At 62.9% G+C, this 226766-nt stretch carries 213 protein-coding genes, 4 tRNA genes and 4 pseudogenes (1 of these 221 only partly in view); 110 read left to right on the top strand and 111 right to left on the bottom strand.

Annotated elements, in window-relative coordinates; translation table 11 throughout:
* Window positions 1-862: Na+/H+ antiporter NhaC family protein (locus tag C480_RS15670; protein ID WP_006666597.1), on the top strand; the 862-nt coding region annotated here is incomplete at its 5' end.
* A gap of 17 nt (window positions 863-879) precedes the next feature.
* Here the strand turns inward: C480_RS15670 and C480_RS15665 are convergent.
* From C480_RS15665 to C480_RS15650, 3 genes are all read right to left on the bottom strand, one after another.
* The gene (locus tag C480_RS15665) at window positions 880-1986 is read right to left on the bottom strand and encodes an AI-2E family transporter (RefSeq protein ID WP_006666596.1); all 1107 of its coding nucleotides are present in this window, start codon (window positions 1984-1986) and stop codon (window positions 880-882) included.
* Window positions 1987-2073: 87 nt separating this feature from the next.
* Window positions 2074-2538 (bottom strand): DUF302 domain-containing protein, encoded by a 465-nt coding sequence (locus C480_RS15660; protein ID WP_049903798.1) that lies wholly within the window; start codon window positions 2536-2538, stop codon window positions 2074-2076.
* Window positions 2539-3230: 692 nt separating this feature from the next.
* Complete coding sequence (locus C480_RS15650; RefSeq protein WP_006108889.1) at window positions 3231-3425, bottom strand: cold-shock protein; 195 nt, start codon at window positions 3423-3425, stop codon at window positions 3231-3233.
* Between the two features lie 572 nt (window positions 3426-3997).
* Here C480_RS15650 and C480_RS15645 point away from each other — a divergent pair.
* The 5 genes and pseudogenes from C480_RS15645 (at window position 3998) to C480_RS15625 (ending at window position 10466) form a co-directional block, all read left to right on the top strand.
* The gene (locus C480_RS15645; RefSeq protein ID WP_006666593.1) at window positions 3998-6319 is read left to right on the top strand and encodes an amino acid permease; all 2322 of its coding nucleotides are present in this window, start codon (window positions 3998-4000) and stop codon (window positions 6317-6319) included.
* A gap of 273 nt (window positions 6320-6592) precedes the next feature.
* Window positions 6593-7474 (top strand): annotated as a pseudogene (locus C480_RS15640) (universal stress protein); the annotation flags it as partial.
* Between the two features lie 77 nt (window positions 7475-7551).
* A complete protein-coding gene (locus C480_RS15635; RefSeq protein ID WP_006666591.1) occupies window positions 7552-8493 on the top strand; it encodes an NOP5/NOP56 family protein in 942 nt (313 codons plus the stop codon).
* Entirely contained in the window at window positions 8486-9133 is a 648-nt protein-coding gene (locus C480_RS15630) for a fibrillarin-like rRNA/tRNA 2'-O-methyltransferase (protein WP_049903765.1), read from the top strand. The genes C480_RS15635 and C480_RS15630 overlap by 8 nt, the downstream gene beginning before the upstream one ends.
* A 94-nt stretch (window positions 9134-9227) precedes the next feature.
* Complete coding sequence (locus C480_RS15625; RefSeq protein ID WP_006666589.1) at window positions 9228-10466, top strand: beta-alanine-activating enzyme beta-propeller domain-containing protein; 1239 nt, start codon at window positions 9228-9230, stop codon at window positions 10464-10466.
* A gap of 32 nt (window positions 10467-10498) precedes the next feature.
* On the opposite strand, the gene C480_RS15620 is transcribed toward C480_RS15625, so the two are convergent.
* Together C480_RS15620 and trkA are read right to left on the bottom strand one after the other, a co-directional pair.
* Window positions 10499-12019 carry a TrkH family potassium uptake protein gene (locus C480_RS15620; RefSeq protein WP_006666588.1) on the bottom strand — a complete coding sequence of 507 codons (1521 nt, stop codon included), beginning with the start codon at window positions 12017-12019 and terminating at the stop codon, window positions 10499-10501.
* Complete coding sequence (gene trkA / locus C480_RS15615) at window positions 12019-13353, bottom strand: Trk system potassium transporter TrkA (RefSeq protein ID WP_006666587.1); 1335 nt, start codon at window positions 13351-13353, stop codon at window positions 12019-12021. Before trkA ends, C480_RS15620 begins: the two co-directional genes overlap by 1 nt.
* Window positions 13354-13788: 435 nt before the next feature.
* Between trkA and C480_RS15610 the strand changes: the two genes are divergently transcribed.
* The 6 genes from C480_RS15610 (at window position 13789) to C480_RS15585 (ending at window position 20199) form a co-directional block, all read left to right on the top strand.
* Entirely contained in the window at window positions 13789-14460 is a 672-nt protein-coding gene (locus C480_RS15610; RefSeq protein WP_006666586.1) for a potassium channel family protein, read from the top strand.
* Between the two features lie 2 nt (window positions 14461-14462).
* Window positions 14463-16004, top strand: coding sequence for a TrkH family potassium uptake protein (locus C480_RS15605; protein WP_006666585.1), 1542 nt, complete (start codon window positions 14463-14465; stop codon window positions 16002-16004).
* Window positions 16005-16139: 135 nt separating this feature from the next.
* Window positions 16140-16934 (top strand): Lrp/AsnC family transcriptional regulator, encoded by a 795-nt coding sequence (locus C480_RS15600; protein ID WP_006666584.1) that lies wholly within the window; start codon window positions 16140-16142, stop codon window positions 16932-16934.
* A gap of 1 nt (window position 16935) precedes the next feature.
* Window positions 16936-17211, top strand: coding sequence for an FmdB family zinc ribbon protein (locus C480_RS15595; protein WP_006666583.1), 276 nt, complete (start codon window positions 16936-16938; stop codon window positions 17209-17211).
* 152 nt (window positions 17212-17363) lie between these two features.
* Window positions 17364-18983: a fatty acid--CoA ligase gene (locus C480_RS15590; protein ID WP_049903762.1), complete on the top strand. Its 1620-nt coding sequence runs from the start codon at window positions 17364-17366 to the stop codon at window positions 18981-18983.
* Window positions 18984-19116: 133 nt separating this feature from the next.
* A complete protein-coding gene (locus C480_RS15585) occupies window positions 19117-20199 on the top strand; it encodes a glutamate--cysteine ligase (protein WP_006666581.1) in 1083 nt (360 codons plus the stop codon).
* Window positions 20200-20522: 323 nt separating this feature from the next.
* On the opposite strand, the gene C480_RS15580 is transcribed toward C480_RS15585, so the two are convergent.
* Both C480_RS15580 and gfcR read right to left on the bottom strand, forming a co-directional pair.
* Window positions 20523-20804: a hypothetical protein gene (locus C480_RS15580; RefSeq protein WP_006666580.1), complete on the bottom strand. Its 282-nt coding sequence runs from the start codon at window positions 20802-20804 to the stop codon at window positions 20523-20525.
* Between the two features lie 567 nt (window positions 20805-21371).
* On the bottom strand, window positions 21372-22046 hold the full coding sequence (gfcR, locus tag C480_RS15575) for a transcriptional regulator GfcR (RefSeq protein ID WP_006666579.1): 675 nt from the start codon (window positions 22044-22046) through the stop codon (window positions 21372-21374).
* A 166-nt stretch (window positions 22047-22212) separates the two neighbouring features.
* On the opposite strand from gfcR, the gene C480_RS15570 reads away from it, so the two are divergent.
* The 3 genes from C480_RS15570 to C480_RS15560 all read left to right on the top strand — a co-directional run bounded on the left by C480_RS15570 (window position 22213) and on the right by C480_RS15560 (window position 25172).
* On the top strand, window positions 22213-23496 hold the full coding sequence (locus C480_RS15570) for an HAD family hydrolase (RefSeq protein ID WP_006666578.1): 1284 nt from the start codon (window positions 22213-22215) through the stop codon (window positions 23494-23496).
* A 336-nt stretch (window positions 23497-23832) separates the two neighbouring features.
* Entirely contained in the window at window positions 23833-24573 is a 741-nt protein-coding gene (locus C480_RS15565) for a helix-turn-helix domain-containing protein (protein WP_006666577.1), read from the top strand.
* Between the two features lie 50 nt (window positions 24574-24623).
* Window positions 24624-25172, top strand: coding sequence for an HAD family hydrolase (locus C480_RS15560; RefSeq protein ID WP_006666576.1), 549 nt, complete (start codon window positions 24624-24626; stop codon window positions 25170-25172).
* A 54-nt stretch (window positions 25173-25226) separates the two neighbouring features.
* Here the strand turns inward: C480_RS15560 and C480_RS15555 are convergent, their stop codons facing one another.
* Entirely contained in the window at window positions 25227-25460 is a 234-nt protein-coding gene (locus tag C480_RS15555; RefSeq protein WP_006666575.1) for a DUF5822 domain-containing protein, read from the bottom strand.
* A gap of 119 nt (window positions 25461-25579) precedes the next feature.
* Between C480_RS15555 and panB the strand changes: the two genes are divergently transcribed.
* Entirely contained in the window at window positions 25580-26392 is an 813-nt protein-coding gene (panB, locus tag C480_RS15550; protein ID WP_006666574.1) for a 3-methyl-2-oxobutanoate hydroxymethyltransferase, read from the top strand.
* A gap of 182 nt (window positions 26393-26574) precedes the next feature.
* Here panB and C480_RS15545 read toward each other — a convergent pair whose 3' ends face one another.
* On the bottom strand, window positions 26575-27357 hold the full coding sequence (locus C480_RS15545; RefSeq protein WP_006666573.1) for an alpha/beta fold hydrolase: 783 nt from the start codon (window positions 27355-27357) through the stop codon (window positions 26575-26577).
* A 66-nt stretch (window positions 27358-27423) separates the two neighbouring features.
* Window positions 27424-27894 carry an NYN domain-containing protein gene (locus tag C480_RS15540; RefSeq protein ID WP_006666572.1) on the bottom strand — a complete coding sequence of 157 codons (471 nt, stop codon included), beginning with the start codon at window positions 27892-27894 and terminating at the stop codon, window positions 27424-27426.
* A 276-nt stretch (window positions 27895-28170) separates the two neighbouring features.
* Between C480_RS15540 and C480_RS15535 the strand changes: the two genes are divergently transcribed.
* The 3 genes from C480_RS15535 (at window position 28171) to gcvH (ending at window position 31630) form a co-directional block, all read left to right on the top strand.
* On the top strand, window positions 28171-29763 hold the full coding sequence (locus tag C480_RS15535; RefSeq protein ID WP_049903760.1) for a S8 family peptidase: 1593 nt from the start codon (window positions 28171-28173) through the stop codon (window positions 29761-29763).
* A gap of 213 nt (window positions 29764-29976) precedes the next feature.
* Entirely contained in the window at window positions 29977-31074 is a 1098-nt protein-coding gene (gene gcvT / locus C480_RS15530) for a glycine cleavage system aminomethyltransferase GcvT (protein ID WP_006666570.1), read from the top strand.
* 154 nt (window positions 31075-31228) lie between these two features.
* Window positions 31229-31630 (top strand): glycine cleavage system protein GcvH, encoded by a 402-nt coding sequence (gene gcvH, locus C480_RS15525; protein ID WP_006666569.1) that lies wholly within the window; start codon window positions 31229-31231, stop codon window positions 31628-31630.
* A gap of 35 nt (window positions 31631-31665) precedes the next feature.
* On the opposite strand, the gene C480_RS15520 is transcribed toward gcvH, so the two are convergent.
* The 3 genes from C480_RS15520 to C480_RS15510 form a co-directional block, all read right to left on the bottom strand.
* Complete coding sequence (locus C480_RS15520; RefSeq protein ID WP_006666568.1) at window positions 31666-32043, bottom strand: hypothetical protein; 378 nt, start codon at window positions 32041-32043, stop codon at window positions 31666-31668.
* Complete coding sequence (locus C480_RS15515) at window positions 32021-32731, bottom strand: helix-turn-helix domain-containing protein (RefSeq protein ID WP_006666567.1); 711 nt, start codon at window positions 32729-32731, stop codon at window positions 32021-32023. The genes C480_RS15520 and C480_RS15515 overlap by 23 nt, the downstream gene beginning before the upstream one ends.
* 237 nt (window positions 32732-32968) lie before the next feature.
* Complete coding sequence (locus C480_RS15510; RefSeq protein ID WP_006666566.1) at window positions 32969-33169, bottom strand: DUF7835 family putative zinc beta-ribbon protein; 201 nt, start codon at window positions 33167-33169, stop codon at window positions 32969-32971.
* Between the two features lie 239 nt (window positions 33170-33408).
* Between C480_RS15510 and C480_RS15505 the strand changes: the two genes are divergently transcribed.
* Together C480_RS15505 and C480_RS15500 are read left to right on the top strand one after the other, a co-directional pair.
* Window positions 33409-33759, top strand: a complete 351-nt coding sequence (locus C480_RS15505) for an ArsR/SmtB family transcription factor (RefSeq protein ID WP_006108860.1) — start codon at window positions 33409-33411, stop codon at window positions 33757-33759.
* A 223-nt stretch (window positions 33760-33982) separates the two neighbouring features.
* On the top strand, window positions 33983-34261 hold the full coding sequence (locus tag C480_RS15500) for a DUF7521 family protein (protein WP_006666565.1): 279 nt from the start codon (window positions 33983-33985) through the stop codon (window positions 34259-34261).
* Window positions 34262-34284: 23 nt separating this feature from the next.
* Here the strand turns inward: C480_RS15500 and C480_RS15495 are convergent, their stop codons facing one another.
* A complete protein-coding gene (locus C480_RS15495) occupies window positions 34285-35034 on the bottom strand; it encodes a competence/damage-inducible protein A (protein ID WP_006666564.1) in 750 nt (249 codons plus the stop codon).
* 59 nt (window positions 35035-35093) lie between these two features.
* Window positions 35094-36209 carry a hypothetical protein gene (locus C480_RS15490; RefSeq protein WP_006666563.1) on the bottom strand — a complete coding sequence of 372 codons (1116 nt, stop codon included), beginning with the start codon at window positions 36207-36209 and terminating at the stop codon, window positions 35094-35096.
* A gap of 337 nt (window positions 36210-36546) precedes the next feature.
* On the opposite strand from C480_RS15490, the gene C480_RS15485 reads away from it, so the two are divergent.
* From C480_RS15485 to C480_RS15475, 3 genes are read left to right on the top strand one after another with little or no spacing between them, the layout of a single operon-like run.
* The gene (locus tag C480_RS15485; RefSeq protein WP_006666562.1) at window positions 36547-36777 is read left to right on the top strand and encodes an AbrB/MazE/SpoVT family DNA-binding domain-containing protein; all 231 of its coding nucleotides are present in this window, start codon (window positions 36547-36549) and stop codon (window positions 36775-36777) included.
* Window positions 36778-37152: a PIN domain-containing protein gene (locus C480_RS15480; protein WP_006666561.1), complete on the top strand. Its 375-nt coding sequence runs from the start codon at window positions 36778-36780 to the stop codon at window positions 37150-37152.
* Window positions 37153-37194: 42 nt separating this feature from the next.
* Window positions 37195-38733 carry a replication factor C large subunit gene (locus C480_RS15475; RefSeq protein ID WP_006666560.1) on the top strand — a complete coding sequence of 513 codons (1539 nt, stop codon included), beginning with the start codon at window positions 37195-37197 and terminating at the stop codon, window positions 38731-38733.
* 167 nt (window positions 38734-38900) lie between these two features.
* On the opposite strand, the gene C480_RS15470 is transcribed toward C480_RS15475, so the two are convergent.
* Window positions 38901-40112, bottom strand: a complete 1212-nt coding sequence (locus C480_RS15470) for an aminotransferase class I/II-fold pyridoxal phosphate-dependent enzyme (RefSeq protein WP_006666559.1) — start codon at window positions 40110-40112, stop codon at window positions 38901-38903.
* 102 nt (window positions 40113-40214) lie between these two features.
* The gene (gene rbcL / locus C480_RS15465) at window positions 40215-41471 is read right to left on the bottom strand and encodes a type III ribulose-bisphosphate carboxylase (RefSeq protein WP_006666558.1); all 1257 of its coding nucleotides are present in this window, start codon (window positions 41469-41471) and stop codon (window positions 40215-40217) included.
* Between the two features lie 271 nt (window positions 41472-41742).
* Between rbcL and C480_RS15460 the strand changes: the two genes are divergently transcribed.
* A complete protein-coding gene (locus tag C480_RS15460; protein WP_006666557.1) occupies window positions 41743-42591 on the top strand; it encodes a hypothetical protein in 849 nt (282 codons plus the stop codon).
* Window positions 42592-42861: 270 nt separating this feature from the next.
* Here the strand turns inward: C480_RS15460 and C480_RS23885 are convergent, their stop codons facing one another.
* Window positions 42862-43014: a hypothetical protein gene (locus C480_RS23885; protein ID WP_006666556.1), complete on the bottom strand. Its 153-nt coding sequence runs from the start codon at window positions 43012-43014 to the stop codon at window positions 42862-42864.
* Window positions 43015-43157: 143 nt separating this feature from the next.
* Here C480_RS23885 and C480_RS15455 point away from each other — a divergent pair, with 143 nt between their 5' ends.
* Complete coding sequence (locus C480_RS15455; RefSeq protein ID WP_006666555.1) at window positions 43158-43436, top strand: hypothetical protein; 279 nt, start codon at window positions 43158-43160, stop codon at window positions 43434-43436.
* 106 nt (window positions 43437-43542) lie between these two features.
* Here C480_RS15455 and sucD read toward each other — a convergent pair whose 3' ends face one another.
* Both sucD and sucC read right to left on the bottom strand, forming a co-directional pair.
* Window positions 43543-44415, bottom strand: a complete 873-nt coding sequence (gene sucD, locus C480_RS15450; RefSeq protein WP_006108849.1) for a succinate--CoA ligase subunit alpha — start codon at window positions 44413-44415, stop codon at window positions 43543-43545.
* A complete protein-coding gene (gene sucC / locus C480_RS15445; protein ID WP_006666554.1) occupies window positions 44412-45566 on the bottom strand; it encodes an ADP-forming succinate--CoA ligase subunit beta in 1155 nt (384 codons plus the stop codon). The genes sucD and sucC overlap by 4 nt, the downstream gene beginning before the upstream one ends.
* Before the next feature lie 300 nt (window positions 45567-45866).
* Between sucC and C480_RS15440 the strand changes: the two genes are divergently transcribed.
* Window positions 45867-46739: a UbiA family prenyltransferase gene (locus C480_RS15440; protein WP_006666553.1), complete on the top strand. Its 873-nt coding sequence runs from the start codon at window positions 45867-45869 to the stop codon at window positions 46737-46739.
* Between the two features lie 23 nt (window positions 46740-46762).
* On the opposite strand, the gene C480_RS15435 is transcribed toward C480_RS15440, so the two are convergent.
* A complete protein-coding gene (locus tag C480_RS15435; RefSeq protein WP_006108846.1) occupies window positions 46763-46990 on the bottom strand; it encodes a DUF5795 family protein in 228 nt (75 codons plus the stop codon).
* A gap of 138 nt (window positions 46991-47128) precedes the next feature.
* Between C480_RS15435 and C480_RS15430 the strand changes: the two genes are divergently transcribed.
* Both C480_RS15430 and C480_RS15425 read left to right on the top strand, forming a co-directional pair.
* Window positions 47129-47365, top strand: coding sequence for a hypothetical protein (locus C480_RS15430; RefSeq protein WP_006666552.1), 237 nt, complete (start codon window positions 47129-47131; stop codon window positions 47363-47365).
* 389 nt (window positions 47366-47754) lie between these two features.
* Complete coding sequence (locus C480_RS15425; protein ID WP_241433837.1) at window positions 47755-50142, top strand: PQQ-dependent sugar dehydrogenase; 2388 nt, start codon at window positions 47755-47757, stop codon at window positions 50140-50142.
* Between the two features lie 614 nt (window positions 50143-50756).
* On the opposite strand, the gene C480_RS15415 is transcribed toward C480_RS15425, so the two are convergent.
* The 5 genes from C480_RS15415 to C480_RS15395 form a co-directional block, all read right to left on the bottom strand.
* On the bottom strand, window positions 50757-52757 hold the full coding sequence (locus C480_RS15415) for an outer membrane protein assembly factor BamB family protein (protein ID WP_006666549.1): 2001 nt from the start codon (window positions 52755-52757) through the stop codon (window positions 50757-50759).
* A 6-nt stretch (window positions 52758-52763) separates the two neighbouring features.
* On the bottom strand, window positions 52764-53702 hold the full coding sequence (locus C480_RS15410; RefSeq protein ID WP_006666548.1) for a hypothetical protein: 939 nt from the start codon (window positions 53700-53702) through the stop codon (window positions 52764-52766).
* A gap of 457 nt (window positions 53703-54159) precedes the next feature.
* Window positions 54160-54234 (bottom strand) — tRNA-Glu (locus tag C480_RS15405).
* A gap of 212 nt (window positions 54235-54446) precedes the next feature.
* Entirely contained in the window at window positions 54447-55856 is a 1410-nt protein-coding gene (locus C480_RS15400) for an alkaline phosphatase family protein (RefSeq protein WP_006666547.1), read from the bottom strand.
* Window positions 55853-57238 carry an inositol-3-phosphate synthase gene (locus C480_RS15395; RefSeq protein WP_006666546.1) on the bottom strand — a complete coding sequence of 462 codons (1386 nt, stop codon included), beginning with the start codon at window positions 57236-57238 and terminating at the stop codon, window positions 55853-55855. Before C480_RS15395 ends, C480_RS15400 begins: the two co-directional genes overlap by 4 nt.
* 157 nt (window positions 57239-57395) lie before the next feature.
* Between C480_RS15395 and C480_RS15390 the strand changes: the two genes are divergently transcribed.
* The 4 genes from C480_RS15390 to C480_RS15375 all read left to right on the top strand — a co-directional run bounded on the left by C480_RS15390 (window position 57396) and on the right by C480_RS15375 (window position 60953).
* Window positions 57396-58196 carry a TatD family hydrolase gene (locus C480_RS15390; RefSeq protein WP_049903757.1) on the top strand — a complete coding sequence of 267 codons (801 nt, stop codon included), beginning with the start codon at window positions 57396-57398 and terminating at the stop codon, window positions 58194-58196.
* A 3-nt stretch (window positions 58197-58199) separates the two neighbouring features.
* Entirely contained in the window at window positions 58200-59030 is an 831-nt protein-coding gene (locus C480_RS15385) for a sugar phosphate isomerase/epimerase family protein (protein WP_006666544.1), read from the top strand.
* Between the two features lies 1 nt (window position 59031).
* Window positions 59032-59997 (top strand): UbiA family prenyltransferase, encoded by a 966-nt coding sequence (locus tag C480_RS15380; RefSeq protein WP_006666543.1) that lies wholly within the window; start codon window positions 59032-59034, stop codon window positions 59995-59997.
* Between the two features lie 107 nt (window positions 59998-60104).
* Window positions 60105-60953: a sugar phosphate isomerase/epimerase family protein gene (locus C480_RS15375; protein ID WP_006666542.1), complete on the top strand. Its 849-nt coding sequence runs from the start codon at window positions 60105-60107 to the stop codon at window positions 60951-60953.
* Window positions 60954-61171: 218 nt separating this feature from the next.
* Here C480_RS15375 and C480_RS15370 read toward each other — a convergent pair whose 3' ends face one another.
* A complete protein-coding gene (locus C480_RS15370; protein ID WP_006666541.1) occupies window positions 61172-61813 on the bottom strand; it encodes a helix-turn-helix domain-containing protein in 642 nt (213 codons plus the stop codon).
* A gap of 197 nt (window positions 61814-62010) precedes the next feature.
* On the opposite strand from C480_RS15370, the gene C480_RS15365 reads away from it, so the two are divergent.
* Together C480_RS15365 and C480_RS15355 are read left to right on the top strand one after the other, a co-directional pair.
* A complete protein-coding gene (locus tag C480_RS15365; protein WP_006666540.1) occupies window positions 62011-62730 on the top strand; it encodes a class I SAM-dependent methyltransferase in 720 nt (239 codons plus the stop codon).
* A 441-nt stretch (window positions 62731-63171) separates the two neighbouring features.
* Window positions 63172-63909 carry a fumarylacetoacetate hydrolase family protein gene (locus C480_RS15355; protein WP_006666538.1) on the top strand — a complete coding sequence of 246 codons (738 nt, stop codon included), beginning with the start codon at window positions 63172-63174 and terminating at the stop codon, window positions 63907-63909.
* Window positions 63910-63924: 15 nt separating this feature from the next.
* Here the strand turns inward: C480_RS15355 and C480_RS15350 are convergent, their stop codons facing one another.
* Window positions 63925-64212: a DUF357 domain-containing protein gene (locus C480_RS15350; RefSeq protein WP_006666537.1), complete on the bottom strand. Its 288-nt coding sequence runs from the start codon at window positions 64210-64212 to the stop codon at window positions 63925-63927.
* A gap of 228 nt (window positions 64213-64440) precedes the next feature.
* On the opposite strand from C480_RS15350, the gene C480_RS15345 reads away from it, so the two are divergent.
* The gene (locus C480_RS15345) at window positions 64441-65754 is read left to right on the top strand and encodes a TIGR00341 family protein (RefSeq protein ID WP_006666536.1); all 1314 of its coding nucleotides are present in this window, start codon (window positions 64441-64443) and stop codon (window positions 65752-65754) included.
* Window positions 65755-65886: 132 nt separating this feature from the next.
* Window positions 65887-67206, top strand: coding sequence for an FAD-dependent oxidoreductase (locus C480_RS15340; RefSeq protein WP_006666535.1), 1320 nt, complete (start codon window positions 65887-65889; stop codon window positions 67204-67206).
* Window positions 67207-67256: 50 nt separating this feature from the next.
* Here the strand turns inward: C480_RS15340 and C480_RS15335 are convergent.
* Window positions 67257-68949, bottom strand: a pseudogene (locus C480_RS15335) (HTTM domain-containing protein).
* A gap of 240 nt (window positions 68950-69189) precedes the next feature.
* Here C480_RS15335 and C480_RS15330 point away from each other — a divergent pair.
* The 3 genes from C480_RS15330 to C480_RS15320 all read left to right on the top strand — a co-directional run bounded on the left by C480_RS15330 (window position 69190) and on the right by C480_RS15320 (window position 74214).
* The gene (locus C480_RS15330; RefSeq protein WP_006666534.1) at window positions 69190-69618 is read left to right on the top strand and encodes a thiol-disulfide oxidoreductase DCC family protein; all 429 of its coding nucleotides are present in this window, start codon (window positions 69190-69192) and stop codon (window positions 69616-69618) included.
* A 357-nt stretch (window positions 69619-69975) separates the two neighbouring features.
* Window positions 69976-71589 carry a COG1361 S-layer family protein gene (locus C480_RS15325; RefSeq protein WP_006666533.1) on the top strand — a complete coding sequence of 538 codons (1614 nt, stop codon included), beginning with the start codon at window positions 69976-69978 and terminating at the stop codon, window positions 71587-71589.
* A gap of 36 nt (window positions 71590-71625) precedes the next feature.
* A complete protein-coding gene (locus tag C480_RS15320; protein WP_006666532.1) occupies window positions 71626-74214 on the top strand; it encodes an efflux RND transporter permease subunit in 2589 nt (862 codons plus the stop codon).
* 146 nt (window positions 74215-74360) lie between these two features.
* Here C480_RS15320 and C480_RS15315 read toward each other — a convergent pair whose 3' ends face one another.
* The 7 genes from C480_RS15315 to C480_RS15285 all read right to left on the bottom strand — a co-directional run bounded on the left by C480_RS15315 (window position 74361) and on the right by C480_RS15285 (window position 82372).
* Window positions 74361-74885: a metal-dependent hydrolase gene (locus tag C480_RS15315; protein WP_006666531.1), complete on the bottom strand. Its 525-nt coding sequence runs from the start codon at window positions 74883-74885 to the stop codon at window positions 74361-74363.
* Window positions 74869-75483: a hypothetical protein gene (locus C480_RS15310; RefSeq protein ID WP_006666530.1), complete on the bottom strand. Its 615-nt coding sequence runs from the start codon at window positions 75481-75483 to the stop codon at window positions 74869-74871. The genes C480_RS15315 and C480_RS15310 overlap by 17 nt, the downstream gene beginning before the upstream one ends.
* Before the next feature lie 92 nt (window positions 75484-75575).
* On the bottom strand, window positions 75576-77306 hold the full coding sequence (locus C480_RS15305; protein WP_241433836.1) for a sugar transferase: 1731 nt from the start codon (window positions 77304-77306) through the stop codon (window positions 75576-75578).
* 158 nt (window positions 77307-77464) lie between these two features.
* Window positions 77465-78256 carry a VOC family protein gene (locus C480_RS15300; RefSeq protein WP_006666528.1) on the bottom strand — a complete coding sequence of 264 codons (792 nt, stop codon included), beginning with the start codon at window positions 78254-78256 and terminating at the stop codon, window positions 77465-77467.
* Window positions 78257-78304: 48 nt separating this feature from the next.
* Entirely contained in the window at window positions 78305-80041 is a 1737-nt protein-coding gene (locus C480_RS15295; protein WP_006666527.1) for a Na+/H+ antiporter NhaC family protein, read from the bottom strand.
* Window positions 80042-80135: 94 nt separating this feature from the next.
* A complete protein-coding gene (locus C480_RS15290; RefSeq protein WP_006666526.1) occupies window positions 80136-81161 on the bottom strand; it encodes a hypothetical protein in 1026 nt (341 codons plus the stop codon).
* A gap of 98 nt (window positions 81162-81259) precedes the next feature.
* Window positions 81260-82372 carry an OBG GTPase family GTP-binding protein gene (locus tag C480_RS15285; RefSeq protein ID WP_006666525.1) on the bottom strand — a complete coding sequence of 371 codons (1113 nt, stop codon included), beginning with the start codon at window positions 82370-82372 and terminating at the stop codon, window positions 81260-81262.
* A gap of 209 nt (window positions 82373-82581) precedes the next feature.
* Between C480_RS15285 and C480_RS15280 the strand changes: the two genes are divergently transcribed.
* Window positions 82582-82785 carry a VNG_1110C family protein gene (locus C480_RS15280; RefSeq protein WP_006666524.1) on the top strand — a complete coding sequence of 68 codons (204 nt, stop codon included), beginning with the start codon at window positions 82582-82584 and terminating at the stop codon, window positions 82783-82785.
* Window positions 82786-82820: 35 nt separating this feature from the next.
* Here the strand turns inward: C480_RS15280 and C480_RS15275 are convergent, their stop codons facing one another.
* Entirely contained in the window at window positions 82821-84209 is a 1389-nt protein-coding gene (locus C480_RS15275) for a tRNA(Ile)(2)-agmatinylcytidine synthase (RefSeq protein ID WP_006666523.1), read from the bottom strand.
* A gap of 236 nt (window positions 84210-84445) precedes the next feature.
* Between C480_RS15275 and C480_RS15270 the strand changes: the two genes are divergently transcribed.
* Window positions 84446-85411, top strand: a complete 966-nt coding sequence (locus tag C480_RS15270) for a transcriptional regulator (protein WP_006666522.1) — start codon at window positions 84446-84448, stop codon at window positions 85409-85411.
* A gap of 137 nt (window positions 85412-85548) precedes the next feature.
* Here C480_RS15270 and C480_RS15265 read toward each other — a convergent pair whose 3' ends face one another.
* Complete coding sequence (locus C480_RS15265; RefSeq protein ID WP_006666521.1) at window positions 85549-85794, bottom strand: glutaredoxin family protein; 246 nt, start codon at window positions 85792-85794, stop codon at window positions 85549-85551.
* 222 nt (window positions 85795-86016) lie between these two features.
* The gene (locus C480_RS15260; protein ID WP_006666520.1) at window positions 86017-87462 is read right to left on the bottom strand and encodes an NCS2 family permease; all 1446 of its coding nucleotides are present in this window, start codon (window positions 87460-87462) and stop codon (window positions 86017-86019) included.
* 183 nt (window positions 87463-87645) lie between these two features.
* Between C480_RS15260 and C480_RS15255 the strand changes: the two genes are divergently transcribed.
* Window positions 87646-88296 carry a potassium channel family protein gene (locus tag C480_RS15255; protein ID WP_006666519.1) on the top strand — a complete coding sequence of 217 codons (651 nt, stop codon included), beginning with the start codon at window positions 87646-87648 and terminating at the stop codon, window positions 88294-88296.
* 3 nt (window positions 88297-88299) lie between these two features.
* Here C480_RS15255 and C480_RS15250 read toward each other — a convergent pair whose 3' ends face one another.
* The 3 genes from C480_RS15250 to C480_RS15240 all read right to left on the bottom strand — a co-directional run bounded on the left by C480_RS15250 (window position 88300) and on the right by C480_RS15240 (window position 91427).
* Window positions 88300-89433 (bottom strand): DNA methyltransferase, encoded by a 1134-nt coding sequence (locus C480_RS15250; RefSeq protein ID WP_006666518.1) that lies wholly within the window; start codon window positions 89431-89433, stop codon window positions 88300-88302.
* Between the two features lie 150 nt (window positions 89434-89583).
* Window positions 89584-89859 (bottom strand): DUF7513 family protein, encoded by a 276-nt coding sequence (locus tag C480_RS15245; protein ID WP_006666517.1) that lies wholly within the window; start codon window positions 89857-89859, stop codon window positions 89584-89586.
* Window positions 89856-91427, bottom strand: a complete 1572-nt coding sequence (locus tag C480_RS15240) for a Na+/H+ antiporter NhaC family protein (RefSeq protein WP_006666516.1) — start codon at window positions 91425-91427, stop codon at window positions 89856-89858. Before C480_RS15240 ends, C480_RS15245 begins: the two co-directional genes overlap by 4 nt.
* A 144-nt stretch (window positions 91428-91571) precedes the next feature.
* Between C480_RS15240 and C480_RS15235 the strand changes: the two genes are divergently transcribed.
* Window positions 91572-92675 carry a calcium/sodium antiporter gene (locus C480_RS15235; RefSeq protein WP_006666515.1) on the top strand — a complete coding sequence of 368 codons (1104 nt, stop codon included), beginning with the start codon at window positions 91572-91574 and terminating at the stop codon, window positions 92673-92675.
* A gap of 56 nt (window positions 92676-92731) precedes the next feature.
* On the top strand, window positions 92732-93736 hold the full coding sequence (locus tag C480_RS15230) for a glutathione S-transferase family protein (protein WP_006666514.1): 1005 nt from the start codon (window positions 92732-92734) through the stop codon (window positions 93734-93736).
* Window positions 93737-93822: 86 nt separating this feature from the next.
* Here the strand turns inward: C480_RS15230 and C480_RS15225 are convergent, their stop codons facing one another.
* The 3 genes from C480_RS15225 to C480_RS15215 form a co-directional block, all read right to left on the bottom strand.
* Entirely contained in the window at window positions 93823-94032 is a 210-nt protein-coding gene (locus C480_RS15225) for a DUF7535 family protein (RefSeq protein ID WP_006666513.1), read from the bottom strand.
* A gap of 98 nt (window positions 94033-94130) precedes the next feature.
* On the bottom strand, window positions 94131-94556 hold the full coding sequence (locus C480_RS15220) for a hypothetical protein (RefSeq protein ID WP_006666512.1): 426 nt from the start codon (window positions 94554-94556) through the stop codon (window positions 94131-94133).
* A 78-nt stretch (window positions 94557-94634) separates the two neighbouring features.
* Window positions 94635-95405: an NAD-dependent epimerase/dehydratase family protein gene (locus tag C480_RS15215; protein ID WP_006666511.1), complete on the bottom strand. Its 771-nt coding sequence runs from the start codon at window positions 95403-95405 to the stop codon at window positions 94635-94637.
* A gap of 395 nt (window positions 95406-95800) precedes the next feature.
* Here C480_RS15215 and C480_RS15210 point away from each other — a divergent pair, with 395 nt between their 5' ends.
* The 4 genes from C480_RS15210 (at window position 95801) to C480_RS15205 (ending at window position 97533) form a co-directional block, all read left to right on the top strand.
* Complete coding sequence (locus C480_RS15210; RefSeq protein ID WP_049903790.1) at window positions 95801-96286, top strand: SRPBCC domain-containing protein; 486 nt, start codon at window positions 95801-95803, stop codon at window positions 96284-96286.
* Between the two features lie 184 nt (window positions 96287-96470).
* A complete protein-coding gene (locus C480_RS24925) occupies window positions 96471-96602 on the top strand; it encodes a DUF7577 domain-containing protein (protein ID WP_444993533.1) in 132 nt (43 codons plus the stop codon).
* Between the two features lie 117 nt (window positions 96603-96719).
* Window positions 96720-96866 (top strand): hypothetical protein, encoded by a 147-nt coding sequence (locus C480_RS23525; RefSeq protein WP_161607013.1) that lies wholly within the window; start codon window positions 96720-96722, stop codon window positions 96864-96866.
* Window positions 96856-97533 carry a DUF6735 family protein gene (locus C480_RS15205; RefSeq protein ID WP_006666509.1) on the top strand — a complete coding sequence of 226 codons (678 nt, stop codon included), beginning with the start codon at window positions 96856-96858 and terminating at the stop codon, window positions 97531-97533. The genes C480_RS23525 and C480_RS15205 overlap by 11 nt, the downstream gene beginning before the upstream one ends.
* A gap of 50 nt (window positions 97534-97583) precedes the next feature.
* On the opposite strand, the gene C480_RS15200 is transcribed toward C480_RS15205, so the two are convergent.
* Window positions 97584-99404 (bottom strand): MutS-related protein, encoded by a 1821-nt coding sequence (locus C480_RS15200; RefSeq protein ID WP_006666508.1) that lies wholly within the window; start codon window positions 99402-99404, stop codon window positions 97584-97586.
* A gap of 207 nt (window positions 99405-99611) precedes the next feature.
* On the opposite strand from C480_RS15200, the gene purF reads away from it, so the two are divergent.
* The gene (gene purF, locus C480_RS15195; protein WP_006666507.1) at window positions 99612-101084 is read left to right on the top strand and encodes an amidophosphoribosyltransferase; all 1473 of its coding nucleotides are present in this window, start codon (window positions 99612-99614) and stop codon (window positions 101082-101084) included.
* 151 nt (window positions 101085-101235) lie between these two features.
* Window positions 101236-101379, top strand: coding sequence for a hypothetical protein (locus C480_RS23880; RefSeq protein WP_006666506.1), 144 nt, complete (start codon window positions 101236-101238; stop codon window positions 101377-101379).
* 29 nt (window positions 101380-101408) lie between these two features.
* Here the strand turns inward: C480_RS23880 and C480_RS15190 are convergent, their stop codons facing one another.
* Both C480_RS15190 and C480_RS15185 read right to left on the bottom strand, forming a co-directional pair.
* Window positions 101409-101978 carry a DUF420 domain-containing protein gene (locus C480_RS15190; protein WP_006666505.1) on the bottom strand — a complete coding sequence of 190 codons (570 nt, stop codon included), beginning with the start codon at window positions 101976-101978 and terminating at the stop codon, window positions 101409-101411.
* 273 nt (window positions 101979-102251) lie between these two features.
* Window positions 102252-102336: transfer RNA gene (locus C480_RS15185), tRNA-Leu, on the bottom strand.
* 143 nt (window positions 102337-102479) lie between these two features.
* Between C480_RS15185 and C480_RS15180 the strand changes: the two genes are divergently transcribed.
* From C480_RS15180 to C480_RS15165, 4 genes are all read left to right on the top strand, one after another.
* Window positions 102480-103007 carry a helix-turn-helix domain-containing protein gene (locus C480_RS15180; protein ID WP_006666504.1) on the top strand — a complete coding sequence of 176 codons (528 nt, stop codon included), beginning with the start codon at window positions 102480-102482 and terminating at the stop codon, window positions 103005-103007.
* Between the two features lie 100 nt (window positions 103008-103107).
* Window positions 103108-104397 (top strand): alanyl-tRNA editing protein, encoded by a 1290-nt coding sequence (locus C480_RS15175; protein WP_006666503.1) that lies wholly within the window; start codon window positions 103108-103110, stop codon window positions 104395-104397.
* A gap of 195 nt (window positions 104398-104592) precedes the next feature.
* Window positions 104593-105084, top strand: a complete 492-nt coding sequence (locus tag C480_RS15170) for a redoxin domain-containing protein (protein WP_006666502.1) — start codon at window positions 104593-104595, stop codon at window positions 105082-105084.
* A 358-nt stretch (window positions 105085-105442) separates the two neighbouring features.
* Complete coding sequence (locus C480_RS15165; protein WP_006666501.1) at window positions 105443-106888, top strand: GntP family permease; 1446 nt, start codon at window positions 105443-105445, stop codon at window positions 106886-106888.
* Window positions 106889-107134: 246 nt separating this feature from the next.
* Here C480_RS15165 and C480_RS15160 read toward each other — a convergent pair whose 3' ends face one another.
* The 3 genes from C480_RS15160 to C480_RS15150 are packed head-to-tail and all read right to left on the bottom strand — an operon-like array spanning window position 107135 to window position 110365.
* Window positions 107135-108115: a sugar ABC transporter permease gene (locus C480_RS15160; protein ID WP_006666500.1), complete on the bottom strand. Its 981-nt coding sequence runs from the start codon at window positions 108113-108115 to the stop codon at window positions 107135-107137.
* Window positions 108112-109146 (bottom strand): carbohydrate ABC transporter permease, encoded by a 1035-nt coding sequence (locus C480_RS15155; protein WP_006666499.1) that lies wholly within the window; start codon window positions 109144-109146, stop codon window positions 108112-108114. Before C480_RS15155 ends, C480_RS15160 begins: the two co-directional genes overlap by 4 nt.
* Before the next feature lie 22 nt (window positions 109147-109168).
* Window positions 109169-110365 (bottom strand): extracellular solute-binding protein, encoded by a 1197-nt coding sequence (locus C480_RS15150; RefSeq protein ID WP_006666498.1) that lies wholly within the window; start codon window positions 110363-110365, stop codon window positions 109169-109171.
* A 247-nt stretch (window positions 110366-110612) separates the two neighbouring features.
* Here C480_RS15150 and C480_RS15145 point away from each other — a divergent pair, with 247 nt between their 5' ends.
* Window positions 110613-111776: an ABC transporter ATP-binding protein gene (locus C480_RS15145; RefSeq protein WP_006666497.1), complete on the top strand. Its 1164-nt coding sequence runs from the start codon at window positions 110613-110615 to the stop codon at window positions 111774-111776.
* A gap of 96 nt (window positions 111777-111872) precedes the next feature.
* Here the strand turns inward: C480_RS15145 and C480_RS15140 are convergent, their stop codons facing one another.
* Window positions 111873-114023: a hypothetical protein gene (locus tag C480_RS15140; RefSeq protein ID WP_006666496.1), complete on the bottom strand. Its 2151-nt coding sequence runs from the start codon at window positions 114021-114023 to the stop codon at window positions 111873-111875.
* 157 nt (window positions 114024-114180) lie between these two features.
* On the opposite strand from C480_RS15140, the gene C480_RS15135 reads away from it, so the two are divergent.
* The gene (locus C480_RS15135) at window positions 114181-115257 is read left to right on the top strand and encodes a TrmB family transcriptional regulator (protein WP_006666495.1); all 1077 of its coding nucleotides are present in this window, start codon (window positions 114181-114183) and stop codon (window positions 115255-115257) included.
* Window positions 115258-115315: 58 nt separating this feature from the next.
* On the opposite strand, the gene C480_RS15130 is transcribed toward C480_RS15135, so the two are convergent.
* Both C480_RS15130 and C480_RS23090 read right to left on the bottom strand, forming a co-directional pair.
* Window positions 115316-116605, bottom strand: coding sequence for an RNA-guided endonuclease InsQ/TnpB family protein (locus C480_RS15130; protein WP_006666494.1), 1290 nt, complete (start codon window positions 116603-116605; stop codon window positions 115316-115318).
* Window positions 116606-116608: 3 nt separating this feature from the next.
* Window positions 116609-116758 (bottom strand): DUF2080 family transposase-associated protein, encoded by a 150-nt coding sequence (locus tag C480_RS23090; RefSeq protein ID WP_006666493.1) that lies wholly within the window; start codon window positions 116756-116758, stop codon window positions 116609-116611.
* 374 nt (window positions 116759-117132) lie between these two features.
* Between C480_RS23090 and C480_RS15125 the strand changes: the two genes are divergently transcribed.
* The 5 genes from C480_RS15125 to C480_RS15105 all read left to right on the top strand — a co-directional run bounded on the left by C480_RS15125 (window position 117133) and on the right by C480_RS15105 (window position 123033).
* Complete coding sequence (locus C480_RS15125) at window positions 117133-117786, top strand: bifunctional 4-hydroxy-2-oxoglutarate aldolase/2-dehydro-3-deoxy-phosphogluconate aldolase (protein ID WP_006666492.1); 654 nt, start codon at window positions 117133-117135, stop codon at window positions 117784-117786.
* A gap of 504 nt (window positions 117787-118290) precedes the next feature.
* The gene (locus C480_RS15120) at window positions 118291-119370 is read left to right on the top strand and encodes a glucose 1-dehydrogenase (protein WP_006666491.1); all 1080 of its coding nucleotides are present in this window, start codon (window positions 118291-118293) and stop codon (window positions 119368-119370) included.
* A 64-nt stretch (window positions 119371-119434) separates the two neighbouring features.
* Window positions 119435-120673 carry a mandelate racemase/muconate lactonizing enzyme family protein gene (locus tag C480_RS15115; RefSeq protein ID WP_006666490.1) on the top strand — a complete coding sequence of 413 codons (1239 nt, stop codon included), beginning with the start codon at window positions 119435-119437 and terminating at the stop codon, window positions 120671-120673.
* A 161-nt stretch (window positions 120674-120834) separates the two neighbouring features.
* Window positions 120835-121992 (top strand): S1C family serine protease, encoded by a 1158-nt coding sequence (locus C480_RS15110; protein ID WP_006666489.1) that lies wholly within the window; start codon window positions 120835-120837, stop codon window positions 121990-121992.
* 78 nt (window positions 121993-122070) lie between these two features.
* On the top strand, window positions 122071-123033 hold the full coding sequence (locus tag C480_RS15105) for a TIGR03557 family F420-dependent LLM class oxidoreductase (protein WP_006666488.1): 963 nt from the start codon (window positions 122071-122073) through the stop codon (window positions 123031-123033).
* A 10-nt stretch (window positions 123034-123043) separates the two neighbouring features.
* Here the strand turns inward: C480_RS15105 and C480_RS15100 are convergent, their stop codons facing one another.
* Window positions 123044-123358: a hypothetical protein gene (locus C480_RS15100; RefSeq protein ID WP_006666487.1), complete on the bottom strand. Its 315-nt coding sequence runs from the start codon at window positions 123356-123358 to the stop codon at window positions 123044-123046.
* A 40-nt stretch (window positions 123359-123398) separates the two neighbouring features.
* Between C480_RS15100 and C480_RS15095 the strand changes: the two genes are divergently transcribed.
* Together C480_RS15095 and C480_RS15090 are read left to right on the top strand one after the other, a co-directional pair.
* Window positions 123399-123575 carry a protein translocase SEC61 complex subunit gamma gene (locus C480_RS15095; RefSeq protein ID WP_006108780.1) on the top strand — a complete coding sequence of 59 codons (177 nt, stop codon included), beginning with the start codon at window positions 123399-123401 and terminating at the stop codon, window positions 123573-123575.
* A complete protein-coding gene (locus tag C480_RS15090; RefSeq protein WP_006666486.1) occupies window positions 123575-124012 on the top strand; it encodes a transcription elongation factor Spt5 in 438 nt (145 codons plus the stop codon). The genes C480_RS15095 and C480_RS15090 overlap by 1 nt, the downstream gene beginning before the upstream one ends.
* A 93-nt stretch (window positions 124013-124105) precedes the next feature.
* Here C480_RS15090 and C480_RS15085 read toward each other — a convergent pair whose 3' ends face one another.
* On the bottom strand, window positions 124106-124393 hold the full coding sequence (locus C480_RS15085) for a DUF7565 family protein (protein ID WP_006666485.1): 288 nt from the start codon (window positions 124391-124393) through the stop codon (window positions 124106-124108).
* Window positions 124394-124658: 265 nt separating this feature from the next.
* On the opposite strand from C480_RS15085, the gene C480_RS15080 reads away from it, so the two are divergent.
* On the top strand, window positions 124659-125432 hold the full coding sequence (locus C480_RS15080) for a PHP-associated domain-containing protein (protein WP_006666484.1): 774 nt from the start codon (window positions 124659-124661) through the stop codon (window positions 125430-125432).
* A 96-nt stretch (window positions 125433-125528) separates the two neighbouring features.
* On the opposite strand, the gene C480_RS15075 is transcribed toward C480_RS15080, so the two are convergent.
* From C480_RS15075 to C480_RS15065, 3 genes are read right to left on the bottom strand one after another with little or no spacing between them, the layout of a single operon-like run.
* A complete protein-coding gene (locus tag C480_RS15075) occupies window positions 125529-126035 on the bottom strand; it encodes a Mut7-C RNAse domain-containing protein (RefSeq protein ID WP_006666483.1) in 507 nt (168 codons plus the stop codon).
* Window positions 126036-126061: 26 nt separating this feature from the next.
* The gene (gene polX / locus C480_RS15070) at window positions 126062-127843 is read right to left on the bottom strand and encodes a DNA polymerase/3'-5' exonuclease PolX (protein ID WP_006666482.1); all 1782 of its coding nucleotides are present in this window, start codon (window positions 127841-127843) and stop codon (window positions 126062-126064) included.
* A gap of 5 nt (window positions 127844-127848) precedes the next feature.
* A complete protein-coding gene (locus tag C480_RS15065; protein ID WP_006666481.1) occupies window positions 127849-128289 on the bottom strand; it encodes a DUF5788 family protein in 441 nt (146 codons plus the stop codon).
* A gap of 127 nt (window positions 128290-128416) precedes the next feature.
* Here C480_RS15065 and C480_RS15060 point away from each other — a divergent pair, with 127 nt between their 5' ends.
* From C480_RS15060 to C480_RS15040, 5 genes are all read left to right on the top strand, one after another.
* Window positions 128417-129370, top strand: a complete 954-nt coding sequence (locus tag C480_RS15060; protein WP_083873389.1) for a rhomboid family intramembrane serine protease — start codon at window positions 128417-128419, stop codon at window positions 129368-129370.
* 122 nt (window positions 129371-129492) lie between these two features.
* Window positions 129493-130296: an endonuclease V gene (locus C480_RS15055; protein WP_006666479.1), complete on the top strand. Its 804-nt coding sequence runs from the start codon at window positions 129493-129495 to the stop codon at window positions 130294-130296.
* A gap of 123 nt (window positions 130297-130419) precedes the next feature.
* The gene (locus tag C480_RS15050) at window positions 130420-131790 is read left to right on the top strand and encodes an MATE family efflux transporter (RefSeq protein WP_006666478.1); all 1371 of its coding nucleotides are present in this window, start codon (window positions 130420-130422) and stop codon (window positions 131788-131790) included.
* A 117-nt stretch (window positions 131791-131907) separates the two neighbouring features.
* Window positions 131908-132927: an SDR family oxidoreductase gene (locus C480_RS15045; protein WP_006666477.1), complete on the top strand. Its 1020-nt coding sequence runs from the start codon at window positions 131908-131910 to the stop codon at window positions 132925-132927.
* Between the two features lie 64 nt (window positions 132928-132991).
* The gene (locus C480_RS15040; RefSeq protein WP_006666476.1) at window positions 132992-133594 is read left to right on the top strand and encodes a hypothetical protein; all 603 of its coding nucleotides are present in this window, start codon (window positions 132992-132994) and stop codon (window positions 133592-133594) included.
* 22 nt (window positions 133595-133616) lie between these two features.
* On the opposite strand, the gene C480_RS15035 is transcribed toward C480_RS15040, so the two are convergent.
* Together C480_RS15035 and C480_RS22285 are read right to left on the bottom strand one after the other, a co-directional pair.
* Window positions 133617-133844: a MarR family transcriptional regulator gene (locus C480_RS15035; RefSeq protein WP_006666475.1), complete on the bottom strand. Its 228-nt coding sequence runs from the start codon at window positions 133842-133844 to the stop codon at window positions 133617-133619.
* Between the two features lie 222 nt (window positions 133845-134066).
* A pseudogene (locus tag C480_RS22285) lies at window positions 134067-134270 on the bottom strand (SLC13 family permease); the annotation flags it as partial.
* Between the two features lie 401 nt (window positions 134271-134671).
* Here C480_RS22285 and C480_RS15030 point away from each other — a divergent pair.
* Window positions 134672-135076, top strand: a complete 405-nt coding sequence (locus C480_RS15030) for a hypothetical protein (RefSeq protein WP_006666473.1) — start codon at window positions 134672-134674, stop codon at window positions 135074-135076.
* A 242-nt stretch (window positions 135077-135318) separates the two neighbouring features.
* Here the strand turns inward: C480_RS15030 and C480_RS15025 are convergent, their stop codons facing one another.
* The 4 genes from C480_RS15025 to C480_RS15010 all read right to left on the bottom strand — a co-directional run bounded on the left by C480_RS15025 (window position 135319) and on the right by C480_RS15010 (window position 138769).
* Complete coding sequence (locus C480_RS15025; protein WP_006666472.1) at window positions 135319-136584, bottom strand: ArsA family ATPase; 1266 nt, start codon at window positions 136582-136584, stop codon at window positions 135319-135321.
* Between the two features lie 92 nt (window positions 136585-136676).
* A complete protein-coding gene (locus C480_RS15020) occupies window positions 136677-137120 on the bottom strand; it encodes a universal stress protein (RefSeq protein WP_006666471.1) in 444 nt (147 codons plus the stop codon).
* Window positions 137117-137509: a DUF2267 domain-containing protein gene (locus C480_RS15015; protein ID WP_006666470.1), complete on the bottom strand. Its 393-nt coding sequence runs from the start codon at window positions 137507-137509 to the stop codon at window positions 137117-137119. Before C480_RS15015 ends, C480_RS15020 begins: the two co-directional genes overlap by 4 nt.
* Before the next feature lie 159 nt (window positions 137510-137668).
* Window positions 137669-138769, bottom strand: coding sequence for a pyridoxal phosphate-dependent aminotransferase (locus C480_RS15010; RefSeq protein ID WP_006666469.1), 1101 nt, complete (start codon window positions 138767-138769; stop codon window positions 137669-137671).
* Window positions 138770-138984: 215 nt separating this feature from the next.
* Here C480_RS15010 and C480_RS15005 point away from each other — a divergent pair, with 215 nt between their 5' ends.
* Together C480_RS15005 and C480_RS15000 are read left to right on the top strand one after the other, a co-directional pair.
* Window positions 138985-139602 carry a CinA family protein gene (locus C480_RS15005; RefSeq protein WP_006666468.1) on the top strand — a complete coding sequence of 206 codons (618 nt, stop codon included), beginning with the start codon at window positions 138985-138987 and terminating at the stop codon, window positions 139600-139602.
* A gap of 48 nt (window positions 139603-139650) precedes the next feature.
* Window positions 139651-140136 (top strand): metal-dependent hydrolase, encoded by a 486-nt coding sequence (locus C480_RS15000; protein WP_006666467.1) that lies wholly within the window; start codon window positions 139651-139653, stop codon window positions 140134-140136.
* Window positions 140137-140154: 18 nt separating this feature from the next.
* Here C480_RS15000 and C480_RS14995 read toward each other — a convergent pair whose 3' ends face one another.
* Window positions 140155-141162: a DUF7139 domain-containing protein gene (locus C480_RS14995; protein ID WP_006666466.1), complete on the bottom strand. Its 1008-nt coding sequence runs from the start codon at window positions 141160-141162 to the stop codon at window positions 140155-140157.
* A 104-nt stretch (window positions 141163-141266) separates the two neighbouring features.
* The gene (locus tag C480_RS14990; RefSeq protein ID WP_006666465.1) at window positions 141267-142970 is read right to left on the bottom strand and encodes a thiamine pyrophosphate-binding protein; all 1704 of its coding nucleotides are present in this window, start codon (window positions 142968-142970) and stop codon (window positions 141267-141269) included.
* A 157-nt stretch (window positions 142971-143127) separates the two neighbouring features.
* Between C480_RS14990 and C480_RS14985 the strand changes: the two genes are divergently transcribed.
* The gene (locus C480_RS14985; RefSeq protein ID WP_006666464.1) at window positions 143128-143415 is read left to right on the top strand and encodes a DUF5789 family protein; all 288 of its coding nucleotides are present in this window, start codon (window positions 143128-143130) and stop codon (window positions 143413-143415) included.
* A gap of 9 nt (window positions 143416-143424) precedes the next feature.
* Entirely contained in the window at window positions 143425-144132 is a 708-nt protein-coding gene (locus tag C480_RS14980; protein ID WP_006666463.1) for a CPBP family glutamic-type intramembrane protease, read from the top strand.
* 84 nt (window positions 144133-144216) lie between these two features.
* On the opposite strand, the gene C480_RS14975 is transcribed toward C480_RS14980, so the two are convergent.
* From C480_RS14975 to C480_RS14955, 5 genes are all read right to left on the bottom strand, one after another.
* Entirely contained in the window at window positions 144217-145344 is a 1128-nt protein-coding gene (locus C480_RS14975) for a DUF63 family protein (RefSeq protein ID WP_006666462.1), read from the bottom strand.
* A gap of 84 nt (window positions 145345-145428) precedes the next feature.
* Window positions 145429-146292: an inositol monophosphatase family protein gene (locus tag C480_RS14970; protein ID WP_006666461.1), complete on the bottom strand. Its 864-nt coding sequence runs from the start codon at window positions 146290-146292 to the stop codon at window positions 145429-145431.
* A 177-nt stretch (window positions 146293-146469) separates the two neighbouring features.
* Complete coding sequence (gene map, locus C480_RS14965) at window positions 146470-147366, bottom strand: type II methionyl aminopeptidase (protein ID WP_006666460.1); 897 nt, start codon at window positions 147364-147366, stop codon at window positions 146470-146472.
* A gap of 190 nt (window positions 147367-147556) precedes the next feature.
* A tRNA-Leu gene (locus C480_RS14960) sits at window positions 147557-147639 on the bottom strand.
* Window positions 147640-147851: 212 nt separating this feature from the next.
* Window positions 147852-148247: a CopG family ribbon-helix-helix protein gene (locus C480_RS14955; RefSeq protein ID WP_006666459.1), complete on the bottom strand. Its 396-nt coding sequence runs from the start codon at window positions 148245-148247 to the stop codon at window positions 147852-147854.
* A gap of 103 nt (window positions 148248-148350) precedes the next feature.
* Here C480_RS14955 and C480_RS14950 point away from each other — a divergent pair, with 103 nt between their 5' ends.
* Together C480_RS14950 and C480_RS14945 are read left to right on the top strand one after the other, a co-directional pair.
* Window positions 148351-149184 carry a hypothetical protein gene (locus C480_RS14950; RefSeq protein ID WP_006666458.1) on the top strand — a complete coding sequence of 278 codons (834 nt, stop codon included), beginning with the start codon at window positions 148351-148353 and terminating at the stop codon, window positions 149182-149184.
* Window positions 149185-149430: 246 nt separating this feature from the next.
* On the top strand, window positions 149431-149754 hold the full coding sequence (locus tag C480_RS14945; protein ID WP_006666457.1) for a hypothetical protein: 324 nt from the start codon (window positions 149431-149433) through the stop codon (window positions 149752-149754).
* Window positions 149755-149762: 8 nt separating this feature from the next.
* On the opposite strand, the gene C480_RS23875 is transcribed toward C480_RS14945, so the two are convergent.
* Complete coding sequence (locus C480_RS23875; protein WP_162832071.1) at window positions 149763-149918, bottom strand: hypothetical protein; 156 nt, start codon at window positions 149916-149918, stop codon at window positions 149763-149765.
* 123 nt (window positions 149919-150041) lie between these two features.
* Here C480_RS23875 and C480_RS14940 point away from each other — a divergent pair, with 123 nt between their 5' ends.
* The 5 genes from C480_RS14940 to C480_RS14920 all read left to right on the top strand — a co-directional run bounded on the left by C480_RS14940 (window position 150042) and on the right by C480_RS14920 (window position 153449).
* Entirely contained in the window at window positions 150042-150533 is a 492-nt protein-coding gene (locus C480_RS14940; RefSeq protein ID WP_006666456.1) for a DUF309 domain-containing protein, read from the top strand.
* A gap of 60 nt (window positions 150534-150593) precedes the next feature.
* The gene (locus C480_RS14935) at window positions 150594-151391 is read left to right on the top strand and encodes a M14 family metallopeptidase (RefSeq protein WP_006666455.1); all 798 of its coding nucleotides are present in this window, start codon (window positions 150594-150596) and stop codon (window positions 151389-151391) included.
* Between the two features lie 348 nt (window positions 151392-151739).
* Entirely contained in the window at window positions 151740-152171 is a 432-nt protein-coding gene (locus C480_RS14930; protein ID WP_049903786.1) for a CBS domain-containing protein, read from the top strand.
* Window positions 152172-152374: 203 nt separating this feature from the next.
* Complete coding sequence (locus tag C480_RS14925; protein WP_006666453.1) at window positions 152375-152719, top strand: glutaredoxin family protein; 345 nt, start codon at window positions 152375-152377, stop codon at window positions 152717-152719.
* A 148-nt stretch (window positions 152720-152867) separates the two neighbouring features.
* Complete coding sequence (locus C480_RS14920) at window positions 152868-153449, top strand: DUF7110 family protein (RefSeq protein ID WP_006824416.1); 582 nt, start codon at window positions 152868-152870, stop codon at window positions 153447-153449.
* 292 nt (window positions 153450-153741) lie between these two features.
* On the opposite strand, the gene C480_RS14915 is transcribed toward C480_RS14920, so the two are convergent.
* A complete protein-coding gene (locus tag C480_RS14915) occupies window positions 153742-154188 on the bottom strand; it encodes a hypothetical protein (RefSeq protein ID WP_006666451.1) in 447 nt (148 codons plus the stop codon).
* A gap of 726 nt (window positions 154189-154914) precedes the next feature.
* Here C480_RS14915 and wecB point away from each other — a divergent pair.
* From wecB to C480_RS14900, 3 genes are all read left to right on the top strand, one after another.
* Window positions 154915-156024, top strand: coding sequence for a non-hydrolyzing UDP-N-acetylglucosamine 2-epimerase (gene wecB, locus C480_RS14910; RefSeq protein ID WP_006666450.1), 1110 nt, complete (start codon window positions 154915-154917; stop codon window positions 156022-156024).
* Between the two features lie 122 nt (window positions 156025-156146).
* Window positions 156147-157118: a phosphoadenosine phosphosulfate reductase family protein gene (locus C480_RS14905; protein ID WP_006666449.1), complete on the top strand. Its 972-nt coding sequence runs from the start codon at window positions 156147-156149 to the stop codon at window positions 157116-157118.
* Window positions 157119-157283: 165 nt separating this feature from the next.
* Complete coding sequence (locus tag C480_RS14900) at window positions 157284-158483, top strand: AGE family epimerase/isomerase (protein WP_006666448.1); 1200 nt, start codon at window positions 157284-157286, stop codon at window positions 158481-158483.
* A 26-nt stretch (window positions 158484-158509) separates the two neighbouring features.
* Here the strand turns inward: C480_RS14900 and C480_RS14895 are convergent, their stop codons facing one another.
* The 5 genes from C480_RS14895 to C480_RS14875 all read right to left on the bottom strand — a co-directional run bounded on the left by C480_RS14895 (window position 158510) and on the right by C480_RS14875 (window position 162852).
* Window positions 158510-158704, bottom strand: a complete 195-nt coding sequence (locus tag C480_RS14895) for a DUF7333 family protein (protein ID WP_006666447.1) — start codon at window positions 158702-158704, stop codon at window positions 158510-158512.
* Between the two features lie 96 nt (window positions 158705-158800).
* Window positions 158801-159550 (bottom strand): hypothetical protein, encoded by a 750-nt coding sequence (locus C480_RS14890; protein WP_006666446.1) that lies wholly within the window; start codon window positions 159548-159550, stop codon window positions 158801-158803.
* A gap of 119 nt (window positions 159551-159669) precedes the next feature.
* On the bottom strand, window positions 159670-160512 hold the full coding sequence (locus C480_RS14885) for an aldo/keto reductase (protein WP_006666445.1): 843 nt from the start codon (window positions 160510-160512) through the stop codon (window positions 159670-159672).
* 104 nt (window positions 160513-160616) lie between these two features.
* Complete coding sequence (locus C480_RS14880; RefSeq protein WP_006666444.1) at window positions 160617-161993, bottom strand: geranylgeranyl reductase family protein; 1377 nt, start codon at window positions 161991-161993, stop codon at window positions 160617-160619.
* A 112-nt stretch (window positions 161994-162105) separates the two neighbouring features.
* Complete coding sequence (locus C480_RS14875) at window positions 162106-162852, bottom strand: proteasome assembly chaperone family protein (RefSeq protein ID WP_006666443.1); 747 nt, start codon at window positions 162850-162852, stop codon at window positions 162106-162108.
* Window positions 162853-162963: 111 nt separating this feature from the next.
* On the opposite strand from C480_RS14875, the gene C480_RS14870 reads away from it, so the two are divergent.
* Both C480_RS14870 and C480_RS14865 read left to right on the top strand, forming a co-directional pair.
* The gene (locus C480_RS14870) at window positions 162964-163872 is read left to right on the top strand and encodes an RsmB/NOP family class I SAM-dependent RNA methyltransferase (protein ID WP_006666442.1); all 909 of its coding nucleotides are present in this window, start codon (window positions 162964-162966) and stop codon (window positions 163870-163872) included.
* On the top strand, window positions 163872-164423 hold the full coding sequence (locus C480_RS14865; RefSeq protein ID WP_006666441.1) for a DUF7122 family protein: 552 nt from the start codon (window positions 163872-163874) through the stop codon (window positions 164421-164423). The genes C480_RS14870 and C480_RS14865 overlap by 1 nt, the downstream gene beginning before the upstream one ends.
* A gap of 84 nt (window positions 164424-164507) precedes the next feature.
* On the opposite strand, the gene C480_RS14860 is transcribed toward C480_RS14865, so the two are convergent.
* Both C480_RS14860 and C480_RS14855 read right to left on the bottom strand, forming a co-directional pair.
* On the bottom strand, window positions 164508-165218 hold the full coding sequence (locus C480_RS14860) for a hypothetical protein (RefSeq protein ID WP_006666440.1): 711 nt from the start codon (window positions 165216-165218) through the stop codon (window positions 164508-164510).
* Between the two features lie 170 nt (window positions 165219-165388).
* Complete coding sequence (locus C480_RS14855; protein WP_006666439.1) at window positions 165389-166969, bottom strand: DUF790 family protein; 1581 nt, start codon at window positions 166967-166969, stop codon at window positions 165389-165391.
* 102 nt (window positions 166970-167071) lie between these two features.
* Here C480_RS14855 and C480_RS14850 point away from each other — a divergent pair, with 102 nt between their 5' ends.
* A complete protein-coding gene (locus tag C480_RS14850) occupies window positions 167072-167959 on the top strand; it encodes a mechanosensitive ion channel family protein (protein ID WP_006666438.1) in 888 nt (295 codons plus the stop codon).
* Window positions 167960-168605: 646 nt separating this feature from the next.
* Here C480_RS14850 and C480_RS14840 read toward each other — a convergent pair.
* Window positions 168606-170264 (bottom strand): DEAD/DEAH box helicase family protein, encoded by a 1659-nt coding sequence (locus C480_RS14840; protein ID WP_049903747.1) that lies wholly within the window; start codon window positions 170262-170264, stop codon window positions 168606-168608.
* Between the two features lie 107 nt (window positions 170265-170371).
* On the opposite strand from C480_RS14840, the gene C480_RS14835 reads away from it, so the two are divergent.
* The 4 genes from C480_RS14835 to C480_RS14820 all read left to right on the top strand — a co-directional run bounded on the left by C480_RS14835 (window position 170372) and on the right by C480_RS14820 (window position 175564).
* A complete protein-coding gene (locus tag C480_RS14835) occupies window positions 170372-170854 on the top strand; it encodes an SRPBCC family protein (protein ID WP_006666435.1) in 483 nt (160 codons plus the stop codon).
* Between the two features lie 208 nt (window positions 170855-171062).
* A complete protein-coding gene (grpE, locus tag C480_RS14830) occupies window positions 171063-172319 on the top strand; it encodes a nucleotide exchange factor GrpE (protein WP_006666434.1) in 1257 nt (418 codons plus the stop codon).
* Between the two features lie 172 nt (window positions 172320-172491).
* The gene (locus C480_RS14825; RefSeq protein WP_049903745.1) at window positions 172492-173670 is read left to right on the top strand and encodes an SPFH domain-containing protein; all 1179 of its coding nucleotides are present in this window, start codon (window positions 172492-172494) and stop codon (window positions 173668-173670) included.
* 49 nt (window positions 173671-173719) lie between these two features.
* Window positions 173720-175564 carry a YcaO-like family protein gene (locus tag C480_RS14820; RefSeq protein ID WP_006666432.1) on the top strand — a complete coding sequence of 615 codons (1845 nt, stop codon included), beginning with the start codon at window positions 173720-173722 and terminating at the stop codon, window positions 175562-175564.
* 9 nt (window positions 175565-175573) lie between these two features.
* Here C480_RS14820 and C480_RS14815 read toward each other — a convergent pair whose 3' ends face one another.
* Window positions 175574-176062, bottom strand: coding sequence for a fibrinogen-binding protein (locus tag C480_RS14815; RefSeq protein ID WP_241433835.1), 489 nt, complete (start codon window positions 176060-176062; stop codon window positions 175574-175576).
* Window positions 176063-176179: 117 nt separating this feature from the next.
* On the opposite strand from C480_RS14815, the gene C480_RS14810 reads away from it, so the two are divergent.
* Window positions 176180-176665 (top strand): cupin domain-containing protein, encoded by a 486-nt coding sequence (locus tag C480_RS14810; RefSeq protein WP_006666430.1) that lies wholly within the window; start codon window positions 176180-176182, stop codon window positions 176663-176665.
* A 3-nt stretch (window positions 176666-176668) separates the two neighbouring features.
* Here the strand turns inward: C480_RS14810 and guaB are convergent, their stop codons facing one another.
* Entirely contained in the window at window positions 176669-178171 is a 1503-nt protein-coding gene (guaB, locus tag C480_RS14805; protein WP_006666429.1) for an IMP dehydrogenase, read from the bottom strand.
* A gap of 475 nt (window positions 178172-178646) precedes the next feature.
* Between guaB and C480_RS14800 the strand changes: the two genes are divergently transcribed.
* Window positions 178647-179735, top strand: coding sequence for a DUF5794 domain-containing protein (locus C480_RS14800; RefSeq protein ID WP_162832070.1), 1089 nt, complete (start codon window positions 178647-178649; stop codon window positions 179733-179735).
* Window positions 179736-179781: 46 nt separating this feature from the next.
* Window positions 179782-179956, top strand: a tRNA-Trp gene (locus C480_RS23085).
* A 192-nt stretch (window positions 179957-180148) separates the two neighbouring features.
* On the opposite strand, the gene C480_RS23080 is transcribed toward C480_RS23085, so the two are convergent.
* Window positions 180149-180763, bottom strand: a complete 615-nt coding sequence (locus tag C480_RS23080; protein ID WP_006666427.1) for a hypothetical protein — start codon at window positions 180761-180763, stop codon at window positions 180149-180151.
* A complete protein-coding gene (locus tag C480_RS14790; protein ID WP_152424063.1) occupies window positions 180763-181608 on the bottom strand; it encodes a hypothetical protein in 846 nt (281 codons plus the stop codon). Before C480_RS14790 ends, C480_RS23080 begins: the two co-directional genes overlap by 1 nt.
* 339 nt (window positions 181609-181947) lie before the next feature.
* On the opposite strand from C480_RS14790, the gene C480_RS22280 reads away from it, so the two are divergent.
* Window positions 181948-182975 (top strand): IS630 family transposase gene (locus C480_RS22280; RefSeq protein ID WP_394296353.1). Its coding sequence is split into 2 segments (ribosomal slippage): window positions 181948-182457 and window positions 182460-182975, totalling 1026 coding nucleotides; the frame shifts between segments, so codons are not numbered across the junction.
* 70 nt (window positions 182976-183045) lie between these two features.
* On the opposite strand, the gene C480_RS14775 is transcribed toward C480_RS22280, so the two are convergent.
* A complete protein-coding gene (locus tag C480_RS14775; protein ID WP_006666423.1) occupies window positions 183046-184128 on the bottom strand; it encodes a tyrosine-type recombinase/integrase in 1083 nt (360 codons plus the stop codon).
* Between the two features lie 842 nt (window positions 184129-184970).
* Between C480_RS14775 and C480_RS24920 the strand changes: the two genes are divergently transcribed.
* Complete coding sequence (locus C480_RS24920) at window positions 184971-185153, top strand: hypothetical protein (RefSeq protein ID WP_152424062.1); 183 nt, start codon at window positions 184971-184973, stop codon at window positions 185151-185153.
* A gap of 773 nt (window positions 185154-185926) precedes the next feature.
* Here C480_RS24920 and C480_RS14770 read toward each other — a convergent pair.
* On the bottom strand, window positions 185927-186346 hold the full coding sequence (locus C480_RS14770) for a VOC family protein (RefSeq protein ID WP_006666421.1): 420 nt from the start codon (window positions 186344-186346) through the stop codon (window positions 185927-185929).
* Window positions 186347-187339: 993 nt separating this feature from the next.
* Here C480_RS14770 and C480_RS14765 point away from each other — a divergent pair.
* The gene (locus C480_RS14765) at window positions 187340-189625 is read left to right on the top strand and encodes a catalase (protein WP_006666420.1); all 2286 of its coding nucleotides are present in this window, start codon (window positions 187340-187342) and stop codon (window positions 189623-189625) included.
* A 430-nt stretch (window positions 189626-190055) separates the two neighbouring features.
* Here the strand turns inward: C480_RS14765 and C480_RS14760 are convergent, their stop codons facing one another.
* Both C480_RS14760 and C480_RS14755 read right to left on the bottom strand, forming a co-directional pair.
* Entirely contained in the window at window positions 190056-190550 is a 495-nt protein-coding gene (locus C480_RS14760; RefSeq protein WP_006666419.1) for a hypothetical protein, read from the bottom strand.
* A gap of 177 nt (window positions 190551-190727) precedes the next feature.
* A complete protein-coding gene (locus tag C480_RS14755; RefSeq protein WP_006666418.1) occupies window positions 190728-191138 on the bottom strand; it encodes a DUF2267 domain-containing protein in 411 nt (136 codons plus the stop codon).
* Window positions 191139-191341: 203 nt separating this feature from the next.
* Between C480_RS14755 and C480_RS14750 the strand changes: the two genes are divergently transcribed.
* Window positions 191342-192523, top strand: coding sequence for a redox-regulated ATPase YchF (locus C480_RS14750; RefSeq protein WP_006666417.1), 1182 nt, complete (start codon window positions 191342-191344; stop codon window positions 192521-192523).
* A gap of 19 nt (window positions 192524-192542) precedes the next feature.
* On the opposite strand, the gene C480_RS14745 is transcribed toward C480_RS14750, so the two are convergent.
* Window positions 192543-193403 (bottom strand): UbiA family prenyltransferase, encoded by an 861-nt coding sequence (locus C480_RS14745; RefSeq protein WP_006666416.1) that lies wholly within the window; start codon window positions 193401-193403, stop codon window positions 192543-192545.
* Window positions 193404-193565: 162 nt separating this feature from the next.
* On the opposite strand from C480_RS14745, the gene C480_RS14740 reads away from it, so the two are divergent.
* Window positions 193566-195263: a thiamine pyrophosphate-binding protein gene (locus C480_RS14740; protein ID WP_006666415.1), complete on the top strand. Its 1698-nt coding sequence runs from the start codon at window positions 193566-193568 to the stop codon at window positions 195261-195263.
* Between the two features lie 123 nt (window positions 195264-195386).
* On the opposite strand, the gene C480_RS23520 is transcribed toward C480_RS14740, so the two are convergent.
* Window positions 195387-195542, bottom strand: coding sequence for a hypothetical protein (locus tag C480_RS23520; protein WP_161607012.1), 156 nt, complete (start codon window positions 195540-195542; stop codon window positions 195387-195389).
* Window positions 195543-195729: 187 nt separating this feature from the next.
* Window positions 195730-197145, bottom strand: a complete 1416-nt coding sequence (locus tag C480_RS14735) for a glycoside hydrolase family 32 protein (RefSeq protein ID WP_152424060.1) — start codon at window positions 197143-197145, stop codon at window positions 195730-195732.
* A 555-nt stretch (window positions 197146-197700) separates the two neighbouring features.
* On the opposite strand from C480_RS14735, the gene C480_RS14730 reads away from it, so the two are divergent.
* The 3 genes and pseudogenes from C480_RS14730 (at window position 197701) to C480_RS14720 (ending at window position 200915) form a co-directional block, all read left to right on the top strand.
* On the top strand, window positions 197701-198828 hold the full coding sequence (locus C480_RS14730) for an ABC transporter substrate-binding protein (RefSeq protein WP_394296352.1): 1128 nt from the start codon (window positions 197701-197703) through the stop codon (window positions 198826-198828).
* A gap of 117 nt (window positions 198829-198945) precedes the next feature.
* Window positions 198946-199920, top strand: a complete 975-nt coding sequence (locus C480_RS14725) for a DUF7551 domain-containing protein (protein ID WP_006666412.1) — start codon at window positions 198946-198948, stop codon at window positions 199918-199920.
* 228 nt (window positions 199921-200148) lie between these two features.
* Window positions 200149-200915, top strand: a pseudogene (locus tag C480_RS14720) (SDR family NAD(P)-dependent oxidoreductase).
* An 85-nt stretch (window positions 200916-201000) separates the two neighbouring features.
* On the opposite strand, the gene C480_RS14715 reads toward C480_RS14720, so the two are convergent.
* Both C480_RS14715 and C480_RS14710 read right to left on the bottom strand, forming a co-directional pair.
* Window positions 201001-201921, bottom strand: coding sequence for a hypothetical protein (locus C480_RS14715; protein WP_241433834.1), 921 nt, complete (start codon window positions 201919-201921; stop codon window positions 201001-201003).
* 329 nt (window positions 201922-202250) lie between these two features.
* Window positions 202251-203651, bottom strand: a complete 1401-nt coding sequence (locus C480_RS14710) for an FAD-binding oxidoreductase (protein ID WP_006666409.1) — start codon at window positions 203649-203651, stop codon at window positions 202251-202253.
* A gap of 235 nt (window positions 203652-203886) precedes the next feature.
* Here C480_RS14710 and C480_RS14705 point away from each other — a divergent pair, with 235 nt between their 5' ends.
* Window positions 203887-204894 (top strand): TIGR04024 family LLM class F420-dependent oxidoreductase, encoded by a 1008-nt coding sequence (locus tag C480_RS14705; protein WP_006666408.1) that lies wholly within the window; start codon window positions 203887-203889, stop codon window positions 204892-204894.
* 27 nt (window positions 204895-204921) lie between these two features.
* On the opposite strand, the gene C480_RS14700 is transcribed toward C480_RS14705, so the two are convergent.
* Window positions 204922-206043: a pyridoxal phosphate-dependent aminotransferase gene (locus tag C480_RS14700; RefSeq protein ID WP_006666407.1), complete on the bottom strand. Its 1122-nt coding sequence runs from the start codon at window positions 206041-206043 to the stop codon at window positions 204922-204924.
* A 193-nt stretch (window positions 206044-206236) separates the two neighbouring features.
* Here C480_RS14700 and C480_RS14695 point away from each other — a divergent pair, with 193 nt between their 5' ends.
* Window positions 206237-206947, top strand: coding sequence for a DUF6517 family protein (locus C480_RS14695; protein ID WP_006666406.1), 711 nt, complete (start codon window positions 206237-206239; stop codon window positions 206945-206947).
* Between the two features lie 21 nt (window positions 206948-206968).
* Here the strand turns inward: C480_RS14695 and C480_RS14690 are convergent, their stop codons facing one another.
* The 3 genes from C480_RS14690 to C480_RS14680 form a co-directional block, all read right to left on the bottom strand.
* A complete protein-coding gene (locus tag C480_RS14690) occupies window positions 206969-207478 on the bottom strand; it encodes a GNAT family N-acetyltransferase (RefSeq protein WP_006666405.1) in 510 nt (169 codons plus the stop codon).
* Window positions 207479-207641: 163 nt separating this feature from the next.
* Entirely contained in the window at window positions 207642-208514 is an 873-nt protein-coding gene (locus C480_RS14685; protein WP_006108696.1) for a 2-oxoacid:ferredoxin oxidoreductase subunit beta, read from the bottom strand.
* A complete protein-coding gene (locus tag C480_RS14680) occupies window positions 208511-210265 on the bottom strand; it encodes a 2-oxoacid:acceptor oxidoreductase subunit alpha (protein ID WP_006666404.1) in 1755 nt (584 codons plus the stop codon). The genes C480_RS14685 and C480_RS14680 overlap by 4 nt, the downstream gene beginning before the upstream one ends.
* 153 nt (window positions 210266-210418) lie before the next feature.
* On the opposite strand from C480_RS14680, the gene C480_RS14675 reads away from it, so the two are divergent.
* Window positions 210419-211072, top strand: a complete 654-nt coding sequence (locus C480_RS14675) for an FAD-dependent oxidoreductase (protein WP_006666403.1) — start codon at window positions 210419-210421, stop codon at window positions 211070-211072.
* 28 nt (window positions 211073-211100) lie between these two features.
* On the opposite strand, the gene C480_RS14670 is transcribed toward C480_RS14675, so the two are convergent.
* Both C480_RS14670 and C480_RS14665 read right to left on the bottom strand, forming a co-directional pair.
* Window positions 211101-211409 carry a zinc ribbon domain-containing protein gene (locus tag C480_RS14670; protein WP_049903784.1) on the bottom strand — a complete coding sequence of 103 codons (309 nt, stop codon included), beginning with the start codon at window positions 211407-211409 and terminating at the stop codon, window positions 211101-211103.
* Between the two features lie 163 nt (window positions 211410-211572).
* On the bottom strand, window positions 211573-213405 hold the full coding sequence (locus C480_RS14665) for a PGF-CTERM sorting domain-containing protein (protein WP_006666401.1): 1833 nt from the start codon (window positions 213403-213405) through the stop codon (window positions 211573-211575).
* A 482-nt stretch (window positions 213406-213887) separates the two neighbouring features.
* Here C480_RS14665 and C480_RS14660 point away from each other — a divergent pair, with 482 nt between their 5' ends.
* Window positions 213888-214082, top strand: coding sequence for a cold-shock protein (locus tag C480_RS14660; protein ID WP_006108691.1), 195 nt, complete (start codon window positions 213888-213890; stop codon window positions 214080-214082).
* Between the two features lie 87 nt (window positions 214083-214169).
* Here the strand turns inward: C480_RS14660 and mce are convergent, their stop codons facing one another.
* The 4 genes from mce to C480_RS14640 form a co-directional block, all read right to left on the bottom strand.
* Window positions 214170-214553 carry a methylmalonyl-CoA epimerase gene (gene mce / locus C480_RS14655; RefSeq protein WP_006666400.1) on the bottom strand — a complete coding sequence of 128 codons (384 nt, stop codon included), beginning with the start codon at window positions 214551-214553 and terminating at the stop codon, window positions 214170-214172.
* A 320-nt stretch (window positions 214554-214873) separates the two neighbouring features.
* Window positions 214874-217483: a PQQ-dependent sugar dehydrogenase gene (locus tag C480_RS14650; protein ID WP_006666399.1), complete on the bottom strand. Its 2610-nt coding sequence runs from the start codon at window positions 217481-217483 to the stop codon at window positions 214874-214876.
* A gap of 170 nt (window positions 217484-217653) precedes the next feature.
* Window positions 217654-219336 carry an acyl-CoA mutase large subunit family protein gene (locus C480_RS14645; protein WP_006666398.1) on the bottom strand — a complete coding sequence of 561 codons (1683 nt, stop codon included), beginning with the start codon at window positions 219334-219336 and terminating at the stop codon, window positions 217654-217656.
* Between the two features lie 165 nt (window positions 219337-219501).
* Window positions 219502-219783 carry a hypothetical protein gene (locus tag C480_RS14640; RefSeq protein ID WP_006666397.1) on the bottom strand — a complete coding sequence of 94 codons (282 nt, stop codon included), beginning with the start codon at window positions 219781-219783 and terminating at the stop codon, window positions 219502-219504.
* Between the two features lie 216 nt (window positions 219784-219999).
* Between C480_RS14640 and C480_RS14635 the strand changes: the two genes are divergently transcribed.
* Entirely contained in the window at window positions 220000-220224 is a 225-nt protein-coding gene (locus C480_RS14635) for a hypothetical protein (protein WP_006666396.1), read from the top strand.
* Here C480_RS14635 and C480_RS14630 read toward each other — a convergent pair whose 3' ends face one another.
* Both C480_RS14630 and C480_RS14625 read right to left on the bottom strand, forming a co-directional pair.
* Entirely contained in the window at window positions 220225-220872 is a 648-nt protein-coding gene (locus C480_RS14630; RefSeq protein WP_006666395.1) for a GNAT family N-acetyltransferase, read from the bottom strand. It abuts the gene before it with no gap.
* 179 nt (window positions 220873-221051) lie between these two features.
* The gene (locus tag C480_RS14625) at window positions 221052-221990 is read right to left on the bottom strand and encodes a hypothetical protein (RefSeq protein WP_006666394.1); all 939 of its coding nucleotides are present in this window, start codon (window positions 221988-221990) and stop codon (window positions 221052-221054) included.
* Window positions 221991-222307: 317 nt separating this feature from the next.
* Here C480_RS14625 and C480_RS23065 point away from each other — a divergent pair, with 317 nt between their 5' ends.
* Together C480_RS23065 and C480_RS14620 are read left to right on the top strand one after the other, a co-directional pair.
* Window positions 222308-222652: a hypothetical protein gene (locus C480_RS23065; RefSeq protein WP_152424059.1), complete on the top strand. Its 345-nt coding sequence runs from the start codon at window positions 222308-222310 to the stop codon at window positions 222650-222652.
* A gap of 169 nt (window positions 222653-222821) precedes the next feature.
* A complete protein-coding gene (locus C480_RS14620; RefSeq protein ID WP_006666393.1) occupies window positions 222822-224498 on the top strand; it encodes an aldehyde ferredoxin oxidoreductase C-terminal domain-containing protein in 1677 nt (558 codons plus the stop codon).
* Window positions 224499-224534: 36 nt separating this feature from the next.
* Here C480_RS14620 and C480_RS14615 read toward each other — a convergent pair whose 3' ends face one another.
* From C480_RS14615 to C480_RS14600, 4 genes are all read right to left on the bottom strand, one after another.
* Window positions 224535-224927 carry a MoaD/ThiS family protein gene (locus C480_RS14615; protein ID WP_006666392.1) on the bottom strand — a complete coding sequence of 131 codons (393 nt, stop codon included), beginning with the start codon at window positions 224925-224927 and terminating at the stop codon, window positions 224535-224537.
* Entirely contained in the window at window positions 224903-225412 is a 510-nt protein-coding gene (locus tag C480_RS14610; protein ID WP_006666391.1) for a YciE/YciF ferroxidase family protein, read from the bottom strand. The genes C480_RS14615 and C480_RS14610 overlap by 25 nt, the downstream gene beginning before the upstream one ends.
* Before the next feature lie 75 nt (window positions 225413-225487).
* Window positions 225488-226057 carry an NAD(P)/FAD-dependent oxidoreductase gene (locus C480_RS14605; RefSeq protein ID WP_006666390.1) on the bottom strand — a complete coding sequence of 190 codons (570 nt, stop codon included), beginning with the start codon at window positions 226055-226057 and terminating at the stop codon, window positions 225488-225490.
* Window positions 226058-226132: 75 nt separating this feature from the next.
* Window positions 226133-226766 carry the 3' portion of a hypothetical protein gene (locus tag C480_RS14600; RefSeq protein WP_006666389.1) on the bottom strand. 131 nt of this gene lie beyond the right edge of the window, so only the last 634 of its 765 coding nucleotides appear in the window; its start codon lies off the right edge, out of view; it ends in the stop codon at window positions 226133-226135.

Raw genomic sequence — 226766 nt, 5'->3', positions numbered from 1 at the left:
GAACACGCCGCTTTACGACCACATCTACCGCATGCGAACTGGAACCGCGATCGCGTTCGGCATCACGGTCGCGCTTTTTGCACTCCTCGGGCTCCAGACGAGCGGCTCCGTTCCCGGCGGCCAGATCGCCGAGATCCAGTCCGCGGTCGCGAGTTCGTATTCCCTCTCGCTGCTCGCGTTCCTTCCGCTCGTGCTCACCTTCGGCCTCGCGCTGCGGGGCTATCCCGCACTCCCGACGCTCGTCGTCGGCGCGATCGCCGGCGCGCTGACGTCGGTCGTCGTCCAGGGTCACGACTTCGTCGCCGCCTGGGAGGTTTTCATCGGCGGTACCGAACCCGCCACGGGCTCTGAACTCGTCAACGAACTCCTCAACGTCGGCGGGCTCACGGGTTCGGCCTGGACGATCACCGTCGTCGTCGCCGCGCTCTCGCTCGGCGGCCTGCTCGAGCGGACCGGCGTGCTCGCCGTACTCGCCCACCACCTCTCGAAGGGCGTCGGCAGCTCCCGCGGTCTCATCGCCGGCACCGGACTGTCCGCCATCGCGATCAACGTTCTCACCGCCCAGCAATACATGAGCATCGTCCTGCCGGGAATGACGCTGCGGAATCTCTACGACGAGTTCTCCTTGGATAGCGACGAACTCTCGCGCGCCGTCGAGGCCGCCGGGACGCCGACCGGCGCACTCATCCCGTGGCACGCCGGCGGGGTCTACATGGCTTCCGTGACCGGCGTCGGGACGCTCGAGTACGCGCCGTTCTACCTGTTCGGACTGCTCTCGCCGGTCGTGCTCTTCCTGATGACGCTGACGGGCGTCGGCGTTCCGTCGACGACCCGATTCGACCAACCCCAACACGCGGACTGAGACGCGACGCTCGTCGGCTACTGTTCTGCCGGCGGCGTCGCCGCCGACTCCGGATTCGAAACGGGTTCCGTCGCCTGCCCGGCCGACTCGGATCGTGTCCGCCGCTGCGGTTTCAGCGATGTCTTGTTGAAGACGTTCAGTCCCGCTTTAAACACCGCCAACAGCACGGGGCCGAGGAACAGACCCATAATGCCGAGCAGGTAAATTCCGCCGATAACGCCGACGATGACGACCGCCGGATGCAATCCGGAGCCCTTGTCGACGGCGTAGGCTCGCAGGTAGTTATCGACCAGCGACAGGACCGTGAGCCCGTACAGGAGCATCGCAACGGCGCGGGCCGTTCCGCTCGTCAACAGCAGGTAGCCGACTGCGGGTGCCCAGACGAGCCAGACTCCGACCGCGGGCAGAAAGGAGAGAATAACCATGATGACGGTCCAGAACGCGACGTTCGGAACGCCGAGGAGGTAGAAGCCGAGTCCGCCGAGCAGCCCCTCGACGACCGCAACGAGGACGTGACTCTCGATGACCGCCCACGTGACCACGTAAATCTCGTCGAACAGTTCGTCCCGAACGCGATCCTCGAGCGGCACGACCTCGCGGAGCCAGTCGACGAGTTCGTCGCCGTCGGCGAGCAGGTAGTACAGCAGGAAGACGAACACGAGCAGGCCGACGCCCATCTCGATACCCCGGTTTATCAGGCCCGGCAGTTCTGAGAGGGCGATCTCGACGGCATCGGAGAGCGAGGCTTCGAGTTCGTCGAGGGCGGCGGTTTCGAGCGACTGCACGCGCTCGGTGTCGAGACCGAACTCGTCGGTTGCGACGGTTCGGAGCCGGTCGAGCGTGGTGGCGACATCCAGGTCGGTCGCAAACGAGACGACGGTGTTGAGGACGGCCAGTGAGACGATCAGGAGGGGAACGATGGCCCCGACGATAGCGAGTGCCGTGAGGACGAGGGCGGCGATGCGAGCGCCGACGTAGGGTTCGAGCCGTTCGAACGCGGGGTAGAGGATGAACGCGAGGAGCGCGGCACCCATCACGTACTGAAGAAGCGGTGCGACCATCAGGGCGGCGATTGCGGCGAGGACGAGGAGGAGGAGGGCGAAGGAGGTCGTTCGAACGTCCATACGCCTACGTGAACTGTTTGACACGTAAGTGTTGACATTCGGTACTGTCTTGAACTCGTGATTGACGGGAAAAGAGCGCTGGCCCAGCTATTCCGACACGGCGGCGTCTGCAGACCTGAGTTCGTCGAACAGTTCGGCGGTGAGGTCGCCGGTCTCGTCGACGATCTCCGCCCACGCGTCGTTGTCGGGTGCCATGCCGAGCAGCCGCGCGATTTTCATAATCGAGATGTGATAGACTCGCTGCCGGCCCGGTTCCTCCTCCCAGACGATCACGTTACAGGGGAACAGCCCGCCGATTTTCATCGTCTCGTCGAGTGCCCGATCCGCGATCTCGGGGTTGCAGGCACCGAGCACGTAGTACGGGTCGCGGTCGGCGTCGACCTTCTCGTTCAACAGCTCCGAGGGAGAGAACTCGGCTGGAATGCCGAAGCCGGTGTCCAGACAGACCTCGCGGACGTATTCGATCGCTTCCTCGTGGTCCATCTCGAGGACCGCCTGTTTCTCGCCAAACGCTTCCGGGTCAATCGTCGCGGGGTCGATCGGGAGACTCATAGTAACCAGTTTCTCATCCCGGGTCTTAATCGATGGGCATTCAGTGCTGTCGTCGAGAGCGAACTCGAACTGGACCACAGTACGACAGCTCCCTATCACCGTGTTACCAGTCGTTGGTAGCACGATTTTTATTCAGAACACGATTGAAACTGAATTAGGTGGGTAACTACGTGTGCGAGTAGCCCATGCCACCATACTGAGTGCGAACTACTGTGAGTCCACAGATCGTTCGAGAGTTTTGAGACCAAGATAGACGACTGCTCCTACGAAAAGACCCTCTATAGCTGCGTTCGCCACAGTAGATTCGATGAAAGTTAGCTGTAGTAATTGAGTGACTGCCGTACCAAGAACCGCAAAAATGCCGGCGGCGAACGCAAATTTGAACCTAACCATATCGTAGTTAGAAAATATACACCAATGGCTGTTTTGGTGGTAGATAGTCCTCATTATATTTCCACCACTTGTCTCTCCCGTGCTGATACGTTCCCTGTACGTAACGCGAGTTCACGCGACCATTTGAATAACGAACTCGTGCGACTATCTATCGTTACTCGCTCGGCCGTCTGTGCCGTCGGCTACGCGAATAGTGATCATACGGTGGCTATCGCGCCGCTTGTCACGTGTACTGACTCGGTCTGCGAGAAAAACGAAGTCACACAGTCTCGTCTGCTGACGATCCGGTGAACTCGTCGTTATTCGCGAACGACGTTCGTTGCGCGAGGGCCTTTGGGGGCCTGTTCAATGTCGAATTCGATCTCGGTCCCTTCCGTCAGATCCTCGCCGCCAACGTCTTCCATGTGGAAGAACACGTCGTCGTCAGCATCTTCCGTCTCGATGAAACCGTAGCCGCCTGTGTCGTTGAAGAAATCAACCGTTCCGTTTGCCATTGCGACTATACAAAATCCGGGTACACGGTTAAGTCTTCTGAAGCCCTCCTCAAAATATTCGATTAGGTACTCAAACGTACTATTTTCGATATCTATTGTGGGTGTTTGACCACACCACGTCTTCTTCGGCGGATCGCCGCCGTTCCATCACAATCACGGGCAACTTCTGTGGTATCCCCGTTTCTCGGGGTTTCCGAGGGACAGTGCTCGTATTTACCGCCATCGTCCACCGACTCGTGTGCGTTCGTTCGGGCGTCCGTCGATTGTTGTCCCGGATCAGTGATCCTCGACGAGTCACTACCCGTCGGTATTACTTCTCGAAATTCTCGCCCGGCAAACGAACCAGTTAAGAGGAAAGTCCCACTTCGGTCACGTATGTTTGAATCGTCGCGAAACGTCTCCGACCAGATGCAGCTTTCCCCGCTCCACCGCGTCCGCAGAGCGTCGGGGTACAGCATCGACGAAGGATAGCGAATGAGCCACCACGCCACACCGTTCACAGCAATACCAATGACTCACTCACTTTCGATTCTCGATTCCTACGGACGGCGACAGCGAGGGCGATCACACCGATGAGCGCCGCCGACGAAGAACTCGCCAAGGACCTCGGCCCGCTCGCCGCGCTCACCATCGGCGTCGGGACGATGATCGGTGCCGGCATCTTCGTTCTTCCCGGGACTGCCGTCGCTCAACTCGGCCCGCTCGCCGCGCTCGCGTTCGTTATCGGCGGCGTCGTTGCGATGTTGACCGCCCTCTCCGCTTCCGAACTGGGGACCGCGATGCCGGTCTCGGGCGGCGCGTACTACTACATCAACGAGGGACTCGGCCCGCTGTTCGGCTCGATCGCCGGCTGGGGGAACTGGATGGGACTCGCGTTCGCCTCGGCGTTCTACATGTACGGCTTCGGCGAGTATATCAACCAGTTCGTCTCGATCTCGGGGCTGACGATCGGCCTGGTCGCCCTCGAACCGGCGCAGATAATCGGACTGATCGGCGCAGCGTTTTTCATCTTCGTCAATTACGTCGGCGCGAAGGAGACCGGGCTCTTGCAGAATGTCATCGTCGTCGTACTGATGGGGATTCTGGCCGTCTTTACGTTGTTCGGGTTGCTCAACGCCGAACTCGAAACGCTCCGGCCGGTCGACCCGTTCGGCTGGTCGCAGCTGTTCCCGGTGACGGGGCTCATCTTCGTCTCCTACCTCGGCTTCGTCCAGATCACCTCCGTCGGGGAGGAGATCAAGAACCCCGGGAAAAACCTTCCGCGGGCGGTCATCGGCAGCGTTCTTATCGTCACGGTGTCCTACGCCGTTATTTTGCTGGCGATGCTGGCGGCCGTCGAGACCGACGTGGTCGCAAACAACGAAACGGCGGTCGTCGAGGTCGCGGAGCTCCTGATTGGCCCGCTCGGCGGCTACGCGCTGCTGTTTGGCGGGCTACTCGCGACCGCGTCGTCGGCCAACGCATCGATTCTCGCCTCGTCGCGGATCAACTTCGCCATGGGTCGTGACAAACTCGTGTCGCCGAAGCTCAACGAGATCCACCCGCGCTTTGCAACGCCGTACCGTGCAATCGCGATTACGGGTGCGCTCATTCTGGTGTTTCTCACCTTTGGCGGCCTCGAAGCGCTGTCCACCGCGGGGAGCGTGCTCCATCTCATCGTGTACGGACTCCTGAACCTCGCGCTGATCGTGTTCCGGGAGGCCGAGCCGTCGGGATACGATCCCAGCTTTCGCGTCCCGCTGTACCCGATTACGCCGATTCTAGGGGCTATCTTCTCGTTCGCGCTCATCGCGTTCATTGACCCGAGGATCATCATCCTGTCGATGGTATTCGTCATCCTCGGTGCGATCTGGTACCTGATATACGCCCGATCGAAGATCGAAACAGGCGGCGTCCTCGGGCAGTACATCCTCGACCGCTCGGAGGAGTTCCCCGACGCGGCCGTCTCGGCGACGGCCTCGGTCCAGCCGACCGGAAACGATTACCGGGTGATGGTACCCCTGGCGAATCCCTCGACCCAGAAGCACCTCATCACGCTCGGGTCGGCGATCGCCGACCAGCACGACGGCACCGTCGTCGCCGTCAATATTGAGACGGTCCCCGACCAGACCTCGCTCGCGGCTGCACGCGATCAGAACGAACGGGAGCTGGCTGCTGATCTGCTCGAGCGGGCGCGGACCGATGCCGAAACCTACGGCGTCGACGTGGAAACGCACGCCGTGCTCTCACACCGCGGCTTCGAGGAGATGTTCGACGCGGCGACGCGGTACGACGCCGACGTGTGCGTCATCGGCTGGGGGCCGGAAGCGACCGGTTCCGACGCCCGAATCGAAACGGCGATCGACGAGTTCACCCAGTCGTTGCCGTGCGATTTCCTGGTGCTTCGGGATCGCGGGTTCGATCCGGATCGGATTCTGCTGCCGACCGCCGGCGGGCCGGACTCCGATCTCGCGGCGGCGGTCGCCCAAACGTTGCGGGCGCAGTACGACAGCGAGTTGACGCTGCTGCACGTCGCCGAGGACCGCCAGCAGGGAGAGGCGTTCCTGCGGTCGTGGGCGGCCGAGCACGATCTCGAAGACGCGACGCGGCAGGTGGAGACCGGCGACGTACAGACTCGAATCGACGAGGCGGCTACCGACGCGACGCTGTTGATCATCGGGGCGACAGAGAAGGGTGTGCTCTCGCGGCTCGTTCGGGGCTCGCTCGTGCTCGATGTGCTCGAAGATGTCGAGTGTTCGGTGCTGCTCGCGGAGAAAAAACACACGCGGAGCATTCGCGATCGGCTGCTCGGAACGTCGAGCAACGGCGAGACGGGCGCTGCCGACACGGGCGTCACGCCGGAGCCGTCGACGCCAGCGGACGAGTCAGAGCACACCGAGTCACAGTATCTCTGATATTACGACGCGAGCGTTCGTTGGACCGTTCGTCTCTTTGCACACCGGCTGTTTGATCATATCTTCTGGTTGATTAATCATCGTCGCACACGATGGTCTTGACAACAGTATTCTCTAAGGGCCACCAGCCCGTAGTTCAGGCGACAGACGAGACCGTCTGCGTTGACGCGTTCGGAACTCCACATGGTAGCTACGAAACGAGGCGACGGGATTGTGACCATCACTCCTCTCCTGCGACCTGAGCAGTTGCTGTATGCACTGATAGCAGTAACTACTGCCGTGAAACCTAGCGAAAACGGCGAGTTCACCGTCGTCGTACCGGTCTCAAATCCGAGAACGGAGTCGGCGCTGCTCTCCCTTGCGAGCGCGCTCGCGAAGGCGAACGACGGGACCGTCACGGTGGTGCACATCGTCGAGGTTCCCGACCAGACGCCGCTCGAAGCGGGAGCGGAGCACGTACAACGAATCGACGCGGAATCGCAGACGCTGCTGGCGACCGTCCGCGAGCGGACGGAGACCTTCGACGTGCCGGTCGAGGTCAAGACGGTGGTGTCCCACCGCTCGTTCGAGGAGATATTCAACGTCGCCAGGCGCGAGCGCGCCGATACCGTCGTCATGGGGTGGGGCTCGGATCGGCCCTGGGAGGCGGGTCGAGCGGAGCGCCCGATCGACGAACTCACGCACGATCTGCCGTGTGACTTTCTCGTCCTCGACGACGGCGAGTTCGATCCGGATCGGGTTCTGGTACCGACCGGCGGCGGGCCGAATTCGGATCTGAGCGCCGAGGTGGCCCGAGACCTGCGCGAGCAGGTCGGAGCCTCCATTACACTGTTGCACGTCGTCGACGACGACTCGAGCAGGGCCGACGGCGAGGCGTTTCTCGCCGAGTGGGCGAGCGACCACGACCTTGCGGACGCCTCGATCCGCGTCGATACGTCCGGAAACGTCGACTCCGCGATCGCGACGGCCGCCCGCGAGCACTCCCTGACGATCATCGGTGCGACCGAGCGCGGCCTCCTCTCCCGACTGCTTCGCGGCTCGCTCGCCTACGATATCGCCGCCGAACTCGACCAGTCGGTCCTGCTGGCCGAGCGGCCGACATCGCGGTCGCTTCGGGATCGACTGTTCGGGCGACGGCGCGGGCGTGACGAGTAACCAGACGCGGGCCGGGATCGTCGGCCGCGCTCACCGTTCGGGAACGCATATACGAGCCCGGTCACTACGATAGCAGTATGACCGACAGCGCCGCCCGGACCGCGGGCTGGTTCGCGGATATCGACCCCGACGAGTTCGATGGGCTCGACGATCGCGACGCCGGCGACGCCCGCGATGCTCGAGACGGGTCCACCGTAGTCACCGCGATTCGCGAGGGACAGACCGAAACACCGCAGGACTGGCCCGCCCTGGCCGTCGACGACGAGTTCGCCGACGACGAGGCGGCCTACTACGACCGACTCCACGACGCGACGATGGCCGCCACCCGAGCCGCCGTCACCGAACGCGAGGCGGCGGACGACCGCCAGCTCGTCCACGCCGTCCGCGCCATGGACGACTGCGAGCGAACCGCGAACGAACTCGCCGAGCGCCTCGCCGAGTGGGCCGGCACCGTCGACCCCGACGCCGGCACCGGCGTTTCGTTCGCCCGCGAACTCGCGCGCGGCGACCACGAACTCGAATCCGAATCGGAGCCGATCACGTCGCTGGCCGAACGCGTCGTCGATCTCGCGGACGAGGCCGCCGAGCTCCGAGAGTTCGTCGAGCGCCAGACGCCGACCATCGCGCCGAATCTGGCCGCGCTGGCCGGGCCGGTGCTCGCCGCGCGGCTGATCTCGCTGGCCGGCGGCCTCGAAGACGTGGCGAAGAAACCGAGCGGGACGATCCAGGTGCTCGGCGCGGAAGACGCGCTGTTCGCCCATCTTCGGGGTCACGCGCCCTCCCCCAAGCACGGGCTGATCTACGTCCACGACGCGGTTCGGGGCACGCACCCGGACGAACGGGGCTCGGCGGCGCGCGCCGTCGCGGGCAAACTCTCGATCGCCGCGCGCGTCGATCACTACTCCGGCGAACGCAAACCCGAACTCGAAGCTGAACTCGCCGAGCGGATCGAGACGATTCAGGCGCGGACGGCCGAAGACGACGACCGCGGTGACAGCGGAGGCGAAACGGATGAGTGACGGCCTCCCCGCCGGCGTCGAACGCCACACGTTCGACGGCACGGATCGACTCGCCACCCGCGGCGACCCCGTCTACGGCGAACCCACCGACGGCGACTGGCGCGCCTGGAACCCCACCCGTTCGAAACTCGGTGCCATGCTCGAACTCGAGATGGACATCGGGCTCGAGGGCGGCGACGAGGAGACCGTCCTCTATCTCGGCGCGGCCAGCGGAACGACGGTGAGCCACGTCGCCGACTTCGCCGGCCCCACTTACGCCGTCGAGTTCGCCGCGCGCCCCGCGCGGGACCTCCTCGAGACGGCCGCCTCGCGTCCCCGACTGTTCCCCTTGCTCGCGGACGCCCGCAAGCCGGCGACCTACGCCCACGTCGTCGAATCGAACGTCGACGCCATCGTCCAGGACGTTGCGACGCGCGGCCAGGCCCGCGTGGCGCTCGAGAACCGCCGGTTCCTCGCCGACGATGGCCGACTGCTGCTCGCCGTCAAGGCCCGTAGCGAGGACGTGACGCGCGACCCCGAAGACGTGTTTGCAGACGTGCGCGCTGAACTCGAGGCGGAGTACGAGATACTGGAGACGCGCCGGCTCGAGCAGTACCACGCGGACCACCTCGGCGTTGTGGCCCGACCGCAGTCCCGGTAGGGCGGCAAGCCCGATGGGCGTCAGCCGGAAGCGTTCGACGATCCTGTTACAGAAAGACCATATATCGGGATAGCGGACGGTCACACAGAAACGAATGAACGGACAGTGCGATCGGCGAACGTTTGTGACGAGTGCAGCGACCGGCTGTCTGCTCGGCCTGGCGGGGTGTCTGTCCGGATCGAGCGAGAAGGTAAGCGTCGACGACGCGACGCCGGACGTACCGTCGCCCGATCCGGACGCGAGCGTCGCGTGGGAGACGTTCCAGTACGACGCCGCGAACACGGGCGTTGCGCCGGGTGCAGGTCCGGCCCCCGGATCGTCCGGCGAGATCGTCTCTCGGTGGGAGTTCGAAACCGGCGGTGGCGTCTACAGCAGCCCGGCAGTCGTCGACGGCGTGGTCTACGTCGGGAGCGACGACGGCTCGCTCTACGCGATTTCGGCGTCGTCGGGAACCGAGCGCTGGTCGTTCGAGACGGACGATTCGGTAACGAGCAGTCCGGCAGTTGTTGACGGAACGGTCTATGTCGGGAGCGGCGACGGGAGCGTCTACGCGATTCCGGCCGACGCCAATTCGACTCCCGACGCGGAGTGGCGCGTCGAAACCGAGGGGGCGGTCGCCGGGAGCCCGACGGTCGCCGACGGGGTGGTCTACGTCGGCAGTAGCGACAACCACCTGTACGCGATCTCGGCGGCCGACGGTGAGGTACTGTGGCGGTTCGAAACCGATGAGACGATATTGCGAGCGCCTGCGGTCGCCGACGGGACCGTCTACGTCGGCAGTAACGACGGCTCGCTCTATGCGATCGATACCGACTCGGAAACCGAGCGCTGGCAGTTGGAGACGGACGACCGAATCCAGAGTCGACCAACAGTCGCCAATGGGGCAGTCTACGTCGGGAGTAACGACAACACGATCTACGCTGCCGAAGCCGACTCCGGCGAGGTTCGCTGGACGTTCCAAATCGAGGGTTCGGTAACGGCGAGCCCTGCTGTCACCGACCACGCGGTCTACGTCGGCGGATTCGATAATCGAGTTCATGCGCTCTCGCCTGCGGCCGAGTCCGAGTCGGAGGGTGACCAGCCAGCCGATCCAGCGAGCTATTTCTGGACCCACCGCGGCTTGAACGCCGTTCGAAGTAGTCCGGTCGTCGTCGGAGACGCGCTCTATGTCGGTAACGAGGACGGCACCGTCACGTCGCTCTCGGCCGAGACGGGCGAGGAGAACTGGCAGTTCGCCACGGGCGGGTGGGTTGCCGGGAGCCCGGCAGTCGTCGACGGCGTCGTCTACGTCGGAAGCGGCGATGGATCGGTGTATGCACTCGAGGAAGCCTGATCCCGGCGATTAAAACGTACTGCTGTACGTGCTTACGACCGCCAGTACGCCTGCGTCAAGAGTACGAGTACCGGGAATATCTCGAGTCGGCCGAGCCACATGTACAGTACCATCAGGAGTTTCGAACTCCAGGGGAAGCTCGCATAGTTTTCCATCGGTCCGACGGCACCGAAGCCAGGGCCGATGTTGCCGAGGGTCGCGATCGATGCGCTGACAAGGTCGATCGTCCCGATGTTGTATCCGATCCGGGCGGTATCGACGGCGAGCAGCAGAATACCGACGAAAAAGAGCACGAAGTACAGGAGCGTAAACGCGTGAATTCCCCGGATCGCATCCTCGTCGAGGACCGAGCCGTTCATGCGAACGGGACGGACTGCCTCCGGGTGAATCGACGTGAACACCTCTCGTCGAAGCGATTTGAGGATGACCAGCCAGCGGAGCATCTTGATCCCGCCGCCGGTCGAACCCGTACTCCCGCCGAGAAACATGACGAACAGCAAGAGCGCCTGTGCCGGACCCGCCCAGTTGTTGAAATCGGTACTCGCGTACCCGGTCGAGTTCATCATGGAGACGATCTGGAACGCGGCGTGGCGGAACGCGGATTCGATCGAGTCGGAGAACCCGGCACCCGTCGTCTCGAAGAAGAGGATGCCCGTCCCGATGAGTGTAAACAGCGTGGCCGCGCCGAGGTAGAATCTGAACTCGGTGTCACGGACCAACGCCCATCGGTCGCCCGAGATCATGTGCCACCAGAGGACGAAGTTGATGCCGGCGATGAACATGAACGGGACGAAGAGCCACTGAACGACGGGAGAGAAGGCTGCGATACTCGCTCCTTCCGGGGAGAAGCCGCCGGTTGGAAGCGCCGTCAGCCCGTGTGCGATGGCGTTGTACAGGGTCATTTCCGTCGCGTATCCCGTGATCTGCAGACAGTACAACAGCACGATAAAGAGGACGGTAAACCCGAGATACGCGAACCAGAGGACGCGGGCCGTCTCCGCGATGTGTGGCGTGAGTTTCGAAATTCCGGGGCCGGGCGTCTCGGCTTCCATTAACTGCGCCCCACCGACGGCAAGTTGGGACAGGATCGCGACGGCGAGGACGATGATTCCCATGCCGCCGAGCCACTGGGTCAGCTGTCGCCACATCATGATGGCGTGGGAGTGTTCCTCGACGGAGATCGTCTCCATCACGGTCGCGCCGGTCGTCGTGAACCCGCTCATGCTCTCGAAGATCGCATTGATCGGCTGTGCGATGCTGCCGGTTCCTGCCAGGATGTACGGCAGGGCTCCGAAGAGCGTCGCAAACAGCCAGGTGAACGCGACGACGAAGAACGCTTCCCGCGCGCCCGGTTTTGGATTCGGATCGAGTTCTCGAAGGACGAGTCCGAACGCGGCGGTGACAACCATCGAGACGACGAATTCCAAGAGGTCCTCCCCACCGTACCAGAGTGAGACGAGAATGGGGAGGACGAATGCGATCGAGAGTAATGCGAGGAGCGTCCCCACTAACGCCAATCCGGCCCGCCAATCGACGTAGAGCCGCCGCCCCATCAAATCACCCGTGAGACCGTATCGAGGACGGCCGCATCCACGAAGACGACGACGTGGTCGCCGGGTTGGATAACCGTCGTGCCGCGAGGCGTGATGAGTTCCCCGCTGCGCGAAATTGCGCCGATCACGACGCCGTCCGGGAGTTCGGCCGTCGCATCGGCGATCTGTCGTCCCGTGAGAACGCTGTCCTCACTGACCTCGATCTCGATAACCTCCGCCCGGTCGCGTTCGACCATGGCGATTTTCTCCGTCTTGTCGGTTCGGGTGAAGCGAACGATCTCCTCCGCGGTCACCTCGCGCGGATTCACGGCCACGTCGATACCGACCGTCTCGAAGAGTTCGGCGTACTCGTGGTTCTCGATGACGGCGACCGTTCGGTCGACGCCGAGACGGCGGGCCAGCAGGGAGACGAGCAGGTTCTTCTCGTCGCCGTCGAGGGCCGCGACGACGATGTCCGCCTCGTCGACGTGTTCGCGCGAGAGGAACTCGGCGTCGGTCGCGTCGTTTTCCATCACCATCGTGTTCGGCAGTTTCTCGGCGCACTCGCGGGCGCGGTCGTGCTCCTGCTCGATCAGGCGCGGGTGGAAGCCGTGCTCTTCGAACTCGCGGGCGGTCTGAAAGCCGATTTCGCTGCCGCCGACGATAACGACCTCGTCGGTGCTGTTGTCGTGCGTACAGACGATATCGTCGGCGAACCCGGTGACCGAATCGGGACTGCCGATGACGACGACGCGATCGCCGGCCCGAATATCGGTTTCGCCCGTCGCGACGATCATCTCGTCGTCACGGAAGATCGCGGCGAACGTCAGCGAATCGTACTGGTCCGCCTCGCTGACCGTCGAGTTCGCGACCGGGCTGTTCGGCCCGATTCCGAACTCGACCATACGAACGAGCCCGCCAGCGAACATCTTCACGTCCTGTGCGGCCGGAAGCCCAGAAATGCGAAAGATCGTCTGTGCAGTAAGCAAGTCCATACAGACCATGAAATCGACGCCGAACGCTTCCTGGGACCCGGTCCAGGTTTCGAGGAGCGTTCGCCGTCGCACGCGGGCGATCGTAAACGTTTCACCGGCCGCCTTCGCGGCCCCGCAGATGACGACGTTCGATTCGTCGTTGTCCGTACAGGCGATGACCAGTCCCGCCTGTTCGATACCGGCCTCCTGCAAGGTCCCGATTTCGGTGCCGTCTCCCTGAATCGCCAGTACGTCGAGCGAGTACGTGAGTTCCTCGACGGTGTCCCCGTCTCGGTCGACGACGACGACCTCGTGTGTCTGCTCTAGATTCGCAGCGATCGAGCGACCGACCCTGCCAGCGCCGACGACGATTACGCGCATTCGTCGCTCACCTCATCCATGAACGCACCGTCGTTCGCCGATACTAGTGTATGTATCGATCACCGCTCGTACCAATCGAATGCGAATGCTGAGTTGATTATATAAAACCACTTCTGGAATCGAAAGTGGATAGAACTATATTCGGCTATCAGAAATACTGTCATCGACGCACAAATGCAGTTTCCATCGAAAATCGAGCGCTATCGCTGCGCTATCCCCCGCTTTGCGCTCTGGCTCTCCCTCGACTGCCCTGTGTCGGCCGGACCGTCCCGACATCCAACCGATTATACTTCACGCTACACTACGCATCCACACGCGTTCACGACACTCTTGCACTACCATAACCACCCTCCCCACTGTCACTGACCATGGATCACGGACCACTGGCCACTGACTACTGACTACTGAGCACCCATCACCCATCCACCATCAACCATGTATATCGTCATCGTCGGCGCAGGCAATATCGGATCGAACCTGATCGACCTCGCAATTGCGGACGGCAACGATGTCGTCGTCATCGAGGAGGACGACGAACAGGCAAACGCCGTTGCGTCCGAGTACGACTGTCTCGTCCTCAACGCCGATGCGACCTCCCACAGCACCCTGGAGGACGCAAGCATCGACCGTGCGGACGCCGTCATCACCACCACGAACATCGACGCCGTCAACATCATGGTCATGTTGCTCGCACAGGAACACGACGTTCCGAACCTCGTCAGCGTCGTCCACGACCCCGAAAACCTCCCCGTCTTCGAAAAGATCGGCGTCACCCTCATCGAAAATCCACAGCGGCTGATCGCCGACTACCTCTATCACTCGATTCGCTACCCGAAGGTCAGCGACTTCATCGAGCTCGAAGACGACACTGAACTCGTGGAGTTGACCGTCACCGAAGACGCGCCGATGAGCGGCGAACCGCTCAAAACGGCCACGAGTTCGGGCGTGCTTCCCGAGGGGTGTCTCGTCGTCGCGCTCAAACGAGGCGAGGAGATACGCGCGCCGAAAGGGGAGACGATCATCCGTCCGGGTGACCAGGTTACGGTGTTTACGGACGATGTCGCACTGGCTGATGCAGTTGCAGCGTTTACGGGCGATCACCCATAGTAATGCAGTACGAGACAGTCGGGCGGGACGTGGGCCGAATCGTGCAGGTCGTCTCGCTGATGGCGTTTCTCTCCATTCCGGTCGCACTCATCAATGGCGAGTTCTACGCGGTGCCGGCGTTCGCGGTTTCGGGGGCCGTGATGCTGGCGATCGGGGTGGCGCTCGCCCGCACGTTCATCGATGCGCCCGATCCGGGCAAACGCCACGGGATGCTCATCGCGGCGACGGCCTGGGGAGTCATCGGCGTGCTCGGCGCACTTCCGTTCTTGCTGATCGCGTGGACGATCACCCTCGATCCGTTTCCGGCCTGGCTGAACACGCCGGGGATTACCGAGACGACCGCCGCCTTTCGACTGCCGCTCAACGGTATCTTCGAGAGTATGAGCGGCTTTACCGGCACCGGGTTGACGATGGCCGCGGACGAGGAGGTCCTTCCGCGGTCGCTGCACTGGTGGCGGTCGTTTATCGAGTGGGTCGGCGGCGTCGGCGTCATCGTGCTCACGGTGGCTATCCTCGCACGGCCCGGAAGCGGTTCGTTGACGCTCTACGAGAGCGAGGCCCGGTCGCGGAAGATCCATCCCAGCATCGTTTCGACGGTCCGTGAAATCTGGAAACTCTACCTCGGATTTACGCTCGCCGGAATCGCACTGTTCGTCGTCGTCGGCATGCCGACGTGGGACGCAATCAACCACGCGATGACGGCTATCGCAACCGGCGGCTTCTCGGTCCGCGCCGAGTCGATCGGCTATTACGGAAAACCGCTTATCGAGTACGCCGTCATCCCGGTTATGGTCGCCGGTAGCATCGCGTTCCCGATCCACTACCTCATCCTCAAAGGCGAGATTCGAAACATCTACGCGGATCTCCAGACGAGATGGGTGCTCGGCTGGTTCGCCCTCGGTGGAGTCGCATTAACTGCCGTGTTGCTGCTCAACCAGCAGTACGAGGGGATCGAAGCGACGTTTCGGACCGCGCTGTTCCAATTCGTTTCTGCGACCTCGAACGCCGGGTTCGGAACGACGACGATCGGGAACGGAACCGAAAAGATCTGGACGACCGGCGCGACGTTACTCGTCTGTCTCGGCATGCTAACCGGTCCAGCGGCCGGTTCGACTGGCGGTGGTCTCAAACTGATCCGCGTCGCCACGCTGATCAAGGGAACGCTGTGGCAAATCCAGAGCGTGTTCGTCCCCGCGAGTGCGGTTCGACAGCTCGAACTCGGCGATCGAACGCTCGACGAAGAGCAGATCCACCGCGAGTTCACGGAGGCCGCGATCGTCCTCATCCTCTGGCTTGCAGTTCTCGCGCTCGGGATCGCCGTTTTCCTGTGGGCGCTCGCTCCGGACTATCCGCTCGAATACATCATTTTCGAGGTGATGAGCGCACAGAGCACTGTCGGACTCGATGCGGGTATTACCGGACCGGAAATGCCGACCGTCCCGAAGACGATGCTGATCCTCAATATGTGGGTTGGTCGTCTGGAAATCATCCCCGTTGCTGTGTTGCTAAGTGCCGTCCTCCGTAATGGGACCCACTCGGCGTAGCCGAACGCCGGCTCGCCGTTTCACTTTCGTGTGACACCGACTATCCGTGCTGTTTTCGCATCGAAAATATAGCCCCCGTCGCGTATTGGATAGACGTACCGTAGTTATATATTCTCTCGTCTCACAGAAATATACATGGGACACGGGACCGACGGTAGTTACCGACTCGATGAAATCGATCGTCGAATTATCTATTCGTTGATGACCGATGCTCGGAACACGTCGGCCCCCGCGATCGCCGAGGATGTCAGCGTCTCCGGGGCGACGATCCGAAACCGAATCTCCCAACTCGAAGACCACGACATCATCGATGGCTACCACGCAACCGTCGACTTCGAACACGCCGATGGGTCGCTGATGAATCTCTTTCTCTGTCACGCCCCGTTCGGCGATGTCGAGGGGCTCGCCCGTCGAATCGGCACGATTCCTGGCGTCATCAACGTCCGCGAACTCATGGGCGGCCGGCTGAATCTCCACGTCCTCGCCGTCGGCACGAATACGAGCGACCTGCGTCAGATCGGTCATGAACTCGCGACCTTAGACGTCGAAATCGAAGACGAGTTCCTCATGCAGAACGAACACGACTTCCCCTACGGCCCGTACGGTCCGGCGGACGATCACCGCCGCGAACCGCTGGCGGATTCCATTAGTCTGACCGGCGGTGCCGAAGTGGTCGAGGTAACCGTCCACGAGGAGGCTCCGATTGCCGGGCGCACGCTCGAGACGGCAGCGGACGACGGCATCCTCGAAGAACAGACGCTCGTCATCGCGATCGAACGCGACGACACGGTTATTACGCCACACGGCGATACCGAAATTAGACCCCACGATGTCGTGACGGTGTTCTCACCGAACGGCACCGACGAACCCGCACTAACGGGCTTTCGCGGGCCGGACGGGACCACACAGACGGCGACACGACTCACCTAAGATGCCACTCCACAAACTCCTCCCGGAGTTCCTCCAGCGGGAGGACGAGACGGCGAACGAGCCGGACGGGCCGGTCCTTCACGAGTGTCGACACTGCGGCTCGAAGTTCGATGACGCCCCGACGACGTGTCCGGTCTGTGGGGCGAGCGAGATTGCAACCTACGAGTTCAGTAGCGAGCCGACGGAAAGCGAGCCTCCTGACGGCTCTTCGAGCGGTCACGAAACCGATGCTGCGCCGGATGAGACGGATACTGACGGAAATTCTGGGCCCGACTAACAGTATACGAGGGCCGTGGAGAACGCTTCCAGTAGCTGCAGCCAATCGATCCGCTGTAAGTGAGACCGTGCGAAGCGACCGGAGCACGAAGCGATAGCACAATCGTAGACACCCGAACAGCTATCCGAGCCGCCGTCGAACTACCGTGCCATATGTCACATTATACCACGGTGGGGGAAACGCTCGAACAGACCGTCGCGCGGTATCCGGACCGCGAGGCCATCGTCTACCCGCGCAAGGGCCACCGCTTTACGTACGCGGAGTTCGACGAGCGCGTCAATCGACTGGCGAACGCGTTCGCCGACCTCGGAATCGAACGCGGGGATCGAGTCGCGACGGTGTTGCACAACGGCTCCGAGTTCGTCCTCACCGTCTACGCCTGTGCGAAACTCGGGGCCGTCATCACGCCGCTGAACTTTCGGCTGGCCGCCGGCGACATCGAGTTCATCGTCTCCGATGCCGCGGCCGAACTCGTCGTCTTCGAGGCCGCGACGCGGGAGGCCGTCACGGCCGCGAAACCTGAACTCGAGTCGGTCGAGGAGTACGTGTATATCGATGAGGAGGGACCGTCGTACGCCCGCGAGTTCGACGCGTTGCTTGCGTCCGGGGCCGCCGAGCGGCCGTCGATCGACGTCTCCGAGGACGATACCTACGCGTTCATCTACACGTCGGGGACGACGGGCCGGCCGAAGGGAGTGGTCCACGAGCATCGGGACATGGTGGATCACAATCTGTTGTGCATCGCCGAGATGAACGTCACGCGGGACGACGTCGGACTGTCGGTCATGCCGCTGTATCACTGTGCGGAGTTACACTGCAGTCTGTTCCCGCGCGTTCAACGCGGCGCGACGACGGTTATTCTCCACGAGTTCGATCCGGCGGTCGCGTTGGACGCGATCGAGGAGTACGACGTGTCGTTCCTGTTCGCCGCGCCGACGGCCTGGAACGGGCTGTCGTTGGCGGCCGCAGAGCGCGATGTCGACGTCTCCTCGCTACGACTCGGCCTGTACGGCGCTGCGCCGATGCCCGAGCAGGTGCTGGAAAACTGCCGTGAACACCTCTGTGAGGACTACATCCAGGCGTACGGCATGACCGAGATCGGTCCCGCGGGCGTCTTTCAGCGGCCGGAAGATCAACTCTCGAAGCAAGGGTGTGCGGGCCTGCCGGCACTCAATCACGAACTCCGGATCGTCGACCCCGACGCGGACCCGGATCGGGAAGTCGAACGGGGCGAAATCGGCGAGATCCTCATCGCAGGTCCGTGTACGATGCGCGAGTACTGGAACCGACCGGACGCGACCGCACGGTCGCTGCGCGAGGCCGACGGGACGACCTGGTACTACACCGGCGACCTCGGCTACCGCGACGCGGACGGCTACCTCTACGTGGTCGATCGGAAGGACGATATGATCGTCTCCGGCGGCGAGAACATCTATCCGGCCGAGGTCGAGGACGTGCTGTTCTCTCACGACGGCGTCGAAGCGGCCGCCGTCGTCGGTGAACCCGACGAAGAGTGGGGCGAGCGCGTCGTCGCCTACGTCGTCGGAGACGGCGTCACCGCGGATGACTTGGACGCGTTCGCCCTCGAGAGCGACCAGTTGGCCGACTTCAAGCGTCCGCGAGAGTACACTTTCGTCGAGGAGCTTCCCACGAACCCGAGCGGAAAGGTCCAGAAATTCAAACTTCGCGAGTCCGACGACGCGGCGCGCGACGACGCCGAGACGGAGGAGGCCTCCGGAGCCGATTCGGACACGGACCCCGCGGAGTCCTGAGGCCCACTAGCTGCTGCAACCACGACCGTATTCTGTATCCAAAATACTCATTCAAAAATGAGGATAACCCGTGTTGATACGTCTGCGACCAACTCCAAACCGTATTTACTGCCGCGGCTAAAAGGACTCCACGATGGAACGCGGGTCGCCGGATTCGTTTACGCGTATGGGCACACTGGGGATCGAAGAGGAGTGTTTCGTCGTCGACGAGCGCGGTCGGCCCACGAGCGGCACCGACGAACTCGTCTACGAACACGACCCCCCCGAAATCCTCGCCGATCGACTCGACCACGAACTGTTCAAGTTCGTCATCGAAACCCAGACGCCGCTCATCGAGGACCCCGCAAACGCGCGGGCGGCGCTACTCGAAATCCGCCGCGCGCTCGTCGACCACGCCGAACGCCACGGCTTTCGGATCGCCGCCGCCGGCTTGCACCCGCTCGCGAAGTGGCGCGAACTCGAGCACGCGGAGAAACCCCGCTACCGAGCCCAGCTCGATCGCATCCAGTACCCACAGCACCGCAATACGACCGCCGGCGTTCACGTCCACGTCGGCGTCGACGACGCCGATAAGGCCGTCTGGATCGCCAACGAGCTGCGGTGGTACGTCCCGATCATGCTCGCGCTCTCGGCGAACTCGCCGTACTGGGACGGCTTCGACACCGGCCTCCAGTCCGCCCGCGCGAAACTCTTCGAAGGACTCCCCAACACCGGCATGCCGACCTACTTCGAGGACTTCGACGCCTTCGACCGCTTCGAACGCCGCATGCTCGCGACCGACTCGATCAACGACCGCGGCGAACTCTGGTACGACGTCCGCCCGCACACGGAACACGGCACCGTCGAACTCCGAACACCCGACGGCCAGGCCGATCCGGATATCGTGATGGCGTTCGTCGAGTACGCCCACGCCCTCGTCGAGGCGCTGGCCGAGGAGTACGAGGACGGCACCCCCAACTCCCGCCACCGCCGCGAACTCTTAGACGAAAACAAGTGGCGCGCCCTGCGCTACGGACACGAGGCATCGTTCATCGATCGCGAACTCGACGGCACCGTCTCCCTCGGCGAAGTAGTCGACCGCGAGTGCGACCGACTCGGCATCGACGGCATCAAACGAGTCTACGAGCGCGAAAGCGGCGCGAGCAAACAGCGGCGACTCCTCGAAAACGCGGGCCCGGACGCGCTCTGTGACAGTCTGCTACTTGAACTCGAGTGACGGACCGCTTCTCTCTCTCCGGTATCGCGGCGGAACCGCCCCATCTCGCGGCTTCGATCACCACCGGGTGTAGAGACGGTTTTCGAACGGTATCAGCCGCGGATGCGTTTTCACAGGGAGTGTACGCCTCCCAAGACGGTAGCTATGCCGCAGTTTGAAACGACGTGACAAGCAAACGTCGTCTCTGGCCGGCCGGGGAGGCGAGACGGTTTCGCTTCCGAAGGCAGTCTCCGCCAGCTATCGTAGCAACTGAAACGATACACACACTGATCGTACAGCCATCGTGCGATCAGGTGTGCACTGGCTTTCAGTGGCTACTATAGTTACATATCCTCGTCGCTCGTCTCGTTGTCCATGCCGTTCTCCTCGCTGGTATCGTTCTCACCGTCCATTCCGTCCGTTTCGTTTCCGTTCTCCGCGCCGTCCGTTTCATTCCCCATCCCGTTCTCTTCGCCGTTCGTCTCGTCGCCCGTCCCGGTTTCGTCACCGGCCCCATCGTCGGTCGTCTCATTATCCTCCCCGCTATCGCCACAGCCTGCGAGTGCGGCCGCACATACGGTACCACTGACTGCGATCAACCGTCGCCGCGTGAATCGATCGGTCATTATCGTACCCTCGCTCCATACCCGGACGTCGTTCCCCAAGAGAATGTGCCACCTATCCGGTTCGCGGAGAGTGACAAACGCCATTTGCGTTCTCTGAACTTCTATCCGGAATAAATACATGATAACACGGCACTTGAACTCGTTCCGCTGAAGGTATGCATACTCTCGAAATCGTACACGGACGCCGAGTTCACATCTCTCAGACGCCAGTTACGTACGTGGTAGCCGTCCGCTGTCTCTGGACTACCCAGGCGGCGTTTTGTGAGACTACTTGGATTCGCTATCGACTCGGACTCCGACACCGGCAACGAGCACGAGCGAGGGTTCCGCGGTACCGGAACCGCTCTCAGCAATGACGCTCGCGCGGCCGGCCGCGATCGACGTTCGGTCCGAAACACCGGCGCGGTTGGCCGACGGCTGCGAACACGATCGAGATGTCCACTAGCGTTCCGCCCGTTCTCACTCGATGACAGTCCGTTCGTACGGGCTGCCGTCAGTCAGTTTCGGCGCGCTCGCGACCCGTCCTGTGTCCTGCGAGTGCGCGGAAAATCGGTACCGCAGACCGTCTCAATCGTCCTTCCCGACGCTAATGACCTGCACGAGCGAGTAGACCGGGACGCCGTCGATTTCCTCGAGCCCCTGTTTGTCGGCGAGGACGACGCAGGCAAGCGGTTCACCGCCTTCAGCACGGATCGCCTCGATCGTCTCTCGCATCGTCGTCCCGCTAGTTATGGTGTCGTCGACGATGTAACACTCGCGGTCACGGATACCGGCGAAGTTTCGGGAGAAGGTCCCGCCGAGGTCCTCGATGTCGCCTTCCTCCCACTGGTGTTTTGCCGGCGTGTAGGTGCCGAGATCGGTCTCGAGTTCACGTGCGACGAGCGTTGCGATGGGGCCGCCGGCCTTTTCGATCCCGATGGTGAGGTCGACGTCCTCGCCGTGTTTGGCCAACAGATCGGCCATCGCGGCGGCGACGTGGCTCATGCGCTTGCTGTCGCGGCCGATAGCGGCCCAGTCGACGTGGATGTCCTGTGGACGGCTCCCGTTTTCCGTCGTCGCGTCCGCTCCCGTCGGTGCCGACTGTGCTGGCCGCCCTTCGGACTGGGTCGTCGCGTCGCTTCGCTCGACGAGCCAACTCGCCGTCTCCCGGGAGACGTTCAGTTCGTCCGCGATTTCGCCCTTCGAGAGGCCGCGGGCTGCGAGTTCAGCCGCGCTCTCGATGAGATCGTCGACGTTCTTCATATGCCGTTCCTTCGGACGCGGTTTTTATAGTCGTATCGTCCGATGAGAAATGAGCCGCGACATGACGTGTAGTTGACTTTCCGATGGCGGCTGCCCGAGTCGATCACCGTCAAGTACTGCCACAGGACGGAAAACGATTATCTCCCTGCCACTGGCTCTACGTACCATGGAGCGATACGACCTCGTCTATCGGCTCTACGACGAGTACGAGACGGAGACGCTGCGAGAGTACCAGGAGTTCGTCGATGTCTTTCCCGCGGTCGACTCGCGAGTCGCACTCGAGCACTGGCAAGATGCAAGCGATGAACTCGAGGCCCGAAAGGACGAGATTCGCGGCGACTTCGCGGCCGGCGGAACGTTTGCGGAAATCGTCGCGCGGGCGACCCGCGAGCAGGCCTTTACCGCGCTCGATCTCGAAGCCAAGTACGGCCGCGACGTAAACGTCCTCGTGCTGGACGTCGACGAAACGCTGCGGTCGGCGGGCGGGACGGATAACGAAATCCCCCGCGAAACGCTTCACGTGCTGACCGAGTTCCACGAGGCCGGCGTTCCCATCGTCATCTGCACGGGCCAGACCTTAGAGAACGTCAAGGGATTTGCCATCCAGGGGCTCGGCAGCGAAATCGTTCACTCCGGAAATCTCTCGATCGTCTACGAGGCGGGAACGGGTGTCTTCACCCCAGGCCACGGCGCGGAGACGAAGCAACTGCTCTACGAGGATCTGGACGCCGAGATCAGGGACGTGTTCGACGACGTGCGCTCGCGCGTGCTCCCCGAGGCATCCGAAGACCTCCGGCGGGGCTGTCACTTGCAGGGCAACGAGTTCAACGTCACGATGAAGCCGAACTACGAAACCGGGTCGTCGAACGCCCGCGAGATCATCGACGAGGCGCTGGTCTATCTGCTCGACCTGCTTTCGGACGCAGTTGCCGCGATTTTCGCGTCGACGGACGCTGACGGTGACGGTGACGGCGACCACGAACTCGACGAACAACCGGTTACGGACTGGACGCGCACCTTTTACGCCGCTCAGGACCCCGAGATCAGGGCCGTCCTCGAGAGCGAGGGCGGCTATCCTGACCTGGAGGCCGCCGCCGTCCCGGACGAACTCGAACGGATACTCGAGCGGATCGACGTGGCCTATTACGAGGCCGATGCGGCCGAAATCGGGAGCCTCGAACTGAACAAGGTCGTCGGCGTCGAACGCGCGCTCGACGTGCTCGACGTCACGGACCCGTTCGCGCTCGTGATGGGCGACTCGAAGAGCGACCTGCGGGTCATGCGGTGGGCCGCCGAGAACGGAACCGGTATCGCGGCCGCGCCGGAACACGCCTCCCGCGATACCATCGAGCACGTCCTCGAGACGGACGAACTCGTTTTCGATCGCGGTCGAAGCGTCGATATCCTGCGAACGGTGTACGCCCTCAACCGGTTTGCGAGACTGGGATAACGCACTCGCCGCGGCACGGCGCTGTCGCCGTATTCGATCCCCTATTTAAACCGCTGGAACACAAAGGCCGGGCCATCAACCGACAAGACGACATGTTTTCGTACTAGCGCGATCCGGCCAGAGCGATCACGAGCGAGCGTGTCGGGCCACTCACAGGCGCGTTGAGCGGTCGCCACGTATCGCACCTGCTGCCGCGATCGGAGGTCCTGAGATGTTTCCCCTCAAACTCAACGTCTCCGACGACCGCGGTGTCGTTCGCCAACCGACCCGTCGGACTGTGGAGAGTACCACGCTTTCCGGCGGCAGACCGGACGCTTCGGTCGGGGTGAGATTCCGATGACGACCATTGCCGTCATCTCCCTGCCGGTCGACGAGTTCGCGCTTGGCGAGACGGTCGACCAGTTATCGACCGTTTCCGTTCGCGTCGAGAGCGTCATCGCCGAGGGACCCGCTCGAACGGTTCCGTTCGTCTGGTTCTCGGGCGTCGATAGGGACGAACTCGAGGCGGCGCTCGATGCGGATCCGACGATCGCAGCGTACTCACACCTGCTCACGAGTTCGGCCGACGATGCGGGGGCGGACGCGACGAGCGAGGTGAGCGAAACAGCCGACGCGAACGCGGAACCGACCGACTGGTTCTACCAACTTCGGTACGGCGAGGGAGTGCGGTCCGTCTGCAGTTCCATCTACGAGGGCGACGGGGCCGTCCTCGACGCCCAGATAACCGATAATCGGTGGACGTTGCGGCTCCTCTTTCCCGAGCGCGAGGATCTCTCGGACGCGGTCGCCGCGATCGAATCGCAGGACGAGTCCGTCCACGTCGACGTAAAGCGACTGGTCGAGGCCGGCGACGACGAAATCGAGACCACGGCCGCGCTGACCGATCCCCAACGGGAAGCCATCGCCGAAGCCTACCAACAGGGCTACTACGACGTTCCCCGCGAAATCTCGCTCGAAGAACTCGCGTGTGAACTCGACATCTCGCATCAGGCGCTCTCGGAACGGCTCCGGCGGGCGAACCGCGTTCTTGCTGGCGAACAACTCGACGATCCGACGGGCGAGGTCGCAATGGAGTAACGAGGTCGCGGAGCACACAGTATATTCGTCGGCGGCTTCTACTGTGGCACGTGATCGCTCTGAACGGGTACGATGCGATCGTCTACGACCTCGACGGGACGCTCGTCGATCTCGACGTCGACTGGGACGCCGTCGCGTCCGACGTTCGTGCAGTGTACGACGACGCGGCCACCGAGCCGCCCGGGGACGATCTCTGGGCGATGCTCGAGGGCGCAGCCGAGGCGGGCCTCCTCGAAGTGGTCGAGGAGACGATCGCCAGCCACGAACGAACGGGCGCACGGACCGCACCGCGACTCCCGTTCGCGGCCGATCTCGAAGCCCGATCCGTCCCGATCGGCGTCTGCTCGCTCAACTGCGAGGCCGCCTGCCGGCACGCACTCGAGAACCACGGCCTCACGCCGGCGGTCGATGTCGTCGTCGGTCGCGATACGGTCGCCACCCAGAAACCCGATCCGGAACCGCTGCTCGCCGCCGTCGGTGAACTCGGTGTCGAGCCCGAGCAGGCGGTCTTCGTCGGCGACTCCGAGCGGGACGAGCGGACGGCACGGCGAGCCGGCGTCGACTTTCAGTACGTCGGTGATGGCCCGTCGGGCGTCTAAGTCTACGACCCACTTCGAGTTCACCGAGCGGCTGAATCCAGCGTTCCGGGGCCGTCAGCGCTGCGCTCGCTTTGCGTAGACGAAGACGCCCACCGCGACGAACAGCCAGATGACTGCGCCGACGCGGATCGCGAACTCGGCCCGCGAGCCCCACGTCGGCAGCTCGGCAGTCGTCGAGAGGAGCGCAACGAGCGGCGAACCGGCGATGATCGTGACGACGAAGGTGACCTGCATCACCCACCCGTAGTCGACGCCCTCGGGCGTGGTCGTTTCGACGGGTTCTGGCACGGTTCAGACTCCCGACCCAGTCCTCTTAAGCGTCGCGGGTCACCCGCTCGCCTCGCCGGCGCTCGCGCCGGTGAAGAGAAGAACGGTGCTGTTTACTACTCGAGCGCCAACACGTGACTATGCCCACAGTCAGGGACCTGACCGCGATGGCGGGTGAGAATCCGATCACGATGCTGACGGCCTACGACGCGCCGACGGCCGAACTCGTCGACGAGGCCGGCGTCGACGTTATTCTCGTCGGTGACAGCGTCGGCAACACCTCGCTCGGTCACGAGTCGACGCTGCCGGTAACCGTCGACGACATTGCACGCCACGTGGGAGCGGTCTCGCGCGCTACCGACGACGCCCTGGTCGTCGCCGACATGCCCTTCCTCTCCTTCGGCGTCGACGACGCCGAGAGCATCGAGAACGCCGGCCGCATGCTCAAAGAGGAAAACGCCGAGGCGGTCAAACTCGAGTGCGGGCCCCACACGGTCGACCTCACGGAGAGGATGGTCCAACTCGGCATTCCGGTGATGGCCCACCTCGGCCTGACGCCCCAGCACGTCAACCGCTACGGCGGCTATCCCCGACAGGGGACCGACCGGGAAGCCGCTGATCGCATCTTCGAGCTCGCCCGGGAACACGAAGCCGCCGGCGCGTTCTCGCTCGTCCTCGAACACATCCCGTCGAACCTGGCGGCCGAGATCACGGCTGAACTCGATATTCCGACGATCGGAATCGGTGCCGGGCCGGCGTGTGACGGTCAGGTGCTCGTCGTCGACGACGCGGTCGGGCTCAGCGAGTGGTCACCGTCGTTCGCCGAGCAGTTTGGCTCCGTACGTGAGGAGATGGAATCCGCGATCGACGACTACGTCTCCGCGGTCGAGTCCGGCGCGTTTCCCGCCGATGAACACAGCCACGAGGCCGAGGACCTCGACGAACTGTACTGATCTGCTTTTCTGCGTTCCGGTCTGTCCGCCGTTCAGCCAGCAACTCGCAGGACTGCAACTCGACTGTTATCTATAGTAACAACTGAAACGGTTTACACACTGATCGTACAGCTGTCGCACGATCAGGTGTGCACTGACTTTCAGTGGCTACTATAGCACACCCGCCATCCCGAAACTCGTCGTCACTCCCCAATCGACTCGACAAAGCCGCTCACAGCGTCGTTGAACGCCGCCGGTCGCTCGAGCATCGACAGGTGCGCCGCGTCGTCAATCTTGACCGCTCGAGCATCGGTGATTCCGTCGGCGAGGAACTCGTGATACCGCGGCGGCGTCAGCATATCGGCCTCGCCGTAGACGACGAGCGTCGGCACGTCGATCTCACCGAGTTCAGCGCGAACGTCGAACGCGTGGCAGGTCTCGAAATCCCGGCGAGTAACCGTCTGTCCGCACGCGCGCATCTGTGCTTTCGAGTGTTCGACGAGTTCAGGATCGGCATCGTGGAAGAGCCGATCGGGACCGTGGAGGAACTCGATCGCCCGCTCGAAGTCGCTCGCGAGCCACTCGCGCAGGTCGTCGAGGACGCCGAGGCGGGCACCCGTCCCGGTCAACACGACGGCTGCCGGGCTGAACTCGTCGGCGCGTTCGAGCAGCACGTGCAAGACGAGCGCCCCGCCGAGCGAGTTCCCGACCAGAACCTGACTGTCGGTTTCCGTTGCGACGGCGATAACGTCGTCGGCGTAGGCCGAAAGTGCCGTATATCCCCCGCTCGCGTCGACGTCGTCCGAGTCGCCGTGGCCGCTCAGATCGAGCGTGACGACCGGTGTTCGATCCGCGAGGCGGTGCTGGGACTTCCAGACGTCTTTCGTGCCGCCGCTGCCGTGGACGTAACAGACCGTTGGTCCGTCACCACCTCGATCGGTGCACTCGTAGGCCGTCTGCCGGCCGTGGTGAGATACCTGCTGCATAGGTGATGAACGACCGGGGAGCGTATAAAGACTCCATCAGCCGATGGGACGGTGAGGGCCTGTACTTCAGGTCCCGAGCGTCACCGCCTCGTCCGCCGCGTTTTGAAGCGCATCGGAGCGGCCGTGCGATCCCGGCGCGATTGCGATCGTTTCGATACCTCGCGTTCCGGCGTGTTCGAGAGCGGGCTTGAAGTCCGTATCTCGCGAGGCGATCGCGAGGCGGTCGATCGTCCCGTCACAGGACAGTGCGGTCGCATCGACGGCGAGTTTCACGTCGACATCGCCGCTCGTCACGACGACTTCGAAGCCGCGCGCCTCGGCCGCCTGAATGAGGCCGGGGGTCGCGTGTTCGTCCAGATAGAGCCTGATAACGCCGACGCGGCCGAGTTCACTCGCGGCCGAACGGAGATCGTCGAGATCGACATCGAACTCGTCGCGGAAGACGTTCGGTCCATCGACGAGCAGCCCGACGGCTAGTTCCCGCTGTTGCTCGGGGGTAGAATCGGGGGCGAGACGGGCGCGAACGCGATCGAACATACCGAGCGGTAGCCACGGGCCCGGGATAGGTGTAGCGAAACGAGTCGTGATAGCTCAGTATGGCGGTCGAGTTGGCGCTCCAAGCGATCTTTTGAAGCGGAAACTGTAGTGCTGTTTATCGACAAACCGATGAGCTATTCGAAAAGACAATTGTCATTGGTTATTGATTAATGATATTTGTCGATAGGAGAGCTCTACATCCGCATAGGTACAGTAATAAATTCTAACCTGTTTCATAACACTTTAATAGAATATCAGTATTTCTCATGTCGTATCATGTCTCGTGATACCAAGAGGAATATCGGACGGCGATCGGTATTGAAAGCAACCAGCGCACTGGGGGCATTCCTGGGACTTGGTGGAGTTACCAGCGCAACACCTGGACGGAGTCCGGGTCCGAAAAAGGACGAGATTGTCGTCGGGGTATCGGACTCCGTCTCGGCCAGTAAGGCGACGATCGACTCGAAACTGCCGAGTAAGGCGACGATCGTTCACACGAACGAGACGCTCGGATACGTCGCCGTCGAGTTCCCGAGCAGGGCCTCGACGCAGGCACGGGAGAATTTCAAGCGAAACGTCCTCGAAGCGGACGACGTCGAATACGCGGAGGACAACGCGACCTACGAGGCCATCGCAACGCCGAACGATCCGCAGTACGGCCAGCAGTACGCTCCACAGCAAGTCAACTGTGAGACCGCCTGGGACGTCACCTACGGCGATCCCGGCGTGACGATCTCGGTCGTCGACCAGGGGATCCAGTATGATCACGAGGATCTCGAAGGGAACATGGATGGGAGCGTCTCGAACTACGGCGACGACTTCGTCGACAACGACGGCGATCCGTACCCGGCCAGTGCCAGCGAAAACCACGGCACTCACGTCGGTGGAATCGCCGCCGGCGGAACGGACAACGGAACCGGTCACGCCGGAATCAGCAACTGTTCGCTCCTGTCGGCTCGCGCACTCGGCGATGGTGGTGGCGGGTCGCTTACGGACATTGCCGACGCAATCCAGTGGTCCGCCGACCAGGGTGCCGACGTGATCAACATGTCCCTTGGTGGCGGCGGCTTCAGCCAGACGCTCTCGAACGCCTGCGAGTACGCCAACAACCAGGGCTCGCTGCTGGTCGCTGCCGCCGGTAACGACTACGGCAGCAGCGTCTCCTATCCCGCGGCCTACGACACGGTCATGGCCGTCTCCTCGCTCGACGAGGGCGAAACGCTCTCGGCGTTCTCGAACGTCGGGCCGGAGATCGAACTCGCCGCACCCGGCGGGAACGTCCTCTCCTCGATTCCGTGGGACGACTACGACACCTTCTCCGGCACGTCGATGGCGTCACCAGTCGTCGCCGGCGTTGCCGGGCTCACGCTCTCCGCTCACCCGGATCTCTCGAACGCGGAACTGCGCAGTCACCTGCAAAACACCGCCGTCGATGTCGGTCTCTCCTCGGAGGAACAGGGTCACGGTCGTGTCGACGCCGGACAGGCCGTTACGACCGATCCCGGCGACGGTGACGGTGGCGGCGATCCAGGCGATGGGACTTGCGGTGACGAGACGAATACCGAAACCGCAGAGGGCAACCTTAGCAGTAGTAACTCGAGCGACTCCTACTCCTACACGCTCGAGACGGCGAATCCGTGCAGCGCCACCGTCTCGCTGAGCGGCCCGTCGAGTGCCGACTTCGACCTCTACCTGACTCTCGACGGTCGCACGCCAACCACATCGGACTACGACCGCCGCTCGTACAACTGGGGCTCGGACGAGGAGATCACGGTCGACCTCTCCGGTAGCGAGGAACTCGGCATCCTCGTTAACCAGTACAGCGGCAGCGGCTCCTACACGCTGTCCATCGAAGAACTCGGCAAGTAACCCGTCACCCGAGTTCACAATTCACCCACCTGACAGCAGTGCGCTGGTCCGGGTTCGGTGCCACGTCACATCCGGCAGTCGTCTCACCACAGCGCACTCGGTGCAGCCAGCACCGCCAGCACTCATCTGGCAGTTTCTTTTATCGGCCATCGTCCGCTGATGGACTATCGAAATCACAAAAGACCTTACTACCCCGGGCGTGTCCACCCGAGTATGCCGCTTCAGACGCCGCCATTGCGTGGAATTCACGACGAACGGGGGGCCAAGTTTACGGAGTTTGGCGGCTGGGACATGCCGGTCGAGTTCGACTCGATCCAGGCCGAACACGAGGCCGTCCGAGACGCTGTCGGCATCTTCGACGTCTCCCACATGGGTCAGATTCACGTCACCGGGCCGGACGCGACGACGCTGATGCAGCGGCTCACCTCGAACGACGTGACCCGTCTCGACGTCGGTGACTCCCAATACGCCGTCCTCACCGACGAGGAAGGTATCATCATCGACGACACGGTGATCTACCGGCTGCCGGACGAGGACGACGACCCGACCTACCTCTTCGTCCCGAACGCCGGGACCGACGAGGAAACCCACGAACGGTGGATCGACTACCGCAACGAGTTCGACCTCGAGGCGACCGTCGACAACCGCACCGACGAGTACGCCATGTTCGCCATTCAGGGACCGGACGCAGCCGAACTCGTCGCAGCCGTCGCCGACGAGTCCGTCACCGATCTGAACCGGTTCCAGGCGATGACGGCGACGATCGACGGCATCGAGTGCTGGACCGCTCGAACCGGCTACACCGGCGAGGACGGGTTCGAACTGATCGCCCCGTGGGAAGACGCCGAACGGATCTGGTCGCAGTTCGAGTGCCAGCCCTGCGGTCTCGGCGCACGAGATACCCTCCGCATCGAGGCCGGACTCCTGCTCGCGGGCCAGGACTTTGACCACGAGTCGAACCCTCGAACCCCCTACGAGGCCGGCATCGGCTTTACCGTCGCGCTCGACACCGAATTCGTCGGCCGCGACGCGCTCGACCGGGCGCGCGAAGACGGAGCCGAGGAAGAACTCGTCGGCTTCCAGCTGATCGACCGCGGGGTTCCGCGCCACGGCTACGACATCACGAACACCGACGACCGCGTCATCGGGACCGTCACGAGCGGCACCATGAGTCCGACCGTCGACCAACCTATCGGACTCGGCTACGTCCCGAGCGAGTACGCAGAACCCGGTACGACCCTTCAGGTAGTCGTCCGTGGCCGATCGAAAAAAGCGCGCGTCGAACCGACGCCGTTTATCGATACGGTATAAGTACGGCTGTGTGTATACGGATACGTAGCGGCACAGACTCGTACTCGTCGTCTCCCGGCATCGTCCGAGGACCGTCCAGAGACGGACGGAGACACGACCAGCGACACGAAGCGCACAGACACACGACGACAGACGCAGATTCCAAGACACACCAATGAGCTTCGACATCCCCGACGATCGACGATATCAGGACTCCCACGAATGGGCACTCGAAACAGAAACCGAAACCAACGCAGACGGTCGAATCCGGATCGGCATCAGCGACTTCGCACAGGACGAACTCGGCGACGTCGTCTTCGTCGAACTCCCCGACGAGGGCGAGACCATCCAACAAGATACCGAGTTCGGCGTCATCGAATCCATCAAAGCCGTCTCCGATCTCTACGCGCCGGTCAGCGGCGAAGTCGTCGCCGTCAACGACGACCTGTTCGACGCTCCCGAACTCGTCAACGACGACCCGTTCGGCGACGGCTGGATGCTCGAAGTCGACGCCGCCGACGCCGACGAACTCGACGCGTTGCTCTCGGCCGACGAGTACGAAGAGCAGATAGCCTGATCGCGGACCGCTCCGCAGCGACAGCGCGCAGTACCTTAGTCTCGTTCGGCGTTTGCGTTCGTTTCCCCACCGTCCTCGGTAGCTGCCGGCTTTTCCGCCCTCGTTCCAGTTTCAGTCCCATTCTCGGTCTCAGTCTCGGTTCCAGGTCCCGTCCTCGTCCCCGTCCCCGTCTCCGCCGTAGAGACCGGATCGTCGCTCCCGCTCGCGACCGGGACGGCCCGCGACCAATTGACCGCGAGCAACACGACACCGACGATACCGACCGCTCCGGCCGCCCAGAGGACCCAGAGAATCGGCTCGTCGATGATAAAGACAGCTGCCAGCGTCACGAGGTAGCCGGCCGTCAGCGCGAGCGTCAGTCGTTCCGTCCACCCCATCCGCTCGACCCGCTCACTCGAGACTCGCGAGTTCATCGAGCAACTCCTCGAGCGGCGTCGATGTCACGGCGAGCGAGTAGCCGTCGATCCGGGCCAGATCGGCCGCGTGCGGCCAGAGATCCGCTTCGTCGAGGCCGTGCAGGATCACCGCGTTCGGCGTCGGATTGAGGACGCGAAGCGCGACCGCGGTAGCCTCGCCGCGGGTCACGCTCGTAAACACGAGCACGCGGTTCGTGCTCTGTCCGTACAGCCGGAAGAACTCCTCGCTCGAGAGGCGGGTGATCGCCTCGATGCTATCGATGACGGTGTGGCCGTTGATTCGGTCCGTGTGTCCGTCGACGACTTCCGTCGCGCCGACGTTGTCGTACACCTCCGAGAGACGAACTGAACTCGGGTACTCGCGCAGATCGAGGACGACATCGCTGTCGAATCCGGCCGAGAGAACGCGTCCGTACTGGCGAATCCGGTTACCGCCGCGGCGTTCGTCGATTGCGAGCAGCCCGTCGACGAGCCGACCGACGACGCCGATCCCGGGGCTCTCCCGCCGGCCGCTCTCGTAGTCGGAGATGACCGACGAAGAGACGTCGAGTTCGGCGGCGAGGTCCGTCTGGGAGGTGTCGAAGTCGGTGCGCCACTTGCGAAGCGTCGCACCGGGGTCGTCACTCAGGGTGATTTCGCCGGCAATCTTCTCTGCGAGTTCACGTTTCGGCCCGCGTCCGCCCATAGTCATCTCATGGGTCGGACGGTTGACTCAAGTAGCTACCGGACCGATCACGGCAGGGTAATCAGCTCGAAAAGTAAATGTACGGCGTTCAGCCTGCAGAATTCGATGCGGCCGCTCCCAGTCCGTTCATACTGCCGGACAAAACTATTCACACGTCGATCGCACTCGAACGGTCGTCGCCACGAGCGACGATCCGTGAGACGCGATCGAGTGTTCACTGACTTTTGTCCGGCAGTATCAGGCGTTGTTCATCCGCTTGCTCTCACGGTTTCCACAGCGCTGGCACTCGCGAACGCGGTACGGTTCTCGCGAGTAGCGTGCATTGTCCCCCTCGCCGCCTTCGGTAACGAGTTGTACGGATACTTCGTGTAACGTGTCAACTTCACAAACTTCACAGGGTTCGGTCATCCCATTTGACACCCCATCAGTCGTTGCCATACCCGTCACTCTCACCTAGAGGTGATATATTCCGGTCAGGGACTTCTAGCGCGGAGAAGGGGTATATATAGGTATTTTCACGATCTGAGAATAGCGGCAAATATAGATACTACATCGCTGACACGACGTTGAATCGTGCCGATACAAGGTGTTTGTTGTCGGCCAATAAAAATATAACGGAGGGAGATATTCAGACGACCCGGAAAACCTTTTTCTCTGAATCACACTACGCGTTAGACATGGAACACGAGTCCTCTATCGAAGAAATTCTCGATACTATCGGGGACGAGCACGCACGCACCGTCCTCGCCTCGATTAGTCGTGAGCCAGGATCTGCGAAAGAACTCGCAGAGCGACTCGACCTCTCGCGGCCGACGATCTATCGGCGTCTCGACCTCCTCAAGGAAAACGAGTTGATCAACGACCGAACGCTCGTCGCCGACGACGGCAACCACTACAAGGAGTACACGTGCAACTTCAACAGCACCGTCATCTCACTGGAAGACGACGAGTACGACGTTCGTATCTTCCGCGAGGAGAATCTCCCCGACCGGTTTAGCCGCCTCTGGGACGAACTCGGTGCGAAGTAGTGACGATTGTGATGGCTGTCACGTCTCCCACTCCCGCATCGAACGCACCACCCGTTGGCGACGTCTCCCGTCTCCGAAATCTCACTCGCGCCGGCGTCGATTCCGCCGATTGTCGATCCGGACCGTGTGCCCACAAGACTCATCAACGTTCCCGCTCACGGCAGTACCACTTACATCCATACCTGTCCCAATCCCGTCACGAAACGGGTGACTCGATATAGATATGATGCTCGCTGAACTCGCCGAGGCCGTTCTGATGCTGATGCAGTTGACCGTGTTCGCCCTGGCGCTTGGACTCACGCTCATCAGCTTTCAATCGTATACGAAAAACCAATCCAAACGTCTCGAGTCGGCGTTTATCGGCTTTGCCTTCCTCAGTATGGGCGTCGCTCTCACGACCATCACGTCCCAGCTTCCCTCGGCAGCAACCGCCTTCTACATCGTCGAAACGATCCCCTTCATCGTCGGCTTCGGGATGCTTTATCTCTCCTTGTACCGGTGACGGTCGGCTGCTGTTGAGATCGATCAGGACGACGGGGGCTCGACCGTCTCGACGCGCGCCTCGAGCCACGAAATCGCCCGCTCGACCACCTCCGGATCGGACCCGGAGACACGAATCCGCCCCGGTCGATCCGGACTCCGAGGATAACTTCCCACGCTCACGCTGAACTCGTCGGTAACCGTCTCGAGGACCTCGTGTAGCGCCCCCTCCGGTGCAGGCGTGAAAATCGTCTGCGAGACCGTCTCGCCGCTGAACTCCGCGGCAACCGACTCGAACATCGCGTGCATCTCCTCGGGAATCCCCGCGAAGACGTAGACGTTCTCGACGACGCAGCCGGGGGCCCACCCCTCGTCTACGACGATCGGCGTCGCGCCTTCCGGCAGGGAGGCGGCGGCCTCCAGATCGAGTTCGAGATCGTACTCCGCGACGAGGTCGGGGTTTTCCTCGCGGAACGCAGTCGCCTTCTCGCGCAATCGGTCGTACATCTCCTCGAAGACGACGAACTCGCGATCGAGCGCGTCCGCGACGGCGGGCACCGTCACGTCGTCGGGAGTGCCGCCGATCCCGCCGGTGGCGATGATCGCATCGATCTCGGAGTCGTCCTGCCAGCGAGCCACTGTCGCCGCGATCAACTCGCGGTCGTCGGGGACCGTCAGGATGCGACGGACGGTCGCGCCGCGTTCGGTGAGTCGGGCGGCGAGCCACGAGGCGTTGGTGTTGGTCGTCTCGCCGGCGAGGAGTTCGTCGCCGACGGTGAGGAGTGCGACGTTCATGGCTGCCGTTCGTGCTCGAATCAGTTAGCGTCCGCGGGTCGAGAAACGGGACGGGACGGTCAGTCTGCGTTGGCGGTCTCACCACCGGTGGTTTCGGCGGTCGTCCCAGCTTGGGCGCGAAGCCGTTCGATCCGCGCACTCAACGACGGGGTCGACGAGAACCAGTTCCGACTCGGAGTTTCTGTAACCGTAATGCCGCCTTCCACAGCGACGCGTTCGAACGCAGCCGCGAGTTCAGTTGCGCCGACCGTATCGGCAGCGCGGTCGTCGGTGTAGTATCGCAGGCGTCGAAGGGCGCTGAACTCGAGCAGTGTGAGTGCGAGTGCGAGTATCGCCGCGAGCAGGACCGAGATGTCATCGATGAGGAGTCCGAGAAGAATACATTCGCCCGAGATGGTGAGCGATGCGGCTTTGAGTAGATACGTATAGTACCGTTTCTGTTCGCGGCGGGCGACGAACAGCGCCCTCAGCGTGGCATCGTCGCAGGCGTCGACTGTAACCCGTGAAACGAACAGATACCGAGAGAGGGGAGAATCCAAGAGCCAGCCATCGAGACCGTGGATATCGGAATCGATGATCCGGACGCTGTAGGTCGAGAGGCCGCTCGCATCGAGCACGGCCTCGAGACGATCACGTTCGGTGGCGGTCGGTCGGCGGACGGGGACCGTGAGCGGGAAAATAAACGGTGCAGCGACCCAGCAGAGGAAGATGAGAACGGGAAGCATTCCGAGCCCGGCGAGTGGCTCGCGCTGAACGATCGGCAGAGCGACGACGATGATACCGAAAGCGAGAGCGAAAATACTCGTCAGATAGCGAGCGTAACGGCGGCGAACGTTCGAGGGAGATGTCGAGAACAGGGACGGATCGCTTCGGAGGACACCGGTGATCGCGGCAGTCCCGACGCAGCCAGCAGTGAGTCCGACTACGATCGCTGCGATTCCGCCGGAAACGACAGTGTGCATATCGAGTCCGGCGCGTACGAGATACCACGTGGGATAGCTGGCGACGAACCCGAATCCGATCGCACAGATGTTCGCTCCTCGGATTGCCGATTCGTCGCTCAGGTGGGGGGCGAGAAGTCCGTACAGGTAGCCGAGAAAGGCGACGACGAGGGCGGCGAATCCGACCGCGAGGACGAGGAGGAACCACAGCCAGACGGCGGTGACCAGCGACATATGTGTGACTTAGAAATAATTTACAAGTGTCTTGTGATTCTCCGAGAACGAGTTCACACCGTTCGATGCGGACATCTCAACTTGAAGCGAGTACTGAAGACAGTCGGCGAGGGGTGACGCTCCGCACCACTAAACGCGACTCGCTCCAACGATTTTGGAACGAGCGACTGGACCGAGAAGTCGGGAAAATGTGATGTAGATTCGGTGTGCTGAGAGCGTCGAATACGCATCGCTGTTTGCTCGTGGATGCGGAGACAAGTTCCGGACCGACGCGCACAGAATGGGTAATTCCCTATGTCGGGGAACATTTTTATTTTCGCCCACCGTACCTCGGGATATGGCTGACGTAGCGCTGGACGACCGTGGTCGCCTCACGCTCCCGAAGGAGGTTCGAGAGCGATATGGAGACCGGTATCACGTCGTTCAGCTTCCCGACGGGATCAAATTGGTCCCGGTCGCCGACGACCCGCTCGAAGCACTCAGGGACGAATTCGCAGATATCGAGAAGTCGGCCGACGAACTTCGTGAAGAAACTCGCGAAGCGGCGCTTGACGAGGCTGGACGATAGATGTATGCAGAAACCGATTTTCTTCTCGCGCTGATTAAGGACGAAGACTGGCTCGGAGACGCCGCCGAGTCGGTGTACCGGAAACACCGAGATGAGTTGTGGACATCGCAGTTCACGCTCATCGAACTCCTGATGGTCGCCTACCGCGAGGAACGTGATACCGAACGCGTCGTCTCGAACGCTGCTAACCTCGTCGAGGTACGTGGTGATGTGGAGACGGTCGTTACGGCGGCGACATACGTGGAAGACCACGAGTTCACACCGTTCGACGCACTTCACCTCGTCGAATCGAACGGCGATACCATCGTCTCGAGCGACGAGACGTACGAGGACGTCACACCGCGTCTCGACCTGAAAACGGTCGACGACGAGTAGCGCTCCGCAATCCCTAAACGCGGCTCACACCAATACCCGTCAATGAGCGACTGGACCGAGAAGTACCGTCCGACGACGCTGTCGGAGGTACGCGGGAACAACAAGGCCCGAGACAAACTCGAGGAGTGGGCCACGACCTGGGACGACCATCGGGATGCGGTGATCGTCCACGGGAGCCCCGGCGTCGGGAAAACCTCGGCGGCCCACGCGCTGGCCAGTGATATGGGCTGGCCAGTGATGGAACTCAACGCCAGCGACAGCCGCGGGGCCGACGTGATCGAACGCATCGCCGGCGAGGCCGCAAAGAGCGGCACGCTCACCGGCGGCGAGTCGGGACGGCGGCTGGTAATCCTGGACGAGGCCGACAACTTCCACGGTAACGCCGACTACGGCGGCTCGCGGGAGGTTACCCGCGTCGTCAAGAGCGCGAACCAACCGATCGTCCTCGTGGCCAACGAGTTCTACGACATGAGCCAGTCGCTGCGCAACGCCTGCGAGACGATCGAGTTCCGCGACGTGTCGAAGCGCTCGATCGTGCCCGTCCTCCGTGATATCTGCCGGCGCGAGGATATCGAGTTCGAGGAGGAGGCACTCGAAAAAATCGCCGAGACGACCAGCGGCGACCTGCGCTCGGCGGTCAACGACCTGCAGGCCGTCGCCGAGGACACCGACCGGCTGACCGTCGACGACGTGGTGACGAGCGAGCGCGACACGACGGAAGGGATTTTCGACTTTCTCGACGCGCTCATCAAGGAGGAAGACGCCGAAGGCGCGCTCAAGGCGTCCTACGACGTCGACGAGAATCCGGACGAGATGCTAAACTGGATCGAAGATAACGTTCCGAAGGACTACCACGGCGCTGAACTCGCGGACGCCTACGAGTTCCTCGCGAACGCCGACCGCTGGCTGGGGCGGGTTCGCTCGACGCAGAACTACTCGTTCTGGCGCTACGCTTCGGATAACATGACCGCGGGCGTCGCGGCCTCCCGCCGCGAGGACAAGGGCGGGTGGACCCGTTACGGGCCGCCGAGTTACTGGTCGAAACTCGGCCGGACGAAGGGCTCGCGGAACACGCGCGATTCGATCGCCGAACGGATCGCCGAACGCGAGGGCACGAGCGTCGCCACGGCTCGCCGCGAGGTCATGCCCTTCCTCTCGGCGATGACCCACCATTGCAAGAACCGCGAGCTGACTGTTCGCATGGCGGCGACATATGAACTCGACGAGAAGGAGGTGTCGTTCGTCACGGGGAGCGGCAAGGATACGAACAAGGTTCAGTCGATCGTCGAGGACGCCGAGGAGATGATCGCCGAGGAGACGGTCGAGCATTCCGGTTCGGCGTTCTTCGATGCCGAGGGAGCAGCGGCGGACGAAGTCGAATCGGCAGCTGATGGCGAACGCGGCGGTGAGGACGAGACGAACGCCGACGCCGGTACTGGCGGCTCGAACGAACAGGAAACGCTCGCAGGCGCGACCGGAACATCGAGCGGAGACGGTGGCGATGAACACGAAGCCTCGGCCACCGAAGCCGACCCAACCGAATCCAGCGACGATCAGTCCGGACTGAACGATTTCCTGTAACGCGACTCCTGCGCTTTTGCGGATAGTACGATCGACTGGTCCCACGACGATGCCGACGGCGATAGCGACGAACGGGTGGAGATAGCGACGAGCGGGTGGATTGTGAGAAACGAGCGACAGTCAGTACGTCCGCGTCCGGACCCCGCCGGAAGCGTGCGATCACACGATCACAGGAGGCCTAACTCCGTGCCGACCGTTCGGAACGCCTCGAGACACGAAACGACGTCCTCGCGGCTGTGGGTTGCAATCGGCGCGACGCGGAGGCGACTCGTTCCCTCGGGTACCGCCGGCGGTCGGATCGCCGGGACGACGATCCCGCGGGCACGAAGCCCATCCGCGAGCGTGAGGGTATCCCGCTGATCGCCGACGATAACGGGCAAGACCTGCGACTCGCCCGGAATCGAAAAGCCCATCGTCTCCAGCCCGTCCCTGAGGTGGGCGACGTTCTCCCAGAGCTGTTCGCGCGCATCGCTGTAGCGTGCGAGGTGCAACGCCTCGCTCGCCGCCGCGGCCGCCGTCGGCGCGAGTCCCGTCGAGAACGCGAACGACCGCGCGTCGTTGAGCAGACACTCGATCAACGCGTTGCTGCCCGCGACGTAGCCACCCTGGCTGGCGAGCGCCTTCGAGAGCGTCCCCATCTGGATGTGTACCCGCTCCTCGAGTCCCTCCGCCTGAACGACGCCGCCGCCGTCCACGTAGAGTCCCGTCGCGTGCGCCTCATCGACCATCACCCACGCGCCGAACTCTTCGGCGAGTTCACAGATGGTCGAGAGCGGGGCCACGGTCCCGTCGGCGCTGAAGACGGAGTCGGTGACGATCAGCCAGGATTCGTCGTCAGCCGCGCGGTCGGCCCGGTCCTCGAGTTCGGCGCGCAGGCTCGCCGGATCGCAGTGATCGTAGACGGCCGTCTCGCAGCCGGCAAGCCGGCAGCCGTCGATGAGACTCGCGTGGTTGAACTCGTCGGAGAAGATCACGTCCGGGTCGAGCGCGGTGATCGTGCCGACGTTGGCGGCGTATCCGGAGGAGAACGTTAGGGCGCGCTCGGTCCCTTTCGTCTCGGCGAGCAGTCGCTCTAAGTCGTGATGGACCATCGTATCGCCGGTGACGACTCGGCTTGCGCCGGAGCCGGTGCCGACGGTTGCGGCGGCTTGGCGCGCCGCGTCCTGGACGCGCTGGTCGTCGGTCAGACCGAGGTAGTTGTTCGACGAGAACACGAGCGCCTCCTCGGAGTCGAGAACCGGGAGGTCACCGCCGGCACTGTCGGCGAAGTACCCGCGCTCGGCGACCCGATCGACGGGCGACAGCGTTCGTTTCTGCTTGCGCTCCTCGAGGGTGCCGAGTCGGTCCTCGAGGTCGAACCCGCGGTCGCAGTCTTCCATTCGCCTGAAGGGAGTCCGCGACGTGGTTTTACTCTCACGGTTCTGTTCCGCGTCTCCCGATGCACTGAACTCGGGTGGGTGAACGAAACGGGCAGTGTCGGGCTACCGTGGCGTCTCGGAACCCCATTTTTCGAGTGCGGTCGCGAGTTCGGCGTGCTCCTGAGCGTACTCGTCGAGTGACACGCCGTCGAGACTGGCGTCGACGGACTGGCGGAGTGCTTTCGCGCCGGCGTGAGTGCCGTCGGGATGGCCGTGGATGCCGCCGCCGGCCTGGATGCAGATGTCGGTGCCGAGCGCGTCGATGAGTTGGTCGACGACGCCCGGGTGGAGCCCGCCGGAGGCGACGGGGAGGACGGGCTTGAGCCCGTGGCAGTCGCCGTGGAGCCAGTCGTTGATACCCGGCGTATCCTCGTTTGCGAGTTTGCCGAGGCCGGCGGTGCCGGTGTGGATGTGATCGACGCCACAGAGGCGGGCGATCTGGGCGAGCACGCGCATCGAGACGCCGTGGTGGTCCAGCCGGTCGAAGGCGGCGTGCATGGCGCGGTGGGCGTGGATCGCCAGCCCGTGGTCTTCACAGCGCTCGCGGACGGACTGGACGGCCGCCCAGCCGCAGGTAATCACGTCGACCATGACGAAGCCGCCGCCGTGTTCGGCCACGAGATCGACGCGGTCGAGCATTTCGGTCGTCTCACCGGTGACGTTCACCAGGTAGTCCTTTCGTTCGCCGACGTCCTCCTCGACGCGGTCGCGGGCGGCGAGGCTCTCCGCGAGTCGGTCCTCGAAGGGATTGAAGTCCTGATCCGTGAGGTTCTCGTCGTCTTTCAGCAGGTCGACGCCGCCGCGCCAGGCCTCCTCGCCGACGCGGGCGTGGGCGGCCGTCGAAAGCCCGACCTTGGGTTTCGGGACCGTTGCCAAAATGGGCCGGTCGCCGGCGTCGAGTTTTTCGCGCGCGACGCCGGTCCCGAACTGCGGACCGGGGAAGCCGGAGACGATCGATTCGGGCCAGTCACAGTCCTCGAGCCGGATGGACTCGACGGCCTTCATGCCCATGATATTGCCCGCGATACACGAGAGGATCTGGGGCATGCTCCCCGCCTCGAATAAGTCGGTGGGATAGGCGACGGTAATCTCGTTCTCGCTCTCATCGATTTCGCAGGCGACCGCGCCGAGATGGGTCAGTTCCGACTCGTCGACGTGCAACGTCGCCCAGGTGCCGTTCGACGACTCGGAGGCAACCCGACTCGCTGCGGCTTCTATCGTCATCCCCTCGGCCGGTTCGATCCTGAAGGTACAGACGAGTTCAGTCGCGGCAGGTTCGTACGCACGGTCGAGAAAGTCGTCGTACTCGATACCGGTCATGGTATCTGCTGACGTTCACCGTGGTGGCTAATAGTGTTTGTGTCGTTTCGCACAGTGAAGCAACCACACCAACGGAGCGTTCGGTTCGGTGAGTGGTCCGGTTCTGACGATTTTGGTGGAAATTCGACGACTAGTTTCCGTTTGGTCACATTCACCGCTCTACAACCCGGAATCGGCCGACACGCTAATACGGCACGTCTCTCAGGGCTCGTGACAGAAAAAATTGCAAAAATTAATTAGCTGGTATAATATAACAGCTACTCGGGAGTGCATGACCGATACGACGATTGACGAACACACGGGCGATGGGGGCGTTGATGTCGGCGCGACCGCGACCGATCTCTTCGGTGAACTCGCGGACGACACGGCCGACGAGCCGGCGGGCGAACAGGGTTCTACTACTGCGGCCGGGAGCGACGCTGAGACCGGTACCGAGACCGAGACCGATACCGAGACTACCAATAGCAATAGCAATAGCAGTGGTCCCACCGGAACTACCGACGATGCTCCCGCTGAACCGCGTGATATCGAGGACCAGACCGCCGCCTCGATCTTCGGCCAACTCAAAGGCGACGACGGAGCCGCCGTCGACGACGTTCTCGACGACAGCCCCGAGGCGATCATCGCCAGTGCGGACGAACCGGTCGACGAGCCGACCGACCTCGATGACGACCTCCTCGCGGACGACGGTGAACTCGAGGCGCTCCTGTTGACCGGGCGAACGAAAGAGCAGGAGTTCCTGTGGGTGGACACGGAGACTGAATCCGAATCCGAATCCGAAGTTGAGGCCGAGGCCGAAGCCGACTCTCAAACCGAACCCGATCCCGATCCCGGTTCAGCACCCGAACCGACACCGGACTCCCCGGCAAGCGATCGTCGCTCGGAACCGGACGGTTCACAGACTGACAAAACGGCGACACAGCAGGGACGTGACGATCACGATCCCGCCCACGAGCGGGCCAGCGACTCCAACGCGGAGACACACGTTCCGTTCGATGCCACGAGTTCTGCGTCCGAACCCGAATCCGAAGCTGAGTCAGAACAAAACGCTGTCGCAGCTGACGATGAATCGGATGGCGTTTTGAGCCGTCTTCGGTCGACGCTAACCGACCTCATCTAGCGCCGGTCTGCACTCGTTTCCTTCTCAGTAGTCAGTACTGTATTCCGGTATCCAGTATGAGACGCGAATATGAATCGGCCGGTTCGTTACGCGCGGATGCGAAGTGACCGCTGCGGAACGCCCCGCGTCTGCGAGCGAACCTGTTCTGACTCTCCCAGTCCGATCACGCGCAGCGGCTGTCTTCTCACAGTCGGTTTCCGAGGCTTCTGCCGGTAGTACTCTCGACGTGTCGACGCGATGTCGACCACACGGCACGCCCTCAAACTGCGTTCACGGCGGATGCCACCCGAGTTCAGCTCGGCGAACCGTATACGACTCGTCGCCGCAGTTCGGACAGACCGTCCGACTGAACTCGGGGTCGAACGTGCGTTCGGGAATCGTGTGTGCGTAGCCACACGCATCGCACTCGATGTAGACGGACACAGCCTAGACTGGACACGGCTGCTCGTCAGTGTGGTGCCGGTGAGTGTCGGGGGCGGCGGCCGTCCACCCGCGTAACGACAATCAGTTCACATCTAGCCCGATCACCGGATACACCTTTAGGACTCTGAATGGTCACTGTTACCATGGGAACACAGTATCGAACGAGCCCTGATCCACCCGAAGAACCGACGGAACGAGGTGCCGAGGATGCGGCTGAGACGGCGACGGCGATGCGCCGCGGCGCGCTCGTCGCAACGTCGTCGTTGTTCGGCCTGGCATTTCTCGTCGTCGCCCTGATGCAGGTGACGCGCGTCCTGGCAACGTCCTCGCCTTACAGTGCCCTGAGCGTCGTCGACGGGGTCGTGATTGCAATCGTCGCGCTTGCGTTCGTCGCTGGACTCGTCATTGGTCGTCGACGATAGAAGCAAAGAAAAGTGCATTCGGACGGCGAGCCACCACAAACGACCACGAGCTACCACGAACTACAACGTCGGCCGCCGCCTGCATCCGTGCGGAGTGCTGAACTCGTTATTCGAGGAACGATTCGATGTTGTCGGCGACTTCCTCGGGCGTGTCGCCGACGGGGACGCCGGCGTCGTTCAGCGCGTTGATCTTGCTCTCTGCGGTGCCGGTCCCGGAGCCGGAGACGATCGCGCCGGCGTGGCCCATACGCTTTCCTGGCGGTGCGGTACGGCCCGCAATGAAGCCGGCGACCGGTGTGTCGACGTGCTCGTCGATGTAAGCTGCGGCCTCTTCCTCGTCTTCGCCGCCGATCTCACCGCACATGACGATGGCTTCGGTTTCGTCGTCGTTCTCGAAGAGTTCGAGCGCGTCGACGAAGTCGGTGCCGATGATGGGGTCGCCGCCGATGCCGATGGCGGTGGTCTGGCCGATACCGCGGTTGGTGAGGCTGTCGACGACCTGGTAGGTCAGCGTCCCGGAGCGGGAGACGAGACCGACGTTGCCGTCGGCGAAGATGTTGCCGGGGAGGATGCCGAGTTTGGCCTCGCCGGGGGTGATGAGGCCGGGGCAGTTCGGCCCGACGAGTCGAGTGTCGGTTTCGGTCAGGCGCTTGTTGACCTTCGCCATGTCCTGGGTCGGGATGCCCTCCGTGATCGCGACGGCGAGGTCAAGGTCGGTGTCGAGGGCTTCGAAGACGGCGTCGCCGGCGAACGCCGGCGGGACGAAGATGACCGAGGTGTCGGCGTCTTCCTCGGCGACGGCTTCGTGGACCGTGTCGAAGACGGGGACGCCGTTAACTTCCTGGCCGCCCTTGCCGGGGACCGCACCGGCGACGACGTTGGTGCCGTACTCCATCATCTGTTCGGCGTGGAACTTGCCCTCCCCGCCGGTGATGCCCTGTACCACGACGCGCGTGTCGTCGTCGACTAGTACGCTCATTGTTCGGTCACCTCCTCGGCGTACGCGACGGTACGCTCGACCGCATCCTCGAGGGTCTGTTCGACCGTCACGAGGTCCTCGTTTAGAATCTCCATGCCTTCCTCCCAGTTCGTTCCGGCGAGGCGGACGACGACCGGCTTGGGGATTTCGTCGAACTGCTCGAGCGCCTCGTTGATTCCGCGGGCGACCTCGTCGCCGCGGGTGATGCCGCCGAAGATGTTGAAGACGACGCTGTCGACGTTGTCGTCGGAGAAGACCATATCCAGCGCGTTCGCGATGCGTTCGGCCTTTGCACCGCCACCCACGTCGAGGAAGTTGGCGGGTTCGCCGCCGTAGTAGTCGACGAGGTCGAGCGTGGTCATGACGAGGCCGGCACCGTTGCCGATGATGCCGACGTTGCCCTCGAGTCGGACGTAGTCGAAGTCGTACTCGTCGGCCTTCTGTTCGAGTTCGTCGCCGCCGCTTGCGGCTTCCTCTTCCATCTCGGCGAGTTCAGGCTGGCGGAAGAGTGCGTCCTCGTCGATGTTCATCACGGCGTCGGCCGCGATGACATCGTCGTCCGCGGTGACCATCAGCGGGTTGATTTCGGCGTCGGAGCCGTCGCGGCTCTCCCAGAGGTCGTAGAGCGTGGTGAGAACGCTCGCGACGTCGTTCGCGACAGACTTGTCGACACCGGCGTCGTAGACGGCCTTGCGGGCCTGGAACGGGTGCATTCCGAAGGCGGGGTCGATGTGTTCGCGGGCGATCGCGTCGGGGTCCTCCTCGGCGACCTCCTCGATGTTGACGCCGCCTTTGGTCGAGACCATCGCGACCGGTTTGCCCTCGCCGCGGTCCATCGTGATCCCGACGTAGAGTTCGTTCGTAAAGTCGACCGCTTCCTCGACGAGGACGCGCTCGACGCTGTAGCCCTTGAGGTCCATGCCGAGGATCGACTCGGCCGCCTCGCGGGCCTCGTCTTCGTCCTCGGCGAGTTTGATCCCGCCGGCCTTGCCGCGGCCGCCGACCTGTACCTGCGCCTTGACTGCGACTGGATACCCGATCTCCTCGGCCGCGGTTAGTACACCGTCGACGTCGGAGGCGAGTTGGGACGACGGCGTTGGAACGCCGGCGTCGGCGAAGACGTCCTTCGCCTGGTACTCGTGCAGTTTCATAGCCATTCGAACGGGCGTTCTGACCTTGCTTAAATCCTGTTAGTTCCACTCGTACGGGGATTCAATGTCGGGTAGATGGCAGGTATATCGGCTATCGGCGGAGGATTACGCACAGGGGCTTCCACCGGCGGATACCGTGGTGACAGGGAGCACGGACCGAAGGGTTTGACCCGCGACGGTTCCAATCTCGACGCACGTGTCCCCCCGAGTTCAGCCGACGGGCACCGGTGACGCCACACCGGTCACAGAGAGACGTTCGCTGCCCGCTCGCTCGCGGGCCGGTGCCGGAGTTGTCTCCGAATGACGACATCGATCCCGGCGAACGGTGCGGAGCGATGGCGGTCGTCGATCGCGCGCGCGCTCGAGTTGCTAGTCCACAGCAACCTCTTTATCTCGCTGGCGACGATGAGCGTCGTCCTCACGACGATGCTGTTGGCCGGGTTGCCGGTCGACCCGCTGCCGCTTTTTTTCGTCTTCGCGGTCACGATGTTCGTCTACACGATCAACCGGCTCACCGATCTCGCGGAGGACGAGACGAACGTCCCACGGCGGGCGGCGCTGACGAGGCAGTACGGCCACCTCTGGCTGGCGGCGGGAACCTGTCTGTACCTCGTCGCGATCGCCATCGCCGTCCACCTCGGCGTTCCCGGTGCCGGCTACATGCTCGTCCCGCTCGTCGTGGCGGTGTTGTACTCCACGGTCGGCATCAAGCAACTCTTTCTCGTGAAAAACTGCTTCGTCGGCCTCGCCTGGGGATTGCTCCCCGCGGGTGCGGGCTACTACTATCGCGAACTCTGGACGACCGACGTCCTGTTTCTGGCCGGCTACGTCGCGGCGATGATCACCATCGCGGCGGTGATATTCGACATCAAAGATATCGAGGGCGACCGCGAAGAAGGGATCGCGACGGTTCCCAACGTCTTCGGTCCGCGACGGACCCGGTCCGTCACGCAGGGTGCGAACGTCGCCGTCGCCGTCGTCGTCATCGCACTCGTCGCAAGCGGCGTCCTCTCGTCGGCGTTTCTCGTCGTCCTCGCGATGAACGGGTACGTCGCGCTCTACATTCCGTTCGCAAAACCGGAGTACGGGCCGCTGTACTACGGATTCGTCGTCGACGGCGAGCACGTGTTTCTCGCCGCCGTCGTCTGTGCGCTCGAACTGCTCGTCTGGTAACTGTCAGCGCTTTCGGCGGCCGGTCACTCCCGGTCCGTCTCCGCCCAGTCGCAGTCCTGGCACTTGCGGCCGGTGACGAACTCGGTGACCGACGGCATGTACCCCACTTCGAGGACGTTGCCGCCGCACTCGGGACAGTCCGCGTCCGCCTCCGCGATCGATTCGGCCTCCATCACCGACTCTCCCTCGATCAGTTCCGCAAGTCTCGTTGCCGTAACCATTCGCCCCTGAACGACGCGATTCTCGCTCACACTCGTGTATGCGAGTGCCACCCCCTAAGCCTTTTCAGGTCGATCGCACTATCGACCGTTCGAACACGTTCGGCGTGAAACAGGTCGGATCGGAGAAGGATTGAAGTCGTTCGAGCACATTGTGTGTCTTACAGTACCATGGGTGTAAATATCACGATTGAGCGAGTCGAGAACGTCCCCGCCGACTCCCGCGTCTGTCACTACGACGAGCTCGGCGAGGACGCCAAAGTAGCGCTCGCCCACCTCACGGACAGCCACGAGGACACCGTCGATGCCGCCGATACCGCCGATTTCCTCGATGCCACAGCCACGACCGGCTTTCACGACTGTGAACTCGTCAAGTACACCGACTACTACGAAATCTCGGTTCACTGAACCGCGATCCACCACTGTTTCTGTCCCCCGCTGGACAGCCACAGTCGAGTTCTAGAAACCAGACAGCTCTTCGCGTGACGAGCGTCGGTCAACGCCTGCAGTAACAGCTGTTTGCTCGAACTGACACAGACGTTTATCGCTCCGTCTCTCGTTGCGGCGAATACGTCCAGAGCAGCAGTTTTCCGCGGCGGGAACACCTCATTACCGATCGCTAAATCCGTCTTTCGTCGGCGACTCTTCAGGACGGCGGGGCCAAGGAGAGATTAGCAGGGGAACGATCGCTCCGGTTTATTGTCCGAGGAGGACACGTCGCTATTCGACACAGAGTGTGTCGACAGCGCGATACGATCGGCGACCAAGCGAACCACATTCGGAGACACTCACACACTATGACAACACATCACCCTGACTCGAAAACGCTCTCCAGACGACTCCTGTTGCAAGCGACTGCACTGGCTTCCGCCTCGGGCTTTGCAACGACCGCCCTCGCCCAGGACGACGGCTTCGGAAACGAAATCGAACTCGGCGGCAGAACCAGCGGCTGGGTCGGCCAATCACCCGAGCAGATCGCGGACGAAGACAATCCGACACTCGAGTTAGTTCCGGGCGAATCGTATACGCTCACCTGGGAGAACTTAGACGGTGCCGGCCACAACTTCGCCATCGAAGGCGCAGACGGCGAGGAGAACTTCGTCGAAACCGAAATCGTCTCCGGCGTGGGCGAGACCCAGGAAGTCGAGTTCACCGCCGAGGAGGGAATGGCGGAGTACTACTGCCAGCCCCATCCCACGAGCATGCGCGGCGAGATCGAACTGGCCGGCGAGGGCGGGAACGGCGACGAGGAAATGGAAGCCGAGGACGAATCGCAGACGATCATCGGCGAGGGGCCGACGATCGGTCTCGAGACGATCGCCGACGGGCTGACGGCCCCGCTCAACTTGCAAGTAGCCGACGAAGCGCAGGATCGACAGTTCGTCGTCGACCAGGCCGGCGAAATCTGGATCCTCGACGACGACGGCCTCGCGGACGAGCCCTTCCTCGACGTGACGGACCGCATGGTCGAACTCGAGGGCGATTTCGACGAGCGCGGACTGCTCGGACTCGCCTTCCATCCGGACTTCGAGGAGAACGGCCGGTTCTTCGTCCGGTACAGCGCGCCGCCGACCGACGAGGTTCCCGACGGCTGGGACCACACGTTCGTGCTCGCGGAGTTCGAAACGGCCGACGACGAGAACTCGCAGGCGGACCCCGATTCCGAGCGGCGGATTCTCGAAATTCCGGAGCCGCAGTTCAACCACAACTCCGGGGCGATCACCTTCGGGCCGGACGGCTGTTTGTACGTGGCGACCGGCGACGGCGGTGGCGCGAACGACGTCGGCGAGGGCCACGTCGAAGACTGGTACGACGGGAACGAGGGCGGCAACGGGCAGGATACCTCCGAAAACCTGCTCGGCGGAATACTCCGGATCGATATCAACAGCGAGGGCGAGGACGGCCAACCCTACGCGATTCCGGAGGACAACCCGCTCGTCGACATGGACGGTGAACTCGACGAGTACTGGGCCTGGGGCCTGCGCAACCCCTGGGGGATCTCGTTTACCGACGACGGCGAACTTCTCGTCGCCGATGTCGGCCAGGCGCTGTTCGAAACCGTCAACCACGTCGAGGCGGGCGGCAACTACGGCTGGAACGTCTGGGAGGGAACCCACTGCTTCAGCACGGAATCCCCGGACGATCCGCCCGAAGACTGCCCTGCCGAAACGCCATCGGACGTCCGCGGCGGCGAACCGCTCCGCGGCCCCGTCATCGAGTACCCGCACCAGGCCGACATGGGACGCTACGGAGACGGCGCCGCCCAGAACGGTGACGCTGAGAACGGTGATGACGGCGGCAATGGCAACGAAACCGATGCTGATGCCGATACCGATACTGATACCGAAAACGGAAACGGCAACGGCAACGGCGAGGACACCAACGCAACCGAGGACGCGGAAGAGACGAGCGACGACACCGGCGACATCGAACAGATCGGCGTCTCCATCACCGGCGGCTACATGTACGAAGGCGGGTCCGTTTCCGAACTCGAAGGGACGTACGTCTTCGGCGACTGGAGTCGCGACGGCGAGGGACCGGGCCGTCTCTTCCTCGCGCGGCCGCCGGAGGGGTGGCCGAACGGAGAAACGGACGGTGACGACGGTGCGGACGAGACGACCGACGAGAACGAGAACGGAACTGACACTGACACGGACACCGAGAACGGCGGTGACGACCTCCACGCACCCGAGGAGGACACCGGAAACAACACCGAGGAAAACGCCGAGAACGATAGCGGGCCCGACTTCGAACCGATCGACCCCGAGGGCAACGGCGAGAGCACCGACGAAAGCGACGGAGCGGCGGCCGACCAGAACACGTACTCCCCGCCCAACGAGGTCGACCTCTGGCCGATCGAAGAGCTCGGCGTCGAGTCCGAGGACGACGTCGGCAGCGACGGCTCGATGAACCACCTCGTCTACGGCTTCGGTCGCGACGCGAACGGCGAGATGTACGTTCTCTCGTCCGATACCCCGACGCTCGACGGAGAGGGTTACGTGAGCCGAATCGTCACGGCAGACGAAAGCGACACTGCCGAAGACGACGGAACGGAAGACGAGGACGCGGACACCGAAACGGAGTCAGAAACCGACGCCGATTTGAACGAGACCGAGACCGACACTGACACCGAGACCGACGCCGCCGAGAACGAGTCAACCGCAAACGAATCGACCGACGCCTGACGAGTTCAGCGGCGTCGGTCACAGTCGAGTTGCAAGTCGGCCGTAGCGTCTCCTAAACTGCTTTTTCCAGGACGAGTTCGTCACCTGTTGTCTATCATCCGTCATCCGTCATCCCTCATCCGTTGTCCCTCGTTATGGCCGTCTGCTCAGATGCGCCGCATATGCAAACAGGACGGCGGAGACAGCGAACCACACGACTGCTGGGATCTGGTACTCGATGATGTCGGCCAATGATGCCACACCGAACACGATACCAGCCAGTCCGATCCCGAGTTGCAGACCGAATCGAATGCGGTCAAGTATGCGATCCTCCGAATCTACTGTCTCAGTCGGCACGGTTCGACATTGATTGGTTCGGGGTAAAGTAGTTACGTAATAATAAAATAAGTTTGGCGTATAATATTGTCTCTAAAGGGGACCGATCCACGGATTCACACGCCACACTGCCAATCACTGCGACGACTCGGGTATGAGAAAAGTGACCAGTGCTGAGTCACGACCGAAAAGCGAGGCGATCGAACGCCGGTCGCTCGAGATTGCGCCGTCGACCGTCACCGATTCCGGGAGGAAGGTGACGATCGATGCCGTCGGTCATCCGGGGGTTTCGACCGTCGTCACCCCTGGAGTGAGAAGACGGCCACCGTGTTTCCTTCCTCCTCGACTTGATTGCCGCCACCGCCGGGGATCGCGACGTACTGTTTCTCCTCGTGTGGATCGTACCAGCTTATTGGCGCGCCGTCGACGCCGTGGTCGCCGACCTCGTGCGTCGCGAGTTCTTCGCCGGTTTCGGTGTCGAGTGCGTGGAGGAGCCCAGTTGGTCCGCCCGCGAACGTGACGCCGGTTGCCGTGGTCAACGAGCCGCCCCAGGGCGGGCCAGCCTCCCAGCTGAACCAGTGTTGCCATTTGACATCGCCGGTCAGCGGATCGAGACCGGCGATGACGCCCGCGTTCTGGTTCCACTCCGGAACCGGTTCGTCGATGAGGCTCTCTTCTTCGGTGCCGTTTTCCTCTTCCTCTTCCTCTTCATCTTCGTCTTCATCGCCGTTCTCGGCTTCCGCTTCCTCCTCTTTCGCAGCACCCTCGTCGGCTCCGTCGGCGTCCTCCTCCGGTGCGTGGAGTTCGTCGCCGCCGTTGTCGGCTACCGTTTCGTTTTCCGGCGTTTCGTCACCTTCGCGCTGTTCTCCCGGCTCGAGTTCCTCGGCGTCGGCCGGGACGTCCTCTTCCGGCTGGTCGCCCTCCTCAGGTTGCGTGGGTTCCGTCTTCCGGACCGTGTCCATGCCGATGTATCGCTGGCCGGGTTCGTACTCCGTCTCGAACCACGAGAACTTCATCGGGTAGTTTGTCCCCTTGACGACTAGCGTCCGCGATTCCGGATCGAACGCGCTCGGCTGCGGGTTCGTCCCCCCGATGAGGTCCGGCATGATCCAGGGTGCGCTCTCGAGATCGTCGTACGGCGGCAGGTTGAACGTGTTGAGGTGCTGGACGTACTCGTCGCTGCGCTGGTGAAGCTGGCCGGTCTCCATATCGACCGTGTACACCCAGCCCGTTTTCCCCGGCCAGGTCGCGAACTTCCGAGACTCGCCCTCGTGTTCCGCCTCGAAGACGACCGGCGGACTCGGTGAATCGTAGTCCCACCAGTCGTGCGGCGAGTCCTGGTGGTGCCACTGGTACTCGCCCGACTCGATGTCGACGGCGACTTTCCCGCACGAATAGGGGTTGTATCCCGGTCGAACGGTGCCGTACCACGGTCCCGGGTTCGCCGACGGAATCACGACCGTTCCCGAGTCGGGTTCGACCGCTCCCGCCGCCCAGGCGGTCGCGCCGCCGTGCATCCAGGAATCGCCGACCCACTCGTGTTCCGGCGTCATGTTCACGCGCCACTGCGGATTTCCTTCGAGGTCGATGCAGTCGAAGAAGCCGCTGACGCCGAACTCGCCGCCGAAACTCCCCTTCATGATCCGTCCGTTGTAGATCAGCGGCGGGAACGACGAGGTCGTCCCGCGGGACCGTTCCCAACTGAGTTCTTCGTGCGTGAGTTCGTCTGCGACCTGCCCGCGGTAGAACGCTGCCCCGTTGTAGTACCAGCGTTCCTCGCCCGTGTAGCGATCGATCGCGAGCACGCCGAGATCGAGCGTGCTCTTGTAGACCGTATCGCCGAGAACGGCCGCCCCGCGTTCGGCGGGCGGCGTCTGTTCCGACGCCCCGTCGCTGTTCTCGTAGAAGTGCGTCCAGAGGATGTCCCCCGTTCGAGCGTTGAGCGCGTACAGCATGTCCGGCCCGACGGTGGTGTACATGATCGGCGGATCGCCGTCGACGACGATCGGCGACCCCTGGAAGTCGTTCGGGTCCTCCGCGATTTCGAGTCGATACTCGAGTTCGAGATCGCCGACGTTCTCCGGCGTGATGACTTCGGCCGTCGTGTGTCGGTGGCCCTCGTAGCCGCCGCCGGCGATCAGCCAGTTCGTCTCGTCGGTCTGCGTCTCCGCGAGATCGGACTCGGTAACGTCTCGTTCGGGAATCTGGTCCGTATCCCCCTGCTCGACGATGGACTCGCCCGGTTTCTCGTGCCACGGTGCGTCTTCCGGTAGGTCGCTAAGGTGTGATTCGTAGGTCATGGTCCGCTAGTTCGATACCGAGCTCCGTGGCGCACGTTTGTCGTCCGTAATCCGGATGACGTCCGTGATCAGGAACTCTTGGCTGATGATCATGAGTGCGGTACTGGCGGTCGTCAGCGTCGTCAGGTGGTCGTCCGCGATGTCCTCAGCCGCGAGGTCGCGCGCGGCGGAGCCGAGCAGGTAGTACCCGCCGAGCATGGACTTGACGTCCCAGAGGCCGCGGTCGATCATCTCCCCGGTGACCAGCGGCTCGCGCTGCCAGAGGTAGTGGTCGAGGCCGTCGATCCACAGCAGCGCCCCTTCCGCGGCCCGCTGGTGGAGCGGCGCGACGTACTCGTAGACGACGCCGTCATCGACCGCATCCGCGGGCGGATAGTCCGGCGTCGCCATCCACCACGAGAGCTGTTCTCTCGCGTTGACGATGTTGACGACGAGCGCCGTCTGCTCGCGCTCCGCGAAGCCGACCTCCGAAAGCGTCGCCGGCAGCCCCTCCATGTGGAGTAACTGCCGCGTCGTCGTTTCGATATGGTCGGGCGAAAACGCCGGCAGCGTCTCTTCCGCGCTCGCGAAAAAGCCGACTTCCGCGAGGTGGTCGTTGATTTCCCACGCCGGTGTCGTCAACGACTGATACGCCTCCGCTCCCGCGTCCGGAACCCCCATCGCCTCGAGTTCGGGCAGTGACTCGACTGATTCCGTGAGCGCCGCGAGTTGCTCGCTCAACAGCGCCGCGTCGAGCGTCCCCGTCAATCCATCCTGCAGTGCGGTCCCCATCTCCGCCAGGCCGCTCGTTGTTTCGGTCGAAACGTTCTGTCTGAGGTCGTTCAGCGTTGCCCCCGCAACGCTGCCGCCTGCGATTACCCCGAGCGCTTTCAAGAACTCGCGGCGATCGCTGTCGCTGACCTCGCCGTAACTGTATCGGTCTCTTGGATCGGTACCGTATGCCATGGCACGTTTTGGCAGGTGACGGGCCAGCCATTAGCTGTTTCCACAGTTTCGGCCGCTGGTTGATATTTCTCCGCGAAGATTTTTCCCCGTATTTGCTTCCGACAACGATAGATCGTTGTCACGTTAGTAATCCCGTTTTGATCGTCGGCTTCGGCCGTCTCAATCACCGATTTTGTGTGGAGAGGGCCGCCAGACCTACTGTACGCGTTCCAAAAGCTGCTAACGGTCGATTGGAGCCGCCTATGGGGAGACTACAGCAGCCGCTCCGTCGCTACGCTGACGGTCACCACGGACACGGAGCGGTCAGACGGTCGCTTCCGCTCTGTGCAAGGTTGACCGCTCAGAAGAATGCTCCGTCTGGGATTTGAACCCGATGCAAATTCTCGCTCCGCTCGAATTTCCGTGCTTCAAATCCGATCCGTGCGCGTCGCACCCTCGTAAAACTCGGCCGCTATAGTGCTCCGTCTGGGATTTGAACCCAGGTCATCGGCTCGAAAGGCCGAAATGATTGGCCGGACTACACCAACGGAGCGCATACACTGCGCCACTCCGAGCTTCGACGGACACCGTCCGTCTCACCAACGGAGCGCACCTCGTACGCACTCACTGCTTGCCGAGGGTTAATAAAAAACGTTCCGTTCCGAGCCGATAGTGTGACGCACTGACGTGCGCGTGGGTTCCGTTCCGAACGTTCCGCTTCACAGTGCCGCTCTGGCAGTCAACTCCTCGCGCAACGCCGCCGGCTCACGTGATGTCGAGCAACGCCTCGATCGTCGGCGTGACGGCCGTCGCGTCGACCGTCCCCTCGAGTTCGGGCGCGAGTTCAGCTGCGGCCGGGCCGCCGAGGCCGTAGCAGCCGACGGCCGACTCGTCCGCGCGGCCGTGGGAGCCGCTGACGTTTGTCGCGTCGAGAGACACGAGGCCGTCGTCGCCGAAGAACAGCTCGCAGGGGTCGAAGCCGGGCTTGTCGTGGATGTCCATGTCGGTCGCGTACGGCGGCGCGTTCGCGCGGTCGGTCCACCAGTAGTACTGGAACCAGGCATCGCGGTCGGCGACGAGGACGAAATCACCCGCGTTCGGGTGGTCGATCCCCCACTCGTCCTTTTCTCCGTCGCCGATGACGGTGTCGACGCCGTCGAGTTCACCGAGCAGTTCCCGAGCCGTCTCGACCGCCCCCTCGTCGGCGTAGACGTGCGCGATCTGGTGGTCGACCATGGCGAACGCTGCGGAGGCCGAAATGTCGGCGTCGCCCGCCGAATCGGTCTCGAGCAGCCCGGCGTCTCGGAGGACGCGATTTGGGAACAGCGGCCGCTCCACGTCGTGGAAGCCGTATTCGCTGACGAGGTTGACGACGGTTTCGCCCCAGCGCTCGGTTTCGGAGAGGAACGAGAGGAAGTCCCCGAGCAGGTCGTCGACGGTCTCGAGTTCAGTCTGAAACGCCGCGGAACCGGGACCGTCGCTCTGGCCGACGTAGTCGAGGTGGGGGACGTACACCCACAGCAGGTCGGGATCGAACCGGTCGACCGCCTCCTTCGCTGCGGCGAGAATCCACCGGCTGCCCTCCTCGTTCGCCCCCGGCCCCCAGTAGTTGTGCAGCGGGAAGTGGGCGTAGTCGTCCCGCAGGTCGTCGTAGAACCCGTCGGGGTTCGTCCAGCAGTTCATCTCGAGTAAGTTGTTATCCTCGTCCTCGATCGGCGAGGGCGTCACCGCGACGTCGGCGGTCGTCCCGATCAGGTGCTGGAAGAACAGCGCCCCGGTCGTCAGGCCGGCCTGGCTCGCGGTCTCCCAGATCCGGTTTCGATCGCCGCGGTCGCGCTCCCAGAACTCGGCGACTTCGCGCTCGCGGTCGAACTCGCCGCTCGACACGTCGCCGTGCTCTCCCGGACCGACTCCGGTCGCGAGCGTCGTCTGGACCGGCACCGTCACCGCCGGAAACGGCGGCCGGAGATCGGCGACGCGCTCGGCGGGGAACAACGAGTGCAGCGTCGGCGTTCGTTCGGCATCGATGTGGTGGGACTGTAACCCGACCACGTCGAGGACGATGACGCGTCCCGTCGCGTCGGTCGCTTCCGCGCTGAACTCGAGCGGTGCGGTCGCGGCTTCTCCGTCGGTGTCGTGCGGGGTGGCACTCGCGGTGTCTGTCTCGTCAGTCATACGTCACTGTGGCGAGCGGCGTACTCGTACAGCCAGTGCAGTTGCGCCGAGAAGTCGTGTTCGTCGACGCCGATCGGGGCCTTGAAGAACGACGCCAGGTGCGGTTGGAAGCCGCCCTCGCCGAACTCGTCGGCGTGGACGATCAGTCGGACCAGATCGAGCACGAGCGGCGCGGCCAGGGCCGAGTCCGAGCCCTCCCAGGTGAACTGCATCGTCATTTCGGTGTTCAGAAAGCCCTCGAAATGGATGTAGTCCCAGGCGGTCTTCCAGTCCGCGAGCGAGGGCGTGTAGTCGATCCGGACGCGGTTGTGGCCGACATCGGGCAGGATGGATTCGAGCACGTCACCCTTGCTCGACAGTTTGCCGGCGGCGTTTTCCTCGTCCTCCAGCACGAGGCCGTCCTTGTTGCCGAGGATGTTGTGGCCCTCCCAGGAGAGCACGTTCAGATTGCGGCCGGCGAACATCGGCGCGAGCGCGGACTTGACCAGCGTCTCGCCGGTCTTGGCGTCGCGGCCCACGTGTGGCACCCCGCGGTCGACGGCGAGTTCTCGGATCCCGCCGAGGGCGTTGCCCGTGCTCGGCGTGAAGTTGATGAAGGGGTGGCCCGCGTCGATCGCGGCGTAGGCGTAGAGGACGCTCGCAGGCAGGTCGCGATCGTCCGAATCGATGGCGTCCTCGAGCGCCTCGCGGGTATCGTATCGGTCCGGCGAGGCGAGTTCGGGTTCGGTGGAGGCGACGTTGACGACGACGAGTCGATCGATCTCGTGGGCGGTCCGGAAGGACTCGTAGTCGTCGTGGATCTGGTCGACGACGGTTCGTATCGCGAGTTCGCGATCGAGGTGGTCGCTGTCGTCCGTGACGGCGGCCCCGCAGTTTACCGCCGTGCCGACTTCGATGCGCTCGTCCACGGCGGCGAGGTCGTCGCGGACGCTTGCGAGCGTCTCCTCGTCGGGGACGCCGTTTCGCTCGCACTGGCGCTCGGCCTGGTCGACGAGCGAGGTCGGGTCGATGTCGTGGCCGCCAAAGACGAACGCCGAAACGGGCGGCAGCTCGAGGCTCGAGACGGGTTCGCGCTCGGTAACCATGCCGGTCGTCTCGGCGCGACCGGTCGCGATCGCCCGAGCGCCGACGATCGACATGGTTGCGACGTTCCCACGCGCACCGACGAGCCAGACGCCGATTCGCTCCGCGTTCGTCGGCTGGGCCGGCTCGTCCCGGGACGGTGACTCGGCGGTCATTTGGCCCCGCCGAGGGTCGACGGTCGGGCACGATTCGTTCTGTCGAGTTCTCCAGCGGTCCGCGGCGATCGTCGCGCGATCGGTCGCGAGTTCGTCGACGGCGACCGGGAGTGGTCGGTCATCCGGAAGCCCTCCGTTCGGCACGGCTTTTGTTATGCCCGGCGTAGCACGCGTAAACCCGTATTGAGCGTTCGTAACACGATATTCCCCGCGAGTCGCGCCACCGTCATTCAGGGACAACGGGAGGTTGCTCGTGTGAACGACCGACATCCCAAAAGCGAGTCATCGCCGTACTGCGGTTATGCGCATTATCGACCCGCACATGCACATGGTGTCACGCGCCGCGGACGACTACAAACGGGCGCGTCGCGCCGGCATCGAGTGCTGCATCGAGCCGGCGTTCTGGAGCGGGCAGGACAAGCATCACGCGGGTGCGTTTTTCGATTACTTCGAACAGATCATCGGGCACGAGACCGATCGCGCCGAGCGGACGGCGAACGTGGACCACTACGTCACGATCGGACTCGAACCGAAGGAGGCGAACTATCGGGACATGGCCGAGGAGGTCCTCGAGCGCATCCCCGAGTACTTGGATCGCGACCCCGTCGTCGGCGTCGGCGAGATCGGCTTCGACCAGGTGACCGACGACGAGGAGTGGGCCTTCCGCGAACAACTCGAGATCGCCGAGAACCGCGACCTCCCCGTCATCGTCCACACCCCCCACACCGACAAGCCGGCCGGTACCGAGCGCATCGTCGAGATCATCGAAGAGATGGGCGTCACCCAGGACCGGATCATCATCGACCACAACACGGAGCACACGATCGATATCTCCGCGCGGACCGACTGCTGGATCGGCTTTACCCTCTACCCCGGCAAGATCGAGGCCGATGCGGCGATCGACCTCCTGGAGGAGTACGGCACCGACAACATGATCTTCAACAGCGCCGCCGACTGGGACCCGTCGGACCCGCTCGCGGTTCCCAAGGCCCGCGACGAGATGATCGACCGGGGATGGGACCGCGAGGAGGTCCGCAAAGTCGTCTTCGAGAACCCCTACGAGTTCTTCGAGCAGTCGCCGAACTTCGAGTACGAGGCCTGACCCATGCAGTTTGGCTTCTCCACCAACGCCTTCAGGGAGTACCAACTCGAGGACGCGATCGAAGAACTCGCCGCCGCGGGCTACGATGGCGTCGAAATCTTGCTCGACGAGCCTCACCTCTACCCGCCGAACGCGACCGAAGAGGAGGTCGCACGCGTCCGCACCGTCCTCGACGACAACGACATCGCCATCAGCAACGCGAACGCGTTCATGCTGACGGCGATCGAGGACTTTCACCACCCCTCGTTTATCGAACCCGACGCGGACTACCGCCGCGAGCGGATCGACTACACCCTCGCGGCGCTCGATACCGCCGCCGACCTCGGCGCGCCCCACATTTCGATCGAACCCGGCGGCCCGATTCCCGAGGGGAAATCCCGCGAGTGGGCCACGGACACGTTCGTCGACGGCCTCCGCGAGGTCGCGGAGCGCGCCGAGGCAGTCGGCGTCGACGTCATGGTCGAACCCGAACCCGACCTCCTGATCGAAACGTCCGACGAGTTCTTCGACCTGGTCGCGCGCATCGACTCGGAGCGCGTCCGGTGTAACTTCGACGCCGGGCACCTCTACTGCGTCGGCGAGGACCCCACCGCGCTGGTCGCGGACCTCGACGAGTTCACGACTCACTACCACCTGGAGGACATTCCCGCGGACCGCCGGCACGAACACACCCAACTCGGCGAGGGGTCGATGGACATCGACGGGTTCCTCGGCGAACTCGACGACCGCGGCTACGACGGCTTCGTCACGATCGAACTCTATCCCTACGAGGAGACGCCGGTCGAGACCGCCCGCGGGGCGATGGCGTACCTCGAGGAACGCGGGTGGGCGTAGGGTGGTCGGCGGCGGCGTCGATTGCAACGACGACGCGCGCGACCGCTCGCTCCGCCCGACCCTCGCCGATATCGCCGAACTGGTTCGCGTTCCGAACCTCTTTACCGCTCCGTCCGATGTCGTCCTCGGCGCGGCACTCGCCTCGGTCGCCGGTGCTGAACTCGCAATTCCAACCGGCGCGGGCCTCGCCGTCGTCTCCGTCCTGCTATACGCCGCCGGGACGACGCTCAACGATGCGTTCGACGCGCCGATCGACGCCCGCGAGCGCCCCGAGCGCCCGATCCCGTCCGGCCGCATCTCCCGCCGGAGCGCGTTCGGATTCGGTGCCGCACTCCTGGTCGTGGCCGTCGCCGTCGCGTTCGGCGTCGCCGGGGCCACGGCCGCGGCCGTCGCCGCTGCGCTCGCCGGTGCGATCGTTCTCTACGACGGCGCGCTCAAGGGCACGGCTGCGGGCTTTCTCGCGATGGGGACGACTCGCGGGCTGAACGTCCTCCTCGGCGTCACCGGAGCGACCGCTGGGGCGGGCGACCCGGGTCTGACTGAACTCGGGCCGACGCTGCTCGCCGTCCCGGCGGTCGTCGTCGCCTACATCGCCGCCGTAACGTTCATGGCGGCGCGCGAGACCGAGGGTGGGAACAGGGACGCGGTCGTCGTCGCCGCCGCGGGCGCGCTCGCGGCGCTCGCGGTTCTCGTCCGACTTCTCGTCGCCGTTCGGCCGCCGCCGCTCGAAACCGCGGCGGCCGTCGCCTTCGCCGTCGCCTTCTGCTGGTGGGTCGGCCGCCCGCTTCGCGCCGCCTACGCGGATCCCGTTCCGGCGACCGTCGGCCCCGCGGTCGGTGCCTGCGTGCTCGGGCTCGTCCTCCTCGACGCGGCCTTCGCCACCGTGGCCGGACTCGGCTGGGGACTCCTCGCCGGCGCGTTTCTCGTCCCGGCGGTCGGCCTCGCGCGCGTGTTCGATGTCACGTGACACGTAATCTCGCAATTCCACCCTGGCCACCCTCGACTCGTTCCCCGTCATACCATCCCTGCACACCCCGCACAAACCCCTTAGTAACCCATCGGTGTACCCCGCCCATGGTCGACCTCGCCTTCTCGACGAACGCCTACACGCACTACTCGCTGTCCGACGCGATCCGCCACATCGCAGACCACGACTACGCCGGCGTCGAACTCCTCGGCGACGAACCCCACGCGTACTTCCCCGAGTTCAGCGACGCGGCCCGGATCGACCTCCGTGATACACTCGACGAAACTGAACTCGCGGTGTCGAACATCAACGCGAACACGGCGACGGGGTACTACGACGATGCCCCGCCGTCGTCGTTCTTCGAGCCGAGCGTCATCCGGGCCGACGCGGACGCTCGCGAGTGGCGCATCGACTACACGAAGCGCGCCATCGACCTGGCCGACGCGGTCGACGCGCCCGCGGTCTGTCTCGCGACCGGACGACCGCTTCCGGGAACCCCGCCCGAGGAAGCCCGCGAGTACCTTCACGAGTCGCTGCACGAGATCCTCGACTACGCCGAACCGATGGGAATCGACGTGGGTATCGAGTTCGAGCCCGAACTCTTGATCGAAAACACCGACGAAACCCTCGCGCTGATCGACGATCTCGACCGCGACGGGCTCGGCGTCAACCTCGACCTCGGCCACGCCGCCGTCTACGGCGAAGACCCGACCGAAAGCATTCGCCGCAGCGCCGGCGCGATCACCGGCATCCACCTGGAGGACATCGTCGGCGGCCGTCGCGGCAAACACTATCACCGGATTCCGGGCGAGGGCGACCTCGACTTTCGCGCCATCTTCGACGCGCTCGACGACATCGGCTACGACGGCTTCGCGACGCTCGAACTCTACACCCATCCCGACGACCCCGACCGGGCCGCCCGCGAGGCCTCCGCTGAACTCGCTGCGTACGTGTGAGCGAGAGCACTCCCACGATGAAGGGTGTAGCACCCGTAGTCTCGGTGCTATCGGCGGCGGAACGTCACTCGCGTTTATCGGAGTCGACTCGGTTCGTGGCGGTCGGTACTTCGAGTTCTCCGCGTCCGAATCCGGACCGATTCTCCGCGTCGAGAGGCTTTTCCAGCCGTATCGAGGCGGATGTGTTGAGATGACTGTCTCGTTGACCGAGATCGGTGTCAGACGAGTTCCGTAATCACTTTCGTTTCGATTTTCCGAAGATGCTCGCCAACCGTTCCCACGGAGATATTCTCTCGATCCGCGAGGTCGCGGAGGGTCGCACGCCGCGGCATCTCGTAATAGCCCTCGTCGATCGCGAGTTCCAGCAGTTCTTGCTGGCGTTCCGTTAGCAGCGACGCGAGCCGGTGCATATCCGGGTGATACTCGCCGATCCCTTCGAGCGTGATCTGAACTCCGTCGGGGATTTCTGCGATCGCCTCTCGGATCTTCTCGTCCGCTCCGAGCATGGTTATTCGAAGTCCGCCCTGGTCGGTGTATTCCATCGGCCAGTCCACGACGATCTCGTACTGTCGGAAGATACCGAGGAGGTCGGTCATGAGAGCAGTCGCTCGAAAATGGAGGTAGACGAGTCCGTCCGACGCCTCGGACGTTTCGCAAGCCAGCACGTCCGGACTCGCCTCCAATGCGTCCGCGTTCCGTTCGAAGTCACCACGGAGTTGGTACAGTCCGACGCCGGTTCCGTCATCCAAGAGGTTGATGTAGTGAATCGCGTCACCCGTTACTGCGTGATCGGAAGCGCGCTCGCCGTTAGAACAGCGTTCATCGTCGATCCGAGGAATGACGATCGTAATATATCTCATACCATCGATCCGTTCGTTGTGGCCAGCGTGCTCAGGACAACCCCGTTCAGTCGCTCCGTCGGGTAACGAGTCGATCGGGCTTCGTCTGTCGCAGCCGGTGCCGCATCAAAGGAGAGTACGCAGTATACATACTTAAACCCGCCTCAGATGTACGGCGCTATTCGCATGTGTCGGTGGACCGTCTCTCTCATCAACCCATGCCGAGCAGAACAGTTGAAAAACCCGACACGGACCGGACGGAATCGAAACCGCCAACTCCCGGTCATCCGATCGTCGCCGCGCTCTCCGAGCGGTTTGCCCTTGCCGAGCATCGGCGGTATCTCGCGCGCGAACTCGACGGGGTGATACTGGATCTCGGCGCGGGGAGCGGTGCGATGGTCCCGTACCTGCAAACGGCAGTCAAGCGTGAGCCGGCACTCCGCCTGCACGCACTCGAACCGGATCCCAACAGACGGAGGCAGGCGAAGCAAACGGCCGCCGCCCACGATCTGGACATACACCTGCAATCAGGACGGGCTGAATCCCTCCCCTATGCGGACGATACGTTCGACGTGGTCATCGCCGCCGCGGTGTTCTGTACGGTACAGGACCCGTTGCTGGCCCTCGAGGAAGTCCACCGCGTCGTGAAGCCGAACGGCGAGTTCCGCTTTCTCGAACACGTCCGGTCGGACGGGCTGCGCGGCTACGTCCAGGACGTGGTGACACCGCTCTGGAAACGGATCGACAACGGCTGTCATCTGAACCGTCGAACGGACGACTGGATCGCAGCGGGCCCCTTCGCTCTCGACGAAATCGAAACGCTGCGTCTCGGTGTCAGTCCGTCCAGGCCCTTCGTGCGCGGAACTGCCACGCCGGTGAGCCATACCGAAACTGACAGCCGAATCTCATCTGCTGATGGATTCAAGGAGTCACGCTGAATCATGAACACGAAAGCGACTCTATTGACGATTTTCGGCACCATCGTGGCGCTTCTCGGGACCTTATGGGTGGTTCAAGGCCTCGGAATCGTCCAGATAGGTCCTCTCTTGTGCGTCGCAGACTGCGAACCGATCACTGGACGATCAGTGCAGTGGACGGTCATCGGCACGATAGCCCTGTTCGTGGGGATCGTCACTGTCCGGGCGGGGCTGAGACGCGTAAATCGATAGTGGATCCTCTTCGAGTTCGGACCGCGACCACGCCCTGTTTGACATACATCCTCCGCCAAATCGGTCCGCTGAATGTCATCGCCGTATTCAGCGCGCGATTTTCGCGGACGGTTCCGACTAACGCAACCGTACTCTTGTCTACCGATAGACACGGTCGCGAGCGCCGCCGCCACCTCAACGTTTTTGCCCCGCCGAGACAACCCCTCGGCCATGAAATACGTCCGATTCCGCGACCCGGCCGGTGCAGTCCGGCGCGGCGAGTTCGAGAGCGGCCACGTTCACTTCGCGAACGAAAGCTACAGTCTCGACAGCGACGAGATCGACGTGCTCCCGCCGTGTGAGCCCTCGAAGATCGTCTGCATCGGCCGCAACTACGCCGACCACGCCGACGAGATGGGGTCCGACCTGCCGGACCGCCCGATGCTCTTTTTGAAGCCGCCGAACGCCCTCGCGGGCCACGGCGATACCGTCACCGTCCCCGCCGGCAAGGACCGGATCGACTACGAAGCCGAACTCGGCGTCGTCATCGGGACGCAGTGTCGCCACGTCTCCCAAGCCGACGCGATGGATGTCGTCGAAGGCATCACCTGCATGAACGACGTGTCGAACCGCGAGGATCAGCGCCAGGAGCAAAACTGGGTTCGCGGGAAGGCCTTCGACGGGTCCGCCCCGCTCGGACCGGTCCTCGCCACGCCCGACGAGGTCCCCGACGACGCGCGCGTGCAGTCGCGAGTCAACGGCGAAGTGAAACAGGACGGCTCGCGCGACCAACTCATCTTCCCGATTCCGGAACTGATCGCCGAGATCACGACCCACCTCACGCTCGAACCCGGCGACGTGATCGCGACCGGCACACCCGAGGGCGTCGGCCCGCTCTCGGACGGCGACGCGGTCGAAATCGAGGTCGAAGGCGTCGGGACGCTCGAGCACACGGTCCGTATTCCCTGATCGCGTGATCGCGCGCTATTCGACGGTAAACAGGTGTCCCTCGGTGGGCACGTCGAACAGCCCGATGCGTGCTCCCGCGTCGAGCCACGCGTGGCCGTAGGAAAACGACGCCAGCGCGTTGACGGGATCGTCGTTTTCGCGGAAGTGCCGGCCGTCTTCGAGGTACGACTCGGCCATCCCGTAGCAGTCCGTGGCCGCGTCGGCCATCGGCGTTCCCTCCCGCGGCGCAACCGTCGCTTCAGCGAGTGCGTCCGCGAGTAACGATTCGTATCGATCGGTCTTCTCCTCGAGATCCGCAGCCATAGTCATCACTTCTCGGAAGGACCCGTAAGTTCGTCGCCCGCTCGCCGCCTTCAACCCTCACTCACCCCTCGAACGGTGGCGAGCGGTGAGCCGAGTCGGCCTCACAGCGATCGGACAGGTGAACTCGTCGAGACTGCCTGAAGCGTCTCGGAACACAGCGCAACCGGAGGATTCACTGTCTGGAGCGCATCGGCATCCATTTTACCGGGAGTACTGTACGCCCGCTGAATGCGCTTGCTTCAGGTGCTCGTCCCGGGGGAGAAACGAGACGACGCACTCCGCGTTCTCGAAGACGAGGGGTTCGATTACGTCCGCACCAGCGAGTGCAGCGACGGGACCGACGCTGAACTCGTGACCTTTCCGGTGCCGACGCAGGCCGTCGACCACGTGCTGACATCGCTTCGGGAGGTCGGCATCGAGGACGAGTTCATCATCGTCTCGTCGATTGAAACCGCGCGGACGCCGCGGATCGAGGAATTGGAGGATCGGTTCGTCAGCGGACAAGAAGAGGACGACAGTATTTCTCGCGAGGAGATCCGGACGAAGGCGTTGAACATGACGCCGGGTCGGGTCACCTACTACGTGATGACCCTGTTGAGCGCCGTCGTCGCGACAGCAGGGCTGCTGTTGGATTCGCCCGCGATCGTCGTCGGCTCGATGGTGATCGCACCGCAGGTGAGTGCGGCGTTGACCGGCACCGTCGGTCTCGTGCTCAACGACCGCCAGATGTTCGGTGATGGCGTCTTGTCGCTTGTTCGTGGACTGTTCGTCGCGATAGTCGGTGCCTTCGCGTTTGCCTGGGTGATCCGAACGGGAGCAATCGTTCCGGTAACCATCGATATTACGGCTATCACGCAGGTTCAGAACCGCATCTCTCCCGGCTTACTCGCGCTCGTCGTCGGCATCTGTGCCGGGGCTGCGGGTGCGTTTGGCCTCGCAACGGCGATTCCCGTCTCGCTGGTCGGCGTCATGATCGCCGTTGCTCTCATCCCGGCCGCGTCGGCGGTCGGTATCGGACTCGCGTGGGGAGAGATCGGCGTCGCTCTCGGTGCGTTCGTCCTGCTCGCGGTCAACGCGACGTCGATTCTCCTCGCCGGACTCGCCGTTTTCTGGTATCTCGGCTACCGGCCGATGGGGTGGGAACCCGGCTCGCTCCGGGCGAACGTCTCGAGCGATCGAACCGCGACGCTCGCGATCATGTTCGTCGTCGGAATCGTCGTCCTCGGTGGTGCTGGTATGGTACTCACCCAACACGTGGCGTTCCAGAACGCGGTCAACGACGAGGTCCGGACAGTTCTTGCCGAAGACTCGTACGCTGAACTCGAACTCACCGAGGTTCGAACGGAGTTCGAGGACGGCGGCGTGGTCAGCGACGAAACGGAGGTGACGGTCGTGGTGCGACGCCCCGCCGACACCGCGTATCCGGCGTTGACATCGGATCTCGAGCGGGCGCTCGAAGAGCGGGTGGACCACCCTCTATCAGTCATCGTCGAGTTCACCGAGCGAACTCGTGCGCCGGCGGCTGTGGGGGCGGGCGATTGACTGGCCGAGTCGCACAGTGCGTGTCTGGGAGAGCAGCGGTGCGTGGACGGCGGTGAGTGAGACGATAACAGGTACAACAGGGCAGTTGCTGGGAACGCAAGGGGTTTACGCCCTGTTTCCCAAGTACTGTGCATGAGCGAGCAGCCTCGAGTCGAGATTTATACCAAAACGGATTGTCCCTACTGCGAGAAGGCAAAGGATCTCTTCGACAGCAAGGGAATCGAGTACGACGAGTACAACGTAACCGGTGACGAGGAGCTGTTCGAGGAGATGGTCGACCGCGCCGACGGCCGCCAGACCGCGCCGGAAGTCTTCATCGACGACGAACTGATCGGCGGCTGGGACGAGACCAGCGCGCTCAACGAAACCGGCGACCTCGACGAGAAACTCGGCATCGAAGCCGACGAGAGCGACGGCGTCGAACACCGGAAACTCATCATCACCGGCACCGGCATCGCCGGCCTGACCGCCGCCATCTACGCCGGCCGCGCGAACAACGATCCCCTCGTCATCGAGGGCGACGAACCCGGCGGGCAACTCACCCTGACCACCGACGTTGCGAACTACCCCGGCTTCCCCGAGGGGATCGGCGGCCCCGAACTCGTCAACAACATGAAAGAACAGGCTCGCCAGTTCGGTGCCGAATTGAAAAACGGCATCGTCGAGTCCGTCGACGCCGATTCGCGTCCGTTTCGCGTCGACCTCGCTAACGGCGACAGCTACACCGCAGACGCCGTGATCGTCGCCTCCGGTGCGAGCGCCCGCACGCTCGGTATCCCCGGCGAGGACGACCTCATGGGCTACGGGCTCTCGACGTGTGCCACCTGCGACGGCGCGTTCTTCCGCGGCGAGGACATGCTCGTCGTCGGCGGTGGCGACGCCGCCATGGAGGAAGCGACCTTCCTGACGAAGTTCGCAGATACCGTCTACCTCGTCCACCGGCGCGAAGAGTTCCGCGCGGAGGACTACTGGATCGACCGCGTCGAGGAGAAGGTCGAGGACGGCGAAATGGAGATCATGAAAAACACCGAACTCCTCGAGATTCACGGCTCCCAGGAGGAGGGCGTCGACCACGTCACGCTCGTCGAGAACGAGCAGGGCCACCCGACCGACCGACTCGACGACCCCGAGACGAACGAGTTCGAGTTCGACGTGGGTGCGGTCTTCCTCGCGATCGGCCACACGCCGAACACCGAGTACCTCGACGGTACCGGCGTCACGCTGAACGATGAAGGCTACCTCCGCACCCAGGGCGGTGTCGGTGGCGGCCAGACCGAAACCGACGTGCCCGGCCTCTTCGGCGCCGGCGACGTCGTCGACTACCACTACCAGCAGGCGGTGACGGCGGCCGGCATGGGCTCGAAGGCGGCACTCGACGCCGACGAGTACCTCGACAACCTCGAACGGGCGGAGTCAACCGCCGGGACGGAAACGGCTGCAGCAGACGACTAAGGCGTTACTCGCGGCTGCAACCGTCGCAAGTACCGTTCAAAACTGGTATCTCACTCGGGCGTGACGACGATTGCATCCGACTCCTCCTCCTGGATGAACTCGCCCGAGCAGTCGTACTCGATGACCTCGGATTTCGAGATGTCGGGTTCGTCCGCGTACGGCCCGGAGCGATCTGACATCCCGTAGACCGTCAGATTCTCGAGGGTCGTGTCGTGCTCGCGGTTCCAGCGATCACAGAGGTAGTTTGCGTAGTACGAGTGGTGGTTCTCGTTGCCAGCAAAGCGCATGTTCGAGAGGTACTTGCGCTCGCGAGCGGTCTCGTAGGTCCCGTCGACGTTCGGCGGTCTGTCCCAGTCGACCCCTGATCCGTGGAGTGCGTCGACGGTCGACCCGTTTTCGAGTTCGCCGGGAACGACGAACCACTGGGCCGTCGACGTCGGATTCGGGGCGAACATCCGCCAGCTCTGGCTGGCCTGCAGGGTGTCGAGCGCCTCGTTTCCGGCGTCGGGGACTTCGGTGTAGCCGACCGCCTCGGCGTTCGAGAGGACGACGAGAACGAGCAGGAGCCAGGGGATAATCGTCGTGACGAACACGCGTCCCCGGCTCGCGACGGCCGTGAGCGGGTTTGTATCGTCGCCCATGCGATCCTTCCTGCGATCATCCGTCGCATCCTCGGCGTCCGGGTTCTCGTTCGATGCGGACGTAATAGAGTGCGGCCACGATCTGGGAGTCGAAAGCCCGAGCACCGGTGCGCGAGACTGGAGTCGATCAAGCGTGCGCCGGAGCGGTCCGGCGAGGCCGACGCGGGCCGCGAGTGAACTCGCGGTGTCCCAGACGACGCGGGTAGAACAGGAGGAGGCCGGCGACGACGATCAGCGGAAACAGGCCGATCCGGAGCGTCACGAGCACGCCCAGATGCATTCCGGCGAACCCGGTTACGAGCAACGCTCGTGGCACCCCAGTAAGCAGGAGCAAGAGCGGCGAGAGGACGATTAAAACCATCCACGCGTACGTAAAGACCTCGAGCAGGGCGGTGTACTCCGGAAGGACGTTTCCGAGCAGCACCGTCAGATGGTCGGCCTGGAAGATGTGGACGACCGCCTCGCCGCTCATCCACATGTCGCTTCTGGTCTTGTGGACGGCGTTGGTCAGGTACATCAACAACACCTGGAGCAGAACGGCTATCGTTCCGATCGTCGCGATCGTCGGCGCGGCGTCTCCCGATGACTGCGCCGGGTTACGCCGGCGAGCGTCTATCGACCACCGGGAACCGAGCGGCAGGAAGATGCTCCAGAACAGCAACATTCGGAGCAACACGTCGCCAGCGTTGAGCACCATCGGATTGCGAACGTGGAGCGAGACGAGCAGGAGCCACGAAACGATCGTCGCGATCCGCGTTCGATACCCGACGAGCAGCGCCAGCGCGACGAGTCCGGCGACGAGGAATAACAGCCACTGTGCCCAGGCCGCTCCCGAAAGCGTGTGCAACGAGTACGCAGTCAACGACGAGTAGTCCGAAAACAGCGCCTCGCGCGGGAGCACGCCCGCGTCAGTATAGAACATCCCGAGGAGTCGCGTTCGGCCCACCAGGTCGGCGATGAGGAGGGCGGCGATCGAAATCCGAAAGGCGGCGAGCGCACGGCGGTCGATAGCGACCCGCCGCCGAATCGCACGCCCGAACCGGTCGGTGCTCCCGCCGAGTCGCTTCCGCATGGTGGAGGGGCTGGACGGTTCCTGTGACATCGTCGTGACCGTTCGTCTATCCCGAGTCTCGCCTAGACTGGCATAAGTTTGTTGCACGGTACAGTCGCTCTCTCAGCTTCGAGACGATCTGAATACGCTGTCGGCGCATCGAACAGCCATCGAGACGCGGTGCACAGTGACCGGACAACTACCGGACAGACCGCATACCGAGGACCCGCAACTTCGCCATCCATCGGACCGAAACGCTGAACTACCACGCGAGCCAACTTTCAGCCCCGAATGAACGCGAGTTCAGAGCCGGCGATCCCCGACGAGAATCCGATCGTCCTCTTCGATGGCGTCTGTAACCTCTGTAACGGATTCGTCCAGTTCCTCGTCCCGCGAGACACCGACGAACAGTTCTACTTCGCCTCCCTCCAGTCGGACACCGGCCAGAAACTCCTCGCCGAACACGGACTGCCCACCGATGAACTCGAGTCGATCGTCCTGATCGAGGGCGACGATTGCTACGTGAAGTCCGATGCCGTCCTCCGGATTGCCACGCTTCTGGGCGGCATCTACCGACTGCTCTCCCCGTTTCGGTTCGTGCCGCGCTTGATTCGCGATCGCGTTTACGAACTCGTCGCGGCCAACCGATACCGGTTGTTCGGCCAGAAAGACCAGTGTCTGATGCCGACCGGCAACGTTCAACAGCGGTTTCTCGAGTAGGACTATTTGGGCCGGGGACGGGACTTGCAGATGACCGACTCGAGTTCAAGTCGATCGCTGGTGGCGACTGTTCGCACGACGACTCGGACCCGGCCGGCGGTCGTCGACCTCGCCGCTCACGATCGATGCAACGCTGGTATCGACGACTGCATTGCTGGCACCTTCCGAGTATATTTCAGATATCATGAAAGACTGTCTGACTGAACGTTCAATCAAAAGAGATATATCCTAACTAACGAGTTATCGGATAATGACGCAATCTGGGCAGTTGTCGCTGTGGGTCGCCCGCACACGATACTCGACGGTCGGCGGAGAGCCACGAGACACGGGCCATCCCACTCCCAGCGGAGGGCGGGTATGAGTCACGGCCGGCGGCTTCCAGCGGTTCTGTTCGCTCTCGGGGTTGTCGTCCTCGGACTACTCGTCGTCCCCGCTATTGGTGGGGCACTCGATCGAGGCGAACCAAACCTGGAGGTCTACCTCCCGGAAAACGAGGTCTCTCCTGGAAGCGTCGACACGCTCGAACTCGACGTGCAAAACGACGCTGAACTAACCGTGGGAACTGGCCAGGAGGTCCTCACCGCCCGCGCGACGACAGTTGAACTCGAAGATACCGGTCCCTTCGAGGCACAGTCGGGCGAGACTCCAGTTGGACCGATCCAGGACGGTCAGATCGTCTCGGTTCCACAGCAACTCGAGGTACCGGACGATGTCGAACCCGGCGAGTACGAGGTGACGGTTCGCGTTCGCTATGCGTACACGAGTATGGTTTCGGACAAAGCAGGCGTCTCACAGCGTCTGACCGCCTCGGAAACCCACGATGTTACAGTGGTCGTTCCTGACGAGCCTCGGTTCGAGGTCACCGATGTCTCGACCGCCGTCGAACCCGGCGCGAGCGGTCCGGCGACGATCAGCGTGACGAATTCGGGAACCGAACGAGCAAACGCGACGCAAGCGCGTCTGACCGGCGGAACCGGTGTCACGATCGATGGGAACACTCCCGAAGCACCCGCCGAGGAGATAATCGGCGACCTCGACCCGGATGAATCGACCACGTTTTCGGTCGATGTCGGGTTCGATGCCGCCCTGAGTAGCGGCGAAAAACCGCTCGAGATTCAGTTCAGCTACCGCGATACAGCCGGAATCGAGCGCGAATCGGATCTCGAAACGGCAAGTCTCTCCCCGTCGTCCGAACAGTCGTTCTCCCTTTCCGATATCGATGATACCCTTTCGGTCGGCTACAACGGTGAGATCACCGGTACCGTCACCAACGACGGTCCGCGAGCGGTCGACGATGCCGTACTGATCGTCGAGCCGATGAGCGAATCGCTGTTTATCGAGGACACCCGATACGCCCTCCCTGCACTGGAGGCCGGCGAGTCGGCATCGTTTCGCTATCCAACCGACGTAAGCGGCCAGGCGGATGCCGGTCCCCGACAGTTGCGATTCTCGGTCGAGTTCACCGCGAGCGACGGCGAGACGACGCTCGAAGACGGACCTATTTCCGACCGCGTCATCGTCGACGACGAACACGACGAGTTCGGTCTGGCCGGCACAAACGCCACCGTTTCGCAGGACGGCCAGTCGTCCATCGAACTCGAACTCACCAACGAGCGCCAGGAGACGCTGTCGAATATCGACGCGAAACTGTACGCTGACGACCCGCTCGCGACCGCAAACGGAAACGATGCGGCGTTCGTCCCGTCTCTCGATCCCGGCGAGTCGACGACGATTTCGTTCGACGTGGCTGCGTCGGCCGCTGCTCCCGTCGAACTCCATCCAGTTGAACTCGATTTCGAGTACGAAACTGAGCGGGGCGAGACGATCGTTTCGGATGTCTATCAGCAACCGATCGAAGTTGAGGCTGCCGAGACTGACGACGGCGGTGGGTTCGTCGGATCGCTGGTCAGCGTGATGGCGGTGTTGACTGCTGTCGGACTCGGATTCGCGTTCTGGTGGCGACGTGACTGAGACGATGACTACTGTGGCCTCCCTCGAATACGAGGAATGACTGCGCAGGATCGCCAGCCACCGGAGACGGCACCGGAAGACTCGGATACCAATCGTTCGAGTTCGGTGATTAGCCGAGTGACGAACCGTGACGGTGGCCCGGACGAAACGACGCGCGGTGACGATCCGATCACCAGACGAATCAATGCACTAATCACTAACCGGCCGTGGACAGTCGTGCTCGCGTTTGTCGTCCTTACGGCGCTGTTTCTTGGCGGTGCGATGGTCGGCGGCGGTGAGCAGGAGGCTGGCACCGACCAGTTCACGGAGGGGACTGCAGAGGCAGACGCGCTCGAGGACATGCAGGAGGACTTCGAGCGCGGAGAGCGAGCGAGTGGCGGGACGACTGCACAACTGTTCGTCACCGACGAGCACAACGTGCTGTCGAAACCGACGCTACTGCGGATGCTCGAGTTCCAGGACCGCATCCAGACGGACGATGACCTTCGGGTCGCCTCGGCGACCAGCCCGGCGTCGCTGATCGCGATGGAACTCGATCCGAAGGCGACGACGGCGGAAGCACAGTATCGGGCCATCGATCGTGCGTCACAGCGCCAGCTCGAAGCGGCGATTTCGACAGCGGACGAAACCCGCGGCCTCCCGGTGAGCACCGACTTCACCCCCGAATCGGCGCGTGCGGATGTCGCCCAGATCGCGATCACCTACGAGACGCCACCGATGGCGCAGACGGATGATTACGCGGACCTCCAGTTCGAGACGCAGGCGATCGCCGACGACATCGAGGGGTTCGACACGGACGACAACGTCGTCATCTTCGGCGATGCGATCCTCGAGGAAGAGACCCTCCAGTTGCTCGGCGATACCGCGATCGTCGTCTTTCCGGCCGCGCTATTGCTCATCCTGTTCTTCTTGCTCGTCGCCTATCGGGACCCGATCGATCTTGCACTCGGTCTCGTCGCCCTCGCGATGACGATGATCTGGACGTTCGGGTTCATGGGTATCGCAGGGATACCGTTCTCGGACGCGTTGATCACCGTCTTTCCGTTGTTGCTCGCGGTCGGAATCGACTTCGGGATTCATATCATCAACCGCTATCGAGAGGAACGGACCGCGGGCGCGTCGATCGGCGATGCGATGGAGATTACGACGACACAGCTGTTCGTCGCGCTTCTCATCGTTACTCTGACGACCGTCTTTAGTTTCGCGGCGAACCTGTTAAGCGAGATGACCCGGGACTTCGGCATCGTCGCCGCCGCCGGTATTCTCTTTACGTTCCTCATCTTCGGCGTCTTCCTCCCAGCGGGGAAAGTCGGCTTCGACCGACTCCGCGAGAGAACTCGGATTCCCTCGTTCGGTCAGACGCCACTTGGGAACGACCAGTCACTGCTCGGTCGGGTACTTCCTGTTGGAGTCTACATTGCCCGGGCAGTACCGGTTGTCTTCCTCGTCGTGGCGCTCGTCGTCGGTGCAGGAAGTGCGGCCTACGGGACGGGGGTCGAGACGGAGTTCGACGACGAGGCGTTTTTCCCTGACGAAGAACGACTGGAGCAGTACGAAACACTCCCCGAACCGCTGGCTCCCGGGGAATACACGTTCCTGACCGTTCTAGACTACATGGAGGAGGACTTCGAGCAAGGGCTCGACGGATCCGTGACGATCTATGTGGACGATCCAGCGGTGCGCTCGGACGGAGCGTTACGAGAGATCAATTCGTCACTACAGCGTCCGCCAGACGCGTTCAAGACGGATGGTAGACAGGCCGATGCCGATACGATTCTCGATACGATCGAGGCACAGGCTGCGGCCGATCCGGAATTTGCGGCAACGGTTGAGCGGTACGATAGTACGGGTGACGGAATTCCGGACCGGAACATCGACGTCGTCTACGATGCGCTGTTCGACTCGGCGGCAGCGGACGAGGCTGCAAATCGGTTGACGACCGATCGGAGTGCAACGCGGATCGATATCCCGGTCGATGTCGATGCAGACCAGGACGAGGCAGTTGCCGCTGCCAGGGACGTTGCCGACGATATGGACATGGACGCCACGGCGACCGGCCAGCTCGTCATCTTCCAGGGCGTGATCGAACAGACGACGGAATCCTCGATCACGAGTTTGATCGTTGCGTTTGTCCTGACGGTCGCCTTCCTCGTGGTCTCGTACTGGTGGCTCGAAGGGCGGGCAATCTATGGGCTGATCAACCTCGTTCCGGTTCTCGTCGCGGTCGCGTTGCTCGCCGGATCGATGCGCCTGTTCGATATTCCGTTGAGTCCGATCAACGCACCGATCCTCTCGGTTTCGATCGGACTGGGTGTCGACTACACCGTCCATCTCATGCACCGGTTCGTCGACGAGTTCGAAGCGCGCGATGACACGTACGAGGCGCTTCTCGTGACGGTGCAGGGAACGGGCGGGGCGCTTACGGGAAGTATGCTCACGACTGTCTGCGGCCTCGGCGTCCTGTACTTCGCCTTGATCCCGCTGATCATGGAGTTCGGCTTGCTACTCGCACTCGGCGTCTTCTATGCCTGGCTCACGTCGTTGCTCGTACTACCCTCGACGGTCGTCGTCTGGGATCGTCTCGAGACGCGCTACGGATCGAGTGATCGATTACCCTGGACGTGAACCGCCTGGGGGTCAAGTGGCTCGAGAGAGCTTTGCTTTCTCGTCATCACGGAAGAGTTTCGCTCTTCCGAACGACCCCGAGGCACTCGGCCTGCTGTTTCTGTAGACGAGTGGTCGACGATTATCTGCTGACTATCGTTCTGTCTCTATAGCCGCGAGGGATCGTTCTCGGCAGTCGTGATCCGTTGCCTGACCAGCCAGATTGTAAGCGCGAGTCCACCGGCCACCAGTGCCGGCCAGCGGTCACTACTCAGGAAGAGGTCGGCGGCCGGGAACCGGTACGTCGTCAGCGGCCAGAAGACGGCATAGGAGTAGCCCGTTGCCGTCACGAGCGCAACGTCGAGGACGTGGTGAGAGAGTGCGCCGATCACGAAGAGGCCGAACGCGCGCCAGCGAAGCGCAGGCGCGATGAGCAGCGTTCCGAGGACGAATGCAACGAGCAGCGAACCGACGAGCGTGTGCAGCGGTGCCCACGAAAACGGGATGCCGAGGAGGAACCCGACGAGGCCGTCCGGAACGAGCAGATCGATTTTCATGAAATCCGGCGAGAGTGCCCCGATCATAACCAGCGTTACGTGTGCCGGCCGGAGCCACGCGTATCGAAACGAGAGCAGGGTCCCGATGCTGTACCCGACGAGGACGTGCGTCAGCACGTCAGGCACGCCGATCACCCCCGGTCCGATCTGACTGGGTCGACGATCGATCGCCACGAGAACCTCGCCGGTCACGGCGTGGCTGCTCGTTGTTGCCGAGCAGACGCGAAAGACTCCAGGGGCGCTCTCGCGGGACGAACGCGCGTGTCTCCCAGTCGAACCGCCAGCCACGAACGAACCGACCGACTACCCACAGCCCGCCGAGGAACGAAACGAGATACATGTACCCTGTCTCGCTTGGCTCGCGCGTCAGCGTTCGTTCGGCGACGAGCGTGGACTCGTCCTCGAGCGTGCCGTACGCGGTGACGTGATCGCCACGTTCGAGTGGCCCGTCCGTATTCTGTAGCGCTTCGGTCGCGCCGATAACGGTGAACTGCCCGTATCCGCTTGCCCTCGTCGCGATGACGACCGGATCGGTCTCGACGACCTGCCCACCGAGCGTCACCGTCGATCCGACGTAGGCACCTCGGTCTCCGGGGACCTCCGTCTCGTCGGATACCGGTTGCTCCAGCGGATCGGTCGGCATCGTCCCCGCCCAGATGAACAGCCCGCCGAGAACAGCAACTACCGCGACGATTGTAACTACGCGAGTCCATCCCGTTCCCGGTCCCCTCATGCGGCCGTTACTCGTTAGAAGCGAACGGAACCGTCGGAATAGGTGTTCCGATTCGGTTGCCAGCGACTCGCTTTCGCTGTACCCCCACTATCTCAGCTTCTGAACTCGTCGATGACCATCCAGACTTGCCGGATGACGATCAGGCAGTCGACCCAGACCGATTGCGTTCGAATGTACTCGAGATCGTACCGGAGTTTCATGTTCGGATCGGTACTCTTTGCCCCGTTGATCTGTGCAAGCCCCGTTAGTCCCGGCTTGACGAACCAGCGTTTTCGCCAGGCGGGCGCATCCTGTTCGAGTATCGGTTCCTCGTCGGTCCAGACTGCCCGCGGACCGACGACACTCATCTCCCCGAGTAGAATCGACCAGAGCTGCGGGAGTTCATCGAGATGCGTCCGCCGGAGGACGCGTCCCACGCGCGTGATTCGGTCGTTTTCCTCGTCGGTCGTCGGTATCGCCGTTTCACCCTCCGGGATCATCGTCCGGAACTTGTAGATGGGAAACGTTTCGCCGAAGCCGGCGGTGCGCGCCTGGCTGTAGAGCACCGGTCCCGAACTGTCGAGTTTGATCGCGGCCGCGATTGCGACCATGATCGGTGCGAACACGACGAGTCCGATCAGCGCAAAGGTCACGTCGAAGACGCGCTTGAAGAAGTGATCGAACGGATCCCACGGTTCGAGGTCGACGTCGACGAGTTCGTCCACGGCTCCGGACGAGACGAGGACGCTGTCGGCGTACTGACGATGCACCTTCACACCGACGCCGTGTTCCTGGCACGTATCGAGCGCACCGAAGAACTCTGCGCGGTCCGGCTGGTGGAAGGCAAGAACGACCGTATCGATGTCGTCTTCGACGAGAACGGTCTCGAGTCTCGACAGGCCACCGCGTCTGGGTAGCGTATCGAGTGTAGTCTGGTGGGAGTTGGCGTGCTGTGAGTGGGTGTGGTGTGGGTCGGGGCTGCGATTTTGATTGGGGGTATGATTGTGGTTGTGGTTGTGGTCGTGGGTGAGTGTGTGATCCTGGCTCTGGGTCTGAGCCTGAGTCCGGGCTTGGGTCTGCGTTTGACTCTGGGTTTGGGCCTGCTGTTGCGTTTGGGTGGTGGAGGAGTTCACAGTCGCGTTCGAACGCTGTTCGTGAACGTGGGTGTGAGACTGTCGCTGCTGTGGCGTGTCCGCGTCCGTGTCTGTTTCCGGTTCCGGTTCCGGTTCTGATTCCGGTTCCGAATCACTGAGGGCAACGCCGCCGTCGGCCGTCAGTGATTCCTCGTAGAATCGATCCTCGTCGAACGAAAGCGTCGTCGCGGTTGAGGGACAGAGATAGCCGACGAGCGCCGCATCGACGGTGGGGGCGATGTCTTCGATCTGGGAGAGATCGTCCCCGACGATAAGCGTCCGGCCGGTTGATCCGGCGGGCCGGCGTCTGATGGCCAGAAACAATGCGGGGATCGTCACGAGCAAAATCGTGGTCAGCATCACGAGCGTTGCCCGCGGGAGGCGATGTGACCACTTGAAGTAGCCAAGTGTTGCGAGAACGAACGTTGCGACGAGCACTCGTTTCTGGGCGAACAGGGCCGTATCGAGGGTTCGTCGAGGACGCGGTTTATAGAGCGGGAGCAGACAGCCGGTTACGGCGAAGACGCTCAACAGGATCGCCCAGAAGAACGATTCACCGGTCAGGACGGTGACTTCGAGCCGATTGAACAACGGTACGGCGCTCGTAAACAGTGCTTGTGAAACTGGGTGGTTGGCGATGGTAACGGCAAGAGATGTCAGGAATATGACTCCGAAAACGCTTCCGATTCGAAATCGCCACCCGGTTACCATTCGTCCGGAGGAACGAACGGCCGTCGGCATAAAGTTGTTGAAGGTATCACCTTCTGGCAATATCAGAAATGGACGTATATTTCAACTGACTTCCTCGAGTTGCGGTAGTGATCGGAGAGAAGATCGATTCGGGTAACTAGTCGTTCCGTGCGAAATCCCTAGAACGGGAACAGCGAGTCGGCGCTCGGATCGCGTTCGAGGAGTTCGATCTCGTGGCCGTCCTGATCCTTCGTGAAGGCGTACATGTTGTCGTTGCTCTCCGGATCGCGGTAGTCGGCCGTTTCGCGGGTCAGCAACTGGTCCCAGTCGTCTTCGAGGTCGTCGACGCGAACGCAGAGATGGCCCCAGGCGTCGCCCATGTCGTAACTTCGCCCGTCGTAGTTGTAGGTGAGTTCGACGGACATCTCTTCGGGCGCGGCATCCGCGGGTTTCATGAAGTAGTTCGAGAAGGAGTCGGCTTCCCAGCGACCGGTGTGTTCGTACTCGAACTTGCGGGTCCAGAACCCGAGTGCCTCGTCAGCGTCCTCGATTCGGATCATCGTGTGGTCGAGCGACCAGCGTGCGCCCTGATCGCGCTGAACGATCTCGATCTCGTGGCCGTCGGGGTCCTTGACGAACGCGTAGCGACCGCCGCAGGATTCGGGATCGCGGTAGTCCTCGACGCCGTTGTCCATGAGTTGCTGGTAGGCGTCCTCGAGTTCACCTTCGGGGACGCGGACGGCGATGTGGCCCCAGGCGTCGCCGACATCGAGGTCGTCCTCGTCCTCGTTGTGGGTGAGTTCGAGCATCGCGCCGTCTTCGTGCATATCCTCGGGGCCGAGGTAGACGATGGTGAAGCTGTCGCCTTCGTGGCGGTCTTTCTCCTCGTAGTCGAGGTGGGTCTGGTACCACTCGAGGGAGTCGTTCAGATCTGCGACACGAAGCATTACGTGGTCGAGCGTGCCGTCCATACGCGAGATCACGCTCGGCGGTACAAAAAGCGTGGCGAAGGCGGCGGTTCACTCGGCGTCTTCGGGGCCGGGACCGGAGGGCGCCCCGACGGTCCGGCCGTCGCGGGAGGCGTCGGTCGAGACGGTCGACGGTTTCGGATCGACGCCCGTGAGCAGACCCTGCAGTTCGGAGAACGCGTAGACGAGGCCGACGAGCAGAATCACGCCGAGGGGGAGGAAGACGACGGGCGGAACGCCGAGGTAGCCGTTGAGGATGTAACAGACCACGACGACGAGAGCGACGGTGCTTGCGTAGTACAGTTGCGTACGGATGTGATCGATGAGGTCCGCGCCGGTGAACGTCGAGGAGAGTACGGAGGTGTCCGAGATCGGCGAGGTGTGATCGCCGAAGATCGCTCCGGAGAACACTGCGCCGACGACGATCGGCATCAGTTCGAAGTTCCCGGTGAGGTTGTAAGCGACCGTGATAGCGGTCGGCGTGACGATGCCCATGGTCGCCCACGACGAGCCCATGGTGAACGAGACGAACGCGGAGACGAACAGGACGGCGATCGGGAGGAGTTCGGGCGAGACGACGCCCTCCGCGACGGTTGCGACGTAGTCGCCGGTGCCGAGGTCCTCGGCGACGGCGCTGATGGCCCAGGCGAGGACGAGCACGGTGACGGCGGTGAGCATGAGGTGGAATCCTTCGAGTACGGTCTCGATGCCGTCGTCGATGTCGAAGAGGTCGTAGACGATGCCGATTGCGATCGCCGTTGCAACCATCGCGAACGAGCCCCAGATGAGGGCGGCGGCGAAGTCGCCGTTGCCGAGGATGTCGATGAACTCCCCGACAGCGTTCGAACTCGTCGCGAAGAGGTCGTCACCGGCTACCGCGGTGACGAGCGAGGTCGTCTCGCCCGCGTCGGCCTGGTCGGTGAGCCACGTCTGGTACCCGGTCCAGAACGCACCCGAGAGCGCGACCGCGATCAACACGCCGATCGGGGCGAAGAACGTCCGCAGCATCGGTCGTTTCTCGATCGGCGCACGGAGGTCGTCCTCGGCTTCCTGTAACGGCTGTGCATTATCGCGGTTGACTTTCCCGGTTTGCCAGGCGCGGTGCTCGGCACCGAGCATCTCCCCGTAGTCGCGACGCGAGATGATGATGATCCCGACCATCACGATCGCAAGCAGCGAGTAGGTGTTAAAGGGGATCGAGGCGGCGAACGTGTCGAACGCATCCGGCGTCTCCGCTGCAGCCACGTTGACCTCCTCGCTGTCGACGAGGCTCGCATACCCGTCTTCGATCATCGAGAGCTGGAAGGCGACCCAGCTCGAGAGGCCGAGCGTCGCCACCGGTGCGGACGTCGAGTCGACGATGTACGACAGTTTCTCGCGGGAGATCCGCATCTGATCGGAAATCTCGCGCATCGTACTCCCGACGATAGCCGTATTAGCGTAGTCGTCGAAGAACAGGAGCATTCCGAGGATCCAGGCCGCGAGTCCGGCCTTTCGCTGGGTCTTGAGCCGTGCGGTAGCCCAGTTTCGAACCGCAGTCGCGCCGCCGAGTCGCCAGATGAGTGCAACGCCCGATCCGAGCAACAGCGTGAAAATCAGGATCTGAGCGTGGAACATATCCGCCATCGAACCGGCGATCCAACCGAACGCTCGTCCGAGTCCGATACTCCCGGTTGCGATGACGCCACCCGACCAGATCCCGATGAACAACGACAGGATCGGCCGACGCGTCACGATCGCGAGCATAATCGCGAGCAACGGTGGCACGAGTGAGAGCGCTTCCGCCATATGCTCATACTCAGCGAGTCGCCCTATAAATAGGATCGGCATCTGTGGTCGACGGGACTCCGACCTCCGTATCGGCGGAACATGGGGGTGTCAGTTACTCTCTCCCGTTATCGCCAGTATTGCTCCATTCGGTAGTATCCAGTTCGACCGACACCGCAACTGCGAACTCGTCGTCCGCGAGTTCGTCTCGGTAGTCCGTTGCGCCCGCGCGTTCGAGGAGCCGGTTTGCCTGTCTCTCGTGGGCCGATCGAGCGGCCTCGAGAACGCCCTCGTCGGCGTCGAGTTCAGCGCCGACCTCGACCGTCCAGGCGTCCGCGGGGACGGGGAAGATGACGCGGCTGCCGATCGAGAGCGGTTCTCGACCGGGAACGATATCCTCGATGGTCAGGAGGTCGTGCTGGTGGATCGTCTCGAGTGCGTCGACGAGTTCACTCTCGGCGGTTTCGGTTTCGTCGACGACGGTTGCGATGATCTCCGCATCGATCGGTGCATCGACGGTTTCGGGGCGCGGCGTCGCCCTGGTTGTGGCTTCGGTATCGGCGTTAGCGTCGGCCTCGGTCTCGAACTCGTGAGCGAGGGTTTCCTCGGCGACCGGATCGCTTTCGGACGGTGTTTCAGGGAGCGGCTCGGCGTCGAACGGCGTTCCGTCGGCGAACCTGGCCGGGAGGAGTCCGATCGTCTCGTCGGTCGCGACGGCTTCGAACAGCAGCGGGTTGTCGTCATCGTAGGTCGCCAGGTCGATACCGAGTCCGCTGTCCGGATCGACCCGCAGCAGGTCGTCGGGAACGGGCGCGTACGTTCCGTCGTCGGTCTCGATGACTCGTCGCGGGAAGGCCGCGTCGTCGATCTCGTCCGGCGGGAGGGGTGCGAAGACGAGCATCGGATCGGCATCTCGGTCGTCGGTGTTCCAGTCGATAACGGGATCGGACGGAAGCTCCGTGCGCTCGACGAGGTCGGTTATGTCCACGATGTACGTTCGCTCGTCTCCGCTCTCGGTGCGGCGCTGATCCGCATCGGCCGGGAGCGGATTCGAATCCGTCTCAGCCGGAAGCACGGCGTCGGCGACGCGGAGTTCGAGGAGTCGATCCACGTCCATCGTTCCGGTTGGGCGTTTCGACATCAGCGGTCGTAGAACGGCCCGGCCGGTAAGTCTCGTGCCGGCGAACGACTGTTCATCACCCCAGGAACGGTCGGCACTAGACACCGCCGGATCGACCGCTACCGCCGTAAAATAAGCTTCAACACGTCCTCGTCCTCGAGCACGTGGCCCTCGCCGACCTGCTGCTCGTCGTGGGTCGCACTGGGACCGCTCACGCGGGCGAATCGGAAGCGCTCTTCCATCTCGCCGCCGAGTTTCTCGACCGCCTCACCGACGGTCGAGCCGCGTTCGATCACGAGCGGTTCCTCCCAGTCGACGCCGCGACCGGGTTTGTCCATGTAGACGCGAATCAGATCGAGGTTGTTCCAGATTCGATCCTTGAGCGCGTCGAGCCCCTTCTCTTTCTCGGCGCTGATGAACGTCACCTCCTCGGGATCGAGGTCGCGCTCGCGAAGTTGCTCGTCGACCGTTTCCTTGTAGGACGGTTCGATCAGATCGACCTTGTTGACGCAGGTGATCGACGGGATGTACTCCCGATTCTCCATCAGGCCGTCGATCAGCCGGTCGATCGTGACGTTCTCCTGTAAGTTGAGATCGGCGTTGACGTAGCCCTGGTCGCGCAACACGTCCGAAATCGTCTCCTCGTCGAGGTCCTGCTCGGTGCTCGAGGTGATCTTGATCCCGTCTTTTATCTTCGGCCGCACCGTCACCCGCGGCGGCTCTCGGTCGACGCGGATGTTAATGTCGTACAGTTCCTCCCGCAACCGATCGTACTGCTCGATCTCGAACACCGACAGCACGAACACGATCAGGTCGGCGTTCCGGACGACCGCGAGCACCTGCTTGCCGTCGCCGCGGCCCGACGCCGCCCCCTCGATCAGTCCGGGCACGTCGAGCATCTGGATGTTCGCCCCGCGGTGGCTGAGCATCCCCGGGTTGACGTCGAGCGTCGTGAACTCGTAGGACCCCGTCTCGCTCTCGGCGTTGGTCAGCGAGTTCAGCATCGAGGACTTCCCGACGCTCGGGAAGCCGACGAGCGCGACCGTCGCGTCGCCGTGCTTTTCGACGGAGTAGCCGCCGCCACCGCCGGAGCCGGATTGCTGGTTTTCGAGTTTTTCCTTTTTCTCCGCGAGCTTGGACTTGAGGCGACCGATGTGTGCCTCGGTCGACTTGTTATAGGGGGTGTTGGCGATTTCGTCTTCGATCTCCTCGATATCCTCCTCGAGCCCCATTTGTCTATACCCAGCCGGTCGTCCCGAAAAACCCTTTCCATGCGACGGAACGAGCAGCGGGAACCGCGATGCGGTGACGACGGGCTCCCAGCGAGCCCCAGTTATCACTCGCGGTTCGTCCGTATTCGGTGTCGTCCAGCCACACCGTCACCAATACAAATAAATTTCGACACACATAAACGAGGTGCGAATAGACGATCCCTAGACGAATGTCGGATCCGTCGCAGTTGCGCGAGAGTACGCAGATCGTGCTCCCTCGGGAGACGCTCGAGAACCTCGAGCCGCGGCTCGACGACGAGTTCGTCGTGACGATCGTTCCGGAGGGCGAGCGCTACTATCGGATCATCGGCAGTCCGGTCGAGATCAAGGGCGCAAGCGAGTTTCTCGTGCGCCGCGGCGTTAGTATGCCCTGACTGTCCCTGATCGTCCCGCCTGGAGAGTCCGGCGATCAGCGCTCCGGGTGAATCGGGCCGTCGAATCCGCCTCGAACCAGCGGCTTCGCGATGTGTCGTCGCGCACACGGCGGCACCTCGTACCAGCCGCGCTCGAGCGAGCGCTCGATCGGTACCCGCTCTTTTCCGGCCGCACTCGTCTTGCAGTCGCGACAGCGATACCCCTGATTTCGCCCGGCGCTTTCCATCGTCCGCTCGCAGTCCGGACAGGTGGGCGTGACGAGTTCAGTGGTCACGAGGTCGCGGACGGCGAACTTCTCGAGTTTGAGGGTGCCGCCCGCGAGTTCGCCGCAGACGGTGAGGTCGTCGCCAGGACGAAGGGCGCGGATGCGGTCGCGAAAGCGTTTCGTGGGTTCGAAGGCGGCGCAGGTGAGTGTGGGGCGTGACCGCGGAGCGGGAACAGTGTCTCCGTCGCCGGCCGTCACTCGAGTTCCGTCGGAGTCTGTAGCCACGTCGACGAACACGTGCCCTCCGCGCCGCGTTTCGGGCGGTTCGGCGACGCGTACATCGAGCTGATAGGAACGGCCGTCCTGCAGTTCGACTGGCGTATGGCTGGCTTTTGACTCCGGTTCCTGCGCTCGTTCGCCCGCTTCGTCCCCAGTCAGATCCCGCAGATGCACGTCCGTCCCCTGGTTCGTGACGAACAACTGCTTCGTCCGAACCGGCTCGCTCTCGATCCGTTCGGCGACCCGACGGACCCGATCGGGATCGTCCCCGCGGATGCCGTGCAGAATCGGCCCCGGAGTGTGGGGCACGCAAACGGTCTCGTTCTCGCCGCGGTCGACGGTGTCCCAGACCGCAGGATACCCCCGCTCCGCGGCGTCGAAGACGCTCTCGGGATCGACCGTTCGCGTCGTCCCCCAGCGATCCCGCTCGCGATAGGAGATGAACTCGTAGGTCCACGCAGAGAGCGCGCGCCAGGCACCGATCGCGGCCAGCGCGCCGATCCGCCCGCGACCGTTACCGGCGTGCCACGACCGGTAGCCGTAGCCGTCGATTACGGCCCCGGCCTCCTCGATGGACAGGTGTTCTCGGATCGCCCGCATCGCGAACCGGCCGAGTTCAGCCGGCAGGTCGTCGGCGTCCGGGCGGACGTCGGCGACGACCAACCCCGGGTTCGTCCGTTCGTCCCGCGTTTCCGCGAGCGACTCGAGTTCGGCGCGCGCGAGTTCGAACGCGCGGTCGGGGTCGCAATCAGTGTGGATCGCGAGCGCCGCGTTTCCGCGCGTCTTGAACTCGACGGCGGGATTGAGCCGGACGAGGAGAACGCGATCGATCGAAGCGCCGGCGTCGCGGCGCAGTCGCTCGGCGATCGTCGCGGCGGCGTAGGTCGTACACATGCCGCGTTCGCGGGAGTCCGTATCGTCGATCCCGACGACGGTCATCGACGGTGGTTGTGCCGGCGGCGAGTAACGCCTTTCGATGCGGGCGGCGTGTGTTACCTGGGGCGGGGACGGGTGCCGCGAGGACGGCGGCGGTGGAGCGGCGGCCGGAACGAACAATTATCACAACGCAACGGAAGCAGTATATAAGTATACTGCTGATACACCCCGCAATCGCGACACCGCAGACGGGCATCGCGGGGAAACGCTCTTATACGAGGAATAGCTTACATCCCCCTATGTCCCGCTCCGCACTGGTCGGCAACGTGACCGCGATGTTAGAGGACGCGGGATTCGTGGTGAGCGACCGGTGTGCGATCCGACCGAAGAGTTTCGATATCGCTGCGCGTCGCGGCGAGGATCTGTTACTCGTCAAGATTCTCGGCAACATCGACGCCTTCAACGAGGCGACCGGCCACGAGATGCGTCGTCTCGGTACCTACCTGCAGGCGACGCCGATCGTGATCGGCTTGCGCAGTCGCGACGAGGATCTCAAACCGGACGTCGTCTACTTCCGGCACGGCGTTCCGGTCTTCAGCCCCGATACCGCGTACAACCTGTTCATCGAAGGCGTCCCGCCGCTGATCTACGCCGCGCCGGGCGGCCTCTACGTCAACATCGACGGCGATTTGCTCGCCGACGAACGCGAGGATCGCGACTGGAGTCTCGGCCAACTCGCGAGCGAACTCGGCGTCTCCCGTCGGACCGTCTCGAAGTACGAGGACGGGATGAACGCCTCCGTTGAGGTCGCCATGGCGCTCGAAGACCTCTTCGAGGCACCGCTGACCAGTCCCGTCGACGTCCTCGACGGAACCGACGATGTACACGAGACGGAGTCGACACCGGACGACCCCGAGGCGGACCCCGGCGACGAACAGGTCGTCGCCGTCCTCACGCGGGCCGGCTACAGCGTCCATCCGACGATCCGCTCGCCGTTCAAGGCCGTCAGCAAGGACGAAGACGACAGCGAGGTCGTCCTCACCGGCCACTCCGAGTTCACCAAAGCCGCCGAAAAACGCGCCCGCATCATGAGTTCGATTGGCCGCGTCACTCGCACGCGATCTGTCTACGTTGTCGACCGGGCGAAACGCGACGCCGTCGACGGTACCGCGCTCGTCGAGCGCGACGAACTCGCGGATCTACACGACACGGACGAACTTCGGGACGTGATTCGGGAGCGAGCAGAGCACGAGGAGGCGGCTTGAGTTTTGCGACGATAGATCTCCGGAATGATCTCACTCGCGTTCACCAGTACTAGTGTCGTGTGAACCGACGGCTGATCGTCCGTTCTGGTGATCGTCAGTAACCGACGAATAGCCGCTTGTTCGCCCGAGAATCGCCTCTACGCGTAGGTTTCTTCTAAGTATTCGACGATGTCGTCGCTTTCGTGCATTCCGTCGACACCGTTGTCCTCGTCGATGATAACGGGGACGCCGGTCTGGCCGCTTACGTCCTCGACTTCGGTCCGCTCGCCGTGTGAGCGTGGTACTTCGATGGTATCGTATTCGAGTTCGAGCTCGTCGAGTTTCGAGCGGACTTTCGCGCAGTACGGACAGCCGGGGAGTTCGTACATGGTAATGGCAGCCATAGCGCAAGATAATGACGCGGAACGTATGAGCGCACCGGTCGCGGCGGGTATCGGCCTCGAGTAGTTGGGGTTCCACGTTCGAGATTCCGTCGGCGGTGTCCTGGTGTTTGGCGACTGATTCTCGTGTCACTAACTCTGCGGGGCAGAGTAGGTGGATCGAACCGGGAAAATCGGGCGAAAGAGGGCTAATTGTGGAACGAAGCGGAGTGGAGAGAAAGAGGGTTAGAACGTCAGGAATCCGGCGTCGGTGGCGAAGTACGCGCCGAAGTAGAGGACGAACGCGACGGCGAGGGCCCACTGGCCGGGCGAAACGTCGGCGCGTTCGCCGACGGCGGCTTTGACGAGAGGGTAGCTCATGATCCCGGCGGCGAGTCCGTTCGCGATCGAGGTGGTAAGCGGCATGACCGTGATCGTCAGGCCGCTGGGGATGAGCCAGGCCGGGTGCTGCCAGTCGATGTCCGCTGCGCCCTGGAGCATGATGAGACCGACGACGACGAGGGCGACGTAGATCGCGTACTGCGGGATGATGGCCATCAGGGGGACGAAGAGCAACGAGAGGACGAAGAACCCGCTGACGACGAGCGCGGTGAAGCCGGTTCGGCCGCCCTCCTCGAGTCCGGCGGAGGACTCGACGAACGTCGTAACGGTCGACGTGCCGATCATCGCGCCGACGGTGGTGCCGACGGCGTCAGCCAGTAGCGGCTTTTCGATTTCGGGGAGATTCCCCTCCTCGTCGAGGAGGCCGCCGATCTGGGAGACGCCGATGAGCGCGCCCGCCGTATCGAAGAAGTCGACGAAGAAGAAGGTAAAGACGACGAGTGCGAAGACGACCGGATCTTCGGCGATCATCCCGAGGCCGTCGACGAAGCCGGCGATGAGCGGCGTAAAGTCGTACTGGACGTTCAGAATTAAGTCGATGATACCGCTTAGTCCGTCGTTCGTGACCAAGTTATACTCTCGTTCGAGTGCGAGTTCACTCGGTGAGACGATGCCGAGAAGGGTCACCAGCCACCCGGCGAGGGCGGTGAAGACGATCCCGATGACGATTGCACCGCGGGTGCCATGGGCGTAGAGGGCGAGCGTCAGGGCGAGGCCGACGACCGAGAGGGCGGCGATGGGGCTGGTCGCGGCGTTGCCGAGGGTGACGGCCGTTTCGGGGTCGGAGACGACGAGTTCCATTTCCTGCAGGCCGAGAAAGAGCAGGAAGATACCGATCCCGGCACCGACGGCGAACTTGACGGGTTCGGGGAACAGTTCGATGATGTAGCGGCGCGCGCCGACCACCGTCAGGAGAATGAAGATGAGTCCTTCGACGAAGACGGCGGCGAGGGCGACTTGCCAGGGCACGCCGAGACCGAGGACGACGGTGTACGCGAAGAACGCGTTCAGTCCCATGCCGGGTGCGAGTCCGAACGGCCGATTCGCCCACAGCGCCATGACCGTGGTCCCGACGACCGACGCGAGGATGGTCGCGACGGCGATCATCTGCGTCACTTGCGCTCCGGAGTACCCCTCGAGTTCGATCGCCTCCCCCAGGATGAGCGGATTGACGACGATGATGTACGACATCGCCAGAAACGTCGTCAGCCCCGCGATCAGTTCGGTCGAGAGGTCCGTCTCGTACTCGTCGAATCCGAAGTAATCCGCGATCGTTTCGGTAACCCCCATGTTGGATGGTCAAGCATAACCACAGACCTTAGTTAAGAGTTTTCGTCTGCCTTCCCGCCAGTGGTATACACATTCGTGTATATTCCAGGCCACGCGGAGCGCCGTCCGCACACCGTTGAACGACTGCGACCGAGGTTCTATCAGGACCAACGTATTTTAGCCCCGGCTACGTACTGTGGTACCATGAGATTCGTCATCGTGGGATACGGAAGAGTCGGCTCGCGAACGGCCCGCATCCTCTCGGAGGAAGGCCACGAGGTCGTCATCGTCGACAACGACCACGACCGGATCGACCGAGCCGCGGACGAGGGCTTCGAGACGATCCACGGCGACGGCTCCGATGAGGCAGTTCTCACCGACGCCGGAATCGCAACCGCCGACGCCATCGGCGCGTTTACACCCAACCTCAACGCCAACTTCGCCGCCTGCATGGTCGGCAACCACCACGGCTGTCGGACCGCACTCCGGATCGACGAGGACTACCGCGAGGACATCTACGAACAGTACGCGGACGAAGTCGACGAGATCATCTACCCCGAACGCCTCGGTGCCGCCGGCGCGAAGACCGCCATGCTCGGCGGCGACTTCAACGTCGTCACCGACCTGGCGGCAACCCTCCAGCTCACCGTCCTCAAGATTCCGGACGAGTCAGCCGCTATCGGCAAACGAATGAGCGAACTCGACCTGCCGGAGTCCGCCCGCATCTACGCTCACGGTCGCGCGCGCGAATCGCTTACTATCCCGCTTCCCGGCACCGAACTCGAGGCCGGCGACGAAGTCGCCGTCGTGACGGAAACCAGCAGTGCAGACGAGGTCCGAGCGGCGCTACAGTAGCCGCTACGCCCGGTCCGTGGATCCGCCATCCGGCCGAAACACGAGTATATTCTGGTGGACCATCGACGGCACGAACGAGAACGGATAGCCGTAGACGTGCAGGTCCTTCGTCGGATCGTACCAGATCAGATTCGCCGCGAGCGTCACCGGCGCGGTCGACTCGATCGCCCGTGCGAGTTCGGCCGAGAGGAACTCGTAGGACTGGTCGCGGTACATGTCGCCGATGAAGACGACGACGTGGCCGTCGGGGGCGACGGCGTCGGTGAAGCGGTCGAATTTCGCGGCCATGTCGGCGAGCCAGTCGGCTTTCGTTGCGGTTGCTGATTCGGATTCGGATTCGGACTCGGACTCGGTTCCGATCCCGGTCTCTGCTGTTCCCTCACTGCTTGCATTCGTTGCGTCTGCTCCGTCTGTTGTGTTCGCGTCGAACGACCCCAGCTTGCTCTCCCGCGTCTCGCGTTCGTTTCGCGTCTGCTCGAGTTCGTCCATGTGCCAGTAGGGAACGTCGGTCAGCAGGAGGTCGACGCTGTCGTCGGGCACGTCCTCGATCAGATCGCGACAGTCGCCGTGGCGGAGTTCCTGGGCGGCGAGTTCGGGTTCGCCGCGTGCGCTGCGGGCGTCGTTCTCGCGCTCGAGGACATCGTCGTAGATTTCGATCCAGCGTTTGGTGCGCTCGAAGCCGATAGCCTCCCGGAGACCGGTGCCCTCGTGTTCGCAGAAACTCGCGCCGAGGAGGGTCCCGCCGACGCCGGCGAACGGATCGAGAACCGTGTCGCCGGCCTTGCTGAACCGGTCGATAAGGTCCGCACAGAGTCTGGGCGGTTTCTGTCCGCCGTGTTCGCTGCGCAAGTCGTGTTGTACGTCTGGCGGATACGCCTCCGCGATCACCGATTTGGTCGCGTACTTCCACTCCTTGCCGGTGAGGTCGTTGACCCGGTTTCGGTCGTCGTAGATCCCTCTCCCCTCGACGTAGTGCTGGTGGTCGGCGAGTTCATCCGTGTCGATGATGTCGCCGTCTTCGATCGGGAGGGATTCGGTGCGGGCGCGCTCGGCATCGAACTGGCCGTCGTCGTCGGTGACGAGTCGGCTCTGTCGGTGTCGCCCTGTTTCGTCCGCGTCGCCCTCGTCGTCTGCCATGCTCAGTATCTCCTGTATCCTCTGGGTGCACACCCACCCGCCTTAAAGACTTGATTCCAGTCTACACGCACACCGTTCCGACAAAACGCGCAGCGGCGACCCAAAACGCGCAGTCGATCGAAAACGACCCCATCGGGATCGCCGTCAGCCCTAGTTGGTGTACGAGCTCTCGCCGACGACCTCGATGAACTCGGCGCGGCCGGTTGCGTTCGTCTCGTCGAACTCGGTGACCTCTATGCGAACGCGTTTTTCGGCCGTCTCCGGGCCGGCACCCTCGACGAGCAGGTGCGTGTCACCGATGTAGACGTGGCCGTTGCCGTCGCTGTTCGTTTCTGCGACGAAGACGCTACACTCGTCGCCTACGGTGAGCGACGGACTCGAGTCACGGAACTGCCAGCCACGAAGGAATTTTGTGAAGACGCTCATAGTCGTGCCACCTCCTCGCTTTCGCGGTCGATAATGTACTCCCGGCCGAAGCCGGTCAGCGCTGCGATGATGAAGACGGCGACGAGCAACCAGCCCTGAAAGACGAACGGGACGACGTCGATCGGCGTCACGAGCATGCCGGTGTCGAACCACTCGAACTCGCCGGGCAGCTCCTGCATCGCCGAGTAGCCGGCGAGCACGCCGCCGGACCACGGGAAGATGTAGCCAAGCGCGGCGGTCTGTGCGTCCAGAATGTTCGCTCGCCGGTAGCCGTTCAGGTTGAACCGTTCGCCGATCTTCGAGATGTACGGCCCGATCGCGACCTCCGCGGCCGTGTTGATCGTGATGACGGCGTTGATCAGCGCCGCCGAGCCGACCATCGTGAGTTCGGCGTTGCGGACGTTCGTCGCGAGGTTCTCGATCGACCAGTCCAGAATCGCCTGAAAGGCACCGCCGCGGATCATGATTTGGGCCGCCGCGATGATCAACAACACGAGAATCGCGAGTTCGAAGAAGCCGGCCGCCCCCTGGATGAGGCTGCCGCCGACGCCGACGTCGTCTGGGTTCTCGACGACCGTCAGGATCGGCAAGAACTCGAGCGGCTGGGAAAGCGGCGCGTCCGCCGGCGCGTTAAAGGAGACGATGTCGCCGAGCGACAGCAGGCCGAGCGCGAGACTGGAGACCGCCGCGACGACGATACCCCACGAAATCGCCTCGACGATGTGACGGCCGGCGACGGCCGTGCCGATCACGACGCCCATCGAGAGGAGGTGAACGAGCCCGATCGGTTCGCTTTCGGCGACGAGAAGTTCCTGCGCGTCGCCGCCGATCCCGAGGCCGCCCATGAACTGACCGGCGACGAGGTAGCCGGCGAACGCCACGATTGCGGCGACGATGACGTATTTGAACCGTGAGGCGACGACGCCGCCGATGTCCGAATCCTGCGTGACGGCGCTGACGATCGTCGTGTCGCTGACGGGTGCGAGGTTGTCACCGAAGATCGCCCCCGAGAGGATCGCGCCGAACAGCAAAATCGGGTTGGCTCCAAGCAGGAGGCCGGCCGGGAAAAACAGCGTGACGAACGCGATCGACGCGCCGTAGCCCGTACCGATCCCCGTCGTGAACACCGCGGCGAGGACGAACGTCGCCGCAGGGAACAGCGCGCCACCGATGCCGGCGGTGTTGGCGAACCAGACCAGCCCATCGACGAAGCCGCCATCTTGGAGCAACTGGGCGAACATCCCGGCCCAGATCCACGCGACGATCGCCGTCACGGCAACCGGCTGGGTCATTCCCTCGAAGATCGTATTCGCATAGGTCTTCCAATCTCCCCGAACGAAGAACATCCCCCCGATCAGGCCGACCAGAATACCGATGACGAGTCCACCTTCATCCGATATTCGCCAGAAGGCTGTCTGGGCAATCGCCCAGAGGATGAAGAACACGATCGGAAACGCGCTCATTCCCCGGCCACCGTAGAACTCGATTCGTGGCCCCTCTTCGCCGGTATCCTGGACGAATGACTCACTCGGGTCCGCGTCGGGTGAGTCACTATTATCAGTACTCATCGTAACACACGCGACTCGTTATCAAACTCGGCAGATAAGTGTTGTCGAATAGTGGCGGCCTTTCCCCGTTCTGTCCCGGTTACGAAATATCAGTCCTGCAGCAGTGAGGCGGGTTTTTGTCGCAGTCTCCCGATTGTTCGACTCGTGTCGACGCTCGTCACCGTCGTCGCACTGCTTGGTGCTGCGATCGGCCTCTGGCTCGGCGCACGATGGCTCGTCGCTGCTGCGACGAACATCGCGAGCGCAGCCGGTATCTCTCCGCTTGTGATCGGTCTGACCGTCGTCGCGTTCGGCACTTCCGCCCCGGAACTGGCCGTCTCGGCGGTCGCCGCATTCGAGGGAACCGGCGACGTTGCCGTCGGAAACGTCGTCGGCTCGAACGTGTTCAACCTGGGCGTGATCCTCGGCATCGTCGCCATCCTCGCGCCGTTTCGCGTTACCGAAACGATGATTCGCCGCGATGCCCTCGCGTTGGCTGCAGCGACGGTAATCGCGGCGGGCGTTCTCACAAACCGCGTCGTCTCGCGCCCGGAAGGCGCTCTCTTGCTCGTGCTGCTGATCGCGTATCTCGGGGCAATCGGCGTCGAGATCCGGCGCACAACCGAGGACGAAACGGCTACAGCGCCCGCTGCGAGTGATGTACCCTCGCAGACTCGAGACAACACTGTTGGCGCCGCCGAGTCAGAACGCAGCACGAGCGGTTCGAACCCCGACACCACGACTGCCGACCCGCGCGATCGGCAGACGCCGCCCGGTCGACAGGGACCACGACAGGACCCGAAGCGGGAACAACCGCGATCCCTGCACCGCAGCTACGAAAGCGCCCGCTTTCTCGTCGGTCTCCTCCTCGTCATCGGAAGCAGTCGCTTACTCGTCGATTCCGCGACGACGATCGCCCTCTCGATCGGACTCTCCACGTGGCTCATCGGCGTCACGGTCGTCGCCGCCGGCACATCGCTTCCCGAACTCGTCACGGCCGTCGTTGCAGCCCGCCGCGGCGACGTTTCGATTGCCGCGGGAAACGTCATCGGTTCGAACGTGTTCAACCTCTTCGGCGTTCTCGGACTCGCCGCGATTATCCGACCACTGGCCGTCGATCCCGCCGTCCTCCCCGGGTTGGTGTGGCTGCTCGTCGTGACCCTCGTCGCAACGGTGCTGCTCGCGACCGGACGGCGGGTAAACCGACTCGAAGGCGTCCTCCTTCTCGCCGTCGGCGTGGGATACTGGGTCGGGAGTGCGATCGTCTGATCGCCGGTCTGCCGTCTCGGCGAGTTCCCTTTAGGGCTCGCCCGAGTAGGGTCCGTATGAACATGCTCGTCGACGGCGAGTGGCGAACCGATGCTGTCGAATCGACCGACGACGACGGGGCGTTCGATCGACAGAATACCACGTTCCGGGACTGGGTTCGCGACGATCCCGACGCGCGATTTCAGCCGGCGGCGGACCGCTATCATCTGTACGTTTCCTACGCGTGCCCGTGGGCACACCGAACGCTCGTGACACGCGCGCTGAAGGGACTCGAAGATGCCATCTCGGTCTCCGTCGTCGATCCCTTCCGCGAGGCGGGCGGCTGGCAGTTCACGCCCGACAAGGACGGCTGTACGCGCGATCGCGTCCACGACGCCGATTACTTGCGCGAACTGTACGTGCGGGCCGATCCGAACGCGACCTGTCGAGTGACGGTGCCGGTGCTCTGGGACACACAGGAAAACACCATCGTCAACAACGAGTCCGCGGAGATCATGCGAATGCTCGATACCGCGTTCGACGACCTGGCGACTCGCGATGTCGACCTCTACCCCGACGGCTACCGCGACGAGGTCGACCGGATCATCGACGAGATCTACGACCCGATCAACAACGGCGTCTATCGCGCCGGCTTCGCCACCGAGCAAGAGCCCTACGACGAGGCCATCGACGACCTGTTCTCGGCGCTCGAGCGCTGGAACGACGTGCTCGAAGAGCAGCGATACCTCGCCGGCGACCGACTCACGGAGGCCGATATCGCGATGTTCACGACGCTGATCCGGTTCGACCAGGTCTACCACACTCACTTCATGTGCAACGTCAAAGCCATCCACGAGTTCAGTGCGCTCTGGCCGTACCTGCGGGATCTCTATCAGACGCCGGGAGTCGCCGAGACGGTGAATATGGCCCACATCAAAGAGCACTATTACACGACGCATCCGGACGTCAATCCGAACCGGATCGTCGCTCGCGGACCCGACCTGGCGTTCGATGCGCCGCACGATCGGGACGAGCTTCCGGGTGGGCCGCCGGACGAACTCGAGTCGTTGGTGGCCGAGTGAGTGGGCCAGTAAGCGGTGAGCAGTGAATAGTGAGTGATGATCGGAAAGCGGTGAGCAGTAACAGCAGGGAGGATAGAACGCTACAGCTACCGGTTCTGCGTCTCTGTGCGCCAGTCCTCGTAGCTCGACTCGACCGGCTCCTCCGCGAAGAAGACGCGCCAGAGGATCCACGCCAGAACGATGATCGGCAGCGCGGGCAAGAGCAACACCGCGAGTGCCGCGGCCATCACGTAGCCGAACACCGACATCTGGGGATTCGGCACGTAGCCCGTCGAGTCGGACACCTTCGTGGACATAGGAGACGGTACGAACGTCCCGATATTCGGTCTTTCGATCCGAGAGGGATCCCCAAGACGGTCGCATCGCCGCGCAACACGGCTGCACCCGGCCGTTCTCACTGGACGGAAACGTCCGCCGTTCGCCGCCAGCGACGACCCGTGCGAACGGCTCCCTGCAAGAGCACGACCGCCGCGAGGACGATTCCGCTCAGGAGCGTAAACGCGCCGCCGACGAAGACGCCGCCGGCCTCAGCGGCGTACAAAATGTACATGCTCATCGTCGCCAGAAACAGCGTCAGGGTGCCGAGGACACCGACGATCGGCGTTGCGCCACTGAACTCGTCGGTAATGAGTCGTGAGAGCACGACCAGACCGAGTAGCCCCGGAAACACGAGTTCAGGATTCACCGGGACGGGACCGAGCGTCGGCCGTGCTGGGTAGGGCTCTGGGACGCCGGTGAACGTCCACACTGCAACGGCCACCACGACGACGGCGAGTGCGTAGTCGATGAGCCGTGGAAGCGACCGTCTCCCAATCCTCATTACACAGAGACATTCGCGTATCGATATAAAAACGTACGTGTGGAGCGTATAGAGCGGGGTGGCTGTGAGCTGACTGGCTCACTCGAGAACGACTGCCGAGTCGTCCTGCGGACGGTAACCCAGTTCAAGGAGGGTTTCCGAGAGCGAGAGGAATCGTTCTGCGTTGTCCGAGATGCCGTGAGCAGTGAGGGGCGTTTCCGAGAGCGAGGCCGTCACGGAGACGCGCATGAGTTGTTGGCAGTCCGCGGGGCTGAGCCACATCGCGCGGGCGAATCGTTCGCCGGCACCGTCCCGGTCGGCGACCTCCGATCGCAGTTCATCGCGCGTGAGGAGCCAGCCGATCCGGAGGTTGAGTACGTCCAGGCCGTGGCGCTTGGCGTAGTACGAGCCCATCGCTTCGCCGAACACCTTGGTCACCCCGTAGTAGGTGTCGGGATCGAGGGTATCGTCGGGCCGAACGATGTCGGGGCTGCCAACCGTCGACTCCGGCCGCGTCGGGGAGACGGTGTTCGCCATATTGACCGCGTGATTCGAACTCGCGAAGACGACGCGCCGTAGATCGTTCTCGACGGCTGCGGCATAGATATTGTAGACGCCTTCGATATTGGGTCCCATAACGGCGTCCCACGCGGCGCGCGGGTCCGGATTGGCGGCGAGGTGGAGCAGTACGTCCTGGCCTTCGAGTGCGTCCGCGACCGCCTCGCGGTCGGCGATTTCGATCGGCGTCGTCTCGAGGTCCTCCGACTCGCTGTGTGAGAACAGCGTAAGCGACTCTTCTCGGTCTGCAAACGCCTCGATAGCTTCTCTGCCGACCCGGCCGGACGCACCGGTGATCGCGACGTTCGTCATAGGAGCATAGACACTAACTGCGGGGAAATAGGTCGGGCCGGCGCGTTCCGGGACGATTCCTGGTTACAGTCCCCGGTGAGACCGTTCCCGAAATGCTTCCTCCCACATCAATACGGGTCGTAACTGCAGATCAGTTTTTTCTCGATCACACCGGGACGCCACCGTCCTTCTACAGTTTTCCGAGACGTTTCACGGGTCGTCCCCTCCGCGACGGACGACGGATTTAGAGAGAGTCTCCCAGGATTTTATAACAGCTCTAACAGACGCAAATAGCTAAGTGGTGGGTTATGGCAGTCTACGAACGGACTCGATACGAACACTGGCGCGCAATCGCGCCGATATTCGCGGAGTCGCACCCGGATGCGCGAAACGCGACCAGAATGGTAACAACCACCATGAACGTAATCGAAGTCTTCGAGGATATCGATGCCCCACCAGCCGTCGTCTGGGACGTACTCCTCGAGTTCGACAGCTATCCCGAGTGGAATCCGTTCGTCCGGTCGATCGAAGGGGACCCGGCGGTGGAAGCGGAGTTGGAGGTTCGAATTGAGCCGCCCGAATCGCGGGGGATGACGTTTACGCCGGTCGTCGTCGCTGTCGAGGAGAACCGCCGGTTAGCCTGGCTCGGCCGACTCGGAGTCCCCTTCATCTTCGACGGCTATCACGAGTTCCATCTCGATCCGATCGACGGGGGCGACCGAACCAGGTTGCTTCACCGCGAGACGTTCCGCGGGATACTTGTTCCGCTCCTGTTCGATGAACAGCAACTCGAACGGGGGTTTAGAGCGATGAACGAGGCGCTCAAGGCGCGAGCCGAGGAGCGAGTTCAGTCTCCGACGAACGGATCCAACGATACCGACACTAATCCTGAAGGTTCCTGAAGCCTCCTGTAGTCTCTTACAGTCTCTTGAAGCTGCCGTGAACTCTGGAACTCGGGAACGGCATTCCTGTTTCCCGCCAGAATTGCACGGACAGCGAGATCGGTCATGAATCCCGTGCCCTGCTACTGACGGTCCCTTCGAATGCCGGAGCTATCCTTTTCGCCGGCCGAACCGACGTTCGCATATGCGCGAGTCCACCGGCCCATCGACCGAGCCAGCCCCGCAGGGGCCGTGTCCGTACTGTTCGACGGAGAACGACTACTTCTATACGTTCTGTCGGAACTGCCTTCAGGAACTGCCGAGTCGAACCAGATAGAATCAGTCCCACTATCGGGAATCGCTGTTTCGAACTCGTTCCGAGCGGACTCTCGTATCATTGCAATTCCGGCTTTCGCCCCGAGGTTCAAATACCGGGACGGAACCAGAACCAGCAATGGATCTCGAACCAGGTGGCCGCCGGCTGCCGGACCACTGGCGTGAGCGCGAGGCCGCGGATCTGTGTGGAACGACCGTTACTGCGGTGACCGGAGCGAACGACGCGAGCACGCTATTCCGTTCGGAGGGATCGAATGGGGCATAGAGCGCTCGTCGCGTACCGTCGGCCCGACCGCCTCTACGACCTCCGATACAGCCACTGGGGCGGGACCGATCTCACGCTTGCAGACGAGATTACCGCTGAGACGCCACTCGCCGATGGCACCGTCTCGTCGGAGTTACTCGCGGACTCGATTGCCCGCGACCGAATTCTGACCGCGCATCTCGATCCGTGCGTCCACGAGGCGCTGTTTCTCGTCGACCCCGCCGCCAACTATACCGTCTCCTCGTATCACGTCTGCTGGCTCGAGTGGGGGGATGGTCACGGCGACGAACGCGGCGCGATCGTCGAACCCGACCCGCACGACGATACTGCGGTCAGAACCTGGTTTCGCGCGACGAAGACGACGCTTACGGACGTAATCGAGATGGGTGTTCTCGCGCGCCCTGCCGCACAGGCGTACCTCGAAGCGCGGGTTTGCGAGGAGTACGGCGGCATCGTCTACACCCATCTCGGAAGCGAACAACAGGCCAGTCACGACGCTCGAACGCCATCTAGCAGCGTCGCCTCGTCGAGCATGGGGAACACGACGGACACGACGGACACGACAGATCCGACAGATTCGACAGATCCGACGGACGCGTTCGACACCGACCACTGGCCATCGGAACGAAATTACCGGTTCGACACCGGCGACGACCGAGAGCCCTGACGGACGCTGCGGTCCGCAGCCCAATAATCACGTACGCCGGCCACAGCGACCTACTCGCTCCAGCGCGCATCGGCCAGCGTCCGCTGGATCACGTCGTTCCCGACCGCTTCACCCAACGTTTCAAAGCCCGCTCGCTCCCCCCGGTCGTCCGCGTTCGCAACCAGGCGCGAGACGATGAACTCCGGCGTCGACCGCCCGACCGTATCGAACCGCGGCTGGTAGTCGACCAGCAACTCGAGTTCGGGATTGAGTCCTTCGGCGAAGATGCCGTCGACGCGGGCTTCGGGCGGCAGCGGCTCCAGGTCGTCGGCGAGGTGCGTGACGAACACGCCGAGGGCGTCGCGGTCGACGGTCAGCGTCACGAGGCCGTGCAACAGGTCGGCTGCACTGCCGGGTTCCGTGATCGCTTCGAACTCGTCGACGAGCATCAGCGTGCGGCCGTCGGCGGACGAGGACAACGGCGGTACGATCGAGCGCAGCGTCGACTCGAGCACGCCGGCGTTGAAACTGGCGTGGCGGCGGTGGAAGACGAGCGAGTCGACGGGCGTGACCTCGGCCCGCTCGGCGGGGACGGGCAGCCCCATCGACGCGAGCAGGACGACCTGACAGAGCGTCTCGAGCAGGGTCGTCTTCCCGCCGCTGTTCGCGCCTGTGAGGACGGAAACGCGCTGGCGGCCGGGTGCCGTGTCGGTGCTCCCGGGGACGGCAGCCGGATCGGTGACGCCGTGGTCGCCGAGCGCGTAGGTGATCGGCTGCACCGTTTCCTCGACCTCGGTTCGCTTGGCGTCGGTCACTGGCGAGGCGAGCGTCAGGTTCCGCGCTTCGACGACCGATACCGCGGCCGATTCTCCCTCGACGAACGTCGGCCGAGTGCAGTCGTACGCGAGCGCAAAGCGCGCGAGCGAGAGGTGCAAGGCGATGTCGTCGACCGCCTCGACGGCCTGGTCGATGGCCGCCCGGGAGTCCTCGAGCACGTTTCTGAACTCGCCGGCGACCCGCTCTTCACGTTCGTCGATCGCCGCGGTGAGGTCGCCGCGCAACGTGCGCAGCGTCCCGCCGACGAAGTCCGTCGCGTCGGTCGCATCGGCGGGCATCGCGTCGCGAACCTGCTCGACTGTGACTGCCGTCTCCGAGAGCAGGTGGTCTTCGAAGGCCTCGCGGAACTGGCTCACGTCGCGGACGCCGTCCGAGCGCAACTCCTCGATCAGTTCGAGCGCGTTCGCGTCCATGTCCTCGACCGTTCCGAGCGCGTCGCAGAGCCGATCGAGTTCGTCGTCGGCCCCGCGGACGAGTCGGCCGCTGCCGCCGTCGTTCTCGAAGGCCGAGAGCGCGTCGGCGGCCGCCGCGAGCGTTTCGGGGTCGAGTTCGGCGATCGTTGCGAACGGGCCGGAGTCGACGCCGGCCTCGAGCAGCGCGAGTGCGGTTTCGACGGCGGCGCGCTCGCTCTCGTCGCGGTCGTCGTAGCGCTCGTAGGCCGCGAGGACGGTTTCCCGGTTTCCCTCGTCGAGGGCGGCCCAGGCATCCCGAGCCGCGAGCACGTCGTCGAGTCGCGATTCCATCTCTGCGCGGGTGGCAAGCGGCGTGAGAACGCGGATTCGGTCGGCCGCGCGCTGCGTGACGGCGTGCTCGACCGCCAGATCGAGCAGGTCCTTGTACGCCGCGCGGGCGTCGCTCGTCGCCAGCATGTCGATACCGTCGCCGCCGGTCGCCCGGCGCAGGATGCGCGTCGCTCGCCCGCGGGCGAGGCCGGCGGTCGCGAGTTCGCGAACGTCGCCGCTCTCGATGGCTCTGGTCGCGCGTTCTCGCCCCAGTTCGGCGACCAGCGTCTCCCTCGTCTTCGGGCCGACTCCCCAGTACTCCTCGAGTCGCATACGCAAGGTGTTCGAGTCAATACGCTTGAATACTGTGTCATCGGTTTCGCCGCCCGCCCGCGGTATGCCGACGAGATATCCACGCACGTGGATAGATATTCGTTCCATCCGCCAGAAGGGAGGCACAAACACGGGGATTTTTATCGGGTCGAGGTCCTATGGACGACCATGACTGATGGGCGGGGCGAGACTCCCCGGCGAACAGGAATGACCGAAAAGTGCGGCGTCGTCGGCGTCTCACTGGACGGTCGAGACGCGGCACGACCGTTGTACTACGCGCTCTACGCACTCCAGCACCGCGGCCAGGAGTCCGCCGGGATCGTCACCCACGACGGCTTCCAGCAACACAGCCACGTCGATATGGGCCTCGTCGGGGACGTTTTCGGCGAGGGCGATCTCGACCCGCTCGCCGGCTCCGCGGGGATCGGACACGTCCGGTACCCGACCGCCGGGTCCGTCGACTCTTCGTGTGCACAGCCGTTTTCCGTCTCGTTCAAAAGCGGCTCGCTCGGCCTCTCGCACAACGGCAACCTCGTCAACGCCGACGAGATCCGCGACGAACTCGCCGCCCTCGGCCACGCCTTCACGAGCGACGGCGACACCGAGGTCATCGCACACGACCTCGCGCGCAACCTCCTCGAGGAAGACCTCGTCCGCGCCGTCAAACGCACGATGGGGCGCATCCACGGCTCCTACGCGCTGACGATCAGCCACGACGACACCGTTCTCGGCGTCCGCGACCCGCAAGGGAATCGGCCACTCTGCATCGGCGAACTCGAAGACGGCTACATCCTCGCCTCCGAATCCGCCGCGATCGATACCTTAGACGGCGACCTCGTCCGGGACGTTCGCCCCGGTGAACTCGTCGTCCTCGGCGAGGACGGCCAGGGATTCGACTCCTACCAGCTCGTCGAGGCGGACAACACCGCACACTGCTTTTTCGAACACGTCTACTTCGCGCGTCCGGACAGTATCATCGACGACACGCTCGTCTACGAGGCCCGGCGAAACCTGGGTCGCAAGCTCTGGGCGGAAAGCGGCGTCGAAACCGACGTCGTGATGCCGGTCCCCGACTCGGGACGCGCCTTCGCGTCGGGCTACGCCGACGCGGCGACCGAGACGACGGCCGACGGCGAAGCGCGCGACCAGGACGATGACGGCGTCGAGTTCGCCGAGGGGCTAATGAAAAACCGCTACGTCGGCCGGACGTTCATCATGCCGACGCAGGACGAACGCGAGCGCGCCGTTCGCCTGAAGCTCAACCCGATCAAATCGACCGTCGAGGGAAAGACCGTCACGCTCATCGACGACTCCATCGTGCGGGGGACGACCTCGACGCAACTCGTCCAGTTGCTCAAAGACTGCGGTGCCGAGGAGGTCCACATGCGCATCGGCGCGCCGGAGATCGTCGCGCCGTGTTACATGGGGATCGACATGGCCACCCGCGACGAACTCATCGCCTCGGACAAGTCGGTCGGAGAGATCCGCGACGCGATCGACGCCGACAGCCTCGCGTACCTCTCGACCGATGCCGTCGCTGACGTTCTCGGAAAAGAACGCATCGACCTCTGTTTAGGCTGTGTGACCGGGGAGTATCCCTACGACATCGAGGGTGAAGAGACGGATCGTGACGTGCAACGACCGACGCTCGACGGGCCGACGCTGTCGGCCGACGACTGAGACGGTCTGCTGTACCGACTTACCGGCGCAACCGCAGGACGGGCGCGGTTGCGCTGGAAATGACTTACAGCAGTCCGTCTGAACGGACCGCTCGGGTGACCGTTCGTCCGTTTGCGCTAATTTTAAAATAGAGACGCGTGAACACCCAGCTATGGATATAAACGAGTTCCTCGAGGGGAGTTCACTGACCGGGAGGCAAGCAGCGGTTATCTTCTTTACCTTCCTGCTGTTGATCATCGTTTCAGCGTTGATCCTGGTCCTCTTCAGCGATTTCTTCCAGCAGCTCATTTCGTAGCCCGTCGTCTCGGGCTTGGTAACTCGGTATCAGTAGATAACGTAGCCGAGCAGGTAGACGACGATCCCGAGCGAGAACGAGATCAGCCAGAGCGTCGCGGCAAACCGGCCAACCCGGGCGTGAGCGGTCCGACGGAGCGCCGCAATCGGCCGGGAGAGCGCCAGGAGGAGGACGTAATACAGCAGCGGGATACAGACGACCGCGAGGAAGATGTGAATCGCGAGTACCGGGAGGTACACGTACAGATAGACCTGTTCGGGTCCGGGAAAGGACGCCGGGCCACCGGTCGCGACGAGCCGGTAGAGATAGAGACCGAGGAACGTCACGAAGAGGGCGAACGAGCCGAGCATCGCCCGACGGTGTGTCACGACGGCCCCGCGGCGAATCGCCCGCCAGCCGATCGTGATCGTGCCGATCGCGGTCGCGCTCAGCGCGACGTTTAGGTGCGGAATCAGTTCGAGAACCCACGCCGGGGCGGCCGGCACGGCCGATTGCGGCACGCGACCGCCCGCCGCCGAAAAGACGACCGCGAGTGAGACCACGCTCAGAACGGCCGTGAGCGACCTGACGCGTTCGCGCGGAACGAACTCCGTGTCCATACGTGATCGTCGGCTAGCAGGACGAAGTGCGTATCGACTTCGGGTCAGACGCAGACTGTTTGCACTGTAAGCGATATCGTGACGACGGTGGCGTTCGAGAGTTCGCTCTCCGGTCGGGACCGGTGTGGAAACCGGCAACCACACCGAAACCCGTCGCTCTCGATCAGCAGCACCGAAAGGAATTATGCGTGGGTGATGTCCACGAAGGGAAATCACCTGCATCGTTAGCGGTGGACAACCGTTCACTGCACGTGAACGACTTCCACCAGGCGATGCGTGGGACCGGATTCGAACCGGCGGACCCCTACGGGACAGCGCCCTCAACGCTGCGCCGTTGGCCTGGCTTGGCTACCCACGCTCGCACTTGCTTTCTCTTTGTCCGCACTCAATCGTATCCAGTGTGATTATAAAAGCCCTTTCCTTTGTGCTTGCGTCTGCGGCGAGGTCACACGGGACCGCCCGGAACGGAGATTTCAAATGTCGCAGTTGCCAAAGAATACCATGGCTAAGTACTCGACCGGTTCGTCCGGCGGCGGTGGCGGGACGAACTGCGAACTCTGCGGAGCCGAAAGCGATTCGCTGCGCCGCGCCTCGGTCGCCGGCGCTGAACTCGAGGTTTGTCCGGACTGTGCACCCCACGACGACGCACAGAAGACACAGCGTCAACAACGTTCGACGCGCGATACCGGCAACTCCAGCGACTCCCGCAACGAACCCAGCCGCAAACAGAAGGCTGCCCAAAACGTCGCCAAAGCGAATCCCGTCTGGGACGACGACTCCGAGCACTGGGAGCAAGACGGCACCAACTACGACGACGACCCGCTGCCGTACCTCGTCTCGGACTACGGCGAGACGCTCGTCGATTCCCGCCGCGATGCCGGCCTCCAGCGGTCCGAGCTCGCGGACGAACTCGACGTTCCCGAAAAGGACCTGCTCGCAGTCGAGCAGGGTCGAGCGACGCAAGCCGGTATCGGCGGCGGCCTGATCGAGGCGCTCGAGGAGCGACTCGGCGTGACGCTTTCCGAGTAACGGATCGAATACCGACCGAGTAACACCGAGCAACGAGACCGACGCGACCGACCGCGGATCGGCGAGCAGCTTTTTGGTACCGGGCAACGGAGTGAGACCGATGAGTGGGCAACGCGCGGCAGCGGAGCCGTACGCCACGCGGTTCGAGACCGAAGTGACGGCGATCGACGGCCGACGAGTTCGGCTCGACACGAGCTACTTCTACAGCGAAAGCGGCGGCCAGCCGGCCGACCGCGGCACGATCGGCGGCATCGCGGTCGACGATGTCCGACTCGAGGACGGCGAGCACATCCACGTGCTGGCCGACGACCCGTCGTTTCGCTCCGGCCAGCGCGTCCTCTGTTCGGTCGACTGGACCTTCCGCATGTACTGTATGCGCGCACATACCGCCAGCCACGCACTCTATGGCGCTGGCCGTCGTGTCCTCGATGACCTCGGCTACGGCGGCTTCGACATCGGCGAGGAGAAGATCCGCGTCGACCTCGAGACGAGTTCGGAAATCGACGATGAAACGCTCCTCGAACTCGAGTCGCTCGTCAACCGTGCCGTCTGGGAGTCACGTCCCGTTTCCTGGGAAGACGTGCCGGTCGCGGACGCGCGCGATCGGGATCGTATCGCGTTCAACGAGGCGACCGAAGACGGCGCGTTCCAGCAGGGACGCGTTCGCGTCGTCACGATCGGCGGCGCGGACGAGAACGGGGGCGGGAGCGGGACGCGAGCACGAACCCCGTCCGGCGGCCCCACCGTAACCACGAGTACCGACGGCTCGGCCGAACCGTGGGACGTCGCCGCCTGCGGCGGCACGCACGTTCGAAACACGCGAGAGATCGGCCCCGTTACCATACTCGACCGATCGAATCCCGGCGACGGACTCACCAGGATCGAGTTCAGCGTCGGCCCGGACGCGATCGAACGCCGCCGCGCGGAGAAGGCGGCGGCGCTGACCGCTCGCCGAACGCTCGGCGTGCCGCTTTCGGCTGTCGGAGACGAATTGGCGCGGCTTCGGGACGAGCGCGAAGCGGCTACCGAGCGAGCGCGGTCGCTCGAGCGCGACCTCGTGGAGACGCAACTCGGGGGGAGCGAGCCGTTCGAGCGAGATGAACTCGAGTGGGTGACGACGGTCTCGGAGGTGGAGATGGACACGAACGACGCGGGGGAGATCGCACGCGAAGCGGCGGGTGAGGTTGCGGATGTCGTCGTGATCGCAGGGGGCACCGACACCACCTACGTCGTCGTCGCTACCGACGCCACGTCGTCGCTCTCCGCCGAGACGGTGGTCGCGGAGGTAACCGATGCCTTCGGCGGTGGCGGTGGCGGTTCGGCTACCCTGGCGCAGGCTGGCGGGTTCGATGCGTCCCCGGCGGAGATCATTGCGGCACTGGAGCCCTGACGTCCGGGCTGTAATGTCGGGGGTGCTCGGGATACGGCAGTCGAGCACCGGGGCGCTCTGAAGCCAGGCCAAGCCGCGGGTCCGACCGCCGCGGTCACCGCGACGAAGACTACGCGTCTCAATATCGGTTACGACCGCGAACGCGCCGACAACTGCCGGGACTACCGCTTTCGGTCTCCATCCCATACACTGCGTATGGATCCCGAGGTCGTCTCGCTCGAGTTCCCGAACGTGGGAGCAGGCCCCGATCCGGTCTCGGTCGCCGCACTCGGTTCGAACTCGGCGGCTGTCGTCTTGCTCTTGATGCAGAGCCATCAGAGCGGCACGTGTCGACAACAGGCTCGCGAGGTCGCGGATGCGTACGACCGCTTTCGGCGGCGGGACATCGCTGTGGCAGTAGTCGTGCCGGGCTCGTATCCGAAGGTGCGCTCTTGGCGGCGACTCGTCGAGCCGCCGTTTCCGGTCCTGGCCGACAGCGAGACGGCGCTTGCGACGGCCTTTACACAGCAAACCAGATACGGGAAACTCGGACGAATGGCCCAGGCGATCGGTCGAGCACCGATGACGATCATCCTCGAGTTCCGGAACGGAGAGCCGACGGTCACGACCAGCTATCAGGGGATGAACTCGTTCGATCGGCCGTCGGTTCGCGAACTGCTGACGCTGATCGACGATCCCGTGAGCTGACTGTATACACTCTGCAGTTCGTCTGTACGTGGCTGTAGAGACGCCCCGCGAGACCGACGCTTCGTTCTCGAGTGCGACCGTTCGAAAATATGTTCCACCACTGATCATTTCGGTCCGGTGGCGGACCATCCAGTCAGCGATTTGCCGCGTAGATGCCGGATATATAACAATTTCAGGGAGTGCTCGAACCGAGTGTACGCACACACATATCTGATAAGTATTGTTGAATCCTTTCCTCGAATCTCGATGGCTACTCTTTACTCGTCCATTAATAAATAACAACAATGGATATATGGGTGCTTTTGATCCCTGTTCTATATGATGAAATATAATACGGATCAGCGTGTCCAAGTTAGCCATGGCAATCGGTAACCCCCTGATCGTCTTTGTGATCGGGTTGATCGCAGTCATCGCATTACTCGTCTGGCTGAAACTACCGGCGTTTCTCGGACTCGTTATCGCATCGCTGATCGTCGGTGCCGCAACGGCGGCGGTGCCGCTCAGTGAGGTCCCCACCGAAATCGCCGGCGGGTTCGGCGAGACGATGACCAGCGTCGGTATTCCCATCTTGATGGCCGCACTCATCGGCAAGGGAATGATGGAAAGCGGCGCTGCGGAGCGCATCGTTCGGTCGTTCCAGTCGGTAACCGGCGAAGAACGGTCCTACCTCGCGCTCTGGGGGAGCAGCAGCGCGCTCTCGATTCCGGTGTTTTTCGACAACGTCTTCTACCTGATGGCACCGCTCGCTCGCTCCATGCGAGCCCGCACCGGCCGCGACTACGCGCTCTTTCTCTGTGTCGTCGGTGCAGGCGCATCGACGACGCACGTATTCGTCCCGCCGACTCCCGGCCCGCTCGCGATCGCGCTCGAACTCGGCGTCGATCTCGGCACCACGATGATCGCCGGCGTTCTGGTCGCCATTCCGACGACCGTCGTCGCTGGCATCCTCTACGGGCGGTGGATCAACGACCGCCTCGACGACATCCCGCTCCGCGAGACGATGGGATCGAACGCCCGCGAAGTCGAGGAACTGGCGGAACTCCCCGATAGCGAACTGCCGGGACTGTTCGAGGCGACGCTCCCGATCCTGCTCGCCGTCGTCCTCGTCGCACTCAGTACGACCGCCAATTACCTCTTCGAGATGGCCTCGACGGGCGTTAGCGCCTCCCTGGGACCGCTGGGAACGCTCAACTTTGCTGCGTTCGAAGGCCCGCTGGAGACGATCCAACCGGCGACGGCCTTCCTCGGCGACCCGAACTTCGCGCTCACCGCGGCCGCCCTCGCAGCAGCACTTACGTACCTGCGCGTTCGCCAACTCGACCGCGATATCTGGACCGATGAACTCGTCGAAGCGCTCAAAAGCGGCGCGCACATCGCCGCCATCACCTCCGCCGGCGGCGCGTTCGGCGGCCTCCTCGCGACGTCCGGCATCGGCGACTACATCACTGACCTCGTCTCGGTCGGCGGCGGAAACGGTGTCATGGTACTCGTTTCAGCGTGGGTCATCGCCGCCGCTATTCGCATCGCGCAGGGCTCTGCGACCGTCGCGATGATTACGACCGCGGGCATCATGGCCCCGCAGGTGCCGGAACTGGCAGTCCATCCGGTCTACCTGGCGCTCATTATCGGGGCCGGCGGAAACATCTGCTCGTGGTTCAACGACAGCGGATTCTGGCTGGTCAAAGAAATCGGCGGCCTCACGCAGACCGAGACGCTCAAAATCTGGACGGCGCTGACGACCATCGTTTCGGTGACGGCGTTCGTCATGATCGTCTCCGTCGCGTCGGTCCTCCCGCTGGCCTGATCGTCACAGCGAGCAGCGAGCGGCGACCGGCGACCGGCGATCAGCGAGCAGCGACCGGCGATCACTAACGCGAACCTTCCTTGCGAGTTCAATGAATCGGCTCGACGAGCAGCGTTCGAAGCCGAGTCGATCGTCGGACGCCGGTCCTGAGAACTGCAATCCGTGGCTCGCAGTTCGAACTTCGAACGGGACATGGGGCGAGGAGAACAGCGAGAACGAGAGAACGAGGGAACGAGGAAAACGAGATTACCCTTCCATGCCGCCGAACGAGAGCCCGCTCTCGACGTAGCTCTGGGCGAAGAAGTAGATCAACGCCACCGGCATCGCAAACAACATCGCAAACGCCGAGAACTGCGTCCACGGCGTATCGTACTGCCCGGCCGTCGCGAGCGCGTAGAGTTCAACCGAGAGGGTGTAGTTCTCGGGACGAAGCAGCGTCCGGGCGACGATGAACTCGTTCCAGCCCGCGAGGAACGTAAAGACCAGTACGACGGCGATGCCGGGTTTCGAGAGCGGCAAGATCACTTCGCGGATGACCTGCCAGCGGCCCGCGCCGTCGATCACGGCGGCCTCCTCGTAGGAGACCGGAATGTTATCCATGAAAGTCTTGAGCAGCCAGGTGTTGAACGGAACCGCGCCCGCGGCGTAGAACAACCCGAGCACGAGCAGGTTGTTGCTCAGCCCGACACTGTTGAACAGCACGTACAACGCGATGAGCGTCGCAATCGATAACCCGGCACCGACCTGCGTGAACAGTACGTAGCCGTAGAGGATCTTCTTCCGGCCCCTGAACTCGTGGCGCGAGAGCGCGTACGCGCCGGGGATGACGACCGACATGGAGACGGTGACGGTGACGAAGACGACGACCAGACTGTTGCGGAGGGCATCCACGAACGGGGATTCGAAGAGCACCCAGCGGTAGGCGTCGAGATTGTACGTCGTCGGATCGGCGAAGAGACCGTCGGTGCTCATCAGCCCCGTCCCCGACGAGAGCGAAGCCGCGAAGATCCAGTACAGCGGGAACATGAGCACGGCGAGAACGGCAAGTGCACTTCCGGTCCCGAGTGCCGTCTTGGCGAGGTCGAGAACGCTCCGGTTCCCCGCTCGAACCTGTTGGACGGGTAATCGCACGGCGTGGATGACCCGCAGCGGCCAGGTCGCCTTTTTGCGGGTCCACGATGCGACGGTGCTGATGACGCTGCCGAGGACGGCGATAATCGCGTTCATGCACCGTTCACCCCCGCAGCAAGATCGCCTTTTCTGACGGCGAGCCACATGAACAGTCCGATGAACGCGATTGCGGTGACCATGATTGCGGATGCGAAGGCGTACTGGTTGAGTTCGATCGCCTCCCGATAGCCGTAGACGATGAGCAGTTCGTTCTGTCGCGAGGGGCCGCCGCCGTTGAAGATCCACGGAATGAGAAACTGCTGGAAGGATGTCGCGGCGGTCAGGATCGACGCGAACATGACCGGGCGCTTCACCGCCGGTACGGTGACGTGGACGAACCGGTACAGGTAGCCCGCGCCGTCGACCTTGGCCGCGTCGTGCAGTTCCATCGGGACGTCCTGCAGCGCGCTGACGATGATGATCACCATGAACGGATACGCGAGCCAGACCTCCGTCATCACGTACGCCAGGAACGCACTCCAGCGCCCGCTCAGCCAACTTATCGGAAGATCCACGAGGAGTAGCTCCGGTGCAGAGACCGCAGCGAAGAAGACGGCCTGATCGAAGAGGCCGACGACGCCGGTGATGATGTCGTTATAGGACGCGAGTAGCTCGTTGAACGGTCCGAACCGAGCGCCGCTGAACAGTCCGCGCCAGACCGTGACGATAAAGATAGCGGGCAGTCCCATCGGGATGATGACGACGGCTCGCATGTAGCGCTTCCCAATGACGCGTGCGTGCGTGAGCAACATTGCGAGGCCCAGTCCGAGGACGATCTTGATCGCGAGACTCACGGCGAGGAACAGCCAGGTGACCGTCAGCGAGGTCCAGAACTGTGCATCGGTGACGAGTTCGATGTAGTTTTCGAGCCCGACGATGGTGGCGTCGCCCCCGATGACGGTGCCCGCGTGTGTCGCGTCGGTCAGCGAGAGATAGACCAGGAACGCGATGGGGAACAGCATGAACGAGAGGAACAACACGACGCCGGGGGCAGCGAGCAAGAGGCCGAACAGGCTGTCGTTGCGCGCGTCGAAGGGGAGTCGTCGCTGGCTCACCGCGGACACGCGTTCGAGGAATGAGGTGGACATATCTGAGTATCGGACGTGGGTGTTAGTCCCAACGGCTGCGGATCTCGGCGGCTGCCGATTCCATGGCTTCGGCAGCGTCTGCGTCGCCGTTGAACACCCGTTCGAGTGCGTCTTCGAGCGGCGTAAAGACGAGATCCATCCGCGGATCGGCCGGCATCAACGTGCCCGTCTCGACGGTTTCCAGGAACGTTTCGACGTCCTCGCCGAGGTCGTCGCTATCGGCGTACTCCTGATGAACCGGGATCAGCCCGTGCTGATTCGCATTGTCGACGATCACGTCCTCGGTGGTCGCGTACCACTCCGCCCAATCCATCGTCGTCTCGGTCGCCGCCTCGTCCGCATCGCCGAGTGCGGACGTGAAGTACCACACCTGAATCCCGGTGTACGGCGTCGGCGAGCCGCCGTCGATATCGGGCAACGGGGCGAGCGTCGCGTCGATCCCGGCATCCCGGAAACCGCTGACCTGCCACGGCCCGTTGATCGCGAACGGGGCGGTCCCGTCGTTGAACGGCGTCATCTGACTCTCGTACGACGGGTCCCCCGGCACGTACTCCCAGAGATTGTCCCGAAGCAGTTCGAGACCCTCGATGAACTCGTCGTCCTCGATACCGAGTTCACCGCTGTCCTTGTGGAACGTTCGGCCGCCGAAGGCGTGCAGGAACGCGCTGACGAAGTACGGATCTATCGGCGGGTACGAAAGTCCGAACTGATTGCTGGACGGATCGTGATGTTCCTCCATGATGTCGACCATCTCCGAAAGCGTCTCCGGCGGCTCCTCGACCAGTTCCGGATTGTACATCAGCGTCACCGTTTCGGCCGCGTACGGCACGCCGTAGGTGCCACCCTCCCACTGGACTGCGTCCGCGGCGTCGGCCGTGAACTCGCTCCCGAGATCGAGGTCGAGGCTCCCGCTGGCATCGTAAAGAAACTCCTGGTCGTGCAAGCGCCCGAGCCAGTCGTGGGCCCACGCGAACGTCTCGGGACCGTCGCCTGCCGGAATCGCCGTGTTGAGTTGCTCTTCCATGTCCGCGATGTTCTCCGCTCCGAGTTCGTCCTCCCGCCCCTCGTTGAACGCGTCGAGGTGTTCCTCGAGCGTTTCCTCTTCGCCGTTTTCGAACTCGTTCCAGAGCGTCGTTCCCTGGTCGTCGGTACCGAGACAACCGGCGACCGACAGCGTTGCAGCCCCGCCGATCCCCGCGATAACCCGCCTGCGTTGCATTGGCATGGTGGAAACAGTGATGAATTATATCTTCATATATTTAATTGTTAGGATCGATCATCCAGTAGTACGATGACCGATTCAGTGGAGCAAGATTCGGTGACCGGTCCGTGGGTTCACGCAACGGGCGTTATCTCAGGCGGTTCGATCTAAAAGGTCACTCTCCAGCAAATATGATGTAATTATTCTTCTCGAATTTCGATTTTTGGGAAAAGAATTTATACCCTCTTGCCGAACCACCAGGGAAATGGCACGTGTCAGGGTCGAATCGCTCCGGAAGGAATACGACGTGGGGACGGTCGTCGCCGTCGACGACCTGACGCTCGACATCGAAGACGGCGAGTTCGTTACCGTCGTCGGCCCCTCCGGCTGCGGGAAGACGACGACGCTCCGAATGCTAGCCGGGCTCGAGGAGCCGACGGCCGGTCGAATCGAAATCGGCGACGAGGACGTCACCGACGTCCACGCCAAAAACCGGGACGTCGCGATGGTGTTCCAGAACTACGCGCTGTACCCGCACAAGACGGTCTTCGAAAACATGGCTTTCGGGCTGCGCATGAGCACCGATCTCGGCGCGGACGAACGCGAACGACGCGTCGTCGAAACCGCCGAGATGATGGACATCGAATCGCTGCTCGAGGACAAACCCGACGAACTCTCGGGCGGCCAGAAACAACGCGTTGCACTCGGCCGCGCGATCGTCAGAGAACCCGATCTGTTCCTGTTCGACGAACCGCTCAGCAACCTCGACGCGAAACTCCGGACGAGTATGCGCGCGGAGATCCAGCGGCTCCAGGACGAACTCGGGATTACGGCGGTTTATGTCACCCACGACCAGCACGAGGCGATGACCATGGGTGATCGGATCGTCATCCTCAACGACGGCGAACTGCAGCAGCAAGGGGCCCCAACGGCAGTCTACGAAAACCCCACGAACCGCTTCGTCGGCGGCTTCATCGGCTCGCCGTCGATGAACTTCATCGAAGTCACCGCCGAACGGGTCGGTAACGGCGTTCGCCTTCGCGGTCCAGACAGGTCCGACGAGACGGTCACGTTCGACCTCTCGAGCGAGTACGCCACCGCCAACACTGCCGTTCTCGAGCGGTCCCAGTTCACCCTCGGTATCCGCCCCGAGAGCGTCGAAATAGCCGGTGAGAGCGCCCAGAACGCGATCCGGGCCGGTGTCGATGTCGTCGAGCCGGTCGGCTCCGACAACTTCCTCCACTTAGACGTTGCACCCGAGTTCATCGCCAGAGTCGCCTCCGATGTCGAACTCGCGGCGGGTGACGAGATCGCGATTACGTTCGACGAGTCCGATCTCCACCTGTTCGACGCAGAATCCGGACGAGATGTATTCGAACAGGCTCGCGAGGGCGACCGCGAGCACCAGTCCCGAGCGACGCCGTCGTAAATCCCTCTCAACGGTTTTCGAGCGGTCAGCCGTCTTCTTGAGAGCGGTAGCAGCGTCGTCGAACGAGCGACTGCGAACTGAAACGAGTTTCTGAGTTCAGTCTTGCAGCGGTGCGTGATCGACGCCGCCCATCAATTCTGACTCGTCGGCCGCGAGTTCAGCCGCGGTTGCGAGGCGCAACGCGTGGGGCCAGCCGAGCGGGGTTGCGCTGTCGGGGGTTCCGTCGTCGAAGAACTGTTCGGGAAGATAGCCGGTTGCCGCTCGAAGCGGGCCGCCGGGCGCGACGAGTTCGAGCAGTTCGCGTGCGCGCTCGTCGAATCCGGCGGCCGCGTCGTGATCGTGTGCGGCCAGCAGCGAACTGAGCGTTGCGGCCGCGTGGGCCGCCCAGGCGGTCGTCACCGTCCAGATTTTAGGGGCCGACTGGTCGGTGGTGCGCCACGGGTCGTCTTCGATCCGGGCGAGCCCTTCGATCGGCCCGTCCGGATCTCGATAGAGGCCGTCGATAGTCGCCTCGAGGTGTGTCACCAGTCGATCGAGCCGGTCGGCGTCGACGCCCGTTCCCGCCTCCGGCCCAGCGTCGAGCGCGTTGAACTCGCGGTGGGCCGCCGCCAGTGCGACGGTGCTGCCGTCGAGTCGGGCGTCGAGTTCGCCGTCGTCGAGGCGGAGCGCGTACCGTTCTTGGTCGGGAATCCATAGGTCGTCAAGAGCCGTGTAGACCGTTCGGGCGCGTGCCAGCGCGCGGTCGCGGTGCTGGTCCGCGATCGGCGCTCGTGCGATCGTGGCGTAGGCTTCGAGATAGGTTGCGGCGGTGTGGGTGAACCGGCCGGTCATGTTCTCCCAGGCGTTCTGAACTCGGGTAGGGAGCCCGTCGGCTCCGAGCGCGGCGTCGAGGCCGTCGAGTGCGGCGACGAGGGACTGCCGAGCCTGCGTGTCGTCGCTATCGACGACGCGAAGGTAGGTCGCGAGGTAGGCGGCGACGCTTGCGGTCTGGTCGGCCTGATAGTCAGTCGATTCGTCGGTCTCTTCGATGCGACCGTGTGCCCAGCCGGGGGCGAGGCGGCCGTTGTGTGGCCAGACGCGGTGTGGCCAGGTGCCGTCGTCGAGTTGCGTCTGCGCGTAAAAGTGTGCGCTCTTGCGGTGCCAGTCCTCGAGCCCGAGTTCAGCCCGACGGTCGGCGGCGAGCAGAAAGGTCGCGATTTCGGCGTCGTCTCTGAACCAGGTGTAGCCGTAGCCGCCCGAGTAACGAAAGAAGGGATCGAACTCGGGGCCGGCGATTCGCGGGCCGTTCGGGGCTCGAAGCAGACGGAGTGCCCGGAGATCAACGACCGGGTCCGTCAGTTCCAGGCCTGGTGCCGCCTCATCGGACGCCGTCGCGAGAACACCGGCGAAGGCCTCTGCCGCCTGCGTTCGGCCGGCGTCGAGAACCGCCCTGCGAGTGGCGTGCGCGTTCGCACCATCGCGGACGCGATCGAGGGAGTCTGTCCGCGAGCCGTCGTCCGAGTCGGTGAGAAGCGTCGCGACGGTGGTCGATGGCGTTGCGCCCGTGAGTTCGATCTCGGCGAGCGTGATCGGGCTGAGGCGGTCCTCCTCGTAGCGGCCGGCGTCGTCGGTCCGGGGGAGGGGTGTCGGACTGGTCTCGAGCAGTTCGGTGAAACACGCGGGGACCTGCCCAGAAATCGCGAGTTCGGTCGAGGCAGCGAGGTAGTCGCGTTCGCGGTCGTGGTGGATTTCGACGGCGTCGTCGTGCCGGAGTTGACCGACGCGGCTGGCCCGGTCTTCCGGTGCGAACGCGAGGCAGGCGTGGAGTGTGGCGTCGATGGTGCCGTCGGTTGTGTTACCAGTATTGTCGGCGTCGGTTCCACCGGTGGGCTCGTCGGCACCGGCGAGCGAGAAGTGAGTGAGATGGAGTCGGCCGACGGTGATGTCGTACTGGGTGAGTGATCGACCGTCGAGATCGTGTCTCGTCTCGACGATCGCCGTCTCATCTACGTAGCGCTGGGTGGCGGTCGTCTCGCTATCGAGCCAGGAAACGGTGTCGTCAAGTTCGATGCCAAATCGGGACCGGTCGATTCCGACGAGCCCGGAGAGCGGATAGGAGTAGTCCCTGAGCGAGCCATCCGGCGCGACGTGGACGAGCCTATCATCGAAACCCGAGAAACGGCCCGTCGTCGACCGACGCTCGCCGGGAAAGAGACGACTCTCTCCCTGCGAACGTTTGACGTCGTTCAGGGCGCTGTGGAGTTTCATCGTGTCCCGGCGTACGCGCCCCGTTGGTTAAAGTTTGTTGTAAAATGTATTCCTATTTTCTAAGAGCCGGCCGTGTGCGCGTCGCGGGACTCGCGACGACGGCGTGACCGCGAATCTTTTTGCCGCCCCACCGCAATCCGTGACGTACTGAATACTCATGGATACTGACGGGCTCGCCGACCTCCTCGACCGGTTCGGTCTCTCCGAGAAGGAGATCGACACGTACCTCGCGGTTCTCGACCGCGGCGCGTCGAAAGCGAGTACGATCGCCGACGCCGCCGACGTCTCGAAGCGCTACGTCTACAGCATCAGCGAAGAACTCGAGGATCGCGGGTTCGTCGAGGTCGACGATCACGCCGTGCCGACCGTGATCCGGCCCGTCGATCCCGAGACGGTCGTCGACCGACTCACGAAAAGCGTCGAGGAGATCGAACCCGAACTGCGCGAACGCTACACCGCGACCGAGCGCTCCGGCGAACAGTTCGAGGTCATCAAGTCGCGCCAGACGGTCATCAAGCGACTCGAAGAGTTGCTCGCCCGCGCCGAAACAGAAGTGACGCTCTCGCTCCCGATCGACGTGCTCCCCCAGATCCGCTCGACGCTCGAAGCGACCGTCGACCGCGGCGTCCTCGTTCTCCTGCTACTGGGTGCAACCGGCGACGACGAACAGGACATCGCTTCCCTCGCGGGCGCTGCGAGTACGGTTCGGACGTGGGACGCTCTCGTCCCGACGATGCTCACGGTCGACCGACAGCACGGGCTGCTCGCGCCGAGCCAACTGCTGACGAGTTCGACGAGCGATACGCGCGCCATCACGCTCTCGCAAGAACAGCTCGTCCCGGTGCTCGCGGGGTCGTTCCTGGCGAACTACTGGCCGACCGCCGATGAACGATACGTGACGACGCCCCGGGACCTCCCGCAGACCTACGACGGGTTCCGCAACGCGGTCTTCCAGATCGCGCTGCACCGGGCGACGGAGACGAACCTCGAAGCGACGGTGACTGGCGCACCGGTCGCCGACGAGGACGACGCGCTCCCGTCGACCCTCTCGGGAGAGATCGTCGACGTTCGACAGAGCCTCGTCCGCCCGGTAACCTCGTCGCTGCCGATCGAGAACTCGTTCACGATCGATGTCGACGGCGCGCAGTACGTCGTCGGCGGCACCGGCGCGTTCCTCGAAGACTTCGAGGCGGACTCGGTGACGCTCCGGCCGCTCGCCGACGCGAGTCACTGAAGAATAGCCGCCGTCGGTCTCAGCGATAGAGTCACCTGTGAGTGACTTCCTCCCCACCCTACTCGCTCACGGCTGACGCCGTTCGCTCCTTGAGAGTGGGGCTTCCTGTTTCCACGACGCGCTTTGCAGGAACCGAAGTGGTTTCCGTAGGGAGCGCAGTCTCCGCAGGCGTTCGAAAATCACAGTGCGATTTTCGCAGCCCATCAGAATCGCAGAGCGATTCTGAGGACGTTGATTCGGGACAGCCCGTCCCTACTTGCTTCAGACCGCGTACCAAGATGTTGTAGGCCGCGTTCCAGTCCCTGTCCGCCGTGAACCCGCACGAGGGACAGGAGTGCTCGCGAACCCACAGTGGTTTGTCCGTCTCGACGCCACAGGCCGCACACTCTTTGGTCGTTCCGGCCGGATCGACGGCCACGAAGTGCGTGCCTTCGCGTTCGCACTTGTACTCGAGCATTCGGAGGAACGTTCCCCACGCCGCTCCGGCACGGTTGCGGCTGTTCGACGGGAGTTCCATCAGACCCTTCACATCGAGGTCTTCGACCGCAACGAGGTCGTACTCCCGAGCGTAGTGGTTCGAGAGCTTGTGCAAGAAGTCCCTGCGCTTTCGCTTCAGATCGGCGTGACGTTTGGCGACGACACGCTGTTGCTTGCGGTAGTTCGCTGATCCGTGATCTTTGTGCGAGAGTTTGCGTTGCTCGCGTTCCAACCGCTCGCGTTCGTCGGACAGGTCGGGACGTTCGACAGCCGTACCGTCGGTGTCATGTGCGTACTTCAGGATACCCACGTCGATCCCGACACAGTCCTCGAGTTTCTTGGGCTTCGGTGGCGCATCGCCCTCGGTTTCGATTCCAAGGACGGCGAACCACTCGCCGGTCGGTTCCTGCTTGACGACGACCTCTTTGATCGTGGCGTCGTCGGGAACGTCGCGGTGGTAGACTATCGGAATATCGCCGATTTTGGAAAGAGAAAGCACAGTACGGCCACTCGTGTTGTTGAGTTCGAAGCCGGTTTGACTGTACGTGATCGAGCGATATTCCTTCGGAGCCTTCCACTTGAGTTCGCCGACGCGGTAGCCGTTGTCCTTCCGGCCCTTCAGTGTTGAGCGGTTGTCGTACAGCCGCTGTACGACTTTCTGCAGCACTTTCGAGTGGACTTGGTTGAGGTCGGTCCACCAGTTCTTGAGGTCGGGAAGGACTGACTGCTCGGAGTATGCCGAGGTTCCGTTCTCTCGGTTGAGTCGGTGCAGAAAGTGGTTGTAGACCTGTCTGCAGGTATCGACAGTCCACGCTAACTGTTCGTGGAGTTCGTCGGTCGGGTTGAGCCGATACCTGTAGTTGTAGCGCATGGTCTACTCGTCTTCGTCGGACGGATCGGTGACGCGGACGACCTTGACGGTGGCACCTCGCCACCGCTTGGGAACGAGCACGTGAGCGCCGTTGCCGGTTGGTTTGACTTCGGCTTCGTGGACTTCGTGTCCTTCGACCTCGTATCGATCCATCACTAATGTTTAGACTACGTAGAAACATAAAGCTACTGATAGCGGTGGTCTGCGGGCCTGCTGTAGAACAGTGCAAGAAACACGAGCGGCGTTGACGAGATGCTCCGAGTCTCGTTCGCACACCAGAAATCGAAGATTTCTGGGGACGCTGTATCCCCTCCCTGCTCGCGCCTTCGGGCGTCGTCAGAAATCGTTGATTTCTGACTGCCAATCAGAACGTGTCGCGTTCTGATGACGCTCGCTGAGGAAGGGGCAGTAGCGCCTCGATTTAGGTAAATTTCTTTGCGTCCCCGGGAGAACGCGGAGACGATGCCTTCGAACCACGCCGACCCATGCGGTGGGAACTATCCGTCACGCACACGTGGAGGAAACCGATGACCGACACGCGAACCATCAAAGACCGAATCGTCGACAGCGGCGTCATCGCCGTCGTTCGCGGCGTCGACGAGGAGCAAGTCGTTCCCGTCTCGCGCGCGCTCTACGAGGCCGGCGTCGAGGCCCTCGAAATCACGGCCGACGGCACCCGCGCCGCCGAGATGATCGCCGCCGTCGACCGCGAACTCGCGGACACCGACGCGATACTCGGTGCCGGAACCGTCCTCGACGCCGCGACCGCCCAGTCCGTGATCGACGCCGGCGCGACGTTCGTCGTCTCGCCCTCCACCAGCCCCGAGGTCGTTCGCACCTGTAACCGCCACGGCGTCCTCTCCGCACCGGGCGTCATGACGCCCACCGAGGCCGTCACCGCGATGGAGGCCGGCGCAGACGTGCTCAAGATGTTCCCCGCCTCGACGGTCGGTCCCGGACACATCAGCGCGCTCAGCGGCCCGCTCGGCGACGTCGACATCATTCCGACCGGCGGCGTCTCGGCGGACAACGTCGACGAGTTCTTCGACGCCGGCGCGGTTGCGGTCGGCGCGGGCGGAGCGATTCTCGACGCGGACGCCATCGACCGCGGCGATATGGATCAGGTTCGAGCGACCGCCGAATCGTTCGTCGCCGCCGTCGAGGACGCCCGCGGCAACTGACCGTCGAGACCCCGACGTTCTGAACTCGTTTTCCTCCCTTCGAGTCACCCGTTTCGTCTCCCGTTCGCGTTCCGACTCGATGATAACCCGTCGACTAGCCACCTCCCTGGACTGTCGTTATCCCACCTGTTCCCCCATTCGTTACTGATGGTCTAGAACCACCATTCAAAAATCGCTGCTGCCTGGCAGGTAGTGCCGATCTATGACGAAAAACCACCGTATTCCGAATGCACCGACCGTCTCGAACACCAGTTACGAATCGTGAGAGTCACGATATACAGAATATACTGCCAAACGTAGTGTGGGCAGCAACCGAACTCGGATCGAGTTCGGCCGAACGAGCGCCTCACAGCCCGTTACTCGCCGTCGCTGGGAAACGATTGAAGCGAACTCGCTCGGCCATTACTATAAAATATATTATAAGTACTGCCGACGGCCGACCCGTATTCAGAGATTTACTACTAGAGAGGTAAATTTTTATTTCGCCGGTTCTCAGATCCGGGTATGAAAGCGATCGCTGTCGAACCGGGTGCTGGGGAGCCTTCGCTCGTCGAGCGGCCCCGTCCCGAACCCGAACCGGGAGAAGCGCTCGTGCGCACGCTTCGCGTCGGGATCGACGGGACCGACCACGAAGTAATCGCGGGCCATCACGGAAACCTGCCCGCGGGCGCTGACCGACTCGTCCTCGGCCACGAGGCCGTCGGCGTCGTCGAAGAGCCAAACGGCACCGACCTCGACGCCGGCGAGTTCGTCGTGCCGACCGTTCGCCGCCCGCCGGGTCGCTCCAACGAGTTCTTCGAGCGAGGCGAGCCGGATATGGCACCCGAGGACGAGTACTTCGAGCGCGGGATCGTGGGTGCACACGGGTTCATGGCGGAATACTTCACTAGCCCCGCCGAGTATCTCGTTTCGATCCCGCCTGAACTCGCCGAACTCGGCTTTCTCGTCGAACCGATCAGCATCACCGAGAAGGCGATCGAGCACGCCGTCGCGTCTCGCTCCGCGTTCGATTGGGACCCCGAAACGGCGCTCGTCCTCGGTAACGGCCCGCTCGGACTGCTCACGCTCGCGATGTTCGGATCGGTCCTCGACATCGACCGCACCTACTGTCTCGGTCGGCGGGATCGCTCCCATCCGACCGTCGAACTCGTCGAGGATCTCGGCGCGACCTACGTCGACTCCCGCGAGACGCCGGTTTCGGAGATCCCGGACGCCCACGAAGCCGTCGATCTGGTCTACGAGGCGACCGGACACGCCAAACACGCCTTCGAGACGGTCGACGCGCTCGCACCCAACGGGGTCGGCGTCCTGCTCGGCGTCCCCGAACCCTGGGAGTTCGAGGTCGACGGCGGTCGCCTCCACCGCGAACTCGTCTTGCACAACAAGGCACTCCTCGGCACCGTCAACTCCCACCGCGGCCACTTCGAGGCCGCCATCGACACGCTCTCCCAACTTCCCGCGTGGTTCACCGACGAACTCGTGACGGGCGTCTACGATCTCGGCGAGTACACGGAAGCATTCAAGAACGGCGACGATGTCGTCAAAACTGCGGTCGAGTTCGACGCGCCGGCGGGCGGCTTCTGAGTGAGACTCGTGAACTCACCACGGATTCAAAACAATTACTACCATAGGTGTAAGTGGGGTTTCTATGGGAATCGATTACTCGCAGCTTCACGACCCGAACGCCGAGTACACGATGCGCGAACTCTCGGCGGAGACGATGGGCGTTACACGAGAACGCGGGGGCGGCCGCGATGTCGAGATCACGGACATCCAGACGACGATGATCGACGGCAATTTCCCGTGGACGCTCGTGCGAATCTACACGGACGCGGGGACCGTCGGTACCGGTGAGGCGTACTGGGGGGCGGGCGTTCCAGAGCTGATCCAGCGCATGACGCCGTTCCTGCAGGGCGAGAACCCGCTCGACATTGACCGACTCACGGAACACCTCGTCCAGAAGATGTCCGGCGAGGGCTCGATCGGCGGCGTCACCGTGACCGCAATCGCGGGAATCGAGGTCGCGCTCCACGACCTCGCGGGGAAGATTCTCGACGTGCCGGCCTACCAGTTGCTCGGCGGCAAGTACCGCGACGAGGTCCGCGTCTACTGCGACTGTCACACCGAGGAGGAGGCCGACCCCGACGCCTGCGCCGACGAAGCCGAGCGCGTCGTCGAAGAACTCGGCTACGACGCCCTGAAGTTCGACCTCGACGTTCCCTCGGGCCACGAAAAGGACCGCGCGAACCGCCACCTTCGCGAACCCGAGATCGAACACAAGGCCTCGATCGTCGAAGCCGTCACCGAACGCGTCGGCGACCGCGCCGACGTGGCTTTCGACTGTCACTGGACGTTCTCCGGCGGCTCCGCCAAGCGTCTCGCGGAACGCCTCGAAGCGTACGACGTCTGGTGGCTCGAAGACCCCGTCCCGCCGGAGAACCACGACGTCCAGCGGGAGGTCACGCAGGGGACCACGACGCCGATCACCGTCGGCGAAAACGTCTACCGCAAACACGGCCAGCGCCGCCTGCTCGAAGAGCAGGCCGTCGACATCATCGCCCCCGACATGCCCAAGGTCGGTGGCATGCGCGAAACGCAGAAGATCGCCGACCTCGCCGACCTCTACTACGTGCCCGTTGCGATGCACAACGTTTCCTCACCCGTCGCGACGATGGCGAGCGCCCACGTCGGCGCGGCGATTCCGAACTCGCTCGCCGTCGAGTACCACTCCTACGAACTCGACTGGTGGGCGGACCTGGTCGAAGAAGACATCATCGAGGACGGCTACATCGAAATCCCCGAGAAACCGGGACTCGGCGTGACGCTCGATATGGACGCCGTCGAGGAGCACATGATCGACGGCGACGAACTCTTCGACGAGGCCTGAGACGGTCCGCTGTAGCGATTGCCCGCCATCACCCCGACGGGTGCGCTGGAACTGACCGTCCGCAGTTCGGATGAGGCACGCGCCACCGTCTGATTCTCCGTTTCCGCGCCCGTGCTGGGGCGTGTTTTATAGCGTTCGTCGGGGTGGGGACCCCCACGACGATGCAACGACAACGAGAGCGAGCACTTCCGCGACGGCAGTTCCTTCGAACACAGGCCGGCCTGGTCGGCACAGTCGCCCTGATCGGCGGCGGAACCACGACTGTACTGGCACAGGACTCCGAGAACGAATCCGGATCCGAAACCGGATCCGACTCCGGAACCGAATCCGAGAGTCCGTACACCGAAATCTACGACGAGAGCATCGACGATGTCGTTCTCGTCGTTGTTGGGGGCACCGGCGACGGTACCGGGACCGAAAATCAGCAGGGCGGGCTCGGCTCCGGATTCGTCGTCGACGACCACGTCATCACCAACGCCCACGTCGTCGGCGAGGCGAGCGACGTCGAACTCCAGTTTCGCGACGAGCAATGGCGAACCGGCTCGGTCGTCGGCGCCGATCCGCACAGCGACATCGCCGTTATCGAGGTCGACGACTTCCCCGACATCGTCAACGGACTCTCCTTTGCCGACGACGACCCCGTCATCGGCCAGGAGGTGCTCGCCCTCGGCAACCCGCTCGGACTTGATGCCTCCGTCTCACAGGGACTCGTCAGCGGGATCGACCGCTCGCTTCCGAGCCCGACCGGCTTCGCCATCCCCGCCGCGATCCAGACCGACGCGCCGGTCAACCCCGGCAACAGCGGCGGCCCGCTCGTCACTCTCGACGGCGACGTGCTCGGCATCGTCTTCGCCGGTGCCAGCCAGACGATCGGCTTTGCCATCTCCGCACTCCTCGCGGAACGAGTCGTCCCGCAACTTATCGACACCGGGACGTACGAACACGCCTACATGGGCGTCGGCGTCCTCCCGGTCGGGCCACGGATCGCCGAGGCGAACGACCTCGACGAACCGCGCGGCGTACTCGTCGCGGAAACCGTCCCCGATTCTCCCGCCGACGGCGTCCTCGAACCGGTCTCCGAGGAGACGACCGTCGACGGAACGCCCGTCCCCGTCGGCGGCGACGTAATCGTCGCCATCGAAGGCGAACCGATCCCGAACGAGGACCGCCTTTCGACCGTTCTGGCGCTCGATACCTCCCCCGAAGACACGATCGAAATCGAGATCGTCCGCGACGGAGACCACCAGACGGTCGATCTCACCCTCGAAGAGCGACCCGAACAAGAGACGCAGACCCAAACGCCGCCCGAACCGCCCTGAGCAGCCGCTTGCCGAGACTCGGCAGTTGCAAGCGCGCAATTGTCGGCGTCGGATCTGGTGTGACCGATCACCCGACCCATGACCGAAATCGGCTACAAACTCATCTGCGAGGAACACGGCCCCAACGAACTCGTCGACTACGCCACCCTCGCCGAACAGTCCGCCTTCGAGTTCGCGATGATCTCGGATCACTTCCATCCGTGGACATCGACCCAGGGCGAGAGCCCGTTCGCCTGGAACGTGATCGGCGCGATCGCACAGGCGACGACCGATCTCCGACTCGGCACCGCGATCACGTGCCCGATTATCCGCTACCATCCGGCGATCATCGCCCAGGCGGCCGCAACGGCCGGCGTCCAGCTTCCCGGCCGGTTCTTCCTCGGCGTCGGCACCGGCGAGCAACTGAGCGAACACATCCTCGGCGACCGGTGGCCGGAACACGAGATCCGACTCGAGATGCTTCGCGAGGCCGTCGACGTCATCCGCACCCTCTGGGAAGGGACCACCACGAGCTATCACGGCGACTACTACACCGTCGAGAACGCTCGCATCTACACGCTCCCGGATGACCTCCCGCCGATCCACGTCGCCGCCGACGGCCCGAAAACCGCACAAGCCGCCGGCGACATCGGCGACGGCCTCGTCGCCGTCCGTCCCGACGACACCCTCGTCGACTCCTTCGAGACGGACGAAAACGAGACCGCGGACGCACCCCGCTACGCTGAACTCGACATCTGCTACGCCGAAGACGAACAGGAAGCGATCGAGACGGCTCACGAAATCTGGCCGCAAGCGGCACTGCCGGGGAAACTCATGTGGGAACTCGCGACGCCCGCTCACTTCGAGCAGGCGACTGAAGCGGTTACGGCGGACGAAATCGCGGAGCGAGTCGTCTGCGGGCCGGATCCCGAAGCGCACATCTCGGCGATCCAGGAGTACGTCGACGCCGGCTTCGACCACGTCACGATTCACCAGATCGGGCCGAACCAGGCCGAGTTCGTCGAGTTCTACGAGAACGAAGTGATACCGGCGATCGAATGAGTACCGTGTGTTAGTCGGTTGTCTCCGCTTGGTCGTCCGCCTCGTTCTCTGCGTCCTTGTTCTCTGCTTCCTCGCTCGTTTCTTCGAGTTCATCGTCGGCAGCCCCGCCGCGGTCGTCGCGCCGTGGGGCGCTCTGCGAGCCGACTTCGGTGCTCCCGTCGTCGGCTTCGTCGGGATCGCGGTCGATCCGTTCGAGTTCGTCTTCGATCTCCGCCTCGCGTTCGGATTCGTACTCGTCCGCGCGGTCGGTATCGTCTTCTGCCATGTGCCCGGCTTCGTTGTCGAACGGTTTGGACGACAGGCCGTCGAGTGCAACGTGGGACACGAAAGACAAATAAAAGACCCCGCGCTGTGAATAGACAAATATGGACGTTCCCTACGACCTCACCTCGTACGTTCGGGTGTTGAAAATGGCGACGACACCCACCAGTCAGGAGTTCTTCCAGGTATCGAAAATCGCCGGTGCAGGAATCCTCCTGGTCGGATTGCTCGGATTCATCATTGGAGGGATCATGCTTCTGTTACCGGGCGGTGGTCTCTGATGGGCATCTTCGCTGTCAAAACGACGGCGAGTCAGGAACGCACCGTCGCGGACATGATCATCAACCGCGAGGAACCCGAGATTCACGCCGCACTCGCCCCGGACTCGCTCACCTCCTACGTGATGGTCGAGGCCGACGGTGACGCCGTCCTGAGCCGCGTCCTCGAGGACATCCCACACGCCCGCAACATCGTCCCGGGCGAGTCGGATATCTCCGAAGTCGAGCACTTCCTCTCGCCGAAGCCGGACGTCGAAGGGATCGCCGAGGGCGACATCGTCGAACTCATCGCCGGCCCGTTCAAGGGCGAGAAGGCCCAGGTCCAGCGCATCGACGAGGGCAAAGATCAGGTGACGGTCGAACTCTACGAGGCGACGGTTCCGATCCCGGTGACGGTCCGCGGGGACCAGATTCGCGTGCTGGACAGCGACGAGCGCTAAGACGACCACCGTCCGGCGCATCTCGTCTCGAATTGCGAACACCCACCAGCACCGCTTTTTCCCGACTGGCACTTCGACTGTCGCGCCGACCCGCTACCGATCTAACTCAGTTGCGATCGCTTCGGTATCCGCCACATCCTCGATCGCCGACAGCAGTTCCTCGCGCTCGCGAACCTCGGCTGAACTCGCGCCGTACGCGCGGACGTACTCCGCACGACTATGTTCCGTAAAGGCGTGCCGAATCGCGAGATAGCCGTCCGGAACGACCGTCCCACAGACGTTGCACTCACACTGGTCGTGCTCGGTCGCCTGATGGACGACGGCCGATTCGACATCCGCGAAGACCTCGCCACAGCCATCGATTCCACATTCCCAGGCCATTCGTCTTCACAGTGAACTCGAGAGGCCGTCCTAATGGTCTTTTCGCAGTCTATGTGATCGCAAACAGACATAGAAGTCCCACCGCCAGGGAGCAGGATGGAACTCGTGACCATCGAATCGGTAGCGACAGGTGTAGAAATGACAAGAAATAATCGTGAGATGCCGAGTCTGATAGTGACAGCCATACACCATTCCGGCCCAGATCCAACCGTTAACCGAGTTCAGAATCAGAATTCATAACTTTTCGGTCGCGAAACGGGGGCATGTGAGTGACGTGAGCGACGGAGTGGCGTCTCGAGTCGACTGTCACACGAAGGTCCTCAACGAGGCCGTGATCGAACGGGCGACCGAGGCAGGACTCGACGCGATGGTCTATGCACCGCACTTCCGGCGGCTACCGGAGATTCGCGAGATTGCAGCCCGGTATTCGACCGAAGAGCTGTTGGTCATCCCCGCCCGCGAGGTGTTTACCGGCACCTGGACGGACCGGAAACACGTCCTCGCGCTGGGTCTCGAGGACCCAGTTCCCGATTTCATCTCGCTCGAAGCGGCGATGGCCGAGTTCGACCGCCAGGACGCAACGGTCCTCGTTCCGCATCCCGAGTTCGCCACCGTCAGTCTCACGACCGCCGATCTGTACCGCTACGAGGGGACGATCGACGCGATCGAGATTTTCAACCCGAAGCATCTGCCCCACCACAACCGGCGGGCTCGGGAACTCGCAACTGAACTCGAGTATCCCCCGTATACGTCGTCCTACGCCCATCTCCCGCGTTCGATCGGGAGCGCCTACACCGTCTTCGAGCGGGCGATCGAAACGGAACGGGACCTCCTCGATGCACTCGACGACGGCGTCTCGCGGCGCGTCGTCTATAAGAACGGCCTGCGACGGTGGCGAACGACGGCGAACGAGTTGCTCCATCTGGGCTATGAGAACACCTGGGAGAAGGCCGACCGGCTGTTTCTCTCCGGCACGGAGCCGACGCATCCGGATCACATCGCATACGACGGCCGGTTCGACGATGCGGCCGTTTACTGAGGCGTCGGTCGTTTCTCATCGAATCACGGCATCGTTCCGTCCGCTCCTCCTCCACGCACTCTCCCCCCTTCCCAGCGCCGCAGTCCAGAGCGTCGATCAGCAATCGGGAAGCGTCTCGCCAACCCGTTCCCAGTGACTGCCGCGCCAGAAATACTGCCCGCACGACTGACAGCGCCAGACCGGGGTAGGGCCCGTCGACGACCGTGACGATCCGTCGTCCCGACCGGCGGCCGGCGTTTCGCTCTCGAACGCGCCGGGTTCTGGCGCGTACTCCGGCGTCGATTCTGACGGATCGACCCGTTCGAGCCGTCCGTTGCACCGCCCGCAAACGGCCGGTTCCGGCGGGAGTTCGAGTTCGACGCCGGCCTCGTGCAGTTGCGCGAGTTGCTCGTCGACCTCGTGTGCCGTCAAGAGAATCGCGTCCGCGGCACGGTTCGCGAGTTCACTATCGCGCGTCACGATCGTTCGGTCGTCGGCGCGAGCGGCGGCGATCACGTCGTCGTCCGCCTCCAGATTCCGGTCGCCGGCGTAGACGGTGTCGTAGTTGCACATTCGGAGGTACGAGACGAGGCCGCCGCACATGGTGTCGAGGAGAAATTGCATGGGCTGTTCGAAAACGGCACAGCCGATCAGTGCAAGAACTCCCGCACCGCCTCGAGTTCCCAGGTGTTGATTACGTCTCCCGGTTCGGCCCACCCGCGGCGGGCCGTGTGGACGCCCCAGCGCATGAACTCGAGCGTCGACGGCTGGTGGGCGTCCGTGTTGATGGCGATCTTGGCACCCGCGTCGATGGCGGCCTGGACGGCGCTACCCCACAGGTCCAGGCGTCGCGGGTTGCTGTTTACCTCGAGTGCGGTGTCGTGTTCGGCGGCCGCCTCGCCGAGGGCGGTCGCGTCGAAGTCGAGTCCGGAGCGTTCGTTCAGCAGTCGGCCGCTCGGATGGCCCAGTACGTCGACCGCGGGGTTTTCGACCGCGCGAACGAGCCGGTTCGTCGCCCGCTCGGTGTCCTGGTCGAGGGCGCTGTGCGTCGACGCGACGATCACGTCGAGGGCGTCGATGGCCTCCGTGGAGAGGCCGATCTCGCCGTCGGCGTCGACGTTCGCCTCGATGCCGGCGAAGACGGCGATGTCGCTCGCGGCGTCGACTTCGCGGATCTGCTCGACCTGCTCTAGGATTTCGGTGTCCGATAGCCCCATTCCGCCGACGATACCCGGTCCCTCGGCGTGGTCGGCGAGTCCGAAGTAATCGTAGCCGCGCCCGTCGGCGGCCTCGACCATCTCCTCGATGGTGTTGTTGCCGTCCGACCACTCCGTGTGGCTGTGGAAGTCGCCACGGATGTCCTCGCGCGTAAGCAGGTCGGGAAGCGTTCCCGACTCGGATGCCTCGATCTCGCCCCGATCCGTCCGCAACTCGGGCGGCATCCAGTCCAGCCCGAGGGCCTCGTACATCCCCTCCTCCGTCTCGCCCGCCAGCCGGTCGCCGACGCGTTGACTGCCGTCCGTCGCCGAGTCCGACCCGTCGCCGTCTGGGCCGGCGTCGACCTCGCTCACGTCGAACACGCCGTACTCGTTCACCTTCAACCCCCGATCGATCGCGTAGTTTCGCAGGCTGACGTTGTGGTCCTTGCTCCCCGTAAAGTACTGCAGCGCCGCGCCGAACTCGTCGGGGACGACGACGCGAAGATCCACGCGAATCTCGCCGACGCGAACGCTCGCCTTCGCCGGTCCCGACTCGATCTCGCTGTCGACGGAGTCCCATTCGACGAACTGCTCGATGACGGCCTCGTTGTCGTTCGTTCCGACGAGGACGTCGACGTCACCGATCGTCTCACGCCACCGCCGGATCGAGCCGGCGACCTCGCAGCGTTCGACTTCCTCGATCCCCTCGAGTTCGGCGAGCACGTCGTCGGCGAGCGGGCGCGCCTCGCCGAGCAGTTGGCGCGTCCCGACCTCGCGGGCGAACTCGATGTTGTCGCGGATGTTCTGCTCGGTTTTCGGGCCGAAACCAGAGACCGCCTGTATCTCGTTCGCTTCGGCGGCCGCCTCGAGATCGTCCAGGGTTTCGATACCCAGCTCGTGGTACAGCTTCCCGGCCGTCTTCGGGCCGACGCCCTCGATCCGGGTGATGTCGGCGATGTCGATCGGGAGTTCAGCCTGCAGTTCCTCGAGTTCATCGATCGAACCCGTTTCGACGTACTCGACGATTTTGGTGGCGATCGCGTCGCCGACGCCGTCGATGTCTTCGATGGCGTCGCGGTCGCCCGCCTCGACGTAGTCGGCGATCGGTGACGGGTGCGCACGGACGTTTTCAGCCGCGCGGCGGTACGCGCGCGGTTTGTACTCCACGTCGTCGGCCTCGAGCAGGTCGGCGAACTCCTCGAAGCGGCCGGCGATTTCGGCGTTGGTCGCCATCGCGATCAGCGCCCCCTCCGTGAACTCGCGTCGTCCTCGCGGCCGAGCGCCTGTTTCAGGAACGACATCCAGCGTTTCGTGTCGGCGGCCTGCTGGGCTTTTTGTTCGCGCTCGAGATCCGTCGGCCCGAGGTTCTCGAGGGCGTTCAGGCCCCGGTCGATCCCGATGATGCTCTGTGCCAGTTCCTCGCCCTCCTCGCGGGTGATGTCGCCCTCCTCGATCGCCTCGATGCGCTCGACGCGTTCCCGGCGGAGGTTGCGTTTCGCCTGCTCGACGCGATCGCGCTCGCCGGCTGGCACGGTCTCGCGGCGTTTGATCTCGAAGACGAACGTTCGGAGGTCGATCTCCTCGCCCTGGACCGTGATCGTCTCCGGAATGTCCGCGCCGACGGTCGCGCCCTCGCGCTCGACGCGCTCGAGCAGTTGCTTGCGCTCGAACTCTTGCACGTCTCAGTATGGGGCTCGCGGCGCTAAAAATGTACAGTCCGGTCAGAACTCCCATACTGCTCTCGTCATGCACCCGTCAGTCACACGAACCCCAAACCCCTTAGCGACGCCGTGCATACCCCCATCAATGGCTACGTGCGACGTGTGTGGGAAAGACGAAAACATGCCGTACAACTGTCGGCACTGTGGCGGCACTTATTGTGCCGACCACCGGCTGCCAGAGAACCACGATTGCTCCGGCCTGCAAAACTGGAACGATCCGAGCGGCGTCTTCGACAGCGGCTTCGACGAGAGCGTCAACGGCGGGACAAGCACGTCGAAGAGCGCGAGTTCGCGCGTTCTCGACGCCCTCCCGATCGATACCGGACCGGGCGGGCCGCTCGCGTACTTCCGCGGGAACATGACGTATACGTTCCTCGCGCTGATGTGGCTCACGTTCCTCGCACAGATCGTCGTGGGTGCTGTTAGTGGGGTACTCAATTACCCCGGACTTGTCCGGGATCTGTTCGTCCTGACGCCCCAGCATCCGGAGTACGTCTGGACGTGGGTGACGTCCGTCTTCGCCCATGGTGGTATCCTCCATATCGTGTTCAACAGCATCGTGATATTCTTCTTCGGCCCGCTCGTCGAGCGCTACGTCGGGTCGCGGAAGTTCGCGGCGCTGTTTATCGTCAGCGGTGCCCTGGCCGGACTCAGCCAGGTTGCCATCCAAATCTATCAGGGGCCGGTTATCCCGGGCTTTGGCGGCGTCCTCGGTGCCAGCGGTGCAGCCCTCGCGATCATGGGCGTGCTCACCGTCCTGAACCCGAAACTCACCGTCTACCTCTACATGATCTTCCCCGTTCCGATCTGGGTACTCACGGCCGGGACCGCGGTCATTAGCATCTTCTTCATCGGCACCGGTGGCGGCGGAGATATCGCTCACGCGGCTCACCTCGTCGGTCTCCTCGTCGGCCTCGCCTACGGCGAGTACGTCAAACGAACCAAAACCGTCCGCACGTCGGGGCAGTTCAGACTCGGTGGCGGCGGGCCGGGTGGCCCGGGCGGTCCCGGCGGCCCCGGCGGTCGTCGGCGCTTCTAACCGTCCACACCGTCGTCACCGCACCTCGTTCCTGCCACTACTCCACTCTCCCGTTCCTCCTCGTCGCCGTATCATCCTCAACGCCTATTTTCGCTCGGTCACAACACCTACTACCACGACCAATGTGTGCACCTCCGCCCCGCCCCGATCTCGCACCCGATCCCGAACTCGACCGCGCGGCAATGGAATCCCTCCAGCGCGAAATCGCCGACACCGCCGTCTTCACCGACGAGTTCACGTTCGATTGCGAGTCGCTGACGAATCCGCTGGCCGCGAGCGCCGCGGCCGACGCCGATCCGCCGACCGTCGTCGGCGCCGACCAGTCGTTTCTCACCAACGACGCGGGCGATCAGGACCGAGCGCTGAGCGCCGTCGTCGCCGTGCGCGGCGGCGAAGTGATCGAGCGCGTCGCCGCCGTTACCGACCTCGAAACGCCCTACATTCCGGGGCTGCTGTCCTTCCGCGAAGGCGGCGCTATTCTCGCGGCACTCGACGAACTCTCTGTCGAACCCGACCTCTTCCTCTTCGACGGGAGCGGTCGCATCCACTTTCGGCAAGCCGGAATCGCGACCCACATCGGCGTCGTGTGTGACGTGCCGAGCGTCGGCGTCGCGAAGAGTCTCCTCTGTGGCACGCCTCGCGAGGAGACGGCGGACCTGCAGACCGGAACGCGCGTTGGCATCGAGGCGAACGCGAAGGTCGACGCACCGGAGGGGACGCTACTCGGCTACGCCGTCCAGACGCGCCAGTACGACTCGCCGAATCGGTACATCAACCCGCTGTACGTCAGCCCCGGCCACCGCATCGGTCCTGAGACGGCCGCCGATATCGCGCTCGCGTTGGCGTCTTCCTACAAGCTGCCGGAGCCCGTCCGCCTCGCCGATAGCTACGCCACCGAGGCCAAACGCGACTACGTGGACTCCTGAATCCTGGTCTCTGAACTCGCATTCGTGTCCCGCCGAATGCGGTATTCGATACGCAGACGGCACCGGGATTCCGCTATCGGCAGCCTGATATGACGGATCAACCTCTTGCCAAAACGGATACAGATGGTCGACCGATCGCGCGTACTCGGCGTCTGGCGACGGACGATTTCGCTGTCCTGGCCGATCGCGCTCCAGCAGACGTTCAACACGCTGATGCGGACGGTCGACATCGTCGTCACCGGACTCTTTTCGCCGGCCGCCGTCGCCGCGATCGGGCTCGCGGACCTCTACGCGCAGATTCCACTTCGCATCGGCCTCGGACTCGGCACCGGTTCGATCGCCCTCTCCAGCCAGGATACCGGCAGGGAGGCGACGGCGACGCGCGACCGAGCGATCACCCAGGCGATCCTCATCGGGTTCCTGGCCGGCCTGCCGCTGATCGCCGTCGGCCTCGCCCTCTCGAACTCCCTCATCGCCGTCCTCGGTGCCGAACCCGAGGTCGTCCGAATGGGCGGGCAGTACCTCGCGCTCGTCTTCGTCGCAGCGCCCATGCGAATCGTCGGCCTCGTCGGTGCCCGATCGCTACAGGGAACCGGCGACACGCGGACACCGATGGCCGTCAACGTCGTCGCGAACGGGGTTAACATCGTCATGACGGTCGGACTCGGACTCGGGATCGGCGTCTTTCCCGAACTCGGCATCGTCGGCGTCGGGTTGGCGACGGCGGTCAGTCGAACGATCGAGGCCATCATGATAACCGCCGCAATCGCGAGCGCCTGGACCGAACTCTCGTTCGCCCGCCCGCGATCGGTGACGATCACGCGCCAGTTGGTCGCCGTCAGTCTCCCGAACTTCGCGGAGGGGATGAGCACGTCGCTCGCGAACTTCCCGTTCAACGCGCTATTGCTCACGTTCGGCACGGAGGTCAACGCCGCCTACCACATCGGCCGCCGAATCTACCAGCAACTCACCGGGCCGCTGTACCGGTCGTTCAACGTCGCCGCGAGCATCGTCGTCGGGCAGACCCTGGGTGACGGCAGACCGGATGATGCACGGTTTTCGGGGCTCGCAATGACCGCGCTCAGCGTCCTGACGCTCGGAATTGCCGGTGTCGTTCTGGTCGTCGGCGCAACGCCGATCGCCCGCGTGTTCACGAACGACGCCGAGACGCTCACCCACGCCGCCACGTTCACCCGCGTCTTCGGCGTCTCGATGCTGTTCTTCGGTATCTTCTTCCCGATCTCCGGAAGCCTCCGAGGCGCAGGTGACACGCGGACGCCGTTTTACGCCCGCTTTACCGGCACGTTCGGCTTCATGCTCGGCGTGTCCTACCTCGCGGGGATCACGCTCGACTACGGCCTTCCCGGCGTGTACGTCGGTATCGTTCTCAGTTACGCCTGGTGGACGGTCGTCGTCACGGCGGGCTTCCTCTGGAGCGACTGGGCCGACACGGCAGCAGCACTCATGAACGAACGGCGAAACCTCTCGGAGTGAGATGCCGCTGCACCGATCCCAGTCCCGATTACACGACTGACCCTCATCACCGATAGAACTTCCACCGAGCGCGACAAACCGTCGATACTTAGGTATCGTCTCACGAACGGGTCACACATGGCCACCGCTGAGGAAGACGAGAGTCCCGCGGAATCCGACGAGGTCGGGGCCGACAGCGCCGACACCGACCGATCCCGGGGATCGACCGATCCCGAGACCGCGACCGCGACCGGAACGACGACTCCATCCCAGTCCGACCGTGACGATCGCACGTCGTCGAACACGGACGCCGACGACGACCGCTACACACGCAAACAATCCGTCCTGATCACCGGCTGTTCGTCCGGTATCGGGCGCGCCACTGCCAAGGCATTTCTCCAGCGAGACTGGCAAGTCATCGCAACGGCCCGCAACGCGGACGACATCACCGATCTCGAGGAGGCCGGCTGTACGACACTCGAACTCGACGTAACCGATCCCGACCAGATCGCGTCCGTCGTCGAACGAACCGTCGACATCGCCGGCTCGATCGACTGTCTCGTCAATAACGCCGGCTACGCCCAGATGGGTCCCCTCGAAGACATCTCGACGGCGGATCTCCACCGCCAGTTCGATGTCAACGTCTACGGCCCCCACCGGCTCATCCGCGCCGCACTGCCACATATGCGCGCCCAGGGCGAGGGCCGGATCATCAACGTCTCGAGCGTGATCGGCCGCATCTCTATCCCCGGCTCCGGCACCTACGCCGGCTCGAAACACGCACTCGAGGCGATGACCGACTCGCTGCGCGCCGAGGTCGACGAGTTCGGTATCGACGTCACCCTGATCGAACCCGGCCCGGTCGAGACGAACTTCACGAACCGCGTCGACGAGGAACTGCCCGAAGACGAGCGGACCCCAGCCTACGAGTCGCTGTACGAACTCTACGACGAGGCGCAGTTGATCGGGGGCGGCGCAGGCGGCCCCTTCGCATCCGAAGCCGACGATGTTGCGGCAGCGATTCTCGATGCGGCCTCGACGCCGGAGCCGCCGGCGCGGTATCCCGTCGGGCCGCTGGCCCAGTACGGCGTCTACGCTCGGTTCCTGCCGGATCGGCTGCGAGATGCGGCCTACGGCCTCCTTCGGAAACTCGCCTGACGCTGTCGTATCACTATAGTAACTCTTTTACAAATCCCCGAATAGAAAGAAACGGTTACCGGTCATGTCGAACTCGGAACTCGATACCGTTGAACTCGCGGACGCAGTTTCGAACGTCCTCTACAGTATCGCCGGTTGGCTCTCGATCATCGTTGGACTTCTCGGGACGCTCACAGTCGCTCTAAAGCTCGCGGACGAAGGACTCACAGATGGCGAGCTACTGCCGCCAGCGATTGTCCTTGCCGTCATGCTCGGTCTCGTCGCTCTCGGTATCTTCGTGACGCCCAGGTTCCGACGCCGACTGAACCGACGAGGCACATTGTCGCAGTTCGGATACACCAACTCCGTCGACAGTCGTGTCATCCGCCCAGAAGCGGAGTGTGCCGAACGCTGTGCGAGCTGTCGCTCCCGGATTGAGAAGGGCCTGGTGCGGCGGTATCGAACCGAGTTCACAGTCGCCGGTATTCCAGTCTACACGGGTTCCGAGGGACGCAACCACTACTGCTTCGAGTGCGCACTCGAGGAGGTGTTTCCAGCGGGGAGCGGGCGCTCGGCTCCGGAGAGGGCGGATTTCGACGACAAGGACGATACGGAACTCGACAGCAAGGCCGGCAAGGATACCGACAGAGACACGGTCAACTCCGTTGCACTCACCACACGCGACTAGTCGCGCCGTGGTCGGCGACAGGTCAATCCGCAGCCGCCTGCCGTACTGACGCTCCAGAACAGGTCAACGTGTACGCGCCACCCGGGCGTCTATTCACGTAGCCCGCCCGCTGCAGCGCTCGACAGTGTCGGTCGACCGTCATCGGGTGGATCGTCATCTCGAGCGCCGTCGCAATCTCCGCGACGGTTATCGCCTGCGTCGTCTCGAGAACGGCGAGAATCGAACGTTCCTGAGCTGAAAGCGATGTCATGGGACAGAAGGGCCGAAGGATGACGAGTTCACTGCTATGGGAGCGCGGTCTCCGGGTGTGGCGTTTCGCCTGGGGGGAGGCCGGGCGTCAGCTGAACTCGGCTGCGTCGTCGCGTCGTGCCCGTGTCTATCGTTGGCGAGGGCCCCAATCAAGCGGCGCGCCGATTCCCAGCGTCTGGGAACGGCCTGTCATCGCAAGAGACTGTCGGATCGAGTGGAGGTAGCCGCTCCAGGCCTCGGCGAACTCGGTGGGGAGCAACCCCAGGTCGATACACCGCGCCATCGGGAGCCACAGCAGTGCGACGAGCGTGATCAATACGATCTCGTTGACGTTTGAGTCCGACGGCGACGCGGGCCATCTGGGAGAGCGAGATGTAGCCGCGAAGACGATGGCGTTGGGCGGTGTCGCAACCGGGAGCAGTATCGATTCTCGTCTTTGCGACGGAGCTGGGCGGTATCACAGACGTTCAGCCACCGGTCGTCTGGAGATGACGGAGTTCTACTCACCGTCGTCACAGCAGCGCAATCGCGAAGCACGACCGGTTGTGACGGATGGACTACTCTGAGTCGATCTCATCCCGTTTCTGCGTCTGCCACCAGTGGATCGCCCAGTTTGGGAGAAATAGCAGAACCACGGCTACGACGCTTACAAACGCGATTATCAGTATCTCGATCATCGATGCTGAAACCGAATACGACACGATTTGTCGTGTGTGTTTTGCCGCCGTACCGAACGAGTTCAAAGCGGTGCCTGCCGGTGGAAATCCTGCCGGATAGGGAGGGCGCCGATCAGTATCGATATATAGCGACTTCCCGTCCACGCGATTGATGGAACACAGCGGCACCGAGACGCCTTCAGGCGAACCTGCTCTCGGTGTCAAAACTCTTGCGGGCGTCACGGGCCTCTGTGCGTTCGCCGTGGCCGGTTTCGGCATGGTCTCCATCGTCGACCTTGAGCCACGTCTCGCGTCGAAAACTCTGCTGTCGCTCGTCGCCCCAGCGTTGCTGCTCGGGTTCGGCCTCGGTATGCTCGTTCTAGCCGCGGGATTGTGGAACGGGCTGTACTGGGCCTGGAGTTGGATGGTTCTCCTCTATACCGGGAGTACGTTCGGTGGCCTTGCCGCAGGGATCACCACCGGCGACCCCTCAGCGCTCGGTAGCGCCGTGGTTTCGGGGCTCATTGCAGCATACCTCTACCGTCATCGCAACGAGTTCAACGCGACGAATCGCTGAGAGCGGTGTTCCGTTGCGGTCGTAACCGGCGCGGCCGATACAGGTGACGGCACGCCGAGACGGACAGCGGAAAATCACTTTCGGGCCCACATCGAATCATCGCCCACGTATCGCGCGTTGCTTCCCATCGACGAGCAGGAATAATCGGGCGTAAGCGCAGGTAAACGCCGTTCTCGACGTGGCGACCGGATTGCCTCGACGGATTCGAGAGCGGTTTCGAGGCGAGACGATCGAGTGGCCGACTACCGGAGACAGGCCGCAACGACTTCGAGCATTCCCACGCCGCGAACCTCGTCGGCGAACAGCGGCACTCGTCGCACGTCCGGCCCCCGAAAGAGGTCCTGGGCCTCCGCGAGCGCCGACTGCTGGACGTCCCAGCGGCGCTGACAGAACTCGCAATCGTCCAGGTTCGGCTGCAAGAACTCGCCGTCGACGTCGTCGGTGACGTTCGAAAGCGGCTCCATCACGCGGTTGACCACGACCGTGCCGACGGGTATCTCGAACTCCCGTAACTGCTCGCGCAGCCGCGTCGACTCGTAGACGCTCATCTCCTCGGGGATCATCACGATCCGAAAGTCCGTGCGCGTGGGATCCTGGAGCGCCGACCGGAGCCGTTCGATACGCGTTCGCAACTCCTTCAGGTCGGACAGATCCTGCGTCTGCTCCTCGTCGTCCTGGCCGCCGAACAGCCCCTTCATTCCCTCGAACATGCCGCTTAGTCGCTGGCGGAACTTGAGCATCCGGCCGACCATCGTGTCCATGACCTCCGGCAACTGAAGCAATCGCAAGGTGTGACCCGTCGGTGCCGTGTCGACGACGACGCGGTCGAATCGCTCGTCGTCCATGTACGCGAGCAACAACTGCATCGCCGCGGCCTCGTCCGCACCGGGCATCGCACCACCGAGCATCGCTTCCATGGGATTCTCCCCGCCGAGCATGTCGCCGAGTCCACCGAGTTCACCCAGGCCGCCGGCTCCGCTCTGGTCGCCGGAGCCGCCGAACGGGCCGCCCTCGCCGAATCCATCGGATCCGTCGGATCCGTCGCCCGCACCGAACTCGGCGTCCTCACCGCCGCCACCGAAAATCGCCTGGCCGCGTTCCGCAGCCGTTTCGGGGTCGATCTCGGCACCGTAGAGCGGCACGTCCTCGCGAAGTCGAGCCGGTTCGGCGGGCACGTCGATCTCGAACGTATCGGAGAGCGAGTGGGCGGGGTCCGTCGAGACGACGAGCGTGCTGGTCCCGCCCCGGGCGCTATCGAGCGCGGTCGCGGCGGCCATCGTCGTCTTGCCGACGCCACCTTTCCCGCCGTAGAGGACGTACTCCGGCCCGTCGATCGGCTCGTCGGACGGCTCGACATCGACCGTTTCCCGCGCTGGCTCCTCGTCGGACGAACTCGTCGGTGTAACCTCGATCGTATTCGAGTCGTCGCTCTCGGTTTCGCCACCGTCCGCACCGGCGACAGTCTCCGTCTCGTCCTCGTCGACGACTTCGACGTCGATTCCACTCATGCCAGCCGATTCGGTTCGATCACACGAGTATTCGTCGGTCCAGCGCGGGTCTCGGGCCGAACGAAGGACAGGGACACGACGGAACACACCAGTTATCGGACGACCGCAACCGGGACCGGCGACCGTCGAACGACGCTCTCCGCGACGCTCCCGAGCAACACGCGAGACACGCCCTCCCGCCCGTGGCTCCCGATAACGACCGTCTCGTAACCCTCATCGGCCGCCCGATCGACGATCCGTCGCTCCGGCTTGCCCGCCGCGATCTCCGTCTCGAGTTCACGATCCGCGCTCGCAGCGAGCGCGGTCGCCTCCTCGAGGAGGTCGGTCGCGTACTCGCGGGCCTGCTCGGTGATGGGGAGTCGGAGTTCCGGCCCCTCGAGCGGTTCGACCGTCGTTTCTGCGATCGGGATCACGTAGAGGGCGGTGATCGCCGCGTCGGGGAACGTTTCGAGCGCGAACTCGAGTGCGGCCGTTGCCGGTTCCGAGCCGTCGTAGGCGACGAGTATGCGGCCGTCACCGACGTGCTCTCGGGTCATTCGAGAGTTGACTCGTCGATCAGTTCGAACAGCGGATCGAAATCCTCCGGCAGGCCATTCCGTACTTTTTCGATGTTCCCTGGGGGAACCACGGCCGCGACGACAGCAACCAGCTGCTGGGCGTGGTAGTTCGCATCGGAACGATCGACGCCTTCCCGTTCGGCAACCCGGTCGAGAAACTCCTGATAGTCGAAGCGCTGTCCGTGGTCGGCCGCGATCAGATACCGGTCGATCTCCATCGGGAGCGGGCTGGCGAGATCGGTTGCCTCTCCCTCATGGAGCCGTTCTCCCAGCGTCGTCAGGACGGCTCGGCTCGCCCGAACGGCCTGGCCGGCCTGTGCGTACTCGAGTTCGTGTTGGACCTGGCCGATGAACTCGGTGTAGTTCATAGCGATAGGGATGACGACATCGACCCGGCTGATAAAGCTAGCAGTGGAAGCGGTACCCGGTATCCACTCGCCTTCGCTGCTTCGGCGGCGTTCGAAAGCGCGAACTCGAGGGCCGTCGGTGTTCGAACAGCGGAGAACTCGATTCGCGGGAGCGGCCGATCAATCGAAGTACTGCGCCAACCGTTCGGCGGCTTCCTCGACGCGCGGGGTAACGAGGGCGAACCGGAGCCAGTCGCTGCGAGAGTCCCCGAACGCGTTGCCGGGCATCCCCGCGACGCCGATCTCGTCGATCAATTGTTCGATGTTTGCGAGCGTCCCCGGATACCCTTCGAACCGAGCCATGACGTAGAACGCACCTTGGGGTGTTGTATAGGCCGCGCCCGCGGCGTCCAGCGCATCGGTGAACGTCTCGACGCGTTCGCGCAGCAGCTCGCGGTTGCGCCGATAGTAGTCCGGTCCCGTCTCGCGCAGGGCATGTAGCACCGCGTACTGGGCCGGGCGGCTCCCGGCGACGTTGACGAGCATGTGCCGACTCCGCGCGTTTGCGACGAGTTCGGGCGGGAAGATGGCGTACCCGACTCGGAAGCCGGTGATCGCGAGCGATTTCGAGAAGGCGTTGGTGACGATTCGGTGCTCGGAGTCGACGCCGAGGGCGCTCGAGAACTGGCCCGAGAGATCGAAGTGGTCGTAGACCTCGTCGCTGATGAGGATCGCGTCGTACGCGTCGGCGATGGCGACGAGTTCGCGAACGGTTTCCTCGGGATACACCGCACCCGTCGGGTTATTCGGCGAGTTGACGACGATGGCGGCCGTCTCGTCGCTTGCGGCGGCGCGCACGTCGGCGGGATCGAGTTGGCCGGTCTCGTCCGTCGCGACGAAACGCTGTGTACCCCCGAGCATCGTCGTCTTGCCGGGATAGTAGGGGTAGACGGGTTCGGTCAACAGGATCTCGCTCCCCCGGTTGCGTTCCATCGCTCGGGCCATCGCGAGATAGTTCGCTTCGCCCGCCCCGTTCGTGATGACGACCTGGTCGACGTCGACGCCGCGGCGGTCGGCGATTTCCGCGCGCAGTTCGACCAGTCCGTCGCTCGGGGGATACTGGAATCGGTCCGGGTCGGCGTCGGCGAACTCGTGGAGGCCGGTTCGAAGCGCCTCGGGTGGCTCCCAGTCGGGGTTGCCGCTGACCATGTCGATGACGTCGGTCTCCGCACGGTCGGCGTACTCCATGACGTGGAAGAAAAGCGGCGTCTCGTACTCCATGAGTGTGTATGGGTCTGCCCGTACCGTCGTTCTTTCCGTTCGTCGTTCTTTCCGTTCGTCGTTCTCTCCGTTCGTCGTTCTCTCCGTTCGCCGTTCTCTCCGTTCGTCGTTCTCCCCGTTCGCCGTTCTCGGTGGCCTCCTGGCCGTCCCATCCGTCGCTCATCCGACGGGGAGCCAACCACGCCTTGACAACGCTGGATCCCCTTCGGACAGCTATGAACGACGACATCGATCGCACCCTCCCGATGGACGTTGCCGACGCGCTTCGAGAGACCGAAGAGACGCTTTCGGTCGCCGAATCCTGTACCGGCGGCCTGATCGGGGCGGCGATCACCGCCGTGCCGGGCGCGAGCGACTACTTCGAGTCCGGGCTGACGACCTACGCCTACGACGCCAAACGTCGCCACCTCGGCGTCGGTCGGGAACCACTGGACGAGCACGGTGCCGTCTCCGAACCGGTCGCACGGGAGATGGCCCGCGGCGTCCGCGACGTGACGAACGTCACCTGGGGCGTCTCGACCACCGGCGTCGCCGGTCCCACCGGCGGGAGCGAGGAGACGCCGGTCGGCACCGTCTTCATCGGCGTCGCCTACGCCGGCCCCTGGGGAAGCGAGTCCTCCTACGCGACGGTCTCGCGCTACGAGTTCAGCGGCGACCGGGCGGACGTTCGCGCGAAGACCGTCGATCGGGCGCTCGCGGATTTGCTCGCGGAAGTCAACGGCCAGCATTCCGAGGCGGTCGACGCCGAGACTGATATCGATCTCGAGACAGACACTGACGCCGATACCGGCACCGGAACCGACACCGAGACTGATACTGATACGGCCGAGTGAGAGTCACAAAAGAAAGCTATTCGGCGGTCGGATTTCGAGTATCGGGTGATGAACAAGAAGGGGCACGTCCTCAACGCCGCGCTGTTGAGTATCGGACTGGGATACCTGCTCGAACCGGCCGGGAATCTGGCGACCTTCGAGACCATCGTCTCCATCGGCGTTCCGATCACGCTCGGCGCGCTGTTTCCGGACGTCGACACCGCGTTCGGCAAACACAGAAAGACGCTGCACAACCTGCCGATTCTGGCCGGCTTCGTCGTCTTTCCCGAACTCTTCGGCAACCTCGAGTGGGTCTGGGTCGGTATTCTGACGCACTACGTCCTCGACGTGGCGGGGAGCAAGCGCGGGATCGCGCTCTTCTATCCTCTCTGGAAGCAGGAGTTCGGCCTGCCGGTCGGCGTCGCGGTCAGCAGTCGGCGCGCCGATCTCGTGACGGTCCTCGTGACCGCCGCGGAGGTCGCACTGGCGGCGGTTCTCGTGTTCCGGTTCCCGCAGGAAGGATTTGAACTCGCGCGGCAGTCGATCGGCCTGTAATCCTATTGACGACGGCCGCTACCGACGGTTCGGCGTCCACTCCTCGCAAGCGTCCATATCGTCCATGCCCTGTTCGTGGTAGGCGCAGTAGGGGACCATTCCCGAAGACGAGCGGACGTACTCGAAGTGTCTGCAGTTACCACAGTAGCGATCGGTCGGCTCGGCTGGTTCGGTCGCCGCGGCATCGTCCGGCGCATCCGTGACGATTTCTGCGTCCGTGCCATCGCCGAGCGGCTCGGACTCGATCGGCGAGGAGAGTTCAGTTGCGGTTGCGCCGCCGTCGCTCGTGACGGCTCCGGAGGCAGCTGTCGACCGCGTCGTAGCCGCCTCTCTCGTCGTCTCCGTTTTCGGAGCAGACGAGGCGGATCGGGTCGATTGAGATGTGGATGATCCGCCGTCGGTATCGTCGCCGTTCGTCTGCGTTTCGACGTCGCCGTCGGGGGTCCCACCGAGGAATCCGATGCCGCCGAGACCGCCCGGATCGGTCGATTCCTCGACTTCGACGACCGTCTGGTTGTGCCGCGTCACGTTCATCTCGAGCATGCCGCCGGGGTCGTTTCGAGTTTTGAAGTTGACGACGGCGACGAACAGACACCAGACGGCGATAAAGAGGCCGAGGAGATAGATCGCCGAGACTTCGAGTGTGAGTTGATCGCTGCCGTAGCGCCAGCGATGGGGGTAGGCGTACCAGAAGAGCACGACCCCGAGGAGGCAGAGACTCGCGCTGATCGCGGCGGCGGCCCGAACGCGACGACTCGCCGGCAAAACCGTAAAGACGCCGACGAGCGCGGCTGGGACACCGATTCCAGCAAGGACGCCGGCGACGCGGACGACCGCGTAGCCGTCGCCCATTCCCCAGTCGGTGTACCCGACCACGAACTCGGCGGCGACGTCCGTCGTGGCGACGAGTACGGCGACGACGGCGAGAATCGCACCCACCAGGACGAGCCCCGTACCGGCGTACAGCCGCCGTCGGCTCGTCACCTCCCGGGTGTTCCCCTCGTACGCCTCCGTCAGGCTTGTCATGCTGGCCCGTTCACCCTCCCAGCACAAAACGATACGTCAGACATATATCAAACATCAGATGGTTCTCCCGCACAAGTGCATAGTCGAAACGGAGATCCCACCCCTCAACGGTCGACGACCGGCACGTCGACGACGACCGCCCCTTCGTACTCGAGCGCCTCGCCTATCGTCTCGTCGATCTCGCTCGGCGATTCCAGGGTGATACCGGTCGCCCCGTGCGCCTCGGCGCTTCCGACCAGATCGACCGGCGGTTCGAACTCGATGCCGGCGTAGTCGAACTCGTCCGGGTCGCCGCCCATCAGCGCCGCCGTGTTCTCTTTGAGGATGCGATAGTTCTGATTGTCGGGGATGACGACGGTCAGATCGAGGTCGTACCGCGTCGCCGTGTACAGCGTCTGCGGATAGTAGAGGTACGAGCCGTCGCCGACGTACCCCAGGACGGACCGATCGCCGCCCGCCTCGCGTTCGGCGACGGCAGCGCCGACGCTCGCGGGCAGTCCGTAGCCGAGGCCGCCGCCTTTCGTCCCCAGTAGCTGATTGGCCTCGAACGGGAACTCGTCGAGAAGCGGCGGCGACGCGGTGATGGCCTCGCTGACGACGAGCGCGTCCGGCGCGACGCGGCGAAACGCCCGCGCGAGACCGGCTTTCGTGAGCGTCCCGTCGACCGTCTCGGGCGTCGCCGAACCGGACGCCTCGCTCTCGGCCCACGCGCGAACACCCTCGAGTCGCCGCTCCCGTTCGCCCTCGTCGACGGCCGCCGCGACCCGCTCAGCGAGTTCAGGCAGGACCGCCGCCGGATCGCCGAGCACCGCCGTATCGGCGGGGGCGTGCTTGCCGAGTTCCCAGGCGTCGGCGGCGATGTGGACGCAGTTCGCGTCGTCGGGGACCAACCGTCTCGTCGGTCGCGTGACCGTCGTGTTCGTCGAACAGCCGACGAAAACGAGCGTATCGGCGTCCATCGCCGCCGCGGTCGCTGGCGCTTTCGTCGAGAGGACGCCCTGCCACTGCTCGTGACCCGTCGGAAAGTTCACCTCGTAGGCCAGGATCTCGTTGTGAACTCGTGCGCCGGCGGCCTCGGCGAGTTCGACCGCGGCTGCGACCGCTTCGGAGCCCCGCCGCCCGACCTCGTCGCCGAGGACGATGACGGGTTCCTCGGCGTTGGTAAGCGCTGTGGCGGCCTCGCCGATGGCGTCCGCGTCGCCGCGTCCGGCGGTCGGAATCTGGCCGAGTCGTTCGGGCGACTGCTCCGTCTCGGCCTGCTGGACGTCGACGGGGAGCGAGAGGAAAACCGGCCCTGTCGGCGGCGTCAGCGCGGTTCTGACGGCCCGGCGGACCATCCGCGGAAGCGCTGCAACGTCTTTCACCTCGGCGCTCCACTTCGTGAACGGTTCGGCCATCGAGACGAGATCGCCGCTCAGGATCGGTTCTTCCTGTTGAAAGTCCCGGCTGTGCGTCCCGGCGGTGAGCAATACCGGCGCGCCAGAGATCTTCGCGTTGTAGAGGTTGCCGAGTCCGTGTGCCAGCCCGCCGGCGAGATGGAGATTCGCGACGCCGAGCGGGAGGACATCCGTCTGTGCCGCACTTCGGGTTTCGTCCGTAGCCGCATTCGCGTGGTGTCGCCGTCGCATCGCGTACCCCGCCGCGGCCCCGACCGCAACGTCCTCGTGGAGTCCGAGTACGTACTCGAGTTCGCTGTCGACGACCGACTGCATCAGCGGGAGTTCGGTCGTTCCCGGATTCCCGAATAAGTGGGTCACGCCGTACGATTCGAGACTGTCGACAAGGAGATCGGCCCCCGTATATCCCATGTGAAAACCTCTCTCGATAGCGCCCTTATAGAACTATCGTGGGTTCGTTGACGTGTCTGGCCCCAGAGGGCGGGCAATAGCGCGGAGAGACGTGCTGGCGAGACCTGTCGGGACCGGAAACGAAACCTTGAATCGACGCGCTCGCAAAGTTTCGGCTATGAGTGACGACGATGACTCGGAGCCGGCCGTCGCGCTCGGCGAGCACACGCCCGTCGAGGGTGCACCGCTCGCCCGCGTGAGTTCGCGACTGACCTGGCCGAAAGAGCGAAGCGAAGTCGACCGCCTCGAAGGTGACAGCGTCATTCGCACGCCTGCCGGCCCGAAAGAACTCTCGGCCGTCCTCGAGGACGTAGACGAGACGTACTTCCAGCGCCGACAGGAGTTCGAGGCTCACGTTCGCGAGGTTATCGGAACGGGACCGGTTTCGACAGCAGACGGCGAGTAATAGTAATCCGTGGCAACTGGGGACGAACAACACGCAAGCGGGCTGCTCCGATGGGTTCAGGAGCAGGGAAACCGGCTCTCCTGGGTCCAGAAATCACTGCTGGTCGGCGCTGTTCTGACGGTGGTGTGGATGCACGCCGTTCCCGGCGAGTTAGATCGCCGTGCCGTCATCGATAGCGTTCTCCTGATCGGCGGCCCGCTCGCACTCGGGCTGACCCACGGCCGACACGTCGGCTGGAATATTAACCGAGTGGCCGTCCGAAACGCCGTCTTGCTCTCGCTTTTCGTGCTCCCATTCTACCTCGTCGGCTCGACGCTGCCGACGATCCGCGAGTTCTATCCGATGTGGGGGACCTCCGCTGCGCCGGGCGAGTTCGTCCCGCACGCGATCAGGCTGTTCGTGCTCGCGCTGGCGGCCGAGACGTACTACCGCGGCTTGCTCTGCGTTGGAATTCGAGAAATCGGCATCAAAGCGGTGTTCATCAGCCCGATCGTCTACATGATTCACCACGCCTCGAAGCCGCCGATCGAGTTCGTCCTGTCGGGGCCGACGGACGTGCTGTTCGGTGCGGTAGACTACGAGTCAGACTCGATTTTGCCTTCGGTCATCGCCCACGGAGCGGGGCTCGTCTTGCTCGACTGGCTCGTTCTCCATGACCCGCTGTTCGATCCGACGCCGGTCCTCGAACTCGTCGAGTGGCTGCCGGTGCCGTTGTAGTTGCCTCCAGAAATCCGTCCGCACCCGACGGAACGCCGTCCGGGCTGAATTCCATCTGAGCTGAACTCGAGCGGGCACGAGGGGTCAGATACCGAACGTCGCCCGAAGCATGTCCCGCGTTCCGGGGCCGAGGCCGACGGCGACGACGGTAATCAACAGGAGGATCGCGTAGCGTGGACTCTCCTCGAAGATCGTGTCGTCGAAGATCCAGACGACGAAGACCGCTGCCGCGAGTTTGACGAGGAGGAACGGCCAGGCGTCGCCGGTGACTGCGACGATGCTCTCGGGCAGAATTGAATCGGTTAGATCGACGACCGCTGCGTTGATCGGGTGTTTCGGGATCAGGTTCCTGTCGTGGCCGAACGCTGTCGCCCAGTCGAGTCCGACGACGTTTGCGACGCCGTCGATCGAGTGTGCCCAGATGACGACTGCACCGATGAACTTCGTCCCGCGGTTGACTCCGGGGGCGAACCGATCGATCAAGGACCAGGTGATCGCCGTGGCGACGGTTGCACCGCCGACGATCGTGAGCAGGAGCAACGGATAGAACTGCACGTAGTCCGTCGTCGCGGAGAGGTATCCGAGGTAGCCGACCGTTCCGACGAGCAACGTCGTCCCGATTGCACCGAGTGGATACTCATAGCCCGACACGTAGTCGTTTCGCTCGAGCCAGACCGAGACGACGACGGCCAAAAGCGCCATGAAGAAGACGGTGAAGTAGATGAGCGGACTGATGATGATGCCCGACCACGGGAGCTGAATGGGGAGTTCGCCGGTCGCGCGATAGGCGGCGACGTTCGAGTCCTCCACGACGCGCAACGCCCCGCCGAAGAGCATGAACGGGAACAGGCCGTAGAAGCCGGCCCGATAGCGCTCGATCTCGAGGCGGTCGACCAGGAAGACGACGCCGACGACGGACAGAATGAGCGTCGGGATGTAGCCGGCGTAGGAGACGAACGTGTAGCCGGGCGACGCCGTCGGTCCGGCATCGACACCGGCCTCACCGCACGGTAGCTGCTCGCCACCTGCCCAAGCGACGCAATTCCACCCGTGAGCGTCCGCGACGACCGGCCCCCAGAAGTACTGCCAGATGATGTCGACGTACACTGGCTGGTAGAAGGCAGTCGCGGCGAGGGCCACCGCTGCGACGAGAGTGACGACGGTGAGGGCCCACACTTTCAACGGGCCGTACCGCTCGATCGACTCGTACATACCGAATATCCGTTCGAGCGAGCGCTTACCGTTTCCGGTTTCCGTCGTCTCTCGATTACACTGAACTCACCGTCCGGTCGCCGACTACGCGGCGTCGATCTCCCGTGCAACCGCGAGCACTTCGTCGTGCAACGCCCCGTTCGAGGCGACCAGTCCGTCGCTATCGTGTCGCCAGCGGTCACCCTCGAGATCGGTGACGACCCCGCCCGCCTCCCGGATCAAGCCGACGCCGGCAACGGTATCCCACGGGTTGGCTCGCCGGTTCGTCACGACGCCCTCGAGCGCCCCCGACGCAACCATCGCGAGTTCGAGTTGCGCACAGCCGAAGCGTCGCATATCGCTAAATCGGGTGACGATCGCTCGCGTCGCCGCGGCGTACTGGTCTCGCCGGTCGGTCGGCCACCAGTAGGTCGGACACACCGTGCTCGTCTCCGGATCGGTGCGGTCGCTGACGGTAAGCGGCTCACCGTTTACCGACGCGCCGTCCGGACCGAACCGGTAGGTGTCATCCAGGGCGGGACAGACGGTCGCCGCGCCGATCGGCTCTCCGTCGACGACGGCCGCGACCGCGGTGCCGAAGGCGCGGATCTCGTCGACGTAGTTGTTCGTGCCGTCGATCGGGTCGACGATCCAGGCAGGCCCGGCGTCGGGAACGGTCTTCAGTGCGTCGTCCTCCTCGCCGACGATAGGATCGTCCGGGTACGCCTCGCGGATAACGTCGATCACGGCCGCCTGCGCGTCGCGGTCGGCCTGTGTCACGACGTCCGTCTTGCCGTCTTTGAACTCGAGTTCGAGTTCGGTTCGAAAGGAGTCGAGGGCGACCGCCGCGCCGGCGGTCGCTGCGCGGGTGGCGAGGGTTGCGCGGTGGTCGCTATCTATCTCTGTGTCCGTTTGTCCGTCCGGTTCCGGATTCACACCTGACTCGGGATCGCCCTGGCGATCGCTCATTGCACAGCAGTGCGGCGTCTGTCCTGATAAGCACTGGCGATTTACGAGCGTCCCGTCCTCGCAACTCCCGGTGAGCGCCGGATAGACTGATCGTGTATCGCTTCCGGTCGATCAGCGTCCGACGGGGTCAGAGGCGCGTGCTGAACTCGCACCCGGTACCGGAGACGTAACTCCTAGTCATCGCGTCGTCACCGTGCAGCCGTTCGCCGTTACGATGGCGGTGTGCTCGGACTGACTGACAAGCGCTCCTCGTTCCGCTTTGAGAACGGGGTCGCTCTTGAGGACGCCCTTGCGTTCTAAGTTTCGAACGGTCATTGTGAGTCCGGAGATATCGTACCAGCGAGTCGTAAACGGGAGCTTTCGTCGCGTCTCGCGGAGCGTGTCGAGCAATTTTCGGCTGCGTCGATCGCGAACAGGTCGGTCAGCGTCGAGACGGAAAATGCGTTCGTCGCTTCCCTCCGTAACGCGGCCTCGACCGGTGGTGGCGAACGTCTCGACGGCGAGAACGTCCCCTTCGGAAAGCTCGATTCCAGTGTCACTACCGGTGTTCGGGAGCATCGGATCCGTATGAGCGTCGTAGTGACCGAGACCGTGACCGGCGAGATTCACAACCGGGCGAAATCCGCGGTCCCGGATCGTTTGCTCGATACTGTGACCGACTGTCCCGGTGTGGACGCCGGCTTCGATCGTCCGAAGTGCCGCCGCTAACGCGGCGTCGCTGGCAGCAACGAGTTCGTCGTGCGTCCCCGAGAGATCGATCGTTACAGCGGCGTCAGAGCACCAGCCGTTGACGTGGACGCCCATATCGAGCGTCACGAGATCCGAGTCGTCAAACGTCCTCTCATCAGCCGGTGTCGGAATCGCGTGGGATGCTTCTTCGTTGACATTGATGTTGACAGGGAACGCTGGGCTCCCGTCGAGGTCCCGGATTCGCGTTTCGGCGAAGTCGGCGATTTCGAACTGACTGACCCCGGGTTCGATTCGAGGGATCGTCTCGTCAAATACCTGCGAGAGAATCTCGCCTGCTTTTTGCAGATCGGACCACGTTTCTTCCGATACGTCGCCGGGAGCCATAGTTTTTGCATCGATCCGCCCATACATAGTGATTTGTCTCAGAGCGTGTTTCGGTCGTTCCAATGGGCTGTGTGATCACTGGGCCGAACAGAGGAACAGAGAGTCAGCGGACGGCAGCAGCTACCGTTCTATCGTCCGTCTGTGAGAATTTGCGAGGGCAAGAGGCTCGCTCTTGCCGCACTGTGGTGAGTGCGAGGGGAGGGGATCGAACCCACGAACGTCTACACGAGCGGATCTTGAGTCCGCCGCCGTTGACCGCTTGGCTACCCTCGCACGCATCCGGTCGTTCGGGGGTCGTCGGGTTAAACGGTCCGGTTTCGATTCCACGTCGCACTCATCGCCGCGTTCACCGCGGCCCGTCTGGAACCCCGACGACTGTCAGTAGTTGGAAATCTGGGTTCGGTATTCAGCGTTGATCGTGGAACTCGCGTTCAGTCTAGTGAAGCACATGCTGAGAGTGCCTCGCGGCGGTTTCTGGCAGATCATCACTCCTCGCCGTCTCGGATGACCATCACCTTGACCCGATTTACGCCGTCAAAGTCGCGGAGTCGGTAGGTGAGGTTACGTACCTGCTCAGCTGGTCCCCGACAAAACAGTGATTCGAGGCACCACTCCCCTTGGTGCGTATGGCTTGTGTTGAGAATAACGTCTTGATACTCGTGTTGGACTGCGTGGAGTTCCTGTATCACCTCGTGGTGACGATAATCGAACGCGATGAGTGCGACGATTTCCCCGCTTGTCGCTTCGAGGCGGGAGTGAGACTCGATATACTCCAGCATCGCTTCTCGGACCGCCCGCGACCTGTTTTCGAGATCCTGCTCTTGCCAGACTCGGTCGAACTCTTCGACGACTTCATCTGGAATATTGAAACTCGTTCGCATAGGTACTGGCTCGTGGGGATTCTACAAGAGGTTCTCGTATGACGATGCACCCGTTTCGGTATTAACAACCGTTATTCACGTCGGTAGCAGATTCTCAATCGGGATGTTACACGGCGAAGCACTCGGTCTCTTCTTTGGAGCGGTCGCTCTCGGTGCTGTTCATGGCATCGAACCAGGTCACGGATGGCCCGTTGCCGCCTCGTACGCTCTTGACCAGACGAACAAGTGGATATACGGGTTCGCGGCGAGCCTCATTATCGGCGTCGGCCACCTTATCAGCAGTATCGCGATGGTGGGAGTATTCTTCTACGCGAAGGACTACTTCAACCTCACGCAGGTCAACGAGCCAATGACGATACTCGGTGGTATCCAAATCGGCGGGCCAGTCGGTCTTGTTGCTGGTGTCCTGCTCGTCGTGCTTGGGATTCGTGAATACTCTCACGGACATTCTCACGGCAATCACGATGATGATGGCCACTCCGACCATCACAGCCACGACCACCAACACGATCTGAACGAGCAGGGCCATTCGCATGACCTTGACCACGACCGTTCACACGAACACAACGATGGACTGGTCACCCGTTTGAAAGGCTTCGCTCCCTTCCTCGGCGGGCACACTCACTCACACGAGGATCCCAAAGAGACCACTGACCGTGGCCTCCTCGGGATCGCGTGGTTCGCGTTCGTTCTCGGTTTTGCCCACGAAGAGGAGTTCGAGATTATTGCGCTCTGCGCCGGGTCAAACCACTGTCTCGAACTGATGAGCGCGTACGCCCTCACCGTCATCGTGGGTATCGTCGGACTGACGATGCTGTTGATTGCAGGCTACCAGCACTCCGAGGAGAAAGTCAAGCAGTACACGCCGTACCTCCCAGCGTTTTCCGCAACCGTCCTCATCATCATGGGAGTTGGTTTCATCGTCGGAGTATTCTGACTTTGTTCAATTCGCACACGTGGTTGCCGAATCACCCATTTTGTTTCATAGACATTATTGAATGAAGCGGATACGACACTATCTACCGCTATCGTACCAACTGCACCGATGTACACACAGATCACACAGCCCTCGCGCGATCAGGCGTGCAGGACTTGCAGTGGCTACTAGAGGCATCCCTCCCAGCTCCCATCGCCCGTCACGGGCAGGGACCGCCTTTTTGGATCATCTGTGTGTCCGAATACCATGGCGAACAGGAGACCGCTCGTCGTCGAACTCGAGGACCGAGAAGCAACCGTCGGACAGCCGTTTCAGCTCCGCGTTCGAACCTCCTCGCACCGCCCGATCGACGGCGCGACGGTCACGACGATGACGGGCTCAAAGCGGGCGATAACGGATGCAAACGGTCGCTGTCAGCTGACGTTTCGATCACCCGGCTTCTGGAAACTGCTCGCGATCGCTCCCGAAACCGACTGCGAGGCGTACCGGCCCGCAACTGAACTCGTGCGAGCAGTTACGTCGTCCGCAACGAGACAGCGTGCGCGACGAGCGCTCGTCTGTCGCGCGTAACTCGTGACCTACGGCGTCTGTGGCGTCTTGGGGACCGTTGGCGTCTCCTCTTCGGACGAAGCGTCCGTAGACTCGGTCTGGCAATTCGGACAGCGATAGCCGCCGGAGACGTTCCCGTAGAGTCGCTCGCCACAACAGTGACACCGTCCGTCGGGATGAATCATCTATCCTGACGTTAGTCGCAACCGAAATAAACACTTCGCTTACCTGATCGATTGCGTGACAGTCACGATTGCTTGCGGGGAACGACGAGTATACATAACTATCAGCGCGACCGAGGACTGCGTATGGACGAGCACACGAACGATCCCTCCGTCGACCCGCCTCCGAACGCACCGACCGGCTGGATCGAACGCGAAGATGGCGGCCGCTGGGAGCACGCAACACTTCGTCGGGCAACGGTTCACGGCGTCCGGCTCTTCAACGACGGCGCGTTTCACGAGAGCCACGACTGCTTCGAAACCGAGTGGTACAACTACGGCCGCGGCACGGTCGAAAGCTCGTTCTGTCACGGCATGGTCCAGGTCGCTGCGGGCGTCTACAAACGCATCGAGTTCGCCAACGATGATGGGTTGCGCTCGCTCTTTCGGACGGCACTCCAGTACGTTCAGGGCGTTCCGCGAGACTTCTACGGCGTGGATCTACTCGACGTACGGACCGTCCTCACGAACGCGATTGACACTCCGGAACGCGTCGACGAGTGGCAGATTCGTCTCGACAACGACTACCCCACCGCCGACTCGGCCGACTACGAGTTCGCCGCGACGCGTGCGGACTAAGCGGTCGCCCGGTGGCGAAGATCGAATTGCCTTTGGGCTCGAAGCGGTAATGGATACCTAATGAGAGTTGCACAGCTCGGATCAGGGACGCCGGAGATCGCGATTGTGGCCGGTGTTCACGGCGACGAACCCTGCGGTGTCCGAGCGATCGAGCGATTGCTTGACGAACAGCCGACCGTCTCCCGGCCGGTCAAGCTAATCGTCGCGAACGAGAAAGCCCTGGAGCGACAGGTCCGGTTCGTCGACGAGGATCTCAACCGTGCGTTTCCCGGCGACCCCGACGCCGAGACGCACGAGGGTCGGCTCGCGACCGAACTCGTTTCCGAACTCGGCGACTGTCTGACGTTCTCGATGCATTCGACGCAAAGTCACGCCGAACCGTTTGCCATCGTCAACGAGGTCAACGAGACCGCGACGACGGTGTGTCCACAGCTTCCGGTCGTCGCGACGGTCGAAACGAGCGAGTTCGCCGAGGGACGGCTCTTCTCGACGGTCGAAACGATCGAGGTCGAGTGCGGACTCCAGGGCTCGGAGACGGCAGCCCAGAACGCGGATCGACTGACGCGAGCGTTCCTCACTGCCGTCGGTGCGCTGCCGGGTGATACCGTCCGGCGCGACCTGCCGGTCTTCCGACTCACCGACGTGATTCCGAAAGAGCGAGCGGAGAAGTACGAGGTTTTCGTCGAGAACTTCACCGAAGTTCCGGCCGGTGATCCGTTCGTTGCAGCGGACGGCGTCGAACAGACCGCTGAAGAAGCCTTCTACCCGGTTCTCATGTCGTCGAACGGCTACCGGAACGTCTTCGGATACTCCGCGGAAAAGATCGACGTGATCACGTCGTCCCCGACTGCAGAGTGAACTCGATCAGTTGGGTCGCGACTATCTTATATCGCTTCGGTGGGCCGATCTCGACACCCAAAACGCGCGGCCGAAACGCACCCGCTCGCTGGATAGCATTCATACGGACTGCTGTAAGTCATTTCCAGCGCAACCGCAGGACGGACGCGGTTGCGCCGGTAAATCGTTACAGCAAACCGTATCAGTCCCTTACTGTGACGATAGACCCGGAAGAACGACCGAATTGCTGTGTGCTGTGTTCTCGCTTCGGGACGAAGCTATTAGTTGCTCTCCGTGGTAGCTCAATTGTGGTCTATGTTCACAAATATCATGGGCTACACTCGATCCCCGAACTGGGGTGTGATTTCCGTGCCAATCAAAGACATCGCTCGCCCGCGTAACGAACTCGTCTCGGCGGACCCGACAGCGTCCCTTCGAGAGATCTGTCAGCTCATGGATGACAGGCGGGTCGGCTGTGTCGTGATCGAATCGGATGAACGGCCAGCCGGCATTATTACTGACCGCGACATCGCGATGGAGTTCAGCAGCGGAGCAACGCTTGACGACCTAACAGCGGACGATATCATGCATCGTGACCCGTACACGATCTCGTCTGATGACGGCGTGTTCGACCTCTGTGCGACGATGGCCGAACACGGCGTCCGGCGCATGCCTGTCGTTGAAGGCGATGAACTCGCAGGTATCGTCACGTTCGATGATCTGGTCGTCCTCCTCGATGATGAACTGAGCAATCTCTCCGAAGTCGTCCGGACTGAATCACCGCCGTATGAGGAACCCTGAGAACCGGTTTCAGTACCCCTTTTTACGCACTCGAGCTGGGACTCAGAACGCCGATTATCGGTGCTGACGGCTAGCTGCAAATCAGTTTTACAAGTAGTTCCCTACGGGTATTTCGTGTGCTACTACGTAGTCCCAAACTGGCAGACCCGATCGCCGATCAAGGCGCAAGGTCTATCCCGCCTACCGACATAGGCCAAGAAGACATGGACTTTCCACCGAACCAGGGCCTCGATCAGGAGGACGTGACCGAACAGGTCGAGACGGCCATCGACGACAACGAGGTCGTACTCTTCATGAAGGGCACCGAACTCATGCCCCAGTGTGGCTACTCCCGCCGCGCGCTCGGACTCCTCTCCGAGCACCGCGACGAGTTCGAAACCGTCGACGTGCTCGAGTCGCTCGACGAGTTCCGCGTCGCACTCGAGGACCGAAGCGGCTGGGAAACGATTCCCCAGACGTACGTCGACGGCGAGTTCGTCGGTGGCTCGGACATTCTCGCCGAACTCGACGATCGTGGTGAACTGGCTGAAACGCTTAACGCCGAGTGAGTTCCCGACTCCGGCCTCGACCCCGACCTCGCCACCGTCGTCGCGGCGGACATTCATCCAACCCTGTCGTTGACGGTTTCAATGGCAGGTCATATAAGCCCGGCACTCGTACTAGTACCCAACGCCTGTCGCTGCACACCTTCCCACTATGTCAACAGAGGAATCCAGACACGTTTATCGGCTGCATTCGACGCTCGAATTGCCCCTCGAAGACCTTCGTGACCACATCGCTGACGCGACGTATCCGGACGGGATCGACGACGTAGAGATCACGCGCCGGAACAACACGCTCATTCTAAAGGCCGTCGCCGAGGACCAGTCGGTCAGCAAGTACACACCGACGGCCCAACTCAAGGCCAGCGTCACCGAAAACCGCGTCTACGAGGAAGACCCCGACGAGCGGCGCAACTCCTTCCGCTGGGACGAAGAGGAAGAGGAAGAAATCGAATCCGAACTCGTCGAGTTCGCCGCGTTCAAGGGCGACCGCGAGACCGTCCTCCAGAACTCGCTTTTGCAGTACGAGATGTTCCTCGTCCTCTGTGAGATCGCCTCGGCTGCCGAGAAAGGCACCCTCACGGCGATTTCGGAACACGACGGTGATCTCGAGGCGACGCGAATCGTCGACGGCGAGACCCGACCGGCGGATATCGAAGTCGTCGAAGGGCCTCGAGATCGTGGCTCCGGCGAGACGGGTGTTAATTGGCGAGATAACAAGTTTATCAGCGACTGACGGCGGTTCTAGCGGTGTTTTCTCCGAGTCGAGATTGACAGTTACTCGAGATCAATCGAACCTCCCTGCTCGAGTTCAGTGAACTCGTCACCAGCCAGTTTTCATCGCCCGGTCAGCGGCCGTCGACGAGTCGATCGTACAGGGCCGGGTATTCCCGAAGTCTCGCACGGCCGACGAGCGCACTGATAGGATTGAACGCGTTCGTTCCAGGGTTCTCACGACTCGTCTTGCCAGGAATCACGATCCACGTCCGCGGTCCGAACGTCGCTGATCGCCGGCCTGGCGAGGACGATCATAACGGGCGTCTGGGTCCCGCCGACGACCGTCCGATAGGTCGATCACGCTCGGCGCTGTTCGGCCAGTACGTGTCCGGAATCGAATCCACCGTCGTCGGCATCGATCTCGAGTTCGGCGACGGCGTATTCGTAGGCTCGCCAGTCCGCAAGCGCTCGCGGTCGAGTTCTGCCCAGCGGTCCCGCGATTCGTCCCCGGTTTCGGCGAGGAGCGTGACCGCCGTGCGGGCATGCGCTTCCGTTACCGTCGGCTGCCAAAGTGAACTCGCCGGCGGTGGCGTCGGGTAGGTCGTCGTCGCCCAGTCGGTTACCCGGTCCGGTAGCGCCGTCGGGAGGGTTGCAGCGGTGGCACTGACGACGAGGACGACGAGTTCGGCGCTGCCGGCGAGTCCGACGAGGAGCTGACGTCGGCTGAGAGACGAGATGTCGGGAGCAATACTATTCATTGGTGAATAGTATGTATATAAACAACTCGTTCTCGGCCACAGCGGGGACGGCCGAGCAACCGTTCGAACGATGATCCAACGGCCGTTCACGCTCGACTGCGACAGTGACCGCTCTCCGTCGTGGGAGTCGGCGGTAGCCTTCAGTACGCCGTGTGAACCCGTCGAGTTCGCAGCCGATCACGTGCGGTAGTCGCCGTTTTCCGTCCGTAACCGATCTATATCAACGGTTCGAGCGACGGTTCGAGTGCAGTTCGACGCGGACTGCGGAGCAGTCTCAATGGGCGTTCGATTGCACGACGGTCTTCCGTTTCGGTTGGTCAGGTTGACCGAACAGTCATCGTGCCGGTAGTAATCGGTTCATTCGATAGTTCGCCTGCGGATAGCGTCGCGATACTCGTCGGGTGATCACCCAACTTTCGATCGCGTTCTCACCGCTCACTCATTCGAAACCAAGACTTTCAGGCGAATCTGGCGCTTCCGTTCGGTAGCGCGCTGATAACGATATGACTCGTCCCGGAAGTCATGACTGCCATGATTCACGAGGTGATCCGACGTGCGCTGTCTCTTCTGTAATACTCCGCCAGCACACGTCACGTTGTACACCGAGATCGGCTCACGGCCCGGTGCGTCGGAGCACGATGTCCTCGTGCAAAGCGACGAATCGGCAGTGGAGAACGTGACGCGGCGACACACCGGTGACGCCCGCACAGAGGTGACGGAGAACTAATGCACGTCTGTTCCATCGTCGGTGCCAGACCCCAGTTCATCAAGGCCGCGGTCGTCTCTCGAAAACTTCGCACCGTCGCCGACGAAACCCTGATCCACACCGGGCAACACTACGACGAGGCACTCTCAGATGTCTTCTTCGACGAACTCGACATTCCCGAGCCCGAGTTCAATCTCGGCGTCGAATCGGACACCCACGGGCGACAGACCGCGAAGATGGTGGCGGCGATCGAGCCCGTGATCGAGGAGACTGACCCGGATGTCATCCTGCTCTACGGTGATACGAACTCGACGCTCGCGGGTGCGCTCGTCGGCTCGAAGCGGGAGGTCGCCGTCGCTCACGTCGAGGCTGGACTCCGCAGCGACAATCGGTCGATGCCCGAAGAGGTCAATCGGGTGCTAACGGACCACGCGTCAGACCTCTGTTTCGCGCCGAGCCGGGACGCCATCGAGAATCTCACGGCGGAGGGGATCACCGACGGCGTCTTCTGGACGGGCGACGTGATGTACGACGCCATTCTCGATGCCCGCGACCGATCACGCGAGCAGTCGACGATCCTCGACGACCGCGGACTGACCGCGGACGAGTTCATCCTGGCGACCGTCCACCGGGCGAGCAACACGGACGACCGCGCGAATCTCGCGGCGATCCTCGACGGCCTCGCGGACGCACCGCTGCCGGTGGTCTTCCCGGCGCATCCACGGACAGTCGATCGACTCCGGGAGTACGGACTCTGGGAGCGCGCGACGAGTGAACTCGACGTGATCGAGCCGCAGGGGTATCTCGACTTCGTTCGGCTGCTCGATGCCGCAGAGCGGGTGGCGACGGATTCGGGCGGCGTCCAGAAGGAGGCGTTTTTCCTCGAAACGCGCTGTGTGACGCTGCGGGAGGAGACGGAGTGGGTCGAAACCGTCGACTGTGGCTGGAATCGGCTCGTCGGCCCCGACCGGTCGCGCATTCGGGAGGCCGTGTCGGCGGACTGGCGGCCGGAGTCGACGCCGCGGCCGTACGGCGACGGACTGGCCGGCCAGCGGATCATCAGCCTCTTACAGCAGCGCCTGGCCGACAGCGAACCGGACGACCGTCTCGAAGCGCCGCCGCTCGGCTGAAGTGGGGATTTCTGCCGGCACGAAAGCAATTCCGAGCGCGGTCGGTTCCGATCACGGATGGCGACAGAGGTTTCCGGTCCCCCAAAGGGTTTAATCCTGGTAATTATATGTAATTACACGCGATGACTGAGAACTTCCCCGATTACGTCGATGTCGATTACGACGACGGTACCGGCGAAGATCCGGCGGACTATCCGCACATCAACGACAAGATCGAAAAGGCGATCGAGGTCACCCGCCAGGGCTTAGAACAGTACGAGAATCCGGCAGTCATGTGGACCGGTGGCAAGGACTCGACGCTCGTCCTGTACTTCGTCACCCAGGTCGCGGAACGCTACGACCTCGACGTGCCGCCGGCGATTTTCATCGACCACTACCAGCACTTCGACGCGATTCACGATTTCGTCGACCACTGGGCCGACGAGTGGGGTCTCGAGGTTATCTACGCGCGCAACGAGGACATCGGTCAATACGTCGAGGAGAACGACTTAGAGCCCGGCGACGACATCCCCGTCGACGAACTCGACGAGCACAATCAGCACCACGTCGAGAATATCCTCGAGTACGAGGAGGACACCTTCCCGTTCCTGCTCGACACCTACGCGGGCAACCACCTGCTGAAGACGGTCGCGCTCAACGACGCCCTGGAGGAGCACGACATCGACGGCATCCTCTCGGGCGTCCGCTGGGACGAGCAGGAGGCTCGCGCCGACGAGACGTTCTTCTCCGAGCGTCACGACCCGGACATCTACCCGCCCCACGACCGCGTCCAGCCTATCCTGCAGTTCGACGAGGCCGCCGTCTGGGAAGCCTTCTGGAATTTCGTCGTGCCCGACACCGTCGACGAGTTCCCGGACGACGGCTACGTCCCCGACGGCAAGGACGACCTGCCGGACGATCTCGAGCCCGCGGACACTCCGGTCTCGCCGAAGTACTGGGAAGGATTCCGCTCGCTCGGCAGCGAAATCAGCACCGAAAAGACCGAGGACGATCCCGCCTGGTTGCAGGATCTCGAAGGGACGACCGAGCGCGCGGGCCGCGCCCAGGACAAGGAGGACCTGATGGAGCGCCTGCGCGACCTCGGCTACATGTAAGACAAGTGATTGCCTAACGGCGGCGATCCGCCCGCCTATCGACACGCTCCGTTCTCACGCTTCACCTCACGCCGTCGCTTCACAGCCCTTTCTATCCACGCGTCTATTTCATCCGCCGCCACTTTCCCGGAGGTATATGGTGTCTGCCTCGGTACCCTCGGGCACGTGACGATCTACCGAACTCGAGCCGCCCTTCGACATCAATTCAGAGACGTTCTCAACTTTTACTATCCGGACTGTCTCGACGCTCGAACCGGCGGCTACGTCGCCCAACTCGACGAACGGGACGGCCACGTCTACGACGAACGCACCCGACACCTCGTCGCCACGGCCCGCGGCGTCCACAACTTCAGCCTCGGCGTCCTGGCCGACGGCCCCCACTGGTGTCGCCACGCCGCCGAACACGGCTTGCGCTTTCTCTCGACGGCCCACTGGGACCCCGATAACGAAGGGTACGACTGGCTGCTCGACGGCCGAACGCCGACCGACCGAACGCGATACTGCTACGGCCACGCGTTCGCCCTCCTCGCGAGCGCCCGCGCGCTCCAAGCCGGGATTCCCGGCGCACGCGCCGAACTCGAGCGTGCCTTCGCCGTGCTCGAAGAGCGCTTCTGGGAGCCGACTCACGAACTCTACGCCGACCAGGCCGCGCCGGACTGGGAACTGGTCGATCCCTACCGCGGGCAAAACGCGAACATGCACGCCTGCGAGGCCCTGCTCGCAGCCTACGAGGCGACCGACGACGAGCGCTATCTGGACCGCGCGTACACGGTCGCCGACCGGTTCACCCGACAACTCACGCGGACGCACGACCACGACGGACTCCTCTGGGAACACTACACCGAATCCTGGGGCCCGGACTGGTCGCACAACGCCGATAATCCGCGCCATCAGTTCCGTCCGCCGGGCTACCAGCCCGGACACCACGCCGAGTGGGCGAAACTCCTCGCACTCCTCGGGGACCACCACTCGGCCGACTGGCTCCTGGCGCGCGCACGCGAACTGTTCGACGCCGCAGTTGAACTCGGCTGGGACGACGAGTTCGGCGGGCTCTATTACACGGTCGAGGCGGACGGGACGCCGATCGTCCCTGACAAGTACGGCTGGGCGCACGCGGAGGCGATCGGCGCGAGCGCGTTGTTGAGTCGGGCGGACGAGGCCTATCTGTCGTGGTACGACCGTCTCTGGGAGTACGCGGAGTCACACCTGATCAATCCGCGATACGGCAACTGGTACGAGCGGTTGGCGCGCGACCACGAGCGCGACGGACCGAACCGCGGGACGGCGGTCGAGCCGGGCTACCATCCGCTGACGAACTGCTGGCTCGCGATGGATACCGTTGCGGACGATGCGGGTAAGAAGTGAGGCGTGGCGACGGCGAATCGTCGGTATCAGTTCGTCGCGCGGTACTCGCCGTGTTTGACGCCGATCGCGAGCATGATCGCTCCGAACACGGCCATCGACGGCGTGACCATCATCAAGATTGTGTCCGTGCCCATACTAACCGGCATCATCACCATCGCGGCCGTTCCGATGGCGACGATCAGGACGAACGCGCCAATCGTCTTCGGCAGGTCGAGTGCCATACTCGTTTCTCGGGACCGGATCGGCCTAACGTTATCGAAACTGACTGTTCGTTCACCGCCAATCAAACGGGTACCGATTCTTCGAATCGCCGAAACTCACTCGGAGGGGCGAACCAGATTCGCCAGCGCCACGACGCTCCCGAAGAACCAGCCGAGCGGGAACGAAATCCCGACCCACATCGCCGCGTAGGCCGCCCCTTCGAGTTCGTAGTTCGACCGCAGGAACTCGTTGAGGCCGCCGACGTGGAGGACGTTATCGAGCGCCCAGGCGGCGAACTCGTAGCTGGGTTCGAGGATGACGCCCTCGAGCGAGGGGGTGACGAGGGCGGCGACGACCGGCGGGAGGAACAGCGCGGTCATCGCGAACGGATAGGCGAAGAGCACGGAGACGAACCGTCCGCCCGCCTTCGAGAACCCGGCTGCAAGCGCCGTCGAGACGGTCGCGACGGCACTGGCAGCGGCGATCGCGACGGTTTCGTCCATCGGGAGTTGCAGGTGAGCAACGACGGTTAGCGTCCCCCAGACGAGGAGGGCGATACCGGTGACGCCGACGATGCCGAGTCGCGTCCGCGTCGAGTCGAGTTTCGTCGCGTAGTAGCGGGTTGCAAAGCCGAGAACGGTAAGCGGATACATGACGAGTAGCCCGATCGTTCCGAGCACGCTCCAGGTGTAGTAGGCACTTTTCTGCGGAAGCGTTTCGGGTTGCCACTTTCCCATGACGGAGTGCCCGCGGCCGCGCTGTCGCGGGAAGACCAGGTCCATCCAGGCACCGTGTAACTGGGTCAGGTCGGCCCTGATCGCGCCGACGATCCCCCCACCGCCGCCGCGTTGCGTACGGGTTGACATACGTGAGCCAAAAAACTGACGTACCGTAAACTTTCCTCCTTTTCTGTGTTTCAGCCTTCTCTAGACGTGTAGAAATGGACGGCGTCTCGATCCGACGGCCCGAACGCGAGGCCCGCCTGTCAGTTCCAGGGACCGAACTCGGGATCGACTTTGCGGCTCGTTTCGTCGATCGCGTCGATCGCGTCGATATCTTCCTGCTCGAGTTCAAGCGCCAGGGAGCCCCAGTTGTCCCGAATGTGTGCGTCGCCGGTCGCCTTCGGAATCGCGGTGACACCCTTCTCGCGCAGCCAGGCGAGGCTGACCTGCGCTTCGCTGGCGTCGTGTTTGGCCGCGATATCCTGAATCGTCGGCTGTTCGAACACGTCACCGCGGGCCAGCGGCGAGTAGGCGACGACTTCGACGTCGTTTTGCTCGCAGGTTTCGCGGATCTCCTCCTGTGGCAGCAGCGGGTGGAGTTCGACCTGGTTTGCGAAGATCGGCGCGTCGCAGACGTCGACGGCGGTCTCGACCTGCTCGGGGAGGAAGTTGCTGACGCCGACGTTCTCGATCAGCCCCTCGTCGTACAGTTCCGAGAAGGCCGACAGCGTCTCCTCGGCGTCGTACGTTCGGGACGGCCAGTGGATGTACAGCAGGTCCAGGTAGTCGACGCCGAGGCGGTCGATACTCGCGCGAGCGGTCTCGAGCACGTCGTCGTGGGAGAGGTTCGAGATCCAGATCTTGGTCGCGAGGAAGACGTCCTCGCGGTCGACGTTCGCGCGAGCGATGCCCTCGCCGACCGCTTCCTCGTTGTCGTAGGCCTGCGCGGTGTCGATGTGGCGATACCCCGCTTCGAGCGCCGTTCGAACGCTTTCCGTACAGTCCTCCGGGTCGTCGTTCTGCCAGGTTCCGAGTCCGAGCATCGGCATGCCGTTTGCGGTCGGACACGTCTCTGGAGCGATCGTCTCACCGTTGTCAGCAACCATGTCCGAATCAAGGAACGGAACGCGAAAATGGGTTTGGGTTACGGATGGACTGTGATCACCAGAGACACACTCACACCGGCGGCGAACCGCCGGACCGAGTCGGGTTAGTACTTCGGACTGGCTCCCGTAATATCGTACACCTGGTCCATCAACGCATCGCGTTCTGCCTTCCAGGCGTCGAAGTGACCGGGGCTATCGGGATAGCTGTCGTACACGTCCTTGAGCGAGCCGGCGGCGTCCTGAACCTTGTAGAGTTCATAAAGGGTTCTCCAGTGGCCGAAGGTCTTCATGACCGTCTTGAGCTTGAGCCCGAAACTCATCTCGGCGGTCCCCTTCTTGCCGATCGCGTCGACGAGTTGTTGGCCCGGAATGGCGGTGACGACAGAGACGAGTTCACCGAGGTCGTGGGCGGTGCCGAAGATGTTGTAGAGGTCCATCGCGGCGAAGCGCTTGCCGAAGTCGGTCTGGACGCGTTGGTTGTACTCCCAGAGGGCGGCTTCGCTCACGTCGCCGTCGGAGATCGCGTCGACGGCGACCTGTGCGGCCCAGTGGGCGGCCTTTGCGGCACCGGGGATTCCGCCGCCGGTACAGGGGTTGACGTGTCCCGCGGCGTCGCCGACGGCCACGTAGCCGGGGTGGACCGCCGAGTCGTAGGGTCGCCGCGTCGGGAGCGCAGCGCCGAGTTTGTTCTTGACCGTGGCGTCTGCGAACTCGGCGCGATTGGCGATGTCGTTTTTGAGCACGTCGACGAGTTCCATCGGCTCCTCGGTCATCTGGAAGCCCAGGCCGGCGTTGATTTCGGTCGCCGAGCGCGGGAAGTACCAGAGATAGCCCAGTTCCTCGGTGGGCTTGAACACGAGCGCGTCGTCCCACTCGACCGGTTCGGGGATCTCGAGCACTTCGCGGTAGGCCGAGCAGAACTGCGAGTAGTTCACGTTCGTATCGAACGTCGAGGCGGAGAGGTCGGCCTTGTCCTGCAGGACCGAGAGCGCGCCCGCGGCGTCGATGACGACCTCGGCCCCGTACTCGAGGGGGTCGCCGTCCCTGACCGCGGTGACGCCCTGCACCGTGCCGTTCGGTTGAACCACGTCGTTGACGACCGTATTGTAGTGGATGTCGACGCCGGCCCGAGCGGTCTCCTCCAGGAGGATCTGGCCGTACTTCCAGCGGTCGACGACGCCGCCCGTCTCGTTGAACGGGATTTCGATCGTCTCCTCGGTCTCGGGGTTCTCGAAGACGGCGCGTTCGATCCCCTGGTTCGTAAACGCCTCGTCCTTGAGCCGCTCGCGATCGAGGACGTCGGGGAACGAACTCTTTCCTTTGATCCCGTCGCCGCAGGCGATGTATCCCCCATTCTCCTCGCTTTTTCGTTCGAGGAGGACGACGTCGAGCCCTTCTCGGGCGGCGGTCGTCGCAGCGAAGCAGCCGGCAGTCCCCCCGCCGACGACCACAATATCGTAGGCCTCCGTAGCCGAAGTCATCTCTGTTCCGGTCGAAGGGTATCAAGAATAAAAAATACGTGGGAAGTGTTTTGATGCCGTCAGAAGGACGGAATTCCCGATTTCGGTCCGAGACCGAGCGCCCGATCTATCGTTACTGGTACATTCGAAGCGGTTGTGCCTGCGTACTCTGTTCCTGGCCGGCGGCTTGCATCTGCTGTGCGAGTTGCTCGCGCTTCTCGCGAATCTCCTCGGCCCGCTCGACGAGTTCGTGCACGTCGACGGAGAGGTCGGCGAGTGGCGCGATGGTGTCATCGAGGAGGACGCTCGCGGCCTCGGGATCGGGGAACTGCGGACTGCATTCGACGACGAGGCCGAGGCTGTCGTAGTCGGCCTGGGCGGCGTGGTTGATGAGCGCGCCGGTGGGGCCGGTAACCACGCCGTCTTCGGGAGGAACGTCGATTTCGCGGTCGTCGAGGAGGGCGGCCGCGTCGCCGGTCGCGATGCCGTAGAGGTCGGGTTGTCGGCCGTCGTCGCGTTCGGCCGGAAGGCCGCTGAGGTAGAGCGGCGTCGCCCCGTGGTCGACGATCCAGTTCGTTATGCACTGAGCCACGTCACCGAGCGCTTCCGATCGAATCGGCGCGTCGCTCTGGAGAGCGAGCAGATTGTGTTCCTCGCTGACGTAGAGGCGGACGGGCGGGCGCGCCGTCCGGTCGCCGCTTCGGTAGACGCCGACGCGGGGGAGTCCATCGCAGTGAACGCTCGCGTAGTAGCGCATATCGAGTTCCTCCACGAGATGGTCGGTCGCGATTTTGCCGACGAGGCCGAGCCCGGGAAAGCCTTCGACGAAGGTGGGATTCTCGAGCGCCGCTTCGTCCCCCTGCAGGCTGATTCGTGCCATGGATTGGCAGACACGGCGGATCGACATAAAAACGACGCCGACTTCTGACAAGCGAACGCGATGGGACGGCCTTCGAAACCCACAAACGCCGGGCGTTCGAACCGGGTGCTAATGGAGTCATTCGAGCGGTATCGACCGATTATCGACGACTTCGAGGCGTTTCTCGCGGCCTGCGAGCGGCCACTCGGCAACGCCGTTCGCGTCAATACGATCAAGGCCTCGGTCGAACGCACGACGACCGCCCTCGAGGAGGACGGCGTCGCCTACGATCAGGCCGACTGGAACCCGCGCGTGCTTCGCCTCGAGACGAACTCGCCGGGATCGACGTGGACCTCGTTTCACGGCTTCACGCACGGTCAGGAAGAGGTTTCGGCGGTCCCGCCGGTCGTCCTCGATCCCCAGCCCGGCGACCGCGTCTGGGACTGCTGTGCGGCCCCCGGTGGGAAAGCGACTCAGCTCGCCGCGCTGATGGACGATCGGGGGACGGTCGTCGCGAACGACAGCAACCTCGGGCGCATCTCGGCGCTGCGGTTCAACGCCGAACGCCTCGGCGCGACCAGCCTCGCCGTGACGAACGACGACGCGCGTAACTACTCTCTGCAGCGGTTCCTGTTCGACGAGTTCGACCGCGCGCTCGTCGACGCGCCCTGCTCCTGTGAGGGGACGATCCGGAAGAACCCCGACGCGCTCGACAACTGGTCGCCGGACCACATCAACTCCGTTGCGGGCATTCAGAAGGGCATTCTCCGCCGCGCACTCCAGGCGACCCGCGAGGGCGGCACCGTCGTCTACTCGACGTGTACCTTCGCGCCCGAGGAGAACGAGGCCGTCGTCCAGCACGCCCTCGAGACGGAAGACTGCCGCGTCGTCGACTTCGATCTCGGTCTCGAGTACGCGCCCGGCCTCGCCGAGTGGGACGGCGAGACGTTCGACTCCTCGATCGAGCAGGCCGCGCGGATCTACCCGCACCACAACGACACTGGCGGCTTTTTCGTGGCGAAACTGGAGGTGACAGCCTGATGGGAGACGACACGACCGACGAGCGGGCCGACGACGCGGAGCGAGAACTCGAACAAAACGTCGGCCAGCGGTTCGGCCGGCTGCCCGAAACCGCCGCCGATCGGACCGTCGAGGGCCGCGCCAGCCGCGAGGAGGTCCTCGAGTTCTTCGCGGATCGCTTCGCCGTTCCGCGGGAGACGTTCGACGATTACACCTTCTGGGAGAAGGGTGCGGGCAAGCTCTGGATCTACCGCGGCGAGGCCTCGACGCCGCTCGAGATCGAGGCCATCGGCATGACCTGTCTGCGAACCCGCCAGGAGCACTGGAAGCCGACGACGGACTTCGTCCAGCGCTTCGGCCACCACGCCAGCGAGTGCGTGATCGACCTGGAGCGCGAGCAGGCCCGACGCTTCGCCGCGGGCGAGGATCAAGAACTCGCGTGGGAGGGTGACTGGGGCTACCTGATCGCGGCCCACACCGTCGCGGGCGAGCGCGAACCGCTCGGCGTCGGCCTGTACGTCCACGGCGAACTGCGCTCGATGGTGCCGAAGGGACGCCAGCGCGACCTCTAATCGTATCGTCTTTTGTACGATCGGTCTCGTGAACCTCGCTCGCACGGCTACGAGGCTACGAGGGACTGACCGCCGAAGAACGACTTAGCCGCGGATGGCACCGTAGAGCGCCCGCACCGTCGTCGGACCGTTCTCGAGTACCGCCGACGGAAACCGCCGTCTCCCGCCCGCTAACGCGAACTCGAGCGCCCGCGTCGCATCGTCGAGAACGCCTGCACCGTGACCGACGAGAATCCGATCCGGTTCGAGTTCACGAAGCGAGCGGGGCGGGTCGAGTCGGCGAACCAGTTCGAGTCCGATTCGCTCGTTGCCGACGGTATAGGGATCGGCGGTTCCCATCGATTCGGGGACGTACAGAGTGTTGTGATCGGCCCAGTACAGAATCACCTCGTTCCACAGCGGCATCGGCTCGCACCGAACGGTTCGGATCGATGGGTCGAACGATCCCTCGTAGTGTCGTACCGGTTCGGCCGTGCGCTCGTCGACGCGCCCCATCCATTCCGGGACCCAGATCGGCACGTCGTACCGGCGCGCGAACCGATCCGCATCGCGGGTATGCCAGTTCGAACAGATCGCGACGCCCGCGACGCTGTCCTCGCGGTCAGCGGTGAACTCGTCGAGCAGATCGTCGACGCCGGGTGCCCAGAGGGGATCAAGCAGCCAGATACCGTCGGCACCGACGACCACGTGACTCGCACGGCGGCCGCCTTCGTCGGGATGTGCCAGCCAGCCGACGCCGTCGTCCCAGCGATCGATCTCCCGGAACTCATAAGAGTCGCGTCGATCGTATATCACACTCGCCTTTCAACTCGAACGATACTAACCGTTCTCGGTTATTTTCTATAGTAATGGATGGAACGAAACCGGAACGCTCGATCGGATCGGCGCTAGTCCGGGCCTGGACCGAGGGTCGGGACCGGCCCCGACCACGCAACAGTCGAGTCGCGACCCGACGGCCGTTCACCTCAGCGCTCGACGACGGTGCCGCCGCGTAACCCCTCCCACTCGACCCGATAGCCGAGCGCAGAAAGTGCCGCGCTCGCGTCCGAAATATCGCGCTCCCCGAGTATCGACTCGACCTCGGCGAGTTCCATGCCTGCCTCGATCTCTCCGCGAAGTGCATCGAGCACCGCGGGCCTGACGAGCGTTCGCCCGACGAACTCGTGGTCCGGATAGCGCTTGTCGGCGAGCGCGTCCGTGCTGACGCCGTAACGCGCTGCCAGGGTTTCGAGTTCGATCACGTCTGCGTCGGGCGTGAACTCGTCCGGTAGGTCGGCCGCGCTCTCGCGCACGAGATCCGTTTCGTACTCTCGGAGCACGTCGACGATATCCTTGAGGCGAACGGTACCCGAATAGGGGATCGCCCGGTGGTCTCGCGTCTCGATTTCCTCGCCGACGCCGAGCGATTCGTCGACGGCGACGAGGAGGGCGACATCCTCCAGGGTCTCGAGTTGGGAGAGCTTCTTCTCGACGTATTCGGGCGTCCAAAAACCCATGATCTCGAAATAGACACGGAAGTTCCCGCGGCTTCCGTCTCCCGCGTTCGACGGGTCCCTACGGGTGCTGCCCGCGGGACGATAGTCGAACGCGAAGTCGGGGATCATCACCCGCGTCCCCGTCGCGAGGGGCTCGGGTTCGCGCACGAGATCCCAATCGAGGCCGACCCGTGAGAAGCGGGCGGCGAAGTCGGCCTCGACGCTGCTATCGAAGGTCACGTCGGCGACCGGCTCGGCGTCGGGGACGCCCACGGGGTCTTCGTGGGAGAGCGAAAGCGTCCGCTCGGTGCCGCGGTCGTCGATGGTGGCTTCGAGGTGCCACTCGTCGGCCTTCGCGATCGTTCGCAGGAGCCGCGCGAAGCGGGTGCCGTACCGCCGGGTTGCCCGGAAGAGGTGCGTCGGGCCGGTGATGACGATCTCGCGGTTACTCGCAATGGTCCCCGTCGCGCCGGCTTCCGCGCCTGGATTGGAAATCTCGTACATCAGCCGCAGCCGCTTTACCGCCGACACCAGCGCCTTCGGATCGTTCGAGCGCACGCGCACCTCGGTCGCGTCGAACAGCGCCGTCTGAGCCAGCGAGAGATTGTACTGGGCGAGCAGGCCGTCCGGGTCCCAGCGGGGCTCGACCGATACGAGGACCTGCCGATCGTCGAGGTCGGCGTACAGCGCGTGCTCGAGTTCGTCCGCCGAGAGCGAGAGCGACTCGCCGGCGCGGATGAGCGCCATCGCGCGTTCGTCCCGATCCACGACGCCGACGGACTCGGCGGCCTCGAAGACGGCTTTGCGGGCGCGTTCGGGGTCGATCGCGGCGTCGGTTTCGAACGTCGACTCGCGCTCGACGAGCGCCGACAGGCCGCGGACGAGTTTGAAGTCGTCCGCATCGCGCTCGAGGTCCGTCAGAGCCGACTCGAGTGTCGCCCGCCGCTCGCCGACGTGGCCCTGATAGGTGCCGATGACGCGGGCGGCGAGCGGGCGGTGCTCGCGCGTCGCGAACTGCGGATGGAAACCGCCGCCGGCGCGGGAGACGCGCAACAGGTCCTTCGTCAGCATCTAAGTGTTGTTCCGGGCGACGATACCAAAAGTGGCGCGGCTGCCGCGACCTCGTCCGACGAACTTGGAAAGAATCTTTAGGGGACGTTCCACCGTTGACCTGTGAACGCACTCCAACTGCAGGGGACTTCGGACGAAGCCGTCCCGACGCTTACAGACGTCATACCGGCGATTATCGACGGCGTGACGATCGCCGGGCTGTTCCTCGTCTCGTTCGCGGTTCTCTACTGGCTCGGCAAATCCGTCGTCATCGGTCTCACTGAACGAGCGCTCGAACGCAGAGGGTTCAATCAGGGACTCATCTCGCTCGCACGAAGCATCGTCTCCGCGCTCGTGTTGCTCGGCGCGATCGCACTCGCCGCCACCATCGCCGGCTTCGGAATGGTTCTCGTCGGCCTCTCGGCGCTCGGCGGTGCCGTCGTCCTCGCCGTCGGATTCGCGGCCCAGGACCTGATCGCGAACTTCGTCGCCGGCATCTTCATCGTCAAGGACGAACCGTTCACCGTCGGCGACACCATCGAGTGGAACGACAACCGGGGTATCGTCCGTGACATCCAACTGCGCGTCACGCGCCTCGAAACGCTCGACAACGAACTCGTGACGGTCCCCAACTCAGAACTCGCGAACTCGGTGCTCGTCAACTCGACGCGAAACGGCTTGCTCCGAGTGTCCTACGAGTTCGGCATCAGCTACGACGATGACATCGAGCGGGCACGAGCGGCCATCATCGACGAAGCCGAGCGCGTTCCGGGCGCGCTCACGGACCCTGCGCCGTCGGTGGCAGTCACCGATCTCGGCGATTCGTCGGTCGTTCTTTCCGGCCGCCTCTGGATCGACCCGATCGAGCATCGACCGCCGGCCGCGCGAACCGCGTTCGTCGAAGCCGTCAAGGAACGCTTCGACGCCGAGGGAATCGATATGCCGTATCCGCACGCCGAACTCGTGGGCGAAGTCGGGATCGACGAGCGTACTGGGACGAACTCTGCGTAGGCTCGTCTCGCGCGGAAACCGAGAGCAACCACCTCACTCCGCTGTATCGGAGCTGAAAGTTACCCCTCTCGTCAAGCGCAGGTCCGGTACTGACGCCGGTGTTGTGTCACTGCCACCTCTAGTTCGGGGTAACCGTTTACCGAAGAAGTGATATCTGTCTGCCTAGTTAATGTCAGTGTGAATTAACGATCGCTGCTTGCCGCGTCCGAAACCGCGCTGGTCGCTCTCGCTGCAGGCTGTTCGGATGACGTTTCCAGCGACGAACAGGAACCGTATTCGTTCGGCGTGGACAACGGCTCGCGAGACGCACACGAGTTCAGAATCAAGGTCGGAAATGAACAGGAGACGTAGTTTCACGAGGAAACGCTCGAACTGGACGGTAAAACGGCAAACGAGGAGATTCCGATCCACACCGTTCCCGCCTACTTCACATTGAACTCGACGCCGTTGCCGAGGAGGAGCAGGAGTTTCCGTGGCCGGCGTCGTACGCCGTGTTAGGACCGCTCTCTCAGCACATGGATCTCTGGTACGAACCGACGCTCGATCAGGAAATCGTCATCGAGGGCGAGTAACACCGCACCCACAACACACCGCTGAATAGGGGCTCAGCGGTCGATTCGAAGCTAAATTGCGACTCCGCGGGCCGTTACGATCGCCGTTCGGCGGTGTTCTCCTCCGACGTTTCCGCGCTCACGACCTCGTAGAGGATCGCCCGTCCGGCGCGGGCCGCGGCGATTTCGTCTTTCTCCTCGTTCCTTTTCGTCTTCTCAGTGTCGCCCTCGTCTTCGGATTCGAATACGGATGCGTCGACGACCCCATCCGCCCCGAGTTCACCGCCCGATTTCGGCCTGAGTACCCGCCCCAGTCGCTGGGTGAACTCGCGCTCGCTGCCGCTGCCCGAGAGGACGACGGCGACGTTGGCGTCCGGCACGTCCACGCCCTCGTCTAACACGTTCGACGTCGCGATCCGGGAGTACGTCCCATCGCGAAAACGGTCCAGGATCTCGCGTCGCTCCGCCGCCCCGGTCTGGTGCGTGATCGTCGGGACGAGAAAGCGCTCGCTCACGTCGTAGGCCAGGTCGTTGTAGGCGGTGAAGATGATGATCCGGTCGTCGCGGTGGTCGTCGAGGATGTCCTGCAGCGCGTCGAGTTTGGCCTCGCTGCCGCGGGCGATCTCGCGGGCGCGCTGGCGGGCGAGCAGCGCCTCCCGTGCGTCGGGATCGTTCCCCGAGCGCTTGACGAGTTCTCGATAGTCCGAGCCGCTTTGCATCCGGATATTCGATCGAGCGAGATAGTCGGCGAAGACCTGCTGTTTTTCGTCGTACGCCGCTCGTTCGGCCGGCGTGAGCGACACCTCGAGTCGCTTGAGGTCGTAGGCGGCCAGGTGGTCGCCCGCCAGTTCGTCGACTGCGACGCGGTGGACGAGCGGGCCGACGATTTCGGCGACGATCTCGTGGGCCTCGTCCGGCCGTTCGAACGTCGCGGTGAGCCCGAGTCGGGCGGGTGCGGCGAGCAGGCGGGCGATTTCGCGGTACCCTTCGCCGCCGAGGTGGTGGACCTCGTCGAAGACGACGAATCCGAACCGGTCGCCGACCGCATCGGCCTTGAGGTACGCCGAGTCGTACGTCGATACCGTGATCGGTTCCAGTCGCTGTTCGCCCCCGCCGAAGCGACCGATCGGACAGTTGAACTCGCGCTCGAGTTCGCGTTCCCACTGTTCGAGCAGGTCGATCGTCGGGACGACGACGAGAGTCGGGACGGCCAGCCGTTCGATAGCTGCGAGTGCGATGACGGTTTTCCCGCTGCCGGTGGGGAGTTCGAGGATGCCGGCGGGGGCGCGAGCGCGGGCGAGCGGGCCGTCGTCGCCCGGGGCTGGCACGTCGGCCCACCGGTCGGTGTCGAGCCAGTCGGTGAGCGCCTCGCGCTGGTACGCGCGGAGTTCGTAGGCCGAGTGCAGGACGGGATCCGAAGCCGAAGCCGAATCTGAGTCCGAGCTCGAACTCGAGGCCGAAAGCGCAGGCAGGTCGAGAACGCGATCATCGATCGCGACGGCAGAGTTCGCTTCGGAGTCGCTTTCGAGCGCAGCGAGCCCGCGACGAAGCGCGGCGTACCGGAACGCTGGCGCGCGCCAGCCGTCCGTTCGAGGATCGCGCTCGAGTTCGCTGTCGGGGACGGTGCGTCGGAGCGACTCGGCGGTCGCGGGATCGAGTTCCGGAAGCCGAACCGTTCCGTCCTCGTAGTGGAGTTCGACGGGCGGCGTGTCCGAGGTCCGCGTCACGGTCGATGGTCGGGGAGAGAGACACATATACTGTTGGATGGGCGACGCCGTCGCGCGGGGACCGGAGTCGACACGCGGGCCAGCAGGGGTGCTTCGACACGCGGGATAATGTGGGTGCGGAGACGAGGTGTGGTATGCCGACGTACCAACACACCTCCGTCGTTCCCGCCGATTTCGCGACCGTGTGGTCGTTTTACGACGCTATCGAGGGATTAGAGGCACTGACACCCGAATGGCTCGGTGGCCGCGTGTCTCGGGTCGTCGGGCCGGACGGAACGGTCGCCCCGGACGAGTTCCGCGTCGGGACGGAAGTCCACCTGACGATTCAGCCGTTCAATTACGGTTTCCTTCCGGAACGCGAGTGGGTCGTTGCGATCACCGACCGCGAGGTGAGCGACGACCGCGCGAGATTCGTCGACGCTCAGGTCGGCGACCGCGGCCCGTTCGAGACCTGGCGACACACTCACCAGTTCGTGGCGCTCGACGGCGACACCGTTCTCCACGATCGGATAACGTACTGCGTGCCGACCGCGGGAGACCTCCCCGTGATGACGCCGTTTCTCGCGGGATTCCTCCGGTATCGCCATCGCCGAACTCGTACGTTGCTCGCCGAATAACGCACTGTCGTTTGCGCGAGTTCAGCGAGGAGTCGACTGGTGATCCCGTGTGATCCTCGGTTCACGTCCGACCCACTACTGAGGGGATTGTCAGCCGCGAGACGGTCTCTTGCCTCCGACAGCGGGCAGTACGACGACGTACGGTGCAGCGGTGGCGACGCAAGCGGCTACCTCAACCCTTTTAGTATCGCTGTTCGTTGACCTGAACATGAGCGAAGACGAGGGCACGAACACGCCAGCCCAGGGTGTCCCGTCCGACGAGGAATCCTCCGAGACGACGGCCGACGCCGACGTTGCGTCCGCTGTCGAGGACTCGGAATCCGACGCCGAATCGCCGGCGGAATCGACCGCGGCGGACGCTTTCGCCGCGTCGGATCGGACGGACGACACGACCGACGCGACCGAATCGGGATCGGAATCGGAATCAGAGCCAACGAACGAGACCGACGCCCCAGCCGATGCAGACGAGACGACCGAGTCGGAAGTGAGCCAGTCAGCGACGACCGCAGACACGTCCGCATCATCCGAATCGACCCAATCGACCCAATCGGTCGAATCGGACGGCTCCACAGACCCACCGTCCGACGTCCAGCAACTCATCGACCGCGTCACCGCCTACGACGACGATCTCGCCCAGACCGTCACCGCCGTCGTCGAACACGCCCGCGACCTCTCGACCACCGTCGACCACCAGCGCGCCGAACTCGAGGATCTCACCGAACGCGTCGAGGCCCAGGCCGAAACGATCGGCGACCTGCAGGACGAACTCGAGGCGCGCGAGGAGACGCTGGCGGAGAACGAAGCGCAACTCGAGGAGTACGAGGCGGAGATCGAGGATCTGAAGGGACGACTCAAGCGCAAACAGGCCGACTTCCAGAACTACAAGAAGCGCGCGAAGAAACGCCAGGACCAGATCAAAGACCGCGCGACCGAGGACCTCGTCGAGCGCCTCATCGGCGTCCGCGACAACCTGAAACGCGCACTCGAGGAGGGCAGCGACGACGTGGACGGCCTTCGAGACGGCGTCGAAATGACGCTGCGCGAGTTCGATCGCATTCTCGAAGACGAGAACGTGACCGAGATCGATCCCGACCCGGGCACCGCGACGGATCCGCAGCGCCACGAAGTGATGATGCAAGTCGACAGCGAACAGCCCGAGGGAACGGTCGCGGACGTCTACACCCCCGGCTACGAGATGGGCGACAAAGTCATCCAGAATGCGCAGGTGACGGTGTCGAACGGTGAACTCGCAGGTGAGAGTGCCGGCAGTGAGGAGAACGACGACAGCGACGGTGCTGGCGACACCGGCGGTGAAGACACGGATGGATCCGGTGAGTCGACTGCAGCCGCTGCAGACACTGCTACAGACACTGCGGCCGACGAATCAGGAGCGGCTGCAACTGCAGAGGCGGGCGCGGACGACGGCGCTGGCAGCGAAGATGCGAGTGTGTCCGAGAGCGAGTAGCTGACAGGAGCGTCAGAAGTACCCCTGCTGTGAGGAACCGAGAACGCGGCGCAGAATCTGTTGGTGACGTGATAGTCGACGATGGACGCGATTCGGGACCAGGGCAAACACGGGACGCTGTGCTGACAGCCCGACACCAAGAGTTATTCGCCCGGCGGTCCTAGTATTCCTGATGGAGACACTGTCATACGGTACCCTGTCTCAAAGCCTGCAATTACAGCTACCGCTGCAGGTGCAACTCGACGATCCACTCCTCATCGCCGGGGCGCTCGTCCTCGCAGTTGTGGTGGTCACCGTCTGGTCGATGGTCGAGATCGTCGACGCGTACAACAGGGCCGCACTCACCGTTTTCGGCGAGTATCGCAAGCTTCTGGAGCCGGGACTCAACATCGTGCCGCCGTTCGTCTCGCGTGTCTACACCTTCGACATGCGAACACAGACGATCGACGTTCCCAGCCAGGAGGCGATCACCCGGGACAACTCACCCGTCACCGCCGACGCCGTCGTCTACATCCGCGTCATGGACGCGACCCGGGCCTTCCTCGAAGTCGACGACTACAAAAACGCCGTCTCGAATCTCGCCCAGACCACCCTGCGCGCCGTGCTCGGCGACATGGAACTCGACGACACGCTGTCCCGCCGCGAACTGATTAACGAGCGCATTCGGCAGGAACTCGACGAACCCACCGACGAGTGGGGTATCCGTGTCGAGTCCGTCGAAGTCCGCGAGGTCAATCCGTCGCCGGACGTCCAACGCGCGATGGAACAACAGACCTCCGCCGAGCGCAAACGCCGCGCCATGATCCTCGAAGCCCAGGGCGAACGCCGCAGCGCCGTCGAGACGGCCGAAGGGGACAAACAGTCGAACATCATCCGCGCACAGGGTGAAAAACAGAGCCAGATCCTCGAAGCGCAGGGTGACGCCATCTCGACCGTCCTGCGCGCTCGCTCGGCCGAATCCATGGGCGAACGCGCCGTCATCGACAAAGGCATGGACACGCTCGCCGATATCGGCCAGGGTGAGTCCACGACGTTCGTCCTCCCGCAGGAACTCTCCTCGATGCTCGGGCGCTACGGCAAGCACCTCTCAGGCAGCGACGTCAGGGAAGACGGCACTGAACTCGAGAGCCTCGGATTCGACGAGGAGACCCGCGAACTGATCGGCCTGGACGATATCAGCGAGATCATCGGCGAAATCGAGGAGACGGAGATGGATATCGAAGCGATGGAACAGGAAGCGCAGGCGATTCAGGAAGGCGAGGATATGGGCGGGGAATCGGGAGATGTCATCGACATTGCGGAGACGCGCCAAGAATCGGTCTCTAACGCGGAGTCTGATACGGAGCAGTAGCGAGCGACTCGAACACGACATTTTTGCCCGCCGCCTGTGAGGTTCGGGTATGCACGTACACGTCGTCGCCGACGATCCAGTTCGTGCGGCGCTCGTCGCTGCACTCGACGATGTCGACGTTACCGTCGAGGACGCCGCCCCGGCGGACCTGGCCGACGCTCGATTCGCCATTGTCAGTGACGTTGCCGGCGCACGGACGTTCGAGCGGGCGAACGAGGCGGCTCGCTCCGGTGACACCCCGTGGATCGCCGTCGAAATCGGTGGTATCGGTGGCCACCCGCTCCCGGAAGTCGATGCTGCCGTCTCCGGGTTTGCCCCCGCAGCCGGCCCGGGCGTCGGCTGTTACGACTGCCTCCGAACGCGCGTCGGCGCGGCGCTCGACCGGGACAGAAACGCCGGCCAGCCACGCACCGACCGTTCGACGGCCCGCTTTGCCGGTGCCCTCGCGGGCAGGGAGTGCGTTCGCGTCTTTTCGGGTGCCGAACAGTCCGTGATCGGCCACGCGATCGAACTTCCGCACGTCCGACGCCGAGTGCTTCCCGTCCCCGGTTGTGCCTGCGCGTCGAGCGAGCGCGACCGGACCCTCTCCCGAGACGACGACTCGCTCGAACTCGACGCGGCCGTCGAACACGCGGAGCAAGCAATCGACGAACGCGTCGGGATCATCGAATCTATCGGCGAGGCCGACTCGTTCCCCGCACCCTATTACCTCGCCACGAGTTCGGAGACGCGCGAGTTCAGCGACGCCAGCGCGCCGACCCAGGCCGCCGGGGTGGCCGACGACTGGAACGCCGCGCTGATGAAAGCCGTCGGCGAGGGACTGGAACGGTACTGCGCCGGCGTCTACCGGGACGACGAGTTCGTCCACGCGAGCGAGGACGACCTCGACACCACCGTGTCGCCGACCGAACTCGTGCGGCCGGCCGACGCGCCCGAATACGATGCGACGGCATCCCGTCGCTGGGTCCCCGGCGAGAACCTCGCGACCGGCGACTCGGTTCACCTACCCGCAGCGGCGGTGCAGTTCCCCCCGCCCGGCGACGAACTCGTGCCCGCGATTACGACCGGGCTCGGGCTCGGGTCCTCGACGACCGATGCACTGCTGTCGGGGTTGACGGAGGTTATCGAACGTGACGCGACGATGCTCGCGTGGTATTCGACGTTCGAACCGCTCGGGTTGTCCGTCGAGGACCCGACGTTCGATGTCCTCTCGCGGCGCGCACGAAGCGAGGGGCTCACCGTGACGCCGCTGCTCGTCACGCAGGATATCGATGTCCCGGTCGTCTCGGTCGCCGTCCACCGAGAGCCGGCGGCTGTCGGCACGATAACCCGCGGTGATGACGGTGGCGACAGCGGCGGTAACGACGCATGGCCGGCGTTCGCCGTCGGCTCCGCGGCCGCCCTCGACGCGACGGCTGCCGCTGTCTCGGCGCTCGAAGAGGCACTTCAGAACTGGATGGAACTGCGAAGTCTCGGCCCCGAGGAAGCGAGCGAGGCGTCCGGTGCGATTGGCGAGTACGGCACGTTCCCCGAGGCGGTCCGCTCGTTCGTCGATGTCGAGCAAACGGTGCCGGCCGCCGGCGTTGGTCCCGATCCCGGGGTGCTTTCGAGCGGAAACCGTGAGGAGAGCAAGGGCGAGGGTGAAGGCGAAGGGAACCTCGCTGAACTCGAGGCAGTCATCGAGCGAGTGTGCGACGCCGACCTGACTCCCTACGCCGCCCGCCTGACGACGCGGGACGTCGAAGCTGCCGGCTTCGAGGTCGTTAGAGTCGTCGTTCCCGGCGCACAGCCGCTGTTTACCGGCGAGCCGTTTTTCGGCGAGCGAGCGCAGCACGTGCCGGCGACACTCGGATTCGACGCTCGACTCGACCGGGAATTTCACCCGTATCCCTGAGCAGCGGCGTCACTCGTCCGTTTCGTTGGTCGTTTCGTTCGGTGTCTCGTTGGTAGCTGTCTCGTTTGTCGTGTTATTGCTATTCGGAACACCCGTCTCAGTCTCGTCATAACGGGCCTCTATCTCCAGATCGTCGTCGGTGATCGTGACCAAAACCAGCTCAGTTTCGCCCGAAATAGAGACCTCTCGAACCGTCTCCTGGCCATCCTCCTCGCCGTGTTTTACGATTTGAAGGCTCTGGTTGACGGCGCTTAGGTGCTCCGGCTGGACGTTTTCGCCCGGCGTGACGGCGAAACTATGATCGTAGGTCTGTCGGTTTGTTTTCCGTTCGTATGCCTGAATCTGGATGTTATAAGAGCGACTCGCCTCGCTGTGGATCTCCATCGGGATCACGCCCTGCACGCTCCCCATGAAATGCTCCTGGACGCCCTCGATACAGCCCGAAAGTCCAACGAGGGCACCCACACCAGCAGACTGGATGACCGTACGGCGGTTCACAATTCTTCATCTGGAGCCGATACCTGTAGGCGTTACTCTTCGTCGTCGGGTATACAACAGCACGTCTCTCGAAAACTTGCCACTGGGATTTATGTTGATCTCCGTGAACACCCGCGTATGGAACGCGTCACGATCGACGAGGTCGAAAACCAGCCGAATCCGATGGCCGTCCACTCCGTCCGGCGACCGATCTCACAGGCGCTCGGTCTGTCGGACTTCGCGATGAACTACTTCGAACTCGAGCCCGGCGAGTCCTTCTCGGGCGGCTTTCACACCCACCACGATCAGGAGGAAGTCTTCTACATCCAGTCGGGGACGGCGGCGTTCGACACGGAAAACGGGACCGCCACCGTCGATGCGGGCGAGGTGATCCGATTCGCCCCCGGCGACTTCCAGCAGGGGTACAACCCCGAAGACGCTGACGAACCCGTCGTCGGCTTCGCGTTCGGTGCCCCGGGCTCACAACACGACTGGGACCAGATCGAATCGCTCGTCTACTGCCAGGAGTGCGAAACCGAACGGGGCCACGGCCTCGAACTCACCGATGACGGCCAGTTTCGACTCACCTGCACCGAGTGTGGGAACTCGTTCGTCCTCAGTTAGCGACTAGCTATCGTCCGGCGAGTAGTTCGGTGCTTCGTCCGTAATCACCACGTCGTGGGCGTGGCTCTCCGCCTGCCCTGCCGAAGAGACGCGGACGAACTCTGATCGCTCCTTGAACGCCGGGATCGTCTCTGCACCGACGTAACCCATGCCGGACTGCATTCCGCCTGCGAGCTGGTGGAGTTCGGACTGGAGCGAGCCCTTATACGGTGTCGCCGCCTCGACGCCTTCGGGAACGTACTCGTCGTCTTCGTCGGGTTCTTCCTTGAGGTAGCGGTCGCTGTCGCCGGATTTCATCGCACCGACGCTACCCATGCCGCGATACTGTTTGTACTTCTTGCCGTTCATCGTGACGACGCGACCGGGTGCCTCGTCGGTCCCGGCGAAATACGAGCCGAGCATGACGGCGTCGGCACCGGCTGCGACCGCTTTGATCGCGTCGCCGGAATAGCGAATGCCACCATCCGCAATGACGGGAACGTCGTGTTCGTTGGCAACGTCGGCTACCTGGGCGACGGCCGTGATCTGTGGCATCCCGGAGCCGGAGACGACGCGAGTCGTACAGATCGATCCGGGGCCGATGCCGACCTTGATTCCGTCCGCAAAGTCGACGAGTTCAGCGGCGGCCTCTCGGGTCCCGACGTTGCCGACGACGACATCGGCGTCGACGCGCTCTTTGATCTCGCGAGCGCCGTCGATGACGTTCATGTTGTGCGCGTGTGCGGTGTCGATAAAGAGCACGTCCGCGCCGGCCTCGTCCGCGGCCTCGGCGCGGTCCCGTTCGAACGGGCTGACGGCGACGCCACAGCGGAGGCGGCCGTCCTCGTCGCGGACGGCTTCCTTGTACTCGCGGCGCTGGAGAATGCCCTGCATCGTGACGAGTCCGACCAGCAGGTTCTCGTCGTCGACGACGGGGACGCGCTCGATCTTGTGTTCGTACATCAGGTCGAACGCCTCGCGGGCGTCGATGTCTTCGGGGGCCGTGATGACCTCGTCGGTCATCGCCTCCGTGACGGGGTCGTCCTCGTTGACCTCGAGGTGCGGCCGGATGTCGGTACTCGAGATGATCCCAAGGACTTCGCCGTTGGTGTTGACGACCGGTGCGCCGCCGACGCCCTCTCGGGCCATCAGGTCGTCAACCTCGCGGACCGACATTTCCGGGTCGGCAGTGACGACCGAGTCGAAGGGAATAACGAGTTCGTCGGCGCGCTTGACGCGTTCGATCTCGTCGACCATCTCGTCGACGTTCATGTTTCGATGAAGGACGCCGAGGCCGCCGTGGCGAGCCATCGCGATGGCCATGTCGCTCTCGGTGACGGTGTCCATCGCCGCCGACAGGATCGGAACGGAGACCTCGACGGTTTTCGAGACGTTCGACGTGAGATCCGCGTCGTCCGGTTCGACACGGCTCTCCTTCGGTCGAAGGAGGACGTCGTCGAACGTAAGCGCTTCTGGTACCTGGAGTTTCGAAGAATACGGCTCGTGCTCTGGAACGTCGTTCGCCATGTAAACTGTCCGAACGCCCGGGCAAAAAGCGTTGCGAGATGGGAACCGGAGTGAGAATCGCTGACGGGATAGCTGAACTCGTCCCGTCCACCGATACGCCGGTCAGGTTGAGAGTTGGAACCGATCGATCAGATTAGTGCACCTTCGTCAGGATATGGCCGTCGACGGCAAAAGTATGCCGAGTTGTGTAACCGTATCTCACGCAACGTTTATTGACGGGCCGGTATTCCACTCGTGTATGAACGCTGTGAGTTCCAGCGAGACCCGAACCGTTGGCCGGACGACCGCCGTCTCCGCCGCGAAAAATATGTTCGGGAAATTTACAATTTCACTCAAACTCACAGCACGAGGCATTCGCCGGGCGCAGTGGCCGAATCGGTCCGCCCTGGCAAACTGGTGTGATGGAGTCCAGTCCGTGCGGAGCCGGTTATCACATCACCCACTGGCCTCGGGTCATGGCCATCGTCCCTGAACGATGAGTACGTCCCAGCACCCGGTTGCCCTTCGTCTCGAGCGATTAGTAGGGGGTGACGCTCGACTGTTAGCGCTGGTGATGATGCTCCCGCTGGTCGATGGCGTCTTCCCGGCGCTTATCCTCGCCGGTGCAATCGATAGTCCTTCGAGTGCCATCCAGACCGGCCTGCTGATCTTCGGTGGCAGTGCCACCGTCGCCGTCATGCTCGCCGAGATGACCGGCACCCCGCGCGAGCAGGTCGCGATCGTCTTGCTCGTCGGTATTCCGCTAATACTGCTTGCCGCCGTCCAGGCTGCGCTCGCTCCCGCAATCGGAAGTCTGCTTCACGAGGCGATTATCGAGCGGTTCGCCGCCGTCGTCATCCTCGCAATCGCAGCGAAGACGGCAAGCGCAACGATCGGCGAATACCTGCCAAGCCCTGGCGTTATTATCGGTCTAGGGATGGTCGCGAGTATCGACCCAAGCGGTGTCACGCTTGCACTCATGAACGATCCGGCACTCGTGGCCAACGCCACGTTGGCAGCCGTGACCGGGGTTGCATTTGCACTCGCCATCGCAATCAGCGGCCCCTATCTGCGCGAGTACATGGACATCGATCGCTTCCGCTTCGGCAGCGCCGTTGCACTCGGGCTGTTGCCACTGTCCCTGGTCGGGATGGGCTTCGGACAGGCCCCACTGGCTGCCCTCGTCGTTGCGGCCGTCTTCGCGATCGATATTCCGTTCGATAGCGACGAGACTGCCTCGGCGAGTTCGACGATCACGAACCAGCGCGGATCGGATGACGAGACTCCGTCCGTTCCCTCGGCGACGGCTGCGTCAGAATCGCTGCCGGTGAACGCAACGGAATCAGGCGGATCATCGGCGGCGCGAACGGCTGCCTCGTTCGTTCCCGCTGTCGGCACCGGTCCACTCTCTGATGGCGGGGATACTACCAGCCGCGAGGGAGATCGCAAGCACCACGGTGTCTCTGAGACGGACGGCGGTGTTGAACACGAGGAGGAACAAGCGGATGCAGCGTCGGACGCGGACGATGGCCCCTATCCGAGCGACGATACGACCGAAACCGAGGGCCGCGCCCCGTGGCTGTAGTCCGAATCGAAACCACTTTAGGCACTATCCCCCAACGGGATATCGAGGGGTCGTGGCCAAGCCAGGGATGGCGACTGACTCCAGAGGCACCGCGCCCGGGACGACACTCCAGACTGATATACTGATCGGGCACCTGATCAGTGTCCGTGTGATGACCCTCTGGAGTTCCGAGGCGCACCGGAGATATCAGTCGATCGGGGGTTCAAATCCCTCCGACCCCATTACCGCAACGACTTATCCTTAACCCGCATACGTGAGGGTGTTACTTATAAAGAACACCCCAGACTCTCTCTGAGTTTTCAGTCGTAGCAGTTACGATGTTCAGCTCTGTAAGGCGGTTCTCTTGTATGATGGTCGGTGAAAGTGAAACTTCTATCGTTTCAACTACCCCACTCAATGGAGTCTAACGTTTGCTATAAAGACTCTTTTTCCAGCTCAGGCTCGTCATCAGATACACTCTCTGATGAGGAACTGTTCTCAGTACTAATCTGATCTCTGATGTGATCCAGATCTTCCTTCATTTCTTCAGACATATTCCCCTCATCGAAATCCTTGAGTCCTTCATATTTTGCTTTAGTTTCTGAGAACCGGAGGATCGTTGATACTAAGGCGCTTATGGATGCCAAAAGATGAATGAATAAGAAAAAGAAGATAAAGAAAACCCATTTCTCAAAAGAAACTGACTGGAGGAACACACCATAGAACGATGTAATAATAGCAAGTGTGACTGTATATTCAAATATAGCTAATAATTTCTCAAAAGTATCGTTCTTCCTTAGGAATGACAGAAATTTCTTGTCAGAAAAGGAGACAAGAATAGCAAGTCCAGTAAGTGTGACTGCAATAAGTGATTGCGAGACACCTGTGGCTGAACTAACAAAATTTCGCATTCCTGGGTTGGAAAATAGATCAGAGATCAGAAAATAGCTCCCAATAGTGATGACTAATGGTAGTATGAGATATTTTGATAGAAGGATCTCTTTGATCCCGTATTTTTTAAGTCGTTTCCAAGATCGAGAGGTAACCATTAGTCAAGATATGCTATAGCGTTTTGCAATAATTCTTGAGAGTAGTTTCTGAGCGCACCAAGTCCATCGATCTCCTCATCAATCTGTGTTGTCGCTGGCTCAGACTCAGACGATACTACCTTAAGCACCTCATCGTCGCCATATTTCACTCTCCACGATTCCCCGTACTCAGACATAGACATGCTCGTTACTTGTTGAATAAAGTCTTCATGAACGTTGATACCGTCTCCATTGAACTGCTCCGCAGTAATACCGAGTCTTTCTACCATCATTTCCTGCATGGATTCATCCAACTCTTCAAAAGCAGGGTCAGGTCCAGGATTAGTGGGTCTGAGTTCAGCATCAATTTCATAAATTGGATACTCTTCAAGAACGTGTTGTAGGTCTGCATCATTCTCAAGCAATCTGAGCCTTAGTTCGGATGCTTCTCCTATGATGTTCTTGTAGCCGTCTTGGATATTGGTTATGAAGTTACTATTCCTAACCCTATAGGTGGAACTGAATATGATGATTCGTCTCTCAAAGTCAAGAATGAACATCGAATAATCAGCATCAGTAGTTTCTTCATCTAACTCGACAAAATCACCTTCTTCTTCATCATAGCGGGTTGGCTCGTCAGAGTAGGTTTTCCCAAACTTCCCATATATCAGCCCATTATGCTCGTCAATACGTCCGAAATACCAGTTGCCACTCTCAGAGGTAACAACAGGACCATCATGATGCAGGTACTGCTCTAACACATCACGTTTCCTCTCTTCATGTGATCGAGCTACATCGTATTGCCCTTGAACTGGAAGCGTTCCTGAAATGCCGAATTTAGCAAAATAGAATTTTGTATCAGACATTTATAGGTATAATACTACTGTTATTATATAAGGCTATTGGCCAAATGAGTACATATAAAACAGAATGAATGATTGGTTAGAGGCTGTCTAAGTATTGTCGTCTTGTCTCTGCCTGTTCATGCTCTGTTCTTGAGTCATAGTGTTCATCCAAAATATCTACTGTCACATTAGCCCGTTCGCTCAGTTTTTCTTTTGGCCACTCTTGATTCATACTGTCGGCTGAATATTTTTTAGGCTGGAGTGTAACTCTATGGTCTGGCTACACTTGACGCCGCCACCCTCGACGACCTCCGCGACGCTCTCGCGGAGGTCGAGGACAAGAAGCCGACACAGCGGCTGATGGCGNTGGCTACACTTGACGCCGCCACCCTCGACGACCTCCGCGACGCTCTCGCGGAGGTCGAGGACAAGAAGCCGACACAGCGGCTGATGGCGGTGATCAACTACCTCGAAGAAGACGACGCGACGATGGCAGAGGTAGCTGAACGGTACGGATACACCGGTCCATGGCTGTCTCGTTGGGTTGGCCGGCTCGACCGGCTCGCTGATGAGCCGGTCGAGCAAGTCGTCTACGACGATCCGCGTGAAGGCAGACCAGCCGAACTCTCTGATGAACAGCACGACCAGTTCGTTGAGGTACTTCACGACTCACCCGAAGAAGTTGGACTAGACGCGCCCGCGTGGTCTGTTCCACTAGCTCGTCACTATCTCTCCGAGGAATTTGACGTTGAGTACTGTGAGCGCCACGTCCGACGATTGATGTCTGAGGCCGGGCTGTCCTGGAAGACAGCCCGGCCGGAGTTCTACAAATCCGACGAGAGAGCCCAAGAAGCCTGGCAAGAAGGCTTCAAAAAAAGCGCAACGACCTGGACGACGAATACACGATCCTGACGATCGATCAGACGCGACAGGTTCTCTCGACGCTAATCTATGCGTGGTTTCCGGAAGGAGAGCGCCCGTCACTCCCGGTGACGGGCGCGTGGGATAGCATCAAGTTGCTCGGTGCAGTCAGCGACGGCGGTGAGACCTTCTTTCTGACGTGTGCAGAGAACTTCAACAGCAACACAACGATTCGGTTACTCGACGCACTCCAAACAGAGTTCGGCGAGAAAATCTGCGTCGTCTTGGACAACGCCTCGTATTTCACGGCGAACGCAGTGCAGGAATTCGTTGAAGGCACACCGATCGAGCTGTGTTACCTTCCGCGGGGTTCACCGGAGCTGAACCCCGCGGAAGAGTGCTGGAGACAACTCGATCAAGAACTTGGGAACCGTCTGTTCGAGACGCTTGACGATCTTCGTGATGCTGCTCTCTGTGCACTCAACCGAATCAAAGTTCCAGATGTCTTTACGTATTTATGTCCGTGAGTATNGACGCTTGACGATCTTCGTGATGCTGCTCTCTGTGCACTCAACCGAATCAAAGTTCCAGATGTCTTTACGTATTTATGTCCGTGAGTATCAGATGGTACGTGATAGCTGCTCGTCGTAGAGGGTGAGGACTCATTGAGGAAGGGCATTTCGACGAATCTTTCTTTCTCACAGCAGCGTCACACGCCTCAATGGTTCGATTGTGTGGACAACCGCCGTGGACTTTGCACGGTCGGGTAATCCCATACATATTCTTCCGTAATGCTGTATGCGAGACTCGCTGATTTCGAGTGGTGAACAGCGGTTCCCGGCCACTTTCCTCGACGATATTATGCCGATGACCTTTGATGTAGTCATCAAGGACTTCCCGCATTGAGTCGTCAATGTTGATCTTCCGCTGCGCCTCAATGCCGTTTTTCAGTGGAGTACCAGTCTCCGGTCGATGGCGGATCTTAATCTGCTTCTGGGTAGAGAGGTAGTCCTCGAGATCGATAGCAACGACTGTTCCCATGCGGAGGCAGGCGTGCCACATGAGCTGGAAGATCGCGTGCCGTCGTTGCGCGTACTCGAATTTGTAGAAATAGTCCAGAATATCTTCTACTCGATCCTGCGACAACGTATCGTCACTGACTCGATCGTCTTCATCGAGCTTCGGGAGTTGGACTAGTTCGGCAGTCCCACGCTTGAGAAGTTCTGCTTGCTCACACCAGCGAAGGAATACCCGGAGGGTCGAGAGATTGTTTTTCAGCGTGACCTCCTTGATTCCCTGTCCTCGCCGTCGGAGCTTGTACTGTTTCAGATGGTAGCCGTGGATCTCTCCGACCTCCTCAATGCCTTGGTTCTCGCAGAACCGTAGTAGCTCCTTGAGTGCGTATTTGTAGTTTCGATGGCTAGCTTTGCTGACTTCTCCCTCACGTTCCGCGAGGAAGTCCTCTACTGCTTGCTTCGGAGTTACGGTCGGTGTCATTGGTATCGCTCTGAACCGCCGAACGTGAGCTGACCACCGGATCAACACCCAGGTGATGGCCCTCGGGGAGAGTTCCCTCGCGCACCCCTCGGGTATCAGAGTCGGTTCACCGACGAGAGTGCCATATTCGGGACGTATGGCGCTTCTCTCGTCGGATTGGGGTTCAAATCCCTCCGACCCCATATCCTCACTGCGAACAACATCGTGAGCGATGAGTATTGGACACGGGAGGGGGATTTGAATCAGAGAGAAACTTTGCTGCGACCGTGGTTCAAACCCCTCTGATACAATTCGGAATAAAAGCCCTGGAGAAGCTTCTCTCGCGTTCTCTACGGAGATCCCTGCTGATCAAAGTGGATCGCATGTCGAGGGACAACCCGAGGTGCTATGAACTCGTGTTCAGCTCGCTATCTAGTTCGATAAACGACGTAGAGCCACACTGACACCCCATTTTCCGACCAATGGGGATGATCGAACCGTCGGGGTACCGCTTAGATGTATAGACGGTCTCGCACTCACTACACTGTGCAAGAATTCGCTCTTTCTCTGTTTGGTTGCCCATACAAATAGCACGGTATCACCACACATATAGAGCTGGCAGGCTCATTACAGGTGTGCATACGAGATATTATTATAAATAGAAAATAATACTGCAAATAGCAATATTATCTCTACTTTCACCCGGTATAGTAAATCATCCGCCTAGCTGACACTACGGAACGCTTTACTCGGGAAATCTGTCCCTGCTTACGAACGTTGAGAATAGGGCCACTGTTGACCTGTGAACTATCCACGGGTGGCGCACTGGCTGCAACTAGTGACCGTCGTTCGGTGCCTGCACAGCGGTCAGTAGCTGACCGATCATCACTACGTGACTATATATTCCGGTCATCCGTAGCGCTAGGCACCGAAATCGAGTTGACGGTCATGCACCACTCCACAATCCAAAGAAAATCTCACAGTCGTCATGGACACACCGGGCACGATGGTACCGAACATGTGGTGACTAGGATGGACAAATAACGATGGCAGCAACATCAAACCGAAAGCTAGCGACTATCTCTTGTCCGCACTGCGAGCAGGAAACGATGGTCTCGGTCCCGGACGAGGATGTAGAACTCGAAGTCAGACGGTACGTGGCCCTCTACGGGGACTATACGACTGCCGTGTGTCCGGCCGATCACAAATTCTGGGTATACTTCTGCTAGAACAATCAGAGATGGATCGCCGCTCTGCAGTACGCTGTTTTTAGAGCAATCCCACAACTGGAGTCGCGCTCATTCGCCGGCAGACGACCGCCAAGACGAGTTCAGTTGTCTACCCCGCGTCACCGAAGTGCAGCGCGAAAGACGGAATTGGATACAATCCGCCGGATCACCAACTCTCACGGGTGTCTGCATCAGAGCAGGAGTCCGAAAGAATGCGGAGTTTGGAGTCACTACAACACCCATCCGGCCGGCCCACGGGGTGCAGATCTCCGTTTGCGCGTTCGACAGCAGCGTAGGCGGACCCACACGCTTCACAGACTGCTGCTACTTTCCGGGACTCGTCGTCTTCGTCCATGACACTCAGTGCTGGTAGACAGCCAGCAGATATAGCGTTCTCGTGTGACAGCGTTCCGATCTGACACGGGCGGACCCCCGAGTGAACTCGGGCCTCGGAAGTGATGAGGCGAAAAGTCTCTAAGGCGAATTCTGTTCGTACAGTGTGTCTCTGCGGGATGAGCAAGCGCAGACACACGACCGTGTTGGAGTGATCCCGAACGGGGGAGTGCTCAAAGGAAGTGATAGATTGCGGAACGATCGAGTATAGAAAGAGCCGAGTGCGTTCGGTGGGTCAGTGGCGGACACGATGACGAGTTCGACTGGATGACTGCAGTTACTGAGGCGCTCGTTCTTTGTCCGGTGTGGGTCGGGAACGGGGTCCGAGAGCCGGATTTTGGAGTCAGAAAAATGACGCCGCTGACGCAAATTCTCGCGCGTTACTCGTCGGATAGCAACCCGACCCGGTTTCCTTCGGAATCGGTGATTACGGCGTAGTGTCCGCTCATTTCGGGGATGGGTTCTTTCGGGATTAGAACGTCTCCACCACCGGATTCAACGCGGTCGATCGCGTCGTCTAGGTCGCCGTTAACGTTCAGATAGACGACGAGCCCGGTATCTGTCGGCGTGTACGTAATCGTCGCGCCGTTGTCGGTCGTGAACTCGTCGGTTTCGATGATCATTCCGCCGACTTCCCCCTCGTCACTGTCGAACATTCCGGCTCGACCACTGGGGGCTTCCGCTTCGTCCTCTTCGGGGGAATACAGGTCGATATCGCGATCGAGAACGGTCGAATAGAACTCGACAGCTCTGTCGAAGTCGGTACTGGGGATTTCGAACCAGCTGAGTGCGTGGGTCATATTGTGGCCTCCGTAGAGAGGGGTTGCCTCGCTAGAGTGGTGGTGCTCTGGGACGATATAGAGCGCTCTCTGCAGGTGAAAGGTGATTTCACTCCGAGTAGCGAGTCGACGGGAGGCCAGTCACGGGTGCGGCTCAGCTAGTACCGTTCAAAGCGCCGGCTGCTAGGTGAAACCGGCGACCGGTTGCGATTTCACCCATCGGTACAGGTTTGGAACGCCACTATAGAGAACAATCGCGGAAGATGTCAGGGTGGTCATCCCTGACGGACGAAATGCACGTGTTGCAGACGTGTTGGAATGCTAGTCTCGCAGTAGGGGGGAGTGGATCGGCTACGAGACCGGATCGATCTTCGAAACGGATGGGTATAATACATTATCTGTTGGCAAGTGTTGCCTTGCCATACCACAGTTGCCGTGTGGTGAACGATACGATTTCGGGAGTGACTGTGAGGGTGATAGAGAGACGGGTTTTAGCTTGTGGACGCCTAGAAGGTGTGATGACAGTCCACCGTTCGTTCGACTCGGAGTCAGTGAGGGCATCTGAGTCCGGGTCTGAGTCTGAGTCTGAGTCTGAGTCTACATCCAAGTCCGAGTCCGAATCGCCAACCGAACCGGAAACCGACGGAAGCGGTGAGTCGAGTTCGGAGCGACGTCAGGGTGAGAAGCATCCCGAAAGAACAATCGCCGAGCGGCTGGCGGAGACCGAGCAGCAACTCGTGCAGGTACAACGAACGCTCGTTGCAGTGGCACAGGTTGCGGATATCTCGATCGGGGGGCCGTGTGCCTACTGTGAGCGCAGTCGGGTGCTCCTCATTGACGGTGAACTCCGCTGTCCGGAGTGTGGTTATCAACGGTCTCTCTGACGGTAGAGTGACTGTTGATATCTCCGACCGGCACTCGTTTCCGTTGATCACCACCTCGAGTGCAACGTGCTCGTTGCAAGCAAATGACTGGACGGGCATTAGGGAGCCGTTCGTTGAAGCGGTACTGTCCATGACTGACGACGACTCATCGCACGAGAACGCAACTGATCCGGACGCGTTCGAGACGGCGACGCGACCGGACGACGAGCAGAGTGGCCCAACGCCGATCCGGACGGATGGCTCGGGTTCGGACGATTCGACCGGGACGAGCGACGGTCGGGGCGACGACCTCGACGAGGAGAGCAAGCAGGACCAACTCGACGAAGTCCGGGAGGATGCGGAGGGAGAGTACCTGACGACGGATCACGGCGTACGGGTAACCGATACCGACAACTCGCTGAAGGCGAGCGAGCGCGGGCCGACGATCATGGACGACTTCCACTTCCGGGAGAAGATGACCCAGTTCGACCACGAGTCGATCCCGGAGCGAGTCGTCCACGCCCGCGGGACGGGCGCGCACGGCTACTTCCAGCCCTACGAGGATCCCGATCTGGGCGAGTACGACGACATTTCGGAGATTACGAAGGCGTCCTTCCTGCAGGATCCCGGCCAGAAGACGCCGGTGTTCACCCGGTTCTCGACGGTCGTCGGCTCGCGCGGTTCCGCGGATACGGTCCGCGACGTGCGGGGCTTTGCCACCAAATTCTACACCGAGGACGGGAACTGGGACCTCGTCGGGAACAACATCCCGGTGTTCTTCATCCAGGATGCGATGGAGTTTCCCGACCTGGTGCACGCCATCAAGCCCGAACCCGACGACGCGGTGCCACAGGCGGCCTCCGCTCACGACACGTTCTGGGACTTCGCCTCGCTCAAACCGGAGATCACGCACATGCTCATGTGGCTGCTCTCCGGGCGGGCGTTGCCCCGCGCCTACTGGATGATGCAGGGCTTTGGCGTCCACACGTTCCGATTCGTCAACGACGAGGGCGAGTCGCGGTTCGTCAAGTTCCACTGGACGCCGAAGCTCGGGACGAACCAGCTCGTCTGGGACGAAACCCAGAAGATCGCCGGCAAGAACCCCGACTTCAACCGCGAAGGACTCTACGACATCATCGACGACGGATACGAGCCCGAGTGGGAACTCGGCGTCCAGATCGTCGAGGAGGACGACGCGGATCAGTTCGACTTCGACCTGCTCGACCCGACGAAGATCATCCCCGAGACGGAGGTTCCGGTCAGGCCGATCGGGAAGATGGTGCTGAACGAACGGCCGGACAACTTCTTCGCCGAAGTCGAGCAAGTTGCGTTCCACCCGGGCAACGTCGTTCCGGGGATCGACTTTACGAACGATCCGCTTCTCCAGGGTCGATTGTTCTCCTACCAGGACACGCAGCTCAACCGATTCAACAGCGCCAACTGGGACGAGATCCCGATCAACCGCCCCATCACGGAGCGACACAACAACCAGCGCGCCGGCTTCATGCGCCAGGAGATCAACGAGGGCAAAGCCACCTACAAGCCGAACTCGATCGACGGCGACGACCCACAGGAGGCCACCGAGGAGGAGGGCGGCTACGAACACTACGCCGAACGGATCGACGGGAAGAAGATCCGAAATCGCAGCGAGAGCTTCCAGGAGCACTTCGACCAGGCGCGGCTGTTCTGGAACAGCATGACCGAGCCCGAGAAACGACACATCGTCGAGGCCGCTCACTTCGAGCTCAACAAGGTCGACCGCATGGAGATCCGCGAGCGCGTCGTCTACGACCTCTTCAATAACGTCGATCACGAGTTCGCAAACCGAGTCGCAAAGGGCATCGGCGTCGAACCGCCCGAATCGCCGGGAGACGAGCTCTCGGAGCACGACGAGGAGGACCCGTCGCTGAGCATGGAAAACCGGACGGAGGAGTCGATCGAGACGCGAAAGATTGCGATCCTCCTCGATGACGGCTTCGAGGACGAGCACGTCAAACGGCTTCAGTCGGCACTGGACGATGCGGGGGCACGAACTAAGATCATCTCGAAGGTCGTCGGAGAGAAGTCAGGAACGGATGGAGACTCCGTCGATGCCGATCAGAATCACGTGACGGCGACTTCCGTCGTCTTCGATGCGATCGTCGTTCCCGGCGGCAGCGACAGCGTCGACGCGCTGGCCCAACAGGGCGAACCGAAACAGTTCATCGAGGAAGCGTTCAAACACCACAAACCGATCGCCGCCCTTGGCGACGGAACGGAACTCTTCGAGGCGGTCGACCTGCCGGATATCGAACTCGCGGCCGACGGTGAACTCGTCTCTGACGCTGGTGTCGTGACGTGTCGCAACGACGACCTCGACGAGTTCATCACGGCGTTTGTCGATGCAGTTGCAGCGCATCGCCACTGGGATCGGGATCCGGAAACGGTACCGGCGTAGGAACGCCTGCTTCGGGGAGCGGTCATTCGCGCCGTATTCGACGCGGAATTCGCAACGAACGCCGATCGTTCTCTACGAATCGTCACTGAATCGGATTCTGTGGTGCCAATATCCAGTACCTGGCCCACAATATGATTATATCCCGTACAATTGTCCGCTTATATCCGGTAAAGCAGGATATTAGACGCAACAATTAGATTAATTAGTGTACAGACCGTTACTCCAATTGTCGGCGTTGAAGCCGACCCCGCGACGCATTGGCTACCGAATACTGCGAGTGCCGGTGGAACACTCTGCTCAATCGATGCGGCGGGCATTCGTGGCTGTGTGCCCGCCGTCCTACACACCAGACATACTTTTTACCCGCTCGATCGTCCTCACAAAGTCACAAAGAGACAGCGAGACGGAGCCACAGCGAACCCGGCGACCGTCACTTCGCGCGGGACACTGACTCCGCCGTGGACGCCTTCGTCTCGAGAACCCGATGTGCGTAGAACGCGGCCGAGAAATCCTGTGGACTCGGTATCGCACACGCAAGCCAGCCGATTGCGATTGCCGTCCCGACGGGAGAGTCGACGAGCGCAACGGGAGCAGGTGCAACGCCGAAACCGAACACGAAGATCGGGAGCGCAAGCGCCAGCGGGGCGAGTGCTGCAACCCGCAAGACCCAGGGCGGCTCCGTTCCGTTCGGTCGCGGGCGGACAACTGCCCACGGACAACTCGCGAGAACACCCGTGATTCCATCCGTTCGTCCCGGGAGATACGAGATCGTGAACTCGATCCGGCTACCCCACAGGACGAGTGCGTGCGTCCACTCGTGTGCGACGAGCCCCAGCACAACCGTCACCACGAGTGCGACCCCAGCAAATACTACGTCCAGTCCGATCCCAATCCCACTCATCGGCTGGTCGAGTGCCACCTCCATCCCCGAGACGCGGCCACTCGCCGATCGGTCGACCGTCCAATCATCCCACCACTACACTCGTTGCGATACCGGCCCAAGACGTTCCGGCTGTACAGGTTGCCGTATTAAGGGCTCGACCGCTGCGAACGAGTCGGCGAATCGAAACTGAAGAAAAACCAGCCGGTCACTACCGGTTCCCTACGCCGGACCGTCCTCTTGATCGGCGAGTTCGAAGAGATCGTCGTAGCCCTCGTCGGTCGGTAACTGGTCCCGGATGTCGTCGAGCGCACCCGCCGTTACCGCCTCCGCGACGACGTCGATAACGACTTGCGCGTGAAACGCGGCCGCCGCCGGATCGTCGTCGCCGACATCCGATCGGCCGTCGACGCGCGAAACGAACTCGTCGAAGTCGAAGCGTTCGACCTCGTCGACTTCCTCGAGGAAGCGTCCGAGTTCTTCGGGTAACTGGGCGGCGAGGTTCTCGGCTTCTCCCGGCTGAACGCGCTCGGAAAGCGTCGTCAGCGTCGCCCGGGAGATGCCCAGTGCCGCCTCTCGTGAATCGAGTTGTGCTCGGTTCTGGACCGCACCGATGAAGGTATCGTACTGCATGATCACTCCTTCTCCGACGCGTTTGGTGAGACTGCCCCCTTCACCTGAAGGCAGGTCTCCCAGCGCCGAACTCGTCCCGACCGGTCGTCGACCGGTAGCGCCCCCGCCGACTCTCGACGCTGCACCGCCTCACAGCGAATGTACCCGTCCGCATCCGTACAGGAACCGAAAGACAATTTGAGCGGACGGGGCTACGCCAGACTATGCTTTCGATCGCGCTTGCCGGGAAGCCAAACGCCGGCAAGTCCACGTTCTACACGGCGGCGACGATGGCAGAGGTGGATGTCGCCAACTACCCGTTCACAACTATCGACGCCAATCGCGGAGTGAGCTACGCTCGCACCGATTGCCCCTGTCTCGAGCGCGACGAGCGCTGTAACGCCGACAACTGCGAAGACGGCAAGCGCTACGTCCCGATCGAACTGCTCGACGTGGCCGGGCTCGTGCCGGGTGCCCACGAGGGCAAAGGGCTCGGCAACCAGTTCCTCGACGAACTCACGAACGCGGACGTGATCATCAACGTCGTCGACGCCTCCGGCGGGACCAACGAGAAGGGCGAACCCGTCGATATCGGCGAGCACGATCCCCTGGAGGACATCGACTTCGTCGAGGAGGAGATGGACCTCTGGCTCGCGGACATCGTCGACCGAAACTGGGAGTCCGTCGAGCGTAAATCCCGCTCGCCCGACTTCGACATCGACGACGCGCTGGCGGACATGCTTTCGGGCTTTGGCGCGTCGCCGAAACAAATCGCGACCGTCCTGCGGGAACTGGACTACCCCGAGGACCCAATCCAGTGGGAGGACGACCACCGCGAGGCCCTCGCCCGCGACATCCGCCAGCGAACCAAACCGATCGTCGTCGCCGCGAACAAAATCGACGTCGCCCCCGCGGAGAACGTCGAAAAACTGCTCGACCTCGACAAACCCGTGATTCCGACAACGGCAGAAGGTGAACTCGCGCTGCGCCGGGCCGCGGACAACGGCCTCGTCGAGTACGATCCCGGCGACGAAACGATCGAAATCGGCGACGACGGAAGCGACGCCCAACGGGAGGCCCTCGAGGGTCTGGCGGAGACGATGGCCGACTGGGACGGCACCGGCGTGCAGGCCGCCCTGAACTTCGCCGTCTACGACCTGCTCGATCACCTCACCGCCTACCCGGTCGAGGACGCCTCGAAATGGTCCGACGGCAGCGGTAACATCCTCCCCGACGCCTTCCTCCTCCCCGACGGCTCGACCCCCGTCGACCTCGCCTACGCCGTCCACTCCGACATCGGCGACGGCTACCTCCACGCCGTCGACGCCAAATCCGGCCGCGACGTCGGCGAGGAGTATGAACTCGAGGAAGGAGACGTGATCAAAATCGTCTCGACAGCATCGTAGGCACGGCAGGCGGGTGCCATCACAGAACGCCGGTGAGCGGCTCGAACCAGACCGCAGCGACCAGCACGGCGAGAAAGACGTACGAGCCCCGAATGAGTAACATCGTCGCGAGTTCAGGCGTGGCTCGCCGAGCGACGAGTGCGACTGCGGCGAAGGCGAGTGCGGCGAGCACTGCCGTCGGCGGAAAGACCTGGACGAGTGCGAGGGCGACGACGACGAGTAGGGCCGTCGTCATGAGGCCGTAGGCGAGGGTGTACGCGCGGGCAGGGCCGACGAGGACGGCGACGGTGCGTTTCTGAATCGATCGGTCGTAGTCGTAGTCCTGGGCGTCGTCGATGACCTTGATGCCGGAGAGGAGGACGAGGAAGACGAGTGCGAAGCCGAGCGGGACGGCCGCGATCGCGGCGGTCTGCGTCGCGAACCCGCCGAGAAGCGAGAGGGCGATGCCGAGGGGGTAGCCGGTCGTCGCCGTCACGGGGTTCATATCCAGTTGCGGGGCGTGGTGGTAGGCGATGACCCACGTCGGGAGCGTCAGCGCGAGGGGGAGCCAGCCGACGAGTGCGTACAGGAGGAGGCAACAGCCGGCGAACAGGGCCGTCGAGAGGGCGAGCGCGAGTCGGCAGCCGCGCTCGGTCAGCGGGTGGTCGTCGTCCTCGCCGCGGATGTGAAAGTCGACGTAGCCGTCCTTGACGTGGGCGGTGTAGACCGCGGCGAACATCGCGACGATGTGGACGACTGCGCGTGTGGGATCGACGGTGCCGGCGAGGAGGGCACCGAATAGCGACGCGGCGAGCGGGGGCAACATGAACACGGGATGGACCTGCGACAGGAACGCTCGTGCGGTCGCCTCGAGCCCGGTGCCGCGTCTCGCGAGGGCCATACGCGATGGACCACGAACGGGCCTATAATACCACGGCCGGCGTCACATCGGCTTGGACCGGCGGCTTCTTTTGACCGGATGGACGGCTCTCACTGGCAGACCGAGACAGTCGCAGCGCCCGGAACACACAGTTTGATGTGCTGTCCCGTGCCACGCACGAGTATGACGGATGCGTATACTGGTGCCGATTTCTTCGTCGACGCTCTCGAATCCTACGGCGTCGAGTTCGTCTTCGGCAACCCGGGGACGACGGAACTGCCGGTGATGGACGCGATCGGTCGCAGCGACCTCGAGTACGTGCTGGGACTGCACGAGGACATCGCGGTCGGGATGGCGTCGGGCTACGCCCAGACGCGGCGCTATCACGCCCACCACGACGACTCGATCACGCCGCTGGGCGTGGCGAACCTCCACATCGCGCCCGGGCTGGCCCACGGCCTCGGCAACCTCTACGCCGCGTCGGTCACCGGCGCTCCGCTGGTCGTCACCGCGGGCAACCACAGTACGGACTTCCGCCACGAGGAGCCGATCCTTTCGGGCGACGTAGCCGAGATGGCAGACCAGTTCTGCAAGTGGTCCGACGAGGTGCTCGACGTGACGGCGCTGCCGACGATGCTCCGGCGGGCCGCCCGCGTCGCGATGACGCCGCCGACGGGACCCGTCTTCCTCGGCCTCCCGCTCGACGTGATGCTCGCCGAACTCGACGCCGAGCCCGAGCGCCTCGGCCCGATTCCGAACGCGGGCAGCGGCGATCCGGCCCAGCTCGAACGCGCCGCCGACCTGCTGGCCGAGGCCGAGAACCCGGTGCTCGTCGTCGGGGACCACGTCGCGCGCTCCGGCGCTGATGCCGTCGCCGCGGCGGTCGAACTCGCGGAGTCGACCGGGGCGCGCGTCCACGGCGAAATCCTCGCCAGCGAGGTGGACTTCCCGACCGATCACGACCAGTGGGTGTCCTACGTTCCGCCGGACGAGGGCCTCGCCTCGATGCTGCTCGATACGGACACCATCGCGTTCGTCGGCTGTTCGACGAACACGACGCTGACGCGCCACGAGGAGGCGCTGGTCGATCCCGAGACGACCTGCATCCACGTCGGCGACGACGCCTGGGAACTCGGCAAGAACCAGCACGCCGACGCCGCCGTCATCGGCGATCCGGGACTCGTCATGCAGGACCTCATCGAACGCGTCCGACCGAAACTCTCAGCGGCCGCCGTCGACGAGCGACTGGAGGCCGTCAGTGCAGTCACGGAGATGGTCGACGCCAAGATGGCCGAAATGGGAACGGGCGACGCAGAAGACGATCCCCGCGCGTCGAAAGCCGAACTCGTCGACGCGATGGAACGCGCGGCCGGGGCCGGGGACGCCTCCATCGTCGACGAGGGCGTCACCTCGAAGTACGCCATGCTCGCGCGCTGGGACTTCGCGCCGGAACAGTACGTCTCGAACAAGGGTGGCGGCCTCGGCTACGGCCTGCCCGCCTCGGTCGGCGCTGCCGTCGCCGAAAGCCAACGGGAGGACCCCCGGAACGTGATCGGCTTCATCGGCGACGGCTCGTACCTGTACTACCCCCACTCGATCTACAGCGCCGCCAGGTACGACCTCGACCTCACCGTAGTCATCCCTGACAACCGCAACTACCGCATCCTCAAGGACAACACGCTCGACTTGCTCGGCGGTGACGAAGCGGACCACGAGTTCGTCGGCATGGACTTCGAACCGCCGGTCGACATCGTCCAAAACGCCGAGAGTCACGGGGCGCGGGCTGAACTCGTCGAGCGGCCGGCGGAGATCGAAGACGCCGTCGCGGCGGCGGTCGAACGCGAGGGGACGGACGTGCTCGACGTGTTAGTGCACGACTGAAGGGGCCGAGCGGCTTCCGTCCGGATAATTAGGAGCGGGTGTTGGGGGTGGAGGGTAGGGTAAGATTGAGTGGCGGTCGGGTGCTGGGTCGATTTTTCGGACTCAGCTCGGTGACCGGATGATCTACAGTCCGAGATCGCCGCCGCCGACATCCCCGACGTTTCCGAGGTCGAGTTGGGAGAGCAATTGCTGTCGTTTCTCCTCCGGTAAATTCTCGATCAGGGTCTGTAGCTCATCGACCTGTACGTTCTCCGGATCGGGTAGGTTGCTGCTGCTCATGGCTATCACCGCGTGACTCCGACCACACGAGAGTGCATAAGTGTTTCACGGGCAACTATTCGTTCGGAGGCGGCGAGTTCAGTCGATCGGCCGCGCATCGACGTTCGAACGGAACGCGAGCGGTGATCGGGTCCGAGATCGAGACGAGGGTGGTTCCGTGCGCTCAACGCAGCCATTCGCGAGCCCGCTACCCCGCCGAGAGGGTGTAGGCAACGAGTTCTTCGAGCCGAGCGACACCGTCTTCGGCGAAGAGGGAGACGCCGGTGCTTTCCCGGTCCGGGTAGACGAGATTCGTCATCGTTCGACGACCGTTGGCGGCGAAGATTTCCACCGAACACCGATCGATAAGCACGCGGAGGTCGAGTGCGTCGGTGGCTGGGAGGTCGACCGACGTTACCGTCCTGTCCTCGTCGTTCGATCCGAAGAACTCGCCCGCGTTCGACCGATCGAATCGGAGCGTCCCGTCGGTTGGATCGTAGCTAATCACGCTTTCTTGCTCCGGCCCGGTTCGAACCGCGAGTCCGACTGTGGACGCACTCTGGGGAGTGATGGTCGTCTCGATCTCGAGCGTCCGGCCCGCGAGTTCAGTACCGTCCAACGGGTCCCTCCCCGGTGTAATCGGTTCCGAGTGTAGTTCGGCGACGGGTTCCCGTCGGGCGCAGGCGAGTTCTGCTGCGGGCCGTTGGATCACCGCGAGGCCGTTGTCGTCCGCTTCGAGGGAGAGCGTCCGCGGAACCGTCATCGCCCCCCGCCAGCCAGGGTCCGGCCCCTCCATCGCGTACTCCCAATTGTTCATCCACGTGAGTAGCAGGTCGCGATCGGCCGGTTCGTTCCCCCACTGTTGGGTCGCGTAGAAATCGTACCCGTGGTCCGCGCTGTGTACCTCCTCGCCGACGAACGCCGTTCCGTCGAAGTGACCGATGTGGTACTCGACGGACCGGTGTTCGATGGGTGAGACGGGAAGGACCCATTTTGTCTCGTCGGCCCCTTCCACCGGCCGTTCGAAGAGGCTCGGACACTCCCAGCCGGCACCGGCTTCGTCCACGTACGTGCTTTCGTAGGTCCAGTCGAGTAGGTTCGGCGAGCGGTAGATCTCGATTCCTGCCGGCCGATCGTCTGTCGCTTCGACGCGGCTGACGACCAGTCGCCAGCTCTCATCCGGCTCGTACCAGAACGGGTTCGGATCCCGGAACTCGCCGGTGTCGCTCTCGATCACCGGATTGTTCTCGTACTTTCGGAGCGTTTCGCCGCCGTCGGTGCTGTAGGCGAGCCGTTGATCCTCGGTTCCGTCATCGTGGTGTCCGGTGTACAGAGCGACGAGCGCGTCGGTCCCGAATCCGGCAGTATTCCGCGAGTCGACGACGGCTCCGCCGGAGAACGCCTGGATCGAGTCGGTGTCCGGAATCTTCGTCCCGCGTTCGGTCCAGGTGACGAGATCCGAACTCGTCGCGTGATCCCACCGGCGGCGGCGTTCGCCCGCCTGGTAAAACAGGTGATACACCCCGTCGTGGTAGATCAGGCCGTTCGGGTCGTTCATCCAGCCGGTGGACGGTGCAAAATGGTACTCGGGCCGCCATGAGTTCGATTCGGCGTTTGTATCCATCGTCGATACATCGGCCTTCGCGGAAGGAAGCGTTGTTGCTGCAACGAACCCCGTTCCCACCGTCTGCAGTACCGTTCGACGGTTCCGATTCGGCGGTTCGCCGGGTGTGTCTCCCTCCCTCCGCGGATTGGTCTTTCGAACCATAGCGGCGCTGAGTATACGTAATAACTAAAAGAGATCGTTCATGTTTATTTCTTCTAGAATCACGACTCAATTCACACGATCCGAATACGTCGCCCGCCGTGTCCTTCTCTGTGACGACGCTGTCGGCATCGATGTCGGCGTAACCGCCGGTTCACACGAGTGGCGGTGACGGCCGAAGACGAACTCGCCGGTTGCAGCCCCGTTGTGCGGTAGCGACTCCAACTCGCCGGCAATTTCGTCTCGCAAGCAACCGCGTGTCGTAGACGCCGCGACAGGATGCGTATCGGTCGGTGGGCATCGGGAGTCGTGCGACGAAATCCCGCCTCCGCTGTGGGGATACCGATCGACGCGATTTATTTAGGCCAGCCTAATAGCGAAGTAGTTATTATATTTTAGGCTAGCCTAAATAGTATGCCACGCAGCGAAACGGGTCGGACGGGACTGACGCGTAGGGAGTATATCGCATACGGCGGCACAGCGATGAGCGGCGGATTGCTGGCGGGTTGTGTCGACTCCGAAGAGGGCGAACCGGACGAATCGAGTGGCGGATCGTATTCGGTGACGGTGGAACCGGCCGGAACGGTCGAGTTCAATTCCGTCCCGGAGACGTGGGTTTCCTACACCGGGGATTACGCCGATATGGGTGTCGCGCTGGGTCAGAGTGATGGGCTGTTGGCGATCGGATTGACTGACCGATTCGGAACGCGCTACTACGACGAACTACCGGGGGTTTCGGTCGAGACAGGCGACCTCGTCGAACTCTGGCAGGGCAAAACCGACAAAGAACTGTTCTACGAACTCGGTGCGGACGTCCACCTCATCGATCCGAACTTCATGATCAACCAGGTCCAGTGGAGCGAGGACGACGTTGCGGAGATCGAAAATACCGTCGCACCGTTCGTCGGCAACACGATCTACTCCCGGAGCTACGACTGGCACGATTACACGTACTATTCGATGTACGAGGCGTTCGAACGCGTCGCGGCGGTGTTCCAGGAACGAGACCGGTTCGATGCGTTTGCGCAACTTCACGATGCGGTCCTTTCGGACGTTCAGTCCAGACTCCCCGACGAGACGCCCGAAATCGCGATCCTCGCCCCGGAATCCACCGCACCGGAGGCGTTCTACGGATACACGATCGACGGGGGAACGCAAGCCAAACAGTGGGACGATCTCGGGGCTCGCGACGCCATCGCACGCAGCGGTATCGGCGGGTTCAACGAAACCGGCGGGACGATCGACTACGAAATGCTCCTGGAGATCGATCCGGACGTTATCGTCATCTGGAAGGAATCGGGCGTTACGGCGGATTCGTTCGAACGGGACATCGTCGAGCCGATGCGCGAGCACAGCACCGCGAGCAACCTCCGTGCGGTCGAAAACGACCGGATCATCTACGGCGGAGAGTTCTACCAGGGACCGATTATCTACCTCTTCCAACTGGAGATGGCCGCGCAGGGCCTGTACCCCGACGAGTTCGGTGACGAACAGTTGTTCGATCGACAGGCGGTCGCCGATATCGTCACCGGTGAGTTCTGAGATGATCGCGAAAACGACCGGTAGAGCGAGTTTCGCGGTCGTCGCGCCGGGTTCGATCGACGCGTTTGCAGCAAGAGCGTCTCGCTTGCCGCGGCTTGGCGGGGGTGAATCCGACGCATGATCGGGACAACGCTTCACGAAATCCGGAGCCATATCGCCTCGCTCGCCTCCGAATCCGGACGGTACTACCTCATTTGCGGACGAACGCACCACCGGCCAGTCCCCGCAGCGGACCTCTACTTCGAGAGCCGATCGGCCGCCCGAGCGGCGGCGCAGGCGACAGAACAGTACCGCACTGTGTTACGACGGTACGATCCCCAGGTGCCGTACTACGACGTGATCGTTTGTGAGTGCGACCCCGAGACGCCGTCCCGAGCCGCCACTGCCTCCCCCGCCGCGACTGCTGACCCGGACCAGCCCGCCGAAGCGCCGAACTCGCCACCAGCATCCGGCGACACGCAGTCGGTAATCGACGTCTGTCACACGGTCGCCGGCGTCGTCTTCGAATCGATCGCGGAGTCGCCCCACGACGGCCTCGAAAACGCGATCATGGACACGTACCTCGACATCGCCGAAACGATCGAGCATCCTGACGAGCTCTGTCTCCAGTTGCTCACGAGCACCGCAACCGAACTCGAGAAGCGACTCGATCCCGATGAACAACTCTCGTTGCTCTCGACGGCCGCCGCCAACCTCCCGATCGACGCGCAGGCGGACGCGGTCGAAGCGGAACCGCTCGACGCGGTGCTCGCGGAGTTCCAAGCCGTCGATATGCTCGAGTCCTACCGCGTCGAGCAGCGGTCGGTCGACGCCGAGTCGGAATCCCGCTCGTGGACGGTCCGGATAGACGGCTACGCGCTCGGCGGCGACGGCGCGGACGGCGATCATCCCGAGCGAATCGTCACCCTCCCGATCATCGTCGAACTCTTCGGACGGCTCGCGACGCGGTCGCTCACGATCACGGACGTGGAACGACTTTCCGCAGCCGAATCGTCGTCCGCGCCGGCGGCCTGGCGGCTAACGATCCGGACGGGGGCGGAGGAACGGTCCCACGGGCACGGGCTCGCCTGCGTTCGGGCCACCGGCCGATGAGCGATCGGCTCTCCGTCGCTCTTTTTTCTTCACTTTCTCGCTGTTGCGACCAACTCCGGCGAGAGGTGCCGGCCCGCGTCGGCCGCATCCCGCGAATCTGAACTCGCGATTCGAGACGGTCACGAACTGGATACTATCTTGCTGAATGACGGGCTGTACTCCCTCTACAGGGCGTACTAGCCTGCCGGTAGCCGTAGTACTTTCTCGCTCGTGTCCGAACTCACACGTATGGTTTCGTTCAGTGATGCGGTTGCGCTCGTCACGGGAGCCGGATCGGGTATCGGACGCGCGGCCGCGCTCGAGTTCGCCGATCGCGGTGCGAGCGTTGTCATCGCCGACGTCGATACCGAGGGGGGGGCGAAGAGACCGTCGCGCAGATCGAGGACGACGGTGGAGACGCCACCTTCGTCGAAGCCGACGTCACGGATCCGGACGCGACGGATTCGATGGTCGAAACCGCCGTCGACGAGTTCGGCCGACTCGACTACGCGTTCAACAACGCCGGCATCGGCGGGGCGCAGACGACGGTCGATCAGTACGATCCCGACGAGTGGCAGGCCGTCATCGACGTGAATCTCGTCGGCGTGTTCAACTGCATGCGATCCGAACTCGGCCGGATGCAAGAACAGGAGGAAGGCGGCGTCATCGTGAACAACTCGTCGGTCCTCGGAAAGGTCGGGTTCGCGACGTCCTCCGGGTATTCCGCCGCGAAGCACGGTGTTCTCGGCCTGACGAAATCGGCCGCCCTCGAGAACGGCGAGACCGGCGTCCGCATTAACGCCGTCTGTCCCGGGTTCATCGATACCCCGCTACTCGCGGAAGGCGGAATGTCGAGCGGCTCGGAGGCACGAGAGCAGATCGAGAGCCGCCACGCGATGAACCGACTCGGCACGTCCGAAGAGATCGCAAACGCCGTCGTCTGGTTGTGCGACGACGATGCCTCGTTCGTCACCGGGGAAGCGCTCGGCGTCGATGGCGGGTATCTCAGCCAGTAATCTTATCGGATTCACCCACTTCTACCTTTCAGAAACTATTAAACGGGGTCAATAAACGGTCCGGATCTGACCGGCCGCGATCCGCTCACTCGTACTGTGTCGGTGATCGCAGTTCGGCCAGGTACTCGGTGCCGTCGTACCGAACGAACCACGTTCCGCTGTCCTCGTCGCCCCGATCGATCGCGGGGTGAGAGAGAAACCGTTCGGCGAGCGAATTGAACGCCTCGTCGTCTTCGCTCCCCGAGTATCTGCTTTCCCCGATCGCTTCGGAGACGATCTCCCGCTCGTCGCCGGAGAGGTCGGTCAGGTCGACCCGGTACTCCGAGCGGAGCCAAGACAGGAACTCCTCGTCCGTCGACGCGACGCGCTCGGCCTCGTAGTGGTAGTTGTATCCCTGTTTCTCCTCGGCGCTCTCCGGTTCGATCGAGTACCGGTTGTCGTCCCGGACGATCGCTTCGTGGTCGGGTTCGGGCACCAGTTCCGACCGGTCGACGTCCCGTTTGTCGTAGTACACGTCGATCCGCTCGCCGTCGGAGTTCGGCGGCAGCGCGGCGGCGAATTTCCGCCGGTCTATCTCCGGCAGATCGCCGTACGCGATCGAGTTCGGATCGTCCTCGGCGGGCGTCTCCGCGGCTCCGATCCTGAACTCCGCGACGAGCAGCGTCCGGGGGACCCTCCTCGTCAGCGCGAGTGTGTAGTACGCGCCCCTGTACTCGATCGGCGACTCGACGTTCGAAGCGGCGATCGGTTGCGCGGGCCGCATCGGCGGGTATCTGGACGGGTAGCTCACCCTGTGTGTCCCGTTTTCGATAGTTTCGACGATAGCTACGTTCGTGTCGGTCGTCGGCTTGTCGGGGATAGAATCGTCCGCGTCGGAGAGGAGCACCGAGTCGGAGACCGCCCGCATCTTCAGGTGTGGACCGTGTCCCCCGCAGCCGGCCAGCGCGGTTGAGAGGATAGCAGCGCCGCCGGCGAGCACGCGTCTTCGCCGAAGTGACCGTGTCATCCGTCGCTTCGCCAGTCGCCGCGCTATTATATGTGTTTTCTGTAGAGAGCGTATCATAGAATACGCCCCACGCTTTGGTCGATCTGATTACTGTTTCAAACCGTAACGCGTTTAGAAGTACGTGCACCCGGTGCACGAGCTATAGAATCAGCGAGAAAGATTCCAATTCATTACGGATACTGATATATCGTCAGTATCGATGGTGGTTCGACGTGGAGCGCATGACTGCCATGAGAACAGAGATAACGATCTTGAAATCGCTGACTCTGAATACGCAGATATCCATGCGGGCTATTCTATGACACGCTGACTTGCAAGTTCAACCGCCCTCACTCCGCGTCGTCCTCGGGAAAGATCTTCCCCGGATTGAGCGTTCCCGTCGGATCGAGCGCCCGCTTGACCCGTTTCATGGCGTCGACCGCGCCAGCGCCGTGCTCAGGTTCGAGATACGCCTGTTTTCCCTGGCCGATGCCGTGTTCGCCCGTCGCCGTCCCGCCCATCTCGAGGGCCAACTCCACGAGTTCACGGTAGGCTCGTTCCCCGCGTTCGACGAAGTTGGGATCGTCGATGTCGACGAGGACGGTGTAGTGGAGGTTGCCGTCGCCGGCGTGACCGAAGCAGGGGATGAGGAGGTCCGTCTCGGCGGCGATCCGCTTCGCTTCGCGAACGAGTTCGGGATAGGAGCTAATCGGGACGGTCACGTCGCCGGGGTGGATCGGCGTGAGATCGGGGTCGTAGCTCGCTTCGGCGTAGGCCAGTTCCCGGCGGGTCTCCCACAGCGACTCCATCTCGGCGTCGTCGGCACTCATCTCGAAGCGGGCCACGTCGTGGTCCTCGAAGATGGTCCGACAGAGGTCGATCTCCGTCTCGACACCGTGGTTCGCGTGGAACTCGAGGAAGACCATCGGCGCGTCGGGGAGGTCGGAGCCGAGGAACTCGTTTGCCATGTGGGCACTCAACTCGTCGACGAGTTCGATCCGCGCCACGTCGACGTCCGTCCGGATGGTATCGGCGATCGCCGCCGCCGCGTCGTCGAGCGTCTCGAAGATGGCGCGCCCGCCGCGGCTCTGCTGGGGTCGCCCGGCGAGTTCGAGTGTGGCTTCAGTGACGACGGCGAGCGTGCCCTCGCTGCCGACGAGCAGGTCGGTCAGGTTGTAGCCGCTCGAGGTCTTGCTCGCGCGCGAGCCGGTCCGGATCACGGTGCCGTCCGCGAGGACGGCCTCGAGGGCCAGCACCCAGTCGGCGACCTCGCCGTACTTGACGGTCTGCATGCCGCTCGCGTCGGTCGCGATCATGCCGCCGATCGTCGAGATGTCGCCAGAGGAGGGCAGCGGCGGGAAGTAGAGGCCGTCGCTCGCGACGAACTCGTCGACTTCGGTGCCGATGATTCCCGGGCCGACGTCGATCTGGAAGTCGTCGGGCCGGTAGTCGATCACGTCGTCCATCCGCGTCAGATCGAGACTGATCCCGCCGTGGGCCGGGACGGCGTTGCCCTCCAGGCCCGTCCCCGCGGCGTAGGGGGTTACCGGAACGCCGCGCTCGGTCGCGCCAGCCAGGACGGCGGCGACGTCGTCCGTCGACTCGGGCCAGACGACCGCATCCGGCATCACGCCCTCGTCGAGTTGCTGTGCGCCCCAGTCCGCAGCGTGGGTTTCCCGCCGTCCCGACGCAAACGAAAGCTGCCCGTCGCCGAGTTCGAGTTCCTCGAGAAACGAACAATCGTGTGTCATATGCTGTCATTCTCGACACAGCGTATCAACGTTTCTCCCCCCATCAGCGGCGATACTTGCGGACGGCGGGCGAACGTAACGGCCAGACGACCGACTCCGCACCGACAGCTCCGATCTCCGCGACCCGTCGGGAACGCTGAATTTTATGTGAGTACGTTACGCGGTAGTTGGTGATGCACGTACACATACCACGCGACGATTCGACCCCGCAGCGATCGATCCGGAGGAACGACCCGTGAACGCCGACCTCGACCTCCTCGTCCGACTCGGCGACTACGACCGCCCGCAAGGCGTCGCCGAGCGCGCCGTCCAGGCCGAACGCCTCGGGTTCGACCGTATCTCGACCGGCGAGACGACCGGCTGGAACGTCGTCCCGCCACTGACCCTCGCCGCGGACCGCACCGACGAACTCGGCATCTCGAACGACGTGGTCTCCCCCTACGGTCGCTCGCCCGCCCTGCTCGCCCAGACGGCGCTCACGCTACAGGATGCCACAGACGGCCGCTTCCGGCTCGGCCTCGGCCCGAGTTCACCCGCGATCACCGAGCGCTGGCACGGCGCGACCTTCGACCGCCCGCTTCGGCGCACGCGCGAGACGATCGAAATCATCCGCGCGGTCTACGAGAACGGCACGCCCGCCTACGAGGGCGAGATCTTCGATATCTCGGGGCTGGACTACGAAAACGAGATCCCCGAAACCCCGCCACCGATCGACCTCGCCACCCTCGGCCCAAAAGCCACCGAGCTGGCCGGGCGCTTCGGCGACGGCTGGACGCCGCAGTTGTTCACCCCGGACGGACTCCGGGATCGGCTCTCCGATCTCGAACGCGGTGGTGAACTCGGCGGAAAGACCCTCGCGGACCTGCGCGTCGCACCGATCGTCCGCGCCGTCGCATCGGAGGACCGCGACCGGGCGCGCGAACTCGCCCGCAGCACGACCGCGTTCATGCTCGGCGCTTACGGGCCGTACTACGGCGACTCGGTCGCCGACCAGGGCTACGCGGACGTCGTCGACGACATTCGGACCGCCTGGGAAAACCGCGACACCGACGCGATGGCTGCGGCCCTCCCCGACCACGTGCTCGACGAACTCGCGCCAGCCGGCACCCCCGCGGAGGTCCGCGAATGGATTCAAGAGTACGCCGCGATCGACGGCGTCGACGCGGTTCGCATCGGCTTCGCTACCGGCATGTCCGATGCGGATAAGAACGCGACGATGGAAGCCGTCGCTGAACTCGTCTAGGAAGGAACCTTGCGTTCTCGAGCGGCCTCAGCGAACCGCAGCCGTCGCGCTATCGATGATCTCGAGCGCCGCTTTCAGTTCTTCCATCCCGGTCGCATACGAGAGTCGCGCGTAGCCCTCGCCGTTCGAGCCGAAGGCCTCGCCCGGAACCGCAACCACACCGCGGTCGAGCACCTCGTCGCACCAGCCCTCGGGCACCTTCGGCATGGCGTAGAACGCTCCCGACGGCGTCGGCACCTCAAGTCCGGCGTCTTCGAGGCCGTCGACGACGACATCGCGGCGCTCTTCGAAGGCTCCAACCATCTCCGCGACCGGCTCCTGCGGCCCCGTCAGCGCCGCCTCGGCCGCGAACTGCGCCGGCGCGGAGGCACACGCCTGGGCGTACTGGTGGACGCGCAGCATCCGATCGATCCGGTCTCCGGAGCCGACGAGCCAACCCAGCCGCCAGCCGGTCATCGAGTAGGTCTTCGAGCAGGCGCTGACGACGACCACGTTGTCCGTCTCGGCGAATTTCAGCGGCGAGTGGTGTTCTCCCTCGAAGACGATGTGCTCGTAGACCTCGTCGGAAATGCAGAGCACGTCGTGTTCGTCCGCGATGCGCGCGAACTCGCGCATGTCCGCCTCGCTCTGGACGGCCCCCGTCGGGTTGGCCGGGCTGTTGACGATAAAGACCGCCGTCTCCTCGGTGATGGCGTCCTCGACGGCCGCCGGATCGAGCGTGAGATCGTCCCGCAGCGACACCGGCTTCGGCGTTCCGCCGGCGATCCGCGTCAGCGCGTCGTAGGAGACGAAGCCGGGATCGGGGAAGATAACTTCCTGATTCGGATCGACGTGGGCCTCGAGTGCGAGATGCAACGCCTCGCTGCCGCCCGACGTGGCGATCGTGTTCCCGGGGTCGACCTCGATGCCGTAATCGCGGTCGTACTTCGCCGCGATCGCCTCGCGGAGCTGTGGTATCCCCTTGTTCGACGTATAAGCGTCCGTTTGCCCCGACTCGATCGCCTCGACTGCCGCCCGGCGAGCGTGCGCGGGCGTCGGAAAGTCCGGCTGTCCGATTCCCAGGTTGATCGCCTCATCGCCTGCAGCCTCGAACACTTCCCGAATGCCACTGATAGACACGTTCTCGACCCGCGTTGCAAACTCCGTCATAACTGAATGGGCGCGAGCAATCCCGATAACTCTTGATGTGTCGGCCGTTGCCACCGGTGAACTCGTGACAGGGAACACAGCCCGACGCTCGAATACGCGTTCACCCTCCGAAACGAGTTATTCAGTTGACTTGACGCCTGTACGCCCGGATTAGGCCATAACGACTATGGTGCTCGTTTCGAACACTGTGGTAATGGCTTCCAGTTCAAACCGTCGTGACAGTCACGATAACAATCATCTTTCGACTCGATCGCGCCGGTCGCTGCTCGCTGCAGGCGCGACGGGGACGCTCGCGCTGACGGCCGGCTGTCTCGATTTTGCGCTCGGAAACGGACCGCTCGAGTTCAGCGGCGACCGCGTCGCGCCGAGCGATGATGCACTCGAAGAGACGGGATACGCCGAAGAGTCCGTCGAGGAACGATCGATCGAGAAATCGACCGAGGTTGGCCTAGGCATCGAGCGCGAGTTCAAGGCGGGAATCTGGCAGTCAACGTACGTCAAGGACGTCTCGATTCTGGGCGGCGAACGGGAGGCGGCGCTGTTCACGACGCTCTCGATTCCGGCGGTCGAAGTCGCCGGCCGGTCGTTCAACCCGCTCGAGGATCTGAGCAACGGTGAACTCGTCGAGCGATTGCTCGGCGAGGTCGACAGCGAGGCCGGACAGATCGAGGGGATCGAACACGAGGAGTCGTTCGGCCTCGACGTTCTCGGCGACGGGCGGGACGTGGACACGTTTCTCGGACAGTCGACGTACGACGGCGAGAAAATCGACGTGGAACTCACCCTGACCTCGTTCGTACACGAGGACGATCTGCTCGTCCTGCTCGGAACCCATCCGGAGGTGCTCGCGGAGGAATCTGCGAACGTCGAAGTACTGCTCGAGTCGGCCGAACACCCCGTCTGAGCCACACAGTGGACGAGCGGGCTACAGTTCTTTCCGCATTTCGACGACCGTCCCGTAGACGCCCGTCGATTCGTGGCCGGAGAACTCGTGTCGGGTCGCGCCGATGCGTTCGTAGCCGTGGGACCGGTAGAACGCGACGGCGTTTTGCGAGGCCGTGAGTTCGAGTGCTGTGATGTCCCGTTCTCCGGCACGCCGTTCCAGCGATTCGTAGATCCGGGACCCGACGCCCTCGCGGGCGACGCTCGGATGAACGTACACGGCGGTTACTTCGGCGTCCGCGGTCGCCTCGTCCGCCTCCGGAGCGGCGACGACGAGCGACCCGAACCCGCGAATCGATCCGTCGACGACGGCGACGACGAGATAGTGGTCCGGAGACTCGATGGCGGCGGTGTAGTCCGCGGATTCACACCCCGCCGCCCAGGCGTCGACTTGTTCCTGCGAGTAGCTCTCAGTGCCGAGTTCTGTGATCGACGCCGCGTGGGTGGTTCGAATCGCATCGGCGTCGTCCGGAACGGCCTCCCGAACCTCCATGTATCGGCTTGCGGCGGCGGTACCGAAAAATCAATCGACGGTGTGAATAAGTGACATTCAAATGACTGGCGACGATCGACGACCACTCGCAATCGTACTCGCAAATACGAACAGAGAACCACGAAACCCGGCGAGAAAACGAACTCAAGCGGCGACCGGTCAGCTAGTAGAACTCGCGAACGAGGTCCATCGCGTCTTCGGGTGCGCCGTCCGGAATCTCGGACATGTCTTCGGTGACGCCGTGTTGTTCGTGGTATGGCACCGAGTTCTCGTCCTGGTACATAATGCCTTGGTACTCCTTGTCGGCGTCGAGGATGACTTCTTTCGCGTCCTCGTAGTTCGTCGCGTCGTGGTCCTCGTCTTCCTGCAGGTCGACCAGCGAGTCGCGGAAGTAGTCGTAGGTGTCGACGTCGTTGAACGTGACGCAGGGGCTGAAGACGTTGACGAAGCCGAAGCCGTCGTGTTCGATGGCTTCCTGGATGATCTCCTGGTGACGAAGTGCGTCGGAGGCGAACGATTGGGCGATGAAGGTCGCACCCGAGGCGAGCGCGAGCGCGAGCGGGTTGACCGGCGGCTGCTTCGGACCCTCAGGCGTCGTCGAGGTCTCGAAGTCCGAGCGCGAGGTCGGCGAGGCCTGCCCCTTGGTCAGCCCGTAGATGCGGTTGTCCATGACGACGTAGGACATGTCGACGTTCCGGCGAACGGCGTGGACGAAGTGGCCGGACCCGATCGAGTAGCCGTCGCCGTCGCCGCCGGCGACCATGACCTCGATGTCGGGTCGGGCCATCTTGACGCCCGTGCCGACAGGGAGCGCGCGACCGTGGACCCCGTGTAAGGCGTAGCTGTGCATGTAGGTCCCGATCTTTCCGGAACAGCCGATCCCGGCGACCACGAACGTGTTGTCGGGGTCGTTGCCGGTCTCGGCGAGGCCTTTCATCATGCCGTTCATCGTCCCGAAGTCGCCGCAGCCGGGACACCACGTGGGCTGTTTGTCGGATTTGAAGTCGGTGAATCGAACGTCGGATTGGGAGCTCATTGTGCTGGCACCTCCTGGGAGAGTTTGTCGGCAATTTCGTCGGCGAGTTCGTCCGCCTTGAAGCGGACGCCGGTGTACTTGTTGATGCGCTTGACGCGAGTGAGCACGTCGTGTTCGATCACGTCGGCGAACTGGCCGGTCGCGTTACACTCGACGACGATCGTGTCGTCTGCAGCATCGATCTCGTCTGACAGGTCCGGTCGCGGGAAGATGTACGGGACAGAGATGATGCGCACATCGATACCGTCGTCCTCGAGATACTCGAGGGCTTCGATCAGGGCACCCTCGTTGGATCCCCAGGAGATGACGAGATTGTCGGCGTCGGCGTCGCCGAACTCGCGGTAGTCCCACTCCTCTCGTTCCTTGGCTGTCTCGACCTTTCGGGATCGCTTGTCGACCTGCTGAACGCGCTCGTCCTGGTCTTCGGTCCGGCGACCGAGTTCGTCGTGCTCGAGGCCGGTGGACATGTGCGCGCCGTCGGTCGTGCCCGGGATCGCGCGCGGACTGACACCGTCGTCGGTGACGGCGTGGGCGCGGAAGCGACCCTGGGAATCGAGCCATTCGTCGACCTCGTCGTCTTCGACGAGTTTGCCGCGGTCGATCTCGACTGCATCCATGTCGAAGGCCTCCGGTGAGAACGTCTGTTCGGTCACAGACATGGCCAGATCGGAGACGAGGAACACCGGCGTCTGGTACTTCTCGGCGAGGTTAAACGCCTCGATTGTCTTCCAGAAACACTCCGTGATTGTCGTCGGCGCGACGATGAACCGCGGCACTTCGCCGTGGCCACCGTACAGCGCCATGTTGAGATCGCCCTGTTCCTGCTTCGTCGGCATCCCGGTCGAGGGGCCGGAGCGCTGGACGTCGGTGATGACCAGCGGCGTCTCGCTGGTCGCGACCAGCCCGAACGTCTCGGTCATGAGGTCGATCCCAGCACCCGATGTCGCGGTCATCGATCGCGCGCCGGACCGCGCGGCACCGAGGGCCATGTTGATCGCCGAGAGTTCGTCCTCGGCCTGGACGACGTGGCCGCCGTAGTCCTCGATGCGACCGGTGAGGTACTCCATGATGGAGGTTGCGGGCGTGATCGGATACCCGGCGTAGAACCGGCAGCCGGCGGCGAGTGCGCCCATCCCGATCGCCTCGTTCCCGTTGAGCAACACGTAGTCGTTGTCGGTCGTCTCGAGGTCGTAACCGAGATCCAGGTCGTAGTTCTCTTGAACGTATTCCTGACCGAGGCGGGCGGCTTCCTTGTTGTTCTCGACGATCTTCGAGCCCTTGCCGCCGAAGCGTTTTTCGAGTGCTTCGTCCAGGTACTCGACGTCGAAGCCGGTGATCTCACACGCGGCACCGAGCGCGACGATGTTGCGCATGATCGCCCCACCGGCGTCCTCGGCGAGGGATTTCAGCGGAACGTCGACAGCGGCTGCGTCCTCGGGGATGTCCGCCTCCCAGGAACGCTCGCCGTCGTAGATGATCGCACTCCCCTCGTGGAGTTCATCGAGGTTCTCGTCGATGGTGCGCTGGGTGAGCGCGACGAGAATGTCGAGGCGGTCGACGACGCTCTGGACTTGGTCGACCGACGTGCGGATCTTGTAGGCCGTGTATCCGCCACGGATTCGCGATGCGAAGTCTTTCGACGTGAATACGTGCCGTCCGGCTCGGGAAAGCGCCTGGGCAAAAATCTTCCCAGTGGAGTCGATGCCGTCGCCAGCCTCGCCCCCGACCGCCCAGTTGAGGTCCTCAGCCATGTTAAGGCGAACCTTGCTCCCTGCCAATAAAAAGGCTTCTGAAAGCACATTCAAGCCGCTTGAGAGCCCCCAGAATCTGTACGTTTGGTCGGGGTTTCGGCGGGGGAACCAGGGAACGGAACGCCTTTTCGAGCGCCGGCCGAACGTCCCGGTATGGAAGGCACACAAGTCACCGTCGAATCGGTACGTGATGTCGGCCCCGAAACCGTCGCTCTCGAACTCGAGACTCCCGACACGTTCGACGCGCTTCCCGGCCAGTTCGTCCTCGTTCGGGCCCACCCCGACGAAGCGGACGAGCCGATTGCGCGCCACTACACGCTCTCTTCGTCGTCCGTCACCGACACCTTCGAAATCACCGTCGGCGTCGACCCCGACGGCGATCTCTCGCCCTGGCTCGCCGCGCTCGAACCCGGCGAAACCATTCACATCGAGGGGCCGTTCGGCAATATCGCCTACGAGGGAACGCACGATGTCGTCGCCATCGCCGGCGGCCCCGGCATCGGCCCGGCCATCTCGATCGCCGAAGCCGCTCACAACGCCGGCCACGACGCCGTCGTGCTCTACCAGGACGACGATCCCGCCCACATCGATCGGCTCGACGAACTCGAGGACGACGGTGAGGCGAACACGACCGTCACGGTCGTCGACGACGACGCCGACGCTGAACTCGCCGACGCGATCGAATCCCACCTCGACGAGGGAGCGGTGTACGCCTTCGGCTTCGCCGAGTTCGTCACGCTCGTCGCCGACACGATCGACGACGCCGGCGGCGATGCCGACGAGGCCCACATCGAAAATTTCGGCTAGCCACTCGCAACTGACCAATTGATCGCCGTTACTGGTCGGGTTCTTCGTGTTGCCCTTCAACCGTAGATTCGGATTCGGATTTGGCTTCGGCTTCGGACCCGGACGTGGAGTTGGATCCGGACTCGGTTTCGGACTCGGTTCCGGATTCCGAGTCGGACTCGCGGTCGTCCGCACGAACAACGAGTTCAGTACTGCCACAGGACGGACACGTCTCCTGCTCGCTGTAGAATCGTTCCCCGCACTCACGACACCGATACGGTGCCGCCTCGTCCCGTGCCGCCTCGGCTTCCTGCTTGAAGGATTCGACTTTTTCTCCGAGACGCTCGAACAAACTCATGCGTTGAGTGTGTTGGACGATCCGCATAAGTATTTGTGACCGTTGGGATCGATGCCACACGATGCCGTCGTGGCGGCCGAGGCCGTTGGTGAGCGCGGGAAGATCGGCACCTACCTGAGACGAGCGGGGCCAAATCGGAAACCGCTATAAAAAAGCGTCGTCGTTAGTTGCGGTATCGAGCTACCGCCATCGTCGAGAGGAGCGCAGCGAGAGCGGCGACAGCGCCGAATCCTGGCATCCCGTCGTCGTCACCCTCCTCAGTATCGGCCTTGGTCGACTCCATGCCGAGATAGTCAGTGACCTGTTGCATGTCGAGTCGCGGGTGATCTTCGTCCCACTCGCCGGGCATGTGAACGGTGGTCTCGTCGTTGACGATCGACTCCGCACGGACGTCGTCTTCGCTCGCATCACCGTCGACCATGCCGGCCGCGTAGACGTACGTCGCCTCCTCGTCGGTGTCGCCGTAGACGTGCGTGACCGAGAGGTTGTGGTAAGCGTCGCTGAGTTGATCCTCGAAGGCGCTGAGATCGTCGAACGTCGCGCCCGTCTCCATCGTAACCGTTCCGTTGTCCATCTCGAGGTCGAACTTCGCGAGTTCAAGATCGGCCTCGTCGAACGCCGAGACGAACTCGGTTGCGTTCTCGTCGACGGTCGGATCGTTCTCGAAGTCCTGCAGCAAGCCGGTCATCGCGGTCTCGAGGAAGTCCTCCTGTGAGACATCGAGGCTCATCTCCATCTCGATTTCGTCGTCGACGGTCTCGGCGCTCGCATCGAGTGAGAACTCTGGGTTCTCGATATCGCGCTCGGCGAGAGCCGTCGTATAGGCCTCCCAGTTTTCCGTCTCGGAGGTGAACTTGGCGGTGAGCGTCGCCTGCTCGGCATCCGCCGAGGTGTAGCTTACGTCCCATTCTGCCGTCTGGGTCAGATCGGATTCCTGCTGGGCCTCGTACATCGCTTCGTAGTCAGGGGTCTCCTGGTCCATTCCCTCGACGGAATTGGCGAGATCGAGCAGGGCGGGGACGGCCGACTCGAACCCGCTGAACGCGACGTTCCAGTCGCCCTCGATCCCGTCCGCGCCGTTGGTGTACGAGAGCGTGAACGTATCGAGTTCAGCGGCGAGGAGATCCGACGCTACCTGTTCGGCATCGCTCTGGTCGAGATCGAGTTCGGAATCGCTCGCGAGTTCGTCTGCGATGGTCTGTTCGAGCCCGTCCGTTACGTTCTCGAGTTCGACGGTGTATGCCATATCGAGGTGGCCGCTCCCGTCGTCGTTTTCGGTGAACTCGTGTTCGTCGATGGTGACCGTCGCGTCGCCGCCGGTCTCTTGCGTGACCTCGTCAAACTGGGACTGAAGCGATGCTGCGGCGTTCTCTTTCGTTCGCATTTCATCCGTTTCGAACGCGGGGACGTTCTGCTGCTGGCTCACCGCGATCGTGTAGCCGTCGTCGCTGTCCGTAATCTCGAGGTCGAGCCCGGTTTCGGGACCGGTCATGGGCATGCCGTGTTCGACGTCGAAGTCACCGCGGGTGGCGAACTCGTCGGCGCTCGAGACGACCTCTCCGGACGAGGAGGCCGACTGAACGACGCTGGCCATCGGGGCTTCGGTGGTATCGAGCGCCATATCGAGTGTCGCGTCGAACTCGTTGGTTTCGGCGGTCTGCTCGCCGGTGACATCCATCGAGAAGTCGTCGATGGCGGCCGGACGATCGGTGGTGAGCGAGCCGGACGAATCGACACCGCTGTCGTCGAGCGCCATCGAGAACGCCGCGGAGATGTCCTCCTCCATGTCATCGGTGATGAACGCGTACGCAACCGATTCGCCCACGTCGAGTCCGAACTCGCCGGTAGCTTCGTCCTCATCGGTCGTTTCGTTGTAGACGAGCACGGCGTCACCGTCGTCGTTGATGAACACCTCGTCGGCCGGATCGGCCTCGTCACCGTCCGTATCCGCCAGAGCGGTACCGACACACCCGGACGTAATCAGTACGACAGCCATGACGACTGCCACGATACTTCGAAAAGACTGACCGCTAGTGAGTTTCCTACCCATCGTCTTAGTAATTTAATCTCTATCCTATATGTGACTTTCGGGATACTATTGACATGCGAAGAAGGTGAGTGCCACACCCGTCACTCCCTGTCCGTAACCGCGGGCTGAACTCGACGAGTCGGTCGGTTCATACGGGCTGCTGTAAGTCATTTGCGGCGCAACCGCAGGATGGTTCGCGGTCGCGGAGGGAATCGTTACAGCAGACCGCATCAGTCAGCGACGGATTCCTCAGGGCCGGCGGGATTTCGCGTATCACGAGCAGCGTTAGCAGATCCTTTCTCGAGGTGAACATACGTTCATCAGGCGGATAACGGCCGATGACGGTGTTTACGACGAGTTCAGCCACGGTCAGCCGTGATCGGGTATCACTCCTGTAGGCGGGCCCTTACGGAACCCTTATCTGTGTGACTCTCCTCTCTTGAAAAGCAATGGCGAAAGGAACTGTCGATTTCTTCAACGACACTGGCGGCTACGGCTTCATCGAAACTGAGGACGCGGACGACGACGTATTCTTCCACATGGAGGACGTTGGCGGTCCAGACCTCGAAGAAGGTACAGAACTCGAGTTCGACATCGAACAGGCAGACAAGGGCCCGCGGGCGACGAACGTCACCCGACTGTAACGCGGCCGACGAGTCAATTTCGTATTTTACGCGGAACGCGATGGAGTAGGGAGTGCCAACGTTGTGGCTGAGCGGTGGCTACGTCGTTCAGTGCTCGACGAGTTCGATCAGAATCCCGCCGGTATCCGCCGGGTGCAAGAACGCGACGGTGTGGCCCCAGGCACCGGGGCGCGGCTCCTCGTCGACGAGAGTGACGTCGTGGGTGCGGACGGTGTCGAGTGCGTCGTCGATGTCGTCGGTCGCGAGGGCGAGGTGGTGGATGCCGGCACCGTTCGATTCTATGTATTGGGCGATGGTCCCCCCATCAGTTGGTTCGAGGAGTTCGAAGTAGCCGTTTCCGCAGTCGAGGAAGACGACGCGCATGCCGTCGAACGTCTCCTCGTGCGCGATTTCGAGGCCGAACAGGGCGGCGTAGCGGTCGGCGAGTTCAGTTGCGTTCTCGGTGGCGATGCCGGCGTGGTCGAAGTGCATGGCAGAGGTGTGTTCGGGCAACGGCAAATATCGAAGGGTTGCTGCAGGTCTCACGAGGGGGATCGCGATGGCCGTCGGATCGCGCCGCGGCCGATCGTCGCTCGGTTGTACGTCTGTAGGGGATCGCTTCCGAGGTGGACGTGAAACGCCCTGACAGTTACCGGGACGATTGCACTCTAGCGACCGCCTACAGCCGCGTCAATTCGAGTTTTCTGGGTGTGAATCGTTCGGCGGGACTTCGAACGCGGAGCGACCCACCACCTGTCGCGCAGTCAAAAGAAGGTGTTCGGTTCGCGAGCGGCTAGCGGTTCCGACTCGCGTTACTCCTCGATCGTTTCGTTGCCGTCGGTTTCGGTGGACTCGTTCTCGGCGGTTTCGTTGCCGTTTTCGCCCTCTTCGACGGGTTCATCCTGCGTGTCTTCGGTCGCTTCTTCGTCCGTCTCCTGTTCCTCCGCACCCTCGGTATCCGGCATCGAGAGTTCTTCGCCCTCGTCGGGCGCGACGAACTCCATGACGACGCCGGTATCGCCTTCTGGGACGCCCTCCCGGTTGGCGAGGACGTAGACGTTGCCGTCGGAGTCCTGGCCGAATTGGCGGACGAAGTAGGGGAACGAGCCGTCGTCGGTGCCCGAGACCTGGAGTTCTTCCATCTCCCAGAGTTCGTCGCGCGGGACTGCCTGGTCGTCGGTGGCCCCGTTGTCGGTGGTCCCGTCGTCAGCGGCCCCGTTGTCAACGGTGTCGTCGGTCGTTCCGTTCTCGGTTTCATCGGTGGCCGTCTCGTTCGAGTCGGCCATCCCGTCGGTTCCGTTCTCTGCGGTGGTGTTGTCGGCGGTTTCGTTGCCGGTTGTGTCGGCCGATTCGGTCGTATTGTCCGCAGTGTCCGTGGTGTCGGTGGTGTCGTCTGCGGTTTCGGTGCCGGTGTCGGTCGTATCGTCGGTGGTCCCCTCGTCGGTCGTCTCATCACCGGTTTCAGCGTCGCCGCCCGTCGTGCCGTCGGGATCGGTCGCCGCGAGCAGTCGGCCGGCGGGTTCCTGGCGCGACGGGTCGGCGGTCCAGTCGCCGAAGATGTACTTGCCCTGGAGATCTTCGATCTGGCTGCTCTCGTAGACGTGGCCGCCGATGATCGTGATCCCGACCATCTCGCCGTCGTAGACGTGGGGATACTCGACGATCGGGTCCTGGAGTTCCTGCCCGTTGTACGGCGCTTCGTCGGTGGCCGTGTCGGGACAGTCTTCCGGCGGATCGCTCGGCGTGTCCGTGCTGAAGCAGTGCGTTCCCTCCTTGACGTTCCAGCCGTAGTTGCCGCCGGATTCGACGATGTTTGCCTCCTCGTAGAGGTCCTGTCCGGCGTCGGAGGCGAACAGTCGCCCCTCGCTGTCGAACGAGATGCCGAACGGGTTTCGGAAGCCCCACGCGTAGTACTCGTCGAGGCCCTCTTCCTCGTCGACGAGGGGATTGTCCTCCGGAATGCCGTACGGTTTGTCGCCGGTTCCGGGATCGGTGTCGGTTTCGGTGTCGGTTTCCGTCTCCTCGGTCTCCGTCCCCGCGTCCGTTTCCGTTTCTGTCTCCGTCTCAGTCTCGTTCTCGGCCCCGTAATCGTCCGTCTCAGTCTCGGTTTCGTTGCCGAGTTCGGAATCCGATGCCGTCTCCGACTCGGTGTCCGTTTCCATTTCGTCGTCGGTACTGACACCGTCTTCACTATCGCCACCGGTATCGGTCTCAGTACCAGTATCACCGGCCCCCGCCCCTTCGGTGTTGACGTCGATTCGATGAATCCCGCCGAGGAGGTTCTCGCTTACGTCCTGTCCGTTTCCGCCGGCGTTCTCGTCGTACCAGTCCTCGACGTGGCCCTCCATATCGTCGTTCGCCCCGCCGCCGTCGCCCATCGGCACGTACAGGCAACCGTCCGGACCGAACGCCATCGGCCCGGCGTCGTGGTTGTACTGGGGCTTCTGGAACTCCATCAGCACTCGTTCGGAATCCGGTTCCCCCTGCGTCAGATCGTCGTTCGCCTGGAACTCGGCGACAACTTCAACGTGGCTCCAGCCCTCTGGCGTCTCGTCGTTCGGCGGCGCGCTGTAGTGCAGGAAGAATCGTCCGTTGTCGGTGAACTCCGGATGCAACTCGACGCCGAGCAGTCCCCGCTCGTCGTAGTCCTGATCCGGGTCCGCGTAACTCCCCTCGAACGTCCCGAGTTCAACGAGGCGGTCGCTCACGTCGATGAACGGCTCGTCCTGAACGCCATCGCCGTCGATGACCCAGAGCTCGCCCGTCTGGTCGGCGACGAAGTATCGGTCCTCGCCTTCGACGGCGGCGAAGTCCGTGGGTGCCGTCATCCCCTCGCCGATCGTCTGCAGGCCGATCTCCGCTCCGGGCTGGAAGAACGGTTCGGCGTCCGTCTCCTCCTCCGTTCCGTCGTCGGCCCCGCCGTTCCCGCCGATCGAGATGTCCCCTCGCATCGTCCCCGCATGGGGCTCGCAGTAGTACTCCGCCATCTCGCTCGTCGCCTCGAACTCGAGCGTCTGTGTCTCGCCCTCTTCGCTCATGAGTTCGGTGCGTTCGAGTTCACCGCCGTCGCCGTCGACGATGACGACGTTGTGCGCCAGGCCGTCCAGGTTTTCCCACGTGAGTTCGTAGGTCGTTCCCGCCTCGAGTTCGAGCGTGGGGTTCGTTTCGCCCTCGATATCGCTGGGAGCGACGCCCTGCCAGCCGCTCGTCTCGCCGCCGAGTTCGATCGTCTCGCCGTCCTGGGCGAGCCCGAGCGAACTGACGGCGGTGAGACCGCCCGCGGCGGCGGTCGCCTGGAGCATTCGCCGTCGTGTGGGCAACCAGGAGGTGGTGTCCGACCGGTGATAGTCGGAATCGTACTCGTACTCATCGATGTCCTCGCCCGTCGGTTCAGAATCGCGTTCGTGCTCGTGCTTGCTCATCGTGCACTCACCACCGCGTCGGCTGGTGATTGGATAAACAACAGCGACCGTTCCTTCGAATTTGCGGGTCAATCGCGTATTGGCTCCGAAACGCGGCGCTCACGTTCGAGCGCGGCGGGGAGACGACGATACCTAAACGGGGATTACTCCCGCCTAATAGCGGCTTCTGCCTACACCGCACTGCCGGGTTGATATTCCCCGAACTCGTCGCGGAGCACGTTACAGATTTCCCCGACCGTCGCGTACGCCTTCACCGCCTCGATGATGTACGGCATGAGGTTGTCTCCGTCTCGTGCGGCCTCGCGCAGGGATTCGAGCGCCGCGTCGACGGTTTCCCCGTCCCGGTCCTCGCGGACGGACTCGACGTTGTCGATCTGTCGTCGTTCGTCCTCCTCGGTGACCTCCTGGACGTCCATCTCGGGGTCCTCGTCGACCTCGAACTCGTTGACGCCGACGATGATCCGCTCGTCGTCCTCGATTTCCTTCTGGCGGTCGAAGGCGGTGTCCTGGATCTGGCGCTGGACCCACTGCTGTTCAACGGCGTCTAACATCCCGCCGCGGCTGTCGACTTCGTCCAGAATCTCGTAGGCCGATTCCTCGACGTCGTCGGTCAGCGATTCGACGTAGTAGCTGCCGGCGAGCGGGTCGATGGTATCTGCCGCACCCGACTCGTGGGCGAGGATCTGCTGGGTGCGTAGCGCGGTCCGGACGGACTCCTCGGTCGGCAGCGCGAGGGCTTCGTCCTTCCCGTTGGTGTGGAGTGACTGGGTGCCGCCCAGCACCGCCGCGAGCGCCTGGTAGGCCACCCGGACGACGTTGTTCTCGATCTGCTGGGCCGTCAGCATCGAGCCCGCCGTCTGGGTGTGGAACTTGAGTTGCTTCGATTTGGGGTTCTGCGCGTCGAAGCGCTCGTCCATGATATCGTGCCACATTCGGCGGGCGGCGCGGAACTTCGCCACCTCCTCGAAGATGTTGTTGTGCCCGTTGAAGAAGAAAGAGAGCTGCGGCGCGAACTCGTCGACGTCCAGGCCGGCGTCGATCGCCGCCTCGACGTACTCGATGCCGTTCCCCAGGGTGAAGGCGAGTTCTTGGGCGGCCGTCGACCCGGCCTCGCGGATGTGATAGCCCGAAATGGAGATGGTGTTGAACTTCGGGGTTTCCTCGGCGCAGAACTCGAAGATATCCGTGATGATCCGCATCGAGGGCTCGGGCGGGTAGATGTAGGTGTTGCGGGCGATGTACTCCTTCAGGAGGTCGTTCTGGATGGTACCCCGAAGCTCCTCGCGGTCGACGCCCTGTTGGTCGCCGACGGCGATGTACATCGCGAGCAGGACGGACGCGGGCGCGTTGATCGTCATCGAGGTGGAGACTTCGTCCAGCGGGATGCCGTCGAAGACGGTCTCCATGTCCGCGAGCGAGTCGATGGCGACGCCGGCCTTGCCGACCTCGCCGGCGGCCATGTCCGCGTCGGAGTCGTAGCCCATCTGCGTCGGGAGGTCGAAGGCCATCGAGAGTCCGGTCTGGCCCTGATCGAGCAGGTAGTGATAGCGTTCATTGGTGTCCGCCGGCGTCGAGAAGCCGGCGTACTGGCGCATCGTCCACAGTCGGCCACGATAGCCGGTCGAGTAGACGCCGCGTGTATAGGGTGGCTCGCCCGGATAGCCGAGATCGTCCTGGTAATCGAGGTCGGCCACGTCGGCGGGCGTATAGAGGCGATCGACCTCTTGACCGCCCGTATCCGTCGTGAACGTCTCCTGGCGTTCACCGAATCGGTCGAGGATCGGGTCGACCTCCGTCTCCTGCCAGTCGTCCCGTCCGGCGCGGATCTCCTCGAGTTCGTCGGGATCGAACATTATGAATAGCGTCGACCGGACAGGGCTTGAAGGTTGATGAACGCGCCTTGTTTGCCATCGAATAGCGAGCGGACTGTGCGAGACCGTCGGTGATCGAGTTCGTTCGACTGCGCGTCTCGTCAGCCAGTCGGATCGGAGTACCTGCCGTGGCGAACGAGATCGGTTTCAAATAGCGTCAGCGGGGTCGTGTTCTTCGGCGACACGCGTGGCTTCGGCGGCGTAGCGCTCTCGCGTCGAGTGGTCATCGACCGTTCCGAGTTCGTCGGCCGTCACCGAGAGCCCGGCTTTCGTCTCGCGAGCCGGTCCCGTAAAACTCGGAAGCGCGCGTTCTCGACGGTGGTAGTGGCGTCCGTCCGTCGTGGCGTACACCAGGATGATGAGGTTGAGTTCGTCGTCCGAGTAGGTGCGTTCGACAAGCCAGACACGGGTGGTGTCGTCAGTGTCCATGGGTAGCTTGGGCTGTCTCCGTGTCTGCTTTATTGCTCGCTGTGCTGGTATCTGTTTTCGTCCCGTTCTCAATAGTTGAGTTCATCGCTGTGTGGCATTCCGTATCAGATCGGTGGTTCGCTCGGTCGAGAGTGTCCTTACTCGGACGTGATCGATTCCGAGACTCTCAATATAATCGCCACATCCGTTTTTGTCTTCCGTGACTGAATCACCGATATGGGGTCGTCGCTTCCGCCACAATCGACAACCGATGAACCGCGCAATCGGCGTCGAGCGGCGCTGTACGTGCTGCCGTTTCTCCTGATCGGACTGTTCTATCTCGTCATCCTGATCTGGTGGGGACTCGATCCGCTGTGGGGATTCGTGATTCTGCCGCCGATTCTCGGCGTGAGCGCGATCGCGTGGGTCGCGTTCCGCCACGGGTTCGACCGACAGCCGTGACTACCGTCCGGTATCGTACTTGTAGGTCGCCGAGTCGGGATCGATCCCGAAGTCCTCGGCGGAGTCGTCGTCCGAGGCCGTCGACCGGCCTTCCGGTGCGCGTTTGAACGCCTCTCGAAGGCGGTCCGGCATCCGGAACTGGTCGACATCGATAGCGAGTGCGACGGCATCGGGGTCGGTTCGGTTGCGCTTCTCCGAGAGGCGCTCCTGCAGGACCGCCGGGAGTTGCGATTCCTCGATTCGCCGAAAGCCGAACTGGGCCAAGTAGGCGCTCTCGCCGGTCAGCGAGTAGACCGTGTCGAACCCCTCGTCGCTGGCGTACTCGATCAGTCGTTCGACGACGTGAGCGCCGACGCCCTGTCCGCGCCAGGACTCGAGCACGCCGATACTGGTTAGTTCGCAGACTTCGGCAGGCCCCTCTCGGGCCGCCCCAGTCTCGGTACCGTCACCGTCGTCGCTCTCGCCCGTCTCGGTCCCGCTGTGATCCTTGTGAATTCGTATCCGGCCGAACCCGGCCTTTTCCCCGGACTCTTCGTCCACGGCGACGACGTAGTCGCGCGAGCGGAACGCCGTGTCGTCGAGCCCCATCGACTCGATATGATCGAGCAGCCAGACCTCTTCCCTGTTTTTCGCGTCCCGCACGTACATGATTCGACGTACGGCACTGATGGCCAAAAGGGTTTGTGGGAGTCTACCCCGTCTCGATCACGTTCGATTGCTCACAACCACCAACACAAACCGGCGACCGAACTCGAGATCGGTGTGGGCGATGCCTGCGGACACCGTCACAGCATGGGACGACTGACACCGCGGGCAACAGCTGCCCACTACCCGCTCGCGAGCGCGGCCTCGAGCCGCGATTCGATTTCGTCTAACTCCTCGCGAATGGACTCGCCTTCCTCGCCCTCGAGTGCGGCGACCCGATCGATGAGTCCCTGCAGTCGCGAGTACTTCTCGTCCTCGTCGACGCTCGTTTTCTGCACGTAGACGCTCTCCCGAGTCTCGTAGACCTCCTCGGCGGTGAGATCGGTCACCGAGAGGACCACGTCGAGTTTCTCCGGATCGATCCCGAGGACCCACTCGCGCGGGATCTCGTACTCGTCGAGGGCATCGAACACCGTCTCCTCGTCCAGCGGCCGCCGGCGTTCGCGAACCGTCCGGCGGACGGTCCCGTACCGGCCGTGAAGTTCCTGGTCCGGGCCCAGTCTGTCGAGCAGTGCGTCCCGCGCCGATCCGCGGAGACGATCCGTGCCTCGTTGCACGTCCGAGGAGAGGACGTACAGGTCGGTCAGTGGGTCCGTCTCGAGGGACGAGGGATCGGCCGCGTCGTCGATATCGTCGAGACCGTCGAGCAATGCCGCGAGCAACAGCGCGTCGTCGTGCACGCGTTCGGGCTGGGTTCGCGCCTCGACCGCGGAGACGAGAAACGGACTCTCGCCGGCGACGGCCGCCTCTGGATCGGAGACGATCGCGTCGTCCGCGACGGTGAACTCGGGGGCGAGCGTGACGACGACGGCGTAGGGCTCGACGCTCGGCTGGAGGTCGGCGACGGCGACCTGGGTGTTTGCAAGTTGGTCGACGAACACGTCGAACTGGTCGCGCCAGAGCGGGCGTTCCTCGCCGCTGTCCTCGAAGCGGACGGCGATCCGATCACCGGCGGTTCGGACGACGCTGAACCGACGGTCCGAGACCGGCGTCTCGAGTTCAGTGCCGGGGTCGAGCGTTTCACACTGGGTTCTGAGGGCGGTCCAGCGCTCGTCGTTCATATCGCGACCTCCACTCGCGGGGACCAAAAAGCGGGGGCAGGCAGCTGCGCCGGGGTGTGTCGTGTCGCTTGCGTACTCGATCGGAGACGGACGCGAGAGGGTGAACGCTGGATCGTATGACCGCTGTAGACATTCGATTTTATATCGACCGATGATATCTTCGTCCGAACAGTAGCGAAACCGTTTCGCTGAGCGTCGCGCTGATCATTCCTGATATGGGATAATGATTTATATCTCAACATAAGAGGATACAGTATATGAAGCGACGAACGGCACTCGCTAGTCTGTCTCTGATACCTATTACTTCGGGATGCGTGATGAACAACCAAGAGACAAGACTTGCTAGAGTTGCTGTCGGAAACTTCTCATCTTCAGCGGTCTCCTTTGAGATACAAATATTCGAGAGTGAATCCCTAGTCTATGATAAATCTATGAGAATAGAGCCAAATTCTGATGATGTTACTGTCCCTTCCTTTGTCGTAGAAGAGGATCTCCCTTCAGAACCGGGGGCGTATAGAATCGAATACGGTATTTCTGGATCCTCACTCGAGGAATTTGACTTTTCGAACAGTATTGATACTGATTGTGGTCAGGTTCATATTGATATTCGAGAAGCGGATCGCACTGAGATTTTTGTATCAGACAGTTGTGACACCATTTGATGTGTTGTGGCACAGTCATATTTAAAGTAACAAACAGGAGGATTATTACATATTCGCGGCTGGGTTCCCGGTGTCCTCGCGTTCCAGTAGCAGCGACAACCCGTCAGGACAGCGACGCGAACTAGTTCGGTGGCTTACAGCTAAGGTCTTTCATGGATAACTGTTCGCTATGCTCCACGCGAACGGCCCGCTGCTCACCGTCGACGTCGGCGAGCGAACGGCCACCGAGACGTCCATCGAGGACCTGCTCGCCGACACCGTCGGCGGGCGGGCGACGGCGACCGCCCTCGCCCACGAACGCATCCCGTTCGACGCGGACCCGTTTGGCCCAGAAAACCGCGCTTACCTCTCGACCGGCCCGCTCCAGCAGTCCAGGATGTCCTTTACCGGCCGCATGAACATGACCGGCCTCTCGCCGCTGACCGACGGCCTCGTCTCGACCAACGCCGGCGGCTACCTCTCGCGCAACTTCGTCGACACGGCCATCAGCGTCCTCGAACTCACCGGGAAGAGCGACGAGCCGCTCGCCGTCCACGTCACCGATTCCGGCGTCGAGTTCGAGCCGGTTCCTGAACTCGCGGGTGCGACGGTACCCGAAACGTCGGACTACATGGACGAACATCACGGTCTCGGTCCCGAGCACTGCATCGCGATCGGTCCCGCCGGCGAGAACCTCGTTCGCTTCGCGTCGGTGATGACCTTCGACTCGCGGGCCTTCGGTCGCGGCGGACTCGGTGCCGTCCTGGGCTCGAAGAACGTCAAGTGCGTCACCTTCGAGGGCGACGCAAAGGACGCCGTCGAGGTCGACATCCCGAGTTCCCCGACGACGGCTGTCCACCGCGAGGCCGCCCAATCGGACGACCTGATGCGCCGCCAGGGGACGACCGGCAGCACGGAGTTCATCAACGACAACTTCTCGCTGCCGACGCGGTACTTCGAGGACTACGAGTTCGAGAACGCAGCACACATCGGCGGCGATGCGGTCGAGGCAAAGAAATACAAGAAGGGCGCGTGCTCGGCCTGTGCCTACGCCTGCAAACTCCCGACCCGGGACGAAGACCGCGGCGTCGAGACGGAAGGACCGGAGTTCGAAACCGTCTATTCCTTCGGTTCGCTGCAGGGCGTCGACGACATCGTCGACGTGATGCAGGCAAACGACCTGTGCGATACCCTCGGGATGGACACCATCTCCGCGGGCGTCACCGTCGCGGCCTACCTCGCGAGCGAGGACGAGTTCGGCAACGCTGAACTCGCGCGGGAGATCACGGCGCAGATCGCCCACCGGGAGGGCATCGGCGATCTGCTCGCGGAGGGGGTCGCCCGCTGTCACGACGATCTCAACGTCGACGATTACACCGTGAAGGGCATGGAGTTCGCCGCCCACGACGGGCGCGTCCTGCACGGGCAGGGACTCTCCTACGCCGTCGCGAACCGCGGCGCGGATCACATGTACGCCGGCATGCTAGGCCTCGAGTACAGCGGTGAACTCGATCCCGAGGGCACCCTCGGCAAGGCCGAGACGCTCGTCGCGATGGAGAATCACAACGTGTTCCGCGACACGGGAATTATCTGCGCGTTCGGGAGCGATTACGTCACCGAGGACCGACTCGAAGCGTTGTTCGACGCCGACTACACGACGCTTCTCGACATCGGCGCACGAACGGTCGAACGCGAACGGCACTTCAACAACCGGCGCGGCCTCGACCGCGACGACGATCGACTTCCCTACGAGATTCCGGATCTCGAGGACGCACTCACGGAGTATTACGACGCTCGCGGCTGGAATCACGACGGAACGGTTGCGGACCGAGCCACGGCGGATTCGGCCGTTCCATCCGCTGATTGACGTGCAGGTTGCCGGTTGTTTCTTTCCGGTTGGCGGTCAGCCACCGTACACCGATGGCACTAGCCGGATCACGGCGTCCTCCCGCAGTCGCGTGTCCAGTCCGTCGATGTGGGTCACGTTTCGCTTATCGAGCGTCACGACGGTATCGCCCGCGAGTTCCGAGCCGTCGGCGGCAACGAGTTCGCCGTCGAGTTCGCTGAACTCGGCTTCGAGTTCGCGAAGGAGGTCGCCGACGGCTTCGGCGGTCGTCTCGTAGTGGACGGTTTTCGTGCCGACGGCGTCGCGGAACGGGCCGAAGAAGACGCACTCGAGTTGCACACGGGGAGTTCGGCGCGCGGTCTCTTGTAGTCGACGGGTCGACCGGCGGAGGACTGCGGTGAGAAACGGCGGTTCGATCCGATCGGTTACGACGGAGTCAGCCGATCCCACAGCGATTTCAGTTCCGAGGCCGTCGCCATCGTCTCGAGCTCGCGGTACGCCGATTTCTCCTCGTCGTAGTTCGATTCGATCGGGGCGGTGACCGCCCTGTCGTACTCGAGTCGGTCCGCCATCATCGATAGCCCTTCGTAGGCGGTCATCTCGATGCGTTCGGTCATCATCCCCGCGTTCAGGTAGACCATATTCAGCAGGTCGTCGTCCGTGATGGCCTGTTCGAGTTCGGTCCGTTCCTCCTCGAGCGCGTCGAGGACGGGGGCGTCTCTGGCCTCCGCGGGTCGGTCGAGCGCCGCGAACACGTCTTCGATCCGCCCGACCTGGGTTCGGGTTTCGTCGCGGTGATCGGCGAACCCGTCGCTCAATCGGTCGTTGGTCGCGTTGATCGCCATCTCGTCGAGCGTGCCGACGAGTTCCTGTTCGATGTAGTACTGTTGGGCGAGTTTGTGGACGAACACGTCCTCGAAGTCGGTGAACTCCATATGCGTTCGTCCACCGAGCAGGGAGTTAGTCGCGAGGCCCGAACGTGCAGGCCGTGGAGTGGCGGTAACGGCCGCTCACTCGCTGAGCGACGGCACGTCGGCGGGCGTATCGAAGTCGTGGAAGTGTTCGCCTTTCTCCTTGCTGAGGATGTCGAGCGCCGCCGAGCCACCGTCGCCGGCCGCGATGACGGCCTGCCACTCCTCGGCGCGCACCATCGCACCAGTCGCGTACAGGTCGTCGACGCTCGTCTCCATGTCGAGGTCGACGTCGACGGTGTCCTCGTCGTCGAACGCGAGGTCGAGTTCTTCGGCGAGCGATCGATCCGCGCCGGTCGCGAGCACGACGTAGGTCGCCTCGTACTCGTCGGCCTCGGTTTCGATGTGGAACCCGTTGTCCGTCTGTTCGATGCCGACGACCGGTTCGTCGCCGTTGATCGAGCCACCGCGGTCCTCGACCTGTCCGCGGGCGATTTCGAGGAACTCGTCCCCGCTGAGACTGCGGACGCCGAGGTAGTTGAACAGGTGGGCCTTGTGCATCCACGTGTCGTCGGTGTCGAAAATGACCGTCTCGAGACCGTTCTTTGCAGTGAAAAGGGCGGCGCTTAGACCGGCGGGACCCCCGCCGACGATAGCAACATCTGCCATACGTCACGTATGGACGAACGTACAGTTAAATGATTCTGTCCGAATTATTATTCGTTCGCGCCGCGGTGTGACGCGTTACAAGAGCGATATCGCAGTCGGATCGAGTTGTATGCGTTCCGGTCGTGTCGTCCGTGAGACGGCGACCGCCCCACGCTCGTCTGCAGGGGCCAATTCGGGCGGGTCCCCGTCCGCCGGAAGGACGACCACGGCCTTCGCGAGCAGCGGTGCGAGGACGCCCGCGACCGCGACTCGCGGGTCGGCGAGCGACTCGCGGACGACGACGCGCTTGCCCGCCTCGAGTTCGAACTCGTCGATGACCGCTCGAGCAGTCTCGATCGCACTCGCGTGGCTCACCGTCCGTTTGCCGTCGGTCAGTAGCGCCGTGTCTGGATCGAGCATCTGCGGCGGAAACGACGGGTTCTCGCTCCAGAGGCCGGCATCGAAGTGCCTGACACCCGGTGTGGTCGGCTCGTCGCCGTATCCGAGTTTGCCGGTTCCCCGCGGCAGGTCGTAGCGTCCTGCCTCGATATCGTCGACGGGTGCGACCAGCGCCTGCAGGTCGTCCGCGTCGCCGAGGTCGGCCGGCGGCTCGAAGTGCGTCTTGCCGCCGAGTAGCGTCGTCCCGAAACACGCGAGCAGGGCGAGCGGGCCGCTGCCGACGACGCCGACGGTCGTCCCCTCGTGAACGCCCGCGTGTCGCAGGAAGTTG

Origin of the sequence: Natrialba aegyptia DSM 13077 (genome assembly GCF_000337535.1) — an archaeon.
Classification (GTDB): Archaea; Halobacteriota; Halobacteria; order Halobacteriales; family Natrialbaceae; genus Natrialba; species Natrialba aegyptia.
Note: the sequence above shows the minus strand (reverse complement) of the source record. Positions and strands in the feature narration are given on the sequence as shown.

Coding starts and splice junctions, on each gene's coding strand:
- C480_RS15665 (WP_006666596.1), bottom strand. CDS start 1,986: ATGGACGTTCGAACGACCTCCTTCGCCCTCCTCCTCCTCGTCCTCGCC.
- C480_RS15660 (WP_049903798.1), bottom strand. CDS start 2,538: ATGAGTCTCCCGATCGACCCCGCGACGATTGACCCGGAAGCGTTTGGC.
- C480_RS15650 (WP_006108889.1), bottom strand. CDS start 3,425: ATGGCAAACGGAACGGTTGATTTCTTCAACGACACAGGCGGCTACGGT.
- C480_RS15645 (WP_006666593.1), top strand. CDS start 3,998: ATGAGCGCCGCCGACGAAGAACTCGCCAAGGACCTCGGCCCGCTCGCC.
- C480_RS15635 (WP_006666591.1), top strand. CDS start 7,552: ATGACCGACAGCGCCGCCCGGACCGCGGGCTGGTTCGCGGATATCGAC.
- C480_RS15630 (WP_049903765.1), top strand. CDS start 8,486: ATGAGTGACGGCCTCCCCGCCGGCGTCGAACGCCACACGTTCGACGGC.
- C480_RS15625 (WP_006666589.1), top strand. CDS start 9,228: ATGAACGGACAGTGCGATCGGCGAACGTTTGTGACGAGTGCAGCGACC.
- C480_RS15620 (WP_006666588.1), bottom strand. CDS start 12,019: ATGGGGCGGCGGCTCTACGTCGATTGGCGGGCCGGATTGGCGTTAGTG.
- trkA (WP_006666587.1), bottom strand. CDS start 13,353: ATGCGCGTAATCGTCGTCGGCGCTGGCAGGGTCGGTCGCTCGATCGCT.
- C480_RS15610 (WP_006666586.1), top strand. CDS start 13,789: ATGTATATCGTCATCGTCGGCGCAGGCAATATCGGATCGAACCTGATC.
- C480_RS15605 (WP_006666585.1), top strand. CDS start 14,463: ATGCAGTACGAGACAGTCGGGCGGGACGTGGGCCGAATCGTGCAGGTC.
- C480_RS15600 (WP_006666584.1), top strand. CDS start 16,140: ATGGGACACGGGACCGACGGTAGTTACCGACTCGATGAAATCGATCGT.
- C480_RS15595 (WP_006666583.1), top strand. CDS start 16,936: ATGCCACTCCACAAACTCCTCCCGGAGTTCCTCCAGCGGGAGGACGAG.
- C480_RS15590 (WP_049903762.1), top strand. CDS start 17,364: ATGTCACATTATACCACGGTGGGGGAAACGCTCGAACAGACCGTCGCG.
- C480_RS15585 (WP_006666581.1), top strand. CDS start 19,117: ATGGAACGCGGGTCGCCGGATTCGTTTACGCGTATGGGCACACTGGGG.
- C480_RS15580 (WP_006666580.1), bottom strand. CDS start 20,804: ATGACCGATCGATTCACGCGGCGACGGTTGATCGCAGTCAGTGGTACC.
- gfcR (WP_006666579.1), bottom strand. CDS start 22,046: ATGAAGAACGTCGACGATCTCATCGAGAGCGCGGCTGAACTCGCAGCC.
- C480_RS15570 (WP_006666578.1), top strand. CDS start 22,213: ATGGAGCGATACGACCTCGTCTATCGGCTCTACGACGAGTACGAGACG.
- C480_RS15565 (WP_006666577.1), top strand. CDS start 23,833: ATGACGACCATTGCCGTCATCTCCCTGCCGGTCGACGAGTTCGCGCTT.
- panB (WP_006666574.1), top strand. CDS start 25,580: ATGCCCACAGTCAGGGACCTGACCGCGATGGCGGGTGAGAATCCGATC.
- C480_RS15545 (WP_006666573.1), bottom strand. CDS start 27,357: ATGCAGCAGGTATCTCACCACGGCCGGCAGACGGCCTACGAGTGCACC.
- C480_RS15540 (WP_006666572.1), bottom strand. CDS start 27,894: ATGTTCGATCGCGTTCGCGCCCGTCTCGCCCCCGATTCTACCCCCGAG.
- C480_RS15535 (WP_049903760.1), top strand. CDS start 28,171: ATGTCTCGTGATACCAAGAGGAATATCGGACGGCGATCGGTATTGAAA.
- gcvT (WP_006666570.1), top strand. CDS start 29,977: ATGCCGCTTCAGACGCCGCCATTGCGTGGAATTCACGACGAACGGGGG.
- gcvH (WP_006666569.1), top strand. CDS start 31,229: ATGAGCTTCGACATCCCCGACGATCGACGATATCAGGACTCCCACGAA.
- C480_RS15520 (WP_006666568.1), bottom strand. CDS start 32,043: ATGAACTCGCGAGTCTCGAGTGAGCGGGTCGAGCGGATGGGGTGGACG.
- C480_RS15515 (WP_006666567.1), bottom strand. CDS start 32,731: ATGGGCGGACGCGGGCCGAAACGTGAACTCGCAGAGAAGATTGCCGGC.
- C480_RS15510 (WP_006666566.1), bottom strand. CDS start 33,169: ATGGCAACGACTGATGGGGTGTCAAATGGGATGACCGAACCCTGTGAA.
- C480_RS15505 (WP_006108860.1), top strand. CDS start 33,409: ATGGAACACGAGTCCTCTATCGAAGAAATTCTCGATACTATCGGGGAC.
- C480_RS15500 (WP_006666565.1), top strand. CDS start 33,983: ATGATGCTCGCTGAACTCGCCGAGGCCGTTCTGATGCTGATGCAGTTG.
- C480_RS15495 (WP_006666564.1), bottom strand. CDS start 35,034: ATGAACGTCGCACTCCTCACCGTCGGCGACGAACTCCTCGCCGGCGAG.
- C480_RS15490 (WP_006666563.1), bottom strand. CDS start 36,209: ATGTCGCTGGTCACCGCCGTCTGGCTGTGGTTCCTCCTCGTCCTCGCG.
- C480_RS15485 (WP_006666562.1), top strand. CDS start 36,547: ATGGCTGACGTAGCGCTGGACGACCGTGGTCGCCTCACGCTCCCGAAG.
- C480_RS15480 (WP_006666561.1), top strand. CDS start 36,778: ATGTATGCAGAAACCGATTTTCTTCTCGCGCTGATTAAGGACGAAGAC.
- C480_RS15475 (WP_006666560.1), top strand. CDS start 37,195: ATGAGCGACTGGACCGAGAAGTACCGTCCGACGACGCTGTCGGAGGTA.
- C480_RS15470 (WP_006666559.1), bottom strand. CDS start 40,112: ATGGAAGACTGCGACCGCGGGTTCGACCTCGAGGACCGACTCGGCACC.
- rbcL (WP_006666558.1), bottom strand. CDS start 41,471: ATGACCGGTATCGAGTACGACGACTTTCTCGACCGTGCGTACGAACCT.
- C480_RS15460 (WP_006666557.1), top strand. CDS start 41,743: ATGACCGATACGACGATTGACGAACACACGGGCGATGGGGGCGTTGAT.
- C480_RS15455 (WP_006666555.1), top strand. CDS start 43,158: ATGGGAACACAGTATCGAACGAGCCCTGATCCACCCGAAGAACCGACG.
- sucD (WP_006108849.1), bottom strand. CDS start 44,415: ATGAGCGTACTAGTCGACGACGACACGCGCGTCGTGGTACAGGGCATC.
- sucC (WP_006666554.1), bottom strand. CDS start 45,566: ATGAAACTGCACGAGTACCAGGCGAAGGACGTCTTCGCCGACGCCGGC.
- C480_RS15440 (WP_006666553.1), top strand. CDS start 45,867: ATGACGACATCGATCCCGGCGAACGGTGCGGAGCGATGGCGGTCGTCG.
- C480_RS15430 (WP_006666552.1), top strand. CDS start 47,129: ATGGGTGTAAATATCACGATTGAGCGAGTCGAGAACGTCCCCGCCGAC.
- C480_RS15425 (WP_241433837.1), top strand. CDS start 47,755: ATGACAACACATCACCCTGACTCGAAAACGCTCTCCAGACGACTCCTG.
- C480_RS15415 (WP_006666549.1), bottom strand. CDS start 52,757: ATGACCTACGAATCACACCTTAGCGACCTACCGGAAGACGCACCGTGG.
- C480_RS15410 (WP_006666548.1), bottom strand. CDS start 53,702: ATGGCATACGGTACCGATCCAAGAGACCGATACAGTTACGGCGAGGTC.
- C480_RS15400 (WP_006666547.1), bottom strand. CDS start 55,856: ATGACTGACGAGACAGACACCGCGAGTGCCACCCCGCACGACACCGAC.
- C480_RS15390 (WP_049903757.1), top strand. CDS start 57,396: ATGCGCATTATCGACCCGCACATGCACATGGTGTCACGCGCCGCGGAC.
- C480_RS15385 (WP_006666544.1), top strand. CDS start 58,200: ATGCAGTTTGGCTTCTCCACCAACGCCTTCAGGGAGTACCAACTCGAG.
- C480_RS15375 (WP_006666542.1), top strand. CDS start 60,105: ATGGTCGACCTCGCCTTCTCGACGAACGCCTACACGCACTACTCGCTG.
- C480_RS15370 (WP_006666541.1), bottom strand. CDS start 61,813: ATGAGATATATTACGATCGTCATTCCTCGGATCGACGATGAACGCTGT.
- C480_RS15365 (WP_006666540.1), top strand. CDS start 62,011: ATGCCGAGCAGAACAGTTGAAAAACCCGACACGGACCGGACGGAATCG.
- C480_RS15355 (WP_006666538.1), top strand. CDS start 63,172: ATGAAATACGTCCGATTCCGCGACCCGGCCGGTGCAGTCCGGCGCGGC.
- C480_RS15350 (WP_006666537.1), bottom strand. CDS start 64,212: ATGGCTGCGGATCTCGAGGAGAAGACCGATCGATACGAATCGTTACTC.
- C480_RS15345 (WP_006666536.1), top strand. CDS start 64,441: ATGCGCTTGCTTCAGGTGCTCGTCCCGGGGGAGAAACGAGACGACGCA.
- C480_RS15340 (WP_006666535.1), top strand. CDS start 65,887: ATGAGCGAGCAGCCTCGAGTCGAGATTTATACCAAAACGGATTGTCCC.
- C480_RS15330 (WP_006666534.1), top strand. CDS start 69,190: ATGAACGCGAGTTCAGAGCCGGCGATCCCCGACGAGAATCCGATCGTC.
- C480_RS15325 (WP_006666533.1), top strand. CDS start 69,976: ATGAGTCACGGCCGGCGGCTTCCAGCGGTTCTGTTCGCTCTCGGGGTT.
- C480_RS15320 (WP_006666532.1), top strand. CDS start 71,626: ATGACTGCGCAGGATCGCCAGCCACCGGAGACGGCACCGGAAGACTCG.
- C480_RS15310 (WP_006666530.1), bottom strand. CDS start 75,483: ATGAGGGGACCGGGAACGGGATGGACTCGCGTAGTTACAATCGTCGCG.
- C480_RS15305 (WP_241433836.1), bottom strand. CDS start 77,306: ATGGTAACCGGGTGGCGATTTCGAATCGGAAGCGTTTTCGGAGTCATA.
- C480_RS15300 (WP_006666528.1), bottom strand. CDS start 78,256: ATGGACGGCACGCTCGACCACGTAATGCTTCGTGTCGCAGATCTGAAC.
- C480_RS15295 (WP_006666527.1), bottom strand. CDS start 80,041: ATGGCGGAAGCGCTCTCACTCGTGCCACCGTTGCTCGCGATTATGCTC.
- C480_RS15290 (WP_006666526.1), bottom strand. CDS start 81,161: ATGTCGAAACGCCCAACCGGAACGATGGACGTGGATCGACTCCTCGAA.
- C480_RS15285 (WP_006666525.1), bottom strand. CDS start 82,372: ATGGGGCTCGAGGAGGATATCGAGGAGATCGAAGACGAAATCGCCAAC.
- C480_RS15280 (WP_006666524.1), top strand. CDS start 82,582: ATGTCGGATCCGTCGCAGTTGCGCGAGAGTACGCAGATCGTGCTCCCT.
- C480_RS15275 (WP_006666523.1), bottom strand. CDS start 84,209: ATGACCGTCGTCGGGATCGACGATACGGACTCCCGCGAACGCGGCATG.
- C480_RS15270 (WP_006666522.1), top strand. CDS start 84,446: ATGTCCCGCTCCGCACTGGTCGGCAACGTGACCGCGATGTTAGAGGAC.
- C480_RS15265 (WP_006666521.1), bottom strand. CDS start 85,794: ATGGCTGCCATTACCATGTACGAACTCCCCGGCTGTCCGTACTGCGCG.
- C480_RS15260 (WP_006666520.1), bottom strand. CDS start 87,462: ATGGGGGTTACCGAAACGATCGCGGATTACTTCGGATTCGACGAGTAC.
- C480_RS15255 (WP_006666519.1), top strand. CDS start 87,646: ATGAGATTCGTCATCGTGGGATACGGAAGAGTCGGCTCGCGAACGGCC.
- C480_RS15250 (WP_006666518.1), bottom strand. CDS start 89,433: ATGGCAGACGACGAGGGCGACGCGGACGAAACAGGGCGACACCGACAG.
- C480_RS15245 (WP_006666517.1), bottom strand. CDS start 89,859: ATGAGCGTCTTCACAAAATTCCTTCGTGGCTGGCAGTTCCGTGACTCG.
- C480_RS15240 (WP_006666516.1), bottom strand. CDS start 91,427: ATGAGTACTGATAATAGTGACTCACCCGACGCGGACCCGAGTGAGTCA.
- C480_RS15230 (WP_006666514.1), top strand. CDS start 92,732: ATGAACATGCTCGTCGACGGCGAGTGGCGAACCGATGCTGTCGAATCG.
- C480_RS15225 (WP_006666513.1), bottom strand. CDS start 94,032: ATGTCCACGAAGGTGTCCGACTCGACGGGCTACGTGCCGAATCCCCAG.
- C480_RS15220 (WP_006666512.1), bottom strand. CDS start 94,556: ATGAGGATTGGGAGACGGTCGCTTCCACGGCTCATCGACTACGCACTC.
- C480_RS15215 (WP_006666511.1), bottom strand. CDS start 95,405: ATGACGAACGTCGCGATCACCGGTGCGTCCGGCCGGGTCGGCAGAGAA.
- C480_RS15210 (WP_049903790.1), top strand. CDS start 95,801: ATGAACGTAATCGAAGTCTTCGAGGATATCGATGCCCCACCAGCCGTC.
- C480_RS24925 (WP_444993533.1), top strand. CDS start 96,471: ATGCGCGAGTCCACCGGCCCATCGACCGAGCCAGCCCCGCAGGGGCCG.
- C480_RS23525 (WP_161607013.1), top strand. CDS start 96,720: ATGGATCTCGAACCAGGTGGCCGCCGGCTGCCGGACCACTGGCGTGAG.
- C480_RS15205 (WP_006666509.1), top strand. CDS start 96,856: ATGGGGCATAGAGCGCTCGTCGCGTACCGTCGGCCCGACCGCCTCTAC.
- C480_RS15200 (WP_006666508.1), bottom strand. CDS start 99,404: ATGCGACTCGAGGAGTACTGGGGAGTCGGCCCGAAGACGAGGGAGACG.
- purF (WP_006666507.1), top strand. CDS start 99,612: ATGACCGAAAAGTGCGGCGTCGTCGGCGTCTCACTGGACGGTCGAGAC.
- C480_RS23880 (WP_006666506.1), top strand. CDS start 101,236: ATGGATATAAACGAGTTCCTCGAGGGGAGTTCACTGACCGGGAGGCAA.
- C480_RS15190 (WP_006666505.1), bottom strand. CDS start 101,978: ATGGACACGGAGTTCGTTCCGCGCGAACGCGTCAGGTCGCTCACGGCC.
- C480_RS15180 (WP_006666504.1), top strand. CDS start 102,480: ATGGCTAAGTACTCGACCGGTTCGTCCGGCGGCGGTGGCGGGACGAAC.
- C480_RS15175 (WP_006666503.1), top strand. CDS start 103,108: ATGAGTGGGCAACGCGCGGCAGCGGAGCCGTACGCCACGCGGTTCGAG.
- C480_RS15170 (WP_006666502.1), top strand. CDS start 104,593: ATGGATCCCGAGGTCGTCTCGCTCGAGTTCCCGAACGTGGGAGCAGGC.
- C480_RS15165 (WP_006666501.1), top strand. CDS start 105,443: ATGGCAATCGGTAACCCCCTGATCGTCTTTGTGATCGGGTTGATCGCA.
- C480_RS15160 (WP_006666500.1), bottom strand. CDS start 108,115: ATGAACGCGATTATCGCCGTCCTCGGCAGCGTCATCAGCACCGTCGCA.
- C480_RS15155 (WP_006666499.1), bottom strand. CDS start 109,146: ATGTCCACCTCATTCCTCGAACGCGTGTCCGCGGTGAGCCAGCGACGA.
- C480_RS15150 (WP_006666498.1), bottom strand. CDS start 110,365: ATGCAACGCAGGCGGGTTATCGCGGGGATCGGCGGGGCTGCAACGCTG.
- C480_RS15145 (WP_006666497.1), top strand. CDS start 110,613: ATGGCACGTGTCAGGGTCGAATCGCTCCGGAAGGAATACGACGTGGGG.
- C480_RS15140 (WP_006666496.1), bottom strand. CDS start 114,023: ATGAAACTCCACAGCGCCCTGAACGACGTCAAACGTTCGCAGGGAGAG.
- C480_RS15135 (WP_006666495.1), top strand. CDS start 114,181: ATGGATACTGACGGGCTCGCCGACCTCCTCGACCGGTTCGGTCTCTCC.
- C480_RS15130 (WP_006666494.1), bottom strand. CDS start 116,605: ATGCGCTACAACTACAGGTATCGGCTCAACCCGACCGACGAACTCCAC.
- C480_RS23090 (WP_006666493.1), bottom strand. CDS start 116,758: ATGGATCGATACGAGGTCGAAGGACACGAAGTCCACGAAGCCGAAGTC.
- C480_RS15125 (WP_006666492.1), top strand. CDS start 117,133: ATGACCGACACGCGAACCATCAAAGACCGAATCGTCGACAGCGGCGTC.
- C480_RS15120 (WP_006666491.1), top strand. CDS start 118,291: ATGAAAGCGATCGCTGTCGAACCGGGTGCTGGGGAGCCTTCGCTCGTC.
- C480_RS15115 (WP_006666490.1), top strand. CDS start 119,435: ATGGGAATCGATTACTCGCAGCTTCACGACCCGAACGCCGAGTACACG.
- C480_RS15110 (WP_006666489.1), top strand. CDS start 120,835: ATGCAACGACAACGAGAGCGAGCACTTCCGCGACGGCAGTTCCTTCGA.
- C480_RS15105 (WP_006666488.1), top strand. CDS start 122,071: ATGACCGAAATCGGCTACAAACTCATCTGCGAGGAACACGGCCCCAAC.
- C480_RS15095 (WP_006108780.1), top strand. CDS start 123,399: ATGGACGTTCCCTACGACCTCACCTCGTACGTTCGGGTGTTGAAAATG.
- C480_RS15090 (WP_006666486.1), top strand. CDS start 123,575: ATGGGCATCTTCGCTGTCAAAACGACGGCGAGTCAGGAACGCACCGTC.
- C480_RS15085 (WP_006666485.1), bottom strand. CDS start 124,393: ATGGCCTGGGAATGTGGAATCGATGGCTGTGGCGAGGTCTTCGCGGAT.
- C480_RS15075 (WP_006666483.1), bottom strand. CDS start 126,035: ATGCAATTTCTCCTCGACACCATGTGCGGCGGCCTCGTCTCGTACCTC.
- polX (WP_006666482.1), bottom strand. CDS start 127,843: ATGGCGACCAACGCCGAAATCGCCGGCCGCTTCGAGGAGTTCGCCGAC.
- C480_RS15060 (WP_083873389.1), top strand. CDS start 128,417: ATGGCTACGTGCGACGTGTGTGGGAAAGACGAAAACATGCCGTACAAC.
- C480_RS15055 (WP_006666479.1), top strand. CDS start 129,493: ATGTGTGCACCTCCGCCCCGCCCCGATCTCGCACCCGATCCCGAACTC.
- C480_RS15050 (WP_006666478.1), top strand. CDS start 130,420: ATGGTCGACCGATCGCGCGTACTCGGCGTCTGGCGACGGACGATTTCG.
- C480_RS15045 (WP_006666477.1), top strand. CDS start 131,908: ATGGCCACCGCTGAGGAAGACGAGAGTCCCGCGGAATCCGACGAGGTC.
- C480_RS15040 (WP_006666476.1), top strand. CDS start 132,992: ATGTCGAACTCGGAACTCGATACCGTTGAACTCGCGGACGCAGTTTCG.
- C480_RS15035 (WP_006666475.1), bottom strand. CDS start 133,844: ATGACATCGCTTTCAGCTCAGGAACGTTCGATTCTCGCCGTTCTCGAG.
- C480_RS15030 (WP_006666473.1), top strand. CDS start 134,672: ATGGAACACAGCGGCACCGAGACGCCTTCAGGCGAACCTGCTCTCGGT.
- C480_RS15025 (WP_006666472.1), bottom strand. CDS start 136,584: ATGAGTGGAATCGACGTCGAAGTCGTCGACGAGGACGAGACGGAGACT.
- C480_RS15020 (WP_006666471.1), bottom strand. CDS start 137,120: ATGACCCGAGAGCACGTCGGTGACGGCCGCATACTCGTCGCCTACGAC.
- C480_RS15015 (WP_006666470.1), bottom strand. CDS start 137,509: ATGAACTACACCGAGTTCATCGGCCAGGTCCAACACGAACTCGAGTAC.
- C480_RS15010 (WP_006666469.1), bottom strand. CDS start 138,769: ATGGAGTACGAGACGCCGCTTTTCTTCCACGTCATGGAGTACGCCGAC.
- C480_RS15005 (WP_006666468.1), top strand. CDS start 138,985: ATGAACGACGACATCGATCGCACCCTCCCGATGGACGTTGCCGACGCG.
- C480_RS15000 (WP_006666467.1), top strand. CDS start 139,651: ATGAACAAGAAGGGGCACGTCCTCAACGCCGCGCTGTTGAGTATCGGA.
- C480_RS14995 (WP_006666466.1), bottom strand. CDS start 141,162: ATGACAAGCCTGACGGAGGCGTACGAGGGGAACACCCGGGAGGTGACG.
- C480_RS14990 (WP_006666465.1), bottom strand. CDS start 142,970: ATGGGATATACGGGGGCCGATCTCCTTGTCGACAGTCTCGAATCGTAC.
- C480_RS14985 (WP_006666464.1), top strand. CDS start 143,128: ATGAGTGACGACGATGACTCGGAGCCGGCCGTCGCGCTCGGCGAGCAC.
- C480_RS14975 (WP_006666462.1), bottom strand. CDS start 145,344: ATGTACGAGTCGATCGAGCGGTACGGCCCGTTGAAAGTGTGGGCCCTC.
- C480_RS14970 (WP_006666461.1), bottom strand. CDS start 146,292: ATGAGCGATCGCCAGGGCGATCCCGAGTCAGGTGTGAATCCGGAACCG.
- map (WP_006666460.1), bottom strand. CDS start 147,366: ATGGCTCCCGGCGACGTATCGGAAGAAACGTGGTCCGATCTGCAAAAA.
- C480_RS14955 (WP_006666459.1), bottom strand. CDS start 148,247: ATGCGAACGAGTTTCAATATTCCAGATGAAGTCGTCGAAGAGTTCGAC.
- C480_RS14950 (WP_006666458.1), top strand. CDS start 148,351: ATGTTACACGGCGAAGCACTCGGTCTCTTCTTTGGAGCGGTCGCTCTC.
- C480_RS14945 (WP_006666457.1), top strand. CDS start 149,431: ATGGCGAACAGGAGACCGCTCGTCGTCGAACTCGAGGACCGAGAAGCA.
- C480_RS23875 (WP_162832071.1), bottom strand. CDS start 149,918: ATGATTCATCCCGACGGACGGTGTCACTGTTGTGGCGAGCGACTCTAC.
- C480_RS14940 (WP_006666456.1), top strand. CDS start 150,042: ATGGACGAGCACACGAACGATCCCTCCGTCGACCCGCCTCCGAACGCA.
- C480_RS14935 (WP_006666455.1), top strand. CDS start 150,594: ATGAGAGTTGCACAGCTCGGATCAGGGACGCCGGAGATCGCGATTGTG.
- C480_RS14925 (WP_006666453.1), top strand. CDS start 152,375: ATGGACTTTCCACCGAACCAGGGCCTCGATCAGGAGGACGTGACCGAA.
- C480_RS14920 (WP_006824416.1), top strand. CDS start 152,868: ATGTCAACAGAGGAATCCAGACACGTTTATCGGCTGCATTCGACGCTC.
- C480_RS14915 (WP_006666451.1), bottom strand. CDS start 154,188: ATGAATAGTATTGCTCCCGACATCTCGTCTCTCAGCCGACGTCAGCTC.
- wecB (WP_006666450.1), top strand. CDS start 154,915: ATGCACGTCTGTTCCATCGTCGGTGCCAGACCCCAGTTCATCAAGGCC.
- C480_RS14905 (WP_006666449.1), top strand. CDS start 156,147: ATGACTGAGAACTTCCCCGATTACGTCGATGTCGATTACGACGACGGT.
- C480_RS14895 (WP_006666447.1), bottom strand. CDS start 158,704: ATGGCACTCGACCTGCCGAAGACGATTGGCGCGTTCGTCCTGATCGTC.
- C480_RS14890 (WP_006666446.1), bottom strand. CDS start 159,550: ATGTCAACCCGTACGCAACGCGGCGGCGGTGGGGGGATCGTCGGCGCG.
- C480_RS14885 (WP_006666445.1), bottom strand. CDS start 160,512: ATGGTTGCTGACAACGGTGAGACGATCGCTCCAGAGACGTGTCCGACC.
- C480_RS14880 (WP_006666444.1), bottom strand. CDS start 161,993: ATGACTTCGGCTACGGAGGCCTACGATATTGTGGTCGTCGGCGGGGGG.
- C480_RS14875 (WP_006666443.1), bottom strand. CDS start 162,852: ATGGCACGAATCAGCCTGCAGGGGGACGAAGCGGCGCTCGAGAATCCC.
- C480_RS14870 (WP_006666442.1), top strand. CDS start 162,964: ATGGAGTCATTCGAGCGGTATCGACCGATTATCGACGACTTCGAGGCG.
- C480_RS14865 (WP_006666441.1), top strand. CDS start 163,872: ATGGGAGACGACACGACCGACGAGCGGGCCGACGACGCGGAGCGAGAA.
- C480_RS14855 (WP_006666439.1), bottom strand. CDS start 166,969: ATGCTGACGAAGGACCTGTTGCGCGTCTCCCGCGCCGGCGGCGGTTTC.
- C480_RS14840 (WP_049903747.1), bottom strand. CDS start 170,264: ATGTGTCTCTCTCCCCGACCATCGACCGTGACGCGGACCTCGGACACG.
- C480_RS14835 (WP_006666435.1), top strand. CDS start 170,372: ATGCCGACGTACCAACACACCTCCGTCGTTCCCGCCGATTTCGCGACC.
- grpE (WP_006666434.1), top strand. CDS start 171,063: ATGAGCGAAGACGAGGGCACGAACACGCCAGCCCAGGGTGTCCCGTCC.
- C480_RS14825 (WP_049903745.1), top strand. CDS start 172,492: ATGGAGACACTGTCATACGGTACCCTGTCTCAAAGCCTGCAATTACAG.
- C480_RS14820 (WP_006666432.1), top strand. CDS start 173,720: ATGCACGTACACGTCGTCGCCGACGATCCAGTTCGTGCGGCGCTCGTC.
- C480_RS14810 (WP_006666430.1), top strand. CDS start 176,180: ATGGAACGCGTCACGATCGACGAGGTCGAAAACCAGCCGAATCCGATG.
- guaB (WP_006666429.1), bottom strand. CDS start 178,171: ATGGCGAACGACGTTCCAGAGCACGAGCCGTATTCTTCGAAACTCCAG.
- C480_RS14800 (WP_162832070.1), top strand. CDS start 178,647: ATGAGTACGTCCCAGCACCCGGTTGCCCTTCGTCTCGAGCGATTAGTA.
- C480_RS23080 (WP_006666427.1), bottom strand. CDS start 180,763: ATGGTTACCTCTCGATCTTGGAAACGACTTAAAAAATACGGGATCAAA.
- C480_RS14790 (WP_152424063.1), bottom strand. CDS start 181,608: ATGTCTGATACAAAATTCTATTTTGCTAAATTCGGCATTTCAGGAACG.
- C480_RS14775 (WP_006666423.1), bottom strand. CDS start 184,128: ATGGGGTCGGAGGGATTTGAACCCCAATCCGACGAGAGAAGCGCCATA.
- C480_RS24920 (WP_152424062.1), top strand. CDS start 184,971: ATGGCAGCAACATCAAACCGAAAGCTAGCGACTATCTCTTGTCCGCAC.
- C480_RS14770 (WP_006666421.1), bottom strand. CDS start 186,346: ATGACCCACGCACTCAGCTGGTTCGAAATCCCCAGTACCGACTTCGAC.
- C480_RS14765 (WP_006666420.1), top strand. CDS start 187,340: ATGACTGACGACGACTCATCGCACGAGAACGCAACTGATCCGGACGCG.
- C480_RS14760 (WP_006666419.1), bottom strand. CDS start 190,550: ATGGAGGTGGCACTCGACCAGCCGATGAGTGGGATTGGGATCGGACTG.
- C480_RS14755 (WP_006666418.1), bottom strand. CDS start 191,138: ATGCAGTACGATACCTTCATCGGTGCGGTCCAGAACCGAGCACAACTC.
- C480_RS14750 (WP_006666417.1), top strand. CDS start 191,342: ATGCTTTCGATCGCGCTTGCCGGGAAGCCAAACGCCGGCAAGTCCACG.
- C480_RS14745 (WP_006666416.1), bottom strand. CDS start 193,403: ATGGCCCTCGCGAGACGCGGCACCGGGCTCGAGGCGACCGCACGAGCG.
- C480_RS14740 (WP_006666415.1), top strand. CDS start 193,566: ATGACGGATGCGTATACTGGTGCCGATTTCTTCGTCGACGCTCTCGAA.
- C480_RS23520 (WP_161607012.1), bottom strand. CDS start 195,542: ATGAGCAGCAGCAACCTACCCGATCCGGAGAACGTACAGGTCGATGAG.
- C480_RS14735 (WP_152424060.1), bottom strand. CDS start 197,145: ATGGATACAAACGCCGAATCGAACTCATGGCGGCCCGAGTACCATTTT.
- C480_RS14730 (WP_394296352.1), top strand. CDS start 197,701: ATGCCACGCAGCGAAACGGGTCGGACGGGACTGACGCGTAGGGAGTAT.
- C480_RS14725 (WP_006666412.1), top strand. CDS start 198,946: ATGATCGGGACAACGCTTCACGAAATCCGGAGCCATATCGCCTCGCTC.
- C480_RS14715 (WP_241433834.1), bottom strand. CDS start 201,921: ATGACACGGTCACTTCGGCGAAGACGCGTGCTCGCCGGCGGCGCTGCT.
- C480_RS14710 (WP_006666409.1), bottom strand. CDS start 203,651: ATGACACACGATTGTTCGTTTCTCGAGGAACTCGAACTCGGCGACGGG.
- C480_RS14700 (WP_006666407.1), bottom strand. CDS start 206,043: ATGACGGAGTTTGCAACGCGGGTCGAGAACGTGTCTATCAGTGGCATT.
- C480_RS14695 (WP_006666406.1), top strand. CDS start 206,237: ATGGCTTCCAGTTCAAACCGTCGTGACAGTCACGATAACAATCATCTT.
- C480_RS14690 (WP_006666405.1), bottom strand. CDS start 207,478: ATGGAGGTTCGGGAGGCCGTTCCGGACGACGCCGATGCGATTCGAACC.
- C480_RS14685 (WP_006108696.1), bottom strand. CDS start 208,514: ATGAGCTCCCAATCCGACGTTCGATTCACCGACTTCAAATCCGACAAA.
- C480_RS14680 (WP_006666404.1), bottom strand. CDS start 210,265: ATGGCTGAGGACCTCAACTGGGCGGTCGGGGGCGAGGCTGGCGACGGC.
- C480_RS14675 (WP_006666403.1), top strand. CDS start 210,419: ATGGAAGGCACACAAGTCACCGTCGAATCGGTACGTGATGTCGGCCCC.
- C480_RS14670 (WP_049903784.1), bottom strand. CDS start 211,409: ATGAGTTTGTTCGAGCGTCTCGGAGAAAAAGTCGAATCCTTCAAGCAG.
- C480_RS14665 (WP_006666401.1), bottom strand. CDS start 213,405: ATGGCTGTCGTACTGATTACGTCCGGGTGTGTCGGTACCGCTCTGGCG.
- C480_RS14660 (WP_006108691.1), top strand. CDS start 213,888: ATGGCGAAAGGAACTGTCGATTTCTTCAACGACACTGGCGGCTACGGC.
- mce (WP_006666400.1), bottom strand. CDS start 214,553: ATGCACTTCGACCACGCCGGCATCGCCACCGAGAACGCAACTGAACTC.
- C480_RS14650 (WP_006666399.1), bottom strand. CDS start 217,483: ATGAGCAAGCACGAGCACGAACGCGATTCTGAACCGACGGGCGAGGAC.
- C480_RS14645 (WP_006666398.1), bottom strand. CDS start 219,336: ATGTTCGATCCCGACGAACTCGAGGAGATCCGCGCCGGACGGGACGAC.
- C480_RS14640 (WP_006666397.1), bottom strand. CDS start 219,783: ATGGACACTGACGACACCACCCGTGTCTGGCTTGTCGAACGCACCTAC.
- C480_RS14635 (WP_006666396.1), top strand. CDS start 220,000: ATGGGGTCGTCGCTTCCGCCACAATCGACAACCGATGAACCGCGCAAT.
- C480_RS14630 (WP_006666395.1), bottom strand. CDS start 220,872: ATGTACGTGCGGGACGCGAAAAACAGGGAAGAGGTCTGGCTGCTCGAT.
- C480_RS14625 (WP_006666394.1), bottom strand. CDS start 221,990: ATGAACGACGAGCGCTGGACCGCCCTCAGAACCCAGTGTGAAACGCTC.
- C480_RS23065 (WP_152424059.1), top strand. CDS start 222,308: ATGAACAACCAAGAGACAAGACTTGCTAGAGTTGCTGTCGGAAACTTC.
- C480_RS14620 (WP_006666393.1), top strand. CDS start 222,822: ATGCTCCACGCGAACGGCCCGCTGCTCACCGTCGACGTCGGCGAGCGA.
- C480_RS14610 (WP_006666391.1), bottom strand. CDS start 225,412: ATGGAGTTCACCGACTTCGAGGACGTGTTCGTCCACAAACTCGCCCAA.
- C480_RS14605 (WP_006666390.1), bottom strand. CDS start 226,057: ATGGCAGATGTTGCTATCGTCGGCGGGGGTCCCGCCGGTCTAAGCGCC.